Here is a 225,780-nt window from a genome sequence, read left to right as displayed (position 1 = left end):
CTCGAGGAAGTCCTCGGAGATGATCTGCATGTAGCGGGCGAGGACGACGAGGTCGACGTTGCCGCGGAGCAGGTCGAGCTCGCGGGCCTCACCCTCGGCGCGGGTGTCCTTGTTCAGCGGAATGTGGAAGAAGGGGATGCCGAAGTTCCGGACGTCGGCGGCGAGCACATTGTGGTTGGAGATGACCATGGGCACGCTCATCTCGATCTCCCCGCGACGCTGCCGCCACAGCAGGTCGAGGACGCAGTGGTCCGAGGTCGAGGCGAGGATCGCGACCCGCTTGCGCTTGTTCGCCTCCGTCAGCGACCACCGCATGTGCAGCTCGTCATCGAGCAGCCCGCCGAGGTCGTCCATGAGCTTGGGCTTGACCGTGGGCAGATCCGGCAGCCGGAAGACGGTGCGCTGGGTGAAGCTGCCCCCGTCGGAATTCGAGGAGTACTAGTCGAGGTCGATGATGTTCGCACCGTGGTCGAGCAGGAGGGTCGAGATCTTCGAGACGATCCCCGGACGGTCCTCGCCTTGGACGACGAGGCGACCCACCTCGGCGGAGTAGGGGTCCTGGTCGGATGGGGTCGTCGGGGAGGTTTTCGCAGCACCCGCCGAGGTGGGGGCGGGGGCGGCTGCGGGCGCCGGACTGCCGGCGGGGTGGGCGTCTGCGGTGGCTGCAGATTGGGCGTCTGCCGTGGTGGCGGTCTTCGTCGAGGTCATGTCGGCTCCCTTTCAGTGGTCGGTGGTCTGGTCTGCCCAGGTGACGTAGCGGACGCCCTGGTCCTGAAGCACCGGGCGCAGTCCGTAGCGGTCGATGCCGAGCTCCCCGCGCTGGAAGGCCTCACGGGCGGCTTCCTCCTTCGCGATGCGGGCCGCGGAGGCGTCGAGGACGGCGTCGACCTCGTCCCGGCGCACCCGCACGACGCCGTCGTCGTCGGCGACGATCGCATCGCCTGGGGAGATGGAGCAGCCGCCGATGACGACGGGCACGTTGATCGCTCCGGCGGTGGCCTTGACGGTGCCCTGCGCGCTCACCGCAGCCGACCATGCCGGAAAGTCCATGTCGCGCAGCTCCTGGGTGTCGCGGACTCCGGTCGTCGTCACGAGGCCGCGGACCCCGCGGTGCTGGAGCGAGGTCGCGAAGAGCTCCCCGAAGAGGCCGTCGCGGTTGGGCGAGTTCGTCGTGACGACGAGGATGTCGCCGTCCTGGCACTGTTCGACGGCGGCGTGGATCATGAGATTGTCCCCTGGCCAGCACACGACGGTGACGGCGGTGCCGGCGATCCGTGCTCCCTGCTGGATGGGCCGGATGTCCGGCTCGACGAGTCCGCTGCGCCCCTGCGCCTCGTGGACGGTGGCCACGCCGAAGGCGGCGAGGCGGTCGAGCCGATCGGACGCGAGACGGGGAACGTCGGTGACGATGATCTTCTCCATGAGGAGCACCTTTGCACTTGGGTTTGCAGATGGACGGGCACGGGCGGTCTGGACGTGGGCCGGCACGTGTGACTGCCGGACCGGCACGAGCGGCTGCTCGACCGGCACAGGCGGCTGCGCGTGGACGACCGAGGCAGGCACGCCGGGCCGCTGACACTATCCAGGCAAACACCGTCGATCAGGTTTGTCAACAATATTGTTGACAAACCTGCGGACTGAGGGCGAGACTGGGAGAAGCAGCGCATGTGCTCCACGTCTCCTCGACCTCGGTCGCGGGAGGGGCTGCGGGCACAGCGATGCGAACATCGTCGTTCCTTATCTCCTGGAGGTATCTGCCCATGAGCGCCAACAGTCTCAAAGACGAACTCAGCGCCGGTTCCGGTGTCGTTGCGACCCTGAAGAACTCGCCGTACCGACCCATGGTCTTCCCCGTCGCCGCCGAGTTCACGAACTGGCGTTCCGAACAGCATGCGTGGCGCGATTCGGTGGCCCTGCTCGACCAGTCCCACCACATGACCGACCTGTTCATCAGCGGTCCCGATGCCGCTGCGCTGCTCGAGCACCTCGCCGTGAACTCCTTCAAGAACTTCGGCGTCGACAAGGCCAAGCAGATGGTCTCGGTCAACGCCGACGGCAAGTTCATCGGCGATGCGATCCTCTTCCACCTCGAGGACGACCTCTACGATCTCGTCGGCCACCCCATGCTCATCGACTGGGTCCACTTCAACGCGGAGACCGGTGACTGGAACGTCACGATCGACCGCGACCCCACCTCTGCCGACCGTCAGGGTCCCCCGAAGCTCTACCGCTTCGAGATCCAGGGACCCAACGCGGTCAAGGTCATGGAGAAGGTCACCGGTCAGCCGGTGCCCGATGTGAGGTTCTTCAACATGGCGACGTTCACGATCGCCGGCCACGAGGTCAAGGCGCTCAAGCACGGCATGGCCGGGCAGCCCGGCTTCGAGATGTTCGGCCCCTGGGCCGAGGGCGAGGACGTGCTCGCCGCCCTCCTCGAGGCGGGCAAGGACTTCGATCTCAAGCGGGCCGGGGCGAAGGCGTACTCGACGGCGAACATCGAATCCGGCTGGGTGCCCACGCCCCTGCCGGCGATCTTCACGAGCGAGGACACCGCCGCCTACCGCGAGTGGGTGCCGTTCGGGCGGATCGGTTCGCTCGGCGGCAGCTACGATGCCGAGTCCATCGAGGACTACTACCTCACCCCCTACGACCTCGGCTACGGCCGCACCGTGAAGTTCGACCACGATTTCGTCGGCCGGGAGGCGCTGGAGAAGATCGCCGAGGGTCCGCACCGCGTCAAGGTCACCCTCGTGTGGAATCCCGAGGACGTCGCCGGCGCCTTCGGTTCGCTCATGGGCGAGGAGCTGCCGGCGAAGTTCATCGAACTGCCGAAGTCCCGCTACGCCCACCACCAGTACGACAAGGTCACCGTCGACGGGTCCACGGTCGGAATGTCGCTCGACTGCGGCTACGTCGCCAACCCCCAGGCCTACATCTCACTCGCCGTCGTCGACGCCGAGTACGCCCAGCCGGGCACCGAGGTCACCGTCGTGTGGGGTGAGAACCCCAACACGGACAAGCCCGCGATCGAACCCCACCGGCAGATCAGCATCCGCGCCACCGTGGCTCCCGTGCCCTTCGACGTGCACGCCCGCGAGAGCTACCGGGCATAAGGAGGCGCCATGCAGTCCAATTCCTCAGACGCCCCCGCCTCCGCGGCGGGGGCCACGCAGACCCCCACCTCGGCGAGCGCCGAGGCGACGGGGAGAGCACCGGGATCCGCTGACCATGCGTGGCCGGAGTTCGGCTACGAGGTGATGCCGTTCAAGGGCATCTTCGAGTCGGTCACCGCCTCGGTGCCCACCGACGTCCCGCTCACGGTCACGGCCTCGCCGAACAAGACGATCGAGGACACGGTCAAGCTCGCGGTGCGCTTCCACGCCGACGGCTACCGGGTGGCCCCGCACCTGTCCGCGCGGATGATCCGGAACCGGGACCACCTCGGCGAGCTTCTCACCGACCTGCAGGCCGGCGGGATCCGTGAGCTCTTCGTCATCGGCGGGGACGCCGAGCCGCCGGCCGGGGACTACGTCGATGCGCTGGGTCTGCTGCGCGACATCGCGTCGTTCGACCTGGCCTGGGATCGGATCGGGATCGGCGGGTACCCCGAGGGGCATCCGAAGATCGACGATGCGAAGCTGCTCCAGGCGCTCGTGGCCAAGCAGCCGTTCGCGACCCACATCGTCACCCAGATCTGCTTCTCCGCCGAGGCGACCGCCACCTGGCTGCGTCAGCTGCGGGCCGCCGGCGTCACCCTTCCCGTGCGGATCGGGGTGCCCGGGGCGATCGAGCGGACGAAGCTCATCCGGATCTCGAGCAGCGTCGGCGTCGGGGAGTCGATGAACTTCCTGCGCAAGCAGCAGTCGATGTTCTGGCGCTTCTTCGTCCCCGGCGGCTACAACCCGACGAAGCTCGTCAAGGCCTACCGGAAGCACTTCTCGGCACCCGATGTCGAGGGCTTCCACATCTTCACGTTCAACTCGGTCAAGTCGACCGAGGAGTGGCGGAGGAAGATGAACAGCCATTGATCGTCGCCGAACTTCCCACCCCGACCTCCCAGCCCGAAAGCGAGGCTCCCATGAGCTTCGATGACCACCCGCCCACGTATGTCCTCGTCCACGGCGCCTGGCACGGCGCGTGGTGCTGGCGCGGTGTCGAGGAGCTGCTCGTCGCCAACGGGGCGAAGGTGTCGACGCCGACGCTCAGCGGTCTCGGCGACAAGGCGCACCTGCCCCTTGCCGAGATCGGGCTGTTCACTCACATCGCCGATGTCGTCGCGCACCTGCGCACGGAGGAGCTGAGAAACGTCACGCTCGTCGGGCACAGCTACTCCGGGCTCGTCGCCACGGCCGCCGCGGTCCTCGAGGAGGAGCGGATCAGCAAACTCGTCATCGTCGACGGCTTCCTGCCGCGGGCGGGCGAGCGGTGGTCGGACCTGCTGCCCGACCGCGCAGCCGCGCACTACTGGGAGGCGCTCGGGCAGTCCGGGGGTGTGAGCATCGCACCGCGTCCGGTCGCCAACCTCGGCGTCACCGATCCGGACCTGCTCGAATCGATCCCGCCGAGGCTGACCCAGCAGCCGGGGAAGACCTTCACCGAGGCGACCCGGTGGGGTCTCGACCAGCTCAATGTGCCCGGACGCTACCTGCTCGCCGACGGCTGGAACACGGTGTTCGGTCCGTCGAAGCAGCGGGCCATCGACGCCGGGTGGAGCCACCGGGACCTCGACGGCGACCATGAGCTCATGCTCACCGATCCGAAGCTGCTCGCCGAGGCGCTCATCGAGATCCATTCGCCGAAGTCGGTCAAGGTCAGGAAGGTGCACTGATGGAGTTCCTCGTGTGGCAGGAGAAGCTGCCGGCCATCCCGTCGAACGCCTACAGCGTCCGCGAGGAGAGGGCGTACGCCGATTCCCTGCGGGAGCAGGGCGTGCTCGAACGCATCTGGCGCAAGCCCGGCAGCTCGACGGCGGTCGTCCTCTACCGGGTCGACGACGCCGACCACCTGCACCGTGTGCTCAGCGCCCTGCCCTCGTTCCCGTGGATCACCACAACCGTCCACCCCCTGGCCACGCACCCGCAGGAGGCGACGCCGGCCGAGGGGTGAGAGGGCGGAGCACTCATAGAGGTCTGCGCGGAGCGGCCGTCGAGCGAAAGCTCGACGGCCGCTCCGCGTTCCCGCGCCGACGATTGNCGGAGAGCCCAGTTCGGGAACTGAGCCCTCGAAACCGAAGTGAGCTCTACCCGAATGTGGCGCCGGACGCGAGCGCGGCACAGCTGTCGCCCAGGACACCAACAAGGGGTGTGCGTTCACGTTGAACGCACACCCCTTGCGACTGAGGCTGTCGCACGTGCAGCGGCCGCCAGTCCGTCAGCGGCCGGCCGTCACAGGCGATCGCCTCTGCACCCCGGCGTTGCACGAGCCGGATCTCAGAAGGGCCCACTTGGATCTGGAGAGCTCAATTCGGGAACTGAGCTCTCCGGATCGAAGTGGGCTGTATCCGGATGCACCGAAGAACGCTTCACGGAGAAGCGGAGGCACGAGCGACCGGGACCGCTACTCCGGACACCAGCCGACGCCTACTCCTCGTTCGTGACCAGCCGGGGTTCACCCCTCACTCGTGACCGGACGGCGCTCACCCCTCACTCGTGAGCATGCGTACCCACCTTCATGAACACAGCGCCGATGAGACAGACGACCGTCGAGACGACCATGTAGGTCGCGAGCGGCCAGACGTTGCTCGACGCCCCGACCAACGCCGCCGCGATGAGCGGAGAGAACCCGGCGATGACCGAAGCGATCTGATAGGAGATCGACGCGCCGCTGTAGCGGACCTGCGGCGGGAAGATCCCGGCGAGGACCGCACCCTGCGGCGACGACATCAGCGGATGGATGATGAATGACACGGCGTAGGCCAGGAGCATCAGACCGAAGCTGCCGCTCGTGATGAGGGCGAACATCGGGAAGATCCATACTGCGGTCAGAGCCATGCCGAGCATGTACGAGCGCTTGTGACCGACCTTGTCCGCGAACACCGCGACCAGGGGCATCGCAGCGAACTGCACCACCGATCCGAAGATGATGACGATGAGCATCTGAGATTGGGGCATCCCCATCGCCTGGGTCATGAACGTGAGCATGAACACCGTGAGCACGTGGCCGACGATGGGCGGCACGATCGAGATGAGACCGCCCAACAGCATGGGCACGGTGTACCTGCGGAAGAGCATGCCCAGCGGGTTCTTCAGCACTTCCGCGGACGCCTCGAGGCGCTTGAACGACGGCGTCTCTCCGACCTTGAGCCGGATGTAGAATCCGACGATGACGAGCACCCCGCTGGCCAGGAACGGAATCCTCCACGCCCACGCCGCGAACGCCTCGGGGGCGACGGCGGCCGAGACCCAGAACACGATGAGGTTGGCGAGGATGATCCCGGCAGGGATCCCCATGCCGGGGATCGCCCCGTAGAGCGCACGACGCGAACGCGGTGAGTACTCGACCGCCATGAGCACTGCACCGCCCCACTCACCTCCGACACCGATGCCCTGGATCAGGCGCAGCGCGACCAGGATGATCGGGGCGGCCACACCGATCGTCTGATAGTTCGGCAGCAGACCCATCGCGACTGTCGATCCGCCCATCAGCATCATCGACAGCATGAGCATCGACTTCCGGCCCAGCCTGTCCCCGAGCGAACCCATGACGACCCCGCCCAGCGGTCGCGCGACGAAGCCGATCGTGAAGGCGCCGAAGGCAGCCAGCGTCGAGCTCAGCGGGTCGGTCGACGGGAAGAACTGCGGAGCGAAGACCAGGGCAGTGGCCGAGCCGTAGAGGAAGAAGTCGTACCACTCGATGGCCGTGCCGATGAAGCTCGCCCAGAGGACCCGCAGCCGCTCTCGCGGCGTGATCTCGACCGATAGGTCGGCAGCAGTCGATGAAGGCATTCCAATGTTCCTTTGGTCAGGGAGGATTCGTGCGATCGACGGTCAGAGCTCACCCCTCACTCATGGGCATGGGTGCCGACCTTCATCATCGCCGCGAACGCGAGGCAGACGGCCGAGAGCACCGTCATGTAGATCGCGAGCGTCCAGACGTTCCCGCTGGCCCCGACCAGGGCCGCGGCGATGAGCGGCGTGAAGCCTGAGATGACGGCCGCGATCTGGTAGGAGATCGACGCGCCGCTGTAACGGACCTGCGGCGGGAAGATGCCGGCGAGAACCGCGCCCTGTGGTGAGGACATGAGCGGGTGGATGATGAAGGAGACCGCGTAGGCGAGGATCATCAGCCCGAGGTTGGCCGTGTTGATGAGCATGAACATCGGGAAGATCCACACGACGGTGAGGACGATGCCCAGCAGATACGAGCGTTTGTGCCCGATCCGGTCGGCGAAGACCGCGACGAAGGGCATGACGACGAGCTGGACCACGGAGCCGAGGATGACGACGAACAGCATCTGGCCCTGCGGCAGCCCGAGCACCTGCGTGCCGTAGGTGAGCATGTAGACGGTGAGCACGTAGCCGAGCAGCGGCGGGACGATCGAGATCAGTCCGCCGAGGAGCATCGGCCCGCTGTACTTGCGCAGCAGGAGCCCGAGCGGGTTCTTGAGCACCTCGGCGGAGGCTTCGAGGCGCTTGAACGACGGCGTCTCCCCCACCCTGACGCGGATGTACATGCCGACGATGACGAGCACGCCGCTGGCGAGGAACGGGATCCGCCATGCCCACGCCGCGAACGCCTCGGGGGCCACGGCAGCGGTGACCCAGAGGAAGACGAGGTTGGCGGTGATGATGCCGGCGGGCACACCCATTCCCGGGATCGCGCCGTAGAGGGCGCGACGCTCCCGCGGCGAGTACTCGACGGCCATGAGCACGGCACCGCCCCACTCGCCGCCGACGCCGATGCCCTGGATGAACCGCAGACTCACGAGGATGATCGGCGCGGCGATGCCGATGGTCGCATAGTTCGGCAGCAGGCCCATCGCCACGGTCGAGCCGCCCATGAGGATCATGGAGAGCATGAGCATGGACTTCCGGCCCATCTTGTCGCCGAGGAAGCCCATGACGACACCGCCGAGGGGCCGAGCAACGAAGCCGATCGCGAAGGCGCCGAACGCCGCCAGCGTCGAACTCAGAGGGTTCTCGGACGGGAAGAACTGTGGAGCGAAGATCAGTGCGGTGGCAGAGCCGTAGAGGAAGAAGTCGTACCACTCGATGGCTGTGCCGATGAAGCTCGCCCACAGCACGCGCAGTCGTTCGCGCTTCGTGATGCGTGGTGGCTCGTCGGTCCTGGTCGATGAGGACATTGCTGGGATCCTTGCGGTAGATCGACAGTTGAACGGTGCCGCAGGGGTGGGCAGGAGGTGATCCGAGCCCGTGCGCGATGCGACGACACTGTCAGCACCGGTGCACGGATGTGAGGCACATCGCATGCACGAACTCAGTCTACGCATTGTCAACGTAATTGTGAACAATTATGTTTACGAAAATTTCGTGTTCTGAGATTCACGGCTCTCACCAGCCGTTTCCCTCGCCGAGGCGGTCCCACCTATCGACCCTCGCCGAGGCGGGGCTCCCGAATCCGTGCTCGCCGCCACCCCCGGCTGCCGCGCATCGGCGTGCCCCATCCTCGGCCGCCGCACCTCGGGGCACCCTCGCCCGGATGGACCCGCACCTCGGCGGACCCTGCCCGGCTGTCACACCTCGGCGGACCCTGGCCGGGTTGCCGCACCTCGGCGGGCCCGACCCGAACGGACCCCACCTCGGCGAGCCCGAACGCATGGCAGCGGCGACACCCATTCGGGTGCCGCCGCTGCAGTCAGGGGGCGCTCTCAGTCCGCGTCGGCGGCCGCCTCATACGGCGCCGTCGCGGGCCTCAGGCAACCTCGCGCGCCTCAGGCGTTGTCGAGGACGATGAGTCCGTTACTCGTGTTCGAGGTGGGCACGTAGATGCTGCGGTAGACCTCCTCGACGGAGTCATTCATCGCCCCGCGCATGATCAGCCACATGACGAGCTCGACGCCCTCGGTGCCGGCCTCGCGGAGGTATTCGACGTGCGGAACCTGGGCCTGCTCGGCGGGGTTGCTCACGAGGTTGTCCATGAACTGCGAATCCCACTCGGAGTTGACCAGCCCTGCCCGCTCGCCCTGCAGCTGGTGGGACATGCCGCCGGTGCCGAAGACGACGACCCGTTCAGCGCCGGGGTAGCTGTCGATCGCGCGACGCAGAGCCTTGCCGAGCATGTAGCAGCGGTGACCGGTCGGCGGCGGGAACTGCACGACGTTGACCGCGAGCGGAATGACCTTGGTCGGCCAGTTCTCCGGCTGGCCGAACATCACCGAGAGCGGAACGGTGAGACCGTGGTCGACGTCCATCTCGTTGGCGATCGTCATGTCGAACTCGTCGAGGATGAGCGATTCCGCCAGATGCCAGGCCAGGTCGGGGTCACCCTCGACCGTGGGCACCTTGCGCGGGCCGAAGCCTTCGTCGGCGGGCTGGAACTCCGGAGCCACGCCGAGGGTGAAGGTGGGGATGAGCTGCATCGAGAACGCCGAGGCGTGGTCGTTGTAGACGACGATGCACACATCGGGCTTCTTCTCCTCGATCCATTCCCGAGCCGGGGGAAGGGTGTCGAAATAGGGCTTCCACACCTCGTTGCCCGACTTGCCGTTATCGAGTGCCGCGCCGACCGCGGGAACGTGGGAGCAGCCCACTCCGCCGACAATTTCAGCCATTGTTCTTGTTCTCCCATTCGCTCTTGAATCGGTTGCCCTCGATCGGGCGGCCGCCGTTGCGCATCATCTCGGCGAATTCCGCCTCGGTGATGCTGGACATGTCTCCGCCCATCCCCTGCATGCTCAGTCCGTCGAAGATGGCGAGCTTGAAGGTGTAGTAGACGTTGCCCCCGACCTCGAGGAGGTGCAGCCACTGACGCTCTTCGACGGCCGTGCGCTGCTCAGGCGTGAGCTTGAACCTGTCGAGGTACGCGGAGGGATCGCTGCGGAACGCCTCCCGATTCGGCTCCTCGTTGAGAGACATCAGGAACTTATTGAGCTGGTAGCCCTCTTTCGCGCGGCGAGCGTCGAAGACATAGGTTCCGGGGATGTCGTCATAGTCGCGGTCTTGATCTTCAGTCACCACTGTCACAACTCCTTTGTTCACGTCGGCAGGCGAAGGGATGACGCAGGGTTTCATCGAGAACGTCACCCCCTCGCCGTCATCCATTCTGCTCCTTGTTTACAAAATTGTCTACACTTTGTGCTACTTTCTCAGTAGCACAGATCACACACCCGCACGCTGAAGGGATGGTCCCCTTGATCATCGACTGCCACGGCCACTACACGACCTTTCCGCCGGCGGTGGGCGCCTGGCGTCAGGCGCAGAAGTCCGCATTCGTCGACGGGCTGGAGTTCGACGCGGCCTCGCCGATCGACATCAGCGACGACGAGCTGCGGGAGTCGATCGAGGGTGCCCAGCTTGCTCTGCAGCGCGAGCGCGGGATCGATCTGACGATCTTCTCACCGCGAGCCAGCTGGATGGAGCACCATGTCGGCGACCAGGCGGTCTCCCTGGCGTGGACCCGGCAGCAGAACGATCTCATCCGCCGCATCTGTGATCTCTTCCCGACCAGCTTTGCGCCCGTGGCCCAGCTGCCGCAGTCGCCGGGGGCCGATCTCACCGCGACCGTGGCCGAGCTGCGCCGCTGCGTCGAGGAGCTCGGCTTCATCGGGTGCAACGTCAACCCGGATCCGTCGGGCGGACACTTCGACGGGCCCCCGCTGTGGGATCCGTACTGGTCGCCGCTGTGGGAGACGATGCAGGAGCTCGACGTGCCGGGGATGATCCATGTCTCGGGCGCGGACAACGACTACTTCCACACCACCGGCTCGTACTACCTCAGCGCCGACACGACGGCGTTCATGCAGGCGCTGAGCTCAGGCTTCATGCGCGACTACCCGGGGCTGCGGCTGATCATCCCCCACGGCGGCGGTGCCGTGCCCTACCACTGGGGCCGGTTTGCGGGCATGGCGCAGGACAAGGGCTGGGACCTCGAGGGACTCATGGAGCAGGTGTACTTCGACACGTGCGTCTACCACCAGCCGGGCATCGACCTGCTCGTCGACGTCATCGCACCGGAGAACATCCTCTTCGGGACCGAGATGATCGGCGCGGTGCGCGGCAAGGACGCGCGCACCGACCGCTATTGGGACGACACCGGGTACTACATCGAGCACACGGACCTGCCGCAGGCGGAGAAGGACCTCATCTACTCCGGCAATGCGATGCGCGTGTTCCCACGCCTGGCCGCCCTGCTCGAGGATCGCTCACGCGCGAGCTGACGATGACCTTCGGCAGCGGACGCATGACCGGTGGGACCCGAGAGTCCGCCCACCTCGGTGAAGCAAGCGAGCATCCGGCCCGCCGCGGTGGGGCGAACCAGTGTCAGGCCCGCCGCGCCGTCGCGCGCAAGGATCATCCCGGTTGCCGCGACGCCGGCCCTGACGGCATCCGCCTTCACTCAGGCACTCGCCGTCATCCGGGACCTGCCTGCGGCTCAGTACGCGTTGATCTCGCGCCAGTTGCGCAGCACGGAGATGACCGAGTCGAGGTGGGCCCGCATTGCGCGGTCGGCGGCCTCGGGGTCGGAGGCCACCACGGCCTCGATGATCGCGAGGTGCTGGCCCAGCGACTCCGCGGGGCGTCCGGGCACGAGGCTGATCTTGTACTGGTGGTGCACGGCGCGGTTGCGCAGCAGGCGGATGAGCTCGCGGGCGACGTCGTGGCGCGAGGTCTCGCCGACCTTGCGGTGCAGCGAGGTGTTGAGCTCCGAGTAGCGCATGACATCGCCCTCGGCCACTGCGGCCTGCATCTTCTCGCCGATGTCGACGAGTTCGGCTTTGTCCGCATCGGTCGCGTTCTTCGCGGCCTCGCTGGCGATGAGGCATTCGAGCACGGCTCTGGCCTCGGTGATCTGCACGGCCTCTTCGGGGCTGACCCGGCGCACCGTCGCTCCGCGGTTGGTCTCCCGTTCGACGAGCCCTTCGGCGCTGAGGGCGAGGAACGCGGCTCGCGCGGAGGCGCGGCTGATCTCGTAGCGGTCGCAGACGACCGCCTCCACCAGGCGCGCGCCCGGTGGGAAGTACCCGTTGAGGATGTCCTGACGCAGGGCGTCCGTGACAGTATTGGCTTGACTCACAATGGTGACAATAACATAGACAATTTTGTCGCCAAAGCACTGACTCCCTCGCACCGATCGACCACAGTGAGGCGAGAATACCGCCGATCCACACCGAAGGGAAGAGAGCTGACATGAAAGTCGCCTTGGCAGGAGAAGGAGCCATCGGCCGCAAGCATCTCGACGCGATCGCCCAGATCGACGACGTCGAAGTGGGACTCCTCATCGGCAAGGAACCCGATGCCGTGGCCCGCGTCGCGGCCGAGTACGGGATCACGGAAACGGCGGACGACCTCGGCGAGGCTCTGAACAGGACCGATATCGATGCGGTCATCCTCGCGACCCCGACGCCGCTCCACGCGGAGCAGGCGGTCGAGGTGCTGCGGGCGGGCAAGCACGTGCTCGTGGAGATCCCGGTGTCCGAGAGTCTGGCCGATGCCAGGGCCGTCGCCGAGGCGGCGGAGGAGTCGGGTGCGGTGGCGATGGTCGCGCACACGCGGAGGTTCAATCCCGGTCATCGGTGGCTGCATCGGCAGTTCGAGAGCGGCGAGCTCGTGCTCCAGCATCTCGTCGCCGAGACCTTCTTCTTCCGACGGGAGAACATCAACGCCAACGGTGAGCCGCGGACCTGGAACGATCATCTGCTCTGGCATCACGCGTGCCACAGCGTCGACCTCTTCGCCCACCAGACGGGGGCGCCGGTCGCGGCAGTCCAGGGGTTCGCAGGACCGGTGAGCGAGACGATGGGGATCTACACGGATCTCAGCGTCTCGGCGGCGAGTGAGTCGGGTGCCCTGCTCAGCCTCGCGGTGTCGTTCAACAACGACGGGCCGCTGGGCACGACGTTCCGCTACATCTGCGACAAGGGCACGTTCATCGCCCGCTACGACGACCTCGTCGACGGCTACGGCAATCCCGTCGACACCGGGGAGGATGCCGCGATGGACGGGATCCGCCGCCAGGACGAGGAGTTCGCCGAGGCGATCCGGCAGGGCCGTGAACCGGAGAGTTCGGCGGCGCAGGCGGTGGCGACGATGGAGCTCCTCGACCGCATCGAACGTTCGCTGCCGGCGGTTCGGTAGGGCAGGAGTCGGCGCAGACGCCTCAGGCGCTCCCGCCCGCGGTCAGGAGACCGCCGTCGGCAGTGAGCACCTGGGCAGTGATCCAATCGGCATCGGCTGAGGCGAGGTAGGCGACGGCCGCCCCGATGTCCTCGGGCGTGCCGAGTCGGCCGACAGGGTAGGTCGCTGCGACCTCATCCTCACGGCCGTCGTAGAGGGCACGGGCGAACTGCGTCTTGACCACGGCCGGAGCGATCGCGTTGACGCGGATGTCGGGGCCGAGTTCGACGGCGAGGGTGCGGGTGAGATGGGAGACCGCGGCCTTCGACACCCCGTAGAAGCCGATGCCGGGACTGGGCATCTCGCCGGCGACGGATGAGATGGACACGATCCGGCCTCTCCTCTCGCGGAAGCCCAGCCCCTCATGATGGACGGTGCCCTGCACCCAGGCCAACGTGCCGAGGACGTTGACGTCGAGGATCTTCCGCGCGGCATCGAGGTCGACGTCGATCGTCGGACCGTAGACCGGATTGATGCCGACATTGGTGACGAGTACGTCGAGGCGACCGAAGCGGGCCGCGATGGCGTCGAACACCTCGGCCCGGTGCGCCGGGTCGTCGGACTTGCCGGCGATGCCGATCGCGGTGCCTTCGGGGAAGGAGGCGACCGCCTCGGTGAGGGATTCCGCAGTGCGAGCGGTGAGAACGACGGTCGCACCTTCGGACTGCAGCCGCTGAGCGATGCCGAGCCCGATGCCGCGGCTGGCTCCGGTGATGAGCGCGACCTGGCCATCGAAGCGCCGAGGCGGGACCGCGGTGTTCGACGCGGCGGGGGCGGGATCGGTTCCAACGGTGGGCGCAGAGGTGGGTTCATTGGGTGGCGCGTCGGTCATGGGAGCTCCTATCGCGGTGATGAACTTGCGTATCCTCAGCGACTCGACCAGCAGCGGTCACGCGTGCTCTACTGATCGATCACTCAGTTCTGCGGGTAGCCTAAGACCGCTGGTGAGGTGCACACAAGGCCCTGGTGCAGATTGCCCTTTTCTGTGCACCTCGCCGTCGCACGAGCTGTTTGAGAGGGTGGTGGCCTGTCTGCGCGGGGCCTCGCCGGCAGTGCGGCCTGGGCGGGCCTAGCCCGCCGTATGGCCTGGGCGATATGCATCAGCTCGTCCGCGGCGTCCACCACCAGAGGGACTCGACCGGGCGATGTGGCATTGTGGACCGCGTACGCTGCCTGCCTCACACGGACGGCCTCGATGCCGCAAGGCTCTGATGAAAGTTCGAGCATGAATTCCCTTGAGCACATCCGCGACGTCGGCTCGGCCGCGCTCTTCCCGCTGGCCAGGGACGCGATCCTCACGTGGCAGCTGCAGGCCGGCGCCGGAGTCATCGCCCGACCGCAGCGCCGGGTGGAGCCGGGCATGGTCGTCGACCTGTGGCTCAATCCCGGTTGGCCGGGCCGTGTCCGGCGACTGCGCGGAGAGGACATCGTCCTGCCCGTCGGGTCGTGCGTCGTCGAGGACGTCATCGACACCGACCGGCAGGCGGGTTTCGTCTACCGCACGCTGCCCGGTCACCTCGAGACCGGGGTGCAGACGTTCCTCGTCTCCGTCGACGACGACCGGCTCATCGCCTCGATCACGTCGCGCTCGGTGCCCGGCCATCCGCTGCTCAAGGCCGCAGCTCCTGTGTCGGTCGCGACTCAAAGGATGATGGCCGCCCGGTATGCCGCCGGTCTTGAGCGCCTGCTCGCGGAAGCTGGCCGGTGACGTCGGCGCTCGCTGGTTCGGGCTGGTCTCCCGCCGAGGCGGTCGCCTCGGCATCGGTGCTGCTCGGTCGGCACCTCGAACTGGTGAAAGTGCTGCCCGGAGGCCAGCATGCGATGACCGTGCGAGTCACGGACGGACACACGGACTTCGTCGTCCGCGGCTTTCCTACCGGGCATGATGCCGCTCACCGTGAGGCTGCGGTTCTGCCTCGACTGACCACACTCGGTGACTTCGTCCCGCGCCTCGTCGCAGTCGACCCGGGATTGCAACGTCCACTTGTCATCACCACGGTGGTCACCGGCGGTGCACCGGGCGACGCGCTTCCGATCGACGTCATCGCCCGGGAAATGGCCGCGACTCTGGTTCGGATCCACAGACTGAGCGGTGCAGGGCTGCCTGTGGCGCCGTCGGGCCCGCCCACTGGTTCGTCGCAGATCGCGAGGCGAGCCCAACACGAGTGGGCGGCTCTCGATCTCAGTGATCCCGTGCTCGTCCACTCCGACTTCTGGTCGGGCAATGCACTCTGGAAGGGCGAGATGCTCACCGGAGTCGTCGACTGGGCTGGCGCCCGGCAGGGTCCCCGCGGCATCGACCTCGCGTGGTGCCGCCAGGATCTCGTACTGCTGGGATCCACCTCGGCGCCCGACGTCTTCCTCGCCGAGTACGAACGGGGGCTCGGTCGACCGATCGACGACATCCGTACCTGGGATGTGCAGGCCGCCGCGCTCGCTCACGAACGGGTCGAGACGTGGCTGCCCAACTATCAGGGCATCGGCCGAACCGACCTCACTGAGGCCGACCTCCGGTCGCGCCTCGACGAATGGAACGCGAAGCTCTGAGCAGGCACGTCCCCGCGGGGACGTCTGTCGACACCACCGCTCGGTTTAAGTCCACATGGTATGGACTTATCCGTACCGTGTGGATTTCTACCGCGCGGTCCGATGGCGCGCGTCCCCGCGGGAAAGTTTCCCAGCTGAACTGACAGCGCCCTGACACCACCTGGGCGCACTGTTCGCTCGACGCATGATCCCTCGACACCACATCGATCGCACGGCGCCCGCTCACTCCGCGGAGTACTGGACCTCGCCGCCGACGACGGTGAGGAAGACGCGGGTGTCACGGATCGCCTCGGCGTGGGCGAAGAGCGCCTCCTCCGAGTCATAGCCGAGCAGACCATCGGGCCCGGCGACCGCCTCGGCGGCGACAAGACCTTCAGCTTCGCACGGGTCGGTGTCGACGACGATGAAGTCCGCGTCCATCCCCGCAGCCAGGTGCCCGCGCCGGTCGCCGAGACCCGCAGCGACAGCAGGCGCCCGCGAGTGCAACCGGAACGCCTCGACGGCGGAGAGTCGGCGCTGCGGCTGGAACGTCGTGCTCGCATCTCCTGAGGTGTCGGCCCTCGTCATCGCCGCATAGATCGCCGCGAACGGGTTCGCGTGCTCGACGGGTCCGTCCGAGCCGAAGATCACCTCCGCCCCTGCGCCGAGGAGGTCCGGCCACGCGTACGCCGCGAGCTGGGCGGACTCGTCGATGAGGTGGAGCAGATGGAGGTCGGAGATGCAGTGGCGCGGCTGCATCGAGGCGATGACGTCGAGCTCGGCGAAACGGGCGACGTCCTCAGGCTGGATGAACTGCGCATGCTCGACCCGGTGGCGCAGCCGCCTGCCGAGGCGCTCGGAGACCTCGAGAGTGATCGGCCGCAGCCGCTCGAACACGTTGAGCACATGATGGTTGGCCTGATCGCCGATCGCGTGGATCGCCACGGAGATCCCCGCCTCGGTCGCGATCCGCGCTTGTTCGAAGAGCTCGTCCTCGCTCATCTGCGCGATGCCGTAGTTGAGGTGCGTCTCGGGCGCCACCTCGAGGGCGACGACACCGACTTCGGCACCCGCCGTCGCCTCGACGGATTCGGGCGCCTCGGCACCGTGGACGCCGACCCCGGCCGGCTCGGGTTCGGGATAGGGCGAGGACATGTGGCTCGTATGCGACCCGAGCGCCCCGTCGGCGAAGAGCTTGACCCCGCCGTGCTGCAGCCAGTCGTCGCCTCCGCCGGTCATCCATCCGGTCTCGATCGCCCACGGAACCTCCGGCTGACGGAGGAACTTCGTCACCCGCAGCCGCTGCCGCCCGGCCTCACGCAGATCGTTCCACCCCAGCGTCGAGGCGATCCCATCGAAGTCGTGGATGCCGGTGATCCCGAGCGAGAGGAAGAGCTCCTGCGTCCGCTCGAGGCGCTCGGCCTGGTCCTCGCGGCTCGGCTCCGGAATGTAGCGAACGAGCAGATCCGCGGCATCCTCCCTGATCAGGCCCGTCACCACTCCTGCGGTGTCGCGGACGATCTCACCGCCGGTCGGATCCGGGGTATCGGCGTCGATGCCCGCGATCTCGAGCGCATGCCCGTTCGCCCACACCGTGTGCAGGTCGATCGACCACATCGCCACGGGATGGTCGGGCACCTCCCGGTCGAGCAGCTCCCGGTCGGGGTAGCGCGGGTCGTCCCAGCGGTTGAGATCCCACCCGGCACCGACGACCCACGACCCCACCGGCAGGGTCTGCGCGCGCCCGCGGATGGCGGCGACCGCCTCGGCGAGGGATCGCGTCCCGGAGAGATCGAGGTTCGTCAGGGAATCCGCGTACGCGACCGAATGCATGTGCGCGTCGACTATGCCCGGCAGGATGACCCGGCCCGCGCAGTCGATCTCCTCGACGGCGGCACCGGGGATCACCGAGGTGGCGCCCACCCCTCCCGCCGAGGCGAGCGCCGCCGTCGACGACGTCTGCGCGGCGGCGATGTCGAGGAGTTCGTCCCGGGCACCCACCGCCACGATCGTCTCGCCGTCGACGAGGATCGCATCGGGCGGGGTCGTCGGGGCCGCCTCGGCGGGGGCGAGCGTGCGCACGACGGCATTGGAGAACAGACGCATGCGCTCAGTCTAGGGCCGAAACCGCCCAAGTCAGCGGCGCGGTCCGAGGGGGATTCGGGCCGCTGAACGGTGGTGGTTCGGGTGGGGGTGCTGGGGTGGTTCGGGTGGGGAAACACGGGCGGTTCGGACAGCGCCTCGGACGCGCCCCCCGGGGGGGGCGATTTCTACGCGGAGTAGAATTCGAGTATGGTCCACGCACTCGGTTCTCAGGACTCCCGGCTCGCCGCCGGTGCTCGGCTTGTGCTGCCGGCACTGTGGCTCGGTCTCATCATCGGCATCTCCCTCATCGAGGCGCCGCTGAAGTTCCAAGCGCCGGGAATCACGATTCCGCTCGGGCTCGGCATCGGCCGGCTCGTCTTCACGGCGATGAACTGGGTGGAGATCGTCATCGCCGTCATCCTGCTCTGGTCGATCCTCAAGGACGGCGTCGGCACCCCGTTCCGGGCGGTGACCAGCAGCATCATCGGCGTCCTCATCCTCAAGGTCGCGTTCGTCCGGCCCCTGCTCAACCAGCGCACCGATGCCGTCCTCGCCGGTGTCGACGACGGCGGCTCGATGATGCACCTGCTCTACATCGCCGCCGACGGTCTGCTCATCGTCGGCCTGATCGCCCTCATCGTCATCGGCGTCAGGAAGTGGGTCGTGCCCTCAGGTGCCGAGCGCGGTGGCGTCCCCCGCGCCGCCACCCACGATTCGCGCGAACCCTGAGCCGTCGCGACCGACAACCGCTCGGTTCGCATCCGCATGGCATGGTTCTATCCGTACCATGCGGATGCGAACCGAGCGGTTGTGATCGAGGGCAGAGCCAAGTCCCGGCCCGCGCCCCTCAGTAGTACACAGCGAGCCGGCCGCGGGGGCCGTCGACGACATCGACGGGGGTGTCGAAGACTCGGGTGAGCACCTCGGCGGTGATGATCTCCTCAGGGGTGCCGAATTCCGCGACCTTCCCGTCCTTCACGGCGCAGATGTGGTCGGCGTAGTGACCGGCGAAGTTGATGTCGTGGATGACGATGACGATCGTGCGGCCCATCTCGCTGGCGGCACGGCGCAGGTGCTGCATCATCTGCACGGAGTGCTTCATGTCGAGGTTGTTCAGCGGTTCGTCGAGGAGGACGTATTCGGTGTCCTGGGCGAGCACCATCGCCACGTACGCGCGCTGCCGCTGACCGCCGGAGAGCTCGTCGATGAACCGGTTCTCCAGCTCCCCGAGCTCGAGGAAGTCGATCGCGCGGGAGATGATCTCCTCGTCCGCCGTCGTCAGCCGCCCCTTCGAATATGGGAAGCGGCCGAACCCGACGAGCTGGCGGATCGTGAGCCGGGTGATGAAATGATTCTCCTGACGCAGGATCGACACGATCTTCGCGAGGTCCTTCGACTTCGTCGAGGCCACGTCGTAGCCGGCGATCTCGATCGCGCCGGCGTCGATGTCGAGCAGCCGCCCGATCATCGTTAAAAGCGTCGACTTGCCCGCGCCGTTGGGTCCCACGAGCGCGGTCACCCCGCCCGCCGGGATGTGCAGGTCGACGGGCCCGATCTGCACGCTCTCACTGTAGTTCTTGGCAACCTCGCCGAGTGTGATCACAGTCGACCCTTCCGCATGATGACGAAGAGGAACACGCCTCCGCCGATGACTTCGATGATGATGGAGACCACGCCCTCGGCGTAGAAGATGTTCTTGAGCACGAAGTACGCGCCGCCGAGCACGACGAACCCGAGCAGGCCCGCCATCGGCAGCACGTACCGGTGGTCGTAGGTGTCGGAGAACTGGTAGGCGAGCATCGCGACGAGGAAGCCCAGGAAGATCATCGGCCCGATCATCGACACGGACACCGCCATGAGGATCGAGACGAAGACGAGGATCTTGATCGTCTCGCGCGTGTGGTTGAGCCCCAGGTTGCCGGTCACGCCCTTCCCGAGCGCGAGGACGTTGAGCCTCGGCGAGGACAGGTAGATCCCCGCGCACGCGATGAGGCACAGCGGGATCGCGACCGGGAGGTACGTCGCATCGGAGTTCGCGATCGACCCGAAGAGGCGCGCGGAGAGGACGTCGAACTCGCTCGGGGTCAGGGTGCGCTGCATGAACGTCGCCACCGACCCCAGCCCTCCGCCGATGACGACGCCGACGAGCAGCATGACCTCGACGTTTGCGTACTTGCCCGACAGCAGCCAGCCGTAGAGGGCGAGCGAGAGCCCGACCATGACCACGAGCTGGACGGTGAACGGTACGAGCCCGCGGAGCTCGACAAGGGCGGTGACGCCGAAGAAGTACATCGCCGAGGTCTGGACGGCGACGTAGAGCGATTCGAAGCCCATGATCGAGGGCGTGATGATCCGGTTGTTCGTCACCGTCTGGAACGCGACCGTGGCGAACGCCTGGCAGAGGGCGACGATGATGAGGACGACGAGGCTGCGCCCGCGCAGTCCCGCGATGAGCCAGAAGCCCTCGTCCGTGATCGGCAGCGGGTTGTCCCAGGCCAGGAGGCCGAACGCGATCCCGACCGCGGCGACGGACAGGATCGCGATGATCGTCCAGTACCGCTTGCGTGCCCGACGGGTCGTCAGCGGCCCTGAGTGCCGTGAGGATCGGTCCTGCGCCGAGGCGGTCGCGGGGTCGCCCGGTCCCGCCGACGCAGTCATGCCCGCCGAGGCGGTCGCGGGGTCCGCTGCCACCGGAGTCGTCCGCCGGTTCCCGGGCTCCGAAGGGGCGGTGTTCCCGCCCTGCGCCGAGGCGGTCGTGCCCTTCCGGGCAGCCCCGTCCTTCGGGGTGCCGGCGGAATCCGCCATCGGCCCGGTGCCGTGAATGTTCGTGTCGGTCATGTCAGCCGCGCCTCCTCTGACGCAGGATCAGGGCGATGAAGACGGCGGCCCCGACGATGCCGAGGATGAGCGAGACCGGGACCTCGAACGGGGCGATGATGAGGCGTCCGATGAGGTCGCAGACGGTGACGATCGCGATGCCGAGCAGGCACACCCACGGCAGGTTCGAGCGCAGATCGTCGCCGCGGACCATCGAGACGATGTTGGGCACGATGAGCCCGAGGAACGGCAGGTAGCCGACGACGACGGTGACGACGCCGGTGGCGATGGCCACGAGGATCGTGCCGACGAGGATGACCTGGTTGTACTTCAGGCCCACGCTCGTCGAGATCTCCTTGCCCAGGCCCGCGACCGTGAACCGGTCGGCAGTGATGAACACGGCGACGACGACGATCGCGACGATCCAGAGGACCTCGTACTGTCCGCGCAGGATCGAGGTGAAGCTGCCGGCGAACCAGATGCTGAGGTTCTGCAGCATGTCCGTCGACACGGCGATGAACGTCGTGATCGCCCCGACCACGGCACCGAGCATGATGCCGACGATGGGGACGATGAGCGAGGACTTCAGCGAGACGCGGCGGAGGAAGAGGAAGAAGATGAGGGTGCCGATGAACGCGGCGAGGATCGCGCCGATCATGCGCTGCAGGATCGTCGCCTCGGGGTAGATGATGACGGTGAGCATGAGGCCGAGCCCAGCCCACTCCGTCGTCCCCGTCGTCGTCGGCTCGACGAATCGGTTCTGCGTGAGCAGCTGCATGACGAGCCCGCACATCGCCATCGCGGCACCCGCGAGGACGAGTGCGACCGTGCGCGGGATCCGAGTGATCTGGAACATCTCGGCACCGTCGGCGGCCCCGAAGATGTCGTAGACCCCGGTGAGCAGGGAGGCTGCGAGGAGGGCGAGCACCGCAAGCGTCGCGACTCCCAGCTGCCAGCTCAGCAGCCGTCCTCGGGTCTTCGCCGACGACCGGTCCCCGGCACCGTCCGTGCCGGAGCCCGTCGTGCCGGAGCCCGTCGTGCCTGAGCCCGTCGTGCTCGAGCCGTCCGTGCCGGGCCGCTGGGAGCTCCGATCCTGTGGGTCCGGACGTCGTGAGACAGATGTGTCCCCGCCGGGGTCCTCCCCCGCCGAGGCTGTCGCTCCGCCCGTCTTTCCTGAGTTCGTCATGCTGCCGTTCCCCGTTGTGGCGTGGCGGCGCAGGTGCGCCGCCACGGCGCCTCCGCTGGGGAATGCCCCCGCGGGAGGTTCTGCTTACTTCTGCGCTTCGAGCTTGTCGGCGAAGCCGTTGAAGAACTCGGTGTAGGTCTGGATGCCTTCGTTGAGGTAGGTGTCCTCGGGGAAGTAGACGATCTTGTCGTTCTGCACCGCGGGCACGGACTTGAGGGCCTCGGACTTCTCGATCACCTCGGCGGCCGGGGCCGAGCCCTTCTCACGCTCTTCGGGTGCGAAGGAGGCGTCACGGTCCATGACGATCATGAGGTCGGGCTTGGACTGCGCGATGGCCTCGACCGAGACGTCGTCACCCTTGTCCCTGTCGCTGCCTTCGGGCACGTCGAGGGCCGGCTTGAGGCCGAGGATGTCGAAGACCGGTCCGACGGTGCGGCCGACGCCGGGGGCGGAGTAGCCGATGTCGCCGGCGGTGGTGATGACGCCCATGGCCTTGTCGCTGCCGTTGTAGGCCGACTTCGCGCGTTCGATCGAGGCGTCGAAGTCATCGACGAGTTTCTTCGCCTCGGCCTGCTTGCCGAAGATCTCACCGAGGGTGGTGGTCTGGCGGCGCAGCTCCTCGTCGAAGGGCTTGCCGTCGCGCGGGTCGAGCTCGAGGACGACGGCCTCGGGGGCGAGCTTCTGCAGGTCGTCGTGGAACTGCGCGAAGCGCTGTCCGTTGACGATGAGGTCGGGCTTCGCGGCGACGACCTTCTCGAGGTCGGGTTCGCGGTGGTTGCCGAGGTCGGCGATCTTGTCGTTGTTCGTGTACGACAGGCCCTCCGGCATGAGACCGCGGGCGGCGGCCGTGAGTTCGATGCCCCAGGAGTCGAGGGTCTCAAAGGTGCGGTTGTCCGTGGCGACGACCGAGGTCGGCGGGGACTTCACGGTCTGTTTGCCGTTGTTGTCCTCGACCGTGACGGTGCCGGAGGCGCCGGCGGCGTTCTGCTCGCTGGAGTCGGCACTGGCACCGCAGCCGGTGAGAGCCAGGGCCAGGACGCCGAGAGCGGCGCCGAGGCGGAGTCGGGTCGAGATCATCGTGTTCTGCTTCCTTCAGGCGATCGTTCGTGTGCAGATGAAAGTCATCTGAAAGTTAGCTTAGCCTAAACTTCAGGAATTAGACGATGCGAGCGTGCCGTTAACTGTGTCACATTCCGGGCGGAGCGGTACCGCTTCGGTCGAGGCGTGAGAGCCCGGCGCAGAGTCGCCGAGGTGCGGCCTCGGCCTCAGATCGTCTCGATGAGTCGTGCGAGCTCCTCGGCCGAATCGGCCGCTGCCGTCGGCCCGCCCGCTCCCCCGCGATGGACGAAGGCACCGGCCTCCTCGGCGATGAGGGCGCCGCCGGCGTAGTCGTAGATGCCCAGCCCGCGTTCGGCGTAGCACGTCACCTTCCCCTCGGCGACCATGCAGAGGTCGAGTGCCGCCGAGCCGCAGCGGCGGATGTCGTCGTAGCCGTCCACGAGAACCGGCAGCTTCGCCAGCTGCCGGGAGCGGTTGTCGCCCTTGTACGCAAAGCCGGTGGCGAGCAGGCGTCCCGAGAGACCGACCGGGGCACCGGAGAGCCGTTTCGCCGAGGTGGGGGTCGGCGCCGCGTCCGCGGTGCCGATCGGCTCGGGCATCCGATCGAACAGGCGTCCTTCGACGCGGTAGGCACCGCGACCGCGCGCGGCCACGAAGGTCGCACCGAGGCCGGGCGAGGCGACGAGTCCGACGAGCCAGTCACCGGCGGGATCACCTGCCGACGATCCTGCAGCCGGGGCGGCAGCGGGACGCTTGACGCCGGCCTCGACCTCCTCGGCGGGGGCGCTCTCGACCTCCTCGCCGCGCGCGTGGAGGACGCCGACGGAGAACGCGAAGTGCTCGATGCCGCGCACGAAGTTCACGGTGCCGTCGATCGGATCGACGTGCCACTCGAGGCGGACCGCCCCCGTCGCCTCTGCGCCGGATGTCTCCCCCGCTCCGCCGGACGCCTCGCCCGGTCCCCCGGATGCGCCGAGGCCGGGCCCGTCACCAATGAGTCCGGTATCGGTCACCTCGGCGAGGCGACCCGTCACGGGATCGAAGGAATGGAGTCGGAGGAGGAGCTCGCGGTCGAAGAACTCGACGGGGTCGAGCGCCTCCGCGCCCTCCTCGCCGACCATGAGGTCACCGGGCCGCACGGCGGCCAGGTAACCGCGGACGAGGGACTCGATCTGCGCGTCGGCAAGGGTGACGAGGTCGTTGGGAGAGGTCTTCGTGTCAACGACGGATTCGTCGAGATCGGCCCCCAGGGACGAGCGCCAGGCGGTCATCTGCTCCCACGCCATGACGGAGAGGTCGGCCGCGATCCGAACGATCGGCTCGGCGGCGAGGTCGGCGGGCAGTGATGTCGGTACGCTCATGCCGCCACTCTAACGCGGGGCGCGAGACGACCCCGCGGACCTCCGCGAACGCCGTTGACAACGCGACCTGAGCGGAACCGTTCCGCGCTGTGGATTAGGAGTTGTCGGCATCGCGGGGAAGCGGCTGGAGGTCCCCCTGAATTGCTCAACGAATTAGCTTCGATCTTATGCTGTAAACATCAAAAGAATCGTCCGCGAAATCAGAATGGCCACAATTAGCCTTACCCTATAAATAATGGTGTCAGCGAGTGACTACACCCATCCCTCCGAAACGCACACACGAAGGCGGACGGCGGGGCGACCCGTCGTTCCCCTTCCCGACTGCGTCACTCGGCAGCGGCTGCCGGCACTTCGGTGCCGGTCGATTCGGACCGAGCGCGGGCGGTGTCGCCCGAGCCCTCCGAACGCTGCACCCGCCCGTGCCTGCGCACGATCTCCTGCACTGCCTGCGAGGAGGTTCCGGCGGCCTCGGCAATGGCACCGAAGGTCGCTCCCTCTTCGCGTGCGCGGAGGATCGACATGACGTAGTTCGTGTTGATCTTGGTTCGCTGCCGGGAAATTCTGCGCACAGCCGCAACCAGGGCTGTCTGATCCACTGTTAATTCGCGAGCGCGACGTGACATTGTTTCTTTCCTTGCCTGCACATGTGGCCCACCGCCACAGGAAAATGTACTTCCATTAAATACCACGACAGCGATGTCGCGCCAATTTTTCCCGGATCCTGGAAGGAACTGTTCTAATCTGAGCGCGAAGTGTGAGTAAACCGCAAAGCGGTGCAATTTTCGCCAGCAACAATGTCGGTTGTCGGAGCTCCTTGCATTCACCCCAGGTGGGCACTGGCATCGCGCGGCTCGGACAGTTGATCAGTCACATGAGATTCGGTGGAAGAATGCACCCATGACCGCCGTTTCGGCCGAGGCCCTCGCCCTCGCACTCACCGACACCGGGATCGACGACGTCAGCGTCGACGACGCCGATCGCGCGGCGTATTCCTCCGACGCCTCCCTCTTCCGTCTCGTCCCGCGAGTGATCGTCTTCCCCCACGGCGAGGAGGACGTCGCCGCTGCGCTCTCGGTGGCCCGCCGCCTCGGTGTGCCCGTGGCCAGTCGCGGTGCCGGCACCTCGATCGCGGGCAATGCGATCGGCACCGGCATCGTCCTCGACTTCTCTCGGCATATGAACGCCGTGCTCGAGCTCGATCCCGTCGAGCAGAGCGCGTGGGTCGAGGCCGGATGCGTCCATGCGAGCCTGCAGGCGCGTGCCCGTGCGCACGGTCTGCGCTTCGGACCCGACCCGTCGACCCACACGCGGTGCACGATCGGCGGGATGATCGGCAACAACGCGTGCGGCCCGCGGGCGCTGGGCTACGGCCGCACCGGTGAGAACATCCTCGCTCTGCGCGTCATGCTCGTCGACGGCACGATCGTTGAGCTCGACGAGACCGACCCGCGCGAGCTCTTCCCGCGCCTCCATGCGCTCATCGGCGAGCATCTCGGGGTGATCCGCACGCACCTGGGCACGTTCTCCCGGCAGGTCTCCGGGTACGGTCTGGAGGCACTGCTGCCCGAGAACGGCTTCGATGTGCGGCGGGCCTTCGCCGGGTCCGAGGGCACCTGGGGCATTGTGCTTGCGGCGAAGATGCGGCTGGTCGCCGAACCCGCGCACACCTCGGCGGTCGTCCTCGGCTATCCGGACATGGTCGCCGCCGCCCGTGATGCCCCGTTGCTGCGCGACTTCCCCGTCGCCGCATGCGAGGGCCTCGATGAGCGCATGCTCGATCGGGTCGTCGCCGCCAAGGGAGCGGGCGCCGTGCCTGCCCTGCCTCAGGGCGCCGGCTGGCTCGTCGTCGAGCTCACCGGGGACGATGCGGACGTCCTCGCCGGGCAGGCCCAGCGCCTCATCGGTGAGTCCGATTCCCTCGACGCCGCCGTCGTCGATGCCGCGACCGCGGCAGAGATCTGGGCGATCCGTGCCGACGGCGCGGGGCTCGTCTCGCGGACCCCCGACGGCCGTGACGCCCACGCCGGGTGGGAGGATTCCGCGGTTCCGGTCGAACACCTCGGCGACTATCTGCGCGATCTCATGGATCTGCTCGATGAACATGGGCTGTGGGGGATCCCGTACGGGCACTTCGGGGACGGGTGCGTGCACATGCGCGTCGACTTCCCGCTCGAGGCACCCGACGGGCGCGCTGTGCTGCGGCGCTTCCTCGTGGCCGCGACCGAGCTCGTCGCCGGCTACGGCGGGTCGGTCTCGGGTGAGCACGGGGACGGGCGGGCGCGCTCGGAGCTCCTGCCGCTGCTCTACCCGCCGGAGGTCATCGCCCTGTTCCGGGCGGTCAAAGAGCTCTTCGATCCGCGTCACCTGCTCGGTCCCGGGGTCATCGTCGATCCCGACCCGCTCGATGCCGCGATCCGCCTCGCCGAGGTGCCCTACCGGACACGGCTGCCCGGTGAGCTGGCGATGGCGTATGCGGGTGAGGCCGAGGGGTTCGTCTCTGCGGTCCACCGCTGCACGGGTGTGGGCAAGTGCCGAGCCGATTCCGCGGCGACCGGCGGGGTGATGTGCCCGTCCTACCAGGCCACCCGGGATGAGCGGCATTCGACGAGAGGTCGGGCGCGCGTGCTCCAGGAGATGGTCTCCGGCGATCTGCTCGAGACCCGGTGGGACTCCCCCGCCGTCGCCGAGGCGCTCGACCTCTGCCTGTCCTGCAAGGCGTGTGCGAGCGAATGTCCGACGGGCACCGACATGGCCGCGTACAAGGCCGAGGTCCTCCACCAGTCCTACCGTGGGCGACTGCGGCCGCTCAGTCACTACGCCCTCGGGTTCCTTCCGCAGCTCGCCGCCGCGCTCACTCCGGTCGCGGGTGCCGTCAACCGTCTCGCCCGCCTGCCCGGGGTCGGTGCCGTGGGGAAGCGGTTGGCGGGCATAGATGAGAGGCGGTCGATTCCGACGTTTGCGACGACGACGTTCCGTCGCTGGTGGGATGACCGCGCCGAGGTAGGGGCGGGGTCGGAGTCGGGCGCCGAGGTAGGGGCGGGGTCGGAATCGGGCGCCGAGGTAGGGGCGGGGTCGGAATCGGGCGCCGAGGTGGGTGCCGGGTTGGGGACGGCACGACCGGGCCACCTCGGCGAGGTCGTCCTCTTCGCGGACTCGTGGTCGAACCATTTCGCGCCGCGGATCCTCGCAGCCGCGGTCGCGGTCCTCGAGCATGCGGGAGTGCGGGTGCGCGTCGTCGAGCAGACGGTGTGCTGCGGTCTGCCGCTCATCTCGACGGGACAGCTCGATGCGGCGAAGACGCACCTTCGCCAAACGATCGCAGCTCTCGATGCGACCGGGCAGATGCCGATCGTCGGGGTCGAGCCGTCGTGTCTGGCTACGCTCAAGGACGATGCGCAGAAGCTGCTCGCCGACGATGCGGCGGAGCGGGTGGGAGCGCGCGTGCGGACCCTCGCGGAGCATCTGCTCGAGATCGGCGCCGAGCTTCCCGACCTTGCCGGCATCGAGGCGGTCGTCCAACCGCACTGTCACCAGTCGGCGGTTCTCGGTACGGCAGCGGATAAGGAGCTGCTGTCGCGGGCGGGGGCGAGCGCGGAGTTCCTCGGCGGGTGCTGCGGGCTGGCCGGGAACTTCGGAGTCGAAGCCGGTCACTACGAGACCTCGGTCGCCGTCGCCGAGCTCGCCCTCCTACCGGCGCTGCGGGACTCCGAACCGAACAGGTCTCGCGTCGTCCTCGCCGACGGGTACTCGTGTCGGACGCAGATCGCCGACCTCAGCGATGCGCGAGGCGCCTCCCTGGCCGAACTGCTCGCGTGGGGTCACGGACTCGGACTCGCGCGCTGAGCCTCGGGCTCCCGGCGAGCGAAACGCGTCCTCGGGCCTACGCGGTGAAGGTCGGGAGACTCAGGCCCTCGCGCTGAGCCTCAGGCTCCCGCACTGGGCCAGGCGAAAATCAGGCCTTCGCGGTGAGCACGGGAACCTCGGCTTCGAGGAGGATCCGCTGGGCCTGCGAACCGAGGATGAACTTCCCGATGGCCGAGCGCTTGCGCAGGCCGATGACGATGAGCTGGGCGTCATGCTCGGCGGCGAGGTCGTTGAGCGTGCCCGGCACGTCGTCCTCATGGTCGGGCTGGAGCACGCTCACGGCCACTCCCGCCTCCTGCCCGAGGGCGACGATGCGATCGATGTCGTCCTTGTCGATCTCGGTCGGGGCGCCGCTGGCGCCGCGTCGTTGGGAGTTGACCACGACGGCGTCGCATGTGCGCAGCGCGGCCTCCGCGAACCCCGCGCGCAGCGCCGCCTCCCCTTCGGGAGCAGGAAGATAGCCGATGAGAATCGTCATGGCATCAGTATATGGACGACGTGTGAAGCGATTCACCTTCCGGCCACTTCCCGGACACCTCGCCGTCACTGCCGCGGGCAGTGCACCGTCGGCGTCGGGTCCGCCTCGGGGTCGCGTCGGGGCCGCCTCGGGGTCGCTCCGCTGTCAGCGCGGAGCAGTTCCGGCCCGAGCGGCGAACGTCGCGCGGTAGGCGTTCGGGGCCATCCCGAACTTCGCGGCGAAGTGCTTGCGCAGGTTGTCCCCCGAGCCCAGCCCAGAGTCCGCGGCGACGTGGTCGATCGGCAGCGCAGTCGTCTCGAGCAGCTGTCGGGCGACGTCGAGCCGGATCGCGGTGAGCCATTCGTGCGGGGTCAGCCCGGTGAGGTCGCGGAAGGTGCGGAAGCATGTGCGTTCGGTCAGTCCGAGCTCTCGGGCGAAGCGCCGCACCGACCAGTCCTCCTGCGGGGCGGCGGTCACGTGGGCTTCGAGGTCGTGGAAGTCGGTGTTCGCCGAGGCGCTGCGGGCGAGGTCGAGAGCCGACCGGTCGACGAACTGCGCCTGATTGCCGGCACGGCGCAGCGGCAGGACCATCGACCGTGCGATGTCCGCGGCGACCGCGGCACCCCACGCTTCATCGGCGAGGTGGAGGAGGAGATCCCCGCCGGCGCTCACCCCGGCCGAGGTCCACACGCGGTCCGCGCCGACGAAGATCTCGTCGGGGACCACTTCGGTCTCGGGGAAGCGCGTCGCGAGTTCGTCGGCGAACCGCCAGTGCGTCGTCGCCCGTCGACCCGTGAGCAGTCCCGCCTCGGCGAGGGTGAAGGCACCGGTGCACAGGGCCGCGACAACGCCGTCGAAGGTGCGCACTCGTGTGAGGTCAGCCTCGGCGAGCCGGCCGAGTCGCATCTCGGAGCCTGGCACGACGAGCAGGCGAGGAGGCCGCTGATTTGCGGATTCAGCGGGGCCGGGAACCACAGCACCCGTGTCGACGGTCAGCACGGCACCCGAATCGCAGCGCACGCTCGGCTGGGAGCCGACGAGGCGCACGTTCACGGGCGGCAGCCCTCTGGCCGACCGGTCGGAGAAGACCTCGAGGGCGGTGGCCACGTCGTACATGCGGACCTCGTCGAAGACGAGGATGTCGACGTCGAGGCTCGCGTCCCCGGAAGCCGGGTCCGCGGAGGTCGGGCCCCCTGCGGCCGGGTCTCCGGAGGTCGGGTCCCCGGAGGACGAGTTCCTGGCGGCCGGGTCCTCAGAGATCGAGTCCGGACGGCGGTCATTCTCGTTCATGGCATGATTCTATTGCTCACTGGCATATCCGCCACTGGTCGCTCGACGAACACAGCGGTGGAATGGGGGCATGACCACCACGCAGAACAGCCTGACCACACCCACCTCGGCGCTCATCGTCATCGACATGCAGACCGGATTCCTCGACCCCCACTGGGGCGAACCGCATGACCTCGAGGGATGCCGCGCGAACGTCAGCGCCCTCATCTCCGCGTTCGCCGCGTCCGGGGCGCCGATCGTCCTCGTCCGCCACGACAGCACCGAACCCGATTCCCCGCTTCGACCTGACGCCTCCGGCAATCAGCTCTTCGCCGAGGTGGCCCGCGCCCCCCACGACCTGTTCGTGACGAAGACGGTCAACTCCGCCTTCATCGGCAGCCCCGACCTCGACGCGTGGCTGCGCGGGCGCGGCATCGACACGATCGTCCTCGGCGGCATCCAGACGAACATGTGCGTTGAGACGACGGCACGGATGGGCGGCAATCTGGGCTACCGGGTGGTCGTCGCACTCGATGCGACGACGACGTTCCCGCTCAGCGCGACCGTCGCCGCCGCCGTGCGCACCGACGGGATCACAGGATCCGCCGTCGGGGGAGCGCCTGACGAGGGTTCCGCCGGCGCAGGTTCTGCCGAACCGCTCACCGCGACCCTCGAAACCCTCACGCTCAGCGCCGAGTCCCTCATCGAGGCCACCGCGGTCAACCTCTCCGGGGGCGGGTTCGCCGAGGTGACGACCACCGAGGATGTCCTCGCCCGCCTCGGCGATTCGGCGCTCTGACTTCGGCCCGGTATTCCGGCAACAGCGAGGCGTTTCGGCAACGGCACGGTGTTCCGACACCGGCACGGTGAGTGCACCCTGGAAATGTCGGACCACCGTGCTGGTAGCCCGCGCACGCACATCGGCACCTTAGTCTGCAGGCCCGCCCTCGCCCGCCTCGGCGCACATCGCGTCGATGCGTCCGCGCAGCTCTGTGAGCTCTGCGATGAACTCCCGCGGGGAGATGACACGGCACGGAACCGGAAGGCTCGCGGTGTAGATCGCGGCCACCCGCAGGTCAGGCACCCCGAACGTCACACGCACAGCACCCTCGACCTCGGTGAGCGTGGCGGCGCGGGTCGAGAACCACGGTTCGATCTCGGACCGGGCAGCGGCGAGCTCGAGAACGACCGTGTGCTCGTAGGCAGCGACGGTGACCGCCCGGCGCACTGCCGTCTCGGCGTCGGGGCTCTCCCGGGGTGCGAATCCGAACGTCGTCTCGTGGACGCTCTCCATGCGGTCGAGGCGGAAGACGCGCCAGTCCTCGCGGTCGAGGTCCCAGCCGAAGAGGTACCAGTGGGAGCCGAGGACGACCATCTGGACCGGTTCGACGTGACGGTCGGCCGCCTCGGCGGTCGTCCATGGCTTCGCATAGGCGAAGGTCACGCGGCGGCGGGAAGCGATCGCCGAGGCGAGGGCGACGACGGTCCCGTGGTCGACGTCGGGTTCGTGACCGGGAGCGACGGTGACGGCGGAGGCGACGACGCGGACGGTTGCGCTCATCGTCGGCGGCAGCATGGTCTGCAGCTTCCGACCCGCGGTCTCGGCGTTCTCAGTGCTCAGTCCCGCACCGCGCAGCAGGGCGAGTCCGATGCCGGTGGCCATCGCCTCGCCGGCGTCGAGCTGGAGGGGCGCAAGCACGGTCCGGCTGCGGACGCGGTAGCCGCCGTCGACGCCCGGTGCTGCGTCGATCGCGTAGCCGAGTTCGCGGAGGGAGACGATGTCGCGGCGGATCGTACGCGCGGTGACGGCGAACTCGCCGGCGAGCTCCCCTGCGGTGAACGATCGTCCGGAGCCGAGCAGGGCGAGGAGGCGGAGGAGTCTGCTCTCGGCGGTCATCGGTCCCCTTGGGGTCGGTGCGGGGTCGGCTGGTGAGAGGTTGAGCGGTAAGAGGTCGGGTAGTGCGAGTTCGAGTGGTGCGACGCTCCGGGCGGCGGATGTTCCGGGCTGCAGAACCTCGAACGATGCGATGCTCCGGGTAGCGAACCATCGAACGCTGCGGACATCATACGTCCGCAATGGACTCGAAGATGGAGATGTTCCACCGATCAGCACTCAATGCCACCGCTTCAACCAGGTCCACCGCCACACCCAGGAGCCAGCCATGCCGTTCTTCGCCCCGTCCGTCACGACCGAAACCGACGCCCATCTCAGCTTCCTCGAGCAGCAGTGCGCTCAGCTGCGGCTCACCGCCCTCGATCTCACTGATGGGCAGGCCCGCAGTACCCCGACAGTGAGCGCGCTGAGCATCTCAGGCCTCCTCACGCACGGCGCGCAGGTCGTCTACGGCTGGCTCCAGCAGGTGCGCGATCCCTCTCTCGTCGCCACCGAGGAGGACTATGCGCAGTTCAATGCCGCCCTCGGACTCGATGGCGCGTTCGACGGCAGCGCTCTGCCCGATCTCGACATCACCGAGGTGCTCGCCGTCTTCGACCGCGCCGTCGCCGAGATCGCGGCGACGAGGCAGGACATCACCGAGCGCGGCATCGACCTCGACGCGCAGGTGCCGGTGGCCAACCCGTGGATGCCCCAGGATTTCGACATGACCGTGCGCTGGATCCTCGTCCATCTCACCACGGAGATGGCCAGGCATGCCGGGCACGCCGACATCATCCGCGAATCGATCGACGGCGCGATCTCCTACCAGCTCAACGCCCTCGCCGACGGACAGCCGTGGCCGCCGGAGGGCTGGGGCGACGAGGGCTGAGTCGCGCCTCGGCGATTCGGCGATCCGACTCCGGCGCGGTGTTCCGACACCCGCACGGTGTTCCGACTCCGGCAGGGTGCGTGCACCGTGGAGATGTCGGAGTACCGTGCCGATGTTCGCCCGCACACATCGGCACCCTGTCCTGCCGTGACTCGCTGTGCAGTGCGAGTCCGTGCAGGCCCAGGGTGCCGATGCGGCTTCGGGTGTGTTACCGCCGAGGCCGTCGGCCGCGTCCCCACCGAGGTGGCCAGTCGACTTCCCGCCGAGGCGGTGGCCCAGGCCGGCCAGCGGCCAGCCCTCAGGCTGCGGTGACCGCGTCCTTGGCCACCCGGTCGACGAGGTGCTCGGTGTAGGCGGGCACCGTGAGGAACTCGGGGAACTCCTCGGTCAGGGCGCTGGCCCGGAAGATCTCGACCGCCTCGGTGACATGGTCGGCGGGGGTCAGTTCGATGAGGGCGAGCTCCTCGCCGAGGTAGCGCTCGACGAGCTGCCTCGTCACCTGCTGGCCGTTGTCGAGGGTGACCTCGTGGTGGATCCACTGCCAGATCTGCGAGCGGGAGATCTCCGCGGTCGAGACGTCCTCGAGAAGGTTCTCCAGGGCGACGTTGCCGTTGCCGCCGAGCCACTCGTTGAGGTAGCCGATGGCAACACGGATGTTGACCCGCACGCCTTCCTCGGTGACGACCGGTTCGAGTCCGGTGATGTCGAGGAGGTGGTCGGCGCACACCCGCACGTCGGGTCGCATGTTCTCCAGCTGGTGCGGCTGCTCGCCGAGCGCCGCATAGTAGACCGCGAGCGCGGCGGGCACGAGACCCGGGTCGGCGACCCATGTGCCGTCGAAGCCCTGCCACGCCTCACGGGCCTTGTCCTCGCGCATCCGGGCGAACTCGGCGGCGACGAAGCCCTCGTCGGGGTGGCTGGTCATGAGGTTCGTCATCGTCCCGATCGCATGGGCGCCGCGACGGTGGCAGGTCCACACGAGACGGTCGGTGAAGGCCTTCATCAGCGGCAGCGAGTTCGTCAGGCGGTCGCGGTCGGGGAGGATGAACTCGGTGGAGTGGCGGAGGTTCTTCACGACGGAGAACAGGTAGTCCCAGCCGGCGGCCTGGAGGCCGGCGCAGTGGTCGCGCAGCTCCCAGAGGATCTCCTCCATGTGGAACGCGGCCGCGATCGTCTCGATGTGGACGGTCGCACGGATCGTGCCCTGCGGGATGCCCATCTGGTCCTGCGCCCAGACGAAGATCTGGTTCCACAGCCTGGCCTCGAGCGAGGACTCGAGCTTGGGCAGGTAGAAGTAGGGTCCCGTGCCGCCGTCGATGAGGTGCTTGGCGTTGTGGAAGAAGTAGAGCCCGAAGTCGACGAGCGCGCCGATCGCCGGCGTCTGCTCACCGTCTGAGTTCGTGAAGGTGAGGTGCTTCTCCGGCAAGTGCCAGCCGCGCGGGCGCATCCCGATCGTCGGCTGATTGCGATTGCTCACGCCCGGCAGCCGATCGCGCACCGCGAGGTAGAGGGCATGCTGTCCGCCGAGGATGTTCGCCCAGGTCGGGCTCGTCGAGTCCTCGAAGTCGGCGATGAAGACCTTGGCCTGCGAGTTCAGTGCCGCGACGATCTCGGGTTCGGTGACGGGGCCGGCGAGTTCGACCCTGCGGTCCTCGAGGCCGGGAGCGTCGAGGGAGCCGGCGACCTGCCAGGTCCGGTCGGCGCGCACCGCTGCGTAGTCGGGGGTGAAGCGCGGCAGCGTGCCGTCGTTCATCTCCGCCGAGCGGTTGCCGCGCTTGGCCATGAGGGCGCCGAGGCGGCCTGCGAAGGTCTCGTGGAGGCCCGCGACGAAGTCGAGCGCCTGCGCCGAGAGAACGGTGTCGTATCCGGGTGCCTCAGGTGCGTTGATCGTGATGCGGGACATTGTCTTCTCCTCACTCTTTCCGAGTGCTGTAAGGGACTGCGGTGTGCTGGATGCGGGTGCGGGGTGTGCGCTGTGTGGGGGTTCGGCGCGGATCGACGATGCAAACCCCGTGAAAACATCGTCGAGCCGCGCCGAGTCTGTGGGTTCCTCACCTGCCGGGCCGGTCGGGCCCGGCAGGTGCGGGGCGGCTGCTCAGTGGAACTGGGCTTCCTCGGTCGATCCGGACAGGGCCAGGGTCGAGCCCTCCGGGTTGACGGCGGTCGAGACGAGGTCGAAGTAGCCGGTGCCGACCTCGCGCTGGTGCTTCGTGGCGGTGTATCCGCGCTCCTCGGCGGCGAACTCGCGCTCCTGCAGGTCGACGTAGGCCTTCATCTGCTCACGGGCGTAGCCGTGGGCGAGGTCGAACATCGAGTAGTTGAGCGCGTGGAAGCCGGCGAGGGTGATGAACTGGAACTTGTAGCCCATCGCCCCGAGCTCGCGCTGGAACTTCGCGATCGTGTCGTCGTCGAGGTGCTTGCGCCAGTTGAACGACGGCGAGCAGTTGTACGCGAGCAGCTGGTCCGGGTGCTCGGCGTGGATCGCCTCGGCGAACTGCTTGGCGACCTCGAGGTCGGGCAGCGAGGTCTCCATCCACAGCAGATCCGAGTACGGGGCGTACGCGTTGCCGCGGGCGATGCAGGCTTCGAGTCCGTTGCGGACCTTGTAGTAGCCCTCAGCGGTGCGCTCACCGGTGATGAACGGCTGGTCCCGCTCATCGACGTCGGTGGTGATCAGCGTCGCGGCGTCGGCGTCGGTGCGGGCGATGATGACCGAGGGGACGTTCTCGACGTCAGCGGCCAGGCGGGCCGACTGGAGGGTGCGGATGTGCTGCGAAGTGGGGATGAGGACCTTGCCGCCGAGGTGGCCGCACTTCTTCTCGCTCGCGAGCTGATCCTCCCAGTGGACGCCGGCGGCGCCGGAGTTGATCATGCCCTTCATGAGCTCGAAGGCGTTGAGCGGACCGCCGAAGCCGGCCTCGGCGTCGGCGACGATCGGGACCATCCAGTCCTCGACGGTGCTGATGCCCTCGGCGTGCTCGATCTGGTCGGCGCGCATGAGCGCGTTGTTGATCCGGCGGACGACCGCGGGAACCGAGTTCGCCGGGTAGATCGACTGGTCCGGGTAGGTGTGGCCGGAGAGGTTCGCGTCGGCGGCGACCTGCCAGCCGGAGAGGTAGATGGCCTTGAGGCCGGCCTTGACCTGCTGGACGGCCTGGTTGCCGGTCAGCGCGCCGAGGGCGTTGACGAAGTCGAGGTCGTGGATCTCCTCCCAGAGCTTCTCGGCTCCGCGGCGGGCCAGCGTGTGCTCTTCGATCACCGAGCCGCGCAGCTTGACGACATCCTCGGGCGAGTACTCGCGGGCGACTCCCTGCCAGCGGGGGTTGGTGGCCCAGTCGCGGCGGATCGCTTCGATGTCGTGCAGTTCGTTCGGCGTGGTGTTCGCGCTCATGATGTCTCACTCCTGTGTTGTTCCGAGGTTCGTGTGATCCATCTTGGTGCGGCCGCAAGCCCTCCGACAGAGGAAAGTGGGAAGAAGATTCTTGCTTCTTCCCATTGGTGAAAAATATGGCTTCTGTCATACTGGTCACACCCACACTGAACCACCCCGATCGCCACCTCGGAGGCCGTTGTGACCAGTACTCAAGCACCGAAGACGGAAACGAGTCCGTCCGTCGACAACCTCAGCATCGGCAGAAGAATCAGATTTTTTCGCAAAGAGGCGGGTCTGACGCTGTCGGAGCTCGGGGAGAGAGTGGGGCGTGCGGCCTCGCAGATCTCGACGATCGAGAACGGCAAGCGGGAAACTTCTGTCACGCTGCTTGCGAGCATCGCGCAGGCGCTGGGAACCGAGGTCGCAGACCTCCTCGACCCCACCCCGGTCGACGGCAGGCAGGCTCTCGAGCTCGAGGCCGAGCGGAATCAGGCCTCCCCGATGTACTCCTCGCTCGGTCTGCCGCAGGTGCGCATCAAGTCCCTGCCGCAGGATGCGCTCGAGGCGATCGTCGGCCTGCAGCGGCAGCTCTCCGAGGTGCTCACCCGGCGGGCGGCGACCCCGGAGGAGGCCAGGCGGGCCAACCGGGAGCTGCGGGAGACGATGCGGGAGAAGAACAACTACTTCGCCGACCTCGAGAAGCAGGCGGCCGAGCTGCTCTCGCTCGCCGGTTATGAGTCGGGGACGGTGTCCCAGCGGGAGACGGCGACGATCGCGGAGAAGCTCGGCTTCAGCCTCCACTACGTCTCCGATCTGCCGTCCTCGACCCGGTCGATCTCCGACACCGCGAACCGGCGGATCTACCTGCCCAATGCCGATGCCGCCTTCGATCCGCGCACGCATCTGCTCACGAGTCTCGCCCCGCACGTGCTCGGGCATGAGGCGCCGAAGGACTTCCGCGAGTTCCTCCAGCAGCGCGTCGACGCGAACTATCTCGCCGCGGCCGTGCTGCTGCCCGAGAGTGCGGCGGTGCCGGTACTCACCGAGGCCAAGCGGAAGCGGGAGCTCTCGGTGGAGTACCTGCGGGACATGTTCGGCGTCGGCTACGAGACCGCCGCCCACCGGTTCACGAACCTCGCGACCGAGCACCTCGGCCTGCCCGTCCACTTCATGAAGGTCCACGCCTCGGGCACGATCCACAAGGCGTACTCGAACGACGGCCTGCCCTTCCCCACCGACCCGCTCGGGGCGATCGAGGGCCAGTTCGCATGCAAGCGCTTCACCTCGCGCACCGTCTTCCGGGTCGCCGACCGCTTCAGCCCCTACTACCAGTACACGGACACCCCGCAGGGATCGTACTGGTGCACGGCCCGGGTGCTGCCCGGAGGCGACTACGCGATCAGCGTCGGGGTGCCGTTCGCCCACGTCAAGTGGTTCGAAGGCCGGGAGTCCTCGATCCGCTCGCAGTCACGCTGCCCGGATCCCTCGTGCTGCCGCACGGCGCCGGAGGAGCTCGCCGCGAAGTGGGAGGACAACTCCCTGCCGTCGGCGAAGATGCACGCGTCCCTGCTCGCCGCCGTTCCGCCCGGAGCGGTGCCCGGCGTCGATGACACCGAGGTCTTCGAGTTCCTCGAACGCCACTCCGGGTGAGGGCAAGGCCGGTGCCGGTGGCAGGGTCGGGTGTGCCGGCTCAGTTGACAGCGCCGGAGCCAGCGCCGACGGCGGGATCGAGGTCTGCGCCGGGGAAAGGCCGGGTGTGCCGGCGGCGGTGTGTGCGGTTCGCCGCTGCCTCAGCGGCGTCCCGCGGACTTCAGGGCCGATGCGACGACGTGTTCGGCGATCGCCAGCGCCGAGGTGGCTCCCGCCTTCGGCACGGACCTCACCTGGGTGAGCCTGCCGCGAGCGGAGACGACGAGACCCGTGACGAGTTCGCCCTTGTCATCGATCGCCAGCGCTCCGACCCCGCGTGGGCCCGTCGTCATTCCCGCGGTGTCGAGGTCGGGGGCGTAGCGTTTGAGCCGTTCGACGAACGCCGAGGTGCTCGTCGCCGACCGGACGCCCTCGGCGGCCGCGCGGGCGTTGCGCTTCGCGAACTTCCAGAACCCGGAGAAGCCGAACGAGGCCCCGAGGTCACCGAAGTCGATGTCGCCGACCGATCCCTCGCCGCGACCGAGCGCGAGATGAGTCGTCGGGCCGAGCAGCAGGGCACCTGAGACGGTGCGCGCGAGCACGGTCTCCTCGAACGGCTCACCCGGGTCGGGAACGGAGGAGATGATGCCGTGGACCGCCTCGGCGGCGGGGGCACGCAGCTGCGAATACGTGCTGGTCAGAGGCACGATTCTGGGGTCGGCGGAGAGACCGGTCGCGGTCGCCAGCCGGTCGGATTGGAGACCCGCGGCGACGAGGACGAGGTCGAAGGTCCCGGCGTCGACCTCGGCGGATGTCGACTTCCGTTCCGAGTTCCAGCCGTCGATGCGCTCTTCGGCCTGCTTGAACCAGTCCTTGTCGCCGAACCGGGTGCGCAGCTCATCGCCGAGGCGACCGCCCAGACTGCTCTTCTCCGAAGGTTCCGCGGCGGGTTCGGGATCCTCACCGCGGTAGGTCCGCGGACGGTCGTGGGCCTCGCCGTCGGGACCGACGACGATCTCGGTGGAGTACCCCGATTCGCTGCCCTCCCCCGCGCCGTCGTCCTTGGCGGTGACCGGTCGGGTGCGGAGGCGGACCTCGCTGCTCAGCGTGTCGATGCCGGTGACCTCGGTGGAGAAGCGGAAGCGGCCCCCGGCGTCGCGGACCTCGGCGGCGAGCGCCTCGGCGAGGGCGGAGTAGTCGGTGATCGCGGTGTGCGGGGAGTAGAGGGCCTGGACGCCTCGCACGCCCGGTTCGATCTCCTCCATTCGGGCCCGGTCGACGAGGCGGACACCGGGTACCCCGTTCTTCTCGGCCCGGGAGGCAAGCTGCTCGAGGCGGTCGACCTCGTCGGTGTCCTGGGCGACGACGAGCTGCCCGCATTCGCGGTAGGGCAGACCCGCCTCGGCGAGATACGGGATGAGGAGTTCGACGCCACGGCGGGCGAGTGTGGCCTCGAGACTGCCCGGTTCTTCGTCCAATCCGGCGTGGACGATGCCTGCGGTGTGCCCGGTCTGGGCGTTGCCGACGGTTCGGCCGCGTTCGAAGACCGTGACCTCTGCGTCGGGGAGCTGACGGGTGATCTCGCGGGCGAGAGCCACACCGATGATGCCTGCGCCGACGACTGCCACTCGTGAAATACTCATAGGGCAATCTTGGCATCGTCAGAGGAGTTGGAGAAGATGGCGACGGCTCTGAGCTGGCCCGGCAAGGAGAAGTCGCTCACCCTCGGACGAGAGCTCAGCCGGACGGCGGGGTCCGGATTCCTGTCTGCCGCAAGGGGAGGCTCCTCGGGTGCGGCGGGGGCCGGTTCCGCGAGCGCGGACGGCCGCTCCTCGGTTACGACGGACCGCCTCGGCGAGGGGAGGGACGGAACCAGCGGACTGCGGACCGTCGTGCCGGACCTGGACGAGAACCTCCTCATCGTCGGAGACAATCTGCCCGCGCTGCAATCGCTGCTGGCCACGCATCGGGGGCGGGTCAAGGTCGTCTACATCGATCCGCCGTACAACACGGGCAATGCGCACGCGTACAAGGACGACGGCCACGATCACGATTCGTGGCTGAGCTTCATGGCACCCAGACTCGTGCTCGCCCGGGAGCTCATGCGCGATGACGGGGTGCTCTACCTCCACCTCGACGACGGGGAGAGCGCGTGGGCGCAGCTGCTCGGGCACGAGATCTTCGGTGAGGCGAATTCGCTCGGCACCCTCATCCATCAGCGGGCGAAGGGCGGGGGCAATTCGCCGTCGTTCGTCCGCGGGCACGACTACATCCACGTGTGGGGCAAGGACGCCCGGTCCGCGGGGACGTTCCTGACGGAGAAGAAGGCACCGGCGAAGGTCGAGGTCATCGATGGGCGGAAGATGCTCGTCGAGACCGACGTCCTGCGCACGAGCTTCGGCCGCTATGAACGCGGGTCAGAGCGACGGCTGATGTACGAGGACATCGTCTCGGTCAAGGGGGAGAAGAAGCTCGCCGAGGTGGATGCGAAGCTCGCCTCGGGCGAGTTCATCCTGCGGCCGTGGGGTCCGGGCAAGCACGCGGTGGTGCGGGTGACGCCGTATGAGAAGGCGAGCTCGAAGCTCTATTCGATCATCAAGGCGCTCGGCGGGCAGAACGATCTCGAGGACCTGGGGCTGGGCGGGGTGTTCGGGTATCCGAAGCCCGTCGAGCTGGTCAAGACGCTCATCACGGCGCAGACGTTCTTCGACCCGAACGCGATCGTCCTCGACTTCTTCGCCGGCTCCGGGACGACCGCGCAGGCTGTCATGGCAGCGAACCGGCGGGACGAGGGGAAGCGGTCGTTCGTCCTCGTCCAGACCCCGGAGACGCTGCGCGGTTCGCGCGGGGGCGCGGGGCGCGGGGGTGGTAGTGCCAGCGCGGCGAGTACCGACGCTGGAGCAACGTCCGGGGCTGCCGGGTCGGGTCGCGGGGAGTTCACGACGATCAGTGAGCTCACCGCCGAGCGCATCCGCCGCGCCGCCGACGAACTCGCCCCCGGCCTGACCTTCACCGAGGTCACCGTCGCGGAGGCCGCTGTTGCGGAGGCGCCGACGCGCACCAAAACCTGAGGCTCCTGCGCAAGCTCTCACGCGCGACGAGAACTGAGGCCGAATGCCTGCGGCCACCGTTCACCCTGCGAACTGAGGCTCCTGCGCTTGATCACCCCGCGAGTTCGGTCCCACCCCGCGAGTTCGGCCTCATCCCGCGAATCCTGGACGCTGAGTGACGGTTTCCGGCCGCAGAATCGGCACTCAGAGTCCAGAATCCCACTCGGAAGGCACGACCGCCTCGGCGGGCAATCTTCTCCGAAGTCTTCCGCGGACCACGTCGCACTGTAAGAATGCACGCATACGCATGTGCTGATGACAGGGGTGATGCAGTGCCGACCTACCTTTTCCGCTGCGACGACTGCGGCGACACCGAGCGGGCCTTCACCATGGCGGCGAAACCCGACTCCATCCATTGCCCCGGCTGCCAGGAGCCTGCCCGGTCCGTGGTCGCCTCACCCCACCTCGGCGTTGGTGGCTCTCCTGCAGCCCGGCTCATCGATACGACCGAACGGTCGGCGGAGACTCCCGCGGTCGTCTCCCGCGTTCCAGGGGCGAGCCGCCGGCGGCAGAAGGTCAGTCGGGATCCCCGGCACGCCAAGTTGCCGCGAACTTGACGGCACCGACGCCGCGACCGGCCCGATCGCCCACGCGCGAATCTCGGGCAGACATTCCAGACGCCCGACGCCGTCCGACTGGGACCCGCCTCGGCGAAAGCACCACCGCAGGGAGTCAGTGCCTGCGAACCGCACCATGTGAAGCTCCACCCGCACCATCTGAACCGCCACCGCCATCGGCCTCGTCCGGGGCCGATCCGAGGAAAGGAAGTGCCATGCCCGACGTCGTCTTCCCGCTCGATTCGACCAAACCGTTCACCGACCAGAAGATCGTCGGCCACAACCGGTGGCATCCGGACATCCCCGCAGCCGTCCACGTCAAGCCCGGTGACACGTTCCGCATGGACTGCCGCGAATGGTTCGACGGCTTCATCAAGAACGACGACAGTGCCGACGACGTCCGCGACGCTCCCGTCGACATCGTCCACGCGCTCTCGGGACCGGTATCCGTCGAAGGCGCGAAGCCCGGTGACCTGCTCATCGTCGACATCCTCGACGTCGGCCCGATCCCGCAGGAGGAGGGTCCGCTGGCCGGTCAGGGCTGGGGATACACGGGTATCTTCGCGAAGGAGAACGGCGGGTCGTTCCTCGTCGACCAGTTCCCCGATGCGTACAAGGCGATCTGGGACTTCAGCGGCGGGACCGCGACCTCGCGCCACGTCCCAGGGGTCTCGTTCACCGGCATCGTCCACCCCGGACTCATGGGCACTGCACCGAGTGCGGACCTGCTCGGAACGTGGAACACCCGTGAGGCCGCGCTCATCGCCACCGACCCCGACCGCGAACCCCCGCTCGCGCTGCCCCCGGAGCCCAACGGTGCGATCCTCGGGTCGCTGAGCGGTGAGGACTTCGACCGGGTCGCCGAGGAGGGGGCTCGCACCGCTCCCCCGCGGGAGAACGGCGGAAACCAGGACATCAAGAACCTCACGAAGGGCACTCGGGTGTTCTATCCGGTGTTCGTCGACGGGGCGAACTTCTCCGTCGGCGACCTCCACTTCAGCCAGGGCGACGGGGAGATCACCTTCTGCGGCGCCATCGAGATGGGCGGTTTCATCGACTTCCGCGTGGACCTCATCAAGGGCGGCATGGACACGTACGGGGTGAGCGAGAACGCGATCTTCCAGCCGGGCAACACGGACCCGCAGTACTCGGAGTGGCTGGCGTTCTCCGGCACCTCGGTCACTCTCGACGGCGAGCAGCGCTACCTCGACTCGCAGCTGGCCTACCAGCGGGCGTGCCTCCATGCGATCGACTACCTCACGAAGTTCGGCTACAGCCCCGAGCAGGCGTATCTGCTGCTCGGGGCCGCCCCGATCGAGGGCAGGTTCTCCGGAGTCGTCGACATCCCGAACTCGTGCGCGACGGTCTACCTGCCCACCGCGATGTTCGACTTCGACGTCACGCCCGGCCCCGGCGGTCCCGTGCAGATCGACCCCGGGCAGGGGGCGCCGCACTCGACGTTCTGAGGTGCGCGGCGGGGCCACGGCGGCGGGGCGGGGTCGGCGGCGGGGCGACGGCGCTCGCGACTCCGGACACCCGGCGTGTAAAGGACGCCGAGTGTCGATTCGACGCCCGGAAATCGTCACTCAGCGTCCAATTCTCGCCCGAGCGTCGAGTCAGCGGCCCGGTTACGCCCTGACCCCGGCGCCTGTGAAACTCCGCACCCCGAAAGCGCACGAACGTCGGCGCGACTCCGGACACCCGGCGTGTAAAGGACGCTGAGTGCGAAGCCAGACACGCCCTCGGGCACCCGGCGAGTAAAGGACGCTGGGTGTCGATTCGTGGCGCCGAAATCGTCACTGAGCGTCCAGCTCTCGCCCGGGCGTCGAGTCAGCGACCGGGCGTCGGCCTGACCCGGCGCCTCAGCACACATCGCCCGTCGCTGGCCAGCGGCGAGACGCCGCGCGATCGCATCCGGACAGCCCAGCTCCGGTCCAGGGTGCGGTCGTAGTGTCGGAGGGGACAACAGGCACACCCTCGATCACCCAAGGAGAAGACATGTCGGTCGTCGCCATCAACACCCTCACCGTCCCCGAGAACGCCGGTCCCGAGCTCGAGAAGCGCTTCGCCGCGCGCAAGCACTCCGTCGACAACGCCCCGGGCTTCGAAGGGTTCCAGCTGCTGCGCCCCACCGCCGGTGGCGACCGCTACTTCGTCTACACGCAGTGGGCGACGAAGGAGGACTTCGAGAACTGGAAGGCCAACCGTCAGTCCTCGCACGAGTCGACCGGCAAGGAGCCAGTGTCGACGGGTGCCGAGCTCCTCGAGTTCGAGGTCGTCGACCTCGGCGACTGAACGTTCATCGACTTCGCCCGACGACGACATCGCCGCGGGCAGCGCCTGTGCGGCAATGACCGAGGCGGCTGCATCCGGCCAATTCCAGTAGGTTCGGACCGCTTCGCGACAACTGCGCATCTCCGGCGACCGAGCACCTGCTCGGTCGCCGGCACTCGTATCCGGGGAGGGTCAGCTGCCCGCGGCTGCGTCAGCGACGATTCGGCTCACTTCGTCGTCAAGGATGCGATAGGCGGACTCCGGCGACCGGGACTCGAGCATGACGTCCTGAGCCAGCCCCTTCGCCAAAGCAACGACCCGAGCTGCGACATCGATGTCCCGGGCTGATCGGCCGGAAGACACCTCCGGTGCGGAGGCGTCGTCTCCGCGACTGTCCGAGGAACCTGATGAGGGGGTCAGCCCGGATGAGGGAGCCGACTCAGACGAGTCGACTGCATCACTGACTGCCCTCACTCGCCTTCTCGCAGCTTCTGCCGTTTTGTGGTCGTTGTCGACGACGACCTCGGCGATGTTCGCGTCTCCGACGGCCTTGGCGATGTAGGTGAACCACACGGATGCTCCCATCCGCATGGCCTCGCCTTCGGGGATGAAGGCGTGAAGGAAGTCCCGCAGCGCGGCCACCGGATCGGCGTCCTCGCTCGGACCCCCCGCCTCATCGTCGAGCTCCGCTCCCGCGACGAGCTGCCGACAGCCCTCGAGGACGAGCTCCTCCCGCGAGGAGAAGTAGTGCTGGACGCGACCGATCGAGATACCGGCCGACTCGGCCACTGATCTGAAGGTGACCGAGTCGATGCCTCGTGTGTAGATGACCAGCCACAGTCCGTGGACGATCTCCGCACGGCGGGCTGCATGGTCGACGATCTTCGGCATGCGGAAATTTTACAATACGATCGACTTGCATCTTTACAATACGATCAACTTGCCTCACGATTGCAGTATGAACGTATCGCAAAATAGTCGGTCGACGCGCGGACCGGCCCACGCCCCTGATCCAGCCAGGCCGCGACAGATCGAACCGGAACCGGGCATCCGTGTGCGCGGACTGACAAAGAGCTTCGGGCGCACACGCGTCGTCGACGCTCTCACCTTCGACGTCCGCCCCGGTCACGTCACCGGATTCCTCGGACCCACCGGTGCAGGCAAGTCGACGACCCTGCAGATGATCCTCGGACTGATCGCACCGGACTCCGGGACGGCCCTCGTCGGCGGTCGACCGCTGGCGGCGCACCGCACCCCGGCTGCCGTCGCCGGTTCGCTGCTCACCACCGAACGGATGCTTCCCGACCTCACCGTCGCAGGCCACCTCGACTGGATCGTGCGCCTGTCGGGGATCGCACCGGCCATGCGCCGGAAGCGGATCGACGAGGTGCTCGAGCAGGTGGGGCTGAGTGTGTCCCGCGGGCAGCGCATCGCCCACCTCTCGCTCGGCATGCGGCAGCGCCTCGGGGTCGCGGCCGCCATCGTCTCGGACCCCGCCGTGCTCATCCTCGACGAACCACTCAACGGGCTCGATCCCGAAGGCATCACGTGGCTGCGGACGTTCCTCCGCGACTTCGCCGCCCGGGGCCGTACGGTCTTCTTCTCCAGTCACCTGCTGACCGAGATGGCGCTCACCGCCGACCACGTGATCATCATCCGTTCAGGCCGCCTCGTCGCCGATCTCTCCTTGGACGAACTGCGCGCTCAGTCGCAGACCGGGGTGTCCGTGACCGGACCGCACCTGGCACCGCTCGTTCAGAGCCAGCGGGCAACCGGGCGAACGGTCACGACCGGGAGGACGACGGCCCTCATCACCGGAGCTCTCGCCCGCGACGTCTACCGCGACAGCGTTCGCCTCGGCGTCGACCTCGACGAACTGCGCACGCTCGAACCCGGTCTCGAGGACGTCTTCCTCGAGCTCACCCGCACCCCGACGCCTGCGACGAACGCCGAGCCCGGGGCGCACGCTGAGCCCGCGACGAACGCCGACCCTGCGGCACACGCGGCTCCCGAAACGAAGGACAACTGAATGCCGATCCGACCCCGGTCCCGGGCCGCCGACGCTCCCGAGCGCGACGCTCCACCCGTCAGCAACCCCGCACCCGACCGCCGCAGTGCGCATCGGTCGGTTTCCGGTTCACCCCTGCCCGCGGGGCGTCTGCGTGATGTCCTTGCCGCCGAGTGGATCAAGCTCCTTACCCTGCGCGCGCCTCGGCGCTTCGCCGGTGCGGCATTGGCCTTCGGGGTGGTGGCTTCCGCCGTGCTCATCCTCAGCTTTCCCGTCACCCGGGGTGTTCCGATCTCCGCCGCCGAGGTGGACGACGTCCTCTCTGCCAGTGTGCTCGGTCTCGATGCCGCCGCCATTGTCCTCATCGTCTTCGCCGCATGGTTCGTCGGCGTCGAGTTCCGTAGCGGAGCGATCACCGATGCTCTCATCCGCTTGCCGCGACGGTCGGTGATCATCACCGCGAAGGCAACGCTCGTCGCTGCCTTCGCCGGCCTCACCGCACTGCTCACGACCCTCGCCGTCAGCGTGGTCGCGGTGTGCCTGGCTGCCGCCCTGACCGATGCCTCATGGTCGTCGGCCCTTTCCGCGGCGACGGCGTCTGATCATCTCCGTCTGCTGTTCGGCAGCGCTCTCATGCCGGTCGCCTTCGCCGTTCTCGCCGTGGTCATCGCGTTCGGATTCGGTTCGCTGGCGGCCGGCCTGCTCGCGGCGCTCGGACTCATCATCGCCTCGACCCTGGCATCGTGGCTGCCGACCGGTATCGCCGAGGCGGTCCAGCCGTTCCTTCCCCTCGCCGCGATCCATTCGATCAGCGGAGCTGCAGAGCCCGGCTCTGCCGAGTTCCTCGGGTTCCTGCCGGCGGTGATCGTCATTGCGGCGTGGATCGTGCTGGGGTGGGTGTTTGCCGTATGGCGGCTGCGCTCGCGTGACTTCTGAGGGGAGCCGACACCACCTCGGCGAGTCCGGCCGTGACCGGGGACGAAGCCTCAGCTCGAACCCGGGCTCGGCCTCAGCCTTCGGTGTCCTTATCGAGTTCGCTGAAGGCCTCGACCTCGCGGGGGTGGCCGGCGATGAGGATCTCGTCGTCGGCGTAGAGCGTCATGTCCCGGTCGGCGATGTCCCACGTCGACCCGCCGGCGCGTTTGACGGCGACGATCGTCACGCCGTACGCGGCGCGCACGCCGAGGGAGGCCAGCGGCACGTCGGAGACCCGGACAGGCGGGGTCGTGCGGGCGAGCACGAAGTCCTCGTCGATGGGCAGGAAGTCGGAGATGTGTCCGCGGATGAGGTGGGCGAGCCTACGGCCCATGTCGTTCTCGGGGCGGACGACGTTGCGGATGCCGAGCTGGTGAAGGATCTCCGCGTGCGTCTCGCTGATCGCCTTCGCCCAGATGTGCCGGTTGCCGAGCTTGAGGATGCGGGAGGCGACGAGGATGCTCGCTTCGAGGTCGCTGCCGATCGCGATGACCACCCGGCTGACGTCGTCGATGCCGAGCTGACGCAGCACCACCTCGTCGGTGGCATCGGCTCGGGAGACATGGGCGAGCTTGTCCGAGTACTCGGCGACGACGGCCTCGTCGCTGTCGATGCCGATGACGTCGACGCCGTGTTTGGCGAGTTCGACCGCGAGCGAACCGCCGAACCGGCCGAGCCCGATGACGGCGACGGCACCGGCTTCGGCCATCGGCTTGGCATCGCCGGCGAAGAAGGCGGCCGGGCGGGCGAGCCAGGATCTCTCATTCATCTCGATGTCCTTTCATTGGAACGACGTTTCGTGGTGGGTGACGTTTCGTGGAGGCCGGGGTGGGAGCCTGCGATGCACAGGTGTCCTGGCGGGCCCGGTCAGCCGATGAGCGGGCGCTCCTTGGGCAGTTCGTAGCGGATGGGTCGTGAGCGCAGGGCCAGCGCCGAGGCGACGGTGACGGGTCCGAGGCGACCGAAGATCATCGTGATGATGAGGACGACCTGGCTGAACGCCGGCAGCTGCGCGGTGATTCCGGTCGAAAGCCCGACGGTGCCGAACGCGGAGACGACCTCGAAGAGGATCCGGTCGAAGCGCAGCTCGGGGGCGTTGAGCATGATCGCCATCGTCGCTGCGACGATGAGGCCGAGGGCGAGGACGATGACCGTCGTCGCCTGACGGTGCACCGACCGGGAGACCCGCCGTCCGAAGAGGTTGACCGCGCGGCCGCCGCTGACCTCGGTCCACGTCATCGCGGCGAGGACGACGAAGGTCGTGATCTTCACCCCGCCCGCGGTGCCCGCCGGGCCGCCGCCGATGAACATGAGAATGTCCATGCCGAACCACGACGCCGGGTGCATCGCCGAGATGTCGATCGAGTTGAAGCCGGCGGTGCGGGTGATCGTCGACTGGAACGCCGCCGCCTGGATCCGTCCCCACCAGTCCAGTGCGCCGAGGGTCGCCGGGTTGGACCATTCGATCGCGGCGATGAAGACGGTGCCGCCGAGCAGGAGGAGGGGGGTGACGACGACGACCGCGCGGGTCGTCATCGACCAGGTGAGCGGGAAGCGGTACTTGCGGAAGAGCTCGATGAGCACGGGGTAGCCCAGCCCGCCGAGGATGACGGCGATCGCGATCGGCCCGCACACGAACGGGTCGGCGACATAGGCCATGAGACTGTCCCTGTTGAGTCCGAACCCGGCGTTGTTGAAGGCGGAGATCGCGTGGAAGATCGCGCTCCACACGGCCTCCCCGACCGGATCGCCGTAGAAGAACCGGAACCGCAGGTAGAGGAGGACCGCGACGACCGCCTCGGTGGTCAGGGTCAGTCCGATGATGCGCAGGACCATCGGCTTGATCCCGCCGATGCCCGAGCTCTTCGTCTCAGACGCCACGGACTGGCGCAGCCGCAGGCCGGCACGTCCGGCGACGACGAGGGCGAGCAGGGTGGTGAGCAGGAGGACGCCGAGACCGCCGACCTGGATGAGGCAGACGATGACGATCTGACCGAAGAACGTGAAGTCCTGGCCGGTGTCGAGGACGACGAGGCCGGTGACGCTGAGCGCCGAGGTGGCTGTGAAGAGTCCGGACAGCAGTGAGATCCCGCCCGGCGCCACGGTCGCGGCGGGGGTCATGAGCAGACCGGTCCCGACGACCAACGCCGTCAGGTATCCCATCACCACCCGGACGATCGCATTTCGATGTGTGCTGTGCACAGAGGGAAATCTAGCACCCGACATCGTCGTACCCCGAAATGCCTCAACTACCGCCAAGTAAACTCTCAGAATCCTGTTACTGTGCATGTACCCACGGGGAACGGCAAGGGACACGAACGACCGCCTCCGCGGGAACGGCCTGCCACCTCGGCGGGGTCAGCAGCACACGATGAGGGAGGCGCCATGAGCACTCAGCACGCAGAGACGGACGACAGAGGCCACGGCTTCGTCAAGGCACTGGGCACCGTCGACGCCCTGTTCATCGGCTTCGGCGCGATGATCGGCTTCGGCTGGGTCGTCCTCACCGGGGAATGGCTGACCGGGGCGGGAACCCTGGGGGCGATCCTCGCGTTCGCCGTCGGCGGCATCATCATGTGCTTCGTCGGCACCGTCTACTCCGAACTCGTCGCCGCCATGCCCCACGCCGGCGGCGAGCACAACTACCTCATCCGGGCGATGGGACCGAAGATCTCGCTGTTCGGGTCGTGGGCGATCACCGGCGGCTACATCAGCGTCGTCATGTTCGAGGCGGTCGCCGTGCCGCGGACCGCGCTCTACCTCTTCCCGGATCTCGAGTACATCAAGCTGTGGACGATCGCCGACACCGACGTCTACCTCACGTGGGCGCTCATCGGCACGGTCACTGCGATCGTCATCGCCTGGATCAACATCCGCGGTGTGCGCCTGGCCTCCCTCGTCCAGACCTTCGTCGTCTCGTTCCTCATCATCGTCGCCCTCCTTCTGCTCACCGGCGGGCTCGTCGGCGGTGACCCCGCGAACACGGAACCCCTCTTCACCGGCGGTGCGGCCGGGTTCATCGGCGTCGTCGCGGTCGTCCCGTTCCTCTTCGTCGGCTTCGACGTCATCCCGCAGTCGGCCGAGGAGATCAAACTGCCGGCGAAGAAGATCGGCAAACTCGTCGTCGTCTCCGTGCTCATGGCGATCGTGTTCTACATCGTCATCATCTGGATGACCTCGCTCGCGATCCCCGCCTCGGAGCTGACCAGCCACGACCTCGTCACTGCGGATGCGCTCGCGGCGATGTTCGGCTCGCCCGTGTGGGGAAAGATCGTCATCGCCGGCGGTCTGGCCGGCATCATCACCTCGTGGAACGCGTTCCTCATGGGCTCCTCGCGGCTGATGTGGGCGATGGCCGTGGCCGGAATGATCCCCGCGTGGTTCGGCAAGCTCCACCCGAAGTACCGCACCCCGGTCAACTCGATCATCTTCATCGGCATTCTCTCCGCGCTCGCACCGTTCCTCGGCGCGGCGGCCCTCGGCTGGATCGTCGATGCCGGGTCCCCGGCGATCGTCATCGCCTACTTCCTCGTGAGCATCGCGTTCATCGTCCTGCGGAAGAACGAGCCCGACATGGCCCGTCCCCTGCGCATCGGCGGTGCCGGCAACGGCGGCATGGTCATCGGCGTCATCGCCGCCGTCCTCACCCTCGTCCTCTTCATCCTCTACATCCCGATCACCCCGTTCTCCGCGCAGCTGGCCTGGCAGTCGTGGGCGATGTTCGCCGCCTGGCTCATCGTCGGCGTCATCTTCATGCTCCGCCTGCCCGGTGGGGTCAAGGCCGGCCCCAACGCCGAGGCGGAGCTCCTGGCCAAGGTCAAGGCGCGGTCCCAGCGCCGGTGAGTTTGGCGGGTTCCGGGGCGGAACGTGAGCTCTCGTGGCACGTCGGGTCCGCGGTTCGGGTCGGCGGCGGGACGTGGTCTCGGGCGCGCTCCCTAACCTTCATGGTTCGTGGCACACACCACCTGTGCACGGGTGGTGTGTGCAGCTCTGTGTAGGAGATGCGAAGCGCCACCGAGGTTGTCGTGCTCCAGGTGGTTTCTCGCGCAGGAGGTGTGATGTAGCGTCCGCCGCCGAGGCGTGGCGTCCGTCGCCGAGGCACACGTGCACCACGGAGGCCCGTGACGGTGGCCCGCGCGTAACCGAAGAGCACCGCGTGGCGGAAGTGCTGCGCGGCTCGCAGACGCGACGTGGAGGAGTGAGATCCTAACCCTCAGGGTTCGCGGCAAAAACCACCTTTGCACGGGTGGTGTGTGGAGCGGAGTGTAGGAGATGCGGAGCGCAACCGAGGTTGTCGTGCTCCGGGTGGTTTCTCGCGCTAAGGGTGTGGAGTGCTGTCCGGGTCGGCCGCCGAGGTCGGGTGTGCTGTCCACGTTCTTCGGCGAGGTAGGTGGGTGAGTGAGTCCAGGTGCGTCCGGACAGGCGAACGCGGCCACCGGCTTCTCGCACAGTGACCGCGCCCGGATCAGAGGACCGCCTGCTCAGACGACTGAGACGCCTGAGACGGCTCGGATGTCTCAGATCGCCGCGTCGAGGCCCTTCACCTTGAGGCGTTCACGCTGGTTGGGGTTGACGCTCGGACGGAACGGCATCTCGACCACCTCGGCGCGCACCGGGACACCCGGGGTGTCCGCGTACGGTTCGGGCAGGTGCACCCAGAACTCGGTGCCGAGCTCAGCCTGTGCGACGGGCACATGAGCCATCGCGATGTTCGACTCGAGCTCCGGGGAGTACCACGGCGAGGTCACATACCCGACGGCCTCACCCTCGGGGGTGTCGCTGACCAGCCAGAAGTCCGGCGCGTAGTCGGTGATCGGCCTGCCGCCGAGGACGAGCCCGACGAGCTGCGTCTTGTACGGCGGGTTGCCGGCCTCGAGCTGCGCCCGCACCTCCTCGAGCCGCTCCTTGCCGATGTAGTCGGCCTCCTTCTTCCGCGGCACCTGATAGCCGAGGTTGACCTGGAACGGCAGCGTCTCGAAGTCCATGTCCTGACCCCAGGAGAGGATGCCCGCGGCGATCCGCCTGTGGTGGCTGGGGGCGACGACCCGGAGGTTGTAGGGGACGCCCGCGGCGAGCACGGCGTTCCACATGTCCTCGGCGTACTTCGTCGCATCCTTGAGGTAGATCTCGTAGCCCTTCTCCCCGGTGAACCCGGTTTGGGAGATGATGACGTCACGGCCGCCGACCTGGGCGTCCATGAGCCCGTAGCTCGGCAGTTCGCGCGCCTCCTCACCGACCAGATCAGCGATGACGTCGACGGACTTCGGTCCCTGGACCTGCACCGGCGCGACATCGATCTCCTGGATGGTGACGTCGAACTTCTTGCCGACGTTGACTCCCTGGAGCCAGAGCATGAGATCGGTGTCGGAGAGGCTGAACCAGAACTCGTCGATCGCGACACGCAGGAGAATCGGGTCGTTGAGGATCCCGCCTGCCTCGTTGCACAGGATGACGTAGCGGGCGCGCATCACCGGGATCTTCGTCGCGTCACGGGTGATGACGTAGTTGACGAACGCCTCGGCGTCGGGACCCTTGACCTGGATCTGCCGTTCGACGGCGACGTTCCACAGGGTGACGTCGTTGACGAGCGGCTGATACTCGGCCATCATCCCGCCCTCTTCACGGGGGATGTAGCCGCGCGGGTGGTACATGCGGTTGTAGATCGAGGCCCTCCAGCAGCCCTGCTGCATGGACAGCTCCCAGTACGGGGACTTGCGCACCCGGGTGTCGATGAGCATTTCCACTGGGGTCGGGCCGGACTGTCTCAGGTTGATCGGGACGCCTCTGTCGCTCTGATCAACGGATGGAACGTTATTGTCCATGGTGTTCCCCCTGCATACACAGTTTTATATTATGGAACTCAATTCCCATATTATGGGTGATTTGAGTGTAGAATCGACGGCACACGAGACGCAAGGACATACGGCTGAGAATTTCGGCCGGAGGATCCCCGCAGATCCTCACCACAAAGCTCCTTGCCGGAAGGAGACACCGTTGTCTGCCTCTGCACTCCGCACTCTGCTCAAGACCGCACGCTACGAAGTCCTACCGACGGCCGGCATCGTCGATCGCATCAGCGAGCACGTCGTCCCAGGTAGGACCATCACCGTCACCGCGTCGACGGGACTCAGCCTCGAAGCGACCCTCTCCACCGCCGAGCAGCTCCAAGCCCTCGGATACACGGCCGTCCCCCACATCGCTGCCCGCATGGTGCAGGGACGAACCGAACTCGAAGAGATCCTCGATCGCCTCGGACACGCCGGGATCGACACGATCTTCGTCCCCGCCGGCGACGCCACTCCCCCGGCCGGCGGATATGCCGGTGCCCTCGACCTCCTCGTCGATCTCACCTCCATGGCCCCGCCGATCACGCAGATCGGGGTGAGCGCCTATCCCGAATCGCACCCCATCATCCCCGACGACGTCACCGTCCAGGCCATGTGGGACAAACGCGACTACGCGACCCAGATCGTCTCCAACCTCTGCTTCGACCCGGGGATCGTGAGCACGTGGCTCGCCCGCGTCCGCGCCCGCGGCATCGAACTCCCGCTCATCCTCGGCATCGCCGGCAAGGTCGAGCTCGCCAAGCTCGCCAAGGTCGCGGCGAAGATCGGCGTCGGCGAATCGACCCGGTTCCTGCGGAAGAACACCGCCACCTTCACCCGCATGGCCAAGCCCGGCGGCTACAACCCCAGGAAGTTCCTCGACCGCCTCTCCCCCGTCCTCGACGATCCGTACATGGGCATCGGCGGCCTCCACATCTACACGTTCAACCAGGTCAAGGACACCGAGGCGTGGCGGCGCAAGCAGCTCGAGCTCCTCGGCGACCCCGACCCCACCTCGGTGGTGTCCTGAGCGGTCAGCCCGGCCGACCCGTCCCGCCTGTCACACTCCGCGCCCGTCATCCGACACAATGACGGGCGCATCCGCGCGCCCGCGACCGGAACGATTTCCGGGGCATGTCAGACATGAGAGGACCCCCATGACCCGCATCAGCCTCGACCAGGTGAACAAGAAGGCATACGCCGCAGTCGCGCGCATGGACACGTACTGCCGGGAGGCGCTCGGCGCCGAACTCTACGACCTCATCAAGCTGCGCGCCTCGATCGTCAACGGCTGCGGCTTCTGCGTCGACATGCACTCGACCGACCTCGCCGCCATGGGCATGCCTCTGCGCAGGATCGCCGGGGTCGCCGCCTGGGAGCACACCGGCGCCCTCTTCGACGAACGCGAACGCAGCGTCTTCGCCCTCACCGACGCGGTGACGAAGATCGGCCCCGACAGCGTCACCGACGAGATCTGGGACGGCGTCGCCGCGCACTTCGACGCCGAGGCCCTCGGCGATCTCCTCATGGCCATCTCGACGATCAACGTGTGGAACCGGCTCGCGATCTCCACCGAGACCGTTCCCGTCGTCGAGACCGCCTCCGACCCATCGCAGGAACCGGGCGAATCCCAGTGATCCCCCGGGCCCCAGTGATCCTCCTATCCACAGAGATCCCCCGATCGACTGCGATCTCCCGCCGAGGTGGTCCAGAATGATGTCCGTGGACACCACCGAGACCAGGACTCCGGCGACCGTGGCCTGGGAGGAGAGCCGCGGCCGCCTCTTCGGCATCGCGTATCGGATGCTCGGCGACGTCGGCCATGCCGAAGACGTCGTCTCCGAGGTGGGCATGGCTGCCGTCGTCGCCGAACGCGAGTCCGGTCAGGTGCGGTCGTGGCCGGCATGGCTGACGACGGTGGGCGTGCGGAAGTCCATCGACCGCGCCCGCCATCTCGCGAGCATCAAGGAGGACTACCCGGGTCCGTGGCTGCCCGAGCCCGTCGCCACCGATGCCCTCCCCGAGGAGGCCGTGGCCAACCGCGAACTCCTCTCCCTCACCGTGCTCCACCTCGCCGAGCAGCTCAGCCCCGAATCGCGTGCGGCCCTCGTGCTCGCCCGGGCCTTCGATATGCCCGCCGAGGAGATCGGCCGCATCCTCGGCAAGTCCCCGGCCGCTGTCCGGCAGCTGATCTCCCGGGCCACCCGCCGCCTCGACCTCGACCGTGAGGTCTCCGCGCCCGCGGACCCGAGAGCCTTGGAGCGTCTCGTCGACGCCATCCACAGCGCCGACCTCGAGGCGACGCTGCGGGCACTGCTCGCCGACGACGCGGTCTACTGGAGCGACGGCGGAGGGAAGGTGGCGAGCGCGGTCAATCCGATCTTCGGCGCCGAGAAGATCGTGCGCTTCCTCGCCGGAGTCCTCACACCCGAGGACCTCGACGGCCGGCACATGGCGGAGACCCTCGAGGTCAACGGCGGGATCGCACTCGCCGTCCGCCGTGACGGCGACACCCGCGTGCTCGAGATCGAACTCGGTTCCGACGGCCTCATCAGGGGCCTGCGGCAGGTGAACAATCCGGACAAGCTCGGAGCTCGGCCACCTGCGCGGAGTGTGAACGGCCGCCTCGGCAAGGGTCGGCCACGTGCGCGGAGTGTGAACGGCCTCTTCGGCGAGGCGAGCACCACTTCGGCGGGAGGCACCCGACCACCCAACCGAACCCCGTCCTACCGCGTGCTCACCTTGCGTTTGAGGCTGCGGGAGAGCAGACCGGACTCGGCGACGAGGAGCTCGCCGAACCGGGCGTGGTTCTCCGCGATGCGCATCGTCGGTCCGGAGATGCCGACGGCCGCGACGACCTGGTCGTCTGTGCCGAACACGGGGGCGGCGAGCGCGTCGAGGCCCGGTTCGAACTCCTCGTGGACGACGGCGAACCCGCGGTCGCGCACCTCGGCGAGGTCGGTCATGAGCTCTTTGCGCGATCCGAGCGTGCGCGGGGTCAGGCGTTCGAGGCGGCCGGTGGGCACGGGGATCGCGCCGAAGGCGTACATCACCTTCCCCAGCGCCGAGGCGTGGGAGGGGACCGTGACGTCGACCCAGTTCGTCGCCCCGAGGACGAAGGTCGAGTCGACCTGCGCGACCTGGACGACGGCGTTCGAGCTCGGCACGGCGAGGTTGACGGTCTCCCCGGTCTCCTCGCTCACGCGCTGGAGGATCGGGTCGGCGGCGGCGACGAGGGTCTCGACCCGGTCGAAGCGGGAGGCGTAGGTGGCGAAGAGCGAGCCGCCGCGGTAGAGGCCCTCGCCGTTGCGTTCGACGAGTCCGTTGCGTTCGAGCGCGGACAGCAGCCGGGAGACGGTCGAGCGGGCCAGATCGGTGGCCTCGACGACCTCGGTGTAAGAGATCGGGTCGTCGGCCCTGACGACGAGCGACAGGATCTGTGCCGCCCGGTCGATCGACTGGGTCCCATTGCTCATACTGCTCAGCTCCATCGGGGAAAGGTCGGCCGTCCCACCTGCGGCGATCCGGCGCCACTCACCCTACCGCACACCCCGTCCCGCCCGACCCGGCGTCGTCACGATCGTTATCCGGTGTCACGATCGTTATCCGTTGTCCGGTTCGGCGGTCTGGTCGAGCCCGAGTTCCGCGATAACCGCGGCGGTGTCGTCGCCGATGAGCGGTGCTCGCCGAGGCGGTCGCGGCGTTCCCATTCCCCCTGACCTCTCGCCCGTCGCCGGGACGAACCCCCCGGCCGGGGCGAATCGCGGGGCCGGGGTCGGCTGGTCGATGCCGTCGGCGTCGGCGGTGAAGAGACCGCGGGCCGTATTGTGCGGGTCGGTCTTCGCCTCGGCCATCGAGAGCACGGGTTCGACGCACGCGTCACGGCCGGCGAAGAGCTGGGCAAGCTCAGCCTGCGTCCTGGCGGCGATCGCCGGTGCGATGAGCGCGCGCAGCGCCGGCCAGTGCTGGGGCTGCCAATGGTCGAGGGTCCGCAGCGGTTCGGGCAGGCCGTCCTCGAGGTCGAGGGCGCGGACGAACTCGGCGAAGAACGGCGCTTCGATCGCGGCGACCGAGACGTACCGGCCATCGGCGGTCGGGTAGACGTCGTAGAACGGAGCGCCGGAGTCGAGGAGGTTCCGGCCGGGAGCGTCATGATGCCACAGACCCATCGCCGCGAAGCCGTGCATCATCGCATAGAGGAGATTGGCGCCGTCGACCATCGCCGCATCGACGACCGTGCCGGTCCCGGTCTCACGCGCGCCGGTGAGGGCGGCGAGGACGCCGACGACGAGGAGCATGCCCCCGCCGCCGAAGTCGCCGAGGAGGTTGGCCGGGAACTGCGGCGGTCCGCCCGCGCGACCGAGCTGGGCGAGGAGTCCGGTCGAGGCGATGTAGCCGAGATCGTGTCCGGCCTTCTGCGCCTTCGGCCCGTCCTGCCCGTAGCCGGTGATGCGCCCGTAGACGAGTGCCGGGTTGAGTGCGTGGAGGTCAGCGGGTCCGAGTCCGAGGCGCTCGGTCGTGCCGGGGCGGAAGCCCTCGATGACGATGTCGGAACGGGCCGCGATCGCGCGGGCGAGGGCGATGCCCTCCGCGCTCTTGAGGTCGGCGGTCACCGATTTCTTCCCGCGATCGAGCACGGGGTTCATCGGTGTGCCGGTGCCTGCGGGCGGGTCGAGGCGGATCACCTCGGCGCCGAGGTCGGCGAGCATCATCGAGGCGAACGGGCCCGGCCCGATGCCGCCGAGGTCGAGGACCCGCACCCCGTCGAGGACTCTCGTCGTCTCCGTCGTCATGGATTTCCCTTTCCTCGACCGATCCTGATTTACTGTAGAACGTTCGATCAGTTTCGACAATGGAGGCAGCGCGGCCGTGAAGACATTCGAGTACTCTCCCGAGGTGCGTTGGTCCGATCAGGACCTGCTCGGGCATGTCAACAACGCCCGCATGATCACCCTCATCGAGGAGTGCCGCGTGCGCTGGCTCCACGAGGAGAAGGCCACGCACATCACCGGCGGCGGCCTCCTCGTCGCCCATCAGTCGATCGACTACCTCGTCCCCGTCATGTACGGTCCCGAACTCAAGCTCACGGTGACCGTCGCCCGAATCGGCACCTCGTCGTTCACGGTCAACACGGTCGGCGAGCAGAACGGTCGGATGGTCATCGACTCCGACGTCGTCCTCGTCCACATCGACCGGCAGACCGGACGTCCGACTCCGCTCACCGATGAGATCCGCGCCGTCTTCGCGCCCTACCTCGCCATCGAGGACGGACTGACCGAGTAGACCCACCCCGCCGAGGCGGGCGCGCAGTCCGAGCGTCCCCTCAGTGTGCTTCCCGAGCGTCATGCTTCTCGAACGTCATCCTTGGAACATGGCCGATTCGTTCATGCCTGGTTCGCCGCACCGCCCTAGTGTGGTGGTCATGAAACTCGATGCGATCTCGATCGTCACAGCAGACATGGCCCAGGCCGTCACCTTCTACTCCGCGCTCGGACTCGAGCTCGTCGACGGCGGCCCCGACGCACCGCACACGGAGTTCTCGACGGGCACCATCCGCGTCCTCCTCGACACCGAGGCGGTGATGCTGAGCATCGACCCCGAGTGGACACGGCCGACCGGCGGACACAGGATGTCCCTGGCCTTCGACTGCTCCTCCGCCGAGGCGGTCGATGCGACCTTCGCCCAGCTCACCGGCGGGTCGGGAGGGGATCCTGTGGCAGCAGCGGTCAAGGAGCCGTGGGATGCGTTCTGGGGTCAGCGCTACGCCGTCATCGCCGACCCCGACGGGAACACCGTCGACCTCTTCGCCGCACTCGGCTGAACGACACAGGTTTCGAGTGGTGCTCGGCTCACCGTCCGAGCAGAGCCCGCTCGTCGCGCCACAGGTGCGCGGCATCGGCATACCCGGCCAGCGCCGCCGCCGTGGCGCGCGTGTGACCTGCGGCGATGAGCTCGCGGGCACTGCGCCACCGGAGGATCTTCGCGAGATGCTTCGGACCGTAGCCGAACCAGTCGGCGGACAGCCGCCGCAGGTGCCGCGGGGAATACGCGAAGTCGGCGGCCACCTCGGCGATCGACCCTGCGCCTGAACCAACGAACACCGGACGACCCGCGAACGCAGCGGAACCCGCGAGCCGCTGGGACCCTGCCGGGACCCGGGGCTGCGCGAGGGCCCGGGCGAGCGCCAGGGGACGGCCGTCGATGTCCGTGCGGGAGGCGAGCGCCTCGGCGAGGTCGAGGAGTTCCCGCGCATCGTCACCGGCACTCCCGCCGAGGAGGAACGACGGAACTGCGGTGACGACCTCGGCGATGGGGGTGACCTGGTTCGCGAGCTCGGCCGCCGATGTCCTCAGCAGCTGCGGGAGGACGCCGGGGTCGAAGCGCAGACCCACGGCCCGGCCGGGACCGGTCGTGATCGTCCGCGCCGTCGAATCGGCTCCGGCGATGACCGCGGTCGAACCCATGACGATGAGATCCATGCAGCCGTCGGGGACGATGACCCGGGGTGTCCCGGACTCCGGGGACCCAGCAGCGGGCACGTCGAGGTCGGGCTCCGAGATCCACAGGGAGGCGTGGAGCCGGGGAATGCTCAGCTCCCGATACATGGCGGCCTGATCTCCCTCAGCTTCGACCGGTATTCTGGGATCGAACTCATCAGTGATCGACCGTCGACCTGCCCTCAGACTATTGGGTCGCCGCCGGCCGCAGGCCGCAATCTGGAAGGAACGATGGCAGCTGCATCCTCGTCGCCGGTCTCGGCGCGTCGGCAGGCACGCCACGTCACCGTCTTCCTCGACGTCGACGGCGTCCTCAACTCCTACCCCGTCCCGCAACTGCGGCTCATGACCGAAGGGCGGAAGAAGCTGCAGGCCTGGGACTACGAACTCCACTACCGTCCCTCCGTCGTCGAATTCTTCGACCGCCTCGTCGAGACCCACGAGGTCGACGTCGTGTGGCTCTCGACGTGGTCGCAGCGGTGCAAGACGGAGCTCGAACCGAAGTTCGGTCTGCGCAACTCCTTCGACGTCATCGAGATGCCCGACGACACCCACAACCGCTACGCCAACGACCCGCAGCTGTGGTGGAAGGCCAGGGCCATGGAGGACTGGCTCGATTCGCACGGGCACCAGCGCGCGGTGTGGATCGACGACGACCTCCAAGCCCCGGTGACCAGGCAGTACTTCGCAGAGAAGTACTCGGCTGAGCGGTTGAAGATCATCGCCCCCGACTTCGCCCACGGACTCACCCGTGCGCATCTCAAGGAGATCAGGGAGTTCGCGCACCCCCGGCAGGGTACGGCACAGCAGGAGGACGAGGCATGACGAGAATCGGACTCCTCGACTCGGGCCTCGGTCTCCTCGGCACAGCCGACGCCCTCTTCCACCTCGCCCCGCACGCGGATCTCGTGCTCGCGATGGACCCCGACTACACCCCCTACGGCAGTCTCAGTGCGCAGGCGCTCGAGGAGCGGGCGCTGAACTCGGCGGCGATGCTCGCCGAATGGGAGCCCGACGCGATCGTCATCGCCTGCAACACCGCCTCGGTGCAGGCCCTTGAGGCAGTGCGCGCCCGCTACGAACCGGACATCCCCGTCATCGGCACGGTGCCGGCGGTGAAGATGGCGGCCGGAACGGGACAGGACTTCGCGATCTGGGCGACCCCGGCCACGACCGGCAGCGCCTACCAGCAGACCCTCATCGACACCTTCGCCGGCGACCTCTCCGTCGCCCAGGTCGCCTGCACGGGGCTCGCCGAGGCGATCAACTCAGCCGATGTGGACACGATCGACACAGCGATCGACGCGGCGCTCGCGCAGATGGATCCGGGCATGGAGACGATCGTCCTCGGGTGCACGCACTACGGCCTCGTCGCCGACCGCATCACCGCGGCCCGGGCGGGCGCGATCACGCTCTTCGACTCACCCGTCCCCGTCGCGAAGCAGACCCTGCGGCGCATCGGCCTCGACCCGGTCACGGCAGCACCGACTGCAGACACTGCGGCAGCCGGCGATGCTGGGACTGCGGCATCCGGCGGTGGGGGGACTGCGGGCTCGGCTGGGGCTGCGGGCTCGGCTGGGACCGAGGACCGCCTCGGCGAGATCATTGCGACCTTCGCCTCCGGACGTCGGGTCCGGCTCCCCGAATCCCTCGCCGCCTACCCTGCGGGGCGTCGCCTCCTCGCCCGGGAGCGCGCGGAGTCTGCCCGGGAGCGCACAGAGTCTTGAGGAAGCTCGGCAATCGGCCGAGCATTGCAGGATCTCCGGGTCCTTTTCCCCGCATGAGTGCTAGCGTTGAAGGAGCAGCATTCGTCAGGGGAGGCGATCGTGATGCTGTTCCTCTACATCCTCATCGGGCTCGTCGGCCTCGGCGCCATCACAGCCGCCAACAGCCTCAAGATCGTTCGGCAGTACGAACGCGGAGTGCTCTTCAGACTCGGCCGCGTCACCGCCGAGGCGAAGGAACCCGGTCTCACCGCGATCGTGCCCTTCGTCGACCGGCTCCAGCGGGTGAGCCTGCAGATCATCACGATGCCGATCCCCGCGCAGGACGGCATCACCCGCGACAACGTCACGGTGCGCGTCGACGCCGTCATCTACTTCAAGGTCGTCGATCCCCGGAAGGCGATCGTCGACGTCGAGGACTACAAACTCGCCGTCGGGCAGGTCGCGCAGACCTCGCTGCGGTCGATCATCGGGCAGAGCGAACTCGACGACCTGCTGACGAACCGCGAACGCCTCAACCAGGGCCTGGCCATCATGATCGACAGTCCCGCCGTCGACTGGGGCATCCACATCGACCGCGTCGAGATCAAGGACGTCGCCCTGCCCGAGGCGATGAAGCGCTCGATGTCGCGGCAGGCCGAGGCCGAACGCGAACGCCGCTCGCGCATCATCATCGCCGACGGCGAGCTGCAGGCGTCGAACAAACTTGCCCAGGCGGCCGGCGCCATGGCCGACACCCCCTCGGCGCTCCAGCTGCGTCTGCTCCAGACGATCGTCGAGGTCGCCTCGGAGCGCAATTCGACGCTCGTCCTGCCGTTCCCCGTCGAACTCCTCCGCTTCCTCGAGGGCAACACACCCTCGGGGTCGCGGGCGAACGGGGCCGCCGGTGCCCGCCGGGACGGGGACGGTCGCGGGGAGGCTCGTGGCGACGGGGACGGTGCCGGCGACTCAGAGGTCGACATCGCTCGGCTCATGGAGGCGACGGGCTATTCGCTCGATGACCTCGACGAGGTGGTCAAGGCGATCTCCGAGTCCGTGCACGTCGACGAAGCTGGGCCTGCCGACCGGGCCGGGCTTGCCGACGACGACGCGCAAGCCGATGGGGCTGCCACAGCGGCAGGGACGGAAGGGTCGACGCCCCTGCCTCCGCGGCAACCCATCCCGCCGAGGTCGTCACCGATGCAGAGGCCGACGCCGTCGCCCGCGACAAGCCCGCGAACTCCCTGGCATGCCGTCAGCCCCGCCGAGGCGACAGCCCCACCCGTCGTCAGTGCTCGGAACCGGCAGCATCCGGCTCGCGCCCGCGAGCACAGGCAGCCGAGCTGAGACGCGCGCGAACACCAGGTGCTCAGCCTCCTTCCATCCCCGCTGACTACGCTTGGTCCATGGATCTCAAACGCACCGGAACAGTCGTGATCGTCAACGGGGTCATCGCCGTGCTCGTCGGAGTGCTCATGCTGGGGTGGCCCCATGCCACGGCCGAGGTGGTCGCCCGCATCTTCGCCTGCTGGCTCGCGCTCATCGCCGTCACCTCGATCGTGCTCGCCCCGCGCGGAGGCCGCACCGGCGCCCTCATCCTTCGGTCGATCCTCATGATCGCCTTCGCGGCCATCGTCTTCTTCGCTCCGATGCTCTTCGCCGCCGTCGTCACCGTGCTTGCGGGACTCGCGATCATCGCGCTCAGCGTCTTCGGCATAGGCATCTCGCTCTTCATCCGCCAGCTCGGTGTCCGGGCGTGGTGGCTGCTGACGATCATCGCCGTCGCCGGAGTCGCGCTCGGCATGGTCTTCCTCTTCTCCCCCGAAACAGGCATCACCGCGCTCGTGTTCACCCTCTCGATCTTCATCGCCCTCGTCGGCATCGCCCTCATCTGGTTGGGCACCCGGCTGCGCCGGATCGCCGCAGATCCGCGCCTCTCCGGTGGGCCGGGCATGCCCGGTGACCCGCGCTTCAACCGTCGCGACGACGGCGGAGGCGAGATCATCAGCGGCGAAGTCATCGAGTAGGCCACGCAGCGTCCGCGGTCAGGCCGCGACCACCTCGGCGGTACGACCGGAGCCCGCAACCACCTCGGCGGTCCGACCCGAACCCACGACCACCTCAGCGGTCCGATCCGAACCCACGACCACCTCGGCGAAGGGAAAGCCCATGTCAGGGATCCAGCAGCTCACCCCGTTCCTCATGTTCCAGAGCGGGCGCGCCGAGGAGGCGCTGAACTTCTACGTCGACCTCTTCGACGGCGAGGTCGTCCTCATCGACCGCTACGGGGCGGAGACGCCGGGCATGAACGGGCAGATCCGGTTGGCGACCTTCGTGATCGCTGGCACCCAGGTCAACATCATCGACAGCCCGATCCAGCACGGCTTCGACTTCACCCCGTCGATGTCGCTGTTCTTCCGGGCGACGACGCAGACCGAGCTCGAGAGGCTGTGGGCCGGCCTCCTCGGCGAGGGCGGGCAGGCGCTCATGCCGCTCGGCGACTACGGGTTCGGGCCCTTCGGCTGGCTCAACGACAGGTACGGGGTGTCGTGGCAGCTCAACCTCGCCGAGGCGGGGGCTGGTGGGACGGACGACATCCCTGCCGATGGGGCTGGGACGGCGACCGAGGTATGACCGAATCTCGCCTCACCCCTGGTCTGAACGCGCCGACCTGTGCTAGCTTGGCGGACATGGGAACATTGAATTGCTGCGCGATGACCGCGCCCAACTTCTACATTCGTGACCGCCGCGCCTGACGGCGCGCACGTTCCTCACATCCTCCTCAGCCGCTGAGCTTCGACCTCGGATTCGGCTGAACGCGTCGGCACCTTCGCCGGACGCACAAATCACAGGAACGCACCGATCCGCGCACGGATCGGGCAGTCACTGAACTCGCAGTTGCGCGCTGTCCTCCCGGATAGTCATCGGCATCCGGCGACGCGACCCGCATCGAAGACCCGCTGAGCGGGCACTGTTCCAGCCGGGATCGACTCTCTGAGCTTCGTCGTCCTCCAGGCAGGGCAAGCCTGCTGACCAGCATCTTCGCGCAGCATCGCCTCGGGTGCACTCCATCCCATTCCTGGAGCGCCACGCATGCGACCCTTTTCCCACCGACAGAATTCCGAAAAGCAGAACTCCGACCGTCCGCATTCGCGGGCCGGGGGCCGGCACGAACTCGGCCAGAACTTCCTTCGCTCACCTACGACCATCGCCACGATCGTCGGCCTCACCCGCGCCACCACGGGTTCGATCCTCGAGATCGGACCGGGTACCGGTGCGGTGACCGCCGAGCTCTACCGGCTCGGCCGACCGCTCACGCTCGTGGAGATCGACGAAACGAGGATCGCCCACCTTGAACACCGATTCCCCCGCGCGCGGGTCGAGCACGCCGATGCTCTGAGGACCCGTTTCGACGCCGAAGTCATCGTCGGCAACCTGCCCTTCCACCTCACCACGCCCATCCTCCGGCAGCTCCTGCGCGCCTCGACCTGGCGTTCAGCGGTGCTGCTCACCCAGTGGGAGGTGGCGCGCAAACGCGCAGGTGTGGGCGGGTCGACGATGATGACCGCGCAGTGGAGTCCGTGGTTCGACTTCCGCCTCGTCGACCGCGTCCCTGCGCACGCCTTCTCCCCCAAGCCGAGCGTCGACGGCGGCATCCTCACCATCGACCGTTACCGGACCGGACTGATCCCGCACCGGGATCGGTGCTCCTACCAGCAGTTCGTCCGCGCGGCCTTCACCGGGCGCGGACGCGGAATTAAAGGAATCCTCACCGCCATGAAGATCACCGACCGGCACCGCCTGCACTCGACCTTGGACCGCAACCACATCAGAGGAGACGCATTGCCACGCGAACTCAGCCCCAAGCAGTGGGCCGGGCTCTACACCGCCCTCGCCCAAGAGACGACCGGGAATCCCACCCCGAATCGGGCCCCGAGCCCGACCCCCACAACCCCCACCACGCCGAGAACGGCACGAGGAAAGGAAGAGACAATGCGCACCGACAGAGGATCGAAGAAGACCGGGACCACGGCGAAGGGGTCCGGCACGTCATCGGGCCAGTCCCTCGCCGAGGCGGTCGCCGAGTCCCAGCCCACCGATGCGAAGCCCGTCATCACCGGCGAGCTGCCCATCGTCGGGGCTGAGAAGCCGACCGCCAGGCTCGAAGCCCCGATCCCAGGAGTCGAGGCCGCGGGCAAGAGCCACGACAAGGCACACCTGCAGGCCGAGCGGGGATACATGCCCCAGCACGGGAAGAAGAGTCAGCCGCAGCCGCGCTGGAATCTGCCCCGCCGGCAGGGTTGAGACGGTTCGACAGTGACGGGGTGGGTCGGCTCGCATGGGCCGGCCCACCTCGGCGAACAGGGTCCCGCAGGATCACCTGTGCCCTCAGACGCTATGTCCAGGATGCATGTTTGGCTCGCGTGCGGACAGGACCGTTGCCGAGTTCCGCGGACCCTGTGTCAGGGGCGGATGGAACACTGCGTGTCACCAGGCTTTCTTCCGGTTATGCGCACGATCATGAGAACATGATTCCGGAAGCTAAGGGAATGAGTGAGGTCATGAGTGAACCACCGCTTTTCGATTTCCCAATTCACAACACGATTCTGCGATTCGGCGGTGATGCAGAAGAGCGACTCGAAGAGTTGGGGATCCCCCTCAGTGTGCTTCATGAGGCACTGACCGCTGGTGATGTCGCAGCTCGACAGGCCACCGAAGACAGTCCGAAGACCGCTGCAGGTCTGCAACGGTGGATGAGCACCGTCCAGAACCTGCGGCGAGGACTTCGTGCGGAGGGATGGACTCTTTCCGATCCGGCCAACTCCCCGCAGATCGTCAGTCCCTCCGGCATCGTCAGTTTGGCCGTCGTCACCGGGGATGCCGAAACCGGAAGCACGGAATCCGGATCGGAACCTCGCAATCTCCGACCGTTCGGTCCCACTCTCGCTTCGGCGATCGAGAAGAACCGCACCAAGCAGGTCCGAGGGCAATTGGAGATCACTGCCGTGGTCGAAGCTGCTCTGGCACGAACGATCTCTGCCTACGACGGTGCTCCCATCCAGTGGGTGCTCATGCACCACCGATCTTCGGACGGCAAGCTCCGTGCAGAAGTCTCTCTGCCGACATCCGGCGAGGGCAGGTTCATCCGACGGTGGCGGGAACGCATCGTTCTGCCGCCGCTCGACTTCGAAGGACCGACGATTCCGGCCGACAGCGATCTGACCTCCGACGACGTCGACTTCGACATCCTGGAAGCCTGACGTGGATCGTTTGGACCCGACCCGGATCCGTCTTGCCCGCGAGCTCAGCGGACTGAGCAAAGTCGCGCTCGCAAAGAAGATCGGCGTCACCGCGCGGAGAATCCACACTTTCGAGACCGAAGGAGCTCCGAGTTCGCGCGCGGAATCCTTCAGCGCCGTTCTCGGAGTACTGCCGAACTTCTTCTCTCTTGCAGAGACACACCAGCTCTCCCCTGACGCCGGGTTCTTTCGCGCTCTCCGTCGCGCGACCTCGGCACAGCGCGCCTCAGCGCGTGCGGCGGCGTCCATCGGCACATTGGTCTACGACTTCATCACGGAGCGCTTCGTCCTGCCGCAGCAGGTTCTGCCCGACGCTGATGGCGATGCCCCAGCCTCGGCGGCAGCACTGCTCCGCGCGATGTGGGGCAGGGGACCGGAACCGCTGCCCAACCTCATTCAGCTCGCCGAAGCACATGGGGTCCGGGTCCTCTCGCTGCCACCGAGTGCCCGAGCCGTCGATGCATTCAGCTTCATCCTCAACGGCCAGGCCTTCGCCTTCCTCTCGACCGAGAAGACAGCGGAACGCACACGTTTCGATCTTGCCCACGAACTGGGTCACCTGATCATGCACACCCGTCACCCGGTTGAACCTGATGAGACAACCGAGGAGGCGGCGGCTGCACCGTTCAGCCGAGACCTCGAAGCAGAAGCGAACCGATTCGCTGCAGAACTGCTCATGCCTGCCGCAGAGATCCGTGCCGCGGCAGGCCCTGCTCCGGCGGTACCGGACGTGCTCAGGCTCAAGACCCGCTATCGAGTCTCCGCCATTGCCATGGCACGGCGCTTCCACGACCTCGAACTCTCCAGCGAGTGGGCTTACCGACAGAACCTCGTCGAATTGGGCAAACTCGGGTATCGCACAGACGAGCCTGGAGGAATGAGCCGCGAACGCTCCCGTGTCTTCCCACACGTCTTCACGCACCTGCGGAACAAGGGAATCTCCTCGACGGAGGTCGCAGACGAACTCGGCGTCCCCGTCGAGCTCCTCCATCAGCTGACCTTCTCCCAGCTCCCGATCGCTGTTGCCGGGGACGCGGTTCGATCAGCGGGTCCACGCCCCGCCCTCAAGCTCATCGACGGCGGGGCGTGATCGCCTCAGAGGAGTCGGATGTTGTCCTTCGCCTCGTCCCACAGCTCCGGGATCTCACCGTGGAGGGCCCGCTTGAGGACGCTGAGGGTGAACTTGCCGACGAGTTCGCCGTCGACCGTCGACGGCAGCGCGAGGGCGCGCTTGTTGACGACGACATCGACGACGACGGGACCGTCCTTGTACTCGAGCGCCTCGGTGAGCTGCTCCCGCAAGCGCGCGGGATCCTCGCAGCGGATGCCCTTGACCCCGAATCCCTCGGCGATCGCCGCATAGTTCGCTGCCGGGAACTCGGTCCCCCACGGACGGAACCCAGCCTCCTGCTGTTCGATGTTGACGAAGTCGAGCTCCTCGTTGTTGAGCACGACGTGGACGATGTTCGACTTGTGCTGCCGTTCGGTGAGGAGATCACCGAGGCCGAGCATCGAGAAGCCTCCGTCGCCGCACAGAGCCACGACCTGCCGACCGGGCATCGCCTTCGTCGCCCCGAAGGCATAGGGCGAGGCATCGGCCATCGACGCCCACGAGTACGAACCGAACTGGAAGCGGTCACCGCCGAACGTCATCTGGTGGGCCACCCAGATCACCGCGGTGCCCGTGTCGACGGAGACGATCGCATCATCGTCGAGGAGTTCGTCGAGCAGCGAAGCGAGGTACTCGGGCCGGATCGGTGAGCGCTTCTCACCGCCGTCGACGTAGTGGCGCAACCGCTTCCTCCAGCCTTCGGTCACCCGCTGGGCGGTGCGGAGGAACTGGTCGTCGGACTTCTCCCGGACGAGCGGGAGGAGCATCTTAAGGAACGTTCCGACATCGGCCGGCACACCGACCTCCAAGGCGACGCGGCGCCCCAGGTGTGAGGGGGTGTCGTCGACCTGGACGATCTTCGCGTGCCCACGGTCGAGGAATCCGGGGAACGGGAAGTCGGCGCCGAGCATGAGCATGACATCGGCCTGCTTGATGCAGTCATGGGCGGCGCCGTAGCCGAGCAGCCCGGTCATGCCCACCGCGTTCGGATTGTCCGCCTCGAGCCAGTTCTTTCCCTTGAGCGTGTAGCCCACGGGTGCGTTGATCTTCTCGGAGAGCTGCTTGACGAGGTCGGCGGAATCGGCGGTGCCGTTGCCGCCGAAGAGGAAGATCCGCCCGTTGGAGTTGATGAGATCGGCGACCGCCTGGACGTCCGCCTCCCGGGGAGTCATCGTGAAGCCGCGCGCCGCCGTGTAGGTGGGCTTGCTGTCGAGCGGGGAGTCGGCACTGGCCACATCGCCGGGCAGGGCGATGACGGTGGGGCCGTGCTCCTCGGTGGCGATGGTGATCGCCTGTTGGAAGACCGCCCGGGACTGCTCGGGGTTGACGACGCGGCCGGTGTAGAGCGAGGCGGTGCGGAAGAGGTCGTAGGGGCTGACCTCCTCGATCGCGTTGGTGTCGATGATGTCCGTCTCGACGTCACCGGCGATCGCGATGACCGGCGCCTGCTCGTGGTAGGCGTCGAGCAGTCCGTTAAGCAGGTGGGTGACTCCGGGGCCGGCAGTTCCGCAGACGACGACGGGTCCGTCGCTGAGCTGGGCATCCGCCGAGGCGGCGAAGGTCCCCCACTCTTCGTGGCGGACGTGGATGAACTCGATCTCCGGGTGCCTCGACAGGGAGTCGATCGTCGGGTTGAGTGCGTCGCCGACGATGCCGTAGCAGCGTTTCACACCGGCCTCGATGAGCATGTCCCAAAGGTCGTCAGCGACTTTCCGTGCCATGGTCTTCTCCCTGTCTCCGTGCGGGCGGCCGATGCTCTCACCGGCCGATACCTGTGAGCCTACTCCCGCTGTGGGGCGGGGAGTGGGGAGTACCCTGCGAATTCATCGAGCCGGACTGCGCGCGCGGACGACACCGAAAACCCCGTTCTACAGTTGCCATATTTGGTAACATTCTGTCATGGATGAGTCAGAGCGACAGCCGCAGGAGGCGGGCACGGAGTTCGCGAAGCTGCTCGAGTCGGCTGCGAAACTCCAGGAGGCAGTTCCCGGTGCCGTGGTCGTCGGCGGCACTGCGGCTGCGTTCCATTCGAGGCACCGGATCTCCCATGACCACGACCATGTCCTCATGGATCTGCGCTACAGGTACGATGCGATCCTCGACGCCGTCGAGAGCCTCGACGGCTGGGCGACAGACCCGAACGTCTCGAAACCCCCGCTGACCATCATGGGTGAGCTCGACGGATTTCAGGCCGGGGTGCGCAATCTCCGTCGAGCTCGTCCGCTCGAAGTCGAAGAGCATCGACTGCCGTCCGGGCGCACTCTCCGCGTACCTACCGCCGAGGAGATCCTGCGAGTGAAGGCGTTCCTGGCCTCACAGCGGAAGTCGGTGCGCGACTTCCTCGATGTCGCCGCGGTGAGCGATCACCTCGGCATCGATCTCGCGGCGGAGACGTTGGCCGGCCTCGATTCCTACTACGACCCGCAGTCCGATCGGGCTCCGGTGAGAACCGCTGTCGAGCGTGCACTCGCCGATCCGCGCCCGAAGGACACACGGACTCTCGACCGGCTGGCTGACTACAGGGGCCTGCGACCCGAGTGGACGGAGTGGACCGCGGTCGTCGAGCAGTGCAGAAGGCTAGCTGTGGCGATGACGCGGAAAGGGGATCGACGATGAGTTTCAACGAGCTGATGTTCCGCAATGTCGAAGGGTCATCGGCGGATCCGGTGCGGACCTGGCACCCGGAGGTCATCGCATCGATCCTCGCCTATGGAGGCGCCGACGACTACGCTCCGGTGATGAACGAGATCTTCGCCGACCCATGGGGGCCCGTCGCCCGAACCGTGGAGGACATCGTGCGCCATCTCGACCTTGACGATGAGGACGAATCCGTCGACAGCGGCACGGCCGCATTGTTCGCTGCCGGACTGCGATACGCCAGGGAGGATGCCGAGACCGAAGAGCAGTCGGCCGTCGCCGATGAGCTCGCACAGCTCGTCAGACGTTCGGGCCTGAGGCAGACCGAGTTCGCCGCGCGACTCGGCACGTCAGCTGGGCGTCTGTCGAACTATCTCCGGGCGAAGATCTCTCCCCGCGCCTCACTCATGGTCCGTGCCCGGCGCGTCGCAGCCGACGCCGAATCCTCGACCGGAGCACCGGGACGTCAGCCCAGCTTCCGGAAGCCCGGTCTCAGGAAAGAATGACCGCTCATCACCTTCGACGAGGAGCGCAACCCGGTCAGGCCAGGTAGACCGCCGAGGCGGCCGCGGACTCGACCTCGATCGTCGCCCCGCCGTCGACGCTGAGTTCGACGGGGCCGGAGTCTCCGGCCCCACTCGGCCCGGACCTGCCCTCGCCCGCCCCGGACACGACCTCGACGGTGGCACCGGGGCGGAGTCCTACCTCGGCGAGGACGGCGAGGACCTCCGGATCGGCGTCGGAGACACGAAGCACGGTATGCGTCCCGGGGCCCGCCTCGGCGAGAAGAAGGGACGAGTCATGGGACTCGACGTCGCCATCGGGACCCGGGATCGGATCCCCATGCGGGTCTGCGCCCGGGTGGCCGAGGAACGCGTCGATGCGGTCGATGAGGAGGTCGGAGGCGGCGTGCTCGAGCGACTCCGCCTCGTCGTGGACCTCATCCCAGCTGTAGCCGAGCGACTCGACGAGGAAGGTCTCGATGAGCCGATGCCGGCGCACCATCGACACCGCGATCGTCTCCCCGGCCGCCGTGAGCTCGGGCGGCCGGTAGGGTACGCGGTTGATGAGGCCGAGCTCGTCGAGTCGCTTGAGCACCTCGGTGACGTTGGCCTTCGTCGTGCCGAAGCGGCGCGCGAGCTCGGTCGCCGTCATCGGATCCCCGCCCCATTCGCGCGCCGACCAGATCGCCTTGAGGTAGTCCTGGCTGACCTCGGACACTTCGCCTGCACGCATGGGATCAGGGTATCCGATGGTCCCCGCCGAGGTGAGGGCTCAGTCGCCGCCGACCTCCCGAACCGCGGTGACGGTGAAGACGTTCGCGACCGCGCGTTCGACACCGCGGCAGGTGAGGAAGTTCCGTGCCCCGCGGCTCACGCCGATCTCGACGTCGAAGGCCCCCAGATCCTCTCGCAGCCCGACGACGCGCACGGTCCACCTGCCGGCGTCCGAGGTGACTCCCCCGATCGCGAAGTCGAAGCGCCCGGCGGGGCCGCGAGCCGTGAGCACTGCGGCGACCGCGACCTGTTCGAGCGAATTGAGATCGGTGTATCCGCGCAGATGGAAGCCGTCGATCTCATCGGCGAGGTGGCCTGTGATGACCTCGACCGCGGTGTCCTCGTCGAGGTTGCCGTAATAGACCCCGTCGGGGACGACGAGGATGTTCGCGGCGAACCGATCACCGCCGACGTGCGTGCACTCCCACACCAGTTCAGGCCACTGCTCGGCGAGGACCGCGGCCACCGGTCGACCGCGCACGGCGCAGCAGACATCATGCTGGCCGTGCGCGCACACGAGGATCACCGGCGCAAGGAGACCCGCGTCGTAGGTTTCGTCGAGGTCGACACCGGGGAGGTCGGCGTCCGGGAGATCGACAGCCTCGGCGAGAGACGACTCCGCAGATCGCTGCCGACAGACCTCGAGGGCGCTGCAGATGTCGAGGAGATCCGCGTCCTCATTCCATGATCCCCACATCTGGCGGAGTCGGCCGGGGCTTTCGAGGTGCATGACTCCCCAGACTCCGGGGCCGCTGCGGGTGCGCTTGCCGGGCCGGCGAATGAGGAGGATCCGGGCGCGCAGGGCCTGGGCGGCGTAGAAGACATCGGAGCGGACGCGCCAGTCGATGTCGAGTCCTTCGAAGCCGTTGAGCGGCCAGCCTCCGCGATGTTCGATGAGCACCCAGTAGGTGCCCATCGGCGCGGTGCCGACGATGCCGTCGCCGCGCTCCCGTGCGGCAGTCGAGCAGCGGAAACCCTGACCAACGGTCGTCGGGCCAGGGCTGGTCATGGGCTCTGGGCTGGTCGTCGGCACAGTGCCAACCCCCGCCTCAGCACCTGTTGTCGGCTTAGGGTTGGTGCGCCCGTGCTGGGGCGTCTCACCGGAAATCACCCCATCCGCTTGGCTCTCGTCCACGCGCTCACCCGAGTGCGGGGACGAGGGCTCCGGCGGCGAGCAGCCGCTCGGCCAAGGGGCGGCCGATCTCTTCGACCGTGAGCGGAGCGCCGTCGAGGAGGCGGCGCACCGTGGCGAGGTCGGCCTCGGAGAAGTCGAACCAGCCGATCCGGGTGTGCAGTCGCACCCCGTCGACCGTCGGATCCAGACCGGCTCTGAGCTGGACGTTCGTCTCCCGCGACAGGTTCCGCACCGCCTCGTGCTGGGCCAGCGGACCAAGCGGTGCAGGCCTGGCCTGAGACCGTCGGGTCCGTTCGATGCCCGGGTTCGGGTCCGCCTCGGCGAGGGCTGCGACCATGGCCTCTCTGATCCGCTCGAGGACCTCGTCATCGGGGAGAGCCTCGCCCATCGGCAGACTCGACCGCATCGCAGGATCGTCTTGGAGGCGGGCGAGCGCGACCTGCGCGAGCTGCTCGGCGACGCCGTACCGCGTCCAGTTGTGGATGCCGAGCGTGAGGTGGATGGACACCTCGCCCTGAGCGGTGGCGGCGTGGAGCCACCCGCGCGGAAGGTAGAGGGCGTCGCCGGGTTCGAGGACGGCGTCGATGGCAGGTTCGGTGGCAGCCGCCTCGGCGACGGAGGCCCGACGATCCGTCCACGGCTGGTCACGCAGCGGCGCATCGAAGACGGGTTCATGGATGACCCAGCGCTTCGTGCCCTGGATCTGGAGGACGAAGACGTCGTGGACGTCGTAGTGGTCGTCGAATCCCTGGTTCTGGGGCGGGGTGATGTACGCGTTGGCCTGGACGGGGTTGCCGAGTTCGCTGCTCAGGGCGGCCGCGAAGTCGCCGATGGGCGCCCAGGTGCGCTGCAGGGCCTGGAGCACAAGGGTCGCGCCGTCGTGGAACTGACGCCACAGGCGGGTGTCGTCGAGCTGGTCGCCGATCGTCGCCCCGACCCCGGCCGGTGAGGTGAAGGAGGACGTCGGCAGGGTCGCACCGTCCTTGGCCACGCGCAGGAATGGGGAGCGCAGGCCACGGGAGGAGATGAGCTCGTCGACCGCGGCGGCGGAGAAGAGGTCGGAGAAATCGCTGACGCCGCGGCTGAGCAGGGCGCGCCTGCCCCAGTAGTCGTCGGCGAAGGTGGTGCGGGGAATCTCGATGAGGCGGGATTCCAACACCCCGGCGTCAGAGGAGACGCCGGGGTGTCGGAGATCAGGTGCAGAGGTGCTCAAGACCGGTCGGCTCCTCCGTCGGCGCCGCCGTCGTGGACGCCGGGCTGACCGGAGGCTCCGCCGTCGGCCGGGCCCTCCGCACCACCATCGGCACCACCGTCATGGACGCCGGGCTGACCCGCCGCACCGCCGTCAGCCGGACCCTCAGCGCCACCGTCGGCACCGCCATCGTGGACGCCGGGCTGACCTGCGGCACCGCCGTCGGCCGGACCCTCAGCGCCACCGTCGGCACCGCCGTCATGAACGCCGGGCTGACCCGCGGCTCCGCCGTCGGCCGGACCCTCGGTCTCGTTGGGATCGAAGTTGGATTCTGTCATGATTCCTCCTTGATTTCTTGTGGCATCAGCGGGACCCGCGGGGTACTCGACGGCGGGTCTGAGTCGTCCTCTTGAAGACGAGCCGCCTTGCTGACAGGCTACGTGCCGAAGACGCCCTTGGGAACAGGTCGCCGAAGGATTTCCGTCGAGTTCACCCGCCTCAGCGGCCGGCGAGCTCCTGCGCCTTCTTCTCGATCTCCGGCAGGCCGGCGGCGCTGAGGTCGATGACCCCGGAGGCGATGATGTGCTCGTGCAGCGGTTCGTGCCGGTGGGCGAGGAACTTCTCGAAGTCCTCGGCGGCGTTCGAGGTGCCCGTGCCGTGGCCGAGGAGGACGAAGTCGCGCCCGGCGGCCGACTTGTCGATCTCGGTGACGAGGTCGTCGAAGAACCGGTCGAGGTCCTTCTTGTCGTCACGGCCCGTCTTCTTCTCCACGGTGCGCATGTGATGGCCGCGGGAATCCGGGTTCTTCTCGTGCTCGTGCTGGTCGACCTCGACGTCGTGGGCGCTGAGGTCGAAGTCGTAGAAGCGGGCGTCCTCCTCGGTCATCGTGACGACGAAGAGGTGACCCTGACCCTCGGTGCTCTCGTGGGAGGCGAAGAGGTGGCGGGCGCGTTCGATGTCCTCGATGCTCACCAGCCCGTCGTGCTGCCGACGGAAGACGACCCGGTGGCCGTTCATGTCCACCGCGAGGCGATCGCCCGACTCCTGTTCGACCTTGTCCGCGTAGTTCTCCCACATCGTGATGAACTGCTTCCACTCGATGTCTCGAGGGGCGGGATGGCCGAGGATGGATTCCTTGGTCTTCTGCGGGTGGTCGCTCATGGTGCCTCCTGGCGCTGTGGGGATAGCGGGCCCTCCGGCGGCCGTCCGCGCAGTGCGATCCGACCGTCGTGCCCCGGCGCGGGTTCGCGCCGTTGACCCGAGGATAGCCGCTTCCGCTGTTGCCCACATCACAGAATCGGGTCATAGTCGAAGATGAGGCCGGTGCCGGCCGTTCGCCGAGGCGGTCCGGCCGAATCGCTGGACCGGGCCTGCGGCGCCGCAGGATCGCGGAACCGAGCCTGCGGCGACGCGAGTTCGCCGAGGCGGGAGGGGAGACCATGGACACCGCCACCGTGTTCGCGCTCCTCGACGCCCCCGACTACGGAATCGCCCGCGAGATACTCCAACGCGGTTTCGCCCTCCTCTTCCTCATCGCGTTCCTCAACGCCTGGAACCAGTTTCCGGCCCTCCTCGGCGAGAAGGGGCTGCTTCCGGCATCGCGCTTCCTCGCTCTGACCACGGCGAAGCAGGCGCCGAGCCTCTTCCGCTGGGCACGCACCCCGTACTCGGATCGGAACCTGCGCATCGTCTGCTGTCTCGGCATGGTGCTCGCGGCCACCGTCGTCCTCGGACTCCCGCAAGCGGGTCCTGCGTGGGCGCCGATCCCCGTGTTCCTGCTGATGTGGTGGCTGTACTTCTCGATCTCCGCCATCGGGCAGCGCTTCTACGGTTTCGGCTGGGAGAGCCTGCTGCTCGAGGCCGGCTTCCTCGTCGGCTTCCTCGGTTCGCATGCGGTCGCCCCGCCCCTGCTCATGATCCTCCTGCTGCGGTGGTTCACCGTGCGCGTCGAGTTCGGCGCCGGCATGATCAAGATGCGCGGTGACCGGTCGTGGCGCGACCTCACCGCGATGAACTACCACCACCAGACCCAGCCGATGCCGAACCCTCTCAGCCGACGCGCACACCTCATGCCGAGCTGGTGGCACAAGGGCGAGACGCTCGGCTCCCACATCGTCCAGCTCATTGCCCCGTGGCTGCTCTTCCTCCCCCAGCCCATCGCCTCGTTCGCCGCGACGGCGATCATCATCACCCAGCTCGCCCTCGTCATCACCGGCAACTATGCGTGGCTGAACTGGGCGACGATCCTCCTCGCGTGCGCCGGCATCAGCGATTCGTTCTTCCGGTGGATCCTCGGCGGTCCCTTCCCCACGTGGGGCATCGATTCCCTGATCTCTCGGATCGAGGATCCCTCCCTCGCCGAGGCGGCCGCCGGTTCCGCTGCCCCTGCGCAGTCCCCGCTGTGGTGGGTTCTCCTCATCATCGCGTTCGTCGCTTGGCAGTGCGTGCTCAATGTCTCCGCTCTGCGCAACCTCTTCTCGCCGAGGCAGCTGATGAACGCCCACTTCAACCGCTGGGGACTCGGCAACGCCTATGGTGCTTTCGGGTCGATGTCCGAGGTCAGGCACGAGATCGCGATCGAAGGCACGCTCGATCCTTCGGGTACGGACGGCTGGCGGGAGTACGTCTTCAAGGGCAAGCCCGGGGAGGTGCACCGGCGCGGACCTGTCGTCGCGCCCTATCACCTGCGTCTCGATTGGCTCATGTGGTTCGCGGCGCTCGGCGACTACCGGGATGCGTGGTTCCTCGCGCTCATCGAACGTCTCGGCACCGGCGATCCGCTCATCCGCCGGCTCCTCGGCCCCGATCCCTTCGACGGCAGAGCGCCGGCCCTCATCCGCGCGAGGATGTTCACCTACCGCTACGCGACGAGCGAGGAGCGGCGAGCCGCGAAGCAGGCGGGCGAGACGCCACCGTGGTGGGTGCGCAGCGATCCGCGGGTCATCCTCCGCCCCGTCGACCTGCGCGGGAGGTAGCCGCGCCGGCCTCCACCGAGACCGCCACTTCCCACCGAGACCACCAGTTGTGAGCGGCCGTCTCGACGCCAAGTAGCGGTTTCGACGAGAGGTGGTCGCTGCCGGCCACGCGCACCCCACTCCGCGTCGCTGTGCCTCCGCGCCTCACCGCGCTTCGACCGAGACCGCTACTTTCCGCCGAGACCACCACTTGCGAGCGGCCGTCTCGACGCTAAGTAGCGGTTTCGACGAGAAGGGTTCTCCGTGAGAGGAGGTCTCGGCGAGAGGCGGTCTCAGTGGGAGGTGGCGTCGGAGGCGAGGTCTCGACGAGAGGTGGTCCGCAGGTGCCGCCTCCTCAGCTACCCACTCACTGCACGAACTGCACGCCGCTACTCGATCCCGAGCAGCAGGAGCACGATGAGAATGACGTTGAGGGCGATGATGAGCGCCGAGGCGATCACCGCGGCGACCGTGATCCAGCGGCCGTTGGCGTACTCGCCCATCACCGCCCGGTTCGACGTCAGCCGCACGAGCGGCACCATCGCGAAGGGGATGCCGAGACTGAGAACGACCTGACTGAGCACGAGCGCCCACGTCGGGTCGGTGCCGAGTGCGAGCACGATGAGCGCGGGGATCATCGTCACCGCCCGCTGCCACACGATCGGCACGTTCACCCGCAGCAGCCCCTGCATGATCGACGCGCCGGCATACGAGCCGACCGCCGATGACGCCAGCCCCGAGGCGAGCAGGCCGATGCCGAAGAGCAGTCCGACCACCTCGCCGAGGTTGGCCGTGACCACCGCATGCGCACCCTCGATCGTGTCGGTCCCGCGCTCCCCGCGCAGCGCCGCCGCGGCGAGCAGGAGCATCGCGATGTTGACGGAGCCGGCGATGACGAGCGAGGCGACGACGTCCCAGCGACTCGCCCGCAGCAGTCGCGGGATCGCCGTCCGCGGCTGTCCGCCGTGCCGGTCGACCGACAGCGCCGAATGGAGGTAGATCGCGTGCGGCATGACCGTGGCGCCGAGCATCGAGGCGGCGAGGACGAGCGAGTTCGTCCCCTCGAGCCTGGGCAGCAGCCCGCCGGCAGCCTCACCCCAGCTGACCTCGCCGACGACGAGTCCGGCGAGGAAGCCGACGGCGATGATCGCGAGGAACCCGATGATGACGAACTCGAAGGGCCGCTGCCCGCGCGAGGACTGGATGGAGAGGAGGACGAGGGAGACGACGCCGACGATGACCCCGCCGAGGAGGAGCGGCAGATCGAAGAGGATCTTCAGCGCGATGGCCCCACCGACCACCTCGGCGAGGTCGGTGGCGACCGCGACGATCTCCGCCTGCCCCCAGTACGCCAGCCGCGACTTCCTTCCGAGACGGTCGCCGAGGATGCCCGAGAGCGACTGCCCGGAGACGAGCCCGAGCTTCGAGGACAGGTACTGGACGAGGACGGCGATGAGGTTCGCGGCGACGAGGACCCAGACGAGCAGGTAGCCGTACTGGGCGCCCGCGGTGAGATTGGCGGCGACATTGCCCGGATCGACGTAGGCGACGGCGGCGACGAACGCGGGTCCGAGCAGGAGGACGAGGGAGGTTCGCCTTTTCCTGCCCGCCGAGGCGGCGCCTGCGGCCCGTGAGGCCTGTGACTCGTTCGATCGCATAAAGTTAAGGTACATTAACTTTGAGGTGCGGGCAACGGTGTCTGGCCGCCGTCGGACGCCGCCGCCGAGTCGTAGCGAGCCATCATCGAGTCGTCCCCAGGCTGCCACCGGAGCGTCGACCGCCGTTCGCACCTTCGCCTTGTCGCCGACACCGCGCGAGCGTAGAGTGGAATCATGCCCGGTGAACATGTTCAGTCAAACTCGCGTTCGGCCCGGCGGCAGCGGACCGAGGACCGCATCCTCGCCGCCGCCGCAGACCTCTTCCTCGCCCACGGCTACCGGTCCGCGACCGTCCGCGCGATCGCCGAGTCCGCCGAAGTCTCTGTCGGCCGCGTCATGGCCGTCGGCGACAAGGACGCCCTGCTCATCGCCTGCTACGACCGGTGGATCGCCCAGCTCCAGGACGGCACCTACGACCTTCCGCTCGCCCGCGTGAATCGAGGGACCGCCTCGGCGGTGCAGGACCATCTCCTCGGCATCTTCCTGCCGTTCCTCGAGTTCTTCGCCGCGCACGAGGACCTCGCCCGCGACTACGCCGCCGCCCTCATCCGCGTCCACGGCCGACCGCAGGTCTTCGACGGCCTCGCCCGGGATCTCCAGACCGCGCTGAGCGAGAACCTCACGTCGATCGGGATCAGCGAGGACAACGCGCGGGCCTCGGCCGCCGCCCTCTACGACTCGTACATGGGGGTGCTCTTCCGCTGGGCGGCCAGCGACATGGGCTTCGACGACGCGGTGGCCGCGCTCTCGCACATCATCGCCTTCCACACCCGGTTCCGGAGGGCGCCATGAGCATGTCGATGGTGTGCGTGCGGACCTCGCGTGCGCCGCTTCCCTCGCCGAGGCGGCTGCCGTGACCCTCACCCCCGACCCCTGGTGGCCGGTGGCGGTCCTCGCCGTCATCGTTCTCGGCGATGGTCTGATGACCTTCCGTCCGCCGCGGGCGATCGCCGCGTGCCTCGACGGCGTGGGTCTGCCCAGGGACTGGTGGTGGGTGCTCGCGGTGGTGAAGTTCCTCGCGGTCGCAGGCCTCCTCGCCGGGTTCTGGGTCCCAGGGGTCGGGCTGGCCGCGGTGATCGGTCTCGTCGTCTACTTCCTTGCAGCGGCCTGGGCGCACATCCGGGTACGGTACGTCGGCCGGGACTTCTGGCTCAACTGCCTCGGGATGCTCACCGGGGTCGTGCTCGTGCTCGTCTTCTGCTTCCTCGTGTGAGGGCGGAGCCGCGGCCGAGTTCGACCAGGCGGAGTTCGAAGGGTTCGCCGCAGACACCGCCGAATCGTGCTCGAACGGTGCTTCGCAACCTCCCCCGACTCGGCTAGGCTCGAATCACCGGCCGCAGTGCCTGACGAAGGAGCGTCGAGATGCCCGAATTCGCCGACAGCAGCCGCGCTCGCGCCGAGTCCACGGCCGAACGCCATTCCCGCTGGACCTGGATCCATGAGACCGCGGCGATGACCGGATGGAACTTCACCGCCCTCGAAGGACGCCTCATCGCCGACGATCCGCCCTGGGACTTCGACACAATGTGCCTCGACGCCATCGAAGACGCCGACGACGCCCTCGACATGGGCACCGGCGGCGGCGAGCGGCTCATCTCGATCGTCAAACGCTTCCGCGGACGCAACTCCGCGACCGCCTCGGACGTCATCATCCGCGCCACCGAGGGGTGGGCACCCAATGTTCCCGTGGCCACCTCGGCGCTGGAGCACTACGGGATCGAGGTCACCGCCTACGACAGCGAGGACGGGGAGCCGATGCCGTGGCCGGACGGGCAGTTCGACGTCGTCATGAACCGGCACGAGAGCTATGACATCGCCGAGGTGGCCCGCGTCCTCGCCCCGGGCGGCCTCTTCCTCACGCAGCAGGTCGACGGCACCGAGGCCGAGGAGTTCCGCCGCTGGTTCGGCGGGGTGCCGCAGCACCCGGAGGTCCAGCTCGAGCAGTGCGTCGACGAGGTCGAAGCGGAGGGGCTGCGGATCGAGGCGGCGCGGCGGTGGATGGGCATGATGCGCTTCACCGACGTCGAGGCGGTCATCGAGTACCTCGCCTACGTCCCGTGGGACTCCCCCGGGTTCGCCGTCGGCGATCACATCGGCGCACTCGAGCGGCTCGCCGCCGAACGCCGGCCGATCGAGGTCACGCAGAAGCGGTTCCTCATCGCCGCCGTCAAGGAGTGAGGATTCAAGGAGTGAGGATTTCCCGACCCCGGGCACGGGCAAGCCGTATGTGATCGGCGTCTCGGCGTGCGTAGCGTCGAAGACATGACTTCGACGAACTTCGCATACCCGCAGCCAACCGACGACGAACTGGCCGCACAGATGTCGGCCGATGATCACTTCCCCACCCATCCGAACCGCTCCGGCCCGAGCGGATCCGTCCCCGATTCTGCGGCGGCTTCGTGGGCCGACACAGGGGCGCCCGACGCCGGCGCCGCCTCCTCCGGTCCAGGCGCACTGTCGCCGAGGCTGGGCAAGGCGGCACTCGTCCTCTCGATCATCGCGGCGGGGCTCTCGCTCATCGCCTCGGCGATCCTCGGCTCGACCGTCGGCCCGATGGAGGCCGCGAGCGGCTACTACTTCTCCGATCTGCCCTCGTGGTACACCGGCATCGCGGTCGGCCTCTTCTCGGTGCAGGGTCTGTGTGCGGTCCTCGGGCTCACCGGTCTCGTCATGGGCATCGTGGCCACGGCGACCGGTCGGGGTCGCACTCAGGGCATTCTCGCCATCGCGATCGCCGTGTTCGCCCCGATCATCTCGTTCGCCCTCTTCGTCATCCTCAGCTTCGCCCTCGCCTGAGCGCCGCCGCGTGGCGCCCGGTTCATCGAGACCGCCACTTCGCGCCGAGACCGCTGGTTGCAGCCTGCAGTCTCGGCGCGAAGTGGCGGTCTCGGTGAGGGTGCAATAATCCTTGCCATGGTGTCTCGTGCCTCTCGGCCCCTCACTCTGCTCTGGTTCCGCGACGATCTGCGCGTGACCGACCACGAAGCGCTCACCGCCGCCCGCGACGACGGTGATGTCGTCGCGATCTGGGTCCGCGAGGAGAGGGATGCCGAGGGGCGGGGGCCGCGACCGCTCGGTGCCGCGACGCGCTGGTGGGCCCACGAGTCGCTGCAGGTGCTCGGTACCGAGCTGGACGAGCTCGGCATTCCGCTGCTCTTCGCCGCGGGCACCGCCACGCAGATCATCCCCGAGGTCGCCGCTGACCTGGAAGCCGACACCGTGCGGTGGTCCCGACGCTACGCACCGGCATCCCGCGCTCTCGACGAGGCGGTCGCCCGGGAACTCGAAGCGCGGGGCATCGCGTCGGAAGGCTCCCCGGGCAGCCTGCTCGTCGAACCCTGGGAGGTCGAGCCCTCCTCGGCGAGCGCCTACTACAAGGTGTTCACTCCCTACTGGAACGCCGCTCGGCAGGTGTCCGTCGACCTGCCGCTGCCGGCGGTGACGGCGCAGAGCCTTCCACGGGACATCCGCGATCGAGTGGAGCGCGTGCGCCGTGAGAACGCGCATCTTCTCGCCGAGATCGACGACCTGGAACTGCTCGAGGCCGGAACGGGACCGGCGTCGACGCGCTTCACCCCGCGCAGCGGTGCCGGTGGCGGTGCCAAGGAGAGCAGCCTCGGTGAGGGGGATCCACGTTTCCCCTGGTGGGAGGACACGATTGCGCGATACTGGACGCCCGGGTGCGTCGGGGCACGAGAAGCGGTGGACCGCCTCGGCGAGAGGATTGCGGGATACGCCGAGGACAGGGACTTCCCCGGTGACCCCGAGGGGACTTCGGCGCTGTCGCCGAGGCTGCGGTTCGGGGAGATCTCTCCGCGGCAGCTTCTCGCCGAGGTCGATGCGCTCGGCGATGTCGGGGCCGGTGACCGGGAGGCGTGGGTGCGGCAGATCTACTGGCGGGAGTTCGCGTGGCATCTGACGTACCACGTGCCGGATCTCGACTGGCGTCCGATGCGGCCCGAGTTCGCGGACTTCCCGTACGAGGACGATCCGGAGGCGCTCGCGGCGTGGCAGGCGGGGCGGACGGGGATCGCGCTCGTTGATGCCGGCATGCGGCAGCTGTGGCAGACCGGGTGGATGCACAATCGGGTGCGCATGGTCGCCGCGAGTCTGCTGTCGAAGAACCTGCTGCTGCCGTGGCAGCTGGGCGAGCAGTGGTTCTGGGACACGCTCGTCGACGCCGACGAGGCGAACAACCCGGTCTCATGGCAGTGGGTGGCCGGTTGTGGTGCCGACGCCTCCCCGTTCTTCCGGGTATTCAATCCCGAGCGTCAGCGCGTCCGCTTCGATCCCGACGGGGTGTACGTGAGGCAGTGGCTCGAGGGGGATGCGGGTGAGGGTGCGGGCGGAGTCGATGCCGGCGACGACAGTGATGGCGGCGCAGTCGCGCCGATCGTCGACCTCGGCGAATCACGGCAGGCGGCACTCGCCGCCTACGACGCGATGAAGAGCGCGCAGACCTCCGACTGAGTCGCCTTCCTCTGGTCTGCCTTATCGAGACCGCCACTTAGCGCCGAGACCGCTGCCTGCAGCCTGCAGTCTCGGCGGAAAGTGGCGGTCTCGGTGGCTGGCGTCAGATGCACACGGATGGAGTGGCAGTCCAGGCACGATGATTGGTCGGTCGGTCCGGATGATTGTGGGGCGGTGCCCTGGGCGTGGTGGTCGCCTGGACCCGGCCTAAAATGGAGCGCATGACCGCGTTGCCCCTCACCCCCGCCTCGGCGAACGACGGGCGACTCGTCTGCCACTACTTCGAGGCGAACCGGTGCCGATCGTGCACCCTCATCGAGACGCCGCACACCCAGCAGATCTCCGACAAGGAAGCGTGGTGCCGCGAGATCCTCGCCGACCATGCCCCCGACCTCTGGCTCCCGGCGGCATCCGGTCCCGACCACGACTTTCGGAATCGGGCGAAGCTCGCGGTCGGCGGCGCTGCAGGTGCGGTGACTCTGGGCATCCTCGACCACGAGTTCCACGGCGTCGACCTGCGCGAATGCGGCATCCAAGCACCGGCGATCCGCGCCGCCATCCCCGCTCTCGCCGACTTCCTCGACGCGACCGGGCTCGACCCCTACGACGTCTCCGCGCGCCGAGGTGAGCTGAAGTTCGTCCACGTCACCGCGGCTCCGTCGGGCGAGCTCATGGTCCGCTTCGTCGTCCGCTCGCAGTTCGGCCTCGAAGTCATCTCCGCACGCAGAGACGCCCTGCTCGCGGCGATCCCGCAGGCAAGTGTCGTCTCCGTGAACCTCCTGCCCGAGCACAAGGCCGCACTCGAGGGCAGCCGGGAGGTGATGCTGCTCGGAGAGACCCTGCGAATGGACCTCGAGCGCGTCGACCTGCACCTGCGGCCCCAGAGCTTCTTCCAGACGAACACCGAGGTCGCCACCGCCCTCTACGATCAGGTCGCCCAGTGGGTCGACGAGATGGAGCCCCGCACTCTGTGGGATCTCTACTGCGGGGTCGGCGGGTTCGCCCTGTGGTGCGCGGCGCCGGGCGCGGTCGCACCTCGGCGGGTCACGGGCATCGAGATCAGCGAGCAGGCGATCGAGTCAGCGAAACTCAGTGCAGCGGAGCTCGGCGTCTCTGCGGAGTTCATCGCCGGGGACGCCACGGACTTCGCGGCGACCCACCTCGGTGGTGCCGCGCCTGACACCGCACCGATGGAGGAGGCGACGGATGTCGAGGGCCACCTCGGCGAGGTGGAACGGCCGGATCTCATCATCGTCAATCCGCCTCGGCGCGGGATCGGGGCGAAGCTGTCGGAGGTGCTCGAGAACTCGGGCGTCGAGCATGTCGTCTACTCGAGTTGCAACCCGCTGACCTTGGCGAAGGACCTCGATCGGATGCCGAGCTACACCGTCGAGCAGGCGCGGGTGTTCGACATGTTCCCGCACACGAAGCACCTCGAAGTCGCGGTCCTGCTGCGCCGACCGTAGGGCGAGTCGGCTCAAGCCGTCCCCGCGGGGACGCGTCCTCGGGGAAACTACCAGCGGAAAACCCGTGCAACCACCCCAACCGGCAGGCTAGATTGACCTCATGACCATCTCACTCAACTCCGACGCCGTCGAGTACGCTCGTGAACTGATCCGCGCAGGCAAGGTCGACCGCAACGATCGCGGCGATTGGTCGGCCGAGAAGCCGAGCGCGGAAGGCGAAGACGTCTTCATCACGAACAACGGCTGGGACGCGTACGCGAAGTGGCACCTCGGCATCGACGAATCCGCGGACCCGCGCACGAAGAAGGCGTACTCCTTCCCCTACGGCGACTTCCTCGTCGTCCACCGCTCCGGTGTCATCGCCGCAGAATCCCGGGCCGGGGAGTACAACCACACGGAGATCGAGAAGGCCGCGAAGGAGCTGCTCAGCCTCATCGACGGCACCGAGTGACGTACCGGGAGCCTCATTTGATGTCAGCCACCTTCAATCACACCATCGTCGCTGCCGCCGACCCGCAGGAATCGGCACAGTTCTACGTCGACATCCTCGGCGCCGAACACGTCCAGACCTGGGGACCGTTCGCCAACATCATGCTCACCGGCGGCGTGATGCTCCAGTTCGCCGCTCCCCCGCCGCCGTACGAGTTCTCGCCCGTGCACATGGCGTTCCTCTGCGATGACGCGCAGTTCGACCGTGCCGTTGCGCTCCTGACCGACCGCGGCCTCGACTACTGGGCCGACCCGCAGCGCGCGAAGCCGCAGGAGACGAACACCGAACACGGCGGCCGCGGGGTCTACTTCCTCGACCCTGCCGGTCACTACCTCGAACTCATCACGCAGCCCTACCTCTGAGGCTGGACCCGGAGCGTTCGTCGACGGCGCACCGGTCGCGCCTCGCGCACCGGTCGCGCCTCGCGCGCCGATCGCGCCCCCTCAGCGATGAACGCGCACCCCCTCTCACCGGGCCTTCCGGGCGATCTTCATCAGCTCCTCGGTGACGGTGATGTGGCTGTTGCGGCGCACAGTCAGGCTGCGCCAGGTCACCACGGACACCCCGGCCGCGGCGAGACCGGCGACCGAGATCCCCTTGACCGTCGGCCCCGTCCGATTCGCCAGCAGCTGGGAGGCCGCGAGCAGCGACGACGACGCCATGAGCCCGTCGATGAGTTTGTCCGTGAGCTCGTCGGGGTCGCGCAGATTGATCTCGAGCCGCGTCTCCCCCTTGCGCAGCTGCTGGACGAGGATCTCGATGTCGCGCGGCAGCTCGCGGGCCATCCGCGTCCAACTCGTCGTCGACCGCACCAGCTTCTCGAGCATCTTCTTCGGACTGGACTCCTGCATCATGTGCCGGCGCAGGTACGGCGTGAGGTACTGCTCCATCGTCACCGTGCTGCCGAGTTGGATGCCGAAGCCCTCGAGGCGACCCATCACCCGCACGAGCATCGCGAGATCGCTGGGGAAGACCAGTTCATGTTCGTGGAGGAGCTGCATGCATGCGTTCATCGCGGCACTGAGCTCGATGTCGTTCGACGCCGTGTCCTCCGGCAGGTACTGCGCCATCCACTTGTCGATGGCCATCTCGAGCTCCTTGACGTCCGTCGACGCCGGAGCGTTGCACACGACGATGATGACGTCCGTGAGATCGGAGACGTCACGGCCGATGACAGCGGTGAGCAGGCGGATGACGTCGTTGCGTCGCGGGCCGGCGAGATAGCCGACGTCCCCGTAGTCGAGGAGGACGAGATGCTCGGGATCCGGGATGAGGAAGTTCCCCGGGTGCGGATCGGCGTGATAGAGCCCGTGGTCGAAGATCATCGACATCCACGCGTTCGTCACGTGCTGCGTCATGTCGTTGACATCCCACCCGGCCCCGGTGACGTCGTCCCTGTTCTTCGGCTGCTTGCCCTCCATCTGCTCCATCGTCAGCACCCCGGTCGCACTGAGCTCGGGGTACGGCGTGGGCACGAGCAGCCAGTCGAACTCGGCGAGCTCCCGGGTGAAGCGCTGCATCGACCGCAGCTCGTTGCGCAGATCCATCGCCTGCGTCATCATCTCCGCGAACTGTTCGACCGCCTTCGACGGGTTGAAGCGCGCGAGTTCCGGGTCCGCGCTCTCGACGAACCGCGCCACCTTCCGCATGAGGTCGAGGTCCCCGCGCACCTTCTCCTCGGCGCCGTAGTGGAGGACCTTGACCACGGCCGGAGTCCCGTCCTTGAGCACCGCATGATGGGCTTGGGCGACCGAGCCCGAGGCGAAGGGCTCATCGTCGAAGGAGGCATAGAGTTCGGTGACCGGGGCGCCGAGGTCGGACTCGACCCGCTCTCGGGCCTTCCCCGGCGGATCGGCGGGCACTTCCGCCTGCAGCTGCGAGAGCGCCTCGGCGACATCGGATCCCACAAGGTCAGCCCGCATGCTCAGGGACTGTCCGAGTTTGATCCACGTCGTCCCGAGCTCGGTGAACGCCGCGGTCAGCCTCGCACCGGGGTCGAGTTTGACTAGCTCGGGGTCGGCGAACTTCGTCGCGAGGTTCGAACTGCCGTCAGCGGCGGCGAGCGTGCGCGCCGAGCGTTCGGCGATGCCGTACCGGGCGAGCACCTCGAGGATCTCGCGGGCCCGCCCCGCATCGTCGCCGAACATTGTCAGATGTGGGGATGCCATGCCTGCTCCTGGTCTCGAGCGGTCCCTCTCGAGCGCCGCTGCGTGTGGGGTGGGCACAGTATAACCGTCCGGCCTCCGAGGCGGGTGCGAAGACGATCCTCGCCGAGGTGGTGCTGCGTCGGGTGGGAACGCTGAGGTAGGTGCCCGGATCGGCGGATCCCGGCCGAGGTGTCCCCCCCCGTCTCGTGGGCCTGTCGTCCCCGCGGGCCCGCGGGCTATCGGAGTTTGGCGGTCACCTCGGCGGCGGCGGTGAGCACCCGCTCGACGAGGGCCTCGGACACGTCGGGGGCACCGTCGGTCTCCGTCTCCGCGGCCGCGACCGAGAGCCCGATGGCCGCGATCGGGCGGGCGAGCACATCGTAGACAGGGGCGGCGAGCGTCGAGATCCCCGGCGTCACCTCGCCGTGCTCGATCGCGTACCCAACCCGCCGCGTCTGCGCCAGCAGGGTCCCGAGCTGCCGCAGGGAGGCCGGCCCCTGCCCGGTGCGGGTGACGAACGCGGATTCGGACTGGAACATCGCGAGCACCTCGGACTTCGGCAGCTGGGCGAGGATCGCCCGCCCCGTGGCCGTGAGGTAACTGGGCATGCGCACCCCGGTCGCCGTGACGACGGCGACCGACTTGAGCGACTGCTCCTTGAGCACGTACACCGTCTCCCACCCGCGGATGACCGCGAGCTGCGCCGTCGCCGAGGTGTCCTCGGCCAGCTGCCGCACGATCGGCTGGGCGAGCCGCTGCAGGGGGTTGGTCCGCAGATAGGAGCTGCCGAGTTCGTGGACGCCGGGACCGAGGACGAACCCCGGTTCCGTGCGCACGACGAGGCCGAGCTCCTCAAGCACCGCGAGGAGCTCGTAGACGCTCGACCGGGGCAGGTCGAGCGCCCGGACGAGCGCTCCGGCTGAGATCGCGCGATTCGACGACGCGAGGTGCCGAAGGATCGCGACGGATCGCCGCAGCGCCGGGACCTCAGCCACGGTTCAGTCCACCGACCGCGCGGTGGTCGCGGTTGACTGGGCGGCGGGCTCGACCGCCTCGGCGGCGGGCTCGACGGCCTCGGCGATGGTCGTGGTCGTCTCGACCGCCTCGGCGGCGGCCATAGAGCCGGCGCCCGGCTCCATGCCCAGTGCCGCGAACGCCTCGGCGTAGAGGTCCTCGATGGGACCGAGCTCGGTGTGCACTCCGTCGCGGACGCGCACAACCCCGCCGCTGACGGTGAGGGCGACGTCCGCGGCGGTCGCTGAGAGCACGACCTGCTCCCCGAGCGACCCGAACGTGCGCATGCTGTTCGTGCGCACGGCGATGAAATCGCACGCCCTGCCGACGGCAAGCTCCCCAACGGGCAGGTCGAGGCTGCGCGCCCCACCCGCGGTCAGGGCTGCGATGAGTTCGGCCGGGGAGAACCGTCCCCGCTGGCCGCTGCGCAGTCGCTCGCCGGCTTCGAGGCCTTGGGTTTCGCGCAGCGCATCGAGGACGACGTGCTGGTCGGAGCCGATCGCGATGGTCGCCCCCGCCTCGGCGAGCTCTTTGGCCGGGCCGATGCCGTCGGCGAGGTCGGCCTCGGTGCACGGGCACATGACGATCGTCGTCGCGCCCTCACCGAGGACCGCAATGTCCTCCTCGCTCAGGTGCGTCGCATGGACGGGCGAGAGGGTGTCGCGGACGACCCCGGCGCGGGCGAGGACCTGCGTCGGTGTCGTCCCATACGCCGCGAGCGAGGCCTCGTTCTCCGCGGGCTGTTCGGAGAGGTGGACGTGGACGGGGCCGGTGATCTCGGCGAACCGGGGCAGGTCGGATGCAGGGACCGCGCGAACCGAGTGGATCGCCGAACCGACGGTCACGAAGCTCTCACCAGGAGCTCCGATGGGGAATTCGGCGGCGAAGGTCTCCTTGAGCGCTGCGTGGCGGTCCATGTACCCGTCGATCGTACCGTCGCCGAAGCGGGCCTGTTCGGCCGAGAGTTCGGTCCCGATGCCCCCGGTGAGATAGCACGTGTCGAGGAGGCGGATGCGGATCCCCGCCGAGGCGGCCGCCCGGGCCAGCGCCCGCTCCATCGCGTGGGCGACCGGATAGGCGGCACCGCCGGGGGCGTGGTGGACGTAGTGGAATTCGCCCACCGAGGTGTAGCCGCCGGCGAGCATCTCCGCGAACACGGCGCGGGCGACGGTCTCGTAGTTCGCGGGGCTGAGCCGCCCCGCCACGGAGTACATGACCTCGCGCCACGTCCAGAAGGTCCCGCCGTCGCCGTGAGTGCGGCCGCGGAGGATGCGGTGGAAGGCATGGGAGTGGGCGTTGACGCCGCCGGGCAGGGTCAGCCCGGGAACCGCCTCGGCGCCGTCGGGTGCTGCCGTGATCCCGGTCTCGACCGAGGTGAGGGTGCCCGTGTCGTCGGCGGTGAGGAGCACCCCGGAGGCGACCTGCCCGTCGACCCAGGCTGTTTCGCACCAGAACCGAGTGGTCATCGCAGGCCTCCCGCCGAGGTGTCGGCCGGCCCGGGCTCGCCGGCGCGGGAGGCCGAATCGGATGCGGCTCCGCCTGTGGCCGGGACGCCCAGTTCGTTCTCGAGGACGGAGACGAGTGCGGCGACTCCTGCCCGGGCGTCGTCGTCCTCGCATGCCTCCTCCGGGGCGTGGGAGACGCCGGTGGGGTTGCGGACGTAGAGCATCGCCGAGGGCAGGTGCGGGGCGAGGATGCCCGCATCGTGGCCGGCGCCTGAAGGCAGCATCGGCGCATCCGGAAGCACGGAGCGCAGTCGGTCGTTGAGCTCGGCGGTGAAGCGGGTCGTCGGCGAGTAGGACTCCTGCGAGATGCTCACGCTCACCCCGGTCTCCGCGGCGTGTTCACGCGCCCGGGTGCTGATCGCGTCGAGGACGCGGTCGACGACGGCGTCGTCCTCGTGGCGGATGTCGAGCCAGAAGCTCATCCCCGAGGCGATGACGTTCGTGCCGCCCGGGTGGATGAGGGTGCGGCCCACGGTCGCGACGGCTCTCGTGTCAGTGGCGGCCGCTAGGGTCGGCACATCGCCGATCACTCGCGATGCGGCCACCACGGGGTCAGCACGGTGGCTCATCGGAGTGGTTCCCGCGTGATTGCCCTGACCGGCGAACGCGAAGTGCCAGCGTCCGTGACCGATGATGGAGGTGCCGATGGCCACAGCCTGATCAGTGCCGGCCAGGCCGATGCCCTGTTCGACGTGGAGTTCGATGAACGAGCCGATGCCCGCCAGGCGCGCCGGATCGGCGCCGATGCGCTCGGGGTCGAGGCCGTAGCCGCGGGCGACGTCGGCGAAGGTGTCGCCGTTGGAGTCGGTGAGCCCGAGTGCCCGGTCGGCGTCGATCGCGCCGGTGATGAGCCGGGATCCGAGGCAGGCGACGCCGAACCTGGAGCCCTCCTCCTCGGGGAACACCGCGAGTGCGAGCGGTCGCGTGGCGGCCTCGAGCGCGCCCGAACCCTGCAGTTCGTCGACGGCGGCCAGCGCCGAGGCGACACCGAGGGGTCCGTCGAAGGCGCCGCCGCCGGGCACGGAGTCGAGATGCGAGCCGGTGACGACGGCGTTCTCGCCGGGCGCGGTCACCCACGCCCAGGTGATGCCGTTCGCGTCGATCTCGGTGTCGAGTCCGCGCCGGTCGGCTTCGGCGAGGAACCACTCGCGCAGCTCCCGTTCCGTGGCCGAGAAGCCCGAGCGCTGGTAGCCCGGTCCCCTCGTGTCCCGTCCGGTGTCCTCGATCTGACCGAGCAGGGAGACGACGTCGCTCATCTCAGGCGTCCTCGTCCGCGTGGTATTCGGTCGTCGCGGCAGCGGTGCCCGAGGCCTCAGCGGCGGCGTCGAGGTTGCCGAGCGCCGTGAAGTCGGGGTCGTCGACGGCCGGTCCGCCGCCGACGGGCTGCCACGTGCCGGCCTCGGCGGTGACGGTGTGGTGGAGCGGGGTGACCGACTCGGCGGCGGCGACGAGGGAGCCGTCCTTGACCTTCGCGATCGTCTCGGCGAGCTCCGGGGAGAGGAACCGGTCGGGGCCGGGTCCCGGCACGGTCTCACGGATCGTCGAGATCACGGCACCGGTCACGGGTGCGGGGTCGGCCTCGCGCATATCGCACGCGCGGGAGGCGGCGTAGAACTCGATGCCGATGACGCTCGCGAGGTTGTCGACGACCTTGCGCAGCTTCCGGGCCGCGGACCAGCCCATCGACACGTGGTCCTCCTGCATCGCCGAGGACGGGATCGAGTCGACGGAGGCGGGGGCGGCGTTGCGCTTGGCCTCGGAGACCATCGCCGCCTGCGTGTAGTGGGCGATCATCAGACCCGAATCGACGCCGGCGTCGTCGGCGAGGAAGGGGGTGAGACCCTGGTTGCGGGCGACGTCCATCATCCGGTCGGTGCGGCGCTCGGACATCGAGGCGACGTCGGCGGCGACGATCGCGAGGAAGTCGAGCGCGTGGGCCAGCGGCGCACCGTGGAAGTTGCCGTTCGAGGAGACCATGCCGTTGGTGAGCACGACGGGGTTGTCGATGGCCGCGCGCAGTTCGCGTTCGGCGACCTGGGTGGCGAAGGCGACGGCGTCGCGGGCGGCGCCGTTGACCTGCGGGGCGCAGCGCATCGAGTACGCATCCTGGACGAGGTGCGTCGAATCCCGGTGGCTGGCGGTGATGCCGGAGTCCTTGAGGGAGGCGAGCATGTTCGCCGCCGAGGCGGCCTGACCGTCGTGCGGGCGCAGCGGGTAGTGGAGTTCGGGGGCGAAGACGGCGTCGGTGCCGAAGAGGCCCTCGATGCTCATCGCCGCGGCGACGTCGACGGCGGTGAGCAGGCTCTCGAGGTCGGTCAGGGCCATGATGAGCATCCCGAGCATGCCGTCGGTGCCATTGACGAGCGCCAGGCCCTCCTTCTCGGCGAGCGTGACCGGGGTGATGCCGGCGGCAGCGAGGATCTCATCTGCGGGACCGGCCACACCGTCGGGACCTTCGGCGACCCCTTCGCCCATGACGACGAGGGCGCATGCCGACAGGGGTGCGAGGTCGCCCGAGCAGCCGAGCGAACCGTACTCATGGACGACCGGAGTGATGCCGGCATTGAGCATGTCGACGTAGGTCTGGAGCACCTCGGCGCGCACACCGGTGCGACCGGTGGCCAGCGTGCGGGCACGCAGAAGCATGAGGGCGCGCACGACCTCGCGTTCGACGGGTTCGCCGACGCCGGCAGCATGGGACCGGATGAGGGACTTCTGCAGCTGGGTGCGCAGCTCGGCGGGGATGTGGCGCTGGGCCAGTGCCCCGAAGCCGGTGGAGACGCCGTAGACGGGCTTCGGCGCTTTGGCCAGGGCATCGATCGCCTCACGGTACTTGCCGACGCGGGCCAGGGTCTTCTCGCTCAGGGACACCTTCGCGTCATGGCGTGCGACGTCGACCACCTCGGCGAAGGTGAGGGTGTTCGGATCGAGATCGATGACTGCAGACATCGGGGGCCTTTCTTCGTGGTGACTTCTGGTGGTGGAGCTGCGGTCGGCGGGACCGGACGGTCATGCCTGGTGGTGGAGCTGGGGGTCGGTGGTGCGGGTAGGTGCGGGTCCGCTGAGCAGTGTACGGCCGGCGGACCCCGGATTCAGAGCAGGAGGTGGGCGAGCGGGGCGGAGATGAGGATTGTGAGGACGACGCGTTCGAACCAGATGATGACGAGCGCGCCGACGGAGATCGGGATCTCGGTGGCCAGGATCGAAGGCACCATCGCGGAGAAGAAGATGATGCCGGCGACGGAGACGACGGCGATGACGAAGCGCAGCACGAGGTCGTCGGAGCCGGCGACCTGCGTGGCCGGCAGGAACATCTCGACGATCCCCAGTGCCGAGGCCTTGCCGGCGAGCACCGGGTCGGAGAGCTGCGTCACCCAGGTGAAGGGCACGAAGATCCAGCCGAGCCAGTCGAAGATCGGGGTGTACTTCGCCAGCAGCAGGCCGATGAGTCCCACGGAGAGGATCGACGGGAGGATCGAGGACGCCATGAGCAGGCCGTCGCGGAAGTTCACCCACAGGTTCCGCCCCAGGCTCGGGGTCTCGGCCAAGGTCGCCTTCGCCTCGCGCCACGCCACCCGGAACCGATGCTTGGTCACCTTCTCCTCCGGCTGCGGGGTCGCGCCCGGGAAGTAGGTGTCGGGAATCGACCGCAGCGGCGGGAGGTGGACGGTGATCGCGGTGACGACGAACGTGACGACGAGGGTGAAGAAGAAGTAGAGCAGCCAGTGATCCATGAGGTCGAGCGTCTTCGCCACGACGATCATGAACGTCGCCGAGACCGTCGAGAAGCCGGTCGCGATGATCGCGGCCTCCCGCGCGGTGTACTTGCCCTCCTTGTACACCCGGTTGGTGATGAGCAGGCCGAGCGAGTAGCTGCCGACGAACGAGGCCACGGCGTCGATGGCCGACCGGCCCGGGGTCTTGAACACCGGTCGCATGATCGGCTGGACGAGGACGCCGATGAACTCCATGAGTCCGTAGCCGACGAGGAGAGCCAGGAAGATCGCACCGACGGGCACGATGAGGCCGACGGGGATGACGAGCTTGTCCCAGAGGAAGGGTCCGATGTCCTCGGCGGCGAGCCACGCCGGCGGGGAGGTGAGGATGAGGATCGCGACGACGAGCCCGACGACGCCGAGGACGGCGAAGATCCCCTTCGTCACCGAGGACTTCCACGTCCCCGTGACGAAGGGACGCACGGCGCCGAGGAGGATGAGCGCGAGCACGATGAACGGCACGACGGGGGCCGCGAAGGTGCGGATCGCGGTGACGATGTGGTCGAGCGGGATCGTCGAAGTGCCGGCGATCGTGATCGGCACGAAGAACATGACGATGCCGATGGCGCTGTAGGCGAAGAACCGCCATGTGCCAGCGGGCTTCGTCTCCTGCGCCTCATCGGTGTGGGACATCATGATTCTCCTTCGAATCTCGTAAGCGGTGCGAACCTGGTCACCGGCTCAGGCCCCCGGCCGGTTGTCGGCGACGAGTTCGCCGCCGGAGAAGACCTGGTCGACGAGCTGCACGCCGGGACGGTAGGCGAGGTGTCGGTAGCTGGGGGCGTCGAGGACGACGAGGTCGGCCCGTGCCCCGGCACCGAGGTGGCCGACGTCCGTGCGGGCCAGGGCGTGGGCACCGCCGGCGGTCGCCGCCCACACCGCCTGGTCGACGGTGAAGTGCATATCGCGCACGGCGACCGCGATGCAGAAGGGCAGGCTGTTGGTGAAGCACGATCCCGGGTTGCAGTCCGAGGCGATCGCGACGCTCACTCCGGCCGCGAGGTAGCGGCGGACATCCGGGTAGGGCTGGCGGGTCGAGAACTCGACGCCGGGCAGCAGGGTGACGACGGTGCCCGCCTCGGCGAGAGTGGCGAGGTCCGCGTCGGAGGCGAAGGTCGCATGATCGACGGAGACGCAGCCGAGCTCCGCGCCGAGGCGCAGCGCCCCGCCCTCGGTGAGCTGGTTCGCGTGCAGTCGCGGCAGCAGGCCCGCGGCCTTGCCGGCCTCGATGATCCTGCGGGTCTGGTCCTCGTCGAAGGCACCGGTCTCGCAGAACACGTCGATCCACTTCGCCTTCCCCACCGAGGCGGGGATGATCTCGTCGATGATGAGCGAGACGTAGGCCTCGGGGTCGGCCTTGTGCTCGGGCGGGATGACGTGGGCGGCCATGAGCGTGGACTCGGGGGTGTGGCGGCCGATGATGTCCAGGGCGCGGATCTCGCCGTCTAGTGTCAGGCCGTAGCCGGACTTGACCTCGAACGTCGTCGTTCCCTGACGGGTGGCCTGGTCGAGGAGGTGGACGAGGTTGGCCTCGAGCTCCTCGTCGCCGGCCGCCCGGGTCGCTGCCACGGTGGTCGCGATGCCGCCGGCCGAGTACTTCTCCCCGGCCATGCGGGCGGCGAACTCGGCCGACCGGTCGCCGGCGAAGATGAGGTGGTTGTGGCTGTCGACGAAGCCGGGGATGACGGCCTTCCCGCCGAGGTCGATCGTCTCGATGCCGCTGACCGCCGCGATCTCGCCGTTGTGGATCTCGGCGTCGGCGGACCGAGGTGCGGCGAGCTGGGTGTGGAGGGTGTCGAGGGCCGCCTTGGCTTCGTCCGCCGGACCCGACCAGGCGATGCGGTCGCCGTCGATGATCACGGCTGCGTCGGTGATGACGACCAGATCGCCCACCTCGGCGGTGGGAGCGCTCGCATCAGCCTGCGCATTGGTCACGAGTTCGCTGATTCCGGTGATGAGCTTCATCGCGGGGCCTCTCTGGTCGGTCGGGGTCGGGAGTTGGTCGGTCGGGACGCGTAGGGGATGTCGTCACGGCCGGGGAGCATGGGACGGGTGGGGATCTGAGGGGCGGTGCCGCGGGACCTGGGGACTCGTGCACGGGAAAGTCCTCCGCGCTGCGCGCCCGGCGAGCGGGCTCGCAGCGCGGAGGAACGGTCACTGGGCGGCGGACTCCTCGTCGCGGACGTCGAGTTCGGGGATCATCGGGATGCGCATGCCGCGCTCCTGAGCAACCTCGACGGCGCGTTCGTAGCCGGCGTCGACGTGGCGGATGACGCCCATGCCCGGGTCGTTGGTGAGCAGGCGGGCGAGCTTCTTCGCCGCGAGTTCGGTGCCGTCGGCGACGGAGACCTGACCGGCGTGGATCGAACGGCCGATGCCGACACCGCCGCCGTGGTGGATCGAGACCCAGGTCGCACCCGAAGAGGTGTTGACCAGGGCGTTGAGCAGCGGCCAGTCGGCCACGGCGTCGGTGCCGTCGAGCATCGACTCGGTCTCACGGTAGGGGCTGGCCACGGAGCCGGAGTCGAGGTGGTCGCGGCCGATGACGATGGGCGCGGAGACCTTGCCCTCGGCGACGAGCTGGTTGAACAGCAGGCCCGCCTTGTGGCGTTCCTTGTAGCCGAGCCAGCAGATGCGGGCGGGCAGGCCTTCGAACTCGACGTACTCGGCGGCGGCGTCGAGCCAGCGGTGCAGGGACTCGTTCTCGGGGAAGAGCTCCTTGAGCGCGGCGTCGGTGACCTCGATGTCCTTCGGGTCGCCGGAGAGCGCAACCCAGCGGAACGGTCCCAGACCCTCGCAGAAGAGGGGGCGGATGTAGGCGGGGACGAAGCCGGGGAAGGCGAAGGCGCGGTCGTAGCCGGCCTTGCGCGCTTCGTCGCGGATCGAGTTGCCGTAGTCGAACACCTCGGCGCCGCGGTCCTGGAACTCGACCATCGCCTTCACGTGCTTGGCCATGGCCTCCTCGGCGCGCAGCGTGAACTTCTCCGCATCCTGTTCGGCCTCGGTCTGCCAGTCTTCGAGGCTGACGCCGATGGGCAGGTAGGACAGCGGGTCGTGGGCCGAGGTCTGGTCGGTGACGATGTCGACCTCGGCTGCCTCGGGGCGGTCGAGGATGAGCGGGAGGATCTCGGCGGCGTTGCCGACGAGTCCGACGGAGAGCGCCTGACCGTTCTTCTTCGCCTTGATGACCTTGGCCAGCGCGGTGTCGAGGTCGGTCTCGACCTCGTCGAGGTAGCGCTTGGCCTGACGACGGTCGAGGCGGGTCTTGTCGACGTCGATGATGAGGCAGGCGCCGCCGTTGAGGGTGACGGCCAGGGGCTGGGCCCCGCCCATGCCGCCGCAGCCGGCGGTGATCGTCAGGGTGCCCGAGAGGGTGCCGTCGAAGCGCTTGCGGGCGATCGCGCCGAAGGTCTCGTACGTGCCCTGGAGGATGCCCTGGGTGGCGATGTAGATCCACGATCCGGCCGTCATCTGGCCGTACATCATCAGGCCTTCGGCCTCGAGTTCGCGGAAGTGCTCCCAATTCGCCCAGTCGCCGACGAGGTTGGAGTTGGCGATGAGGACGCGCGGGGCCCATTCGTTGGTCCGGAGCACGGCGACGGGCTTGCCGGACTGGACGAGGAGGGTCTCGTCGTCCTCGAGGTCGTCAAGGGTGCGCACGATCGCGTCGTAGGCCTCCCACGAGCGGGCCGCGCGGCCGGTGCCGCCGTAGACGACGAGGTCCTCGGGGCGTTCGGCGACCTCGGGGTCGAGGTTGTTCATGAGCATCCGCTTCGCGGCTTCGGTCTGCCAGCTCTTCGCGGTGATGTCGGTGCCGCGGTCGGCGCGGATGACCCGGGTGGGGTCGTGCTGGGTGAACGACGGCTTCGTCGCCGAGGTGGTCGACCCGGTGCTCTCGGTCGTGGCGGTCATATGACTCCCTTTCTCTGTGTCCCGGCCCGCGCGGTAGCAGCACGGGTGGGACCGTTGGTCTCTGTGATCGGCGGCGGCGTTTCCGCCTCGGGTGGCAGAGGGTCTCGGGTGACCGAGGGGCTCGGGGTTCCGGACGGGTCCGGGTGTCCGAGGGAGCGGATCGCCGATCGTGTCGGGTCGGCTGTGCGCCGGCCGCGGCATCGTCTCTGACTACACATTCAATTGTCACCGCTGGCGGCGGAAGGGGAAGTGGTCCGGATCAAGTTCTGTCCGAAATATCGGACAGCAGTGACGAGGCGGGGCGAAGCGGCCCGGAAGGAGACCGGCGGCGAAGCGCTGCGCGGCCGGTTGGCCGGGTACCCTGCAACCGGGCGACGCCCAGCGGACCCCGGGCAACCCCGCTCTCCCCATTCATGCCTGTGAGTTCTCAATCAAGTACTTTTCGGCCCTGTATATGTGATCGCCGTCGCACTACCGTGAAGGACACAGCCAAGTCCGCCCGTCACCGGTCAGACGACCCTGCGCGGTCAGACGACCCTGCGCGGTCAGACGACTCCGAACACCCACACGACACCGAAGAGGAACGACGATGTTCACCGCTCCCACCGCTCGACTCTGCACCGGCGCGTCCTGATGATCGAGACCCGCCAGCTGCAGTACTTCGCGATGGTCGCCCGGGAGCGGCACTTCGGGCGTGCCGCCGAGCGCCTCAACCTCGCCCAGCCGTACCTCTCGCAGCAGATCCGCAAGCTCGAACGCCAGCTCGGCACCACCCTGCTCAACCGCACCACTCGCTCGGTCTCGCTCACCGCGGCCGGCGCACACCTGCTCCGCGAGGCCGACCGGGTGCTCACGGAGATCGACACCCTCGGCAAGGAGGTCGGGCTCATCGGCGCGGGCCTCCAGGGCCCGCTGCGGCTCGGGTTCACGGGCTCGACGACGTACGGGGTGATGCCGCAGGTCGTCAGGCGCACGGCCACCGCAGCCCCTGGCCTCCAGCTCACGGTCAGCGGGGAGATGATCACCCCGCAGCTGACCACCCAGACCCTCGACCGCAGCATCGACATCGCCCTGCTGCGCGGAACCGCGGCGGCCAAGGAGCTGACCTGCCGGACGATCGGCAGCGAGGTCTGTGTGCTCGCGGTGCCCGCGGGCTCGGTCCTCGCCGAGGCGGAGACGGTCACCGCCGAAGAGGTCGGCGCCCACCCGCTCGTCGGCTACCCCGAGAACTCGGTGATGTCGATGGCCACGGCGGACCACCTCGGCGAGCGGGGACTGCGACCGGACTATGCGATCCGCGCGTCGGCGACCTCGACGCTCATGTCGCTCGTCGCCGCAGGTCTCGGGGCCGCGATCGTGCCGGGAACGGCGACCTCGCTGGGCATCCCGGGCGTGTGGTTCCGCGCGATCGACGACGCCCCGAGCACCGACCTCTCGCTCATCTGGCGCGCCGATGACGAGACGCAGGCGATCACCCGGATGGCCGCAATCATGACCGACGTCGTCACCGACTTCATCTCCGACGGCCTCGGCGTCGGCGGACACCACGACAGTGGACGCAACGCCGGACAGCACATCGACGGACCTAGCGTCGTCGCCGACCGAGAGGAGACCTCATCGTGAAGATCACCGAGGTGGAGACGATCCCCTACCGGATCCCCATGCGCAAACCCCTGCGCTTCGCCAGCGGCGAGGTCCACCACATCGAGCACGTGCTGCTGCGCATCCGCACCGATGCCGGCCTCGTCGGGTGCGCGGACATCCCCCCGCGCCCCTACACCTACGGCGAGACCATCGACTCCGTCATCGGCGTCATCGGCAGAATCTTCGCACCGGCGCTCATCGGCACCGATCCCCTCGACCGTGCCCGGATCCATGCGGCACTCGGCCGCACCGTCGGCAACCAGACGGCGAAGGGAGGGATCGACATCGCCGTCTGGGACCTCATCGGGCAGGCGCTGAACACTCCCGTCCACCGTCTCCTCGGCGGGTACTGCGATTCGCTCGCCGTCACCCACATGATCGGCTTCTCCCCCACCGAGGCGGCCGTCGAGGAGGCGCAGCGCTTCGTCGCCGACCTGGGGGTCCGCGCCTTCAAGGTCAAGGTCGGCAGGCGTCCGGTGTCCCTCGACGTCGAGCTCGTCACGGCACTGCGGGAGCACCTCGGCGACGATGTCCTCCTCTACCTCGACGCGAACCGGGGGTGGACGGCCACCGAGGCGGCACAGATGCTCGCCGCCACCGAGGGCCTGGATCTGCGGTTCTTCGAGGAGCCGAACGAGGCCGCCGAGGTGCTCGGCCGGCGGCGACTCGTCGCGGCCTCCCCGATCCCCATCGTCGCCGACGAATCGACGCCCGACCTCGGCGCGGCGGCCCGGGAGATCCACACCGGCGGGGCGAGCGCCCTGTCGATCAAGACGGCACGGACCGGGTTCACGGAGTCGCAGAAGGTGCTCGCGTTCGCCGAGGCGCTCGGGCTCGATGTGCTCATGGGCAACCAGATCGACACGCAGCTGGGCAGCATCGCCACGGTGACGTTCGGGGCGGCCTTCGAGCACTCCTCGAGGTATCCGGCGGAGCTGTCGAACTTCCTCGACATGTCGGACGACCTCATCGCCTCACCGCTCGAGATCGTCGATGGACGGGTCTTCGCCCCGACCGTGCCTGGGGTCGGGACCATCATCGACGAGGAGAAGCTCGCCCACTATCGCATCGACTGACCAGGGACGGGGCCCCGGCCCCGCACCCGCTGACCACTTAACCGGCGACCGCACATCCGCTCACCCACTGACCACTCACCCTCGAACCCGAAAGGAGCGCCATGCTCTATCTCGTGAGAATGGACGTCACTCTGCCGACCGACCTGTCGCCTGAGGACACCGCTGACCTGTTGGCCAGGGAAAAGGCCTACTCGCAGGATCTGCAGAGGGACGGACGCTGGAAGGAGATCTGGCGGGTCGTCGGCGAGTACGCGAACTACTCGATCTTCGACGTCGCGGACAACGACGAACTCCACACCCTCCTCGGCGGCCTTCCCCTCTTCCCCCATATGCGCATCCATGTCACCCCATTGGCCACCCATCCATCCCATATCTGACGGGTCTGCGCGAGTCGGCTCACCCGAGTCCGGCCAGCGCGACCCCCGGCACCGGCGGCCTGCCGGAGCCCTATCGTAAGGAGAGACAATGTCAGTCAACAGCTTCGAAACGGAAGTCACCGCGAAGGCCGCCGACTCCGGCGCGAACGCCTCGGCGCGCTTCGCCGAACGCCAGGCGAAGGCCGGGAGCACCGGCGTCGTCGACCATGAACGCGTCGACCGGCTCGCCGGCAAGGCGATCAAGGCGCTCAACGACCTCGTCATCGAGGAGCAGATGAGCTACGAGGAGTACAACGCGTTCAAGGCGTGGCTGATCAAGGTCGGCGAGGACGGGGAATGGCCCCTGTTCCTCGACGTCTGGCTCGAGCACTCCGTCGAGGAGGTCGCGAACGCCGACCGGGAGGGGTCGAAGGGCACGATCGAAGGCCCGTACTACCTCGACGGGTCACCGGAGCTCGAGTGGAACGGCACGATTCCCATGCGCCCCGACGAGCCCGGCACTCCGTTCGTGTTCAAGGGCCAGGTGAAATCGGTCTCCGGTGAACCGCTGCCGGGCGCGAAGCTCGAGCTGTGGCATGCCGACAACCTCGGCTTCTACTCGCAGTTCGCTCCCGGACTGCCCGAGTGGAACCTGCGGGGGACGTTCGTCGCGAACGAGAACGGGGAGTACGAGATCCACACGATCCGCCCCGCGCCCTACCAGATCCCGACCGAAGGTGCGTGCGGGCAGCTCATCGAGGCCGCCGGGTGGCATGCGTGGCGGCCCGCGCACATGCACTTCAAGGTGCATGCGCCCGAGCACATGCTCATCACCTCGCAGCTGTACTTCCCCGGTGACCCGCACAACAACGACGACATCGCCTCGGCGGTCAAGCCCGAGCTCATGCTCGACCCGCAGCCGAACCCCGATGCCGAAGGCGAGTACACCGTCTACGACTTCGTCCTCGACCCCGAGCGCTGATCCGGGCGGGCATCAGCTCCCCGATCTGGCTTGAGCCCACTTGAGTGTGGAGAGCTCAGTTCGTGAACTGAGCTCTCCACACTCAAGTGGGCCGGATCTGCGCGGCCGGGTTGTGGAACGTTCCTGTGCAGCCCAGCGGCCTTCCACGCGCGACTCTCCTCGCGCCGAAGTCGCCCCCGCGCGAGCTGGCCCCGCATGCCCGGGCGCTATGATCTCCCGTGCACCACCCACCAGATCGCCTCTCCCAGACTCGCGGCGCAACCCGCCCCTCACATGGTCACGTACGAGAGGATCATCGACACGAGGGTGGCGACGACGACGGAGTTGAACGCGAAGGCGACGATGACGTTCTTGCGCACGAGCGTCCACCCGGCCCGGGTGATCGCCCTGCCCGGCAGGGCCGCGGTCATCGTCGAGGAGAGCACAGCGAACGTCAGGTAGTCGCCGAAGGTCCGCTCGGCGTCCATGTCGAATTCGAGGTGGCGCGCACCGAGGCTTCCACCCTCGCGCAGGTCGAGGCGCATGAACTCCAAGGCGAACGAGTAGACCATCACGGCCCATGAGGCGACGACGTTGGCGAGCCCTAGCAGAGCCGCCAGGCCGCCCTTGTCACTGGCGCCGAACGAGAGCAGGTAGACGTTGAGGACGATCGCGACGAAGGCGGCGACCGTCGTCCAGGAAACCGCTCCCCCGGTGCTGAAGAGGATCGCCCACCAGCGTCGCCGACGGGCGAGCGCCCACCGGGAATGGACGACGAGTTCGGTCTCGTCGAGGTCCTTGAGACCTGCGTGCGTCCACAGCAGGTAGACGAGGGCGTAGACCGGCCAGGCAATGAGGAAGATCTCGATGAGCCGTTCGGAGACATCCGTGAGCTGCGAATCCTTGGGTCCGAGCGGGTTGAGTCCGAAGCCGATGACGACGATGGCGCCGACGACCGCGGCCGGCAGGATGCTCACGTTCGAGCGCATATCGTCGGAGATCGTGATCATCTGACTGTGTCGGCGTCTCATCGTCGGCATCTCTCCGGCTCGGCGTCGCTGCGGTTCTTCCTGCTCACAGTAGTCGACCTCCCGTGCAGCGTCAGAGGAACGTGCCCACAACGTCGACGCCCCCTCCCCCAGACCGTTGCACGTCGTTTCAGCCCGCAACCCGGCGCACGTGTTCCCGTCCTTCAACCCAGTGCGGGCTCTTTGGCCCCACCGGCCAGTCCGCGCGCCGGCCTCCACTCACTCCGGGGCCAGCCCCGTCCACGGGCGCAGAAGCTCGATCGCCGAGGCGACCGTGAAGGCCGTGCGATCGTCGAAGGGGCGACCGACGACCTGGACGCCGGTGGGGATCCCGCAGTCGGCCATCCCCGAGGGCACATTGACCACGGGCACCCGGTTGCAGATGTTGAACGGCACCGTCATGTGCGCCTGCCAGTAGTGCTCGAGACGCAATCCCGCACCCTCGCCTTCCCGTCCGATGCCGTCTGCGCCTATCCGGATCCCGTCGAGGTAGCTCGCATCGGCCTGCAGGGCCGCCACCGCCGAGGTGGGGGTGAGGAGGACGTCGAACCCGGCCATCGCCGTGGTGAGCTCGGCCTGGATCTCCGCTTCCATGACGAGACCTTCGTAGAGGGAACGGCGGGCGGCGACCGCCTCGGCGTCGATCATGAACTGCAGCGTGTAGTCGGCGAGGGTGTCCTCGTGTCCGGCGGTGGCTGCGCGCATCGCGGGAGCGAGGATCGCCCCGAAGTGGGTGGCCGCGGTTTCGAAGAGCCTCTCGCTCGTCCACGGCACCTCGATCTCCTCGACCTCCGCCTCGGCGAAGGAGAGAGCGGCGGCCACTGCCCGGGTGTTGCGGATGATGTCGTCGCCGACGGGGAAGTCGCCGAGCCGCAGGCACACGGCCACGCGGAGGCCGCGCAGGCTCTCGACCACCTCGGCGGGGGTGCGGTCCGAGCCTGCGAGGTAATCGGGTGAGTCGATCGTCGCCGCGTCGCTGGGGTCGAGACCGACCATGACGCGGGCGAGGAGCGCGGTGTCGGCGACGGTGCGGGCCATCGGCCCGTCCCCGCGGTACCAGTCCGCCGACAGCGGCGGGGCGCCGGGAATGCGGCCGTAGGGGGCTTTGAAGCCGACGGTGCCGGTGAAGGCGGCGGGCAGGCGCGTCGATCCCGCGATGTCGGAGGCCGTGGCCAACGGGGCGAACCCGGCGGCGAGCGCGGCACCCGACCCGCCGGAGGACCCGCCCGGGGAGAGGTCCGGGTTCCACGGGTTGCGCGTCACGCCCCACATCGGCGAGTGGGTGACGGTCGCGCAGCTGAACTCCGGTGAGGTGGACCGCGCGTGGATGTAGCCGCCGGCGTCGCGGATGCGGCGGATGACGGCGGCGTCCCTGTCCGCGATGGTCCGGCGTTCGTGGAGGAGGCCCTGGGTCAGCGTGTGCCCGACGATCGCGTGCTTCTCCTTCGCGATGACGGGAAGGCCGACGAGCGGCCGCATCGCGAGGATGTCGTCGAGATCGTCTGCCCGGGTCCTGAGATAGAACCGCTCCGCATCCCTCGCCGAGGCGGTCGCCTCCGGAAGGATCTCCGTGACGGCTCCGATGTCGGGATCCTTCGCCTCGATGCGCTCGGTGAGAGCGGTGAGGTAGTCGACCGGAGAGAGCTCCTTCGTGCGGAACTTCGCGAGCACCTTGGTGGCTGGCAGGGCCCAGAGCTTCGACGATGCGCTCATGCGCTCACCCCGCCTCGACCCAGTCCTTGAGCTTCGTCAGACCCTCGACGATGTCGTCCTCGCTGATACCCGAATAGGCGAGCCGGATGTACTTCCGGTCCTCCCCCGGCTGCGGACGGCCGAAGTGCTCGCGGGTGCAGAAGGAGACACCCGTGGCATGCAGGGCCTCGGTGGAGAACTCCGCGAGCGAATCGATGCCCTTCGCCGCCATCGCCTCGGTGACGTCGGGGAAGATGTAGAACGTCGACTCCGGGACGGCCACCTCCATGCCGGGGATCGAATTGATGATCGCGCACGCGGCGTCGCGGCGGGCGCGGAGGACCTCGAGCATCTCCGCGACCGGCTCCTGCGGACCCTGCAGGGCCGCGATCCCCGCCCACTGGACGTAATGAGTCGTGCACGATTCGTCGTTCGTGTTCATCGTCGAAATCGCCTCGGCGACCTCCCGCGGAGCGACCGCGCACCCGAGCCGGGAACCGGTCATCGCGAACTTCTTCGAGAACGTGTAGAGGATGACGGTGCGCTCGCGCATGCCCGGCAGCGCGGCGATCGACTCGGACCGCCCGCCGTAGCGCATTTCGAAGTACGCCTCGTCCGAGAGCACCCACAGGTCATGCTCCTTCGCGATCTGCGCGATCGCCTCGCGTTCACCGGGCGTCGACTCCGCCGAGATCGGATTCTGCAGGTCGTTGTAGATGATCGCCACGGTCGACTCGTCGATCGAATCCCGCAGATGGTCGAGGTCGATGGCGAACCCGTCCTCGGTCGGAACGTACCGATACGGCCTGGCCTCACCCCCGAGGTACTCGATCTGCGACTCATAGATCGGGAACCCCGGATTCGGGTAGAGCACGGACGCTCCGGGATCCATGACCGCTTGGAGGAACTTCGTGATCACGGGCTTGCCGCCGGTGGTCACGACCACCTCGGCGGGATCGATGTCGAGACCCCGACGGGACCCGATGTCCTCGGCCAGCGCCGCCCGCAGCTCGGGGATCCCCGGCCCCGGACAGTACCCGGTCTTGCCGTCCTTGATCGCCCGATCCATCGCCTCGACGATGTGCGGGGCCATGGGGAAGTCGAGATCGCCGAGGTGGAACGGATATACCCGATTCCCCTGCGCCCTCCAGTCGGCGGCGGCCTGCGCCACCCGGAACGCGGTCTCGGTGCCCAGATCGTGCAAACGCTGTGCGGTCTTCATCGGCGGCTCCTTCGAACGACCGTCCCCCGGCGGCGATGCCGGAGGGCGGTGATGCAGCTGGTGGGAGGCGGCGCTCTGCGTGTGCGAAGCGCCTGCCTACCTCACACGATAAACGACTGCGTCAAGGGCCGAAGGGCCGTGTCCGCGGCTCAGCGGCCGGGGGCGTTCACCACCCGGGTCATTCGGTGACGCCGATGAAGACCTTCCGAGTCGGTTCGAGTGTGACCCACCGGCCCGCGAAGCCCTGCGGGATCGTAAACGCTTCTCCCGGCCCGTATTCGTACCGCTGGCTGCCGTCGGCGGCCTCGACGGCGACTCGGCCGGTTTCGATGACGCAGAACTCCCGGTACGGCCAAGAGGCGAACTCGACCCAGCCGGGTTCGCCCTCCCACCGACCGGCCACCGAGTTCGGCCCCGTCTCGACGCGGAACTCCGTCTCCGTCCAGCCCTCCGAATGCGCATCATAGTCCGCAAGCGGCGGCACGACCGCCCGCTCGGGATCGTCGGTGAGCGTCTGGACCTCATCTGCTGAACTCATCGATGCTCCTTCACGTTTTTTGTCTGAGCCTGTCCGCTCTGTCGTCCTGCGGCGATGAACTTGTCGAGGACGTTGCGCGTGATCGTGGTGGCAAAGGGATCGTTCGCAGCAAGCCCGTAGGGCCAGTCGGTAGTGCCCGCGCAGAACACCTCACCGTTCCCGCGGGTGAAAGAGACGACCATGGCCGCCCCATAGCCTCTGCCCTGGCGGTACGAGGGGATCCCGTCGGGGTATATGCCGGCGAAGAGGTCCTCGATCTCGGCAGCCGGGGCACCGATCGGCACCCGTCCGCCCCAGCGATCGACTCCCCCGGAGACCGCGGGGGACATGGCGACGATCTCGAGGTTTTCCGGGGCACCGTCAGCACCGGTGGCATAAGGCAACCCGTGACGGAAAGTGTAGTCACAACCGTCGACTTCGAACGCGGCGATGCACAGTGGTGCCTGACCGAACACGTCACCGTAGTAGAGGTCGGTGCCATCCAGTGCCCAGTGGTCCTCCCGATAGACGGTGAAACCGCCGCTTCCTCGAGGCACAGCCGAACCATAACGAATGTACGCTCCGCCGAGACCGGTCAGCCCCATCGTCTCCGCGCCAGGACGCCCGATCTCCGGGGCATCCCAGGCCGTGGTCACTCGGGTCGGATCAGTGGCTCGGAGCGGGTCGGCGCTCGGATCCTTGAAGCAGGTCTGAACGCCTGTCTCAACGTCGAGGCGGACCTGCCACACGTAGTTGCCGCCAAATCGGGCGAGCCGACCGCCTGCATCGACATAGGCGTCGAGGGTGTCGCGCATCTCCCACGACCAGTACTCGTCGTGGCCGACGATGACGACGGTCGCAGCACCGTTGAGGCAGTCGGGCTCGGCATGGAGTTCGACCTGCGTGATGTGGCCTACGCGGTAGCCCTGTTCCTCGGCCCAGATCGTGAAGGGCCTCTCGTAATTCGCCCACCCGGCATCGTTGTGGTGACGGGAGTATCCGCGCTGCCACGCCCACTCGTAGGTCGGGTGCCGCGGCTCCCAGCCGATCGGGACGCTGACATCGGTGTGGGCGTTGCGCGGGGCACCGATGGGCTTGCGCAGCATGCCCCGGGCGATGGGTCGGCGCATCGATGAGTACGGGGAGGGGATGTCGTTGCGGTCACCGTCGGGCAGCCCCCGGTAGTGGTTGCCGCCGCCCCAGTCGTTGTAGGCGAGCATCGTTGAGGTGGCATGGACGAGGAGGAGGTCGACGTCGGCGGGGTGCTGCGGCCGGACGATGAAGAAGGACTCCTGCTCGATCTCGCGCCCGTGGTCGTCGTCCTGGGTGCGGAAGACGACCAGGTAGTACCCGGGAGCGAACTCCTCGGTGAGGTCGATCGTCAGCGAAGTCGCCCAGTCGCACCCGGTCGCGTAGGCATCGGCGGGCGTCTTCTGCCGGGTGCCGGGGACGTTGGAGGCGGTGAACACGGTCTCGGGGCGAGCGCCTTCGCGGATGATCTCGACGGCGAAGTTCGGCGCCGTGGTGTGCACCCTGAGGTCGACCTGCTCCCCTTGCCGGTAGGCGAATCGGTCGGAGTATCCCCACAGCTCTGTGGTGCCGGGGTACTCGTCGGGGCGTTCGACAAGGCCTCTCGGTGTCGACCAGGCGTAGTCGATGTGAGTGTTCATCATCCTTCTCTCTCTGTGCGACGGTGGTGATCTGCGTTCGGGTGGTGAGGGGTGAGGGCGGGGTCAGTCCCGACGAAGCCGTCCGCCTCGGCGAGGTCGGTCTCGTCGGCACCGAGAGTGGTCAGTGTCGCTCGGTCGGGATGTACGTACCGCGCTCGGATGAGGCCGTAGACCGCGGCGACGACGAGCGGAGCCAGAACGCAGGCATTGCCGACGGGACCGAGGCCGGTGAGCGCCCCCATCCGCGCGATGAGGAGGACGAGGCCGAGGGTGATGAGGACGACCGAGAGACCGGGAGCGAGTCTCGTCGCCCACCGGGATTCCCCACGGCGGTCGCGGCGGAAATAGCTGAGAACCGCGATCGAGGTGAGGATCTGGAGGACGAGGACGGCGACGATCGTCGGGGTGTTCGTCCAGGTCACGATTTGCGTGTACGGATCGGAACCGACGGCGGCGAAGACGACGAGCGCGATGAGGACGAGACCGGCTTGGATGAAGTTCGCAGTCAGCGGACTCCCTGAGGCGGCCAGTCGGGAGAGCGGCTGCGGGAGCAGTCCGCCGCGGGCGAGATTGACCAGATAGCGCGCCGAGGTGTTCTGCAGGGCGATGACGCCGGCGAAGAAGCTGGTGACGACGAGGACGAGCATGATCGCCGTCGCGGCAGGACCGACGAATTCGTCGTTGAGCGTGAAGACGAGCTCGGACGGGTCGCCGGCGAGCAGGGCGTCCATGCGCGACTGGCCGGCGGCCTGGAGGACCACCCAGGCTCCGAACGTGTACCCGACCAGGAGGACGAGCACCGCGAGGTAGGTGGCACGGGGGATCGTGCGGTTGGGATCGCGCGTCTCGGTGCGGTAGACGGTGGTCTGCTCGAAGCCGACGAACGCGACGAAGGTGAGGACGAAGACTCCGGGCAGCGCCGCGCTCACCCACTTGCCGGGGGCGAAGGCGGTGAGGGTGAGGCCTTCGTATCCGCCATTGGCGAGGACCGCGACGGCGAAGACGGCGATGATCGCGCATTCGGCGATGAGGAGCACGGCCACGGTGGCCGCTCCGACGCCGACGCGCCGGAGTCCGAGGGTGAGGGCGAGGACGGTGATGACGACGGCGATCGGCAGCCAGTGGAGGCTGATGCCGATGAAGGTCTCGATCGTGAAGGAGGCGAAGACCGACGCCGAGGCGGTGAAGCCGATCTGCCCGCCGAGGTAGCCGACATAGGCGATCATCCCTGCCACCGAACCGGTGCGCGCGCCGAGTCCGGCGGCGATGTAGGTGAGGAATGCGCCGCCGCCGGGGATGTGGCGGGCCAGCGTCGTGTAGCCGACGGCGAAGAGGAGGTAGACGAGTCCGGGGTAGAGGAAGCCGAGGACGACGGCGTCGCCGCCGGCGAGCAGGCCGAGGGGGACGAAGCCCGCGAGAATCGTCAGCGGCGCCGCTGCCGCGAGGACGAAGAAGACGAGGCCGGGGGTGCCGATGCCCCTTGCCCGTTCGGGAGGGAGAGCCACGTTGCGGTCCCTTCATGGTCGGGAGGCGCCGTGCGGTCCAGTCCGCCCGGCGTTTAACCTATCGGTCGATAGGTTAGAAGGTAATCTATCACCCGATAGGGCATTTGGGTACCCCGAGCGGATGCACTGTCGGTGAACGGTTGTCGCCGCCGTCGGGTGAGGCCGCGGCCGGAACGGTCAGGGGGACCCGCAGGGCCGGCGCACCTCGGCGGCCCCGTACGCTGGGGGCACGGAAAGGGAGGGACGATGGCGAGACCGCGGAACGCGGACACGACGGGCGATACGCGCGATCGCATCCTCCGTGAATCGGCGCGGCTGTTCTCCGAACTCGGTTACCAGGGGGCGAGCACGCGGGCGATCACCGAGGCGGTCGGGATCAAGCAGCCCTCGCTCTTCCATTACTTCGCGGGCAAGGAGGCGATCGGGCACGAGCTCATCGCCGCCCGCCTGGCGCCGACCACCCTGCTCACCGGGCAGTTCGAGCACTCCGAGGACGATCCCGCGCTCGATCTCTACCGGCTGTTCCGCAACGAGATGATCGTCGAGTTCAACGAGACGATCGACACGCGCTGGCTCTTCCGCCTGCCCCCTGCCGTCGCCGAGCTCTTCCCCGAATGGGGCGCTGCCGTCGAGGCCGGGCGGTCGACGATGGAGGCCGTGCTCGAGCGCGGAATCCGCGCCGGCGTCTTCCTCCCGGGACACCCCAAGGCCGTGCTCGAACTCTTCGACGCGATCGCGAATGAGGCGATGTTCTGGCCCCGTGACCTCCACAGCGTCCAGCCGGACACCTTCGCCGAGGTGCTCCTGCGCCTCGTCATCGCCGACCAGTCCGCGATCGCCGAGGTGGTGACGCGAGCGCAGGCGGTTGAGCCGGAGTCCGGCGGACCGGGCGCCGGGGGACCGGACGCGGGCGGGTAGGACACGGCACAGACGAGCCGGGCAGCGGGCACCGGCGGGCGCGGCTCAGGCAGGGCGAGCGCGTGCGGCGACGGACAGGTCACACAAGCGTGGTCGAGCTTCGCGCGGGCACGATCGATCGAGTGACACGATGAGTCACGCGATCGACTCGATCACCCGAGCAGCCGCTCCAGGTCAGTCAGATACGGATTGAGTGCACGCGCCTCGGCGATCGAGGTCGCACTGATCTCAGCGACCGCTATCCCGGCGCCGTCTTCGATGAGGTCGACGAAGCGTCCGTTGGCATTGACGATGCAGCTGTGGGCTGTGAACTCGTCGGCGCAGTGATTGGCGTAGGCGATCGCGACCCCATTCTCGAGTGCCCGGGCAGGGACGAGCAGGGTGGAGGACTGCGATGCCGAGAATGCGAGCGCCCCTCCTCCGTCTGGGGACTTCGGAACAGCAGTCGGCACAAGCAGGATCTGCGCACCGTTGACCGCAAGCGTGCGCACGAACTCGGGATATTCGACGTCATAGCAGATGCCCATTCCGAAGCGCATACCTCGCCATTCGAAGACCTCGCCGTAGCCGTCCGCCGGGGTGAAGTAGTTGCGCTCGATGTCGAACAGGTGCCGCTTGCGGATGCGGGCGATCTCCTCCCCGGCCTCGTCGAAGAACGACGCGGCGATGTGCCTGCGACGCCCCGAAGCGTCAGAACTCTCGTCGACCGTTGAGGCCACGACGGCGACCCCCGCGTCTCGCGCCGCAACCGAGATCTCGTCGCGGATCGCATTGCCGTCGTGCGTCCAGGCAGTTCTCGGGTCGTATCCGGTAGCGAAGAGCTCAGGGGTCACGACCACTTGAGCACCCAGTTCAGCGGCGGCGTTCACCCCCTGACGCAGCGTCCGCAGGTTACCGTCGATGTCTCCGATGACCGCGGCCGCCTGGACGATGCCGACAGTGACCGACGTGGTGTCCGCCATGGTCCCCTCCTCCGATTCGGCGAACTTTCTTCGCCGTCGCCATTGACGGCAGTACCCCGTCACGCAACAATTGTAAACCAAATCACATTTGGTTTATCGCCGGATCTGGTTTGCCGAGCGCTTCCGACGACGGAGGCGCGGACGGTCGCACCGAGCACAACAGCCCAAGGAGTCACCGATGACACCGCACCACGACGCAGACTTCGTGTCCGCCATGGCCCGAAACGGCACATCGCCTTCCGTCGCCGCCGAGATCGAACGGAGGATCGAGATCGTCAACGCAGCCGAAGGTTCCGACTCTTCGAGGCTTCCCCTCTCGGTCGCAGAGTTGACCGTCTACGTCGGCGTCAGCGTCGCCGCATGCGTGATCGGCATTGCGGTGGTGGCGCTGTGAACGGGCCCGTGGACAACGCACTCGGCGACACCGCATCGAACGGGCCGTCGATGAGCCCGGAGCTGCGACAGGAACACATCTACGGCACATTTCCGCTCCTCAAGTCGGAGAGGACATGGTCCGGTTGGGACTTCGCATGGGTGAACACGGCGTTGGCGATCGCGACCTGGGCGTTCCTCGTCGGCGGGTCGACTGCGCTGCTCGTCGGATTCGCCGACGGAGTCGCCGCGATGATCATCGGCAACGCAATCGGACTGTGCTTCATGGTGCTCGCATCGATCCCGGCTTCGCAACTTTACGGCACCGAACAGTACACGCTGCTGCGCGGCGCATTCGGCGTCGTCGGAGTGGGCCTCATCGTCTTCACCATCATCCTCGTCACGGAGATGGGATGGTCCTCTCTGCTGGCCGTCATGGCCGGCCGAGCCACGAGTCAGGTCGCCGGAACGCTCATCGGGACGGAGTTCGACCAGTACGGTCCCCTGGTGACCGTCGGCGGCCTCGTCGCGATCGGCATCGCCTGGTTCGTTCTCTCCCGCGGGCCGGTGACGATCGGCAGGTTCAACAAGTACGTGGCGCCGGGGCTGGCGATCATCACGGTCATCATGATGATCGTGCTCGTGGCCACGACCTCATGGGATACGCTTCGCGAGGCCTCGCCGCTGGCCCCGTTCGACGATCCGCAGCTCAACTTCATGGTCGCCGTCGAGTTCAATGTCGGGGTCGACGTCTCGTGGTATCCGGTCATGGGCTCGCTTGCTCGGATGACCAGGAGCCGCAGGGCCGCCGTCTGGCCCGCCTTCGGAGGGCTCTTCCTCGCCACCCTCATCGCACAGGCGGTCGGGATGGCGGCGGCGCTGACGATCGGCGACTCCGACCCGACCTATTGGATGGTGCCCCTCGGTGGGCCGATCCTGGGTATCGCGGTCCTCGTCTTCATCGGCTTCGCGAACATCACGTCGATGTCCTCGATCGTCTATTCGACGATCCTCGCCATCCGGCAGTCCGCCGGTCCGGCACTGCGCAGAGTCCCATGGAAAGCACTGACAGCCGCCTTCTTCGTCGTTCCCGCGATCATGACGTTCTTTCCCCAGTTCATGTACGAGCAGTTCATGGTCTTCGTCTCGTTCTCCGGTGCGTTCCTCACCGCGATCTGCGGAGTGGCTCTCGCCGACTATTTCGTGCTGCGCCGCCAGCACATCGACCTCCGCGACCTCTATCTCGGAAGTGCCGGACGGCTCTACGCCTACACGGGCGGAATCAATTGGGCCGGCATCGTCGCAGTCCTCGTCGGCGCTGGGTTCTATCTGTGGCTCTACAACCCGGTCACGCTCGAAACTGCCGCGGCGTTCTCGGTCATCACCGCATCGCTGCCGGCCGCGATCCTCGCCGCGATCGTCTATCTGGTCATCTTCAGAGTCGCCTACGCCTCCCGTCATCTGCCCCGATGAGACTCGACGACGTCGTGCGGTCAGACCTTCCCACCGATGCGTCTTAGGAGAACGAATGCCCACCATCTCACGCGCCGCAGTCCACACCGACGGCCCCGAACTCGAGATCACCGAGGTCGTCGTTCGAGACCCCGGTCCGGGCCAGGTGCTCGTCAAGCTCGGTGCATCGGGAGTCTGCGGCTCTGATCGCCACGTCCTCGACGGTGACTGGAATCTGCCGAGTCCGACGGTCATGGGACACGAAGGAGCCGGAACCGTCGTCTCGATCGGGGCAGGAGTGACAGATCTCGACGTCGGCGACCACGTGGTCCTCAGCTGGTTCTATCCGTGCCTGCACTGCGCGGCGTGCCGCGCAGGTCGCATGTGGGTGTGCACGGGGTCCGGTGCGTCCGACGGTCTTCTGCCCGATGGCACCACAGCGTTCTCCCGCGGCGACGGCTCCGTCTTTCCCTACCTCGCCGTCGGCTCGATGAGTGAGTACACGGTCGTCGCACAACAGGCAGCCGTGAAGATCCCCGATGCCGTGCCGTTCGACGTGGCCGCGCTCATCGGGTGCTCCATCGCCACCGGATTCGGCGCGGTCGTCAATGACGGAGACGTCACTGCCGGTCAGTCGGCACTGGTCATCGGCGCGGGAGGGATCGGGCTGAGCATCATCATGTCCTTGGCTCTTGCCGGGGCCAATCCGATCATCGCCGCGGATGTCTCGGGTGAGGCCCTCGCTCTCGCTGCGGCATTCGGTGCGACGCACACCCTGACCTCGGGACCTGATCTGGCGACGGAGGTCAAGGAGATCACAGGGACCGGAGTCGACTGTGCATTCGAAGCGATCGGCCGCCGCGAGACGATCGAACTGATGACGTCGTGCGCGGCACCAGGTGGGACCGCCGTCATCGTCGGTCTTCCACCTGAGGATGATCCCGTGTCGATCGATGCGCTGCATCTGGCCGAAGAGGGCAAGCGCCTCGTCGGGTCGAACTACGGTTCCACGGTGCCCGCGCGCGACTTCCCTCGCCTGGCCGACCTCTATCTTGCGGGGAAGCTGCCGATCGACCGACTCATCACCGACCGCATCCGGCTCGACGAGGTCAACTCGGCGTTCGCGGCCATGCGCGCCGGCAGCAGAGGGCGCACAGTCATCGTCCACTGATGCGTTCGCATTCACCGGTCCGATGCTTTGAGAGAATGACCGTATGGCGCGACCGAGCAAGAACATCCTCTCCCCCAGCATCATCGCCGAGGCGGCATTGAGAATGGTGGAGCGCGAGCACGACTTCACGATCCCGGGAATCGCAGCCGAACTCGGCGTCAATCCATCCTCGCTCTATCACCACGTCAAGGGCGGCAGAGGAGAGATCATCAACCTCATGCGCGAAGCGCTCTACGGTCGCATCGACCTCACCGAAGCGACAGCGGGCGACCTCCCGTGGCAGGACCGCATGCGCTCCTGGATCCGCAGCTACCGGTCCAGCATGGCGGCACTGCCTGCGGCCATGCCCCTGCTCGCAGGCTCTCCCGTGGATGATCTGCCGACTCTGCGGATCTACGAAGTCGCGTTCGCCATCCTCGATGAGATCGGCATTCCGACCGAGACACAGGTCGATGTCGTTTCGATGCTCGATGCCATAGTGCTCGGCTCGGCGTTGGACCGCGGTGCCCCTGTGCCGGTGTGGCAGCCCGGAGACTGCGATGTCCCGCTCCTGCGTCGGGCCGCCACGACCGGAGATGACGACGAACGCACCGACCGGGGGCTCGAATTGGCGATCACCGGTGCAGTGTCGACGATCGAAGCCCTGGCCCAACGCACCGCCGTCGAAACAGCGGTCGGTGACTGACGCGCGAACGCGCGCCTCTTGGTCAGCCCCGAAGCCTGAGCGTCACTCCTCGGTGGGAGCGATGAAGAGCTTCCGCAGGGGCCCGTCGTCGATGTACCAGCGGGTCTTCATGCCTTCGGTCAGGCGCACGAGCGAACCGGGTGCGAGCCCGATGCTCGACTGCTCGGGGTCGTCGAACTCGATGCGCCCGGTGCCGTCGATGACGAGGAACACTTCCTCGCCTTCGATGTCGCGCATCGCGCCGACGCTCATCTCCCACAGTCCGTAGTCGACGCCGGCGATCGATCCGAGCTCGGCGAACGCCGTCGTCGTCTCGGTCGCCTCTCCCGGCGCCGAGTCGGTGGCTCCGCCCGCCGCCTCGCCATCCTTCGCCGCCGCACCGGTCGCCGGTGCGTTCTCGGCATCGGCGGCGATCCGCTGCCAGTCCTCGATCAGCTCGTGCTCGAGAGGGAAGGTGCGGGTGTCGATCGGCTCCGTTGCGCTCATGGACCCAGTGTAGCCAGACGGGGACTGTCGTGGACACGGAATCCGGGGGCAACCTCGGCGATTTCATATGCCAATACACGCACTTACAACCATTTACATCGCAACTGACGATGGGATAGAACTGATTCCGTACGGTCACACCAGGTGATCGCGCACGGAAACAGGAGTTGTCCAGTGACCTACCTCAACGGCGAGGCCTCCTTCTGGCTGGCGCAGTCGCCGGCCGAGCCCATCGATTCGCCCCTGCCCGCGGGCAAGCAGGACCTCGTCATCGTCGGCGGCGGAATGACCGGGCTGTGGTCGGCCTATTGCGCCCGGCAGGCCCACCCCGACTGGGCGATCACGATCATCGAGGCGCGCACCGTCGGCTACGGTGCCTCGGGACGCAACGGCGGGTGGCTCTCGACGCTCATGCCCGGCAACCGCGCCCGCTTCGCCGAGGCGGTCGACCGCGCCCGCACAGACGACCCTGACGGGCCGGTCGGCTCGGCCGGACTGTCCGGGATCGAGAGCGTGCGGGCCTTCCAGTCGGCGCTCTTCGACTCGATCGACGAGGTGCTCGAGACGCTCGAGGTCGAGGGCATCGACGCGCAGGCGGTGCGCGGCGGCCACATCGACATCGCGCAGTCCGAGGCGGGCATGGCGCGCATCCACGAACTCATCGAGGCCAACCGCGAATACGGCTACGGACCTGCGGACATGCAGGTCCTTGACGCCGCCGAGACCCGCGCCCGGATCAACGTCGACGGCGCCCGCGGCAGCGTCTTCGTTCCCGGCACCGCCCGCATCGACCCCGCCCTCCTCGTCGAAGGCCTCGCCCGCGTGCTGCGCGCGCAGGGGGTGACGATCTGCGAGGGCACGACGGCCGCCCACATCGGCACGGGCACGGTCGTCACCGACCGCGGGCCGGTCAACGGCGAGACGATCTTCGTGTGCCTCGAAGGGTACTCCGACACGGTGTCGGGGAAGCTGCCCGGCCTCGAGGGACGCCAGGTCATCCCCGTCTTCTCCTCCATGATCGCGACCGACCCGCTGCCGGCTGCGACCTGGGGCGAGATCGGCTGGGCGGGCCGGGAGTGCCTCGGCGACGCCGCCCACACCTTCATCTACGCCCAGCGCACCGCCGACGATCGGATCGCGCTCGGCGGGCGGGGCGCGCCGTACGCGTTCAACTCGGGCCTGCCCGGTGACGGTCGTGTCCCCGCCGAGGTGGTGGACCTCCTCCGCACCCGCCTGTCCTCGCTCTTCCCGACCCTCGATTTCGAGGTCGCCCACGCGTGGCGCGGTGCCCTCGGGGTGACCCGTGACTGGTGCGCTGGGATCTTCTTCGATCCCGAACAGCGCATCGGCGTGGCCCGCGGGTACGCCGGACACGGGGTGACGGCGACGCATCTGGCGGCGAAGACCCTGCTCGATCGCGCCGCGGGCGCACCAACGGCCCTGACCGCACTGCCGTGGAACGACCACGTCTCCGGTCAGTGGGAGCCCGAGCCGATCCGGTGGCTCGGCATCCGCTCGATGTACAAGATCTTCAACATCGCCGACGACTGGGAGCGAATCACCGACGCGAAGAAGACGAGCCTGCTCGCGCGCTTCGGGGCAAGGTTGGCGGGGCTCGCGGAGTAGGGAGCTTGGGCTGGTGCCGGTGCGGGTGGTTGCTGCGGTGCGGGCGAGCGCGGCGGTGCGGCGGTGCAGGCTGACGCCCCGGTCTGGGCGAACGCCCCGGATCGAGGACGCTGAGTGACGATTCTGGTCGCGGAAATCGACACTCAGCGTCCTGGATTCGCGCCGGGTCATTCGACAATCACGCCCGATTTCGTCCTCGATTCGCACCGCGCCGGACGTCCGCGCCCTCATTCGCCCCATCTGACACACTCGAGTCACCTGGACAACACTCGGACCACGCCCGAACCACCCTCAAGACACCCCGACGAAGGAGCGCAACCATGACCGACCCGTACCGCCGCATCTCCCCGATGGCGCAGACCTATCCGGCCTCGGACATCCGGAAGATGTTCAACATCGCGCTCAACTATCCCGAGGCCGTCAAACTCACCGTCGGCGAGCCCGACTTCCCCACGCCCGAGCACATCAAGCAGGCCGGCATCCGCGCCATCGAGAACGACGAGACGAAGTACGTCGCCAATGCCGGCCTGCCTGACCTGCGCGCGGCGATCGCCGGGAAGTACTCGGTGCGCTGGGACCGTGAGGTCACCGCCGACAACGTCATGATCACCTTCGGCGCGATGGAGGCGCTCACACTCTCCCTCGACACGACGGTCTCGCCCGGGCAGGAGGTCATCATCGCCGACCCGAGCTTCCCGAACTACTTGGGCCAGATCCACCGCCTCGGCGCGATCGCCGTGCCCGTTCCCGTCACCGAGGAGTCCGGGTTCAAGGTCCACGCCGATGACGTCCGGGCGGCCGTGACGAAGAAGACCGCGGCGATCATCATCAACAGCCCCTCGAACCCCCTCGGGTCGATCATCGACCGGGAGGATCTCGGCCAGATCGCCGATCTCGCCGACGAGTTCGGCTTCACGATCATCTCCGACGAGGTCTACGACGAGATCGTCTTCGATGACGCGACCTTCACCTCGATCGCCGAGGTGCGTCCGGGCTTCGATCGGTTCCTCGTCGTCGGCAGCTTCTCGAAGACGTACGCGATGACCGGGTGGCGGTGCGGCTTCGTCATCGGCCCGGCCGCGTTCATTCCGCCGATGCCGCTGCTCCAGGAGGGCCTGACCTCGAGTCTTCCGGCATTCGTCCAGGAGGCGGCGATCGCCGCGGTCACCGGACCGCAGTCGGTCGTCGCGGAGATGGTGAGTTCGTATGCCCAGCGCCGCGACCTCATCGTCGACCGCGTCAATGCGATCGACGGGATCAGCGTGCTCCGACCGGAGGCGACGTTCTACGCGTTCGCCAATGTCAAGGACTGGGGCATGACCTCATGGGAGGTCGCCACCGCTCTGCTCGAGAGACACGGTCTGGCGACGATCCCCGGCTCGGCGTTCGGTCCCGCCGGCGAAGGCTACCTGCGGCTGACGTTCGCGGTCTCACCGGAGACGATCGAAGAAGCCTGCCGCCGTCTCGAAGCGTTCGCTGCAACCCGGTAGTCCGGGCCCGCGACACCCCCGCAGAACGGGTACCGCAACCAGGCAGCCCTCGCACTGTTCGCCGCGACCCGGTAGACAGCCGTCGCAAAGCCCCCAGCACACAAAGACCGAGGCGGGAGCACTCGAAGTGCTCCCGCCTCGGCGATCTCCGGTCAGCCGCGCTGAGCGCGACCGCCAGGACATCCGTGGGCGTCTGATCGCCGAATCAGCGATTCAGCGCCGGCTCGACTGCCGCCAGATCAGCGACGGTCGGTGACGTCGTTGAACGTGTCCTTGAGCTTCTCGCCGGCCTGCTTGGTGCCGGCGGCAGCCTGGTCGGCCTTGCCCTCGGCCTGCATCTGCTCGTTGCCGATGAGCTTGCCGGTGGCGTCCTTGGCCTTGCCCTTCATCTCCTGGGCCTTGTTGTCGAACTTGTCCTTCATGCTCATTGCATTCTCCTTCGCTTCGAGTGATTGGTCAGTGCTGCTGTGGCCGACTGCGTGCCGGCCGGGACGCGCTCAGGCGGTCTTGGCGCCGCGGTTCTTCGTGATGAGTCCCCACACGAACGCGAAGACGATCGCGCCGATGACGGCGATGAAGAACGAACCCCACGACCAGGGATCCGAGAAGACAGCGCCGATTCCCTTGCCGCCGAACAGACCGAAGAGCAGTCCGCCGACGAAGGCGCCGATGACGCCGAGGATGATCGTGCTGATCCACCCGCCGGCTTGCTTACCGGGCAGGATGAGCTTCGCGAGCGCACCCGCGAGCAGTCCGACGATGATCCAACCGATGACAACCATGATTCCGTCCCTTCGATTCCGTGACCGATCTTCGACGGGCAGGACGCCCACCGCGATCGGTTCCATCAATACAGACGTTCAGAGACTACAAACCTCACGCACTTTCCGCAAGGAATTTTGCCGGATTGTTCCCCAAGTGATGTTGTCGTTTCGATTTCCGGTCCGCAGCTGGTCGTCACACGACCGGATGGTCACCCCGCCGAGGTGAGAGCCGTGTTCCAGCTTCCGTAGAACTTCCGCACGGCCGCCGCCGACGGGACGTCGCCCTTGTGTTCTCCGGCGTAGGTACCGTACTCCTTGTAGGTGGCGGGAACGCCGCGGGCCTCGCAGTCGGCGACGAATGCGGCGATCGCGGCATCGTAGGCGTCGGCGTCGAAGCGGAGTTGGCCTTTGGCTCGCCCGACGCTGCTCGTCGCCAGGCCTGCGGCGGTCAGCGCGTCGTTCCACGAGCCGAACCGTTGGACGGCTGTCTGGCTCGTCGGCGGCCATATGCTTGCGCCCTTCGCCGAATCGGCACCGATGTCGTTGAGCAGCCTCGTCCGTTCTCGGTCGTACTTCGCAGCGGGCAGTCCAGGCGGTTGCGACCGGCCACGGACGAAGTGGATCGCTGCGGCCAGCTCGGCGACGGCGCGCTTCACGGGAGCCGGATCCTCAGGGAACTGCGCCTCCAAGGTGGCCTCCACCTCGGCGACGATGTCGGTGTCACGGTCGCTGAGCGAGCGCGCCGACGTCTGCGCGGACGTGTCGAACGGCGGTTCGGCCAGCCGGGCAGCGGCAAGGAGAAGCGCTCCGAGCACTGCCGGAGTGGACGTGTGGGATCGGTCGGAGGAGGCGTTCACCCTGTCCATCGTACGGGGAGGTCCTTCTCGCGCCGGGCACAAGGGACGATGCTGTGCAGGTCGCGAAGCAGCCCGCGCGCTCCGGGACTTCGGTGGGGGCATGACCAGAGCCCCGCGGCTGCGTGACGATCAGATCATGGAGCGAATCGTCCAGCCGGCGATCGACCGGATCCTTCGCGAGGGCGAACTCGACAGGCTCGACCTCGTCGAAGAGCCCCGCGGACGCAACTTCCTCCTCGTCCGTGTCACTGCGTGCGGCGAGGAATTCGAGCTTGCGCTCCATGTGCCTTTGGCCGGCGCCGAGGAGGAGATCGCGGACATGGCTGAGCGCTTCTTCAGCGACCTCCAGGACTTCGTCGCCGAATCCTCCTTCGCCTGGGGTGAGCTGCGCGGGGAGTAGATCTTCGTGCCCGTGTGGGGCACGGCATCCACTCGTGTCATCGGGCAGTGAGAGGATGGGCTGGTGACCGCGAACCGACCGACCACGCCCCCGCCTCCGCGAGGTCGTGCAGCCGCGTCGACCGCGACCCGGTCCACATCCAAAGCGCCCAGTGATTGGCGCACCGCCTTCGCCTCCTTCGCCGAGGCGGCCCCGCAGGACCACACGCCCGTGGCCCTGGGGTTCGAGCTCGTCGAGGTCGTCCCGCGCTCGTGGTTCGAACCCCAGCACACGACCCTGCTGACGAGAGCCGAGGTCAGCCCCGGCGCGAACCCGTCGCTCGCGATCCGCCCGCTCGTCCTCAGCGAGTCCGGCAACTGGGTGAAGAAGTCGCTGAGCTGGCGCACGATCGACCGCATGGTCTCCCAGTTCGGCGTCGATTCTCGTCACCAGGAATGGTTCTCGCAGCTCGCGGGCCTGCGCACCCGGGACAAGACCGACTTCACACCCGATGGGGCGCCGTACCACCTCGGCGATTTCCATACCTCCCTCATCTGGGACGTCTTCGCCCACGGAGCCGATCTCGGGATCGCCTTCGTCGGCGTCAACCCCGGCATGGACGTCCGCATCGGCCGCGAGGCGAAGGCGATCATCGATGTGCGCAAGGGTCCGGGCGGGCTGCGCGTGCAGCCTCACGTGACGATCGACGAACGCGAGTTCGCGCCCGGCCTGGCGAAGCCGATCTGGACGCACGGGTACTTCGGCGTCGACACCCGCACCGGGTTCACGGTCACGCTCGCCCCTGCCGCGCAGCCGACGACCGCCTCGGCGCTTCCGGTCCTCTCCTCCCCCGGTCCGATCACGATTCCGACGGCGGAGGCCGAGGAGTTCTTCGCGGAGTACTACCCACTGCTGCGCACGAGCACCGAGGTCGTGAGCACCGACGAATCCGTCCGCTTCCCCAGCTACCGGGACCCGCGCCTCGTCCTCTTCCTCACCTTCGGCGCGCAGGACCGGCTCAACCTGCGCTGGTACTGGGAGTACTCGGGTCCCCGCCGGACCCTGCCGGTGCGGCGGCCCGGAAGAACCGGGACCACCTCGGCGAAGGGGCACATCGCAGCGAACGGGACCACCTCGGCGAACGCCCCCTCGGCGAACAGCCTCGCCACCCCACCGGCCGCCGAACTCCGCGACCTCGAGCACGAGGACACGGTCCTCGCCCACGTCACCACTGTGCTCGCCCGGTTCGTCCCCGCCGACCCGCGCGCCGAGTTCCCGACCGTGCCTACGGACCTCGACTTCGACGGCGCGGACACGGCCGACTTCGTCGCCAACGTGCTGCCCGGCCTCGAGGAGATCGACCATGTCCACGTCATCACGCGCGGGAAGAAGCAGCCCTACCGCGAGCTCGGTGGGGAGCCGAGCGTGACGATCACCTCGGTCGAGTCGGAGAAGACCGACTGGTTCGAGCTCGGCTTCCAGATCAGCATCGGCGGCAAGTCGGTGCCCTTCGTCAAGCTGTTCACGGCGCTGGCCAAGGGGATGCGCAAGCTCAAGCTCGTCGACAATTCGTTCCTCACCCTCGACCGTCCCGTCTTCGACCGGATCAAGGCCCTCCTCGCCGAGGCGGACCTCATCGACGAGTGGGAACCGGAGTCCCCGAAGATCAGCCGCCTCCACGTCGGTCTGTGGTCCGAGTTCGAGGACCTCGCCGACGCAGCCGAACCCGCCGTGACCTGGCGCGAGTCCGCCCAAGCGCTCACCGACCTCGACCGGCTTCCCGACACCGAGGTGCCCGACCTCGGCGGCGTGCGGCTGCGGCCCTACCAGGTGCAGGGATTCCGCTGGCTCGCCCTGCTCCACCGCTGCCGCCTCGGGGGGATCCTCGCCGACGACATGGGCCTCGGCAAGACCCTGCAGACGCTCGCGCTCATCGCCTACGCCCGCCGGACGGCTGGGAGCGGCCCGACCGGGAGCGGCACGACCGAAAGCCCGACGACCGAGAGCCGCACGATCGCAAGCCCGACGACCGTGAGCCGATCACCCGACGATCGCGATTCCGCGCCCCGGTCGGGCGAGCCGCCGTTCCTCGTCGTCGCCCCCACCTCGGTGGTCCCCGTCTGGGCCCAGGAGGCCGCGAAGCACACGCCTGACCTCGACGTTCGCGTCATCGGTGAGTCGACGAGGAAGCGGGGCACCTCCTTCGCCGAGGTGGTCGCCGGTGCCGATGTCATCGTCGTCTCGTACGCGATCCTCCGCCTCGACGAGACCGAGATCGCCGGGCTCACATGGTCGGGGCTCATCCTCGACGAGGCGCAGTTCGTCAAGAACCGGACCTCGCAGGTCCATCAGGCGGCGAAGTCGATCGACGCGCCGTTCCGGCTGGCGCTGACGGGAACGCCGTTGGAGAACTCGCTGCGCGACGTGTGGTCGCTGTTCGCGATCTCGGCGCCGGGTCTGTTCCCGTCCCCGCACCGGTTCGAGGAGGAGTACGTCCGACCGATCGAGTCCGGGGAGAATCCGGGCCGGATGCAGCGGCTTCAGCGACGGATCCGGCCGTTCCTCATGCGGCGGACGAAGGATCTCGTCGCCGCCGATCTGCCCGAGAAGCAGGAGCAGGTCATCACCATCGAGCTCAGCGCCGCGCATCGGAAGCTCTACGACCGGATCCTGCAGAAGGAGCGGAAGAAGGTCCTCGGCTTCATCGACAGCGACTACGACCGGCAGCGGTTCATCGTCTTCCGGTCGCTCACCCTGTTGCGCATGCTCGCCCTCGACCCGCGCATCGTCGACGCCGAGCACGCCGAGGTGCCCTCGAGCAAGCTCTCGGCCCTCCTCGAGCGTCTCGACGAGGTCGTCGCCGAAGGCCACCGGTCGATCGTCTTCAGCCAGTTCACTTCGTTCCTCGACCATGTGGCCGAGGAGTTGGGTGCCCGGGGGATCCCGCATGTCATCCTCGATGGGTCGACCCGGAATCGCGCCGAGGTGGTCGAGGCCTTCCGGTCCGGGACCGCGCCCGTCTTCCTCATCAGTCTCAAGGCCGGCGGGTTCGGTCTCACCCTCACCGAGGCGGACTATGTCTTCCTCATGGATCCGTGGTGGAATCCGGCGGCGGAGAATCAGGCGATCGACCGCGCGCACCGGATCGGTCAGACGAAGCACGTCATGGTCTACCGGTACGTCGCCGAGGGCACCGTCGAGGAGAAGGTGCTCGGCCTGCAGGAGCGGAAGGCGGAGCTCTTCGCCGACCTCATGACCGAGGCGGAGGGGGATGCTGGCGCTGGGGCTGGCGCGGCCGGAGTTGCCAGTGCCAGCGGTCAGGCGTTCAGCCGGGCCGTGACGGCCGAGGACATCCGAGACCTGTTCGACGGCAGGAGCTGAGCCGGCTCAGTGACGACGAATCGGGTTCTTCGCCTATGCAGCGTCCGCAGAGCGAATACTGATTGCTTCAGGGAGCCGGGAGGAGTCCGCGGAGGCGACAGACGATTGCCGGAATCCGCTGAGTGACGACGATCCAGAGCAGGTCGTCATCCATGGCATCAGCACCACCGTGCATGGCAATCTCTCGCGCAGCCGCAATTTCCGCCGCTTCTTCGACCGTGAGCAATGGCTTCGACGAGGGAAAATCGCCCCGCTCGATGACGGAGGCCAGCCGGATGACCGCCATGCTCGCAATGTCATGGGTTTCGAGACCGTCGGCGAAGCTGTGTCGGCCGGGACCGGCTACGGCTCCGACTCGTTTCATGATCTTGGCCAGCTCATGCCGGATCGCGTCCGACCGCTGAAGAGAACGAAAAGTTCGGCTGTGTCGAGACCGCTGGGAGGAGTCGCGCGCCTCGTTGTGCGAAACCATGCCCACACCCTACCCACGTTCTCCCGGGTTCAGCCAGAGCAAGCCCGCGCCCCAAACACCCCTCGGCCCGTCACACCCCGGTCAGCCGGGACGGCGTGAGCAGCTTCTCGAGCTCGGCCGCCTCGAGCAGCCCCTGACGTTCGACGAGATCGGCGACCCGCCCGTCCGAGGCGAGCGCCTCCTTCGCCAGCGCAGCCGCCGGGGAGTACCCGAAGACAGCGGCGAGCGCGGTGATCACGGTGACCGAGCGGGCGACGGTCTCGGCCAGCGGAGCCACCGAGAAATGGCTGACGCTCCACGGCATAGAGGCGCTTCGGCGCGGCATGCCCTGAAGCGGTCTCCCTGGCACGGCTTCCCCTGAGCTGTCTCCCTGTATTCGGCGGCCGGTCACCTCCCCACCGCAAGCGACCGGCCGTCGTTGTTAGTCGGCGGCTTCGGGGGCGAAGTCGCCGCCGGGGATGCGCGGCCGGCCGATCCGTTATCGCTTCATTGCTGTCGGGCCTAACTACCATGCTTCGGCGTCGCGGCAGGGTTGTCCCGAATTGCCAGTCGCCACCCCGCCACCGCGAAGCACACCACGGCGAAGTAGTGACAGAATCGAGGCAGTGCGGAGGACGCGGCTCGCCAACGGCTGTCCGACTCCGACGCCGACCGCCTGAGAAGAGGACCCGCGCATGCCCACTCCCGACGACGTCGTCGACCCGTTCGCCCGAGTCGCGCTGACGAACATCACGCAGGACTACCCGTACGCCTCGCATCATGTGGCGAACAGTCTCGCCGATATCGTGCCGGCTAGTGAGAAGAATCCGGCGTTCGCGAATTCGTTCGACTGGCACTCGAGCGTGCACATGCACTATCTGCTCGTGAAGTTGCTCGGCTCCGAAGTGGCACAGAACGCGTCGTGGCGGGATGAGGCGATCGAGCTTTTGCACTCGCATCTCAATGAGGCGAAGCTCAATGCCGAGGCATGGTTCCTCCGGGAGAACCGGAGTTGGGAGCGTCCGTACGGGTGGGCGTGGGCGGTCGAACTCGCCGAGGCGCTGCGGACCAGTGAGGATCCGCAGCTGCGTGACTTGGCTGGGAATGCGCAGATCCTCGCCGACACAGTCTTCGATCTCACGGTTGAGTGGCTGCCGAAGGTTCCGGAGCCAGTGCGTCATGGAGTGCATACGAATACGGCTTTCGGTCTGCGGAGGATTCTCCTCGGCGCGCGGGCGCAGGGTCGGCGGGACGTCGTCGACGTCATCGCGGGCGTGGCGAGGAGGTTCTACGCCGAGGATCGGGCGTGGAACTTCACGCAGGAGCGGAGCGGCCACGACTTCCTCTCGGCAGGTCTCTGCGAGGCCGACCTCATGACCGAGCTCCTCACCGAGGACGAGCTCGCCGTGTGGCTGCCCGGCTTCTTCTCCGAGCTCTCACCCGAGTCGCCGGCACTCACGCCCGTCGAGGTGCTCGATCCCACCGATGGATACCAGAGCCACCTCTACGGGCTGGGGCTGTCGGTCGCGGCCTCGATCATGCGGCTGGCCCCGCACCTCGAGGCGATCGCCGATAAGACCGGTAACGAAGATCTCGATCACTTGGCCAAGGGCATGCTCACTCGCGTCGAAGCATTGATGGCGCCTGGTCTCGAGGCCGCAGTGTCCGACGAGTACATGTCATCGCACTGGGTCGCGACCTTTGCGTGGGAGGCTCTGGAGCTGCAGGGGACGTGAGGTAGCGAAGTCGTCTTCATCGGTGCGTAATCCGACATCCCAACTTCGTCCGGCAGAAGCACGCCCAGGCTACTGGACATTGGTCGGCTCTCGACGGTCGCTGGAGCAGTATCTGACATAGCATGAGGTCATGGTTGAGGTGCTCAGAGTTGTCGGGGCGGTAATTGAGCGCGACGGCAAGTTTCTTGCGTGCCGCCGCCGACCTCAAAAGGCCGAAGGTGGCAAATGGGAGTTTCCCGGAGGCAAGGTTGAGACTGAAGAGGCGCCCGAACAGGCCCTCATGCGTGAATTAGCGGAGGAGCTCGATCTGCTCGACGCTCAGATACTCAGTCTGGTTGAGCGCAAGACCACTAAGAGCAATGGCACGCTGATTGACTTAGCGTGCTATCGCGTGAAGGTGTCGCACCCTCCTCGTACGAGCACTGATCACGATTCAATGCGTTGGTGCACTGTCGATCAGCTCTCCACGTTAGATTGGGCGCCTGCCGATTGGCCCATTGTCGATTCGCTGATCTCTGCACTCTCTCAGTCGCAAGTGCCTCACGAGGAGTCTCACCATGCCGACCGCTGAGCCGAGAGGGCTGCGACAAGCCGCAATCGATTGGTTGCAACTGCGTTCAGACGGCGGCATTGAACCGTTAACCCGAGAAGACATCCTTGACTTTCAGTTTGCCGGCGAGTCCGTGCGGCTCCAAGCCCCCATGCAAGGCATTTGGAAGCCCCGCGGCTATGCGGCTGCGCTGTCGTTTCGCACTGCGTACACCAAGCCCGGGGAACCACCTCCATATGAGGACAAGACGGGCGATGACGGCCTCTTCCGATACAAGTGGCGTGGAACAAACCCGAATCATCCCGAGAACGTCGGCCTTCGAGAGGCCATGAATCTTCGTTTGCCATTGATTTGGTTCCTTGGTGTCGCGATGGATCCGGCCAGGTACCAAGTCATCGCCCCGGTCTTCATCGTGGCTGAGGAGCCAGAACAACAGCAATTCGCCTTCACTGCTGCCGAAGATTCCGTTGCGGCATTTGAACTGGAAGGGTCAATGCACGAAGAAGTTACTCGTCGTTACCTCCAGCGCATGGCAAAGGTGCGCGTGCACCAACCAGCGTTTAGGTCGATGGTTCTTTCTGCATATGAGAACCGTTGCACCATTTGCAATCTCGGGCATCCCGGCTTGCTCGACGCGGCGCACATTGTGCCAGACCGAGACGAACGAGGAATCGCGGCAGTGACTAATGGTCTTGCCATGTGTAAGATCCATCACGCAGCGTTCGACCGCAACTTCCTTGGTATCCGCCCGGACTCCGTCGTGCAGATCCGCCACGATCTACTCGAAGAGGTCGACGGGCCTATGCTCAGGCACGGACTGCAGGACCTTCACGGACGGCAACTCATGAAGGTTCCAGCGCATCGACGCGACCGCCCCAATCAAGAGCTGCTGGAAACCAAATATAAGGAGTTCCAAGCCGCTACGGCGAGTGGATAGGAGCTGACCAAGATCGATCATTGGCATGTCGTCAGTCCACTTTGAAACTTATCTAGTACTGATGGAAATTGAGCCTTCGGTGATCAGACATGCGGAGGTTTCAATTCATATTGAACGCAGTGACCCCGCATCCCCGAGGAGCCACCGATGACCCGCCACACCTTGTCTCCCGAAGCCACCGGCACGGTCGGCCCGGGTGCGCAATGGACTGAAGATTCCACCGGGTCGAGCACCCAGATCGATCCCCTGCGGTGCGAGTTCGCCGGCTGGCTCGGTGACGATCTCGTCAGCGTCGCACCGGACTTCATCGTCTCCGGAACGCTCGCCGACGCACTACGCGCCTCCGACCTCACCGGGTTCGAGCTGCGCACCGACCCCGTCATCACGAAGTCACCCGAGTTCGTCTCCGAGAGCAACACCGATTTCCCTGATCGCTGGGAACGCCTCGTCCCCAGCCCCGAGCCGGCCTCAGCCTCAGCCTCAGCCTCAGAAGACCGTGAACCCACAGAAGAGACCGACTTCGCCCGCCGAGGCTCCGACCTCCTCGTCAGCGAACGTGCCCTGGCACTCCTCAACGACCACCGCATCACTCACGCGAATCTCACGCCGTCAAGCGACACCGCGGAGACCGCCCGGTTCACCCACAACCGAGATCAAGCCGACGCGACTGCGCGAGCGGACGCCCTCGCAGAACACGACGCTCTCAAAGCGTCGGCGGCGAAAGAGACCGCGCGCATCACCACACTGCTCGACACCACCCCAGCCACCACCTCGGCGGCACCGGCCATGAACACCCAGAACAAGCGCCGAATCTCGGGTGATCTCACCTGGGCCATTGCCGCACTGGGCACGTCCATCGACGACGAGAAGGCCCTCACAGTCCTGCGGCTCGTCGACGGTCCGGTCGCGGTCACCGACTATGAGATCGGCGACCGTGACTACCTCCGCGGAGAGATCGACGGAAGCGACCTCAGCGCCGTGCACATCAACCTCACACCGGACGCCACAGTCCGCTTCGTGCAGCTCAACTTCCGCAGCCCAACCGGCGATCCCGCGACCGCGTTCCTGCGGATCAACTCCCTCATCGACGGGGCCGCTCCCTTCACCCGCAACACCGTCATCGACCTGCTCGGCGACCCCGCGAAGACGACGACCGTCGCCCGCCACAGCATGATCTTCGACGAATACCGAATCAGCCGGAAGCGTGTGCTCTTCTACTGGGACGCCGACGACCACTCCCCACAGCTCATCGTCATCGGCCGCAAATCCTGAGACTCCCGCACGACGACGAACCACCTCGGCGCGAGCATCGACGCACTGCCGCCCCACCCGACGATCAGGGACCGAGTCCCCTACCCCACGAACCCCGACACGGACTCGATGACCTGGAGCACCGCGAGGAACCCGAAGAGCCCCAGGCACACGGCCAGCAGCACGTTCGACCACCAGCTGTTGCGCAGCGACTGCGGCACGGACGACCGGTTGAGGATGACGAGGAGGGCGAGCGCGAGCACGGGCAGGATGAACGCGCTGATCGCGGCGTAGACGAGGACCAAGGTGACCGGCTTGCCCAGCCCCATGATCACCAAGGTCGCCACGCTGAGGTAGATGAGGACCACGCGGAACTCGACAGAGGTCGCCGACATCTCGAACCGCGGCTCGTCCTGGTGCGGGTAGCGGCGCAGCACCCGGATGGCGTCGGCGGTGACGTAGGCGATGCCGGAGAACCCGCCGAGCACGCTCGTGTAGACGACCGCGAGGAACGACAGAAGGAAGATCAGCCGCCCGACCTCGCCGATCGAACCCACAAGACTCTCGGCGATCGCGAAGAGCGCATCGTTGTCGGCGATCGTGAAGCCCTGACCGTAGAGGATGAACGCCCCCACCGCGCTCATCGCCACCGCGAAGACGAACACGAGCCCGTAGCTGATGAGCAGGTCGAGGCGCACGACCGGCTTCCAGTCGGCGCTGCGCCACGACTTCTCCCGGATCCAGAACGAATACGCGAGGATCCCCGTCGCCCCGCCGACCCCGCCGATGAGCGACATCACCGTGATGATCGACCCCTCGGGAAACACCGGAACGATCGTCGCCGCCGCGACGTCCTGCGCATCTTGACCTTGGAAGACGGAGATCGCGAGCGCGATGATCCCGAGGAACATGATGATGCCGAAGCCCATCATCGCCTTCTCGACGATCCCGTACCGGCCGATGCCCACGAGGATCGCCGCGGAGGCCAGCACGACGACCGCGGTCGGCCAGAACGGCAGCACCGGGAAGATCGCCTGGAGGATGTTCGTCGCCACCGCGACGACGCCGGCCCCGAAGAAGAGACCGACGAGGAGTTCGGCGACGAGCAGCAGCCCTGGGAACAGCCGTCCCCCGAACCGCGTGAAGTGCGAGAGCAGCATCCGATCCCCGCTCATCTGCAACCGGGACACGGCGTCGGAGAGGACGAACTTGAGGAGGATCCCGACCGTGAACACCCAGATGAGCGCCAGTCCGTACTCGGCCCCGGAGTTCATCGTCGTGATCATGTCCGAGGCCCCGACGCTCGCCAGAGCCAGGACGATGCCCGGTCCGATGAGCCGCAGACGGCCGGAGAATGATCGGGGCGCCGAGGCGGGTGGACCTGACCGCTGCTGTGTCGTCTCCGAGGACATAGGCGAGACCTGGCTCCTTTGCACGAGCCGACGGATCGGCGGATCCGCATCACCGCTCGACTCCGTACATACGGACGAATCGTCAGGTCAGTATATTGGTCCCATGGCTCAGCCCCTCGACGACGGACCGTTCTTCCACGGCACGAAGGCCGCCCTCTCCCCCGGCGATCTGCTTCGCCCCGGATTCGCCTCGAACTACCGGCCCGAGATCATCATGAACCACATCTACTTCACCGCTCTGCCCGATGGCGCGGGCCTCGCCGCCGAGATCGCCGCGATCGACGGAGCACCGCACGTCTACGAGGTCGAACCGACAGGCCCCTTCGAGAACGACCCCAACGTCACGGACAAGAAGTTCCCCGGCAACCCCACCCGCTCCTACCGGAGCACCTCACCGCTGCGCATCGTCCGCGAAGTCACCGACTGGAAACGGCTGAGCCCCGCAGACCTGCGCATGTGGCGGGCGAGGATCGCCGCGATCCGCGAAGACGACGGCGCAGAGATCATCAACTAACCCCGCCGACTGCCCCCGTTGACCGCGCCGGCCGACCCCGCAGACCGCGTCCACCGACACCAGTGGCCAACCCAGACCGCGTCCACCAACCCCGGCCCCACGGGCCAACCGGCGCACGCCGCCAGCCCGCCACCAACCCGCCACCCGTGACCCTCAGTCCGCGAGCTGAGCGGCCTTCTTCGCCCCCACCGTCGGGTGGTTGCTCGCGATCGAGATGCGGTTGAACGCGTTGATGAACGTCGCGATCCACTCGACGGCCGCGATCTGCTCGGTCGACAGGTGCTGTCCCGCCTCGGCGGCGATCTCATCCCGATCGACGGGCACGTCGAGATTCGTCAGCGACTCCGCGAGCAGAAGTGCCGAGCGTTCACGGTCGTCGAAGATGTGCGACTCCCGCCAGGCCGCGAGCACGTCGAGCTTGAGCTGGTCGACGCCCGCCTTCCTGGCTGCCGGCACATGGATGCTCAGACACGTGTGACACCCGTTGATCTGGGAGACCCGGGTGTTGATGAGCTCGATGAGGCCGATGTCGAGGCCGGCCTCGACCGCCGCCTTGCGGGTGGCGCTCGCGGCGGCGACGGCGGCCTTGTAGACCTCGGGATGGGACTTGTCGATGAAGGGTCGGTTCGCGTTCATCCCGCCCATGCTCACGCGTTCTGTTCGACGTAGACGAAGTCCGCCGCGGTGGGGTTGCGGAACTTCCCGCCCTCGGCGATGTAGTCGTCCCCGGACTCCCGCAGCTTCTTGACGAAGAGCGGACAGATCGCCACGACCGTCAGACCCTTCTCACGGCAGTCGGCGAGCGCCTCGGCGACGAGGATCTTCGACAGCCCCCGCCCACCGAACTTCTCGTCGACGACGGTGTGATAGAAGATCCGCTCGTTCTCGTCGTTCTCCCCCACGAGGTAGTGGGCGCGGCCGGCGACCTCACCGTCGGCGACCTTGATGACGTAGGCGAGACCGGGCTCGTCGAGTTCGACGGTGACCTCTTCGCCGGTGGAGTCCTTGAGTTCATCGTTCATGGTTCTCTCCTTGCTCTCTGCAGTGCCTGTCACTGCGGTGGGGATGGTGGGGGTCGTGCTCATCGGTGGTCCCGGGCGTGCTGCCGCAGAGCTCACCGCCGGGCAGAGTCGGGGTCCGGTCCGCCCTGGACCTGCGGCGGCGGATTGGTTCGGGCGCGGATGCGGACGTCGGGCAGGGTGGGTGCGGGCAGGCGGCTCAGCCCCTCGGCGTTCCTCCCCGGCCCGCCGCGTCCGACGTAGCCGTCGACGACGCCGAACATGTCGCTGCCGTCCTGCCATTCCTGCCGGTATTCGGCGATCTCCTCGTGGCTGCGGCCCACGAAGTTCCACCACATGACGATCTCCTCGGCGAAGGGCTCCCCGCCGAGGAGGACGACCCGGGCCGGTGTCTCGCCGAGGTTGGCGATGCGGATCTCACTCAGCCCGATCCCCGTGTAGCCGATCCCGGCCCGCGGGATGGGCACGTTCTCGACGGCCACCTCGCCGGCGTCGACGAGGATCCCGTGTTCGAAGTCGGGACTGACCGGCAGGTCGATGCTCGCGCCCGGCTGCAGGCGGATCTCGGCGCCGAGGAGGGGCGAATGGGTGCGCACCGGGGAGGACTGTCCCCACAGCTGCCCGAGGAAGACGAGGAACTCCCCGCCGTCGAAGGGGACCACCTCGGGGGCGAAGTGCTCGAATTCGCGTTCGGACTGGTGGCGGGAGCTCTCGGGCAGGGCCAGCCACAGCTGGACGCCGTGCAGGGTCGTCGTCTCCGTCGTCGAGACCTCGGAGTGGCAGATGCCGCGTCCGGCGGTCATGAGGTTGACCTCCCCGGGCAGGACGAGACCGGCGTTGCCGCCGGAGTCGATGTGCTGGATGGCGCCCTCGAAGAGCCAGCTCACGGTCTGGAGTCCCGTGTGCGGGTGCGGGGCGACGTCCATGCCCCCGGAGGCGGAGACGTCGTCGGGCCCGTAGTGGTCGACGAAGCACCACGGTCCGATGAGGGACCGCTGCCGCTGCGGGAGAGTGCGGTGGACGGTCATCGCCCGGGGACCGCCGAGGGGCACGTCACGGGCGGTGATGATCTCGACAGGGGCGCGTCCGCGCTGATCGCACTGGGCGTCCGGCAGGCTGCCCGACCGGCACACCACCTGGTCGGGGGCGGTTTCGACGTTGCTCATGGCGGCCTGCCTCTCTTCACGGACCGCGGCGGCAGGCGGTGTGTCCGCCGCCGGGGAATGCGACCCGATTCGTTGCTTCTTCAACAGTTCCATAGTTGTATGGTTGCGTCCAGGGGGCGCCCCCAGACCCCCGATCCGCAGTGAGTCCGCAGAGAGGGAGACCGATGCGAACGCCCATCCCCGATTACCTCGACGAGATCCTCGAGGCCCTTCGCACTGAGGACAACGGCGCGGTGGCCGACTACATTCCCGCCCTCGCCGCCGCCGATCCCGACCGCTTCGCCGTGGCCGTGACCACGGTCGAAGGACGCACGTACGCCGCCGGCGACAGCGACGTCGAGTTCTCCATCCAGTCGATGTCGAAGCCCTTCGCCTACGCCGCAGCGCTGGCCGACCGGGGTGCTGAGGTCGTCGATGCCCACGTCAGCGTCGAACCCTCCGGGGCGGCGTTCAACATGCTCTCCCTCGAGGAGGGCACCTACCGGCCGAAGAACCCGATGATCAACGCCGGTGCCCTGACCACGCACAGCCTCCTCGTCGCCCCGGGTGCCTCCCGGGATGCCCGGGTGGAGCGGTCCCTCGAGTTCTTCTCCGCCCTGGCCGGCCGGCAGCTGAGCATCGACGAGGAGGTCTACCGGTCCGAGCTCGAGACCGCCGACCGCAATCTCGCGATCGCCCACATGCTGCGCAGCTACGGCATCCTCGACGACGACCCGCATGAGATCGTCGACGGCTACACCGCGCAGTGCTCGATCCTCGTCACCGTCAAGGACATCTCGAAGATGACGGCGACCCTGGCCGCCGGGCGGCACCCATCCGATCACCGGGGAGCGGATCATCGGCCGCGACGCCGCCCGGCAGACGCTGTCCGCGATGGCCGCGGCGGGCATGTACGACGCTGCCGGCACCTGGTTCACCGAGGTCGGCATCCCCGCCAAGAGCGGCGTCGCCGGCGGTCTCCTCGGCGCCCTGCCCGGTCAGATCGGCATCGGCTCCCTGTCCCCGCGCCTCGACGAGCACGGCAACAGCGTGCGCGGGATCAAGCTCTTCCGCCGCCTGTCGAAGGACATGGGCCTCCACCTCATGGAGACCGAACCGACCGGCACCGCCGCGGTGCGCGATATCCGCTCCGACGGCGATCGCGTCGTCGTCGACCTCCAGGGGTCGATCAACTTCAGCAGCGCCGAATCGATCCTCCACACCCTCGAGGAATCGGCCCCGACCGCGGGGACCCTGGTCTTCGACGTCTCCCGGGTCGACGGCTTCACCGACGTCGGCCGTCGCATGGTCCTCGAGGGGATGCGTCGGCTGCGCCTCGACGGGCTGAGCGTCGGCCTCGCCGATCCCGACGGCAAGCTCCCGGACCCCGACATGGGCGACGGCACCTACCCGTTCGATGCGACGGAGACGACCGCCGGCTGAGGACGCGGGCTCAGTCCGTCCCCGGGTCCGCCTCGGCGAGATGCTGAGGCGGTTGGACGGGACGCACCTTGCTCACGAGGTCGAACACGGTCTCCGCCTCGGCGTCGGTGAGGCCTGCGAACCCGGCGAGGATGACCTCCGCGTTCGTCTCCGCCGCCTCCTCACGCAGCTTCCGGCCCGCTTCGGTGAGTTCGACGAGGACCCCGCGCTGATCCTCCGGATCCGGGGACTGCGTGACGATCCGACGCGCCTCGAGCCGGCGGAGCAGACGGGAGAGCGCACTGCGGCTGAGCACCATCGACTGGAGGAGGTCGCGTTGGCGGATCGGCTCATCGGGCGGGGTGTTGATGAGCGTGTCGAACTCGTTGAGGGTGAGGTTGTGGCGCTCCCGGAAGGCGATCTCGAACTGGGCCATGAAGTCCTGGTGCTTCTCCATCGCCAGCCGCCACGTGGCGATCTTGATCGGCGCGATCTGCCGGAGGATGCTGCTCACGGGCGTCGTCTCAGTCATCACTGGCCTCCGATTCCGGCCGCGCCGGGGCACGGTGACGGACTGTTCGAATGGGGTGGGACGACCATGACGACTCCTGCACAGATGGTGACGAACGTGCGCAGCTGGTGGTGAGGGGCTGCGCTGACCCTGCAAGTGAACTCTTCCCGATACTTGTTGCCACGACAACAATTTCATTGTTCAATGGAACAGTCCAGGGTTCAGGCGGACGCGTTTCGCGGCAACACTGGCGCCTCCTCCCCGGAGTACGCTCGGATGCATCCCCGCAGCTTCCCCATTTCGGGCTGTTCGTGCGGTGCCGTTCGGGCCCCCCACGAACCAGCATTGCCAGCCGCCGAGGCGGTCGATCGTCCCGTGCTCCTGTGCAGCCGTTGCCGGCCCGCGGTGAGCCGTGATCCGCACCCGGCGGGGTCCTGGTGTCGAGGACGTCTGGCATGTGCCCAGACTATGCGGCAGACGAACGCCGATGGTGGGAATCGACGACAACTGTCATCGTCTTGTGACACCCCGACAGCGGACGGCCCACATCACACCGACGATCCCGGCGCTGAGGCCGAGCACGATCGCCCCGCAGCCGATCGCCCGACCGTACCCGGGACCGGCGGAGGCCGATGCGACGAGACTGAGGAGACCGATGCCGATCGCGCCGGTGATCTCGGTGGCCGAGTTCATCACAGCGCCCATCGTGCCGGCTGACCCCTCCGGCACCGCGGTCATCGTCAGGCGCGTTCCGGCGACGAACATCGGCCCCATCGTCAACGCCGAGGCGACGAGATCAGGAAGGACGAGCCACTGGGGCTTCCCAGGGTGCTACTTCTGGTGAGATCCCTCATACTCAATGAACTGCGCATCGTCGTTGACCGAAGTTCCCCGGTATTCCACCTGCTGTTCACTGGGCACTAGATCTTGGTAGTAGCCGAGCCGATTACCCCACGGGTCGGAGAAGTCGACAAACGCAACAACTTCAGGCAGCTGCGAGGGTTCGGAATGCTCAATCCCTGACGAGTCGAGAAAGTCCAGTGCAGCACGGAGGTCGTGCACACGGAATCGCATTCTATTGTGCATAGGCGCTGCGTCTGCTTTGCCTCCGACCTGAACCCAGCATTCTTGGCCTGAGATCGGAGACCACTCGAAGAAATCATCATGCGGTTCGAACTCCGGTTCGCGACCGAATAGCGTGCTGTAGAACGATCGTGCTGTGGCAGTCTCGTTGGTCGGCACGTACACCTGTACGGTGACGCCCGCGGTAATAGGTGCAGAGTTCATCGAACCGTCACTCATGGCTATATCCTCCATACCACCAGAAGCGGAATTGATCGTCATGGTAACACCTGACTGCTGACCAGCACCGAAGCTGCCGCACCCCGGACCGGGGCGAAACGGAAGGAGATGTCTCTGAGTCCTCTCGGCGACCGATTCCTCGGCGCCGTTCGAGGGCACCTGGTCAAGCTGCCGGGAACCGCATCCGAGTCGACGCAAAGTCGGTAAGGGTCCCCCGAACGAAGCCCTCGCCGAGGTGACGCGGGCCGGACATGGGACAGCCGCCTCGGCGAGGGGATCATTCCCCCACCGAGGCGGCTGGGCTCAGCTCGGACCGTCCGGCTGTTCTCGGGCCGGAGAAGGACCCGATCCGGGACCTAGGTCGTCCGCGACCTGCGTCGGGCGACGAATCCCACGATCACGTCGACGAGGACGAAGCCGACGAGACTGATGCCCACGAGCGGCAGGAAGAGCCCGACGCCGATCGCGACGAGCGCGACCAGGGCCACGCCCCACCAGGGCGCCTGCGCGAGCGCGCCCCTGGCCGGGGCGACGCCGAAGCGCTTCGTCGTGTCGTGCTTGGGCCGGCGCTGCCACCACATGACGTAGCCCCACACGACCATCGCGGCGATGCCGGCGGCGAGGAAGACGAGCGCGATCTGGTTGGGCAGGCCGAACATCGACCCCATGTGGAGGTCGATGCCCCAGCGGGAGAGCTTCGCGGCGATGGGGAAGTCGGCGAAGTCGGCCCGGTCGGTGATCGCCATCGTCGTCGGATCGAAGGCGACGGAGTCGACCTCGGTGGGGAAGCTGCGCTGGATCTCCTGGACCACCCACGCCGAGTTCTCATCGGCCGGGGGTTTGATCTCGACGAGACCGGTGTTGACGTTGACGTTCTGCGCCATGGACAGGAACATGTCGAAGGCTGCGGGGTCGGGGTTGCCGGCCGGGTCCCCCGCACCGGTCATGCCGCTCATGTCGTGACCGGCGTGCTCGCCGCTCGGCGCAGCACCGGCATTGTCGCCGAGGGCCGTCGAGACCGACGGTGTCGTCCAGTTCAGTGCCTCCCGCAGCTTCGAGACGTTGTCCCCGCCCAGCTGGGACCACGTGATTCCCGTGGCGGAGAGGAAGAGCATCCCGATCGCGATCCACACACCCACAGAGGCGTGCCAGGACAGCGTGCGACGCAGGCCCTTGTGCTTGTTCGAGGGCTTGATCATGGCCGCGGCGGCCTTCTTCGACTTCCGTGCACGGACGATCCAGAGGCAGAGTCCGGCGACGGCGATGATGCCCAGCCAGGAGGCCGCGAGCTCGCTGTAGTAGCGGCCGAAGTCCCCGAGCTGGAGGCTGCGGTGGAACTGGTCGATCCATGTCCGCAGGGGCAGGGCACCCGAGGTGCCGTACACGGTGAGGTCGCCCTTCACCTCGGCGGTGGCGGGATCGACGAAGATCGCCCGGGATTCGCTGTCGCCGAGGCTCTCATCGGCGTACATCACCCGTGTCGTCATCCCCGGCTCGGGGGCGGGACGGACGGCGCTGATCCTCTGCCCCTCGCCGATGAAGGCGTTGGCGGCATCGATCTGGTCGGCCAGGGGCAGGGCGACTCCGCGGGAGGAGGCGGTGAGCTGGTCGGCGTAGATGATCTTCTCCACCTGCGGGCTCAGCGCGTAGAGTCCGCCGCTGATCGCGGCGACGAGGATGAAGGGGCCGACGAAGATGCCGGCGTAGAAGTGGAGTCGGCGCAGCAGGGGTGTGAACCAGGGAGCGGTCTTGGCTCGCTGGGTCCTACTCCGCCCCGCGGCCTGGTCCGGCTGGTCGGGCGGGTAGCGGCGTGAATCGGGAATGAAGTTCTTGTTCGGCTGCGCCGGCGGGTCGAGGTCGGTGCCCGACTTTTCGGGCAGGGATGATGACGGTGAGGTCATGATCTGGCTTTCTGTGAGTGTCGAGGTCAGCCGCGTGCCCGCATTCGGGCAGGCATGCTGAGGCGACCGAGGACGGCACGGCGGATCGCCGGGTCGGTTCGGTCGGTGATGGAAGGGATCAGAAAGCCAGGTGCGGGGGTCCTCGCCGCAGGATCGGCGAGCGGATCGTGCCCAGTGACTGGGGCAGGAGAACGGTGAGGGCGACCACGGCGCGCGGTCGTGTCGGCAGCGCCCGCAGACGGCAGAGCGCCGGGACGATGGATCCGAGGACGAGGCGGACGAACTCGGCGAGCTTCGTCGGCAGCGCCTCCGCCCAGTAGATGAGGGCGATCGTGACGAACGCGGCGATGATGTGCATCGTCGTCATCTGCGGGCTCGCATGCGCGTGGAGCATCGCCGAGGGGTCGTCCATCCCCGGCATCGACCCCATGCCCGCACCGCCGGACATCGCCGTTCCGGATGCAGTGCCGGAGGAGTGCTGCATGCCGCTGTGGAGCATCGCCTGTCGGTCGGCCGCGCTCGTCGGGCCCATCGTGTGCATGGGGGTGAAGACGGTGAACAGCCCGTGGAAGAGTCCCTGACTGACGAAGACGGAGGCCGAGAGACGGGTGAGCGAGAGGCGCCTGCCCGCGAGGAGGACGCAGACGAGGGTCGACAGCGCCAGGGGCACGGCAAGTCCGAGGAACGTGGGCATCGAGCCCCCGCCGAGGATGTGGGAGGTGAGTGCGAGGAAGGTGGCGGCGATGGCGGCAGCACTGCCGCGCCGAGCCTTCCGGCTTCGCATCTCCCACTTCACGCCCACCATTGTCACATGCTCAGGTGACCTCGATGTGCCGTTCCGATGACCGCCGACAACGAGACTTGGGCAACGCTGCTTGGGCGAGCCTGCTTGGACGCCGGGGCTTGACCCCGCGGGTGCGACATCGGCGGCTTCGGCGAGGTTGAGACCGAAGCCGCCGGTCAGCGCCGGTCACTCCCAGAGCGCGGCGACAGCGGCCGTGTACTCCTTGCGCGGCGGAACGGTCTTCTCTCAACTTACCCACTCAGTCCGACGTCCGGTGGTGGCACGAGCCCAGCACTGTGACACACAGTTGGACCCTGACTCAGGGTCGAACGCGAGAGATCAGCTCACATCTCTTCGTGAGTGAGGGGGTCGCGGTCCTTCATGCGGCCGCGCTCGAGACCGGAGATGGCAGCCACCTCGGCGGGAGTCAGGGAGAAGCCGAAGATGTCGGCGTTGAGCCGCTGACGGTCGGGGTTGGCCGACTTCGGGATGGGAATGCTGCCGATCTCGACGTGCCAGCGCAGCACTACTTGGGCGGGTTCGACACCGTGGGTCAGGGCCGCCTCGGTGACGGGATCTTCGGAGAACAGCCCGCCGTCGCGGTAGAGCGGGGACCACGATTCGGTCTGCACGCCGATCGACCTATGGAACTCCACGAGCGCGGTCTGCGGGAAATACGGGTGGAGTTCGACCTGGTTGACCGCCGGTGTCACGCCGGTCTTCTCGATGAGTTCGGTGAGCATGTCCGCGGTGAAGTTCGAAACGCCGATGGACTTCACGAGGCCACGGTCGCGCAGTTCAATGAGGCCGCGCCACGTGTCGACGTACCGGCCGACACTGGGGTTGGGCCAGTGTATGAGGTGGAGGTCGAGATAGTCGAGGCCGAGGCGGGCCAGCGACTCCTCGGTGCTTGCGATGGCCTCGTCGAAGCCGTGGTGGCGACCGGGGATCTTGCTCGTGATGAAGAGGTCTCCGCGGTCGATTGGACTCTCCGCGATGGCGCGACCGACCTCGCGTTCGTTCTCGTAGTTGACCGCGGTGTCGAGCAGTCGGTAACCGCTTTCGATGCCGGCGCCGATCGCTTCGACACCGTCATCGCCGGTCATCGCGTAGGTGCCGAGGCCGATCTCGGGGATCGCGCGGCCGTCATTGAGATCGAGCGTGGGAATCTCAGTCATGCCTCCACCCTAGATCCGCCGAGGCGGCCGCGGCCAGGGCCAGCACCGTTCAGTCGCTTGCCGGATCGTCTGCGACCATCCGCGCGAGCCTGACCGGCGCGGTACTGCGGTACGAATCGGCGAGGAGTTCGCGGATCTCCCCGGCATCCAGGTCAGCGAGCTCGACGCCGATCCACCCGGTCGGACCGAGGTACATGGGAACGAACGTGTCCGACCGCTCGAGCATCACCTCGGCGTCCATCGGCTCGAGGAGGACGAGCATCGCATGCGGATGCTGCTCCAGCTCCCCGGTGACGTGCTTCTCCGCGGCACCGAAGTACGCGAAGACCTTCTTCGTGAAGAACGTCGGCCGCCCGTGGGAGACCTTCTCCTGCGCCTCGGAAAAGCTCAACGCGATCTCCCGGAACTGCCCCAGCACCAGATCGTCGGGATCGAACATCAGCTCGTGTGCCATGTGCCCACGATACGTCCCCTCGCCGAGGCGGCCCCGGCATCCGTCGAGACTGACCCCCGCATCGCACGCGATTGACTTGGGCGAACAGTGAGCAAACCAACCGTCGTTCCTCGTCAGCGCGACGCCGCCCTCGGATAGGGTCGAAACCATGACAGGAAAGACCAGGACGAAGCTCAGGGACCGCTGGGCGCTGCGCGTATTCCGGCGACTCTCGGTCCTGCAGCGCGTGAGCCTCCTCGCCATCCTCGGTCTCGTCGTTGCCCTGCTGCTCATCGCAGTGCGATCGGTCTGGATGTTCGCAGCCCTCATGGACGCTCGCAGGCGCGGCCCCGAAGAGGTCTGCCGAGGTCTCATCGACATGGCTCAGCCGGATGAGATCACGATCGTCAGCGACGGATGGAGCGGATACCAGTGTGAAGGGACCAGCGCCGACGGCGGCTACGCCATGCAGACAGGAGACGTCGACACGAGCCTTCTGCTCCTCTTCTCACTCCTCCTCGTCGCCGCATGCGTCATCACCCTCATCGGCGTTCTCATCGCCGTGATCGTGCGCGCACTTCTCCGACTGTTCGGATCCACCACGGTTCACCGCGCAGGCAAATGGGGCACTGGGCTGATCACCTCGGCGTGCCTGCCGATTCCCTGGACCTACCTCTTCCTCTACATGCAGTGGTACCCAGCGTCGAACTCCGGCGGAGTGAGCCTCGATCCCCCGCTGGCGAAGGGCGACGAAGTAGCCTCGTTCGGAGTTGAGAAATCGTTCATCCCTCCGTACATCGTGTGGAGCGGCCACTCGGTCAACGGAGCGGAGTTCTCGATCAACGACTACGGCATCCCCTTCGGCCTCTTCATCATCGTCATCGTGCTGTTCGTCGCGGGCCTCGGACTGATCATCACCTCACGCTTCCTCCTGAAGCGCGCATCAACTTCTGGTCAGATGAACGATCGGAGAACTGACCTCACCTCGGCTTGATCTCTGTATAGATGTTCGTCAATATAGATACATGTCGAATCAACATGTCGAAAGCCACGTCGCCGACCTCGCACCCTCCAGCCCGAAACGCCTGTCCACCCTCGACCGGTGGCTGCCGCTGTGGATCGGACTGGCAATGGCGGCTGGGCTGCTTCTCGGCCGTTTCGTCCCCGCGCTCTCGGCGCTGCTGAGCGATCTGGAAGTCGCCGGGATCTCCGTCCCGATCGGCATCGGTCTCCTCGTCATGATGTACCCGGTCCTCGCGAAGGTGCGCTATGACCGGATCGCCGCCGTAACGGGTGATCGCAGACTCCTCATCTCCTCGCTCGTGCTCAACTGGCTCATCGGTCCAGCGGTCATGTTCGCCCTGGCCTGGTCATTCCTTCCCGACCTGCCCGAATACCGCACAGGACTCATCATCGTCGGCCTCGCCAGATGCATTGCGATGGTCGTCATCTGGAACGACCTGGCCTGCGGCGATCGGGAAGCCACCGCCGTCCTGGTGGCGATGAACTCGGTCTTCCAGGTCCTCGCGTTCTCCGTCCTCGGATGGTTCTACCTCACCGTGCTCCCCGGCTGGCTCAGCCTGGACTCCCAGGGTCTCGAGATCTCCGCGTGGCAGATCGCACTCAACGTCCTCGTCTTCCTCGGCCTTCCCCTGGCGGCCGGATTCGCCTCACGCTGGATCGGCGAGAAGCGTCGAGGACGAGTCTGGTACGAGGAGAGCTTCCTCCCTGCGATCGGCCCTTGGGCACTCTACGGACTCCTCTTCACCATCACTCTGCTCTTCGCCCTGCAGGGCGAAGCGATCACCTCGAACCCTCTCGACGTCGTGAGAATCGCGGTGCCGCTCGTCATCTACTTCGGCCTCATGTGGTTCGCTGGGCTCCTCCTCGGCAAGACCATCGGACTCGGCTACGCTCGCTCGACGACCCTCGCTTTCACTGCCGCGGGCAACAACTTCGAGCTCGCGATCGCCGTGGCCATCGGCACTTTCGGGGCGGCATCCGGACAGGCCCTGGCCGGCGTGGTGGGCCCGCTCATCGAAGTGCCTGTCCTCGTCGGACTCGTCTACGTCTCACTCTGGGCTGCCCGCGCCTGGTTCCGCACCGACCCCTATGCCACCGAATCGAGGAAGCCATGACCGACACGACCGCCCTCGCCGACCGCACCGACTGCGCGCCATCGACGGCCCACCCCATCGACCCCGAGGCAGCATCGACCGTGGCCGGCGCTCTCAAAGCGCTCTCCGATCCGCTTCGACTGCGCATGCTCTCCGCCATCGCCACCGATTCCCGGGGAGAATCGTGCGTCTGCGACCTCGCCGATCTCGCCTCCGTCTCCCAGCCGACGATCTCCCACCACCTCAAAGTCCTCAAGGACACCGGACTCGTAGACTCCGAACGCCGTGGCACGTGGGTGTGGTATCGGATCGCACCCACCAGACGCCGAGCAGTCTCAGCGCTGCTTGACACCTTTGCCCCGGCAGCCATCGGCGGCGCTGCACCCGATGTCCAACCCGACGGCGCACTCCGCGACCTCTCCCTCGACGACCTGGACTCGAGCGTCAGCCGCCTCGCCTCCGATCTCGCCGACCGTCACCCCGATCTCAGTCGCGACCTCGTCACCGCTCTCGTCCGCGAGTCCTACACCGGATTGGCTCGGTCGGCGAAACTCACTCGACACCTCATTCCGCTGACCGAACGCTTTGCCCAGCAGCGCCTGAGCGACCTCCAACGCGATCGGTCGAGCGCAGCACCCCAGGTCCTGTTCGTCTGCGTTCAGAACGCGGGTCGGTCGCAGATCGCCGCCGCACTCCTCAACGCGCTCTCCGGCGGCGCAGTCGTCGCACGGTCGGCGGGATCGATGCCGTCCGCCGAGGTGCACCCGAATGTTCAGCGGCTGCTTGCCGACATCGATGGCGAAGGGACCACTCGAGACGAGTATCCGAAACCGCTCACCGACGACGCCGTACGTGCGGCAGACGTGGTCGTAACGATGGGCTGCGGCGATGTGTGCCCGATCGTCCCGGGAGTGCGCTACGAAGACTGGGCAGTCGGCGACCCCGCCGTGGCCTCCCCCGACGGCTTGACTGCGATCCGCAACGACATCGAAGCACACGTCCGCGACCTGCTGGCCGCACTGAATCCCGACAACACCTGAGGAGCACCCATGACCGACCGCACCCCCACCGTCCTGTTCGTCTGCGTCCACAACGCCGGACGCTCCCAGATGGCCGCCGGCTACCTGCGCCACCTCGCCGGGGACCGCATCGAGGTCCGCTCGGCCGGATCGATGCCCGCCGAGGCGATCAATCCCATCGCGGTCGAGGCGATGGCCGAAGAGGGCATCGACATCACCGCCGAATCACCGAAGGTGCTCACCACCGATGCCGTGCAGGCCTCCGACGTCGTCATCACGATGGGCTGCGGCGACGCGTGCCCGATCTTCCCCGGCAAACGCTACGAGGACTGGGACCTCGACGACCCTGCCGGTCAGGGCATCGACGCCGTCCGTCCGATCCGCGACGACATCCGCCGACGCATCTCCGCCCTCGTCGACGACCTCATCGGCTGAGTCCGGCCCGACCACCCTTCCGGGCCGCCGGTTCCGCTCACCGGCGGGGCCGCTCGCCGAGGCTGATCGGCTGCGGCGCGGACGTGCAGCAGCCTGCCCCGGAGTTCACCTCGGCGGGCTCATCGAAGAGCCCCGCACCGCCGCAGACCCCGGTGTCCGGCAGCACCAGATCGACGCGGGCCGCAGCCTCTCTGTCCCCGGCGATCTCGGCGACGACGCTGCGCACCTGTTCGAACCCGGTGAGTGCGAGGAACGTCGGCGCTCGGCCGTACGACTTCGCTCCGACGATGAAGAAACCCGGCTCCGGATGGGCGAGATCGGCGGCCCCGGTCGCACGGACCGAACCGCACGAATGGATGTTCGGGTCCACCTCCTCGGCGACCCTGGCCGGAGCCTGGAGGCGCATGTCGAGGTCGAGGCGGATCTCCGTGAGGAATGAGAGATCGGGACGGAATCCCGTGAGCACGATGATCCTGTCGGCAGGCTCGAGACGACGCCCATCCTCGGCTCGGAGGCTGACGCGACCGTGCTCGACGACGACCTCCTCCGTGCGGAAGCCGGTGACGAGATCGACGAGGCCGTCCTCGACCGCCTTCTTCGCCCTCTGCCCCAGCGCCCCGCGCTCGGGCAGCTCATCGCCCGAGCCACCGCCGAAGGTGTTGCCCACCGACCCGCGGCGCAGCACCCACGTCACCCGGGTGTCCGGTGCGCGCTTCGCGACGCGGGCGAAGAGACCGATCGCCGTGGCCGCCGAATGCCCGTTGCCGACGATGACGACATGCCCGCCGGCGAACTCGGAGGCCTCAGCGGCTGTGGGAACACGGAAATCGACGAGACCGCCTGACACGGCAGCACGCTCACCGAGCGCAGGCAGCCCGTCCGCGCCTGCCGGATTCGGGGTCGTCCACGTCCCCGAGGCGTCGATGACGGCCTGCGCCTCGAACCGCGCCTCGGTGCCGTCGCCGCGACGAACATGGACGACGAACGGCTGCTCGGCGCGTCCGTCGTCGACGGCGAGGTCACGCCCTTTCCGCCCCACCCCCACAACCTCGGAGTCATAGGCGACCCGCCCTCCGAGCACCTCTGCGAGCGGGGCGAGGTAGCCCTCGATCCACTGCGCACCGGTCGGAAATCCCGATTCGGGCAGACTCCACCCGGTCGGTTCGAGGAGGCGGCGCGCGGCGGCGTCGGTGAGCTCGGACCACGGGGAGAAGAGCCGCACATGCCCCCATTCGGCAACGGCCGCCGCAGGTGAGTCGCCCGCCTCGAGGACGAGCGGTTCGAGACCGCGCTCGAGCAGATGCGCGGCAGCCGCCAGCCCCTGCGGTCCGGCACCGATGACGACGACGGGACTCATTCCGACCTCCATGCATTGACATTCGTCGATATCTCGAGCCTGACCGACGTATCGACATCTGTCAATGCGTGAGGAAGAATGGGACAATGGTCGCCGTTCACGATCCCACCGCCGCCCAGACCGCTCCGACGAAAGCCGCCGAGGCCTCCGGAGCGTGCTGCGCCCCGAGTGCCGAGATCGACGAGGCGCGGGCCGAACAGGTGGCGAAGGTCTTCAAGGCCCTCGGCGACCCGACCCGGGTGAGGCTGCTGGCCATGATCGCCGAGAGCCCGAGCGGAGAGATGTGCATGTGCGACCTCACCGGACCCGTCGGGCTCTCCCAGCCGACGGTGTCCCACCACATGAAGCTCCTCGTCGAGGCCGGTCTCGCGACCCGCGAGCAGCGAGGGCGCTGGGCGTACTTCCAGGCGGTCACCGACCCCCTCACCGAGGCGACGAAGGCACTGACCCGGTGACGGACGATCCGACCGTCGGCGATCTGAGCTTCCGGCCGCTCACCGAAGCCGACTGGCCTGCGGTCGAGGAGATCTATCGCGCGGGCATCGCCACCGGACATGCGACGTTCGAGGCCGAGCCGCCGCGCACCTGGGAGGCATTCGCAGCCGGCAAACATCCTGGTCTCATGCTCGCCGCCGTCGACGCTCGCGGGCAGCTGCTCGGGTGGGCGGCGGCCTCACCCGTGTCGACCCGGGAGGTCTACCGCGGAGTCGTCGAGCACTCGATCTACATCAGACCCGACGCCGCCGGGCAAGGGGTGGGCGCGCGCCTGCTCGCCGCGTTCGTCGCCCTCGCCGACCGTGCGGGAGTGTGGACCATTCAGGCCTCGGTGTTCCCGGAGAACACCGTCAGCCTGCGCCTGCACGAAGGAGCCGGCTTCCGTGCGATCGGCCGTCGCGAGCGCATCGCCCGCATGTCCTTTGGTCCGCTTGCCGGCCGCTGGCGGGACACCGTGCTCATCGAGAGACGCACGCCGACCTCTCCCGAGTGACGGCGAGAGTGCCGGCAACGGGGCATGAAATCATCGTGGCACATACGTGAACTTCGGCCACTTGTGTAGACAAGTGCGGATGCGGCCTGCTCAACTGGACTCATATGAGCGACGACACCCGCACCGCGCCCGCCCCGCACACCATGACCTCCGCCGCAGCCCAGACTGCCGAAACCCAGCCGGCTCCTGCCGAAACCCTGCCAGCGTCTGCCGACACCCAGCCGGCTCCCGCCGACCGACCGCTGCCCAGCACGCCATCGACGGCCGACGCCCTCGTCTGGCTCGGCGGCGACAGCTTCGAACGGCAGACCCTTACGGTACCGACGTTGGAAGCCGGCGAGAACCTCATCCGCCTGACCACGGCCACCGTGTGCGGGTCCGATCGCCACACCGTCGCCGGCCACCGGCCCGGCGCGTGTCCCTCGGTGCTCGGCCACGAGGGCGTCGGCCGCGTCGCCGCCACCGAGGGCGGTCTCACGGTCGGTGACCGCGTCGTCTTCGCCGTCACCTCGGTGTGCGGATCCTGCGCCAACTGCCGGCGCGGACTGAGCGCGAAATGCGCTCAGGTCGCCAAGGTCGGCCACGAATCGACGGCCTCGGGCTGGGCCCTGTCCGGCACGTACGCCTCCCACATCGTCCTCCCCCGCGGCGTCGCCGTCGCCGTCGTCCAGGAGTCGGTGCCCGACGCGGTGGCCGCGACCGCCGGCTGCGCGGTCGCCACCGTCATGGCCGTCCTCGACGCCGCCGGTGACCTCACCGGCCGGCGCGTGTTCGTCAACGGGCTCGGCATGCTCGGGCTCACCGCGGTCGCCGCCGCGAAGTCCCGGGGTGCCGCCGAGGTTCTCGCCTTCGATCCCGCCCCTGACCGGGGTCGTCTCGCCGAGGCGGCCGGAGCCGACACACTCGTCACCGCGGATCTCCCCACCGACGTCGATGTCGCCATCGAACTCTCCGGCGCCGAGGCGGGTGTGCGCGTCTGCCTCGACGCGCTCGGCATCGGAGGCACTGCGGTCCTCGCCGGCAGCGTCTCCCCCGGCCCGCAGGTGTCCGTCGACCCCGAGCACATCGTCCGCGGCTGGCGCACGATCACCGGCGTCCACAACTACGAACCGCATCACCTGCAGCAGGCCGTGGACCTCCTCGCCGGGGACGGCGCGGACATGCCGTGGGAGGACATCCTCGGCGGGCCCATCGGACTCGATGACCTGCCTCAGGAGTTCGCGCGCCCCACCCCGGGGCTGCGCACCGTCGTCGATCTGCGCTGAGTCACGCCCTCGCGGTGTCGAGGTCCTGCCGCAGCGCCCGGGCCGCGGCCCCGATGTCGCTCGCCGAGGTGATGAACCGGAACCCCTGCTCCTCCCGGAGTTTGGCTTCCGCACCGTCGGCGCAGTGGATGCCGGGCACGATGCCGGCGGCATCGGCGGCCGAGCGGATGCGCAGGAGCGCCTCGGCATGGGCGTCGTTGGGCCGGCCGGGCACCGCGCCGACGGCGAACGCGAGGTCGGCGGGGCCGACGTAGATGCCGTCGACGCCGGGCACCGTGCAGATCTCCTCGACGGAGGCGAGCGCCTCGGCGGTCTCGATCATGACGAAGAGCAGGGGACGCTCGGCCCGGGAGTCGCGGACGCTGCCGGTGAGGATGTCCGCGGTCGCACCCCATGACCGGTCGCCGCCGCGGCTCGGGTAGTCGAGTGCCCGGACGGCCGCCTCGGCGTCGGCGACCGAATCGATGAGGGGGACGATGACGGCCTCGATGCCGGCGTCGGCGAGCATCCCGATCTCCGTGAACCGGTTGGCGGCGACTCGGGCGGTGACGAGCGCCGGCCCGTGGGCACGGATCGCGTCGGAAAGACGGACGATGTCGGTGGGGCGGATGTAGCCGTGCTGCATGTCCAGGCACACGTAGTCGAAGCCGGTCGCCGCGCCGATCGTCGCGAGCTCCGCGCTCGTCGACATCATCCACAGTCCGTTGTAGATGGCTCCGTCGCCGAGCCGGGCGCGATGGGTCTCGAAGGCTGCAGTCATAGAGGAATCGAAGCACATGAGCAGCCCGCCGGTCGGCACCGTCCACGAATCCGGCGAGTCGCCGCAGGGTGAGTCCGTTGGGCACCGGGGAGGTGCGGACGGACCGGGTCCCGTTGCGCCGGCGGGCTCGCCGGGTCCTCCTGCGGCGGTGACCTCATCGGCTGCCGCTGAGCCGGGGGCAGCACCGGGTGCCGCGGAGCCGGCGACCTCATCAGGTCCTGCTGCGCCGGCGAGCTCACCGGGTACCGTTGCCGTGCGCGCCGAGGGCGAGGCGGGCGATGTCCCGCAGCACCGCGAGCTCCTCGCTGTCGACGAGCAGCGACCTCAGCTCCGTCGCGGCCTTCGTCACCGGACCCCGGTAGGCGCCTGCGACATTGTCCGGCTCCCTCGTCAGCGGGTAGGACACGCAGAGTGCGAAGACCGTGGCCCCGACCGTGAAGGCCACGCTCGCCGAGGCGGTCCCCTGCACGCGCGCCTGCTTCGTCGCGTAGAACTCCGCCGGGTTCCCCGGTCCGCACAGGGCCAGGGCCGCGGACCCGCCGTCGACGAGCGGGAGGATCGTGCCCACCCCGCGGGTCACCCGCAGTTCATGGTCGGCTTCGACGTTGCGCACGCACACGCGGTCCTCGCCGACGCGGATCCACAGCTGCACGGATTCGCTCGTGAGCGTGCGCAGGTGTTCGAGCACGGAGTTCGTCGTCGCGATGCTGCGCCGGCCGGGGAAGGGGCCCAGGCGCAGCACCCCCGAGGAGTCCCGGACGATGAACCGGTGGGCGCGCAGGTCGGCGAGGAGCCGGTAGGTCGTCGACTTCGAGTAGCCGAGTCGGCGGCACACCTCGGCGGCGGTCAGCGGCGAATCCTGGAGGGCGGTGAGGATCGCGGCACTGCGGTCGATGACCCCGACCTCCTGCTCCCGACGATCCATTCCGGCCTCGCCTGCGGGGCCGGCCGGGTCGCCTGCCTGGCCGGCGGCGGTCGCCTCGGCGGGGGTGGGATCCGCCTCGGCGGGGGCGGGGTCATCGGTCATCGCTGTCCTCTCTGTCATCCGACGCTGACATCCGCGAGCAGCTTGCGGCGGCGCACCCACCAGCGGAAGACGAACGGGCCGACGATGCCTGCGACCATGAGGATGATGATCGCCAGGGACACCGGGCGGGTGATGAGGGGGAGGAACGAGCCGCCGGAGATCTGGAGCATCCTGCGGAAGTTGTCCTCGAGCAGCGGGACGAGGACGAGGGCGAGGATCGACGGCGCCAGGGGGATTCCGCCCTTCTCCATGAGGTAGCCGATGACGCCGAAGACGCCGAGGAGCATGAGCCCGAAGAAGCTGAACTCGATCGCGTACGCGCCGATGACGACGAGGACGAGGATCGCGGAGAAGAGGATCTCCTTGGGCATCTTGAGCAGTTTGACGAACACCCCGACGAGGGGGAGGTTGAGGATGATGAGGGCGACGTTGCCGACGTACATGCTCGCGATGATCGTCCAGATCAGACCCGAATCGTCGCGGAAGATCAGGGGTCCCGGCTGGAGGCCGTACATCGTGAAGACGAAGAGCAGCAGCGCCGTCGTCGCCGACCCGGGGATGCCGAGGCTGAAGAGCGGGACCATCGCTCCGCCGACCCCGGCATTGTTCGCCGCCTCAGGACCGGCCACGCCTTCGATGGCGCCCTTGCCGAACTCGTCCTTCCGCTTCGAGATCCGCTTCTCCATGATGTAGGACATGAAGGACGCGAGCGACGGTCCGACGCCGGGGAGGACGCCGATGATGAACCCGAGCACCGAGCCCCTGGCCCACGGTCCGGCCGACCGCTGCCAGTCCTCCTTCGTCATCCACTTCTCCGAACCGAAGCTCTGGATCTCCTCCTTCGCCCCGCGGCCGAGCGCGAGGTTGCGGATCGCCTCGGGGATCGCGAAGAGCGCCATCGCGAAGATCGTGAAGTCGATGCCGTCGGAGAGCAGGCTGATGCCGAAGGTCTGCCGGGGCAGGCCCGTCTGGAAGTCGAGCCCGATGAGGCCGACGGCGAGGCCGATGAAGATCGAGATGAGGGCCTTGACCCGGGAGCCCGCCGACATCGTCGAGGCGAGCAGGAGGGCGGTGGCCATGAGGAGGAAGTACTCGGTGGCGCCGAAGACGTTCGCCAGTTGGACGAGCAGCGGGGAGAGGAACGTCAGTCCGATGATCGCGAGCGTCCCGGCGAGGAACGACCCGATCGCCGCGGTCGCCAGGGCCGCCTTCGCCCGACCGCGGCGCGCCATCTCGTAGCCTTCGATCGCGGTGACCGCGCTCGCGACCTCGCCGGGGGTCTTGATCAGGGTCGCGGTGATCGACCCGCCGTACATCGACCCGTAGTAGATGCCGCAGAGCAGGATAAGCCCGTGCACCGGTTCCATGCCGAAGGAGACGGGAATGAGGATCGCGATCGCCGAGATCGGCCCGATGCCCGGCAGCACCCCGACGACGGTGCCGAGGAGCACGCCGAGGAGGGCGAAGGCGAGACTGGCCGGCTGCAGCGCCGAGGCGAAGCCGTTTCCCAGGTCGACGAGAGTGTCCATGTCCGTGCCCTCCCCTACCCTAGGATTCCTACGGGCAGATAGACCGCGAGCCCGTAGACGAAAGCGAAGTAGAGGATCACGGAGAAGAGGACCGAGTAGATGAGGTTGCGGATCCACTTCTGCGGGGAGTAGATGCTCGTGAGCGCCATGAGGAACGCCGCGGTCGAGAGGAGGAAGCCGACCGGGATGACGATCGCCAGATAGGCGAAGAACAGCGCGAACTGGAGCACGACCCGGCGCCCGGGCGGCTCGGGTGGTGCCTCGATGATGACCGCGGAGGCCTCACCGCCCTCAGCGTCCGTGCGGCCGCCGGCCCCGCCGGGCTGGGTCCGTGCCTTCCACACGGACTGCCCGGCGAGGAAGAGGCCGAGGACGATCAGTGCCACCCCGACGATCGCGGGGAACGTCCGCGGGGTGACGATGTCGGTGGTCTCCCTGATCGAGAACGTCGCCACGAAATAGACTGCGCCGATGACGGCGATGACGATCCCGGTGACGAGGTCGCGCCTGGTCGCGGTCATTTGTCCGAGCCCAGTTCGGTCTCCTTGACGCCCTCCTCGACCGTGGTCGCCGCTTCCTGCACGTAGGACTTCGCGTCGTCCCCGGTGCGGAACTCCGGTGACCACTGGTTCTTCTTCACCGTGTCCTCCCAGGTGGGAGACGTGCTCATCTCCTCAAGCGTCTTCGCCCAGAAGTCGACGGCCGGCTGGGGCATGTCGGCTGGACCGTAGACGCCTCGCCAGTTGCCGAGCGTGACATCGTAGCCGGAGTCCTTCGCGGTCGGCACCGTGTCGAACGGTGCGGCCAGAGGCTTCTCGGCGAACGTGACGAGCGGGACGAGGTCACCGGCCTCGAGCGTCGAACGGAACTCGCTCAGCCCGGCGATCGCGACCTTCGCATCGCCGTTGAGCATCGCCGTCGTCTGCTCACCGCCCCCGTCGTAGTTGACGAAGTTGACGTCGGCGGGTTTGATGCCCGCGGCCTTCGCGAACAGCGCGAACGGCAGCGTGTCGTCGCCGGCCGCGGCCACGGTGACCTTCTGCGGGTCGTCCTTGAGCGCTGCCACGAGGTCCTCGAGGTTCGCGATGTCGCCGTTCTTCGGGGCCACGACCATGAAGTCCTCGACGTAGAGGGTGGCGATGAGGGTCGCGTCCTCGGGACCGAACTCGCACAGTCCGCGAGCCTTCATCGTCTGGCTCGCCAGCGAGGTGATCGCGATCTGGTCGTCCTTGCCCTTCTCCTGCTGCATCATCGACGTCAGCCACGAGCATCCCGTGCCGCCGGGCCGGTTCTGCACCGGCAGCGGAGTCGTGACGAGTTCGTCGCGCTGCAGGGCCTCGACGACCGCGCGTGCCGTCGTGTCCCAGCCGGACCCGGGTTCGGCCGGTGCCGTGACCGTCACCGGTCCCTTCGGGTAGTCCCCGCCCGCTCCCGGCGGCTGCGCCTTGCCCTGACATCCTGAGAGGACGAGGATGCCCGCGGCCAGTGCCGCACCCACGCTCGCCCATCGCGTCCGACGTCGCCCCGACTTCGCCGAGGTGGTCCGTCCTGTGCCTGTGATCGTCGTTGATCGCATTGCCGCTCCTTCACCGACTGCAGTGGCCTGCAGATTCCTGTCTTCTTCGTGTGCCGGTCCGCGTCCCACCGGTGCGGTCACCGGTCGGACGAGACGATGTCCGAGTTCGTCGCATCATTGCGACTGCGTCCTCTCCTCGCCGAGGTCGACCTCGCCTGCGTCCGGGGGTGTCCCCGAGTGTCCGTCCCGGTGGATGCCGTTGTGTTCGCCGGGCGCGGGGACGTCGCTGCGCAGTCCCAGCCGTCGTCCGTCGAAGGTCAGCGGCAGCAGCGGGATGTCGACGCTGTCCCCGCTGGGCAGTCCCGTGGCCGCCAGTGCCCCCGAGGCGGTGAGGTGGGGGTCGGTGGTGAGGTCGGCGGGAGTGTTGACCGGGGCGACGGGCAGGCCGCGGCGTGTGCACTTGTCCTCGATCTCGGTCAGGCTGAGCTGGGAGAGCGCGGCCTGCAGTTCCTGGTGGATGCGGTCGCGCTGATCGACGCGTCCTTGGTTGTGCTCGAGCGCCGGATCCTCGGCGAGGTGGGTGAGCCCGAACTCGTCGCAGAGGTCGCGCCACTGACCGTCGCTGACGGCGGCGACGAAGACCTGGTTGTCGTCCGCGTCGCGGAAGATGTCGTAGACGGCCCAGGTGGCCCTGCGGGTGGGCATGGGCCGCAGCGGCTCGTCGCTGAGCTGGGCTTGGGCCATGTGGGTGCCGACGAGGAACGCGTTGTTCTCGAACAGGGCCGAGTTGACGAGCTGGCCGCGGCCGGTCTGCTCGCGCACCCGCAGGGCTGAGAGGATGCCGATGACCCCGAACATGCCGCCCATGATGTCGTTGACGCTCGCCCCGGCCCGCAGCGGCTGTCCCGGTGGGCCGGTCATGAAGGCGAGTCCGCCGAGCATCTGCACGACTTCGTCAAGCGCGGTCCGCTCCCCGTAGGGTCCGGGGAGGAAGCCCTTGAGGGAGGCGTAGATGAGCCGGGGGTTGCGGGCGGCGAGTTGCTCGTAGCCGTAGCCCATCGACTCCATCTTCCCGACCCGGAAGTTCTCGAGGAGGACGTCGGCGGAGTCGATGAGGGTGAGGGCGACCTCCCGGTCGGCCGCCTCGGCGATGTCGAGCTGCACGCTCTGCTTGTTGCGGTTGAAGGCGGGGAAGAGGCCGGACCCGGAGCCGGGGAGGTACCGGGTCTTGTCGCCTGCCCCGCGGGGTTCGACCTTGATGACCTCGGCGCCGAGGTCGGCGAGGATCATCCCGCAGCTGGGGCCCATGACCATGTGGGAGAACTCGACGACCCGGATGCCCGCCAACGGCAGGGGCGCGGCAGCTGGGGTGGGGGCGTCCGCCTCGGCGGCGGTGTGGGAGTTCCCATCGGTCATGGTCAGCGTCCCGGTCAGCCGCGGTAGGAGGCGGGGGTGGCGGGGATCTGGGACAGGCTCGAGGTGAGGTCGTGGCCGACGGCGGCGGTCAGGGGGTCGCGGACGCGGGCGAGCGCGTCGACGTCGACCCCTGTGGCCACGCCTTCGCGGTGGAGGAGGTGGACGAGGTCGTCGGTGCCGATGTTGCCGGCCGCGCCGGGGGCGAACGGGCAGCCGCCGAGTCCGCCCATCGCGGCATCGAAGTGGGCGATGCCGAGGTCGAGGGCGGCGATGACGTTGGCCATGCCGAAGTTGTAGGTGTCGTGGAGGTGGAGGCCGATCGGTGTGCCGGGGAAGGCCTCCATGACCGCCGAGGTGTTCGTGCGCACGAGGGAGGGGTTGGCGTTGCCGATGGTGTCGGCGACCCCGATGGAGTGGGCGCCGGCGTCAACGAAGGGCCGGATGACCTCGACGAGGCGGTCGGCCTCGGTGATCCCGTCGAAGGGGCAGATGAAGCTCACGGCGGTCGTGATGTCCCAGCGAAGGCCGTTGTCGATGGCGAATTCGGCGGCAGCGAGGAGGCGTTCGGTGGCCTGGGCGATCGGGGCGTCGGAGTTCGCCTGCGAATGCCCTTCGGAGGCGGAGACGACGAGTTTGATGTTCTTCGCCCCGGCGTCGACGGCGCGTTGGGCGCCCTTGAGGTTGAAGACGAGGGTGAAGAAGTCGACGCCTTGGTCCTCGTAAGGCTGGAGACGCTGGAGCACGTCCCCGGTGTCGGCCATCTGCGGGACCTTCTTGGGGTTGACGAAGGACCCGACTTCGATCTGGGTGAGTCCGGCGGCGATGAGGCGCTGCGCGAGTTCGACCTTGGTGTCGGTGGGCACGATGGTCGACTCGATCTGCAGCCCGTCGCGCAGGGTCGTGTCGAGGATGTGAACCGATGCTGGCCGAACCATGGGACTCCCTCTGCGATGGCTCCCGCTCAGCGGGAACCCAGTTGCGGCATGCTCCGTCGCATGCTGTTCTCAGGAATAGCATAGGGCGGTGGATTCCGGGAACACATGCGGGTCGCTATGTGAGAGCCACCCCGAAACTCGCGGTCGAGCGTCCCGTCAATCGGGACACTCGCCTTTTCCTCACCCAAAGGTCACCCGACGTCCCTGATTCGACCCGGCGCCACGTGACATCAGGGACGTCGGGTGAAGTTAGCGTGCGGGCGGGGCAACCCGAGTACTGGGAACTGAGTCAGCACCGGGAACTGAGTCAGCACCAAAGAATGAGTCAGCGCCGCGGGCGGTAGTGGAGTACGGCGGCGCCGGAGCGAAGTTCGCGGCGGTCGGTGGGTTCGAGGTCGACGACCTCGGCGAGGCCGTTGAACACGTAGGGTCCGTAGCCGGCAATGCGCGGGTGGACGACGAACTCGTATTCGTCGATGAGGTCGAGTTCCGCCAGCGCCCGCGGCAGGGTCACTCCTCCGACGAAGAGTCCCGTGACCGAGTCGCCCTTGATCCTCTCGATCTCTGATCTGAGGTCGCTGCCGAGAAGTTCGGCGTTCCAGTCGACCTCGGTGAGCGTGCTCGAGACGACGTACTTCGTGGCCTGGTCGATCACCTCGGCGAAGGCGTCGATGTCGGACCGTGCGCCCGAATCCTCCGCGGCACCAGTATCGGGCTGGCGCCATGCGGACTCCATGAGCTCATAGGTCTTGCGACCGAAGAGGAGTCCGTCGGCGCGCTGCAGGTTCTCGGCGTGATGGTCGTGCAGCTCTTCGTCGGGCTCGATGGCCAGGTGGTCGCAGCACCCGTCGATGGTGATGTTGATCGAATACCGCAGCTCTGCCATGGGCTCACAGTACTGCTGGTCTCCGCGTTCGGGAAGGGTGCGCCGCCTACTCCTCGGTGGGCTCCTCATCCGCCGAGGCGGTTCCGCCATCCCCGGCCTCTTCTTCGTCCGGATCGCTCAGTCCCAGCCAGGCGAGCACCTCGGCGGTGTGTTCGCCGAGGTCGGGACCGAGGTGGTCGATGGGGATCGACGCCCCGCCGATGACCGGGGTGATGCCGGGGAACGCGACGTCTGCGAGGATCTCCTCCCCAGTGGAGACGTCGAGCTGCTGGATCATGTTCCTCGCCCGCAGCTGTTCGTCGGTGACGAGATCCTCGGCGGTGTAGATCGGACCGGCCGGAACCCCAGCGTCCTCGAGCACGGCGACGACTTCGTCGACCTCGCGCACCGCACACCATGCACCGATCGCCTCATCGAGTTCGTCCCGCCGTTCCCACCGTCCGGCATTCGTCTGCAGGTCAGGATCATCGCCGAGGTCGGGGCGCCCGATCGCCGTCATCAGCCGGGTGAAGATGCCGTCGCCGTTGCCGGCGATGACGACGGACTTCCCGCCCGCGCAGAGGTAGCCGTTCGAGGGGGCGATGCCTTCCATCCGACCGCCCGTCCGGGTACGGACTTCGCCGAATGCGGAGTAGTCGGGGACGAGGGACTCCATGACGGAGAACATCGCCTCGTTGAGGGCGACGTCGACGGTGCGGTCGGCCAGCGGTTCGTCAGAGCCGATGTCCTTGCCGGTGACCGCCTCGGCGGCGCCGTGGATGCGTTGGCGCTGCCGGTCGAAGAGCATCATCACGGCCCCGAAGGCCGCCTGCATGCCCGCGATCGAATCCCCGATCGAGATGCCGACGCGCACGGGTGGGCGGTCCGGGTCGCCGACGAGCTCACGGAACCCCGAATACCCTTCGGCGACGGCGGCGAAGCCGGGACGGGCGGAGAGCGGGCCGGTCTGACCGAACGCGGAGATCCGCACGAGGATGATCTCCGGATTGACCTCGTCGAGGACCTCGGGTCCGATCCCCCACTTCTCGAGCGTGCCCGGCCGGAAGTTCTCCAGGACGATGTCGGAGCGGCGGACGAGTTCGAGGACGGCGTCGCGTCCGGCCTCGGAGCGGAGGTCGAGGGTCACGGACTTCTTGTTGCGGTTGATCGTCCGGTAGAGCATCGACGTCGTCCCGGCCTTGAGCCGCCAGTTGCGCAGTTCGTCGCCGGTGCCGGGGCGTTCGACCTTGATGACCTCGGCCCCGAAGTCGGCGAGCATCCGACCCGCCGTGGGTGCCGCGATGTAGTTGCCGAGTTCGAGGACTCGCACCCCGGTGAGCGGGAGGCGGCGCGTTGTCATGGGAGGCTCCTGTTCGTGCACGGACTGCGAGACGCTCAGGCGCATCTGTCACTGGTCTCGCCCGAGCAAACCGAGAATGAGATCACGATCGATCTTCGCATGTTCGTAGGACACATCGAAGGCCATGGCACGATCCTGTCGCTGAATCCCGCCGAGGATGGTCTCATGATCGTCCAGCGCACGCTGGTGCATCGGCCCTTGCTGGGCTGCGCTGCCCCAGATGTGCAGGGGCGCGCTGAGACTGATTCGCCGATCGAGACTCTGAATGATCTCGTGGAGCATCGGCTGGTGGGCGGCATCGATGATGGCGTGATGGAACTTCCCGTCGGCTGCTTGAGCGCCACGAGGATCATTCCTGTCCACGGCCAACCGGAACTCATCGAGCGCTCCTGAGATCGCAGTGAGATCGCTTTCGGTGCGTCGCATGGCCGCGGTCTGGGCAGCGAGCGCGTAGCCCAGCGCAATGGCGTCGATCGTCTCATCCAGCTGGGCGAGGTCGGACCCGAAGACACGCTCGACCGCTCCTCCGGCAGCAATGCTGCTCACGTCCATGACGAACGCACCACCCGTGCGCCCGCGCCTGGTCTCGATGCATCCCCGATCGATAAGCACGGACAGTGCATTGCGGACGGTGCTCCTGCCGACGGCAAGGGTCTCGGCCAGTTGGCGCTCGCTCGGCAGGCGCGTACCGGGAAGGAAGTCGCCTGCGGCGATCGCCGTAAGGAGACGATCGACGATCGCTGCGGTCTTCGGGTTGTCAGGCACCGGGGTGAGTTGGTTGTCGGTATGCGGCATCGCAAGCCCTCCACTGGTTCGGAACCGAACCGCGGCTCCGACTAGCCGCATGTTCTGTCTGACAGTTCTCAGAATGGTATTGCCATTAAACCATTTACTTCGTACCGTGGTCCATGTCACAGCATCGTCGAACTTCTTCAGAGCGGTGCTCGTGACGCTCTCACCTCGCCGTTCGGACTCCGGCCCACAGCTTCGGCCGCTGACCCACTACCAGCAGTTCTTGACAAGGAAGTCCCATGAACCGTTCCGAACCAAGCAACTCGAACCCACAGAAACCGCCCCTGCCTCCGGAGGCGACCGATGAGGCGCACACTGTCGAGTCCTTCGGATACACGCAGGAGCTGCGACGCTCGATCTCGACGACTGACCTCATCATCTACGGCCTCATCTTCATGGTGCCGATCGCCCCCTGGGCGATCTTCGGAACCGTGTACAACGAAGCCAAGGGCATGGTTCCCCTCGTCTATACGATCGGGCTGATCGCCATGATCTTCACCGCCCTGTCGTATTCGCAGATGTCCCGCCGCGTACCCTTGGCCGGTTCGGTGTTCTCCTACGTCGGTGCCGGTGTCCATCCCAACCTCGGGTTCTTCGCCGGATGGGTGATGCTGCTCGACTACCTGCTCGTCCCGACTCTGCTCTATGTGTTCGCCGCCGAATCGATGGTCGGCATCTTCCCGGGCACAGAACGCTGGATCTGGGCACTCGTGTTCGTTGCCATCAACACGATCGTCAACCTCGCCGGGGTCAACTCGATCAAGCTGATGAATCGACTCTTCCTCATCATGGAGCTCTTCTTCGTCGCCGCCTTCATCGTCATCGCCGTGACCACTCTCAACGGGGGAACTCTGCCCAACGCAGAATGGGCAACCACTCCGATGTGGAATCCCTCCGAAGTGACTGCGCCGCTCATCGCGGCGGCGCTGTCCATCGCGGTGCTCAGCTTCTTGGGATTCGACGGCATCGCCACCATGGCAGAGGAATCCACGGGAGGACATCGATCGGCAGGACGGGCGATGATCGTCTCGCTGATCGTCGTGGCGGTGCTGTTCATCACCCAAACGTGGCTGGCCAGCCTGCTCGCCGGAGGCATCGATGCGTTCCCGGAGGACAAGGTCGGCAATGCCTTCTTCGACATCGTCGCCGCAGCTTCCACCACCGGGTGGGCGAAGGCGTTCCTCGTGTGCAATGTGCTCGCTGTCGGCATCGCCAACGCCATGGCCGCCCAGGCGGCGACCTCGCGCCTGCTGTTCTCGATGAGCCGCGACAAGAAGCTGCCCGGGTTCCTCCACCAGGTCAATAAGCGACAAGTGCCGCAGAACGCGATCCTCGTGGTGTCCGGACTCAGCGCGATCCTCGTGGTCTTCTTCGTCGGCCAGATCGGGCTCATCTCCTCCATGGTCAACTTCGGCGCGCTCTCCGGCTTCCTCCTCCTCCACTTCGCCGTCATCTGGTCATACACCGTGCGCGGCAGATCGAAGGATTGGCTCAACCATGTGATCCTCCCCGGCATCGGGTTCCTCATCATCGGGTACGTTCTCATGAACAGCGACATCCTGGCCAAGATCGGTGGACTCTGCTGGCTCCTCGTCGGCATCATCGTCTTCATCGTCTATCGGAAGAAGGGTGCCGGGATCTCTGCCCTTCCTGCCGAACCACAGCCGACACCCGAAGAGACCACGACGAGACAGGACATCTGATCATGACCGCAACCACTCACTTCCTCCCCAATTCACTCGGCAAGGGTGCATTCGATGCCGGTGCCGAACCGGTTCTGCGCATCAAGCCGGGAACCGGAGAGACCATCGGGTTCGAAACCGATGACGCCGTCTACGCGCAGTTGGCAGAGCGCGGATCCCTCGCCGAGGTCACCGCACAGATCAACCCCATCACCGGTCCCGTGTACGTCGAGGGCGCGGCACCGGGCGACACGCTTGCCGTGACCATCCACGACATCGACCTCATCGACCACGGGTGGTCGGTCTACCTGCCCGGAGTCGGCGCATTGTCCGCACGAATGGGCGAGGCGGCCATGGCTCGGAGGATTCCCATCCGATCCGATGAGGTGGTCCTCACCGACACCCTGAGCGTGCCCGTCCGTCCCATGATCGGGTGCATCGGGACCGCTCCTGCCCAGGGCACCGGGTCGACGATCATGCCGAGTTACTCATTCGGCGGCAATATGGATCTCACCGACGCCGCTCCCGGGTCGACCGTTCACCTGCCCGTCGAGGTCGACGGCGCGCTGCTCTCCATCGGGGATCTCCACGCGATCATGGCACGCGGAGAATCGTCCTTCGTCGCCATCGAAGCGCAGGGCACGGCGATCGTGTCCGTCGATCTCATCAAGAACACGTCGCCGCTTCGTGCTCCGCGCATCGAAACCGACCGTGAGTGGATCTTCGTCGGCCTCGGCGATCCGGTACAGGATTCGATCACCGCCGGATACGAGGACATGTTCGACTTCCTCGTCCGGGACCACGGGTGGAACCGCGACGACGCCTATGTGGTCATGAGCGCTCTCGCCCATTCCGAACTGGGAGGGCCCACCGGTTCGACAGACCCAGATCCGCTGCATCCCATGGCCGCGGTCGGCGCAGTGACCGTCCACCGGCTGCCCAAGTCCGTGCTCACCTGACGTCGAAGTCGAAGCGACCAGGTCGCCGCCTCATCCCGCAGATCCGCCGTCGACCGCGTAGCGTGGGGGTATGGCGACTCAACCCCCCGACGGCCCGGTCGACTTCGATCTCATCAGGATGATCGCCGAGGCGACCGCCGACGACAGCGACCCGGTCCCCCTCCTCGACCTCGCCTCCACCTTGGCTGCCGCCCTCATCCGCGACACCGCCGAGAAGAGAGGCGACACCGACCACTACCCCCTGATGTCACCGCAGACGCGTGCGGAGGTCCAGCGGGAGGGTCTGGTCGCCCTGCAGTCGATCGCCGCGCAGATGCTCGAGTCCACCGACGGCGCTGCCGAACCGCTCGTGCGCGTGTGGGCGGCGATGTTCGACGACGAGCTCTTCCGCCGCCGCCTCCTCCGCGACCTGCCGCCGCGCAACCGTCACGTCCCCGACTGGGTGCGCCGCGCCGACGAGATCCGACCGCGCCGGGCCGCGACGATCGTCTCGCCCGTGCTCATCGAGGAGACGGTCTTCGTCGAGATCACGACCGCGGCCCGATCGTGCACGCTCGCCGTCGCGATCGAACGCAGCGGGCGCCCCTTCCTCGAGGACGCGTTCATCACTCCGGAGTCCTTCGACTCCGTCATGGCCGGCATCGTCTCCAACCCGGAGCTCGACGTCGACCGCATCGAACTCGACCCGGCCGATGCGCGCGCCCGGATCACCGACGCCCTCGAGATGAGCGACCACATCGTGCCTCCCGTCGAGACGGACTCCTGGCCGGGCATCCGAGCCTTCACCGAGTGGATGATCCGCCTCCTGCCGGCCGGCGGGACCGGGATCGAGCTCAGGGAGTGGACGCCCGAGGAGCTCGAATACCTGGCCTCGGAGTTCCACGCCTCCCCGTGGGCGGCCGGCCTGACCGTCACCGAACGCGATCATGCCCTCCGGCTCTTCGAACTCCAGGCCAACTACGGCAACAACGATCCCCTCCGCTGGTCCGGCACCTTCGTCGACTTCCTCCTCCACGACCTCTACCCCCGCAAGGTCATGGCCCCCGACGACTACATGCTCGCGATGCCGGCAGCCCTGGCTGCCCTCGTCCAGTACGCCAACGAGCGCTCCGGGGTCGATCCGAGCTTCACACGCAACGCACTGGACGCGCTCGAAGCCGGGAGCGCGGCCTACGTCCGACGGATCACCGAAGGGCCGATCGGCTACTCGGAGTACCTCGATTCGCCCGAGTTCCCCCTCACCGAGGAGGAGTACCAAGCCCTGCCTGCAACCCTCAGAGCGCTCATCGACGACGACCTGGCAGGCCCGCCTCCCGATCTGGATCCGGTGTGGGGCCGCTTCCTCAGCGACTACGTCGGCGGGCCCGAGAACCTCGCCAGCCTCGACACCGTACCGCTGCCGCTCGAGGACTTCGACCCGTCCGGCCTTCCCGACGACGTCGTCGACCGGCTGCAACCGCTCCTACCGCAGATCCGCACGATCGCCGTGGACTTCTTCGCCGATGCTGAGATCGCGACGATCACCTACCGGATCCTCGCCGAGGTGGCCCGCCGTGACCCTGCCATCTTCCGCCGCAGGTTCGCCGACGCGAACATGCTCGCCGCCCTGTTCTGGATCGCCGGCAGCAACAACGACGCCTTCGACTTCAGCGAACGCAACGGCGTGGAGCGTTCGGTCAAGAACCTCCAGGCCCACCTCGGCGTGAAGACGGCACCGAACCAGCGCGGGAACACGCTGCTCCGCGCCCTCGGACGCCCGAGCGAAGGGATGGGCGTCATCCTCGGCGATCCGGGGCTGCTCACCTCCGAACGCCGAGCTCGGCTCATCGCCATCCGCGAGGCGGTCGCCCCGGACAGCTGAGCCGCGCTGTCAGAACTCGACCTTCTCCGCCCCTTTGAGGCCGAGCATCGCCCGCGCTTCGTCGGGGGTGGCGACCTCCATACCGAGCTCCTCGACGATGCGGACCATCTTGCTCACCTGCTCGGCATTCGATTCGGCGAGTCGGCCCGGTCCGATCCACAGCGAATCCTCGAGGCCGACCCGGATGTGCGAGCCCATCGTCACCCCCATCGTCGCGAGCGGCTGCTGGTTGCGCCCGGCGCCGAGGATCGACCACTCGTAGTCCTCGAGGAGCCGGTCCGCGGTCCGGCGCATGTGCATGAGATCCTCCGGGTGCCCGCCGATCCCGCCGAGGAGGCCGAAGACCGACTGGACGAACAGCGGGCCCCTCGCCAGTCCCCGGCTCTGGAAGTGGGCGAGATTGTAGAGGTGGGAGATGTCGTAGCACTCGAACTCGAACCGGGTGCCGTTCGCATTGCCGATCTCGAGGATCCGCTCGATGTCGGCGAAGGTGTTCTTGAAGACGAGGTCACGGGAGTTCTCGAGATGCTCACGCTCCCACTCGTGGTCGAACTCGGTGTACTTCTCGAGCATCGGGAAGAGCCCGAAGTTCATCGACCCCATGTTCAGGCTCGCAAGCTCCGGTTTGAACGTCGCGACCGGGCGCATCCGCTCCTCGACGCTCATATGCGGGGATCCGCCGGTGGTGATGTTGACGACCGCCTCGGTGTTCGCGGCGACCTTCTCGAGCACGGGGGCGAAGTGCTCGGGATCCTGCGAAGGTCGACCGTCCTCGGGATCCCGGGTGTGGAGGTGGAGGATCGCCGCGCCCGCCTCGGCGGCGCCGATCGCGGCATCGGCGATCTCATCCTGACTCACCGGCAGGTGGGGCGACATCGACGGGGTGTGGATGGCCCCGGTGACCGCCGAGGTGATGATGACTTTGCGTGGCTGTGCCATGGTTCGTTGTCCTCTGGATTCGGTGGGGTGCTCAGTAGAGCTTCTCGGTGTTGCCGTCGACGGCCATCGCCTGCCCGGTGACGTGGGAGGCCATCGCCGAGGCGAGGAACACGGCCATATCGCCGATCTCGCTCGCCTCGGCGAGCTTGCCCAGGGATGCCTGCGAGGTGTAGAGCTCGGTGACCTCGGCGACGGTGGACCCGAGCATCTGAGCCTTCGCGGCTATGACCGCGTCGATGCGGGGACCGCCCACGGCGCCGGGGCAGATCGCATTGCACCGGATCCCTTCGACCCCGAGTTCGATGGCGAGGGTCTTCGTCAGCCCGACGACCGCCCACTTCGACGCCGAGTACGGGCTGCGCCCGGCCATGCCGAGGCGCCCGGCGGCCGAGGAGAGGTTCACGATCGAGGCGCGCTCGCTCGTCCGCAGCAGCGGCAGGAAGTGCTTGACGCAGTAGAACTGGCTGTGGATGTTGACGTCGAACGTCGCCAGCCACGCCCCCGAGTCGAGTGTTTCGATCGGACCCGTGGGTCCGGCGATCCCGGCGTTGTTGACGAGGACGTCGAGACCTCCCCACTCCGCACCCACCTCGGCGGCGAGAGCCCTGACCTCGTCCTCGTCGGCGGCGTTGGAGACGGTGGCGCGCAGGCCCGCCTCGGCGGCGTCGGCGACCGCGGTCTCGGCGATGTCGGTCACCCACACCTGCGCCCCGGCGGTGCGGAAGCGCTCGGCGATGCCGCGTCCGATTCCGGCCGCTCCCGCGGTGATGAGCACGCGTGCCCCGGTGAGTCCGAGCAAGTCCATGATGTGTCCTTCCGTAGTTCTCGCAGCCGTCACTGATCCGCCTTGGGGGCTGGATCGGGGGTCGCCGAGGCGGTCGGAACGTCCGTCCGCTCGCCTTCGTGTCCGCGCTTAAGGAACGGGATGAGGCACGCGCCGATGACGCAGACGGCGATGATGAACCACAGTCCCGAGGTTGCCGATCCGGTGAGGTCCTCCATGTAGCCCATGATGTAGGGGCCGAGGAATCCGCCGAGGAGGCCGATCGTGTTGACCAGCGCGAGCCCGGCGGCGAGGCTGACTCCGGTGAGCCGGGTGGCGGGGAAGGTGAAGAGGATCGGCTGGAGGACGAAGAAGTTGAACGCGGCCAGCGAGAAGCCGATGAGGCCGAGGACCGGACCGCCGATCGCACCGATGATGTAGCCGGCGATGATGCCGATCATCGCAGCCAGGGCGATCTTCTTCGACATGCTCGCGGTGGTGGCGAAGCGCGGCAGGAGGAGGGCGCCGATCGCGGAGAAGACCCACGGCACGGCGGTGAGCAGGCCGATCTCGACGGTGTTCATCTCACCCCAGCTGCCGACGATCGTCGGCAGGAAGAAGTTGAGGGCGTAGACGGCGAGCTGATGGCCGAAGTAGACGCCGATGACGAGGAGGATCTGCGGGTCGCGGACGATGTCGAGGAGCCGGTGGTTCGCAGCTCCGTGGGCGCCGGCGGCCTCCTCGGCGGCGATCGTGCGCTCGAGCCAGTCGGCTTCCTGCGGGGAGAGGAACTTCGCGGTGCGGGGGCTGTCGGGCAGGAACTTCCAGACGATGAGGGCGAGGACGCACGCCGGCAGACCTTCGATGAGGAACATCCACTGCCAGCCGTGGAGGCCGAGCAGGCCGTCCATCGTGAGCAGGAGTCCGCCGATGGGGGCGCCGATGATGTTGGCGATCGAGACGCCGAGGAGGAACATGCCGTTGGCCTTGGCCCGGTCCTTCACGGTGAACCACTGCGTGAGGTAGTACATGACGCCGGGGAAGAGTCCCGCCTCGGCGATGCCGAGGAGCATGCGGAGGATGTAGAAGGACCATTCGCCCTGGACGAACATCATCGCCGCGGAGATGAGACCCCACGTGATCATGATCCGCATGATCCACCAGCGGGCCCCGACCTTGTGCATGATCATGTTCGAGGGAACCTCGAAGAGGGCGTAGGTGAGGAAGAAGAGGCCCGCGCCGATGCCGAAGGCCGTCGCGGAGATGCCGAGGTCGATCTCGAGGCGGTCCTTGGCCATGCCGATGTTCGTCCGGTCGAGGAACGCGAGGATGTAGGCGGCGATGAGCAGCGGCATGAGACGGGCGAAGATCACCCGGTTGAGCACGGCCGGGGGTCGCAGCCCGTGTGCGGTGGAGTTCGTCATGGTCGTCCTTGTCGTGGTTCGGGCACGGCAGCGTTGCCGTGCTCACGGATCGGTGCGGGATGGCGGTGGTGCTGGTGGGATGGTGCTGGTCGTGGGGTCTCAGAGTGCGGTGTCAGGGTTGAAGGGTGTCAGGCCGGCGGGTGGTCAGGGAGTTGAAGGTCTCCGGGTGGCATCCGCAGCTCGTGCCGATGTGGAGCCGGTGGGGGCAGATCACGGTGCGGGTGGGGGTGCTCGGGTCAGCGATGCGTTCGAGGAGGACGGTGAACGCCGATCTCGCCATCTCGGCGACGGGTTGGACGATCGTCGTCAGCCCCAGCAGCGGCGAGCGCGAGCGGGCGAGTCCGTCGCTGCCGACGACGATGAGGTCGTCGGGGATGTCGATGCCGGCTACGAGGGAGTGCTCGATGATGCCGAGGGCCACCTCGTCGGAGCCGCAGACGATGGCCTGGGGCCGGTCGTGGGGGTCGGCGAGAAGCTCTTCGGCGGCGATGCGTCCGCCGTTGCGGTTGAGTCGGGTGCTTACCCGCCACCGTCCCGGGATGGTGATCCCGTGTTCGGCGGCGGTGGTGATGAAGGAGTGCTCCCGGGTCGCCGAGGCGGTCGAGAAGCGGGGACCGATGACCGTGGCCACCCGGTCGACGCCGTGTCCGAGGACATGGGTCATGAGCTCCCGGGCCGCCTGGGCGTCGTCGATGCCGATGAAACTGGCGTCGGCGTGCTCGACGGACCTGGAGAGGTTGACGACGGGGATGCGCGCGGCGCTCAGGGTTCCGTGGGCGCGGGCGTCGAGGCGCATGCCCCCGGTCGAGATGACGCCGTCGACGCCGCGGGCGGCCATCGTCGTCGCGACGTGGGCGAGGCGTTCGGGGTCGTCGCCGGTGGTGGCGACGAAGACGTCGAAGCCTTCGGCGTCGGCGGCTTCGATGATCTCCTGCGCCCAGTGCATGTGCATGTAGTTGACCATCGAGGGCACGATGAGTCCGATGACGCGGGTGAGGGTGCGGTTGTGCTGGGCCGTCGTCAGCGGTGAGCGGTAGCCCAGGTCGTTGGCGGTTTCGATGACCTGCCGCCGGACCGTGGCCGAGACGCCCTGCTTGCCGTTGAAGACGTAGCTCACCGTCGCCGTGGACACACCGCACGCACGAGCCACCTGAGCCGCTGAGACCCGCGGCCGGGGCTTCGCCGTCTGCCTGTCGTCCATGGTGACCCTTCACGTCCTCGTAAAGCTCGCCTGCGGTGTGCAGGTCGACTGTCTCCATTGGACGCCCGCAGCCGAACGTTAAGCAATGTTAAGTCAGATGAGGGTGCGCGGGTGGCAGCGCGGTCGTAAGACTGCAGGTCGGATCGGTGAGCTACCCGGACCGACCCCGCCGAGGTGGGGGCCGGTCAGGTGGTGTTCGCCGATTGCGGGTCGGCGACCGGGTGGGTGCGCCTAGGCGTCGGCGCGGTCGAAGGCCTGCGCGGCGTAGCCGGCCTTCGCTCGGCGCGGGACGACGACGACGGGAACCGGGGAGTTCTGAAGGATCCGCGTCGCATGGCTGCCGAGGGAGACCCGTTTGAGGGTGCCGAGGCCCGAGGAGCCGAGCATCATCACCTCGGGGTCCTTCCAACCGATGCTCGTCAGCGCCGCCGCCCAGTTCGGGCCGGTGCCGATCGCGACCTCCGTCTCACCGGGGCTGATGTCGAGTTCGTCGATCGAGCAGAGGATCTCGTCGGTGTCGTGGCGGACCACCTTGGTCCACTCGTCGACGATGCCGGCTTCGACGTCGAGACCGATGCTCGCCGCCGAGAGCACACGCGAGCGCGGCGCGAACGAGGCGATGCGGAAGGGCACCCCGGATTCCGCGGAGACCATCGCGGCCCCGAGGACGAGGTCGGCCGAGGTGGACGAACCGCTGTACGCGGCGGTGATGCGCTGGAGCTTCGCCTTCGCCTCGGCGCGGAAGCCCTCAGGGGCGAGGACGACCGGCAGTTCGGCGCTGTGGAGGAGTCCCGTGGAGACCGAGCCCAAGGTGATGCGGCCCTCCCGACCGTCGGCAGCGGAGCCGACGACGAGGCGGTAGGCGCCGACGCGGCGGCTGACCTCGAGCAGACCTCGGCGGGAGGACCGGGCCGGATGGACGATGACCTCGGTCTCGATGTCATCGGGAACGAGCTCACGCGCCTGAGACAGGGACGCCTCGGCGACGGTGTGGATATAGGACTGGAACTCCGCGTCGATCTTGTCCCGGTTGGGCGGCCACGCGGTCGAGCTCACCGAGACCAGGGTGAGGGTCTTCGCATACGACCGGGCGAGGACGACTCCGAGCTCGACCGCCGAGGAATCGTCCTGACCTGGGGCGACACCGACGACGATGCTCATGACCTACCTCCCGGGGTCTCGCCGCGTTCGGCGGCGGCCTGCTGTTTTCCGAGCACGGAGTTCTTGCGGCCGAAGATGAGGTAGAGGCCGATGATGACGGCGGTCCAGACGAGGAAGACGAGGATCGTGATCGGGCGGAGGCTGCCGATGATCCAGAAGCAGCCGAGGATCGAGAGGATCGGCAGGACCGGGTAGAAGGGCACCTTGAAGCCGCGTTCGAGGTTCGGTTCGCGGATGCGCAGGAGGATGACGGCGAGGGAGACGACGACGAAGGCGACGAGGGTGCCGATGCTCGTCATCTCGGCGAGGAAGTTGATCGGGATGAACCCGGCCATGATCGCGATGACGATGGTGACGACGATCGTGCCCTTGACCGGGGTGAGGGTGCGCGGATTGACGTCCTGGAAGAGCTTGGGCATCATGCCGTCGCGGGCCATGGTGAACAGGATGCGGCTCTGGCCGTAGATGGACACGAGGGTGACGCTGAAGATCGAGATGACGGCGCCGGCGGCGACGACGGTGCCCGGCCAGGTCGAGCCGACGATGTTCTCCAGGATCTCCGACAGGCCGGCGTCCTGGCCCTTGAACTTCTCCCACGGCTGGGCGCCGAGGGCGGCGACGGCGACGAGGACATAGATCGAGGTGATGATGATGAGTGCGGCGATGAGAGCCCGAGGCATCGTCTTCTTCGGGTTCTTCGTCTCGTCGCCGGCCGTGGCCACGGAGTCCATGCCGACGTAGGTGAAGAAGATGATGCCGGAGCCGGAGACGACGCCGGCGAGGCCGAAGGGGGCGAAGTTCGCGAAGTTGTCGGCGTTCCAGCCGGTGAGGCCGACGACGACGAAGAAGACGAGGACGCCGAGCTTGATGCAGACCATGACCGTGTTGGCGACGACCGATTCGCCGGTGCCGCGGACGAGGAGGAAGCAGCACATGGCCAACAGGATGATGGCCGGCAGGTTGACGATTCCGCCCTCTTCGGGAGCGTAGGCGAGCGCATCGGGGATCTGGAAGCCGAAGAGGTTGAAGAGCAGCTGGTTGACGTACTGCGACCAGCCGACCGCGACGGCCGCACCCGCGACTCCGTACTCGAGGAGGAGACACGCGGCCACACCCATCGCGGGCAGTTCGCCCAGCGTGGCGTAGGCGTACGAGTACGAGGATCCGGACACCGGCACGCTGCCGGCGAGTTCGGCGTAGCAGATGACGGCGAGGCCGGCGACGACGCCGGCGATGACGAAGGACCAGATGACCGCGGGACCGGCGACGGGCACCGATTCGGAGAGGATGAAGAAGATGCCGGTGCCGATGGTCGCGCCGACGCCGATCATCGTCAGGGAGAAGAATCCGATCGTGCGCTTGAGTTCGCTTCCGGTCTCCTCATCGCCTTTGGGCACGGGTTTGACCCGGAATAGCTGCTGCCTCAGGGAGCTCATGACTGTCCTTCCCGACATCATCGTCTTCGTTCAGACAGTGCACCGGGCGGGACGGGGGAATCCTGTCGCCTCTGGCGTGCACTCTGCTAAGGAGACCATACTGCACGGTGGTCCACCAGGCGAGACGATCGGTCGGATTTCCCTGCGAGCTGCGGTGCTCTCGGTGTGTCGCGGAAGGTGAAGGGTCGACGAGCCGCGTGACCAGCGGGTCCGCATTGTATTCAACCAAGTGGTTGACAAAGGTCCCGCGCAGGTCTAGATTCGTTGTCAACCACATGGTTGATCACAGGGTCGCCCCGGAGGCGTTCGCGACAAAGACGATCGCGACGAAAGCGTTCGCCGGGGACCCGATCACCAGGGAACCGATCACCGGACGAGCGGAAGGACGTGAGATGGCCGATCAGCTTTCGAAGGTGTTCGCGGCACTCGCCGATCCCACTCGTCGGGACATCGTCGCTCGCCTCAGCGTCGCCGATGCCACGGTGAGCGAACTCGCCGAGCCCTACGACGTGAGCGTCCAGGCGGTCTCGAAGCACCTCAAGGTACTCGAGGATTCGGGGCTCGTCAGTCGGTCGCGCGATGCGCAACGGCGGCCGGTCCACCTCGAGGACAACGTCTTCGACCTCATGACGAAGTGGATCGAGCGATACCAGCGCCAGGCCGAGGACCGCTACCAGCGCCTCGACACGGTGCTCGAGGAGATGGACAACGACAATGAATGATGCAGAGGAGAATGACATGACCACCGACACCGATTACAGCCAGGTTCAGCTCGACGTGCCCGAGGGCACACAGTCGATGACGATCACCCGCGACTTCCAGGCGAGCCCGGACCGGGTGTTCCGGGCACACATGGATCCGGAGCTCTTCGTCCGGTGGAACGGGCCCGAGTCGATCACGAACACGATCCGCGCCTGGGAGCCGACGACCGGCGGGAACTGGAGCTACGTCGCCAGCGACGACGACGGCGAGTACGGGTTCTTCGGGTCGTTCCACGAGGTCCGGGAGAACGAACGGATCGTCCAGACGTTCACGTTCGAGGGCTTCCCCGATGCGGTCAACCTCGAGATCATGACGCTGACCGACCTCGGCGACGGGCGCACGCGGCTGTCGTCGACGGCGGTCTTCGACTCGGTCGAGTCCCGGGACGGGATGGTCGCTTCGGGGATGGAGTCCGGCATCGTCGAAGGATACCGCAAACTCGACGCCCTCCTCGCCGAGGAGGAGTGAGCGGATCCCGGCAGCGGAGTCAGGCGTCGGACTATTCGTCGACGCCTGACTCCGCGCGCTCGGCCATCATTGCGAAGTAGGCGTCGCGGCTGCGGGCGACGTGTGCTCCCATGAGGGCGGCGGCGTTCGTCTCCTGACCTGCGTCGACGGCGGCGAGGATCGCGCGATGCTCGGGCCACGCCTGGGTCCCACGGCGGCTGACGTTGAGGGAGTACAGCCACTCGATCTTCCCCGAGATCTGGCGCAGCAGGCTGATGAGCGAGAGACTGCCGCTGAGTTCGGCGATCGCGAAGTGGAAACGCATGTTGAGCACCGCGAGGTCCTCGAAACGACCTTCGGCGATGACGGCGTCGCCGGCCTCGAGGATCTCGTTGATCTCCTTGCGCACCGTCCGCCAGCGCGGGTCGGGTTCGCCGCCGCCGGCGTGGGCGGCGGCGCGCTTCGCAGCTCGCCTCGCGGTCGCGGATTCGAGGACGATGCGGATCTCGAAGAGGTCCTCGGCGTCCTCGATCGGCGAGGGCGCGACGATGCTTCCGACGTAGGGCCGCGATTCGACGAGCCCTTCGGCTTCGAGTGAGCGCAGCGCCTCGCGGACGGGGATCCGGGAGACCGCGTACTGTTCGGCCAGGGCCGTCTCCCGCAGCTTCGTCCCCGGCTCGAGGACCCCTGAGATGATGTCGGCTCTGATCCGGGCACCGACGACGAGCGGGCTCATCAGCGTCCCGCCGCGTATCCCTGGGCACCGCGCGGATTCGCCGCGGCCGCGAGCGTCCCGGTCTCCGGGTCCCGCGTCACGCACGAGAGCCGTCCGAGCTCCCAGTCCCCCGCCCGTGTCACCGCGTGTCCGCGCCTGCTCAGTCCGTCGATGACCTCCTCGCCGAGGCGGTCCTCGACGACGGCTCCCGCCGGCACCCAGGTGCGCGGCCAGAACGATCCGGCGAGCGCAGTGGTGTGCAGGGCCGGGGCGTCGATCGCCTGCTGCGGGGTGTAGCCGCCGATGAGCATGCGCAGGATCATGAGCAGCTGCCACTGCTCCTGCTGGTCACCGCCGGGAGAGCCCAGGGCGATGACCGGTTGGCCGTCCTTCGAGATGAGCGTGGGCGTCAGTGTCGTTCGGGGTCGCCTGCCCGGCACCAGCGCCGAGGGCGAGGTTTCGTCGAGCCACATCATCTGCAGGCGGGTGCCGAGGCAGAACCCGAGTTCGGGAATGGTCGGCGAGGACTGCAGCCAACCGCCGGACGGTGTGGCCGAGATGATGTTGCCCCACCGGTCGACGACGTCGATGTGACACGTATCGCCGTTGTTCACCCCGTTCTTCTGCACGGTCGGCTCCCCGATGCCCGCCTTGATGAGTTCCTCCTTATCCACCCCCTCGGGCACGAGTGGAGGGGTGAAGGCCGGGACGTTGCCGTTCCTGTCAGGCCCGGGCCGGAAATCGTCCGACGCGGCGTCGGCGATGAGCGTTCGCCGGCTCGCCGCGTAGTCCTCGCTGAGCAGCCAGTCGAGGTCGACATCGGCGTCGCCGTAGTATGCGTCGCGGTCGGCCATTGCGAGTTTCAGGGCCTCGAGGATCGTGTGGGCCCCGATCTCGGTCGAGGGGTCGAGGCGCTCGTCGTCGAAGCCTTCGAGGATGCGCAGGGTCTGGAGCAGCGCCGGTCCCTGTCCCCACGGGCCGATCTTCGCGATTTCGTACCCGCGGAAGGTGATCGTCACCGGGGTCTCGAACCCGGCGTCGAAGTTCGACATGTCGTTCACGGTGATGACCCCGGCGTGGTCCCCTCCGGTAGAGTGCCGGTGCGGGGTCATGACGAACTCGGCGATCGCCTCGGCGACGAACCCGGACTTCCACTCAGTCCGCGCAGCCCTGATCCGGTCGGCTCGGTCGCCCCCTGAACCCTGCGCTTCGGCACCGCTGTCGGCGGCGTCAGCACCGACGGTAGCCTCAGCCTTGCCACCAGCGGCGATGAGGTGGCGGAGCACTTCGGCGTAGGGGCGGTTGACGACGATCTCCCCAGCTTCGGGGATCCGACCACCCGGCATCCACAGCTGCGCCGAGGTCGGCCAGTGCTCGGTGAAGAGCTCCTGCACCCGCTCGATCGCGCCGACGACGCGGGCGATCACGGGATGGCCGTTCTCGGCATAGTCGATCGCGTAGGCAAGCACCTCGGAGAGCTCCCACGTCCCGTGCTCCTCGAGGAGCGCCAGCCACGCGTCGACGGACCCGGGTACGGCCGCGGCAAGCGCACCGGCGCCGGGGACCATGTCGAGGCCCTCGCTGCGGAAGTGCTCGATCGTCGCCGCTGCCGGGGCCGGACCTTGGCCCATGAGGATCTGCGGATGGGCAGGGTCATCAGCGGTCGCGAAGACCCCGGTCATGTCCCCGCCGGGACCGTTGAGGTGGGGTTCGACGACGTGGAGGACGAAGGCACCGGCGACGGCGGCGTCGAAGGCGTTGCCTCCCCGTTCGAGGACCGATTGCGCCGAGGCGGTCGCCAGCCAATGGGTCGACGCCGACATTCCGAAGTGGCCTTCGAGCGTCGGACGGGTGGTGAATGCTGCCGGCGGCGTGTACGCCATGTCGGTGTCCTTCGTGGTCGGTATTCCCCGTGGCCTGCGTGCCCAGTTGCCTGCGGTGGGTCGACGGTGATCCGCGCTCGATGACCCCTCGCCACGACACCGTCGGAGCAGTCTGAGCCTCGAACGTTCTGAGACTATTGCATACAATCTAACCTCAGGGAGTATTTTTGTATACGACCGACACGATCCACCCGACCTGCAAAGGGGCGCGATGAACCGCCGACTCGACCTGGCCATGCTGCTCGTGCTCACCTTCTCCACGGGGATGGTCGACGCGATCGGCTACCTCGGCTTCGACAAGATCTTCACCGCGAACATGACCGGCAATGTCGTCATCCTCGGCATGGCGCTCACCGGTGCCGATGATCTCCCGGTCCTCCGCCCGACGCTCGCGCTCGTCTTCTTCATGGTCGGGGCCGCCCTCAGCGGTCGGATCCTCGGTCGCCGAGGAGAGGACTGGCACCACCGGACGACGACGATCTTCACGCTCGTCGCCGTCGGCTGTGCGGGACTCGCGGTCTATGTCGGTGTCGTCCCCGATCCCGAGGTCGGGGTCACCGGCACGATCTTCACCTCGGCGCTCTCCACGCTCATGGGCACGCAGGCGGCTGCGGCGCGGAAGATGAAGATCGCCGACGTCACCACCGTCGTCGTCACCTCGACGATCGTCGGCCTCGCCTCGGATTCGCGGCTGGCCGGCGGGGACAGCACGAACTGGGCGCGCAGGGGTCTGGCCGTCGGGCTCATCCTCGTCGGTGCTCTGGCGGGGGCGGCGTCCCTGCTCATCAACCAGTGGATCGGCATCGCGATCGTCTCGGTCATCATCGCGGTCGCGGCATACATCGGCCACCGGGGCATGCATCGCCGCACCCGCACCGAGGCGGCCGCCCAGTCCCCCGCCGACGCAACAGTCTGACCAGCAGCTCGTCCGCGCCCGACCACCATCGACCACACGCTCGATCTACGCCGCACGCCCGTCTGGCTCGATCCGCGGGCGTTGCCTGGACCCTGAGTGACGATTCTGCGCTCGCCAATCAGCACTCAGCGTCCAGAACCCGGCACTCAGCGTCCAGAAACCGGCACTGCGTGGGCCAGGCCGACTTCGATCCGACGGTCGGACCGCTACCCGCTCCGGCGAACCACCCGCGCGTCATCCGCGCAGGCGGGTCATCTCCGGGTCGTAGAGCGGTTCGGCGGTGACGGTCGCGGGCAGTCGCTGTCCGAAGTACTCGATTTCGACCTTGTCCCCCACCGACAGGCTGTCCGGCAGCCAGGCGTAGGCGATGGCCTTCCCGATCGTGTACCCGTACGCCGCCGAGGTGACGTACCCGTCCGCGCGCCCAGCATCCGTACCCTGCGACGCCGAGCCCCCGACATACACCGGCTCTTTGCCGAGCACGATGTCACTCGGCACGTCGAGGGTGAGGCACGTGAGCTTCTTCGTCGTCCCCGCGGCCCGCTCCGCCAGTGCCGCCTTGCCGACGAAGTCATCCGTCTTCGACGCCTTGACCGCGAAGCCGAGGCCCGCCTGCTCGGGTTCGTGCTCGCTCGTCATATCCGTGCCGAAGGATCGGAAGCCCTTCTCCAGCCGCAGCGAGTTGAACGCCTCACGCCCGGCGGCGATGATGCCGAACTCCTGCCCGGCCTCCCACAGCACATCCCAGAGCCTGTGCCCGAGATCCGCCGAGGTGTAGAGCTCCCACCCGAGCTCACCGACATAGGACAGCCGCATCGCGGTGACCGGAACCCCGGCGATCGTGATGTGCTTCGTCCGGAAGTACTTCAGACCCTCGTCGCTGAGGTCGTCGTCGCTGACCGTGGCGATGACGTCCCGGGCGCGCGGCCCCCACAGCCCGATGCAGCAGGTCCCCGGCGTCATGTCGCGCACGCTCACCCACTCACTCGGATCGGCTGCAGACTGCTCGCGGGCGGCTCGGGTGATCGCGGCGAGATCGATGTTGCTGTTGGCGCCGACCTGGTAGGTCTCCTCGTCGAGGATGGCCACCGTGATGTCCGAGGTGATCCCGCCGGCCTCATCGAGCAGCAGCGTGTAACTCACCGCCCCGGGCTTGCGCAGCATCGACGAGGTCGTCAGCCCGTGGAGCAGTTTGCCCGCACCCGGTCCCTTGACCTCGAAGCGCTTGAGCGCGGTCATGTCGTACATCGCGACGTTCGTCCGCGTCTTCCACGCCTCGACCGCGGCGATCGGCGAATGGAACTCGTTCGCCCAGTCGTCGCGCTCCGGGGCCCGCCACTCCTCCGGCAGGTCGCCGAGCAGCGCGGCGTTCGCCTCGTACCAGTGCGGCCGTTCCCAGCCGGAGGCCTCGAGGAAGAACGCGCCGAGGCGCCTCTGCTGCTCGTTGAACGGACTGAGCCGCACGTCCCGCGGTGAGATCCGCGGCTGCAGCGGATGGAGGATGTCGTAGATCTCGCGGAAGTTCTGCTGCGAGGTCTCGCTCACGTACTCCGGCGTCGTCTGGATGTCCTCGAACCGGTTGAGATCGAGCCCGGAGAGGTCGGTCTCGGAATGGCCGTGGGCGATGAGCTCGGCCACGGCCCTGGCGACGCCTGCCCCATGGGTCACCCACACTGCCTCGGCGACATAGAACCCGTCGACGTTCCGGGACTGCCCGACCAACGATCCGCCGTCAGGGGTGAAGGAGAAGATCCCATTGAATCCGCGCTGGATCTGCGTCTGCGCGAGCTCGGGGAGGATCTCCTGGCTGATCGCCCATTCGCGTTCGAAGTCCTCGGGAGTGAACGTCAGCGACGAGGGCATCCGCTCGTCGGTGATCTCATCGGGCGAATACCGCGGCAGCGTGTCGAGGTCGACGGGCATGGGGCGGTGCGCGTACGAGCCGATGCCGATCCGCTCGCCCCACTCCCGGTAGTAGAGGTCCTCGTCCTGGTAGCGCAGGATCGGGGCGCTCGCCCCCTTCGGCAGCTCGTTCTTGCCGACCAGACTCGGCACCTCCGTCGACCACGCGAACTGGTGGGCCAGGGGCAGCAGCGGGATCGGGGTGTCGGCCATCGCGCCGATCTTCGGGCCCCAGAACCCGGCACACGAGACGACGATGTCGGCGGGAATCCGCTCGTCGCCGGAGTAGACGGCGGAGACCTTCCCTCCCGTGTGGTCGATGCCGGTCACGACCGTGCGGTCGCGGAACTCGACCCCGGCCGCACGTGCCCGTTCGATGACGAGCTGGGTTCCCTGCGCAGCGAGCGCAAGCCCGTCACCGGGGGTGAAGAGCCCGCCGAGGACCTTCTCCGCGTTGAGCATGGGGAACAGCTTCAGGGCCTCCTCGGCGTCGACCACCTCGGCGTCGACACCCCATGACCGGTTCCAGCCGGCCCGCCGCTCAAGGTCGCGGAGGCGTTCGGGGGTCGTGGCGATCTCGAGCCCGCCGACGGGCAGGAACGAGCCGCGTCCGTCCGGTCCGGTGAGCGAGGTGAGCTTCTCGATCGTGTACTGCGCGAACTCCGTCATCGACTTCGACGGATTCGATGAGAAGACGAGGCCCGGAGCGTGCGAGGTCGATCCGCCGGGGATCGTCAGCGGTCCCTGCTCGATGACAAGCGTGTTGGTCCAGCCCAATCGGGCGAGTTCGTCGGCGAGGTTGGCCCCGACGATGCCTGCTCCGATGATGACGACCCGTGGGGAGGGATTCGACACTGGGTTCTCCTTGCTGTGGTGAGGCTGCGATGGAATTGGTAGTGCGCTCAGGCGTCGATGACGAGGTCGGTCTTCGCCGTCGAGCAGCAGGGAAGGAACTTCCCCGCGTCGATCTCGCGGGCACGGATGCCGCCCTGATGGTTCATCTCAACCTCTCCTTCGAGTCTGACGACCTTGCACGAGCCGCACATGCCCTCCTGGCAGTTCGCCCCGATGCGCACCCCGGCCTTCCGGGCCGCGTCAAGGATGACGACGTCCGGGGCGACTCGGACGTTGATCCCCGACCGGAGGAAGGCCATGGTGAGCTCGCCTTCTCCCACGGTAGCGAAGCCGTCCGGGTCTGCGGGTCTCGATTCGCCATCGACTTCGGTCTCCCCTGCCCCCGCCTCGGCGAGGGCGGCTGGGGCGTCGACGGGAACGGCGGCGTCGGCGGGCACGGCCTCGAGCGGGGCACCGACCGTCTCGACGGCGCCGCCGGAGTCGTGCTCGGGTTCGTAGAGGTCGAAGGCGGAAGGCTGCTGCTCGTAGTACTCCTCGGCCGAGGACGCGAACTCCTCCGCGATCTCCCCGGCCAGGGCGACCTCCTCGGCGTATTCGAGGCGGGTGGCACGGTCGCCGGAGAAGAACTCCATGAAGATCGAGGTGTCGTCGACGCCGACGCGGGCGAGGCACTCGGTGGCCGTGTTGAGGTATCCCTCCGGCCCGCACGCGAAGACCTGGCGGCCGTTGGCGTCGGGGACCACCTCGTCGAGGAGATCGGCAGACAGTCGCCCGGCCCTGCCCGTCCACTTCGCACTCCCCTTCTTCGTCGTCTGCTTCCGATCGCCGAGGCAGTAGACGACCTGGATCCGGAAGTCGGCCTTCTCGAGGAAGTCGAGTTCGTCGGCGAACGCGAAGCGGTCGGGCGCCGAGCCGTGGTAGAGGAGGATGACGTCGGCCTGGCCCGGAAGCGAGTGGACCGTGCGGATCATCGACATCAGCGGGGTGATCCCGGCCCCGGCGGCGAGCAGGAGGTAGCGGGCGCGCCGGTCGTAGTCGGCGAGGTGGAAGGCCCCGACGGGTCCGAGCATCTCGAGCACCGTGCCCGGTCGGATCGACTCGTGCGCCCACGGGGAGACGAGGCCTGCCGGGTCGCGTTTGATCGTCACGGAGAACGTCCACGGTTCGGTCGGGGCGGACGAGATCGAGTAGCTGCGGGACTCCGGCTCCGCCTCGGCACCGTAGATGGGGAAGTCGATGTTCATGTACTGCCCCGACCGGAACGCCAGCGGCGCCCCGTCCATGCGGCGGAAGACGAAGGTCATCATGTCCCCGGCCTCGGGGATCGTCTCGACGCATTCGGCGGTGAACTCCTGGGGATGCCACGGACCGAGCGCGGTCGCGGCCCCGGCCGGTCCCGCCGTCGACCCGAGCACCCGGTTCCACGGCATCTCGAGGCCCCGGATCCGCTGCGCGAGCGGGATCGTGGGGTCGTCGACCACCCTCATTCCACGTGCTCCCGCATCCGGTCGATGTACCAGCCGATGAAGGCCTCGACCTGGTATTCGCTCTTCATGTACGGCCCCTGCTCGTAGAAGGGGCTGCCGGCGCCGGTCTGGCACAGCTCGACGAACGCCTTGTCCTGGAGGTTCGTCTGCTTCCACGTGTGGGTGAGCGTCTCGAGGTCGTAGTCGACGCCTTCGACGGCATCGTCGGCGACGAGCCAGGTCGTGCGCACGAGCGTCTGGTGCGGGTTGATCGGGTACGCCCCGAAGGTGATGACATGATCGCCGAGGAGGTGGAACCAGCTGTTGGGCTGCAGGTGCATCGAGCACCGCCCGAGCCGGAAGTCCGGCAGATCGCCGAGGAGCTTCTTCGACAGCCGGCGACCGTCGGCGGAGAAGGACTCCCCTGCCCCGTCGAGGGACTCCCGGGAGATGCGGATGCCCGCGACCCGGCCGAGATCCTCGATGACCTCGTAGGGCAGACCGTAGCGGCGGCACCGGAACTCCAGCGCCGCCTGCGCGGCCTGGTTGCGCTCCCACACATCGGTCAGATGCGTCGGCACCGTCTCATCGGTCAGCCCCCACGTCGGGAAGAGCGAGCACGCGAGCTCGGGGTGGCCGTCGCAGTGGTAGCACTCGCGGTTGTTCTCCATGACGAGCTTCCAGTTGCCCTCCTCGACGATGGTCTGCTGGTAGGCGACCTTCGTCTTCGCCAGCTCGTGCGGGGCGATGTAGGGGGCGAACAGCTGCGCCACCTCGGCGAAGTCGGTGGGCGGATCCTCGGCGAGGCAGAGGAAGACAAGGCCGGCGACGACCTGCACATGGGCTCGTTTGAGTGCATAGCAGGCCTTGTCGAAGGTCATCTCCCCCGGCGCCGAGGCGTGGATGAGGTCGCCGTCGGGCGAATAGGTCCACGAGTGGTAGCCGCACACGAGGTTGCCCGTCGTGCCCGAGGACTCGGTGAGGACGCGGGCGCCGCGGTGCCGGCAGACGTTGTGGAGGACGTTGACCCCGCCGTCGTCGGTGCGCAGGACGATGAGCGAGTACGGCCCGTAGTCGAGGGTGACGTAGTCGCCGGGTTCGGGGATTTCGGCGACGCTGCACGCGAAGACCCAGTGCTGGGAGAAGATCGCCTGCATGTCGAGGTTGAAGAGGTTCGCGTCGGTGTAGAACGGAGCCTCGAGTGAGAAGCCGGTGCGTCTGGTGTCGAGGAGCAGCCGGATCTCGTCGAGGCGCTCTTCGGTCATCCCTGCGGGGAAGCCCTTCTTCGTCGGTGCCAGATTGGTAGCGGTCAAATTCCCATCTCCCTTGATCCCCTGAGAATGCGCGCGGTCAGGGATGCCGTCTGCTCGTGGTCATCGCTGCCTCCGGCTGCCGGGCACGCCCATCGCCCGATCCCGCCGCGTCGCTGCTGTCACGATAGAACAGCCGAACACTGCGGGAAAAGCGCGAGATTCCGAAGAACAACATGCAGGAAAAGTGCATAATGTGAGCATGATCGATCCGCGTCTCATCACGCTGCGGACCTTCGCCGCCTCGGGCACGATCGCGGCCACCGCCGAACTCACCGGATACTCCCCCTCGGCAGTGTCCGCGCAGCTGCGCGACCTCCAGAATTCGCTGGGGATGACGCTCCTGACCAAGGACGGGCGGGGACTGCGGCTGACCGCGACGGGCAGGTACCTCGTCAGGCGTTCGGACCGGCTGATCTCCGTGTGGGAGGAGATCCGCGCCTCGTCGTTCACCGCCGGGGACCAGGCGCCTTCCCATTTCGGCATCGGCGGCTTCTCGACCGCCTCGGCGAACCTGCTCGCCCCGCTCGCGGCACACCTCCGCAGCACCCATCCCGACGTCAAGGTCCACGTCGTCGAGGCGAGCCCTTCGCGGTGCTTCGACCTCCTCGTCGCCGAGCGCATCGACCTCGCCGTCGTCGTCTCCCCGCAGGGCGACGCCCGGGTCGAGGACGACGCCCGGTTCGAGAAGATGGACCTCCTCGACGACCCGCTCGACGTCATGGTGCCCTCCGATCATCCGGTGGCCGGACTCGATGCGGTCTCGCTGTCCGAGCTCGCAGGCGAGGACTGGATCACCGCGGTGCCGGGCTCGCCGTACCATGCGCTCTTCATCGCCGCGTTCACGGCGGCCGGGGTGACGCCGACGATCTCGCACGAGTCCGTCGAGTGGGAGACCTCGGCCGCACTCGTCGGCGCCGGCGTCGGGGTCAGTCTCGTTCCCCGGCTCGCGAACCTCTCCGGCGAGGACAACGTCACCCGCGTGAGGCTGACGGGAACGGGGCGTCTGAGCAGGAAGATCATCGCGGCCGTGCGCACGGGCAGCCGGGGCTCACCGCTCATCCGCGAATCCCTGCGGCACCTGCGGGCGACCTCGCAGCGGATCCTGGCGACCCGCCTCGGCGAGACGGACTGAGACGCCGGATCTCCGCCCTCGGTATGCCCTTTCGGCCTCGCGTGGGTTCGATTAGCGTGGCAAGCGACGGGGTGTTGACAAACGCTTCCCTGCGCAACGAGACTGACACCACGTCTGATACAAGACTGATATTTCAGGAGGCCGTTCGGCACTCCCGCCGATTTCGCCTCACGATTCCGTCCGAACGGAGACTCAACGATGAGCAACAGGGCAATCAGCTACGCAGGTCCAGGCAAGGTCGAGGTCATCGACACCGACTACCCCGAGTTCGTCCTCAAGGACGGCCCCGGCGTCAATCCCGCCAACGTCGGCCGCAAGGTCGACCACGGCGTCATCCTCAAGACGGTCGCGACGAACATCTGCGGCTCCGATCAGCACATGGTCCGCGGTCGCACCACTGCGCCGGAAGGGCTCGTGCTCGGCCATGAGATCACCGGCGAGGTCGTCGAGGTGGGCCGTGACGTCGAGTTCGTCAAGGTCGGCGACCTCGTCTCCGTGCCCTTCAACATCTCATGCGGCCGCTGCCGCAACTGCAAAGAAGGCAAGACGGGCATCTGCCTCAACGTCAACCCCGACCGGCCCGGATCAGCCTACGGCTACGTCGACATGGGCGGCTGGGTCGGCGGGCAGGCCGAGTACGTGCTCGTGCCCTACGCCGACTGGAACGTGCTGAAGTTCCCGGACAAAGAGCAGGCGATGGAGAAGATCCTCGACCTCACGATGCTCTCGGACATCTTCCCCACCGGTTTCCACGGCGCGGTCGGTGCGGGCGTGCAGGTGGGGTCGACGGTCTACGTCGCCGGTGCCGGTCCCGTCGGACTGGCGGCGGCCACCTCGGCGCTGCTGCTCGGTGCCGCCGTCGTCATCGTCGGCGACCTCAACGAGGACCGGCTCGCGCAGGCTCGCAGCTTCGGCTGCGAGACGGTCGACGTCTCGAAGGGCGATCCGAAGGATCAGATCGAGCAGATCCTCGGCACCCCCGAGGTGGACTGCGGCATCGACGCCGTCGGCTTCGAGGCGCGCGGGCACGGCAAGGATGCCAGCCACGAGGCCCCGGCCACCGTGCTCAACTCGCTCATGGACATCACGCGGGCCGGCGGCAGCCTCGGCATCCCCGGGCTCTACGTCACCGGTGACCCCGGCGCCGTCGACGAGGCGGCGAAGGAGGGGTCGCTGTCGATGCGCTTCGGCCTCGGCTTCGCGAAGTCGCACGTCTTCGTCACCGGCCAGTGCCCGGTGATGAAGTACAACCGCGGCCTCATGCAGGCGATCCTCCACGACAAGGTGTCGATCGCGAAGAACGTCAACGCGACGGCGATCTCGCTCGAGGATGCTCCGCAGGGCTACGCCGACTTCGACTCGGGGGTGGCGAAGAAGTTCGTCCTCGACCCGCACGGCCTCATCCGCGCCTGAGCGGAAAGCCGCGCGCTGAGAGGGCAGCGCCCACACTCATCGAGACCGCCACTTAGCGTCGAGACCACCTGTCACACGGTGCAGTCTCGGCGCGAAGTGGCGGTTTCGACGCGATCCGCTCGACGACGAGCGCAGTGCGGCGACCCCTTGTCGCCGCACTGCGCGCACCCCTCACCGGAAGTTCGGGACGACCTCGTCGATGAAGAGCTGCAGGGACGCCTTCTTCTCCTCGTGGGTGAGAGCGTTGTCCGACCAGAAGCTGTACTCGTCGTAACCGAGGTCCTCGTAGTGCCTGATGCGTTCGGTCACCTCGGCGGGGGTGCCGATCATCGCGGACTTGTGCAGTGACTCGAGTTCGAACTCTGGGCGATCGGCGAATCGCTCCTCCGGCGTCGGGTCGAGGAACCCGTTGACGGGGTCCTTCTTCCCGAACGCCCACGCGGAGAACGTCCGGTAGTACTTGTTGATCCCGGCGGCCCCGACCTTCCAGCCCTCGGGGTCTTCGGGCGAGTGGAGGTAGGTGTGCCGGAGCACCATGATCTCCGGTCGCTTCTCCACCTCGGGGTGCGCTGCGAGCGCGGTCTCGAACTTGTTCATCAGGTCCTCGACTTCGCGGTCGTCCTTCATCAGCGGAGTGACCTGGACGTTGCAGCCGTTGGCCACGGCGAAGTCGTGGGTCTCGGGACTGCGTGCGGCCAGCCAGATCGGCTGTGTCGGCTGCTGGACGGGCTTCGGCACGGCGGTCGAGACGGGGAACTGCCAGTGCTTGCCCTCGTGCGCATAGTCGCCCTGGAGCAGGGCCCGCATCGCAGGCACGAGCTCGCGCAGGTACTCGCCGCCGTCAGCCGCCGGCATTCCGCCCGCCATCCGATCGAACTCGAACTGGTAGGCGCCGCGGGCGATGCCCACCTCGGCGCGGCCGCCGCTGATGACGTCGAGGAGCGCGACCTCGCCGGCCGCGCGCAGCGGATGCCAGAACGGGGCGATGATCGTTCCCGAGCCCAAGCGGATCGTCGACGTCTGTGCGGCGAGCGCGGCAAGCTGCTGCATCGGTCCAGGTGAGGCGACGTACTCCATCGAATGGTGCTCGCCGATCCACACTGTCCCGAAACCGCCGGCCTCGGCCAGCTGCACGAGTTCGACGAGGTTCTGCCAGTGCTGCTCGGCGCTGATCGAATCGTCCCAGCGTTCCATGTGGACGAAGAGGGAGAAGCGCATGAGTGGTCCTTTCCTTCGGTTCCGGGTCACCCCGGAACACTGCTCAGTGTGTGTCTGTGTCTGTCGGCCGGTGATCGTGTGCTCCGTGTCCGCGTCCGCCCGGCATCCGCGGATCAGTAGCTCGCTGTCCGCGTCCGGCTCCTCACCCCCGCAATGGCGGGGCAACTCACCCTCAGCCGGCGCTTTCGCGTTCGGCGATCGTCGTGTTCGTGCGCGACCAGAGTTCCTTCTCCACTTCCCGCACGATCACGGTGATGTTCTCGTCGGCGGCGCCTGTGGTCGCAGCGGCGACCTCGTGGACTCCGGCGATGAGGGCCCGCAGCTGTTCGGGCGTGCGACCTCGGCCGATCGAGATGTCGATGAGCGGCATGTCCTCACCTTCCCAGCACGAAGGGGTCGGCGACCGGCCCTTCGTCCGTATTGATCCAGATGCTCTTGAGCCGGGTGTACTCGTGCATCGATTCGATGCTGTGCTCGATGCCGACCCCGGAGTTCTTGAACCCCTGTCGCGGCGACATCGGGGACATGGCCCGGTACATGTTGATCCAGATGGTCCCGGCCTCGAGCCGCTGCGACATCCGCATGCTCCGGGCCAGGTTCGTCGTCCACACGCCGGCGGCCAGTCCGTATTCGGTGTCGTTGGCGAGCGCGAGGACCTCCTCCTCGGTGTCGAAGGGCATGATCGCGGCGACCGGCCCGAAGATCTCCTCCTGGGCGATGCGCATGTCGTTCGTCGTGTCCGTGAGCACGGTGGGCTGGAAGAAGTAGCCGGGCAGATCGACGTCGGGTCGTCCCCCGCCGTAGGCGATCCGTCCGCCCTCTTCAACGCCGATCCCGACGTATTCGCTCACCTTGTTCAGCTGCGCCTCGAAGGCGAGTGGGCCGAGCTCGGTCTCCGGGGCGAGCGGGTCGCCGATGACGATCGAGGCGGCCCGCGCGGTGACCTTCTCGAGCAGTTCGTCGTAGATCCCCCGCTGGGCGAACACCCGTGATCCGGCGATGCACGTCTGCCCTGCGGCGGCGAAGATGCCGGCGATGACGCCCATCGCGGCATTGGAGACGTCGGCGTCGTCGAAGACGATGTTCGGGCTCTTGCCTCCCAGCTCGAGCGTCGATCCGATGAATCGCCCTGCCGCCGAGGCGGCGATCGCTGCCCCGGTCCGCGTCGATCCCGTGAAGGAGATCTTCGCAAGCTTCGGGTTGTCGACGAGCGCCTGTCCCGCCTCGGCGCCGAGACCGGTGACGACGTTGACGACGCCCGCAGGGAAGCCCGCCTCATACGCGAGTTCGGCGAGGCGGAGGATGGTGCGCGAGGTGTACTCGCTCGGCTTGATCACCGTCGTGTTCCCGGCGGCCAGCGCCGGGGCGAGCTTGGACAGGGTCAGCGTCATCGGCGAGTTCCACGGGGTGATGAGCCCGACGACGCCGAGCGCCTCACGCTGGGTGAAGTTGATGACCTCGGGTGAGTTCGTCGGGATCTGCGAACCTTGGACCTTGTCGGCCAGCCCACCGAAGTAGTAGAGGTACTCGGGCAGTCCTTTGAGCTGTCCGGTCATCTCCCGCAGCAGCTTGCCGTTGTCCTGGCTTTCGAGCCGCGCGAGTTCCTCGGCGTTCTCCCCGATGAGGTCGCCGAACCTCCGCAGCAGGTGACCCCGCTGGGTCGGTGTCGTCCGCTGCCATCCGGTGGATTCGAAGGCCGCTGAGGCGGCATCGACGGCCCGTGCGACGTCGGCTTCGGTGCCGCGGGCGAATTCGTAGAGGGTCTCAAGCGTGGCGGGGTTCGTGCTCTCGAGGTAGTCGCCGTCAGCCGGGGCACGGTGCTCACCGGCGATGAAGTGGTCGAGCCTGATCGTCATGTCCGGCTCCTCTCTGTGGTCGATGGCGTCGATGAAGGCGATGTGGACGTGCTGTTCCGGGCCCGGAGGTCGATGAGGTTCTCGAGGCGGTCGGCGAGGTCATCGGGATGGGTGACCGGCAGCATGTGCCTGGCACCGGGCACGATGGCGACCTCGGCATCGGGTATCCGGCGGGCCAGCCGTCGGCTCATCTCCGGTGTCGATCCCGGGTCGAGTTCGCCGGTGATCGCGAGCGCGGGCACGGAGATCTCCGGCAGTCGGGCGGCGATGTCACGGTCCCCGGTGGCGAAGACCGCGTACGCGTGCAGGTAGGAGTCGGGGTCGTTGGCGAGCAGCACGGCGCGCGTCTCCTCCCTCCAGGCGGCTGTCTCCTCGGCCTCGCCCGCGGGAAACCACCGGTCGAGGGCGCGGTCCATGCTGCCGGCGAAGTCCCGCGCCGCACCGTCGAGTCGGGCCTGCACTGCCGCAGCCTCCTCGTCGGTGCGCTCGGCGACCGAACTCACGCACGTGAGGCTGCGGACCCGGCCGGGCTGGTCGACCGTGAGCCGCTGCGCGACGAGCGCACCCAGGGAGAACCCGACGAGGTGCACGGGTCCGGCAGGCAGCCGAATGGCGACGTCGGCAGCCATCTCGGCCAGGGTCGTCGGGGAGGTCAGCGCAGGCCGCTCACCGTGACCTGGCAGGTCGAGCGCAACGGTGGGGCGCCCGAGCCGCTGTTCGACTCGGCCCCACACGCTGCGATCGAGCCCCACCCCGTGCAGCAGCACAACGGGGACGTCATTGTCTTCCCGCATCGCGTCGCCGCCTACTGGTCGGCGGCGAGCGGCGCCAGGCGCTGCTGCGGTCGGCCGCCCGTGGACCCGGCGAGGGCGACGAGGATCTCGTCGGCGTGCGGGGCGTCGGAGACCCTCCACTCGAAGGTCTGGTGGTGCGAGCGGATCGTCGCATCGGTGAAGTGCTTGAGCGGGATGTCGAAGACCGCCCCCGCCTCGGCGCGCTTCTCCACGGCCGGCAGCAGGGTGCTCGCCGAGGCGGCGTCCCGGAAGTGATTGCCGAACTTGAGGGTGTGGATGAGTGCTGAGCCGTGCTCGATCTCTCCGCCCTGACCGACGATCGCCGCCTTGCCGTAGGCTTCGAGGTCACCCCCGAGCGCTTCCATGACGCGGGGGGCGAGCAGGGCGCCGAGTTCGCTGGCGGTGGCGTCGATGCCGGGACCGAGGTCCTCGACGAATCCCTGACCGTGCCACGGGTTCTCGATGACGGCGGCGACGGCGGCGACCCGGATCGGCGGGTCGACGGTGCGTCCGCCTTCGGTGAGGACGTCTTCGACGACGGTGGTGAGCTTGCGGATCTTCATGGGAGGAGTCCTTTCAGGATGTCGGTGGTCACGGTGCCGTCGGTGCGGCGGTCGCCGATCCGCGCGAACGGCCGAGGACCGTTCGCGGCGGCGGCGATCACGCAGATCTCGTCGGGCTGTGGGGCGTCCGGGAGTCGGACGTCGATGGACTGGTAGTGATCCCGCGAGGTGGCGTGGGTCTTGTGCCACATGGGAACGCGGATGCTCGCCGAGGCGGCCGCGCGGCCGTCGGCGAAGCAGAGCACCGAGGTGCCCTCGAGCAGCTCCCGCATGATGTTGCCGAAGAACGGGGTGTGGATGAGGGCTCCGGCGTGCTCGAGCTCCCCGGCCGTGCCGACGACGGCGGCTTTGCCGAAGGCCTCGACCGCTGTCGCAGGTCCGATGGCTGCGAGCAGGCGATCGGTGAGGACCTTCGCGAGGACCGGGGCGATCGCCTCGGTCTCGGGTGCGAGGTCGGCATCGGGTCCGGTGCCGATCCACGGGTTCCTCAGCACGGCCACGGCGGCCGCCTGCACGAGGGGGCGGTCGAGCGGGGTCCCTGCCTCGGCCATGGTCTCCTCACGGTTGAGGGTGAGGGATCGGACGCCGAGGCTGCGGGCGAGGTCGTCGAAGCTCTGCGGACGGGCGTCGGGTTCGGCTGCGGATGCGGCAGTCGGCACAGCTGACTGGGACTGTGCGCTCACCGGTCCTCCTCCTGCTCGGAGAGCTCATGCTGTTCGCTCAGCGACAGGAGCGCAGCTCTGCTCGAGGCGTTGACATGCTCGCGCATGGCGATCTCCGCGCCGAACCAGTCCTTGTTCTCGATCGCCTCGATGACGGAGTGGTGCTCTCCGACCGATTCGCTCAGCCGGCCCGGGCGCTGCACGGCGCGGAGCACGATGCGGTGGTAGGCGAGCTGGTGCATGAGCCGTTCGTAGGTCTCGGCGAGCTTGATGTTGTCGGCGCCGCGGACGAGGGTCGCGTGGAACTCGTGGACGAGCCGCGCGTAGGTGTCGGCGTCCCCGGCGAGCGCGGCCGCATCGGACGCGTCGGCATTGTCCTTGAGCATTGCGAGCTCCGGGATGGCCCCGCGCCGGGCGAAGAGGTTCGCCGCCAGCCCCTCGAGGGATTCCTTGAGCTGGAAGAGCTCGACGATCTCACGTCGCTTGGGTCGCCTGAGGAAGGTGCCGACGCGCGGTCGGATCTCGACGAGGCCTTCGTATTCGAGCTGCTTGAAGGCCTCCCTGATGGGGGTGCGGCTGACGCCGAAGGACTCCGCGAGACTCGATTCGGGAATCATGTCCCCGGGTTCGTAGCCGTCGCTGAGGATGAGCGCCCGCACCCTGTCGAGGAACGACTCGCTGGCCTGAACATCGGAAATCTGTTGCATACAAGAAACGTACTTGCATACATCGACAGATGTCAACAATCTTGACCAATCCCAGTATTCACGGACTTAACCGAATCTATTGACGGATGCATAGCGGTCATTCTATGGTCTCTGGTATGCAACAAACACATGACACCGCCCTGCGGGGTGTGAAGCAGACCATCACCGACGCCTGGCACGCCGTCTGGGACAGCGACGATCTCGACGCCTTCGATTCGCTCGTCACCGACGACTACGTCCGTGTCTCGACGAATTCCGGCCAGGCGAAGGACGCGCAGGCCATCAAGGACGAGATCCGGGAGATCCGTTCGGCCTTCCCCGATCTCACGACGACGATCGACCACATCCTCATCGAAGGCGACGAGGGTGCGATCTACTGGCATTCCGTGGGAACGTTCACCGAGCCGATGGGCGACGTCCCGCCCACGGGTCAGCAGGTGACGACGCACGGTTCGAACCTCATCACCCTGAGGGGGTCGCGGATCGCCCGCGAGGAGGTCACGTGGGACGCCCACGAGCTGCTCGCCGACCTCGGGCTCAAATCCCTGTCGTCGGCCTTCGAGGCCGGCCCCGAGGACGTCGTCACCGATGACCTGTCCGGACGCCCGTCGGCGGACTCGCTCAAAGCGTTCAACCGCCAGTTCATCACGGGCGTGACCGTGGTGACGACGACCGACGACGAGGGCAAACCCCGCGGCCTGGCGGTGAATTCCTACAACTCCGTCTCCCTCGACCCGCCGCTCGTCCTCGTCTGTGTGCAGAAGACCTCGTCGACCTATCCCGCGCTGTTCCGGTCGACGCATATGGGCATCAACATCATGAGCCGCAATCAGCGGGAGACGATCGGCGTCTTCGCTTCGAAGTCGCCCGACAAGTTCGCCACCCTCGACTGGCATGCCGGAGCCAACGGCTCTCCGCTCATCGACGGTTCGGCGGCATCGATCGAGGTCGAGATCAAGGAGCGCTTCCAGGCGCTCACCCACACCGTCTTCATCGGTCGCGTGCGCAGCGCGGAGACCTCCGAGGACTCCCCGATGATCTACAAGGCCGGCAAGTTCTTCGACAGCGAGGACCTCAGCTCACTCGACTGACACCTTCTCACCTCCGGCTCTCCCCTCGAGCCCCGGACTTACCCCGGTCCACCTCATCACAGCCTGACCCATCCCTGCATCAACCGGGCGCCAGAACGATTCACAAGGAAGTGGAGTTCGCCATGCAGTACGAATCCGGTCAGTCCGACGCGGAGGACAGCGCGTCGAGACCACAGCACCGCCACGCTCAGCTGCCCGGCCACGGCATGGATTTCCCCGGCGGCATCTCACCGGCCATGGCCGAGGCGAACGCGCTCCGCCACCGACCGGGGTCGGTGTTCTGGATCTCGATCGCCGGGGTCGCCGCATTCACCCTGTGGGGAGTCCTCTCCCCCGACGGCATGGCCACGACGATGACGAACGCGATGAACTCCGTCGCAGCGAGCGTCGGCTGGACCTACCTCATCGTCCCCCTGGGATGCATCGGCCTCCTCCTCTACCTCGGCTTCGGACGCTTCGGGCGGGTCCGCCTCGGCGCCGAGGACGACCGTCCGGAATTCAGCACGTGGGCCTGGCTGGCGATGATCCTCTCCGCCGTCATGGGCATCGGGCTCATCAGCTACGGCGTGGCCGAACCGATCTCGCACTTCACGACCCCGCCCCACGATCTCGCCGCGCCCGGCACCACCGAGGCCGCCGTCGTCGCGCTGCAGTACTCGTACTTCGACTGGGGTCCGCACGCGTGGGCGGTGTTCGGGGTCTTCGGACTCGCGATCGCCTATTCGACGCACAAGCGCGGGAACACAGGCCTCATCTCTCCGATGCTGCGGCCGCTGTTCGGCAAGGCGATGGGCGGATGGCTCGGCAAGCTCGTCGACATCATGGCCGTCGTCGCCACGCTCTTCGGCACGACCACCTCGCTGGGCCTCGGCGCCTCGCAGATCTCCGAGGGACTCAACCGGGTCTTCGGGATCCCCAACGAGCTCTTCGTCCAGATCATCATCATCCTGGGCATCACCGTCGTCTTCACGCTCTCGGCGCTCTCCGGCGTGAACAAGGGCATCAAGTTCCTCAGTCAGACGACCGCGGTGCTCTCGATTTTCCTCGGCCTCTTCGTCCTCATCGTCGGTCCGACCGGGTTCATCGGCAACCTCTTCTTCCGCGCGACCGGCCAGTACCTCGGCGAGTTCTTCACCATGAGCCTACTCACGCCGCTGACCTCCGACGCCGTCGGCTGGTACCAGTACTGGACGTACTTCATGATGGCGTGGTGGCTGAGCTGGGGCGCGTTCGTCGGGGTCTTCCTCGCGAAGATCTCCAAGGGACGCACCGTGCGGCAGTTCGTCCTCGGCGTCATGGGCGTGCCGAGCCTCGTCTTCTTCGCCTGGTTCACCGTCTTCGGCGGGACCGCGATCAAGATCGACATGGACGGCGGCGGACAGATCGGCAAGGCGGCCGCCGAGAACGTCAACTCCGCGTTCTTCGAAACCCTCGGCAACCTGCCCTGGACGGGACTGACCTCGGTGATCGCGATCATCCTCGTCGTCCTCTACTTCGTCTCCGGAGCCGACGCGAACACCTTCGTCCTCAGCATGCTCACGTCCCGCGGCACGCTTGAGCCCAGCCGCTGGGTGCTCACCGTCTGGGGTGTGCTCACGGGTACGACGGCGATGGTGCTCTTCTTCGCCGGTGGGCTCGCGGCTCTGCAGCAGGCGGCGATGCTCTCGGCGCTGCCGTTCGCGATCATCGTCGCCCTGCTCGGGATCTGCATCGTCAAGACCCTCCACGAGGATCATTCGATGGACGCGTACCGCACGGTCAGGCGCAAGGACCTCCCCGAGGAGTTCGCCACCACCGAGGTGTGAGGCGGGACAGCCTCGCTTCACTGCCCACACTCATCGAGACCGCCACCTAGCGCCGAGACCGCCAGTCACAAGCTGCAGTCTCGGCGCAAAGTGGCGGTCTCGACGCTTCAGCCGGCCTCGTCGGCGAGGCGGGCGAAGGCGAGGTGGGCGAGCGCGGCGGCCTGATCGCCGAGCAGCGCATCGTCGAACTGCACCCTCGGCGAATGGTTCGTCTCGGCATCGGGATCGATGCCCTCAGGGGTGGCGCCGAGGAAGACGAACGCGCCAGGCACCTTCTCGAGCACGAACGAGAAGTCCTCCGAGCCCATGCGCGGATGCTCGAGCACTTCGACCTTCTCCTCCCCGAACATGCCGCGCAGGCGCGAGACGGTCAGCTCCGCCTCGGCGGGGTCGTTGACGGTGACGGGGAAGCCAACCTCGAAGTCGACGGTCGCCGTGCACCGGTGGGCGCGGGCGATGCTCTCGACGATCTCGGGCACGCGCTGCTGGAGGAGGGCGAGCGAGTCGGCGGAGAGGAAGCGGATCGAGGCGGCGAGCTTCGCCTCGTCGGGGATGACGTTCGTCGCCTGCGCGCCCTCGAGCTGGGTGACCGAGACGACGACAGGGTCGAAGATGTCGAACGACCGCGTCGTCATCGTGTTGAGCGCCAGCGCGATCTCGGCGACCGCAGGCACGGGGTCCCGCGTCGACTGCGGCTGCGAACTGTGACCGCCGGCCCCGTGGACGGTGACGTGGAGATCGGCGAACCCGGCCATGAGCGATCCCGGTCGCGTCGCGAACCGGCCCCGTTCGGCGGCCTCGACGTGGATGCCGTAGGCCGCGACCACTGGGACCCCTGCCGCCTCGAGCACGCCTTCGGCGATCATCGGCTCGGCCCCGCCCTCGACCTCCTCGGCGGGCTGGAACATGAAGGTCACCGAGCCTGACAGTTCGTCGCGGTGCGCGGCGAGCAGCTTCGCCGCCCCGACGAGCCCGGCCGTGTGCATGTCGTGCCCGCATGCGTGCATGTTCCCGTTCGTCGACGCGAAGTCGAGCCCGGTCTCCTCGACCACCGGGAGCGCGTCCATGTCCCCGCGCAGCAGCACCGCAGGTCCGGGCTTTCCGCCCTTGAGGACGGCGACCACCGAGGTGAGCGCGCTGCCCGTGCTCACCTCGAGTCCCAGCCCCGCGAGCTCATCGAGCACCTGCGCCTGCGTGAACGGGAGGTCGTAGCCGAGTTCGGGATTGGCATGGAGGATGCGGCGCAGGACGGCGAGGTCGGGCTGGAGGGTTCGCGCTTCGCTGCGGAAATCGGGGATCGTCATGGTCCCGATCCTAGTTCCGTCGATGCCGAGGCCACGTGCGCGTCCATCCCCACCGTCCCCCACCTGTCCGCAGACACCAACCGACCCTCGTGCTCGCCCCGGAATCGGCGTAGCGTGAACGGCACGCACCCACCGTCCGCCCCCACCGCCGGGATCCCGCTCGAAAAGGAGTCCACATCGTGCGCATCATCATCACCCAGAACACCACGCTCGACGGTCGGGTCGAGATGCTCGATGACTGGTTCGATCCGCAGGCCCAGGACGACGAACTCCTCGCCGAGGTGCGCAGCCAGACCGCACGAGAGCAGATCCTCCTCCTCGGGCGACAGACGTTCGAGGACTTCCGCGGCTTCTGGCCCCGGCAGACCGCCGACACCACGGGCATCGCGGCGCAGCTGAACAAGGTCGACAAATGGGTGTTCTCGACGACGATGACCGATCCTGAGTGGGAGAACTCGCGGATCATCGCCGACGACCCGCTGCTCGCCGTCGCCGCACTGCGCGAGCAGCCCGGCCTCGACGCGATCCTCACCGGCAGCATCAGCCTGGCCCACACGCTCATCACCGCCGGCCTCGTCGACGAGTACCGCATGTTCACCTACCCCGTGTGGCAGGGTCGCGGCCGCGGCTTCTTCCCCGGCGGCCACCCGCAGCCCCCGCTCGCCCTCCTCGACTCGCGATCGTTCCGCAGCGGCGTCGTCTACTCCGCCTACACTCCCGCAGGTCAGGTGCCGACAAGCCTCTGATCTCCCCCGCCGAGGCGGTTCCCCAGTTCCCAACTCCCCCGCCGAGGCGGTGCGGAAGTTCCGACCGACCCTCGCCGACTCCCGCTCTACGCGGTGCCGAACATGACCTGTCTACCGTCCGGGTCGGCCACCGTGACGACGACGTCGTCGATCGCGGTCGGGATGATCCCGGCGGCATCGAGCCGGTCGAGGAACGCGGTGCGGTCGTCGATGCGGAAGTAGAGGTGGGTGAGGTTCGACGCGGGAACGGTCGGGTGGGTGTAGTCGGCGAACGCCTCGGCGTCATGGAGGGCGAGCTGGATCCCACCGACCTCGAGGACGTAGTACGTGTACTCGTCATCGCCGGCCGCACTGAGCTCGAGCCCGGCGATGTCGCGGTAGAAGTCCGCCGTGTCCTCGAGTTCGCCGCAGGTGAGGAACACCCCGCGCAGCTTCGCGTCCATGCGCGCAGTCTAGACCCTGCTCAGCCCCGGCTCCCACTGCGCGTTCAGGTTCGACCCCGCGCGCTCAGGCCTTGATGATCCCGAACTGTTAGCGTGGACGGCTGAATCGTTAGGAGTGAGTGTGCAGAGGATCAAACGCTGGGTCGGCGTCGCTATGGCCTTCTCGATCATCGCGGTCGCCGGGTGCAGCGCAGCCGGCAGCGGCGGCAGCCCCGAGGAGACCGCCGGAGCCGAGCAGTCCCAGACCGGTCAGTCCCAGGACGGCAAGCCGAACACCGACAGCATCCCCGAGGTCGTCGCCGAGGTCAACGGCGAGAAGATCACGAAGGACGACTTCGTCCCCCTCTTCGAGACCCAGTACCAGCAGATGATGGTGCAGGCGCAGCAGGCCGGTCAGCCCGTCGACGAGGAGGGGCTGAAGAAGCAGACGGCCGAGAACCTCGTGAGCACGAAGCTGCTCAGCCAGGAAGCCGACAAGCGCGGGATCAAGGCCTCAGATGATGATGTGACGAAGGCCCTCGACGAGGCGGCGGCCTCGAGTCAGATGAGCACGGAGGACTTCCTCGGCGCCATGAAAGACCAGGGCATGGACGAGAAGAAGGTCCATGAGGAGCTGGGCACCCAGTTGAAGATCGAGGATCTCATCGTCGACGAGTTCGGCGAGTTCGAGGTCACCGATGAGGAGATCGGCGCCGCGTACCAGCGGGCGAAGGACCAGCAGGAGCAGATGGCCGCGCAGTCGGGTCAGGAGGCGCCGGTGCCTTCGCTCGAGGAGATGCGACCCCAGCTCGAGGAGCAGGTCAAGGGCGAGAAGTCGACCGAGGCGACGCAGAAGTTCGCGGGCGACCTCCGCGAGAAGGGCGACGTGACGATCAACCTCTGATACCGGCGCCTACGGAATCCGTCGTGACAACCTCACCTGAGGACAACCTCGGCGAGGATGCCCATGCCTGCGCCGATCCCAGGCGTAGTGGACATTTCAACCATCTACTCCACGATCCTCGATTCGGGCGAGTCTGAAGAAAGTCTTTCAGGATCTCGCAAAATCGGTGTGCGCGTTCTAGTCTGTATGGGACCAACGCAACCCGACTTCCCCTCGCCGATGATGGCGACCAGGGCAGCGGCGCTGACCAGAAGGATCCTCATGGCTTCCGTACTCTCCCGTTCGGCGATCATCGCGCCGAAGGACTTCAACCGCTGGCTGATGCCGCCGGCCGCATTGGCCATCCACCTGTGCATCGGCCAGGTCTATGCGTTCAGCGTCTTCAAGATCCCGTTCATGTCCCGCTTCGACGCCGGCGAGGTCTCGATCGGGTGGATCTTCTCGATCGCGATCCTCATGCTCGGCATCTCCTCGGCGATCTTCGGGACCTGGGTGGAGAAGGCCGGCCCCAGGGCTTCGATGGTCGCCGCCGGGTCGTGCTGGGTCGCAGGCTTCCTCATCGCCAGCCTCGGCATCATGACCGGGCAGCTGTGGCTGGTCTACTTCGGCTACGGCTTCGTCGGCGGCATCGGACTGGGCATCGGCTACATCTCGCCCGTCTCGACGCTCATGAAGTGGTTCCCGGACCGGCCGGGACTGGCCACGGGCTTGGCGATCATGGGCTTCGGCGGCGGCGCACTCATCGCCAGCCCGATGTCGAACCAGCTCATGTCCTTCTACGGCGGAGGCACCGAGCCTGCGAACCTCGTCGCGGGTCTGACCCCGACGTTCGTCACCCTGGCCATCGTCTACGCGGTCGTCATCGCCGCCGGTGCCTACGTCATCCGCGTCCCGCACCCGGATTGGAAGCCGGCGAACTTCGACCCGTCGACGGTCAAGGCGAAGCCGCTGCAGACGACCGGCAACGTCTCGGCGAAGAACGCGATCCGCACCCCGCAGTTCTGGCTGCTGTGGATCGTCCTCTTCCTCAACGTCACCGCGGGCATCGGCATCCTCGAGAACGCGGCGCCGATGATCCAGGCCTACTTCGGCATCACCGCGGCCGCTGCTGCCGGCTTCGTCGGACTGCTCTCGATCGGCAATATGGCCGGACGGTTCGTGTGGTCGACGACTTCGGACTACCTCGGGCGGAAGAACAACTACATGATCTACCTCGGCGGCGGGGCGCTGCTCTACCTCGTCGTCGCGCTCTTCGGCGGCGGGTCGATCGTCCTCTTCGTCATCGCGACCCTGTTCATCATCTCGTTCTACGGCGGCGGGTTCGCGACCATCCCGGCCTACCTCAAGGACCTCTTCGGCGTCTATCAGGTCGGGGCGATCCACGGTCGTCTGCTCACCGCATGGTCGGCCGCCGGCGTGGCGGGGCCGCTCATCGTCAACTCGGTCGTCGAGGCCGGTGACAAGGCCGGCAAGACCGGACCCGAGCTCTACACGCCCGGCATGTTCATCATGGTCGGGGCACTCGCCATCGGGTTCGTCGCGAACCTCCTCGTCCGCCCGGTCAAGGACAAGTACCTCGAACCCACCACCGCCGAGGCGGCACCGACGTCCCCGTCGACCGCTGAGAAAGACTGAAGGAAGGACGCAGCATGAGCACATCGCAGACATGGTCCTCGGTTCCCCCCGAAGGCTCCCCGCAGTCGCCGGTGGGCGGGGCGTACAAGGTCATCGGCTCGGCCCTGACCGTCGTGGTCGTCGGCGGCCTCGCCTGGGGCCTGACCCTGACCGTGATCAAGGCAGTCGCGATCTTCACGAGCTGAAGTCGCTCCCCGCCGAGGCGTGTCGCCGCTGACGGCGCATGACTTCCGCGTCGAGCGCGGCAGGAGACATCCAACGGCCCCGCACCAGACGAACAGTCCGGTGCGGGGCCGTTCGCATTCAGGCGTGCGATCCTCGGCGACCGCCGCCTCTGCCCAATGTCAGCTCACCTCTTGCGCCCGCATTAACTTAAGTGCTTAACTTACTGGCATGGACCTGGCATTCGAACTCCACGATCTCGTGCGCACCCTCGATCGGTGGGCGGAGAAGATCCTCCAGCCCGAGGGACTGAGCTACAACCAGTACGTCGCGCTCGTCATCCTCGGCCAGCATCCGGGCATCACCGGTCGTACCCTCGCCGGCGCCCTCGGCGTCACCGAGGCGGCAGGCAGCGGCATCGTCAAGGTCCTCCTCGGGGCCGGCTACGTCGACAACCTCGCGGCGGCCGGATCGGGCAACCGACGTGAACTCCACCTCACCGAGGTGGGCGCCGAGAAGGCCGCCCACTGCGGTCGCCTCCTCGGCAGCTCGCTCGACGACAACGCGCGCACGATCGGCCTCGACCCCCAGGTCCTCGCGCAGACGATCCGCGATCTCCACGACGAGGTCCGCACCGTGCGCTCTTCCTCTCCCGACAGCTGACGCCGCTGGCCGGTAGCCCACCAACACCCCATCGGCAACCCGCCTCTCCACTCCCACTCGTTCCCAGGAGCACTCATGGCCTTTACCCTCGCCCTCCTCGCCCTCGTCTTCGGCCTCGCCCGCCTCGGCGTGTTCATCGCCCTCCACCTCGTGCCCAGCGAGTACACGATCGTCGGCCACGCCGTCAGCGACTACGCAGTCGGTCCCACCCGGCGCCTCTCGAGCGCCATGACATGGCTGACCGCGATCTTCTGGGCGCTGCTCGCCGCCGCGGTCGCCCTCGGTGTGCCCGACTGGTCCGACGCCACAGGGATCACGATCGCTCTGGCCGCACTCGCAGTGATCTTCATCGTCCTGCCCCTGGCGCCAACCGACCTCGAAGGCGAGAAGGCCACGATGATCGGCCGCCTCCACTACGTCTTGGCGATCGCCTGGTTCGCGATCAGCTACGCGTGCATGGGCAACTTCACCCGCCTCTTCACCGCCGAAGGTCCCGCGTGGCTCGCCGGCTCCCTGGGCGTCATCGCCTGGATCGCGGCGATCTCGCTCGCCGTCAGCGTCCTCGTCCTCATCGTCAAGCGACTGCGCCCGAAGGTCTTCGGCATCTCCGAACGCATCTTCATCCTCGCAGTCAGCCTCTTCTACCTCGGCGTCGCCGCCGGACTGATGATGCTCACCGCCTGAGGGCAGCCAGTTCCGTACCGCTCATGCCGACCCACCTCCCGACCCGAGTCCACCCCGTCCCGCTGGCACCTCCCCGAGGCGTACACTCGATCCGTGCCGACGACGAACCCCGAGACCCCACCCCGCAGACGCGGACGCCTCGCATGGGGGTCTATCGTGCGCAACGCGGCCCTCGCCGTCGTCGTCCTCGCCGGACTCTGGCTCGTCGTCAACGTCCACCTGCCCACTCCCCGCGTGCTCCAGGATGAGATCGCCGAGGCGGGCGCGTGGGGCTTCGCCGTCTTCGTCGCCCTCGCCACGGTGGTCGCCGCCACCCCGATCCCGGTGACGATCATCGCCGTCGCCGGTGGGCTCGCGTTCGGTCTGCCGCTGGGGACCCTGCTCACGCTCATCGGCATCGTCCTCGGCGGGTATGCCGGCTACTGGATCGCCCGCGGCCTCGGCCGACCGACGGCGAGGAAGATGCTCGGCTCCCACGCCGAGGCGGTCGAAACCCAACTCCACGGCGGCGGCTTCTACGCGGTGTGCACTCTCAGACTCCTGCCGGGGCTGCCGTACTGGCCGGTCAACTACGGCAGCGGCGCCTTCGGCATCGACAACCGCACGTTCCTCACGGCCGCGACGATCTCCTCGCTGCCGGGTCTGTTCGCCCTCGTCGGCATCGGCGCCTTCATCGGCGACCCGAGCATTCCCAACGGGATCGCCGTCGGTGTCGCCTGGGTCCTCGTCGGCACCCTGACGATCCTCGCCTTCCGCCGGTGGCGAGCGACAACCCGGGAACCTGCCGCCCAGAACGACATCGACGAGCGCGACAACAGAGAGAATCCCGGACCCGTCACCGAGGCGGCCGACGGCTGAGGCCAACCGGACGCCCTGTCGCATTGAGTCAGCGCAACGGCGGGTCCGGCTTCGCCCTACCCGAAGTTCGGCTTGCGGCGCTCCTGGAAGGCGCGGAATCCCTCGGCGTAGTCCGGGGTCTGCCGCGCTGACTCCTGCAGCCTGGCCTCGGCGTCGAGGACCTCGGTGAGGGTCGGCTGTTCGTCGGTGAGCTTCTGGACGAACGACTTCTCCATCGCGTACGCCTCGGCGGGCCCGGAGACGATCCCGTTGAGTTTCTCCTCGACGAAGTCGGCCAGCTCATCTGCGGGAACGGCACGGGAGACGATCCCGGCGGCGGCCGCCTCGGCGCCGGACATGAAGTCACCGGTGACGATGAGATCCATCGTCCGGTGGTAGCCGAGCCGATCGAGGAACACATGGTGGGCGCCGGAATCGAGCATCGCGCCGATCGCGGCGAACGGGGAGCCGAACTTCGCGTTCTCGGCCGCATAGACGATGTCGGCGGCGGCCGCGATCCCGAACCCGAGGCCGAGCGCCGCCCCCTGGACCTGCGCGACGACGGGGATCGGCAGCCCGCGGATCGCCTGGAATACGGGGGTGAACATCTCGGCGAGGAACGCGTACGCATCATCGGTGGCGACGTCGACGGCGGATATGTCACGGCCGGAGCAGAACACCTTGCCCTCGCCGCGGATGAGCATCGCACGGACCCCGGGCACCGCCTCGGCGACCTGGGCGACCGCCTCGGCGAGATCCCGAAGATTGGCGGCGTTGAGCGCATTGCGGGATTCGGGTCCGTCGAGGACGATCTCGGCGATCTGCCCTCGGATGTGCAGGCGGATCTCGGTCATCGCTGCTCCCTCACCACTCGTAGAATCCGCGGCCGGACTTGCGTCCGAGCTCCCCGGCGGCGACCTTGTCGCGCAGGATCTGAGGCGGGGCGAAGCGCGGGCCGAGTTCCCGTTCGAGATGCTCGGCGATGCCCAGGCGCACGTCGAGACCGACGATGTCGGTCGTCTTCAGCGGGCCCGCCGGATGCCGGTAGCCGAGAACCATCGCGGTGTCGATGTCCTCAGCACTGGCCACACCTTCCTCGACCATCCGCATCGCCTCGAGTGCCAGGGCCACGCCGAGGCGGGAGGAGGCGAATCCCGGCGAATCCTGGACCATGATCGGCGTCTTCCCGAGACCGGCGACCCAGTTGGCGGCGGCGGCCACGAGCTCCGGGGAGGTGCGGGAGCCGACGACGATCTCGACGAGATCGGACACCGGCACCGGGTTGAAGAAGTGGAGGCCGATGAGGGCCTGCGGGCGCGGCAGGACGGTGGCGAGCGCGTCGATCGACAATGAGCTCGTGTTCGTCCCGATGCTCGCGGCAGGCGCGAACTTCGCGATGTCGGCGAGCACCCGCTGCTTGAGCGCGACGTCCTCGGGGACGGCTTCGATGACGAGCAGCGCCTGGTCGAGCAGGGTCGGATCCCGGTGGACCTCGATGCTGCCGGGCACCGCGACGCCCTTGGCCTCGGACTTCGCGATCGACGCGGCGATGCGTTCGCGGGCGGCGGCCGCCGTGTCCTCGGTGTTCTCGATGACGATGACACGGGCGCCGGCGGTGGCGAAGGCATGCGCGATGCCCGCACCCATCCGACCGCCGCCGTAGACGCCGACCGTGTCGGGGACGTGGGCGAGATCCGCCGCGGCGGTCTCGGGGGATTCCGAAATGGTCGCCGAGGTGGTCGCCCCGGGGGTGGGTATCTCAGGGGATGGTGCGCTCACTGCTCTCCGGTCTCTCTCTTCGCCTGCTTCTTCTCGCGCCGTTTCGCCTCACGCCGGGCGAGGAAGGCGTCCATGCGCGCGAACTTCTCATCGGTCTCGAACAGCACCGCCTGGGCGACGTTGTCGATGAGCGGATGAGCCTCGCGTGGGGCGTGGAACGCCGACTTCGTCAGCCGCACGGCCAGCGGCGCGAAGCTCGCGATCCGATCGGCCAGCGCCTCACCGGCGGCTTCGAGATCCTCGGGGTCGACGACGTCGTTGAGGAGACCGATCGCTCGCGCCTCATCGGCGTTGACGGTGCGGCCGGCCAGGAGGATCTCCTTCGCCCGGGGTTCGCCGACGAGTTCGCGCAGCCGCCACGCGGCCCCGGCGGCGGCGAGGATGCCGAGCCCGGGTTCGGGGTTGCCGATCTTCGTGCTCGGTGTGCCGATGCGGAAGTCGCATGCGAACGCGAGTTCCGCTCCCCCGCCGAGCGCATAGCCCTCGATGAGGCCGATGACGGGCATCGGCAGGTCGAGGATGCGGCTGAAGATCTTCGAGTTGATCCCGGCCAGCGCGTCGTCGCGGCGACGTTCACGCAGCTGCCCGATGTCGGCGCCGGCGGCGAAGGTGCCGCCGGTGCCGGTGAGGATCGCGACCTGCGGGTGCGCTTCGAGTTCGGCGCACACCTCATGGAGCGCCTCGACCATGGTCAGGTCGATCGCGTTGCGCACCTCGGGTCGGTTGAGCCGAATGATCATCCGGTCGGGGCGGCGCTCGATGAGCAGCGGGCCGTCGGTGCCGGCCCCAGTTTCTCCCGCCGAGGCGGTGGATCCAGCGTCCCCCGCCGAGGTGGTGTCGTCCTCCGGTCGCGATCCCTCGCTCATGCGCGTTCCAGCAGAACGGCCGAACCCTGGCCCACGCCCACGCACATCGTCGCGAGTCCCCGCTTCTCATCGGACTGCTCGAGGCGATTGAGGAGGGTCAGCGCGATCCGGGTTCCCGAAGCGCCGAGCGGGTGGCCGAGAGCGATCGCCCCGCCGAACTCATTGACGATATCCGGGTTGAGGCCGAGGTCCCGGATGCACGCGAGCGACTGCGAGGCGAAGGCCTCGTTGAGCTCGACGGCATCGAGGTCGTCGACGCTCCAGCCGACCCGGGCGAGCGCCTTCTGCGAGGCGGGAACCGGGCCGATGCCCATGATCTCCGGGGGCACACCGGCGCTCGCACCGGCGACGACGCGGGCGCGCGGGCTCAGCCCGTGCTCCTCGGCGTATCGGTCGGAGACGAGGATCGTCACAGCCGCACCGTCGTTGAGCGAGGACGAGTTGCCCGCGGTGATGACGCTGCCCGGCCCGTGGAGGGTGCGCAGCTTCGCGAGCTTCTCCGGGGTCGTGTCCGCTCGCGGTCCTTCGTCGGCGGTGACATCGCCGATGGGCAGGATCTCGGGATCGAACTTCCCCGCGGCCTGCGCGGCGAGGGCCTTCTGGTGGGAGGCGTAGGCGAAGGCGTCGAGCTCTTCGCGGGTCAGTCCCCACTTCTCGGCGACGCGTTCGGCCGTCTGCGGCATCGTCAGGGTGACATTCTCCCCGAACTGCGGATTGGGGAAGCGCCAGCCGATCGAGGTGTCGAAGGTCTTGCCCGGCTTCGCCCACGCCTTCGACGGCTTCTCCGTCACCCAGGGGGCGCGGGTCATCGATTCGACACCGCCGGCGACGACGACGTCGGCATCTCCGGCCGCGATCATCGCCCGGCCCTGGATGATCGAGGTCAGTCCCGAGGCGCAGAGGCGGTTGACGGTGAAGCCGGGGATCGAGTCGGGCAGTCCGGCGAGCAGCACGGCCATGCGGGCGACGTTGCGGTTGTCCTCGCCGGCCTGGTTCGCGGCCCCTATGATGACCTCGTCGATGTCGGCCGGGTCGATGCCCGAGCGGTCGACGACGGCCCCCAGCGTCGTCGCAAGCAGGTCGTCGGGCCGCTGGTCGGCGAGCGCTCCGCCGTAGCGGCCGATCGGGGTGCGCAGTCCGTCAAGGATGAATGCCTCGGGCATGGTGCTCCTTCTTCTCAGGGTCCGACGAGTTCGTCTCTGGCTCCGACGAGGTGGTGCGTGCGGGCTCCGGCCAGTGGAGCCTCGCCGCAATGATCGTAACGTGTATCACCGAATGGGACAGCGGCGGCCCAGGACGCGGGATCCCTCGGTCGCCAGGTCGTGGCCCACCCCTGCCGTGACCGGCCGGTGCCACCCGGGTGCCTACGAGTCGAAGTCGATCGTCACTTCGTCGCTGACCGGGAACGTCTGGCACGTGAGCACGAAGTTCGCGGCCACCTCGGCGTCTTCGAGGGCATAGTTGCGGACCATGTCGACCTCGCCGGCGCACACCTTCGCCCGGCAGGTTCCGCACACCCCGCCCTTGCACGCGAACGGCAGGTCCGAGCGCGACTCCTGAGCGGAGTCGAGGATCGTCTTGCCCTGTGACATCGCCGAGGTGGTCCGCCGTCCGTCGAGGACGACCGTGACCTCGCTGGTGGCCCCCTCGAGGACCTTGTCGGCGTGGACGACCTCGGGTGGGGGTTCGTCGACGTAGAAGAGCTCGAAGTGGACCTTGGCCTTGTCGACACCGAGTTCGTCGAGGACGGTGCGGGCGTCGGAGAGCATCCCGAAGGGCCCGCACAGCCACACGTGGTCGATGTCGGTCACGGGCACGAGGACGGAGAGCAGCTCCCGCAGCTTCTCCGCGTCGAGGCGGCCGGAGAAGAGCTCGACCTCGCGGGGTTCGCGGGAGAGGACGTGGATGAGGTCGAGCTGCTGGTTGCGCGCGTCCTTGAGGTCGGCGAGCTCCTCGGCGAACATCACGGTGTTCGTCGTCCGGTTGCCGTAGAGGAGGGTGAGGGAGGCCTCGGGGTTGGCGAGCACGGTCGTCGCGATCGAGAGCATCGGGGTGATCCCGGAGCCGGCGGCGATGCACAGGTGCCTCCCGCCGAGGCTCGCATCGGCCTGGAAGCTGCCGCTGGGCGGCTGCACCTCGATCGTCTCACCGGGGCGGACGTCGCGGACGAGCCAGCGGGAGAAGAGGCCGTCGGGGATCTCGCGGACCCCGATGCGCGGGTCGGTGCCCGCGGGTGCGCAGATCGAGTAGGTGCGGCGGTGTTCGACGCCGTCGATGATGCGTCGCAGGGTCAGCGACTGTCCCGCTGCGAAGTCGAAGAGTTCGCCGAGGTGGTCGGGCACGTCGAAGGTCACCGCGGCCGAATCCTCGGTGAGGTGCTCGACCGACTTCACCGTCAGCGGGTGGAATCCGGTCCTCTCGGCGGTCTGGCCGGCGCCCGTCTCGAGCGTCTCGGTCATCTCAGATCTCCTTCACGTGTTCGAACGGTTCGAGGCAGTCGCGGCACTGGTACATGGCCTTGCACGCGGTGGGCCCGAACTCCGAGGTCAGGGTAACGTTGCCGGAGCCGCACAGGGTGCACACGATCGCGCGGCGGGTCGGCATGAGGGTGAGTGCGACCGGGCCGGTGCGGGTGGGAGCCTGCCCGGGCGGGGAGATCCCGGCGCCCGAGAGGGCGGCCCGACCCTCCTCGGTGATCCAGTCGCTCGACCAGGCGGGGGTGAGCGAGACGCGGACCTCGGCGTCGGGGAAGCCGGATTCCGCGAGCTCCCGTTGGAGGTCATCGCGCATCGTCGCCATCGCCGGGCAGCCCGAGTAGGTGGGGGTGATCGTCGTGACGACGTGGCCGTCCTCGATCGTGACATCGCGCAGCACGCCGAGGTCGACGAGCGTGAGCATCGGCATCTCCGGGTCGGTCACCCGGGCGGCGGCGGCACGGGCCCGGTCGACCGCCTCGGCGGGGGTCTCCAGGGTCGCGTTCATCACCACTGGCCTTCCGGGTGGGCGCGGGCGACGACCTGCATCTCGGCGAGCATGCGGGACAGGGCTTCGGTGTGGAGGCCATCGCGGCCCTTCTTCCCGCGCACCCCGGCGAGCGCGCCCGCCGCGGGGCGGTCGATGCCGGAGGCGGCGAAGACCTGGTCGAGGATGACCCCGGCCTCGTCCTCGACGGTGGCAGGGTCGACGCCGATGCCGGCGGCGGCCACGTCGGCCTCGACCTCGTGGGTCTCGAAGAGCTCGGCCCACAGCGGCCACAGGCCGTTCAGTGCGGTGAGCAGGCGGGTGCGGGACTCCTCGGTGCCGCGGGCGAGGGTGAGGACCCAGCGGGCGGCGAAGTCGCGGTGGTAGGACATCTCCTTGACGCCCTTGGCGGCGATCGCTGCGAGCACGGTGTCGCGGCTGGTCACCAGGCGTTCGAAGAGGGCGAGGCGCCAGGTGGAGAAGATGAGGATCTTCGCGACCGCCTCGGCGAAGTCGCCGTTGGGCACCTCGGCGAGGCGGACGTTGCGGAAGTCGAAGTCCTCGCGGAAGTAGGCGAGCCGGTCCTCATCGGGCACCGGGGAGCCTGCGGGCAGCTCGGGCACGAGCGTCGGATCCGCGGCGGCGGCGCGGGCGAGGAGGAGGCGGGCCTGACCGAGGAGGTCGAGGGAGATGTTCGCGAGCGCGATGTCCTCTTCGAGGTCGGGGGCGCGCGAGCACCATTCGGCGATGCGCTGGGAGAAGACGAGGGCGTCGTCGCCGAGCATGAGGCAGTACTGGGCGAGCGCGCTCGGGTCGATGCCCTCGGGCACGGTCGTGTCGACGCCGGCCAGCGGGTCCTCGAAGTCGGTGCCGAAGGCCCAGTGGGCGTCGTTGACGAGCAGGCCGGAGTAGGCGTTGTCGTGGTCGTCGTGGTCGATGGTCGTCCCGGCTTCGTCATGGTCGACGTGGACCTTCGGCGCATTGTCCGTCGCCGGGGACTCAGTCGGTTTGCCCGCCGAGGCGGTGTTCGGGTTCGTCATGTGATCCTCAGTCCTCACATGTGGGGGACATCGTCGGGGATGTCGTAGAAGGTGGGGTGACGGTAGACCTTGTCGCCGCTGGGGGCGAACATCGGGTCCTTCTCGTCGGGGCTCGAGGCGGTGATGTCGGCGGAGCGGACGACCCAGATGCTCACGCCTTCGTTGCGGCGGGTGTAGACGTCGCGGGCGTGACGGATCGCGAGCTGGTCGTCGGGGGCGTGGAGCGAGCCGACGTGGACGTGGTTGAGGCCGCGCTTGCCGCGGACGAAGACCTCGTAGAGGGGCCATTCGCCGCGAGGGGTCGCGGGGGCTGCGCCGGGAGTGTTCGCGGGGGTGGGGTCGGTCATTTCGCGGCCTCCTCGGCGGTGGACTGGGCCTGGACGGGAACGTCGGTGTCAGCGGGGGCGGCGGCCTCCTCGGCGGACTTCTCTGCGAAGGCGAGCGCAGCCTCACGGACCCACGCCCCCTCATCCCACGCGCGCTTGCGGTGGGCGATGCGCTGTTCGTTGCAGGGTCCGTTGCCCTTGACGACGGCCCAGAACTCGTCCCAGTCGGGGGTGGAGAAGTCGTAGTGGCCGCGCTCCTCGTTCCACTTGAGGTTCTCGTCGGGGAATGTCACGCCGAGCGCCTCGGCCTGCGGGATCGACATGTCGACGAACTTCTGCCGCAGCTCGTCGTTCGTGTGGGTCTTGATGCCCCACTCCATCGACTGCGCGGTGTTCGGCGAGTCGTCGTCGGGGGGTCCGAACATCATCAGCGCCGGCCACCAGAAGCGGTTGACGGATTCCTGGACCATGGCGCGCTGTTCGTCGGTGCCGCGCATCATCGTCATGAGCAGTTCGTATCCCTGCCGCTGGTGGAAGGACTCCTCTTTGCACACGCGGATCATCGCGCGGCCGTAGGGGCCGAAGGAGGTGCGGCACAGGGGTACCTGGTTGCAGATCGCCGCGCCGTCGACGAGCCAGCCGATCGTGCCGACGTCGGTGTAGGACAGGGTCGGGTAGTTGAAGATCGAGGAGTACTTCTGCTTGCCGGCGATGAGCTTCTCGGTGAGTTCGTTGCGGCTGGCCCCGAGCGTCTCGGCGGCCGAGTAGAGGTAAAGGCCGTGCCCGGCTTCGTCCTGGACCTTCGCGAGCAGGATGGCCTTGCGGCGCAGCGAGGGCGCGCGGGAGATCCAGTTGCCCTCGGGCTGCATGCCGATGATCTCCGAGTGCGCGTGCTGCGCGACCTGCCGGATGAGGGTCTTGCGGTAGGCCTCGGGCATCCAGTCGCGCGGTTCGATCCGGTCCTTCGACTCGATCGTGGCCTGGAACTGGTCCTCGAGCTGTGCTTCGGTTGTCATGATCACTCCACCCCGGGCGACGTCGCCCGCCCCGGCATCCACCGACCGTTGGTCAGTCACTGCCTGCCCGTCATTTACTGACCGTTTGTTCTGTAAAGTTCTCCATAAGTGTGGCATACCCCACGCCGAGGCGCAATGTCCGGGGGCGGGCGCCCCTCCTCTACGCGGCGCCCGGCGGCGACAGCCTCTCCGTTACAACCGCCACACCCAGAGGCGTCAGCGGCGCGCCCCCTGCCCATCGCCTACATTGCAAATCTGCCGTTGGGGCAGGCCGAGAAACTCCGCGACCATGCAACCGACGGGTTTCGTCGTAACACCGCCGATGCCCCGCGCCGGGGTCGAGGTCCATGAGACGTCAGGAAATCTTCCCGGAAGAGGTCACTAACAGTCACTTCGGTGTCAGCACATTCGCCAGTGAGAACACGCGACTCACTGTCCCCGCGATTCCGAACTACAACTGATTTGCCTCAATTGCGCGGCAGTGAAAGTATTCTCTCCGAGCCGGGCTGAGGTTGTGCTGCCCGCCAAGCACACTGTGGAGGTCTTTCAGTGGTCGGTCGTCGTTCTGCGGTGAAGGTACTCGCCCGAAGGTATCGCAGACGGGCAATCGGTCTGCTCGATGACAGTCAGAAGCTCTGGCTCTCAGAAGCTCGCCATGGTGAGCATCCGTGGCAGCAGCGAATGCGCTCGGCACTTCACCTCGGCGGCGCCGACGGTCCCGGCGTCACCGCGACTGGTGCTCACGATTCGCTCGCCGCCCAAGCAGCCAATCTCGATCAAGTACGTTCGCTCCTGCGCGAAGCCGGGATCGAATTCGTCGAGCTGCCTCGGCGGCGGTTGGAACGCGCACGACTCGTCGTTCCGCAGGCGCAGATACGTCGAGTGATCGCAGCTCTGTCATCGCTCGAAGCGGAAGACGGATGGTCGATGGACTACCGCTACCATTCGTGGGCCGCGACGAGTGTGCGCAGACAGCGCCGGGATCCCTTCGCCGTGTCTGCCATCGTCTGCCATCGCCGAGTTCTCGCTCCGAACGGTCGCCTGCTCAGTGCGGGCCTTGAGGGAGTGACGATCGAAGCCTGGTCCGACCTCGGCCCCAGACGCAACCGCGTCGACGGCTCGACCCACCTGCCGGGAACCCTGCATCGAATAGCACGAAACCCTCGCACTCTCGTCGAGTACTTCACCCCGGAGACATGGGACGCCTCGGTGGCCAACGACAATCGCACCATTCCCCCTCCCGCCCCCGACCTCTACCAGGTCTCCGGCCCGGTCGACCTCGTCTACACATGGGTCAATGGATCAGATCCACAGTGGCGTGCAAAGAAGCTCAGCGCTGAGGCAGCCCTACGCGGGGAGACGATCAATCTCACCGCCGTCTCGGAATCGCGCTTCGCTGACCGTCAGGAGCTGCGCTATTCACTTCGCTCCGTAGAGTCCAATGCCAGTTGGGTCAACCACATCTACCTCGTCACCGATGCGCAGGTTCCCGAGTGGCTGAACATCGATCACCCCAAGATCACGGTCATCGACCACCGCGACATCTTCACCGACACAAGTAATCTGCCGGTCTTCAACTCTCACGCCATCGAGTCCCAGCTCCACCACATCCCCGGGCTGAGCGAGAACTACCTCTACATGAACGACGACCTGTTCTTCATGCGTCCGACCAGTCCCGAACTCTTCTTCACCGGAAGCGGACTGTCGCGCTTCTTCCCGTCGACGGCTCCTCTCGATCTCGACGATCCGAGTGCTCGAGACATGCCGGTGCTCTCCGCCGCAAAGCATGGAAGGCAATTCATGCTCGATGAACATGGGCGCCGGGTTGCCAATAAGTTCAAGCACACGCCGCACCCGCAGGTGAAGTCAGTGATGGAGGAGTTCGAGGCCACACACCAGGAGATGTTCGATGGCGTCGCACGGTCGAAGTTCCGTCATCCTGATGACTATTCGATCACCTCGGCGCTCTATCACTTCCACGCGTATGCCCAGGGCAAAGCTGTCGACTCATCCATCCGGTACGCCTACATGGACATCTCCCGCACCGACGCCGAACTGTACATGCGCCGACTGCTGCGGCGCCGGGATCTCGATGTTCTCTGCCTCAATGACACTGACTCGTCGCCGGATGCCCAAGAGTATTTGGACGAGATCATGGCGTGGTTCCTCAATGAGAAGTTCCCCTTGCCGAGCAGTTTCGAGAAATAGCCCTGCACCTACGCTTTGAGGTACGAGCCTCCTACCGCCTGCGTGAGTCAATGACCTCTCTTCCGTCCGGGGCCTGAACCTATATTCGCGTGCGCTCGTTCGGCGGCATCGGCGAGCCCCGACCACGCCAGCGCGGTGAACCGACAATTGCGCGGTTGACCGACAGCGGCACGGTGAACCGTTCTCCGGGCATTGCTTAGGTGGAGGATCCCACTCGATTTTCGGCCGATCTTCGAGTGGGATCCACCATTTTGGGGCATCGTCGCACTGCTACGCCATGCTCCGCCGACGCGCGCATCCCGCCCCACGCCTCACGCGCCTCCGCCGCGACTTGACAGAGACGCCGATCACAACGATATTTATTGACCAGATGGTCGTTTATTCCGACCCCGCTTCCTACCCGAGTCACCACGAGGGTCGGGCGACGGAGACAGTGCATCGCAGCGACTCGAGGAGGAGCCTGACATGGCGACGACCCGCACCGACGACGTTCCGACCGCACCCGCGGCAGGCGAGACCACCGCAGACGATCGCAGCGAAGAGCACGCCTCCAACGCAAACGACGCCGCAACCTCGGCGCCGGGCAGTGCAGGCGAAGCCGAACTCCCTGCCGGCGAGGCCGCGCCCCCTGCCGCCGGCGAGGGCGAACGAGAATCCAAGCCCGGCATCGGAAACGAAGCGAACACCGGACCCGCCGCGATGTACGCCAACGACCGCGCGTCCCAGCACCTCGGGATCACACTCGACGACCACGGCCCCGGCTGGGCGCAGTGCTCGATGACGGTCACCGACATCATGGCCAACGGCCACGAGATCACCCACGGCGGCTACATCTTCCTCTTCGCGGACACGACGTTCGCGATGGCGTGCAACTTCCCCGGCTCGGTCACCGTCGCCTCGGGCGGAGACATCACCTTCCTCAAGCCCACCCGCGTCGGCGACCACCTCGTCGCCCGCGGCCGCGAGGTCGTCAAGCAGGGCCGCTCGGGCATCTACGACGTCGAGGTCAGACGCGACGACGAGATCATCGCCGTCTACCGCGGACGCTCCCGCACCCTGCCCGCACACAAGCCCACCACCTGAGCCGCGGTCCGCGCCCACCCGGCGTGACCCGTGACGCGCCGCCACCTCGGCGCCCTGACTCTCCGCACCTGCAGCCCCACTGCAGGCAGCCCCCGCAACGAACCACAGGAGACCACGATGACCGCAACCGACACTGACGCCGGTGCGACGATGAGCCTCGATGAGCTGCGCGCTCACCAGCTCGCCAACCTCAAAACCACGGTGACGACCGTCTACGAGAAGGTGCCGCACTACCAGAAGGCGTTCGACGACCTCGGCGTGGTCCCCTCCGACATCACGAGCCTTGACGACATCGCGAAGCTGCCGTTCACGAACAAGCAGGACCTGCGGGAGAACTACCCGTTCGGGCTCTTCGCCGTCCCGCGCGAGGACGTCGCGCGCATCCACGCCTCCTCGGGCACGACCGGTCTGCCCACGGTCGTCGGGTACACGCAGAACGACCTCGACGTGTGGAGCGGGCTCATCAAACGCTCCATCCTCGGCGCCGGCGGCAGGCCCGGCCAGATGCTCCACAACGCGTACGGCTACGGGCTGTTCACCGGCGGACTCGGCGTCCACGGAGCCGAACGCCACGGCTTCACCGTCGTGCCGATCTCCGGAGGACAGACAGAACGCCAGGTCCAGCTCATCCAGGACTTCAAACCGGACATCATCACCGCCACCCCGACCTACCTGCTCACGATCCTCGACGAGTTCCACAAGCAGGGCATCGACCCCACCTCGACGAGCCTCAAGGTCGCCATCTGCGGCGCCGAACCGTGGACGGACGAGATGCGCCGGGAGATCGAACGCTCCTTCGCCATCGACGCCGTCGACATCTACGGCCTCTCCGAGGTCATGGGCCCCGGCGTCGCGTGCGAATCCGCGGAGACGAAGGACGGTCCGACGATCTGGGAGGACCACTTCTACCCCGAGATCGTCGACCCCTTCACCGGCGAAGTGCTGCCCGACGGCGAGGAGGGCGAACTCGTCTTCACCTCCCTGACGAAGGAGGCGCTGCCGATCATCCGCTACCGCACCCACGACCTCGCAAGCCTCCTGCCGGGCACCGCGCACCTGAACTTCCGCCGCATCTCGCGCATCACGGGCCGCTCGGACGACCTCATCATCATCCGCGGCGTCAACGTCTACCCCGCCAACGTCGAGTCCGTGCTCTTCGAGTTCGAACACCTCAGCCCGCACTTCCAGCTCGTCCTCACCCGCCCGGGCCGGATGGACGAGGTCACCGTCGAAGTCGAGTGCCGCGAGGGCGTCGACGCCGCCCAGCGTGAGGGGCTCGGCGTCCGGGTGGCGTCCCGGATCAAGGAGCGCCTGGGCGTCTCCTCGACCGTCGACGTCAAAGATCCCGGTGCCCTGCCGCGCTCGGTCGGCAAGCTCAAGCGCATCATCGACCGACGCGAGAACATCCGCTAGGCGGGCTGGGTCGTGGCTGGTGTCAGGGTCGCTGGTGTGGCCGGTTGGGTCGTGTCCGCCGTGTCCGCTGGTGCGGCCTGGTCCGCTGAGACCAACGTCGCGGCGGCCCAGGCGCTTGCTGATTAGACTGATGCCCATGTCCAAAAGGCCCTCACCTGCGCAGACTCCGACCCATCCGGCGGAATCCGTCACCCCTGACCTCGCCGAGGCGGGGGCCGAGACAGCGGCAACGCCGGGTTCCGCGTCCGCCCCGGTGGGAACCGCGTCCGCCGGGATGGGGACCGCGGCACCTGCTGCCGAGCCGAAGCGCACCCGCCGCGGGCGTCCCGGCTACGACCGGGAGACGCTGATCAACAAGGCCACCGAGGTGTTCGTCGCCCGCGGCTACGACGGCACCTCGATGGACACGGTGGCCCGCGAGCTCGGCATCACGAAGTCCGCGATCTACCATCACGTGACCTCGAAGGAGGAGCTGCTGCGGCTGGCGATCAACCGCGGCACCGATGCCCTCGCCTCGGCGGTGGAATCGGAATCGCACCGGGAGGATCTCAGCGCCCTCGACCGCCTGCGCCACGCCGTCCACTCGAGCGTGCTCATCCTCATCGAGTACCACCACTCCGTCACCCTGCTGCTGCGGGTGCGCGGCAATTCCGCGGTCGAGCGCGACGCCCTCGAACAGCGCCGGCAGATCGACATGAAGATCCGCGCCCTCGTCACCGAGGCGATCGCCGAGGGCGGCATCCGCGCCGACTTCCCGCCCGGCCTCGTCACCCGCCTGCTCTTCGGCATGGTCAACTCGATCACCGAGTGGTATCGCCCCAGCTATCCCGTCGATCCGGAGACCATCGCCGAGGCGGTCACCGCGATGGCCTTCGCCGGCCTGGCGATTCCGCGCCGCGAGTGAGGCGCGCAAATCCGCGCTCCGGAAGGCGGAGTCCAGGGCGAAACGGGCCGATCGTCGAGCGAAGAACCTGCCCAGAGCGTCCTGTCGATCCGGCGGGGCACGACACGCTCAAACGTCCGTGTCAGGGCGTACTCTGACAGGGTGACCTCTCGGATCCTGTGGATTGCCGTCCTCGCCTCGTTCGTGGCGTTCCTCGACGGCACGATCGTCAACGTCGCCCTGCCCGCGATCGACCGCGAGCTCGGCGGCGGGCTCGTCACCCAGCAGTGGGTGGTCGACGGCTACTTCATCACGCTCGGCGCGATCATGCTCGTCGCCGGATCCATCAGCGACGCCTACGGTCGCAGCCTGGTGATGCGCATCGGCCTCATCGGCTTCGGTATCGCGTCGGTCATCATCACCATCGCCCCCGATCCCCTCATCCTCATTGCTGCCAGGATGCTCCAGGGAGCCGCCGGCGCATTCCTCGTCCCGAGTTCACTGGCGCTGATCAGCGCCCACTACTCCGGGGCCGCCCGCGCGAAGGCCATCGGCACCTGGACGGCACTGACCACGGGCGCGATGATCGTCGGACCGCTCATCGGCGGCCTCCTCGTCGACTTCGCGTCGTGGCGCTTCGCCTTCCTCATCAACGTCATCCCGATCGCGATCACCCTGTGGCTGCTGCGCAAGGTTCCCGATCCTCCTCGCCGAGACAAGGCCCACATCGACATCCTCGGCGCGGTGCTGTCGATCCTCGGGCTCGGCGGCATGGTCTTCGGCCTCATCGAACAGCCCCGGCTGGGCTGGGGTCATCCGGCGATCCCGATCACCCTCCTCGGCGGGGGTGTGCTCTTCATCCTCTTCCTGTTGCGTCAACGGCGGGTGAACGACCCGATCCTGCCGCTCGACCTGTTCCGGGCGCGGAACTTCTGGGTCGGCAACATCACGACGACGCTCATGTACGGGGCGCTGTCGCTCAACGGCTTCGTCCTCGCGATCTACCTGCAGGAGGATGCGGGGCTGACGGCGACGGCCGCCGGTCTCGCGAGCCTGCCGACGACGATCATGATGATCCTCTTCAGCTCCACCAGCGGACGACTGGCCGGGAAGTGGGGGCCGCGCCTGTTCATGGCCTTCGGTCCGATCCTCATGGGCGTGGGCTCGCTCATGCTGCTGCTCGTCAGCCAGGACTTCAACTACTGGTGGCAGGTGCTGCCGGCGATGATCGTCTTCGGCCTCGGGCTCGCTGCGACCGTCTCTCCCTTGACGTCGACGGTGCTCGGCGCGATCGAGGAGGAGCGCAGCGGGATCGCGAGCGCCGTGAACAATGCGATCTCCCGCGTCGCCGGGCTCATCGCCATCGCCCTGGTCGGAACGATCGTCGGCGGGGCCATCGACCTCACCGGATTCCATCGCGCGGCCGTCGCTGTGGCGGTGCTCCTCATCGCCGGCGGCCTCGTGTCGCTCGTCGGCATTCGGAATCCGAAGAGCCCCGCCCCTGAGGACTCACCGGCCGAGGGTGCACGGGGCTGACCGACGCGACGCCCGGCCTGGGCCTCGCCTGCCCGCGCTTCACGCCCCCGCCGGGTTCCCCCGCCGAGTTCCGGAACCGGAGTGTCGAAAACCTTGCGCGAAATCGACACTCCGGGTCCGGAACTTCAGGGGCAGACGCTCCGAGGTGGCAGACGCTCAGAGATTCCGGCGGAAGAACGGGACGAGCACGCTGACCGCCTCGTCGACCTCTTCCTTCCCGTCGTAGAGCGACATGTGGTTGGCACCCTCGACGACGTGGAAGGACTTGTCGTCGCTCGCCGCACGCTCGTAGAGATCGTCGCTCATCCACTTCGACCCTGCCTCGCTGCCGGCGATGAGCAGGAGCGGCTGAGTGAGGAAGGCCTCCGCCTTGTGGAAGGCGTCGTAGGTGATGATCTGCGACAGGCTGCGCGTGGTCATCCATCCTGGAGCGTTCGGGTGCTCACAGCGTGGGGTGTGGTAGTACTCCCAGGCCTCCTCGAGTTCGGCGTTGGGTGCGTCCTCTCTGCGCATCGGGGCCAACGGGAACCGGTTGCCCTCTGCTTCTCCGGCGGCATCCGTGGTGCGCGCGCTCGCGCCTTGGTCGAGCACGGGAGCGGCATCGGCGTCGGCGATCGACCCGTCCCAGCCGTTGCGGAACATCTGTCCGATGTTGACCATGCTCACGGTGCCCACGGCCGCGATGCGCGGATCGTTGATCGCGGCATTGGCTGTGTATCCGGCGCCCGCGCAGATGCCCATCGCGCCGATGCGTTCATCATCGACGTACGGCAGGGTCGTCAGGTAGTCGACGACGGCGCTGACGTCCTCGGTGCGGATGTGGGGGTTCTCCAGCTGTCGCGGCTCTCCCGTGCTCGCACCCTGGAAAGAGGCGTCGTAGGCGATCGTGACGAATCCGTCAGCGGCGAGCTTGGATGCGTAGAGTCCCGCGGTCTGCTCCTTGACGCCGCCGCCGCGGTGGGAGACGACGATCGCCGGGTAGGTCGTGTTCTCATCGAAGTCCGACGGGACGAAGAGCACCGCCGACAGCGTCGTACCGTAGCCGTTGTGAGTGGGAATGTCGATGGTCTCGGAGGTGGAGGTCCTCTCGAGGGTGGAGGTCTTCTCTGACATGGTGTTCTCCTCTTCGGGATTCTGCGGATCATAGGTCTCGGTCCGGGCACCCGACTGACCCGGCACATGCGGCCCTCACTCGGCATCGCCGACGAACGTCGTCGCGACGACGAGGGCGCGGACCGCCCGAACACCGTCCATGCTCGTCCCCTTGCGGGACATGTGCCAGGTTCCGTGAGTACCCCGTGCGTCCGCTGCCGAGCTCAGCCGCCGCGACGCGTCACCTGGATCCGCCGCCCGGCATCCTTGTGCCAGGGGTTCTGCCGGTACCTGCCGCCGGTCGGGTGACGCTCGTAGACTCTGGGGCATGGCCATCAAGGACGAGAGCGTGCGCGACTTCCTCACCACCCGCCGCGCGAAGATCACCCCTGACATGGCGGGTCTGCCGCCGGGTTCGGGAGTGCGTCGCGTGCCCGGGCTGCGTCGCGAAGAGGTCGCTCTGCTCTCCGGCGTGTCCGTCGACTACTACACGAAGATCGAGAAGGGCGACCTCTCCGGCGTCTCCGACGAGGTCCTCGACGCGGTGGCGCGGACCCTGCGCCTGACCAGGGATGAGACCGCCTACCTCTACGATCTCGCCCGCACGGCTCGACGTCCGACCCGCAGTCGCAGGCGGCCCCGGCCCGCCGAGGCGCTCTCCCCTCAGGTGCAGCAGCTCATGGATTCGATGTCAGCCACCCCGGTCGTTGCGATGAATGGCTGCCTCGACATGATCGGGGCGAATGCGCTCGGTCGAGCCGTCTTCTCCATCGCCGTCGAGAGTCCTACACGTTCCTCGAGTCTCGCACTGCCGAACTTCGCGTCGTTCGTCTTCCTCGACCCGGCCGCTGCGGAGTTCTATGCCGACCTCGCCGAGGCGGCCGCCACCTGCGTGCAGATCCTGCGCACCCAAGCCGGTTCCACCCCGCATGACAAGCGGCTGACCGGCCTCATCGGCGAGCTCTCGACCCGCAGTGAGGACTTTCGGGAGATGTGGGCGGCCCACGACGTCGGCCGGCACCGCTCGGGAGCGAAGACCCTCCACCATCGTGAGGTCGGCGACCTCGAACTCAGCTTCGAACAGGTCAGACTCGACTCGGCACCGTCGATCGCTCTCTCGGCCTACCTTGCTGAGCCGGCCTCGCCCACTGCCGAGCGCCTCCAGCTGCTCGCCTCCTGGGCGAGCGCACCGACCACTCCGCACTGAGGCTCGTCGGCTCCCACCAAAGGGGTTGTGTCTCACCCTGTCACGGGTCGGCGAATCGGGGCTAGCCTGGGGTGCACACCATCGCCTGAGCAAAGGAGCATTGCCATGACCAACGTCCTCATCCTCGGAGCGAACGGTCGGATCGCGCGATTCGTCGTCGCCGCCCTGAGCAAGCAGTCCGACATCTCGCAGACGCTGCTCGTCCGCGACGCGAGCAAACTCGCCGAGGTCCCGGACAACGCCCGCGTGATCACCGCCGACGTCCTCGACACCGCGGCCCTGACAGATGCAGTCAGCGGTCAGGACGTCGTCTACGCGAATCTCACCGGCGACGACATCGATGAGCAGGCGAAGAGCGTCGTCGCCGCCATGGACTCCGCGGGAGTCTCGAGGCTGATCTTCGTCCTCGCCCTCGGCATCTACGGCGAGGTGCCCGGCGCCTTCGGCGAATGGAACGACCGCATGATCGGCACGGAGCTGCGGGTGTTCGCGAAGGCGGCGGAGGTCCTCGAGGCCTCCGACCTCGACTACACGATCCTGCGGCCGGCCTGGCTCGACGACGCCGAGGACACCTCGTATGAGATCACTGTCAAAGGCGAACCCTTCAAGGGCACGGTCGTCGCCCGGCAGGCTGTCGGTGACCTCATCGTCGAGATCATCGACGAACCGACCCAACACAGCAGGGCCAGCCTCGGCATCGATCGTCCGAACACGGACGGCGACAAACCGTACTTCATGTGAGGGGCGGCCCGCCCAGCCGACGAATCCAGGACGCGCAGTGTCGATAATGCGCGGCACAATCGACACTGAGGGTCCTTAGCTCGCGGGGGCAGAGCCGCGACGAGTCACCCTCCGCACCCCTCACCCCTCCGCGACGCGTCACTCCTTCGCGACGAGGGTGAGCACGTCGTAGTTGGCCACGGGCTCGCCGTCCTGGTTGACGACCTCGGCGTCCCAGCGGACCTCACCGTACTCGTCGGTCTCGCGCGGGGTGATGCGCTTGGCCGTGAGCGTCACCTTGAGCCTGTCCCCCGGTGAGACGGGCGTGACGAAGCGCAGCCCCTCGAGGCCGTAGTTCGCAAGCACCGGGCCCGGGTCCGGCTGGACGAAGAGTCCCGCGGCGAAGGAGACGATGAGGTAGCCGTGGGCCACGCGGCCGGGGAAGAACGGGTTCGCCGCGGCCGCCTCCTCGTCGGTGTGGGCGTAGAACGTGTCCCCGGTGAATTCGGCGAAATGGGCGATGTCGGAGAGCGTGACCTCCCGCCACTCCGACTCGAGCGCGTCCCCGATCCGCAGATCCGCCAGCGACTTCGTGAACGGATGCTCGCCGAGGCGGCGCTCGGCTCCGGCCACCCACTCCCCGCCGATCGCGGTGAGCATGTCCGGCGAGGCCTGGACGGCGGTGCGCTGCATGAAGTGCTCGACACCCCGCAGTCCGCCCATCTCCTCACCACCGCCGGCCCGACCAGGACCGCCGTGGACGAGGGTGGGCAGCGGCGAACCGTGGCCCGTCGACTCGTCTGCGTCATCACGGTCGAGGACGAGGATCCGTCCGTGCCAGGGCGCGACGCCGCGGACGAACTCGGCGGCGAACGCCGGATCGTGGGTGACGACCGAGCCGACGAGGGACCCACGCCCGCGAGCGGCGAGGTCGACCGCCTCGGTGAGAGTCGAGTACGTGATGATCGTCGTCACGGGACCGAAGGCCTCGACGTCGTGGACGGCGTCGACCCAGGAATCGTCGGCTTGGAGGACTGTGGGGGCGACGAACGCCCCTCCCAGGGAAGCCGCCAGCTCATCCGAGGCCGCACGACCGCCGGTGAGCAGGTGCGCGCCGCCGGCGAGGATCTCATCGACGGCGTCGAGGACATCCTCGCGCTGACCCACCGAGATGAGCGGGCCGAGCTTCGTCGCCTTCTCCCGCGGATCGCCGGCGACCACGGTGGCAAGCTTCGCGGTGAGCGCCTCACCGACCGCCTCGGCGTGCTCGGCGGGGACGAAGGTGCGGCGGATCGCGGTGCACTTCTGCCCGGCCTTGACGGTCATCTCCGCGACGACCCCGTCGACGAAGAGGTCGAACTCTGGGGTGCCGGGGGCGGCATCGGGACCGAGCAGGGAGAAGTTGAGGGAGTCCGCCTCGGCGAAGAACCGGGTGCCGCGGTCGGTCACGCACGCCAGCGACGCGAGCCGACGGGCGGTGCCGGCGGACCCGGTGAAGGCGATCGTGTCCTGCTCGGCGAGCAGGTCGAAGAGCGGGGTGATGTCGCCGGTGACGAGCTGGATCGCGCCCTCGGGCAGGAGACCGGAGTCGACCATGTCGGCGACGACGGCGCGGGTGAGGTGCGCGGAGTCGGTCGCGGGCTTGACGACGACGGGGACGCCTGCGACGAACATCGGCGCGAACTTCTCGAGCATCCCCCACACGGGGAAGTTGAACGCGTTGATCTGCAGTGCCAGACCCTGCCGGGAGGTGAGGATGTGGCGGCCGACGAAGGTGCCGTTCTTCGACAGGCGTTCGACACCGCCGTCGAGGAGGACCGTCGAGTTCGGCATCTGCCGCCGCGCGACACCCGAGTAGGTGAAGAGCGTGCCGATGCCGCCCTCGATGTCGACGAACGCGTCGCGCTTCGTCGTCCCCGTCGTGAACGAGATCGCGTGGTAGTCCTTCGCGCGTTCCATGAGATAGGCGCCGAGCTGCTTGAGGATGACTCCGCGCTGGTGGAAGGTCAGCGCCTGGACGGCTGGGCGTCCGACTTCGCGCGCGTAGTCGGCGACGGCCGCGAAGTCGATGCCCGCCGAGGACACCTCGTGGAGCAGCTCACCCGTCGTCGCGTCGCGCACCTCCCGCGCGTCGGCCGCATCGGTCGGGGCGTGCCAGGCACCGGCCGCATAAGAGGTGAGGGTCTCCGTCATGTCGTCTCCTGAGTCCGTCGAGGTCAGTGCGTCGGCAGATCCCGGTGCCACTCGGCACCGCTGCCGATCATCTCCCCAATACTAACCAATCGGTCGGTAATCCGGAATCGCCGAGGTGGGGCTGAGCACGCATCCCCTGCCCGCCGGGGTGGGGCTGAGCACCACCCCGCCAGTGGCGCCGGTCACCTCGGTGGACTATGATCGAGCGCATTAACTGACCAAACAGTCACCAAAGGCCTCCTGCCGCCGACGTCGCCGAGCACCACGCACCATCACGCAGCTTCCCAACGACGGCGCACCGGCCCGCTGACCCCTGATTTCAACGGAGAGATCACCTATGTCCCAGACTGCCACCACGTCGATCACGCGCGAAGAGCGCAAGGTGCTCGCGGGCACCCTCGTCGGCACGACGATCGAGTGGTACGACTTCTTCATCTACGCGCAGGCCGCCGGCCTCATCCTCTCGACGCAGTACTTCGGTCCGCTGGCCGCGGACAATCCCGCGCTCGGGCAGATCATGGCGTGGGCGTCCCTGGGCATCTCGTTCCTCTTCCGGCCGCTGGGCGCGATCATCGCCGGCCACCTCGGCGATCGGATCGGACGCAAGCGCATGCTCGTCCTCACCCTCATCCTCATGGGGGCCGCGACCTCGCTCATCGGCCTGCTGCCGACGTATGCGGCGATCGGGGTGGCTGCGCCGATCCTGCTCACCCTGCTGCGGATCCTCCAGGGCTTCTCCGCCGGCGGCGAATGGGGTGGGGCGGCGCTGCTCTCGGTCGAGCACGCACCCGATGCCAAGCGCGGCATCTTCGGCGCGTACCCGCAGATCGGCGTGCCCGTGGGCATGATCCTGGCGACCGGGGTCATCTGGATCCTCACGACCGTGCTCACTCCCGAGCAGTTCGCCAGCTTCGGCTGGAGGATCCCGTTCCTCTTCTCCGTCGTCCTCGTCGTCGTCGGCTACTACATCCGCAAGCAGGTCGAGGAGAGCCCGGTCTTCGCCGAGCTCGCCGAACGCCGCGCGGAGTCCTCTGCCCCGCTGAGCACGCTGTTCCGGAAGAACACGAAGGAAGTCGTGCTCTCGGCGCTCATCTTCATCGGCAACAACGCGGTGGGCTACATGATCATCGCGTTCTTCGCCGCCTACGCCTCCCGCCCGCTCGCCGAAGGCGGTTCGGTCGGTCTCGAGCGCGCGCCCGTGCTCCTGGCGACGACGCTCGCGAGCTTCGGCTGGCTGGTCTTCACGATGTGGGGCGGGGCGCTCTCGGACCGCCTCGGCCGGGTGCGGACCTTCCAGATCGGCTACATCCTCCTCATCGTCTGGCTCATCCCGACGTTCCTCATGATCGATGCGGCCAACATCTGGATGTACGGCATCGGCATCTTCGTCCTCACCGTCGGCATGGGTCTGTCCTACGGCCCGATGTCGGCGATGTACGCGGAGATGTTCCCGGTCGAGGTCCGCTACTCGGGCGTCTCGATCGGCTACGCGCTCGGCGCGATCCTCGGCGGCGCTTTCGCCCCGACTATCGCCGAGACTCTGCTCGCCGAGACCGGCTCATCGATCTCGATCGCGATCTACATGATCGTCGTGTGCATCATCTCGCTCATCGGCGTCAGCCTCGTCAAGGAGACGAAGGGCAACGACCTCGGCCTGACCAAGCACCACTGAGGCTGCAGCGAACCCCCCAGTTCGTCACCTGCACCTCGATTTCCTGGTCGATCCACGGTGAGTCCTCCGCCTGAAACGCCGTGGATCGACCCAACAATCCACCGAGGCGGCGCACCCACTCAGCAGCTCTCGCATAGGCTGGCGACATGACTGCACCGACCCCTACTGAGCTGACGTATCCCGACATCGAAGCCGCGGCCGCCCGGATCGCCGGACGGGTGCGGCCGGTCACCGTGGCCCCGGCACAGCCGGGCACCCTCGCCGAGGCGGCCTCCCCCACCGCAGCCACGTGGAGCTCCGGCCCCGCCGAGGACCCGAACGCATCCGGTCTGCTCTTCGCCCTCGAGTTCATGCAGTACACGGGCACGTTCAAGGCCCGCGGCGCGCAGAACTTCATCCAGTCTCATCTCGCCGAAGGCACCTTCCCCGAAGCGGGAGTGACCATTGCATCGGGCGGAAACGCCGGTCTCGCCTGCGCGTGGGCTGCCCGTGCAGCGCAGGTCCCCGCGACAGTGTTCCTGCCGACCACGGCCCCGAGTGTGAAAGTCGAACGGCTGCGTTCCTATGGTGCGCGGGTGGAGTTAGTCGGATCCGAATTCGCCGAGGCGGCCGCGGCCTGCCACGCCTTCGTCGCCTCATCGGGGGCGTTGGCCTCGCATGCCTACGACCATCCGCTCATCGCCGCCGGCGCGGGCACTCTGATGACCGAGATCCTGGCGCAGGTGCCCGACCTCGATACGGTCGTCGTCTCCGTCGGCGGAGGCGGACTGTTCGCCGGGGTCGCGACGGCCGCGACCTATCACGGAGTGCGCACGGTGGCGGTCGAGCCGGAGAACTGTCGCGCTCTCAGTGCTGCGATCGAGGCGGGAGAGCCGGTCGACGTCACGGTCGATTCGGTGGCATCGGATTCGCTCGGTGCCCGAAGGGCCACACCGCTGGCACTGGCTGCGGCACGGTCGGATCTGGTCACCTCGGTGTTGGTCAGCGATGAGGCGATCATCGGTGCCCGGCAGCACCTGTGGGATCAGCACCGGTTGGCGGTCGAACATGCGGCGGCCACGGCACTGGCGGGAGTCCACGGTTCGGGCGGCTATGTGCCGGCCGAGGGAGAGAAGGTCGGCGTCGTCCTGTGCGGGGCGAACACGAGCCTCGGCGATCTCTGAGACGCGCGGTCAGCGCGGTCGAGCGCCGGAAATCAGCGCGTTCGGTCGCGGTCCTTCGACTTCAGGGATGCCTTGATGAGGCCGAAGATCGCGAGTGCGACGACGACCGTGATGATGGCCTTGACGAGGAACCACGCGATGGAGAACGCGACGTTGACCACCCACCACGCGATGATGACAGCGATGATCGCGCCGATGATGCTCCACACAGTACTCATCTTCATGCCTCAAGCCTAGGCCTGAGCACACAGCTGTGCAATGACGCGGCGTCATCAGGTTCTGTTCCCTGCCTCATCACTCGCTGAACTGATCATCGGGGCAAAACCCGTGTATCTGCACAAAACGTGATGACGGACCCGGCGGCCTCTTCGTCACCCAGCGTCAGCAGCGTGGACCCGGACCGCGCGGGCGGACCAGCGGCGGTCGGCGAAGCCCACCTCGATCGGGTGGTCGAAGGCCGCTGAGACCTGCTCGGAGGTGAGCACCTCGACGATGGGACCGGCGGCGGTCAGCCGACCGTCGGAGATGAGCGCGGCATGAGTGGTGTTCTCGGGAATCTCTTCGAGATGGTGGGTCACCAGCAGTGTTGCCAGCTCCGGCGAGTGCACGGAGAGGTAGTCGATCGTCTCCAGCAGCTGCTCCCGGGCAGCCACGTCGAGGCCGGTGGTCGGCTCGTCGAAGAGCAGCAGCTGCGGGTCGGCGATGAGGGAGCGCGCGACGAGCGCTTTGCCCCGTTCTCCCTGGGACAGCACTTTCCAGCCGGCGTCGGCGCGGGACTCCAGCCCCACCTCGGCGATGAGGGAATCGGCCTTCGCGACCTCCGCAGGGGTGGGATCCCACCGCATCGGACGTTCGACGGTGCCGGTCAGACCGGTGAGGACGACCTCGCGCACGGTGAGGTTCGACCGCAGCGGATGGCGCGGATTCACGTGCCCGATGAGGCGGCGCAGCGCCGCGAGCTCGACCCTGCCCATGCGTGATCCGAGGATGTCGACGGTGCCCGAGGTCGGGAACACCTGCGCCGAGGCGAAGCTGAGCAGAGTCGACTTCCCCGCCCCGTTCGGCCCGATGAGCACCCAGTGCTCGCCGGCGGCGATGCGCAGATCGATGCCGTGGAGGATCTGCGTCTGCCCCCGCCGGAATGTCACACCAGCGATATCGAGGACGGCCTCGGCCACGTCTCACTCACCCCTTCAGATCGGCGACCCCACCGTCCGGAAGGGCCGATCCGATTCTAGGTCTCCCCTCGCCGAGGCGGCCGCCAGGTCGAACGACCGCCGTTCCGCATGGTGGATCCGAGTTCGGGACGGCTCCTTTCGGCCCCCGCCGACTTTCAGCTCAGCGCGTCCTCCGGCGCTGAGATCTCGCGGCGGAGGATCTTGCCGGTCGGGCCCTTGGGCAGCTCGTCGACGATCCACACATTGCGGGGGTACTTGTATGCGGCGACGCGGCCCTTCGCGAACTCGCGCAGCGCTTCGGCGTCGACGCTGCTGCCGGCCTTGAGAGCGACGGCGGCACCGATCTCCTCGCCGAGGTCGTCGTTCGCAATGCCGATCACGGCCGCCTCGGCGACGGCCTCGTGCTCGTAGAGCGCTTCCTCGACCTCGCGCGGGTAGACGTTGTAGCCGCCGCGGATGATGAGGTCCTTCTTCCGGTCGACGATCGTGAAGTACCCGTCGGCGTCCTGTTCGGCGAGGTCTCCGGAGTGGAACCAGCCGTCGCGGATGGCCTCCTGTGTCGCCTCCGGTCGACCCCAGTACCCTTTCATCACGGGTTCGCCCTTGATCGCGATCTCGCCGATCTCGCCGACGGGAACGTCATTGTCGTCATCGTCGACGAGCTTCATCTCGACTCCGCGCACGGGGACGCCGATGGTGCCGGTCTTGCGTTCCATTCCCGGCTGGTTGAAACATGCCACGGGTGAGGTCTCGGACAGTCCGTAGCCTTCGAGGATGATGCAGTCGAAGGCGGATTCGAAGTTCTTCATCACCTCGACGGGCATCGCCGATCCGCCGGAGATGCACGAGCGCAGGCTCGACACGTCGAAGCTTTCGCGACCTTCGGCGTGGAGCATGCGCGCGTACATCGTCGGCACACCGATGAAGATGCTGACTTTCGAGCCCTGGATCGTCTCGAGGGCCTCGATCGGGTCGTAGCGCGGGATGAGGGCGAGGCAGGATCCGCTGAGCACGGAGGCGTTGAGTCCGCAGGTCAGGCCGAAGCAGTGGAACAGCGGCAGGCAGCCCATGACCATATCGTCCTCGGTCAGGTGGATGAGGGTCTCGGCGGTGACGGCTGCGTTCGTCATCATGTTGAAGTGCGTGAGTTCCGCACCCTTGGGCTGCCCGGTGGTGCCCGAGGTGTAGAGGAGCACGACGGTGTCGTCCTCGGCTCGGGACACCACCTCAGGTGTAGGTTCGAAGGCGGACAGCTGATCAGCAAAGTCGGCCGGATCGACGCGGACGCATTCGATGCCGACCGCGGCCGCTGCCTTTCCTGCCTCGTCTGCCATGTCCTTCCAGGCGAAGACGAGCGCGGCTCCGGAGTCCTCGAGGTAGTACTGCACCTCGCGGTCCTTAAGCAGCGGGTTCATCGGCACGACGATCGCGCCCACGGACAGTGCACCGTAGAAGAGGACGGGGAATTCGAGGACGTTGGGCAGGACGAGTCCGACGCGGTCGCCGGGCCCGATTCCCCTCTCGGTGAGCATCGTCGCCACCCGCTGCGCCCGGTCCTGAAGCTGCGCATACGTCAGCACGGAATCGCCGAGGCGGACGGCAGGTCGATCTGCGTGCCGGCTCGCGGTGGCGGTGAGATTGTCGGCGAGGTTGGTCATAGCTTCCTCCAGGCTTGATTCGTTCGTCATTGATCGGCTCGGTGCTGGCGCTGGGACCACGACAGGTTGTGGCCTCAGCACAGGAGAAGAGTCGACTGACCGGACGGGGGCCGACTCCCGTTCGACTCCCGTCGTCCGGCTCTATGATGCCCACTCTGCCGCTGGCGAGGGTTTCGGACAACGGGATGCGCAACAGAATCACACACCATCGGTTGTGGTCGGACAACAAGGATGCCCGTATGCTTCTGCCATGGCAGCCAATCCACTCGTCCTGCGCATCATCGACCGTGTCCGAGCAACGCTGCCGGCCACGGTTCAACGCTCGGTCAGTCGCACCTGGCGGGAAGTGCCCGCTTATCCGGCCAGCCCGGACAAGAACCTCGCCGAGGATCTCACCGCACACACGTTCACCGTCTTCGAAGCCGCGCTCACCCCCTTGGAGGAGGGACGTCGCGCGACCGCCGAGGACTTCCCGATCACCGCTTCCCAAGCCCGGCGACGTCTGCGGCAGGGAGTGACCCTGCCGGACTTCCTCACCGGTTTCCGGATCGGTCAGGAGACTCTGTGGGAGGCGATCGTCGATGCCTCGGATTCCGAGCAGGAGACCCGCGACGAGGCTCTGCACATCGCCATCCACGTCATGAGCGTCATCGAGGTCGGCAGCTCCGTCGGCGCGGTCGCCTACCTCGAGACTCAACAGCTGGAGATGGCCGAGGGCGACCGGGTCCGCCGTGATCTCGTCGACGATCTGCTCTCCGGTCGCCGTTTGGCACCGGGGCCCAGCGCAGACCTCGCCGAGGTGTCCGACCTCCGCCCGGATTCGCGTGTGCTCGTCGCCACGGCCACCGCGCAGACACCGCTGCGTGATGATCGGGGCATGCGCGAGGTCCTCACGGCCCTGTGCTCGGTCTTCGACGTCGGCCGTCGCGGCATCGCCGTGGTCCTACAGGATCAGATCGTCGGCATCACCCCGGTGACCTCCGACGGGGCAAGTACTCTGGCCGATCTCGAACGGGTCCACCGGGAGCTGTCGCGCACCGGCACCGACCTGTGTCTGGGCACCTCCACCGTCCACGAAGGACTGGAGAACGTGCCCGAGGCGTTCCGCGAAGCCGTGCTCGCTGAGGACAGCCTCGGCGGTGTGCCGGGGGTCAGATCGCTGCACGCGCTCACTCCGCTCGACTACCTCGTCACCCTCGACGACGAGGTGGCCCACCGCCTCATCCGGCCCGAGCTGCGCCGTTTCGTCGAGGACGATCTCGCGGCCGGTGGGGTGCTCATCGAGACGCTGCTCGAATATGCAGCCTGCGATCTCAATGCCAAACTCGCCGCCGAACACCTCCACGTCCACGTCAACACCGCCTACTACCGGCTCGACACCGCAGCCGACCGCACCGGCCGCAACGTCCGCAGCTTCACGGATCTGCAGGAGACGATCATCGCCATCCGCATGCTCACCGCCCGCGGAAACGTCCCGACATCGGGGTGAACGATCCCCGCGCCGAGGCGGCCCATCCCTGGATCGGACGGGCATCCTCGGCGCGGGGAAAGGCACGGGCCATAATGGAGTCATGCACAATGGCGCCGATTCGAATGAGGACCTCCGCGAGGAATATCGCATCAAGATGCGCGGTCGGCTTCTGCGCCGGTCCGCGTCCTTCAATGTCGCCCACGCCGTCGACAGCCTCGAACCCGGTACCGGCGCACAGAGCATCCAACGCGCGCTGACTCTGCTCAACCTCGTCGGCCTCATCGCCGGTGAGAGGCGCGAGGGTGCGAGCCTGTCCGAGCTCGCGTCGATCAGCGGCCGCCCGAAGGCCAGCGTCCACCGCATGCTCCAGGCGCTCATCGCCATGGGCTACGTCGAACGCCTCGATGAGGGCGGATACCGCCTCGGCGTGCAATCGCAGATCCTGGGTCAGCTGGCCCAGAAATCGGTGGATCCCCTGGTCACGGAGTCCGAGTCGAGTCTGCTGCGCTTGGCCGAACTCAGTCAGGACACCGTGTTCCTCACTCTGCGCACCGGCAGCTATTCGATCTGCGCCCGCCGCGAGGAGGGTTTCGGTGAAATCTTCAACAACGCCCTGTCCGTGGGCGACCGACACCCCTTGGGCATCGGGGCCGGATCGCTGGCGATCCTCTCCGAGCTCTCCCCCGCCGAGGTGGACGCCCAGTTCGAGGCCAACGCCGAGATCCTTGCCGAAAGGTATCCGAAGGTCTCCGTCCCGCATCTGCGCGACATCATCGATCAGGCCCGCATCGACGGCTTCGTCCACAATCCGGGGCTCTTCGCCAAGGGGTCGTGGGCGGTGGCGGTGCCGCTGCGCATCCGCGGCTCCCGCCCGCAGGCGGCTCTGTCGATCGCTTCGATCGCCGATCGCGTCACGGGTTCACGGGTCGAACGCCTCGTCGCTCTGCTGCGCCGGGAAGCGAAGGCCATCGCCGAGGCGCTGAGCTCCTATCCCGTCCACGACCCGAACTCCGGCGACCTCTGAGCCGCCCCTCAGCGCCGGCGCAGGAGGCGGACTCCGGTAGCGTGAAGGGCATGCCGGAGCCTCCTGATTCCACGACCGTGTCCCTGCCGATCACCGAACTGCGCGACCTTGGGCTGTGTCAAGTTTCGTAGACGATCTCTTTGTGGATCAGGCGGCGATCGCGGCCTGAAGGGTGTAGTCGGCGCGCGCTT

General features: G+C 67.7%; 208 protein-coding genes and 4 pseudogenes (1 of these 212 only partly in view). 98 read left to right on the top strand and 114 right to left on the bottom strand.

Annotated elements, in window-relative coordinates:
- The 3 genes and pseudogenes from purU to AAHA49_RS10520 form a co-directional block, all read right to left on the bottom strand.
- Positions 1-417: pseudogene (gene purU, locus AAHA49_RS10530) on the bottom strand (formyltetrahydrofolate deformylase); its annotated part reaches 306 nt to the left of the window's first position; the annotation flags it as partial.
- A gap of 21 nt (positions 418-438) precedes the next feature.
- Entirely contained in the window at positions 439-708 is a 270-nt protein-coding gene (locus AAHA49_RS10525) for an ACT domain-containing protein (protein ID WP_342038244.1), read from the bottom strand.
- A gap of 12 nt (positions 709-720) precedes the next feature.
- On the bottom strand, positions 721-1,422 hold the full coding sequence (locus AAHA49_RS10520; RefSeq protein WP_342038243.1) for a 4-carboxy-4-hydroxy-2-oxoadipate aldolase/oxaloacetate decarboxylase: 702 nt from the start codon (positions 1,420-1,422) through the stop codon (positions 721-723).
- Between the two features lie 338 nt (positions 1,423-1,760).
- Between AAHA49_RS10520 and AAHA49_RS10515 the strand changes: the two genes are divergently transcribed.
- The 4 genes from AAHA49_RS10515 to AAHA49_RS10500 are packed head-to-tail and all read left to right on the top strand — an operon-like array spanning position 1,761 to position 5,106.
- Positions 1,761-3,113 carry an aminomethyl transferase family protein gene (locus AAHA49_RS10515; protein ID WP_342038242.1) on the top strand — a complete coding sequence of 451 codons (1,353 nt, stop codon included), beginning with the start codon at positions 1,761-1,763 and terminating at the stop codon, positions 3,111-3,113.
- 9 nt (positions 3,114-3,122) lie between these two features.
- Positions 3,123-4,028: a methylenetetrahydrofolate reductase gene (locus AAHA49_RS10510; protein WP_342038241.1), complete on the top strand. Its 906-nt coding sequence runs from the start codon at positions 3,123-3,125 to the stop codon at positions 4,026-4,028.
- A gap of 50 nt (positions 4,029-4,078) precedes the next feature.
- Positions 4,079-4,828, top strand: coding sequence for an alpha/beta fold hydrolase (locus tag AAHA49_RS10505; RefSeq protein ID WP_342038240.1), 750 nt, complete (start codon positions 4,079-4,081; stop codon positions 4,826-4,828).
- Positions 4,828-5,106, top strand: a complete 279-nt coding sequence (locus tag AAHA49_RS10500; RefSeq protein ID WP_342038239.1) for a muconolactone Delta-isomerase — start codon at positions 4,828-4,830, stop codon at positions 5,104-5,106. Before AAHA49_RS10505 ends, AAHA49_RS10500 begins: the two co-directional genes overlap by 1 nt.
- Before the next feature lie 536 nt (positions 5,107-5,642).
- Here AAHA49_RS10500 and AAHA49_RS10495 read toward each other — a convergent pair.
- The 4 genes from AAHA49_RS10495 to ligA form a co-directional block, all read right to left on the bottom strand.
- Positions 5,643-6,944, bottom strand: a complete 1,302-nt coding sequence (locus tag AAHA49_RS10495) for an MFS transporter (RefSeq protein ID WP_342038238.1) — start codon at positions 6,942-6,944, stop codon at positions 5,643-5,645.
- Positions 6,945-7,000: 56 nt separating this feature from the next.
- A complete protein-coding gene (locus AAHA49_RS10490) occupies positions 7,001-8,302 on the bottom strand; it encodes an MFS transporter (RefSeq protein WP_171007116.1) in 1,302 nt (433 codons plus the stop codon).
- Between the two features lie 588 nt (positions 8,303-8,890).
- Positions 8,891-9,730 (bottom strand): class III extradiol dioxygenase subunit beta, encoded by an 840-nt coding sequence (locus AAHA49_RS10485; RefSeq protein WP_342038237.1) that lies wholly within the window; start codon positions 9,728-9,730, stop codon positions 8,891-8,893.
- Positions 9,723-10,220, bottom strand: a complete 498-nt coding sequence (ligA, locus tag AAHA49_RS10480; RefSeq protein WP_249356907.1) for a protocatechuate 4,5-dioxygenase subunit alpha — start codon at positions 10,218-10,220, stop codon at positions 9,723-9,725. The genes AAHA49_RS10485 and ligA overlap by 8 nt, the downstream gene beginning before the upstream one ends.
- Before the next feature lie 80 nt (positions 10,221-10,300).
- Here ligA and AAHA49_RS10475 point away from each other — a divergent pair, with 80 nt between their 5' ends.
- Positions 10,301-11,335, top strand: coding sequence for an amidohydrolase family protein (locus tag AAHA49_RS10475; RefSeq protein ID WP_342038236.1), 1,035 nt, complete (start codon positions 10,301-10,303; stop codon positions 11,333-11,335).
- A 215-nt stretch (positions 11,336-11,550) separates the two neighbouring features.
- Here the strand turns inward: AAHA49_RS10475 and AAHA49_RS10470 are convergent, their stop codons facing one another.
- Positions 11,551-12,192: a GntR family transcriptional regulator gene (locus AAHA49_RS10470; RefSeq protein WP_342038235.1), complete on the bottom strand. Its 642-nt coding sequence runs from the start codon at positions 12,190-12,192 to the stop codon at positions 11,551-11,553.
- Between the two features lie 113 nt (positions 12,193-12,305).
- Here AAHA49_RS10470 and AAHA49_RS10465 point away from each other — a divergent pair, with 113 nt between their 5' ends.
- Positions 12,306-13,253, top strand: coding sequence for a Gfo/Idh/MocA family oxidoreductase (locus tag AAHA49_RS10465; RefSeq protein ID WP_342038234.1), 948 nt, complete (start codon positions 12,306-12,308; stop codon positions 13,251-13,253).
- Positions 13,254-13,275: 22 nt separating this feature from the next.
- Here the strand turns inward: AAHA49_RS10465 and AAHA49_RS10460 are convergent, their stop codons facing one another.
- Positions 13,276-14,124 carry an SDR family oxidoreductase gene (locus AAHA49_RS10460; protein ID WP_342038233.1) on the bottom strand — a complete coding sequence of 283 codons (849 nt, stop codon included), beginning with the start codon at positions 14,122-14,124 and terminating at the stop codon, positions 13,276-13,278.
- A gap of 393 nt (positions 14,125-14,517) precedes the next feature.
- Here AAHA49_RS10460 and AAHA49_RS10455 point away from each other — a divergent pair, with 393 nt between their 5' ends.
- On the top strand, positions 14,518-15,000 hold the full coding sequence (locus AAHA49_RS10455) for a DUF1990 family protein (protein ID WP_342038232.1): 483 nt from the start codon (positions 14,518-14,520) through the stop codon (positions 14,998-15,000).
- The gene (locus tag AAHA49_RS10450; protein ID WP_342038231.1) at positions 14,997-15,839 is read left to right on the top strand and encodes a phosphotransferase family protein; all 843 of its coding nucleotides are present in this window, start codon (positions 14,997-14,999) and stop codon (positions 15,837-15,839) included. Before AAHA49_RS10455 ends, AAHA49_RS10450 begins: the two co-directional genes overlap by 4 nt.
- A 222-nt stretch (positions 15,840-16,061) precedes the next feature.
- Here AAHA49_RS10450 and AAHA49_RS10445 read toward each other — a convergent pair whose 3' ends face one another.
- Positions 16,062-17,924, bottom strand: a complete 1,863-nt coding sequence (locus tag AAHA49_RS10445; RefSeq protein ID WP_342038230.1) for an amidohydrolase — start codon at positions 17,922-17,924, stop codon at positions 16,062-16,064.
- Between the two features lie 186 nt (positions 17,925-18,110).
- Between AAHA49_RS10445 and AAHA49_RS10440 the strand changes: the two genes are divergently transcribed.
- Positions 18,111-18,632, top strand: a complete 522-nt coding sequence (locus AAHA49_RS10440) for a hypothetical protein (protein ID WP_342038229.1) — start codon at positions 18,111-18,113, stop codon at positions 18,630-18,632.
- A 118-nt stretch (positions 18,633-18,750) separates the two neighbouring features.
- On the opposite strand, the gene AAHA49_RS10435 is transcribed toward AAHA49_RS10440, so the two are convergent.
- The 6 genes from AAHA49_RS10435 to AAHA49_RS10410 all read right to left on the bottom strand — a co-directional run bounded on the left by AAHA49_RS10435 (position 18,751) and on the right by AAHA49_RS10410 (position 24,895).
- Entirely contained in the window at positions 18,751-19,506 is a 756-nt protein-coding gene (locus tag AAHA49_RS10435) for an iron ABC transporter ATP-binding protein (protein WP_342038228.1), read from the bottom strand.
- Positions 19,503-20,561, bottom strand: coding sequence for an iron chelate uptake ABC transporter family permease subunit (locus tag AAHA49_RS10430; RefSeq protein ID WP_342038250.1), 1,059 nt, complete (start codon positions 20,559-20,561; stop codon positions 19,503-19,505). The genes AAHA49_RS10435 and AAHA49_RS10430 overlap by 4 nt, the downstream gene beginning before the upstream one ends.
- A 181-nt stretch (positions 20,562-20,742) precedes the next feature.
- Positions 20,743-21,906, bottom strand: a complete 1,164-nt coding sequence (locus AAHA49_RS10425; RefSeq protein WP_342038227.1) for an ABC transporter permease — start codon at positions 21,904-21,906, stop codon at positions 20,743-20,745.
- 84 nt (positions 21,907-21,990) lie between these two features.
- On the bottom strand, positions 21,991-22,983 hold the full coding sequence (locus tag AAHA49_RS10420; protein ID WP_342038226.1) for a siderophore ABC transporter substrate-binding protein: 993 nt from the start codon (positions 22,981-22,983) through the stop codon (positions 21,991-21,993).
- A gap of 188 nt (positions 22,984-23,171) precedes the next feature.
- Positions 23,172-24,326 (bottom strand): inositol monophosphatase family protein, encoded by a 1,155-nt coding sequence (locus AAHA49_RS10415; protein ID WP_342038225.1) that lies wholly within the window; start codon positions 24,324-24,326, stop codon positions 23,172-23,174.
- 326 nt (positions 24,327-24,652) lie between these two features.
- Positions 24,653-24,895: a hypothetical protein gene (locus AAHA49_RS10410; protein WP_342038224.1), complete on the bottom strand. Its 243-nt coding sequence runs from the start codon at positions 24,893-24,895 to the stop codon at positions 24,653-24,655.
- Positions 24,896-25,223: 328 nt separating this feature from the next.
- Between AAHA49_RS10410 and AAHA49_RS10405 the strand changes: the two genes are divergently transcribed.
- Positions 25,224-28,169: an FAD-binding and (Fe-S)-binding domain-containing protein gene (locus AAHA49_RS10405; protein ID WP_342038223.1), complete on the top strand. Its 2,946-nt coding sequence runs from the start codon at positions 25,224-25,226 to the stop codon at positions 28,167-28,169.
- Between the two features lie 109 nt (positions 28,170-28,278).
- On the opposite strand, the gene AAHA49_RS10400 is transcribed toward AAHA49_RS10405, so the two are convergent.
- Together AAHA49_RS10400 and AAHA49_RS10395 are read right to left on the bottom strand one after the other, a co-directional pair.
- The gene (locus tag AAHA49_RS10400) at positions 28,279-28,668 is read right to left on the bottom strand and encodes a universal stress protein (protein ID WP_137826919.1); all 390 of its coding nucleotides are present in this window, start codon (positions 28,666-28,668) and stop codon (positions 28,279-28,281) included.
- 144 nt (positions 28,669-28,812) lie between these two features.
- A complete protein-coding gene (locus tag AAHA49_RS10395; RefSeq protein ID WP_342038222.1) occupies positions 28,813-29,937 on the bottom strand; it encodes a GlxA family transcriptional regulator in 1,125 nt (374 codons plus the stop codon).
- A 70-nt stretch (positions 29,938-30,007) separates the two neighbouring features.
- On the opposite strand from AAHA49_RS10395, the gene AAHA49_RS10390 reads away from it, so the two are divergent.
- A complete protein-coding gene (locus AAHA49_RS10390) occupies positions 30,008-30,715 on the top strand; it encodes a cysteine hydrolase family protein (protein ID WP_342038221.1) in 708 nt (235 codons plus the stop codon).
- A 129-nt stretch (positions 30,716-30,844) separates the two neighbouring features.
- Here the strand turns inward: AAHA49_RS10390 and AAHA49_RS10385 are convergent, their stop codons facing one another.
- Complete coding sequence (locus AAHA49_RS10385; protein WP_342038220.1) at positions 30,845-31,813, bottom strand: helix-turn-helix transcriptional regulator; 969 nt, start codon at positions 31,811-31,813, stop codon at positions 30,845-30,847.
- A gap of 265 nt (positions 31,814-32,078) precedes the next feature.
- Here AAHA49_RS10385 and AAHA49_RS10380 point away from each other — a divergent pair, with 265 nt between their 5' ends.
- A complete protein-coding gene (locus AAHA49_RS10380) occupies positions 32,079-32,681 on the top strand; it encodes a mycothiol transferase (RefSeq protein ID WP_342038219.1) in 603 nt (200 codons plus the stop codon).
- 298 nt (positions 32,682-32,979) lie between these two features.
- On the opposite strand, the gene AAHA49_RS10375 is transcribed toward AAHA49_RS10380, so the two are convergent.
- Together AAHA49_RS10375 and aceA are read right to left on the bottom strand one after the other, a co-directional pair.
- Positions 32,980-34,584: a malate synthase gene (locus AAHA49_RS10375; RefSeq protein ID WP_342038218.1), complete on the bottom strand. Its 1,605-nt coding sequence runs from the start codon at positions 34,582-34,584 to the stop codon at positions 32,980-32,982.
- Between the two features lie 192 nt (positions 34,585-34,776).
- Positions 34,777-36,072 (bottom strand): isocitrate lyase, encoded by a 1,296-nt coding sequence (aceA, locus tag AAHA49_RS10370; protein ID WP_137826914.1) that lies wholly within the window; start codon positions 36,070-36,072, stop codon positions 34,777-34,779.
- A 180-nt stretch (positions 36,073-36,252) separates the two neighbouring features.
- Between aceA and AAHA49_RS10365 the strand changes: the two genes are divergently transcribed.
- A complete protein-coding gene (locus AAHA49_RS10365) occupies positions 36,253-37,704 on the top strand; it encodes a helix-turn-helix domain-containing protein (RefSeq protein WP_425286513.1) in 1,452 nt (483 codons plus the stop codon).
- A 140-nt stretch (positions 37,705-37,844) separates the two neighbouring features.
- On the opposite strand, the gene AAHA49_RS10360 is transcribed toward AAHA49_RS10365, so the two are convergent.
- A complete protein-coding gene (locus tag AAHA49_RS10360) occupies positions 37,845-39,326 on the bottom strand; it encodes an FAD-dependent oxidoreductase (RefSeq protein WP_342038217.1) in 1,482 nt (493 codons plus the stop codon).
- Positions 39,327-39,362: 36 nt separating this feature from the next.
- Here AAHA49_RS10360 and AAHA49_RS10355 point away from each other — a divergent pair, with 36 nt between their 5' ends.
- The 3 genes from AAHA49_RS10355 (at position 39,363) to AAHA49_RS10345 (ending at position 43,645) form a co-directional block, all read left to right on the top strand.
- On the top strand, positions 39,363-40,754 hold the full coding sequence (locus AAHA49_RS10355; RefSeq protein ID WP_342038216.1) for a site-specific DNA-methyltransferase: 1,392 nt from the start codon (positions 39,363-39,365) through the stop codon (positions 40,752-40,754).
- 811 nt (positions 40,755-41,565) lie between these two features.
- Positions 41,566-42,816 (top strand): formamidase, encoded by a 1,251-nt coding sequence (gene fmdA, locus AAHA49_RS10350; RefSeq protein WP_342038215.1) that lies wholly within the window; start codon positions 41,566-41,568, stop codon positions 42,814-42,816.
- A 532-nt stretch (positions 42,817-43,348) separates the two neighbouring features.
- The gene (locus AAHA49_RS10345) at positions 43,349-43,645 is read left to right on the top strand and encodes an antibiotic biosynthesis monooxygenase family protein (protein ID WP_137824987.1); all 297 of its coding nucleotides are present in this window, start codon (positions 43,349-43,351) and stop codon (positions 43,643-43,645) included.
- A 171-nt stretch (positions 43,646-43,816) separates the two neighbouring features.
- On the opposite strand, the gene AAHA49_RS10340 is transcribed toward AAHA49_RS10345, so the two are convergent.
- Positions 43,817-44,515 carry a TetR/AcrR family transcriptional regulator gene (locus AAHA49_RS10340; protein ID WP_342038214.1) on the bottom strand — a complete coding sequence of 233 codons (699 nt, stop codon included), beginning with the start codon at positions 44,513-44,515 and terminating at the stop codon, positions 43,817-43,819.
- Positions 44,516-44,678: 163 nt separating this feature from the next.
- Here AAHA49_RS10340 and AAHA49_RS10335 point away from each other — a divergent pair, with 163 nt between their 5' ends.
- Both AAHA49_RS10335 and AAHA49_RS10330 read left to right on the top strand, forming a co-directional pair.
- Complete coding sequence (locus AAHA49_RS10335) at positions 44,679-45,653, top strand: ABC transporter ATP-binding protein (RefSeq protein ID WP_342038213.1); 975 nt, start codon at positions 44,679-44,681, stop codon at positions 45,651-45,653.
- The gene (locus tag AAHA49_RS10330) at positions 45,654-46,568 is read left to right on the top strand and encodes a hypothetical protein (protein WP_342038212.1); all 915 of its coding nucleotides are present in this window, start codon (positions 45,654-45,656) and stop codon (positions 46,566-46,568) included.
- A 73-nt stretch (positions 46,569-46,641) separates the two neighbouring features.
- Here the strand turns inward: AAHA49_RS10330 and AAHA49_RS10325 are convergent, their stop codons facing one another.
- Together AAHA49_RS10325 and AAHA49_RS10320 are read right to left on the bottom strand one after the other, a co-directional pair.
- Entirely contained in the window at positions 46,642-47,376 is a 735-nt protein-coding gene (locus tag AAHA49_RS10325) for a potassium channel family protein (RefSeq protein WP_342038211.1), read from the bottom strand.
- Between the two features lie 98 nt (positions 47,377-47,474).
- Positions 47,475-48,770 carry a TrkH family potassium uptake protein gene (locus AAHA49_RS10320; protein ID WP_342038210.1) on the bottom strand — a complete coding sequence of 432 codons (1,296 nt, stop codon included), beginning with the start codon at positions 48,768-48,770 and terminating at the stop codon, positions 47,475-47,477.
- Between the two features lie 222 nt (positions 48,771-48,992).
- Between AAHA49_RS10320 and AAHA49_RS10315 the strand changes: the two genes are divergently transcribed.
- The gene (locus AAHA49_RS10315) at positions 48,993-50,450 is read left to right on the top strand and encodes an APC family permease (RefSeq protein ID WP_342038209.1); all 1,458 of its coding nucleotides are present in this window, start codon (positions 48,993-48,995) and stop codon (positions 50,448-50,450) included.
- A gap of 674 nt (positions 50,451-51,124) precedes the next feature.
- On the opposite strand, the gene AAHA49_RS10310 is transcribed toward AAHA49_RS10315, so the two are convergent.
- Positions 51,125-52,345 carry a glycine cleavage T C-terminal barrel domain-containing protein gene (locus tag AAHA49_RS10310; protein ID WP_342038208.1) on the bottom strand — a complete coding sequence of 407 codons (1,221 nt, stop codon included), beginning with the start codon at positions 52,343-52,345 and terminating at the stop codon, positions 51,125-51,127.
- Between the two features lie 256 nt (positions 52,346-52,601).
- Here AAHA49_RS10310 and AAHA49_RS10305 point away from each other — a divergent pair, with 256 nt between their 5' ends.
- The 3 genes and pseudogenes from AAHA49_RS10305 to AAHA49_RS10295 all read left to right on the top strand — a co-directional run.
- Complete coding sequence (locus AAHA49_RS10305; RefSeq protein ID WP_342038207.1) at positions 52,602-53,462, top strand: methylenetetrahydrofolate reductase; 861 nt, start codon at positions 52,602-52,604, stop codon at positions 53,460-53,462.
- Positions 53,463-53,589: 127 nt separating this feature from the next.
- Positions 53,590-54,069 (top strand): carboxymuconolactone decarboxylase family protein, encoded by a 480-nt coding sequence (locus tag AAHA49_RS10300; RefSeq protein ID WP_342038206.1) that lies wholly within the window; start codon positions 53,590-53,592, stop codon positions 54,067-54,069.
- 76 nt (positions 54,070-54,145) lie between these two features.
- A pseudogene (locus AAHA49_RS10295) lies at positions 54,146-54,634 on the top strand (sigma-70 family RNA polymerase sigma factor); the annotation flags it as partial.
- Between the two features lie 524 nt (positions 54,635-55,158).
- On the opposite strand, the gene AAHA49_RS10290 reads toward AAHA49_RS10295, so the two are convergent.
- Together AAHA49_RS10290 and AAHA49_RS10285 are read right to left on the bottom strand one after the other, a co-directional pair.
- On the bottom strand, positions 55,159-55,908 hold the full coding sequence (locus tag AAHA49_RS10290) for an IclR family transcriptional regulator (RefSeq protein WP_342038205.1): 750 nt from the start codon (positions 55,906-55,908) through the stop codon (positions 55,159-55,161).
- 126 nt (positions 55,909-56,034) lie between these two features.
- On the bottom strand, positions 56,035-57,225 hold the full coding sequence (locus AAHA49_RS10285; protein WP_342038204.1) for a CaiB/BaiF CoA transferase family protein: 1,191 nt from the start codon (positions 57,223-57,225) through the stop codon (positions 56,035-56,037).
- A 76-nt stretch (positions 57,226-57,301) separates the two neighbouring features.
- On the opposite strand from AAHA49_RS10285, the gene AAHA49_RS10280 reads away from it, so the two are divergent.
- Positions 57,302-57,715, top strand: a complete 414-nt coding sequence (locus AAHA49_RS10280; protein ID WP_342038203.1) for an acyl-CoA thioesterase — start codon at positions 57,302-57,304, stop codon at positions 57,713-57,715.
- A gap of 139 nt (positions 57,716-57,854) precedes the next feature.
- Positions 57,855-58,253, top strand: coding sequence for a VOC family protein (locus tag AAHA49_RS10275; protein WP_342038202.1), 399 nt, complete (start codon positions 57,855-57,857; stop codon positions 58,251-58,253).
- A 28-nt stretch (positions 58,254-58,281) separates the two neighbouring features.
- Here AAHA49_RS10275 and AAHA49_RS10270 read toward each other — a convergent pair whose 3' ends face one another.
- On the bottom strand, positions 58,282-59,037 hold the full coding sequence (locus AAHA49_RS10270) for a DUF6597 domain-containing transcriptional factor (RefSeq protein ID WP_342038201.1): 756 nt from the start codon (positions 59,035-59,037) through the stop codon (positions 58,282-58,284).
- A 123-nt stretch (positions 59,038-59,160) separates the two neighbouring features.
- On the opposite strand from AAHA49_RS10270, the gene AAHA49_RS10265 reads away from it, so the two are divergent.
- The 4 genes from AAHA49_RS10265 (at position 59,161) to AAHA49_RS10250 (ending at position 62,659) form a co-directional block, all read left to right on the top strand.
- The gene (locus AAHA49_RS10265; protein ID WP_342038200.1) at positions 59,161-59,754 is read left to right on the top strand and encodes an HAD domain-containing protein; all 594 of its coding nucleotides are present in this window, start codon (positions 59,161-59,163) and stop codon (positions 59,752-59,754) included.
- Entirely contained in the window at positions 59,751-60,656 is a 906-nt protein-coding gene (locus AAHA49_RS10260) for a glutamate racemase (protein WP_342038199.1), read from the top strand. Before AAHA49_RS10265 ends, AAHA49_RS10260 begins: the two co-directional genes overlap by 4 nt.
- 66 nt (positions 60,657-60,722) lie before the next feature.
- Positions 60,723-61,979 carry a slipin family protein gene (locus AAHA49_RS10255; protein ID WP_342038198.1) on the top strand — a complete coding sequence of 419 codons (1,257 nt, stop codon included), beginning with the start codon at positions 60,723-60,725 and terminating at the stop codon, positions 61,977-61,979.
- Positions 61,980-62,038: 59 nt separating this feature from the next.
- A complete protein-coding gene (locus tag AAHA49_RS10250; protein ID WP_342038197.1) occupies positions 62,039-62,659 on the top strand; it encodes an HdeD family acid-resistance protein in 621 nt (206 codons plus the stop codon).
- An 18-nt stretch (positions 62,660-62,677) separates the two neighbouring features.
- On the opposite strand, the gene AAHA49_RS10245 is transcribed toward AAHA49_RS10250, so the two are convergent.
- Positions 62,678-62,803 (bottom strand): hypothetical protein, encoded by a 126-nt coding sequence (locus tag AAHA49_RS10245; protein WP_342038196.1) that lies wholly within the window; start codon positions 62,801-62,803, stop codon positions 62,678-62,680.
- Between AAHA49_RS10245 and AAHA49_RS10240 the strand changes: the two genes are divergently transcribed.
- From AAHA49_RS10240 to AAHA49_RS10225, 4 genes and pseudogenes are all read left to right on the top strand, one after another.
- Complete coding sequence (locus AAHA49_RS10240; protein WP_342038195.1) at positions 62,802-63,266, top strand: VOC family protein; 465 nt, start codon at positions 62,802-62,804, stop codon at positions 63,264-63,266. The genes AAHA49_RS10245 and AAHA49_RS10240 overlap by 2 nt on opposite strands.
- Positions 63,267-63,725: 459 nt before the next feature.
- Positions 63,726-64,517, top strand: a pseudogene (erm, locus tag AAHA49_RS10235) (23S ribosomal RNA methyltransferase Erm); the annotation flags it as partial.
- A gap of 644 nt (positions 64,518-65,161) precedes the next feature.
- Complete coding sequence (locus AAHA49_RS10230; RefSeq protein ID WP_342038194.1) at positions 65,162-65,893, top strand: hypothetical protein; 732 nt, start codon at positions 65,162-65,164, stop codon at positions 65,891-65,893.
- A 295-nt stretch (positions 65,894-66,188) separates the two neighbouring features.
- Positions 66,189-67,022, top strand: coding sequence for an ImmA/IrrE family metallo-endopeptidase (locus tag AAHA49_RS10225; RefSeq protein WP_342038193.1), 834 nt, complete (start codon positions 66,189-66,191; stop codon positions 67,020-67,022).
- Between the two features lie 5 nt (positions 67,023-67,027).
- On the opposite strand, the gene AAHA49_RS10220 is transcribed toward AAHA49_RS10225, so the two are convergent.
- The gene (locus AAHA49_RS10220; protein ID WP_342038192.1) at positions 67,028-68,764 is read right to left on the bottom strand and encodes a thiamine pyrophosphate-dependent enzyme; all 1,737 of its coding nucleotides are present in this window, start codon (positions 68,762-68,764) and stop codon (positions 67,028-67,030) included.
- Between the two features lie 178 nt (positions 68,765-68,942).
- Between AAHA49_RS10220 and AAHA49_RS10215 the strand changes: the two genes are divergently transcribed.
- Together AAHA49_RS10215 and AAHA49_RS10210 are read left to right on the top strand one after the other, a co-directional pair.
- The gene (locus AAHA49_RS10215; RefSeq protein ID WP_342038191.1) at positions 68,943-69,659 is read left to right on the top strand and encodes a hypothetical protein; all 717 of its coding nucleotides are present in this window, start codon (positions 68,943-68,945) and stop codon (positions 69,657-69,659) included.
- Positions 69,656-70,186 (top strand): helix-turn-helix domain-containing protein, encoded by a 531-nt coding sequence (locus AAHA49_RS10210; protein WP_342038190.1) that lies wholly within the window; start codon positions 69,656-69,658, stop codon positions 70,184-70,186. Before AAHA49_RS10215 ends, AAHA49_RS10210 begins: the two co-directional genes overlap by 4 nt.
- Before the next feature lie 34 nt (positions 70,187-70,220).
- On the opposite strand, the gene AAHA49_RS10205 is transcribed toward AAHA49_RS10210, so the two are convergent.
- The 5 genes from AAHA49_RS10205 to AAHA49_RS10185 form a co-directional block, all read right to left on the bottom strand.
- Positions 70,221-70,916, bottom strand: coding sequence for a metal-dependent transcriptional regulator (locus AAHA49_RS10205; RefSeq protein ID WP_342038189.1), 696 nt, complete (start codon positions 70,914-70,916; stop codon positions 70,221-70,223).
- A gap of 39 nt (positions 70,917-70,955) precedes the next feature.
- Positions 70,956-71,966 carry a ferredoxin family protein gene (locus tag AAHA49_RS10200; protein ID WP_342038188.1) on the bottom strand — a complete coding sequence of 337 codons (1,011 nt, stop codon included), beginning with the start codon at positions 71,964-71,966 and terminating at the stop codon, positions 70,956-70,958.
- Positions 71,967-72,096: 130 nt separating this feature from the next.
- Positions 72,097-73,305, bottom strand: a complete 1,209-nt coding sequence (locus AAHA49_RS10195) for a cupin domain-containing protein (protein WP_342038187.1) — start codon at positions 73,303-73,305, stop codon at positions 72,097-72,099.
- The gene (locus AAHA49_RS10190) at positions 73,302-73,622 is read right to left on the bottom strand and encodes a hypothetical protein (protein WP_342038186.1); all 321 of its coding nucleotides are present in this window, start codon (positions 73,620-73,622) and stop codon (positions 73,302-73,304) included. The genes AAHA49_RS10195 and AAHA49_RS10190 overlap by 4 nt, the downstream gene beginning before the upstream one ends.
- A gap of 160 nt (positions 73,623-73,782) precedes the next feature.
- Positions 73,783-74,445, bottom strand: coding sequence for a hypothetical protein (locus tag AAHA49_RS10185; RefSeq protein ID WP_342038185.1), 663 nt, complete (start codon positions 74,443-74,445; stop codon positions 73,783-73,785).
- 278 nt (positions 74,446-74,723) lie between these two features.
- Here AAHA49_RS10185 and AAHA49_RS10180 point away from each other — a divergent pair, with 278 nt between their 5' ends.
- Entirely contained in the window at positions 74,724-76,259 is a 1,536-nt protein-coding gene (locus AAHA49_RS10180; RefSeq protein WP_342038184.1) for a lipase maturation factor family protein, read from the top strand.
- Between the two features lie 368 nt (positions 76,260-76,627).
- Here the strand turns inward: AAHA49_RS10180 and AAHA49_RS10175 are convergent, their stop codons facing one another.
- Positions 76,628-77,896, bottom strand: coding sequence for an Nramp family divalent metal transporter (locus AAHA49_RS10175; protein WP_342038183.1), 1,269 nt, complete (start codon positions 77,894-77,896; stop codon positions 76,628-76,630).
- Positions 77,897-78,070: 174 nt separating this feature from the next.
- Between AAHA49_RS10175 and AAHA49_RS10170 the strand changes: the two genes are divergently transcribed.
- The 8 genes from AAHA49_RS10170 (at position 78,071) to AAHA49_RS10135 (ending at position 84,684) form a co-directional block, all read left to right on the top strand.
- Positions 78,071-78,688: a TetR/AcrR family transcriptional regulator gene (locus tag AAHA49_RS10170; protein ID WP_342038182.1), complete on the top strand. Its 618-nt coding sequence runs from the start codon at positions 78,071-78,073 to the stop codon at positions 78,686-78,688.
- A 13-nt stretch (positions 78,689-78,701) separates the two neighbouring features.
- Positions 78,702-79,109: a DoxX family protein gene (locus AAHA49_RS10165; RefSeq protein ID WP_342038181.1), complete on the top strand. Its 408-nt coding sequence runs from the start codon at positions 78,702-78,704 to the stop codon at positions 79,107-79,109.
- 149 nt (positions 79,110-79,258) lie between these two features.
- A complete protein-coding gene (locus tag AAHA49_RS10160) occupies positions 79,259-80,074 on the top strand; it encodes a class I SAM-dependent methyltransferase (protein ID WP_342038180.1) in 816 nt (271 codons plus the stop codon).
- 84 nt (positions 80,075-80,158) lie between these two features.
- Positions 80,159-80,692, top strand: coding sequence for a hypothetical protein (locus tag AAHA49_RS10155; RefSeq protein ID WP_342038179.1), 534 nt, complete (start codon positions 80,159-80,161; stop codon positions 80,690-80,692).
- 117 nt (positions 80,693-80,809) lie between these two features.
- On the top strand, positions 80,810-82,366 hold the full coding sequence (locus AAHA49_RS10150) for a cryptochrome/photolyase family protein (protein ID WP_342038178.1): 1,557 nt from the start codon (positions 80,810-80,812) through the stop codon (positions 82,364-82,366).
- A gap of 212 nt (positions 82,367-82,578) precedes the next feature.
- A complete protein-coding gene (locus AAHA49_RS10145) occupies positions 82,579-83,832 on the top strand; it encodes a methyltransferase domain-containing protein (protein ID WP_342038177.1) in 1,254 nt (417 codons plus the stop codon).
- Between the two features lie 100 nt (positions 83,833-83,932).
- Complete coding sequence (locus AAHA49_RS10140; RefSeq protein ID WP_342038176.1) at positions 83,933-84,283, top strand: hypothetical protein; 351 nt, start codon at positions 83,933-83,935, stop codon at positions 84,281-84,283.
- A gap of 20 nt (positions 84,284-84,303) precedes the next feature.
- Positions 84,304-84,684, top strand: coding sequence for a VOC family protein (locus AAHA49_RS10135; RefSeq protein WP_342038175.1), 381 nt, complete (start codon positions 84,304-84,306; stop codon positions 84,682-84,684).
- A gap of 105 nt (positions 84,685-84,789) precedes the next feature.
- Here AAHA49_RS10135 and AAHA49_RS10130 read toward each other — a convergent pair whose 3' ends face one another.
- The 8 genes from AAHA49_RS10130 to hutU all read right to left on the bottom strand — a co-directional run bounded on the left by AAHA49_RS10130 (position 84,790) and on the right by hutU (position 96,676).
- Entirely contained in the window at positions 84,790-86,490 is a 1,701-nt protein-coding gene (locus AAHA49_RS10130; protein ID WP_342038174.1) for an ABC1 kinase family protein, read from the bottom strand.
- Positions 86,491-86,705: 215 nt separating this feature from the next.
- A complete protein-coding gene (locus AAHA49_RS10125; RefSeq protein ID WP_342038173.1) occupies positions 86,706-87,464 on the bottom strand; it encodes an IclR family transcriptional regulator in 759 nt (252 codons plus the stop codon).
- 3 nt (positions 87,465-87,467) lie between these two features.
- Positions 87,468-88,949, bottom strand: coding sequence for a formimidoylglutamate deiminase (locus tag AAHA49_RS10120; RefSeq protein WP_342038172.1), 1,482 nt, complete (start codon positions 88,947-88,949; stop codon positions 87,468-87,470).
- Positions 88,946-90,244, bottom strand: coding sequence for an allantoate amidohydrolase (locus tag AAHA49_RS10115; RefSeq protein ID WP_342038171.1), 1,299 nt, complete (start codon positions 90,242-90,244; stop codon positions 88,946-88,948). The genes AAHA49_RS10120 and AAHA49_RS10115 overlap by 4 nt, the downstream gene beginning before the upstream one ends.
- Position 90,245: 1 nt before the next feature.
- Positions 90,246-91,937, bottom strand: a complete 1,692-nt coding sequence (gene hutH, locus AAHA49_RS10110) for a histidine ammonia-lyase (protein WP_342038170.1) — start codon at positions 91,935-91,937, stop codon at positions 90,246-90,248.
- Positions 91,938-92,080: 143 nt separating this feature from the next.
- The gene (locus AAHA49_RS10105; RefSeq protein ID WP_342038248.1) at positions 92,081-93,397 is read right to left on the bottom strand and encodes a YjiH family protein; all 1,317 of its coding nucleotides are present in this window, start codon (positions 93,395-93,397) and stop codon (positions 92,081-92,083) included.
- Between the two features lie 48 nt (positions 93,398-93,445).
- Positions 93,446-94,729 carry an imidazolonepropionase gene (gene hutI / locus AAHA49_RS10100; RefSeq protein ID WP_342038169.1) on the bottom strand — a complete coding sequence of 428 codons (1,284 nt, stop codon included), beginning with the start codon at positions 94,727-94,729 and terminating at the stop codon, positions 93,446-93,448.
- 189 nt (positions 94,730-94,918) lie between these two features.
- Complete coding sequence (hutU, locus tag AAHA49_RS10095; protein ID WP_342038168.1) at positions 94,919-96,676, bottom strand: urocanate hydratase; 1,758 nt, start codon at positions 96,674-96,676, stop codon at positions 94,919-94,921.
- 633 nt (positions 96,677-97,309) lie between these two features.
- Here hutU and AAHA49_RS10090 point away from each other — a divergent pair.
- The 4 genes from AAHA49_RS10090 (at position 97,310) to catA (ending at position 100,734) form a co-directional block, all read left to right on the top strand.
- A complete protein-coding gene (locus AAHA49_RS10090; protein WP_342038167.1) occupies positions 97,310-98,299 on the top strand; it encodes a LysR substrate-binding domain-containing protein in 990 nt (329 codons plus the stop codon).
- Complete coding sequence (locus AAHA49_RS10085) at positions 98,296-99,396, top strand: mandelate racemase/muconate lactonizing enzyme family protein (RefSeq protein WP_342038166.1); 1,101 nt, start codon at positions 98,296-98,298, stop codon at positions 99,394-99,396. Before AAHA49_RS10090 ends, AAHA49_RS10085 begins: the two co-directional genes overlap by 4 nt.
- 101 nt (positions 99,397-99,497) lie before the next feature.
- A complete protein-coding gene (gene catC / locus AAHA49_RS10080; protein ID WP_342038165.1) occupies positions 99,498-99,773 on the top strand; it encodes a muconolactone Delta-isomerase in 276 nt (91 codons plus the stop codon).
- 88 nt (positions 99,774-99,861) lie between these two features.
- Positions 99,862-100,734: a catechol 1,2-dioxygenase gene (catA, locus tag AAHA49_RS10075; protein ID WP_339392015.1), complete on the top strand. Its 873-nt coding sequence runs from the start codon at positions 99,862-99,864 to the stop codon at positions 100,732-100,734.
- A gap of 269 nt (positions 100,735-101,003) precedes the next feature.
- Here the strand turns inward: catA and AAHA49_RS10070 are convergent, their stop codons facing one another.
- The 6 genes from AAHA49_RS10070 to AAHA49_RS10045 all read right to left on the bottom strand — a co-directional run bounded on the left by AAHA49_RS10070 (position 101,004) and on the right by AAHA49_RS10045 (position 108,347).
- Positions 101,004-101,744: a DUF1345 domain-containing protein gene (locus AAHA49_RS10070; protein WP_342038164.1), complete on the bottom strand. Its 741-nt coding sequence runs from the start codon at positions 101,742-101,744 to the stop codon at positions 101,004-101,006.
- A 216-nt stretch (positions 101,745-101,960) separates the two neighbouring features.
- Entirely contained in the window at positions 101,961-103,454 is a 1,494-nt protein-coding gene (locus AAHA49_RS10065; protein ID WP_342038163.1) for an amidase, read from the bottom strand.
- Between the two features lie 4 nt (positions 103,455-103,458).
- Positions 103,459-104,655 carry a pyridoxal phosphate-dependent aminotransferase gene (locus tag AAHA49_RS10060; RefSeq protein ID WP_342038162.1) on the bottom strand — a complete coding sequence of 399 codons (1,197 nt, stop codon included), beginning with the start codon at positions 104,653-104,655 and terminating at the stop codon, positions 103,459-103,461.
- A 178-nt stretch (positions 104,656-104,833) separates the two neighbouring features.
- A complete protein-coding gene (locus AAHA49_RS10055) occupies positions 104,834-105,193 on the bottom strand; it encodes a cupin domain-containing protein (RefSeq protein WP_342038161.1) in 360 nt (119 codons plus the stop codon).
- Entirely contained in the window at positions 105,190-106,842 is a 1,653-nt protein-coding gene (locus AAHA49_RS10050) for a N,N-dimethylformamidase beta subunit family domain-containing protein (protein WP_342038160.1), read from the bottom strand. The genes AAHA49_RS10055 and AAHA49_RS10050 overlap by 4 nt, the downstream gene beginning before the upstream one ends.
- Positions 106,842-108,347 (bottom strand): APC family permease, encoded by a 1,506-nt coding sequence (locus tag AAHA49_RS10045; protein ID WP_342038159.1) that lies wholly within the window; start codon positions 108,345-108,347, stop codon positions 106,842-106,844. The genes AAHA49_RS10050 and AAHA49_RS10045 overlap by 1 nt, the downstream gene beginning before the upstream one ends.
- Before the next feature lie 246 nt (positions 108,348-108,593).
- Between AAHA49_RS10045 and AAHA49_RS10040 the strand changes: the two genes are divergently transcribed.
- Positions 108,594-109,265, top strand: coding sequence for a TetR/AcrR family transcriptional regulator (locus tag AAHA49_RS10040; RefSeq protein WP_342038158.1), 672 nt, complete (start codon positions 108,594-108,596; stop codon positions 109,263-109,265).
- A gap of 152 nt (positions 109,266-109,417) precedes the next feature.
- Here the strand turns inward: AAHA49_RS10040 and AAHA49_RS10035 are convergent, their stop codons facing one another.
- Positions 109,418-110,227 (bottom strand): carbon-nitrogen hydrolase family protein, encoded by an 810-nt coding sequence (locus tag AAHA49_RS10035; protein ID WP_342038157.1) that lies wholly within the window; start codon positions 110,225-110,227, stop codon positions 109,418-109,420.
- 178 nt (positions 110,228-110,405) lie between these two features.
- Here AAHA49_RS10035 and AAHA49_RS10030 point away from each other — a divergent pair, with 178 nt between their 5' ends.
- Genes AAHA49_RS10030 through AAHA49_RS10015 form a run of 4 tightly spaced genes read left to right on the top strand, consistent with a single transcriptional unit; the run spans position 110,406 to position 113,907 of the window.
- On the top strand, positions 110,406-110,621 hold the full coding sequence (locus AAHA49_RS10030; protein WP_342038156.1) for a hypothetical protein: 216 nt from the start codon (positions 110,406-110,408) through the stop codon (positions 110,619-110,621).
- Between the two features lie 8 nt (positions 110,622-110,629).
- The gene (locus tag AAHA49_RS10025) at positions 110,630-112,072 is read left to right on the top strand and encodes a purine-cytosine permease family protein (protein ID WP_342038155.1); all 1,443 of its coding nucleotides are present in this window, start codon (positions 110,630-110,632) and stop codon (positions 112,070-112,072) included.
- Between the two features lie 55 nt (positions 112,073-112,127).
- A complete protein-coding gene (locus AAHA49_RS10020) occupies positions 112,128-113,222 on the top strand; it encodes a Zn-dependent alcohol dehydrogenase (protein WP_342038154.1) in 1,095 nt (364 codons plus the stop codon).
- A gap of 43 nt (positions 113,223-113,265) precedes the next feature.
- Positions 113,266-113,907 carry a TetR/AcrR family transcriptional regulator C-terminal domain-containing protein gene (locus AAHA49_RS10015; RefSeq protein WP_342038153.1) on the top strand — a complete coding sequence of 214 codons (642 nt, stop codon included), beginning with the start codon at positions 113,266-113,268 and terminating at the stop codon, positions 113,905-113,907.
- 42 nt (positions 113,908-113,949) lie between these two features.
- On the opposite strand, the gene AAHA49_RS10010 is transcribed toward AAHA49_RS10015, so the two are convergent.
- Entirely contained in the window at positions 113,950-114,393 is a 444-nt protein-coding gene (locus tag AAHA49_RS10010) for a cupin domain-containing protein (RefSeq protein WP_342038152.1), read from the bottom strand.
- Between the two features lie 174 nt (positions 114,394-114,567).
- Between AAHA49_RS10010 and AAHA49_RS10005 the strand changes: the two genes are divergently transcribed.
- Positions 114,568-116,019, top strand: coding sequence for an NAD(P)/FAD-dependent oxidoreductase (locus tag AAHA49_RS10005; RefSeq protein WP_342038151.1), 1,452 nt, complete (start codon positions 114,568-114,570; stop codon positions 116,017-116,019).
- Between the two features lie 320 nt (positions 116,020-116,339).
- On the top strand, positions 116,340-117,509 hold the full coding sequence (locus tag AAHA49_RS10000) for a pyridoxal phosphate-dependent aminotransferase (protein WP_342038150.1): 1,170 nt from the start codon (positions 116,340-116,342) through the stop codon (positions 117,507-117,509).
- A 239-nt stretch (positions 117,510-117,748) separates the two neighbouring features.
- Here the strand turns inward: AAHA49_RS10000 and AAHA49_RS09995 are convergent, their stop codons facing one another.
- The 3 genes from AAHA49_RS09995 to AAHA49_RS09985 all read right to left on the bottom strand — a co-directional run bounded on the left by AAHA49_RS09995 (position 117,749) and on the right by AAHA49_RS09985 (position 119,139).
- Complete coding sequence (locus AAHA49_RS09995) at positions 117,749-117,937, bottom strand: CsbD family protein (RefSeq protein ID WP_339391998.1); 189 nt, start codon at positions 117,935-117,937, stop codon at positions 117,749-117,751.
- A gap of 69 nt (positions 117,938-118,006) precedes the next feature.
- Positions 118,007-118,291, bottom strand: a complete 285-nt coding sequence (locus AAHA49_RS09990; protein WP_009377556.1) for a GlsB/YeaQ/YmgE family stress response membrane protein — start codon at positions 118,289-118,291, stop codon at positions 118,007-118,009.
- Between the two features lie 191 nt (positions 118,292-118,482).
- Positions 118,483-119,139 carry a homing endonuclease associated repeat-containing protein gene (locus tag AAHA49_RS09985; RefSeq protein ID WP_342038149.1) on the bottom strand — a complete coding sequence of 219 codons (657 nt, stop codon included), beginning with the start codon at positions 119,137-119,139 and terminating at the stop codon, positions 118,483-118,485.
- A 91-nt stretch (positions 119,140-119,230) separates the two neighbouring features.
- Between AAHA49_RS09985 and AAHA49_RS09980 the strand changes: the two genes are divergently transcribed.
- Positions 119,231-119,530: a hypothetical protein gene (locus AAHA49_RS09980; RefSeq protein WP_342038148.1), complete on the top strand. Its 300-nt coding sequence runs from the start codon at positions 119,231-119,233 to the stop codon at positions 119,528-119,530.
- A 63-nt stretch (positions 119,531-119,593) separates the two neighbouring features.
- Positions 119,594-122,890 (top strand): DEAD/DEAH box helicase, encoded by a 3,297-nt coding sequence (locus AAHA49_RS09975; RefSeq protein ID WP_342038147.1) that lies wholly within the window; start codon positions 119,594-119,596, stop codon positions 122,888-122,890.
- Positions 122,891-122,957: 67 nt separating this feature from the next.
- Here the strand turns inward: AAHA49_RS09975 and AAHA49_RS09970 are convergent, their stop codons facing one another.
- Together AAHA49_RS09970 and AAHA49_RS09965 are read right to left on the bottom strand one after the other, a co-directional pair.
- Entirely contained in the window at positions 122,958-123,362 is a 405-nt protein-coding gene (locus AAHA49_RS09970) for a hypothetical protein (protein WP_339391989.1), read from the bottom strand.
- A gap of 70 nt (positions 123,363-123,432) precedes the next feature.
- On the bottom strand, positions 123,433-123,639 hold the full coding sequence (locus AAHA49_RS09965; protein ID WP_342038146.1) for a hypothetical protein: 207 nt from the start codon (positions 123,637-123,639) through the stop codon (positions 123,433-123,435).
- Between the two features lie 397 nt (positions 123,640-124,036).
- Between AAHA49_RS09965 and AAHA49_RS09960 the strand changes: the two genes are divergently transcribed.
- The 4 genes from AAHA49_RS09960 (at position 124,037) to AAHA49_RS09945 (ending at position 127,836) form a co-directional block, all read left to right on the top strand.
- Positions 124,037-125,077, top strand: a complete 1,041-nt coding sequence (locus tag AAHA49_RS09960; RefSeq protein WP_339391987.1) for a DUF2891 family protein — start codon at positions 124,037-124,039, stop codon at positions 125,075-125,077.
- A gap of 130 nt (positions 125,078-125,207) precedes the next feature.
- Positions 125,208-125,648, top strand: coding sequence for a (deoxy)nucleoside triphosphate pyrophosphohydrolase (locus AAHA49_RS09955; RefSeq protein ID WP_339391986.1), 441 nt, complete (start codon positions 125,208-125,210; stop codon positions 125,646-125,648).
- Entirely contained in the window at positions 125,635-126,564 is a 930-nt protein-coding gene (locus AAHA49_RS09950) for an HNH endonuclease (RefSeq protein WP_339391985.1), read from the top strand. Before AAHA49_RS09955 ends, AAHA49_RS09950 begins: the two co-directional genes overlap by 14 nt.
- A 147-nt stretch (positions 126,565-126,711) precedes the next feature.
- A complete protein-coding gene (locus AAHA49_RS09945) occupies positions 126,712-127,836 on the top strand; it encodes a hypothetical protein (protein ID WP_342038145.1) in 1,125 nt (374 codons plus the stop codon).
- A gap of 80 nt (positions 127,837-127,916) precedes the next feature.
- Here the strand turns inward: AAHA49_RS09945 and AAHA49_RS09940 are convergent, their stop codons facing one another.
- The gene (locus AAHA49_RS09940; RefSeq protein ID WP_342038144.1) at positions 127,917-129,227 is read right to left on the bottom strand and encodes an Nramp family divalent metal transporter; all 1,311 of its coding nucleotides are present in this window, start codon (positions 129,225-129,227) and stop codon (positions 127,917-127,919) included.
- 103 nt (positions 129,228-129,330) lie between these two features.
- Here AAHA49_RS09940 and arr point away from each other — a divergent pair, with 103 nt between their 5' ends.
- Positions 129,331-129,741, top strand: coding sequence for an NAD(+)--rifampin ADP-ribosyltransferase (gene arr, locus AAHA49_RS09935; protein WP_342038143.1), 411 nt, complete (start codon positions 129,331-129,333; stop codon positions 129,739-129,741).
- A 153-nt stretch (positions 129,742-129,894) separates the two neighbouring features.
- On the opposite strand, the gene AAHA49_RS09930 is transcribed toward arr, so the two are convergent.
- The 3 genes from AAHA49_RS09930 to AAHA49_RS09920 all read right to left on the bottom strand — a co-directional run bounded on the left by AAHA49_RS09930 (position 129,895) and on the right by AAHA49_RS09920 (position 131,926).
- Positions 129,895-130,377: a carboxymuconolactone decarboxylase family protein gene (locus AAHA49_RS09930; RefSeq protein ID WP_342038142.1), complete on the bottom strand. Its 483-nt coding sequence runs from the start codon at positions 130,375-130,377 to the stop codon at positions 129,895-129,897.
- Between the two features lie 11 nt (positions 130,378-130,388).
- Positions 130,389-130,763, bottom strand: a complete 375-nt coding sequence (locus AAHA49_RS09925; protein WP_342038141.1) for a GNAT family N-acetyltransferase — start codon at positions 130,761-130,763, stop codon at positions 130,389-130,391.
- A gap of 92 nt (positions 130,764-130,855) precedes the next feature.
- Positions 130,856-131,926: a pirin family protein gene (locus AAHA49_RS09920; RefSeq protein ID WP_342038140.1), complete on the bottom strand. Its 1,071-nt coding sequence runs from the start codon at positions 131,924-131,926 to the stop codon at positions 130,856-130,858.
- A 164-nt stretch (positions 131,927-132,090) separates the two neighbouring features.
- Here AAHA49_RS09920 and AAHA49_RS09915 point away from each other — a divergent pair.
- Both AAHA49_RS09915 and AAHA49_RS09910 read left to right on the top strand, forming a co-directional pair.
- Positions 132,091-132,681: pseudogene (locus tag AAHA49_RS09915) on the top strand (glutaminase); the annotation flags it as partial.
- A gap of 118 nt (positions 132,682-132,799) precedes the next feature.
- Positions 132,800-133,348 carry a glutaminase gene (locus AAHA49_RS09910; protein WP_425286512.1) on the top strand — a complete coding sequence of 183 codons (549 nt, stop codon included), beginning with the start codon at positions 132,800-132,802 and terminating at the stop codon, positions 133,346-133,348.
- A 10-nt stretch (positions 133,349-133,358) separates the two neighbouring features.
- Here AAHA49_RS09910 and AAHA49_RS09905 read toward each other — a convergent pair whose 3' ends face one another.
- The 7 genes from AAHA49_RS09905 to AAHA49_RS09875 form a co-directional block, all read right to left on the bottom strand.
- Positions 133,359-133,859, bottom strand: coding sequence for a MarR family winged helix-turn-helix transcriptional regulator (locus AAHA49_RS09905; RefSeq protein ID WP_342038139.1), 501 nt, complete (start codon positions 133,857-133,859; stop codon positions 133,359-133,361).
- A gap of 489 nt (positions 133,860-134,348) precedes the next feature.
- Positions 134,349-134,603, bottom strand: coding sequence for a hypothetical protein (locus tag AAHA49_RS09900; RefSeq protein WP_342038138.1), 255 nt, complete (start codon positions 134,601-134,603; stop codon positions 134,349-134,351).
- Between the two features lie 66 nt (positions 134,604-134,669).
- Positions 134,670-135,182, bottom strand: a complete 513-nt coding sequence (locus AAHA49_RS09895) for a VOC family protein (protein WP_342038137.1) — start codon at positions 135,180-135,182, stop codon at positions 134,670-134,672.
- Positions 135,183-135,496: 314 nt separating this feature from the next.
- Positions 135,497-137,041, bottom strand: a complete 1,545-nt coding sequence (locus AAHA49_RS09890; protein ID WP_342038136.1) for a PepSY-associated TM helix domain-containing protein — start codon at positions 137,039-137,041, stop codon at positions 135,497-135,499.
- Positions 137,042-137,159: 118 nt separating this feature from the next.
- Positions 137,160-137,825: a hypothetical protein gene (locus AAHA49_RS09885; protein ID WP_342038135.1), complete on the bottom strand. Its 666-nt coding sequence runs from the start codon at positions 137,823-137,825 to the stop codon at positions 137,160-137,162.
- A 344-nt stretch (positions 137,826-138,169) separates the two neighbouring features.
- Positions 138,170-139,003: an aldo/keto reductase gene (locus AAHA49_RS09880; RefSeq protein WP_342038134.1), complete on the bottom strand. Its 834-nt coding sequence runs from the start codon at positions 139,001-139,003 to the stop codon at positions 138,170-138,172.
- Positions 139,004-139,052: 49 nt separating this feature from the next.
- The gene (locus AAHA49_RS09875) at positions 139,053-139,457 is read right to left on the bottom strand and encodes an MmcQ/YjbR family DNA-binding protein (protein ID WP_342038133.1); all 405 of its coding nucleotides are present in this window, start codon (positions 139,455-139,457) and stop codon (positions 139,053-139,055) included.
- A gap of 148 nt (positions 139,458-139,605) precedes the next feature.
- Here AAHA49_RS09875 and AAHA49_RS09870 point away from each other — a divergent pair, with 148 nt between their 5' ends.
- From AAHA49_RS09870 to AAHA49_RS09855, 4 genes are read left to right on the top strand one after another with little or no spacing between them, the layout of a single operon-like run.
- Complete coding sequence (locus tag AAHA49_RS09870; RefSeq protein ID WP_342038132.1) at positions 139,606-140,430, top strand: hypothetical protein; 825 nt, start codon at positions 139,606-139,608, stop codon at positions 140,428-140,430.
- Positions 140,431-140,461: 31 nt separating this feature from the next.
- Complete coding sequence (arsB, locus tag AAHA49_RS09865) at positions 140,462-141,574, top strand: ACR3 family arsenite efflux transporter (protein WP_342038131.1); 1,113 nt, start codon at positions 140,462-140,464, stop codon at positions 141,572-141,574.
- Complete coding sequence (locus tag AAHA49_RS09860; RefSeq protein ID WP_342038130.1) at positions 141,571-142,593, top strand: metalloregulator ArsR/SmtB family transcription factor; 1,023 nt, start codon at positions 141,571-141,573, stop codon at positions 142,591-142,593. The genes arsB and AAHA49_RS09860 overlap by 4 nt, the downstream gene beginning before the upstream one ends.
- Positions 142,594-142,602: 9 nt before the next feature.
- Positions 142,603-143,007 carry an arsenate reductase ArsC gene (locus tag AAHA49_RS09855; protein WP_342038129.1) on the top strand — a complete coding sequence of 135 codons (405 nt, stop codon included), beginning with the start codon at positions 142,603-142,605 and terminating at the stop codon, positions 143,005-143,007.
- Positions 143,008-143,044: 37 nt separating this feature from the next.
- Here AAHA49_RS09855 and AAHA49_RS09850 read toward each other — a convergent pair whose 3' ends face one another.
- Complete coding sequence (locus AAHA49_RS09850) at positions 143,045-144,364, bottom strand: FAD-dependent oxidoreductase (RefSeq protein ID WP_425286511.1); 1,320 nt, start codon at positions 144,362-144,364, stop codon at positions 143,045-143,047.
- Between the two features lie 86 nt (positions 144,365-144,450).
- On the opposite strand from AAHA49_RS09850, the gene AAHA49_RS09845 reads away from it, so the two are divergent.
- The 3 genes from AAHA49_RS09845 to AAHA49_RS09835 all read left to right on the top strand — a co-directional run bounded on the left by AAHA49_RS09845 (position 144,451) and on the right by AAHA49_RS09835 (position 146,617).
- A complete protein-coding gene (locus AAHA49_RS09845) occupies positions 144,451-144,819 on the top strand; it encodes an ArsR/SmtB family transcription factor (protein WP_342038127.1) in 369 nt (122 codons plus the stop codon).
- Positions 144,816-145,352 carry a GNAT family N-acetyltransferase gene (locus AAHA49_RS09840; RefSeq protein WP_342038126.1) on the top strand — a complete coding sequence of 179 codons (537 nt, stop codon included), beginning with the start codon at positions 144,816-144,818 and terminating at the stop codon, positions 145,350-145,352. The genes AAHA49_RS09845 and AAHA49_RS09840 overlap by 4 nt, the downstream gene beginning before the upstream one ends.
- Before the next feature lie 104 nt (positions 145,353-145,456).
- Positions 145,457-146,617 (top strand): zinc-binding dehydrogenase, encoded by a 1,161-nt coding sequence (locus AAHA49_RS09835; RefSeq protein WP_342038125.1) that lies wholly within the window; start codon positions 145,457-145,459, stop codon positions 146,615-146,617.
- A 1-nt stretch (position 146,618) separates the two neighbouring features.
- On the opposite strand, the gene AAHA49_RS09830 is transcribed toward AAHA49_RS09835, so the two are convergent.
- The 10 genes from AAHA49_RS09830 to AAHA49_RS09785 form a co-directional block, all read right to left on the bottom strand.
- Positions 146,619-147,377, bottom strand: coding sequence for an HpcH/HpaI aldolase family protein (locus AAHA49_RS09830; protein WP_342038124.1), 759 nt, complete (start codon positions 147,375-147,377; stop codon positions 146,619-146,621).
- 235 nt (positions 147,378-147,612) lie between these two features.
- A complete protein-coding gene (locus AAHA49_RS09825; RefSeq protein ID WP_342038123.1) occupies positions 147,613-148,404 on the bottom strand; it encodes a helix-turn-helix domain-containing protein in 792 nt (263 codons plus the stop codon).
- A gap of 14 nt (positions 148,405-148,418) precedes the next feature.
- Positions 148,419-149,933 carry a tripartite tricarboxylate transporter permease gene (locus AAHA49_RS09820; protein ID WP_342038122.1) on the bottom strand — a complete coding sequence of 505 codons (1,515 nt, stop codon included), beginning with the start codon at positions 149,931-149,933 and terminating at the stop codon, positions 148,419-148,421.
- Positions 149,934-149,947: 14 nt separating this feature from the next.
- Positions 149,948-150,454 carry a tripartite tricarboxylate transporter TctB family protein gene (locus AAHA49_RS09815; protein ID WP_190246598.1) on the bottom strand — a complete coding sequence of 169 codons (507 nt, stop codon included), beginning with the start codon at positions 150,452-150,454 and terminating at the stop codon, positions 149,948-149,950.
- Positions 150,451-151,509: a tripartite tricarboxylate transporter substrate binding protein gene (locus tag AAHA49_RS09810; protein WP_342038121.1), complete on the bottom strand. Its 1,059-nt coding sequence runs from the start codon at positions 151,507-151,509 to the stop codon at positions 150,451-150,453. Before AAHA49_RS09810 ends, AAHA49_RS09815 begins: the two co-directional genes overlap by 4 nt.
- 114 nt (positions 151,510-151,623) lie before the next feature.
- Positions 151,624-152,865 (bottom strand): CaiB/BaiF CoA transferase family protein, encoded by a 1,242-nt coding sequence (locus AAHA49_RS09805; RefSeq protein ID WP_342038120.1) that lies wholly within the window; start codon positions 152,863-152,865, stop codon positions 151,624-151,626.
- Positions 152,866-152,879: 14 nt separating this feature from the next.
- Positions 152,880-153,800, bottom strand: a complete 921-nt coding sequence (locus AAHA49_RS09800; protein ID WP_342038119.1) for a hydroxymethylglutaryl-CoA lyase — start codon at positions 153,798-153,800, stop codon at positions 152,880-152,882.
- Positions 153,801-154,125: 325 nt separating this feature from the next.
- Positions 154,126-154,686 carry a dihydrofolate reductase family protein gene (locus tag AAHA49_RS09795; protein WP_342038118.1) on the bottom strand — a complete coding sequence of 187 codons (561 nt, stop codon included), beginning with the start codon at positions 154,684-154,686 and terminating at the stop codon, positions 154,126-154,128.
- A 46-nt stretch (positions 154,687-154,732) separates the two neighbouring features.
- On the bottom strand, positions 154,733-156,025 hold the full coding sequence (locus AAHA49_RS09790; RefSeq protein WP_342038117.1) for a CaiB/BaiF CoA transferase family protein: 1,293 nt from the start codon (positions 156,023-156,025) through the stop codon (positions 154,733-154,735).
- A gap of 48 nt (positions 156,026-156,073) precedes the next feature.
- Complete coding sequence (locus AAHA49_RS09785) at positions 156,074-156,820, bottom strand: FadR/GntR family transcriptional regulator (RefSeq protein ID WP_339393512.1); 747 nt, start codon at positions 156,818-156,820, stop codon at positions 156,074-156,076.
- A gap of 236 nt (positions 156,821-157,056) precedes the next feature.
- Here AAHA49_RS09785 and AAHA49_RS09780 point away from each other — a divergent pair, with 236 nt between their 5' ends.
- From AAHA49_RS09780 to AAHA49_RS09770, 3 genes are all read left to right on the top strand, one after another.
- Complete coding sequence (locus AAHA49_RS09780) at positions 157,057-158,520, top strand: APC family permease (protein WP_342038116.1); 1,464 nt, start codon at positions 157,057-157,059, stop codon at positions 158,518-158,520.
- 2 nt (positions 158,521-158,522) lie between these two features.
- A complete protein-coding gene (locus AAHA49_RS09775; RefSeq protein WP_339393510.1) occupies positions 158,523-159,458 on the top strand; it encodes an acetamidase/formamidase family protein in 936 nt (311 codons plus the stop codon).
- 70 nt (positions 159,459-159,528) lie between these two features.
- Entirely contained in the window at positions 159,529-161,319 is a 1,791-nt protein-coding gene (locus tag AAHA49_RS09770) for a hypothetical protein (protein ID WP_342038115.1), read from the top strand.
- Between the two features lie 9 nt (positions 161,320-161,328).
- On the opposite strand, the gene kce is transcribed toward AAHA49_RS09770, so the two are convergent.
- The 6 genes from kce to AAHA49_RS09740 form a co-directional block, all read right to left on the bottom strand.
- Positions 161,329-162,258 (bottom strand): 3,5-dioxohexanoate:acetyl-CoA acetone transferase, encoded by a 930-nt coding sequence (gene kce, locus AAHA49_RS09765; RefSeq protein ID WP_342038114.1) that lies wholly within the window; start codon positions 162,256-162,258, stop codon positions 161,329-161,331.
- Positions 162,259-162,289: 31 nt separating this feature from the next.
- Positions 162,290-163,063 (bottom strand): SDR family oxidoreductase, encoded by a 774-nt coding sequence (locus tag AAHA49_RS09760; protein ID WP_342038113.1) that lies wholly within the window; start codon positions 163,061-163,063, stop codon positions 162,290-162,292.
- 29 nt (positions 163,064-163,092) lie between these two features.
- Positions 163,093-164,445: an MFS transporter gene (locus tag AAHA49_RS09755; RefSeq protein ID WP_342038112.1), complete on the bottom strand. Its 1,353-nt coding sequence runs from the start codon at positions 164,443-164,445 to the stop codon at positions 163,093-163,095.
- Positions 164,446-164,557: 112 nt separating this feature from the next.
- Positions 164,558-165,646, bottom strand: a complete 1,089-nt coding sequence (locus AAHA49_RS09750; RefSeq protein ID WP_342038111.1) for a LacI family DNA-binding transcriptional regulator — start codon at positions 165,644-165,646, stop codon at positions 164,558-164,560.
- Positions 165,647-165,877: 231 nt separating this feature from the next.
- Positions 165,878-166,807 carry a universal stress protein gene (locus AAHA49_RS09745; protein WP_342038110.1) on the bottom strand — a complete coding sequence of 310 codons (930 nt, stop codon included), beginning with the start codon at positions 166,805-166,807 and terminating at the stop codon, positions 165,878-165,880.
- Positions 166,804-168,243, bottom strand: a complete 1,440-nt coding sequence (locus AAHA49_RS09740) for an APC family permease (protein WP_342038109.1) — start codon at positions 168,241-168,243, stop codon at positions 166,804-166,806. The genes AAHA49_RS09745 and AAHA49_RS09740 overlap by 4 nt, the downstream gene beginning before the upstream one ends.
- 275 nt (positions 168,244-168,518) lie before the next feature.
- On the opposite strand from AAHA49_RS09740, the gene AAHA49_RS09735 reads away from it, so the two are divergent.
- Entirely contained in the window at positions 168,519-168,965 is a 447-nt protein-coding gene (locus tag AAHA49_RS09735; RefSeq protein WP_425286510.1) for an ArsR/SmtB family transcription factor, read from the top strand.
- 16 nt (positions 168,966-168,981) lie between these two features.
- On the top strand, positions 168,982-169,473 hold the full coding sequence (locus tag AAHA49_RS09730) for an SRPBCC family protein (protein WP_342038108.1): 492 nt from the start codon (positions 168,982-168,984) through the stop codon (positions 169,471-169,473).
- A 31-nt stretch (positions 169,474-169,504) separates the two neighbouring features.
- Here AAHA49_RS09730 and AAHA49_RS09725 read toward each other — a convergent pair whose 3' ends face one another.
- Both AAHA49_RS09725 and AAHA49_RS09720 read right to left on the bottom strand, forming a co-directional pair.
- A complete protein-coding gene (locus AAHA49_RS09725; RefSeq protein WP_342038107.1) occupies positions 169,505-170,188 on the bottom strand; it encodes a GntR family transcriptional regulator in 684 nt (227 codons plus the stop codon).
- Entirely contained in the window at positions 170,188-172,050 is a 1,863-nt protein-coding gene (locus AAHA49_RS09720; protein ID WP_342038106.1) for a gamma-glutamyltransferase family protein, read from the bottom strand. Before AAHA49_RS09720 ends, AAHA49_RS09725 begins: the two co-directional genes overlap by 1 nt.
- A gap of 211 nt (positions 172,051-172,261) precedes the next feature.
- Here AAHA49_RS09720 and AAHA49_RS09715 point away from each other — a divergent pair, with 211 nt between their 5' ends.
- Positions 172,262-172,966, top strand: coding sequence for a YoaK family protein (locus AAHA49_RS09715; RefSeq protein ID WP_342038105.1), 705 nt, complete (start codon positions 172,262-172,264; stop codon positions 172,964-172,966).
- A 234-nt stretch (positions 172,967-173,200) separates the two neighbouring features.
- On the opposite strand, the gene AAHA49_RS09710 is transcribed toward AAHA49_RS09715, so the two are convergent.
- From AAHA49_RS09710 to AAHA49_RS09700, 3 genes are read right to left on the bottom strand one after another with little or no spacing between them, the layout of a single operon-like run.
- The gene (locus AAHA49_RS09710) at positions 173,201-175,723 is read right to left on the bottom strand and encodes a GcvT family protein (RefSeq protein ID WP_342038104.1); all 2,523 of its coding nucleotides are present in this window, start codon (positions 175,721-175,723) and stop codon (positions 173,201-173,203) included.
- A gap of 47 nt (positions 175,724-175,770) precedes the next feature.
- Entirely contained in the window at positions 175,771-177,210 is a 1,440-nt protein-coding gene (locus AAHA49_RS09705; RefSeq protein ID WP_342038103.1) for a 2Fe-2S iron-sulfur cluster-binding protein, read from the bottom strand.
- Positions 177,207-178,454, bottom strand: a complete 1,248-nt coding sequence (locus AAHA49_RS09700) for an aromatic ring-hydroxylating oxygenase subunit alpha (protein WP_167560344.1) — start codon at positions 178,452-178,454, stop codon at positions 177,207-177,209. Before AAHA49_RS09700 ends, AAHA49_RS09705 begins: the two co-directional genes overlap by 4 nt.
- A 247-nt stretch (positions 178,455-178,701) precedes the next feature.
- On the opposite strand from AAHA49_RS09700, the gene AAHA49_RS09695 reads away from it, so the two are divergent.
- Together AAHA49_RS09695 and fdhA are read left to right on the top strand one after the other, a co-directional pair.
- Positions 178,702-179,634 (top strand): LysR family transcriptional regulator, encoded by a 933-nt coding sequence (locus tag AAHA49_RS09695; protein WP_167560288.1) that lies wholly within the window; start codon positions 178,702-178,704, stop codon positions 179,632-179,634.
- A gap of 198 nt (positions 179,635-179,832) precedes the next feature.
- Entirely contained in the window at positions 179,833-181,047 is a 1,215-nt protein-coding gene (gene fdhA, locus AAHA49_RS09690) for a formaldehyde dehydrogenase, glutathione-independent (protein ID WP_009380155.1), read from the top strand.
- Positions 181,048-181,218: 171 nt separating this feature from the next.
- Here fdhA and AAHA49_RS09685 read toward each other — a convergent pair whose 3' ends face one another.
- The 7 genes from AAHA49_RS09685 to AAHA49_RS09655 form a co-directional block, all read right to left on the bottom strand.
- Positions 181,219-182,265, bottom strand: coding sequence for an LLM class flavin-dependent oxidoreductase (locus AAHA49_RS09685; protein ID WP_342038102.1), 1,047 nt, complete (start codon positions 182,263-182,265; stop codon positions 181,219-181,221).
- A 172-nt stretch (positions 182,266-182,437) separates the two neighbouring features.
- Entirely contained in the window at positions 182,438-182,635 is a 198-nt protein-coding gene (locus tag AAHA49_RS09680) for a tautomerase family protein (protein ID WP_009380157.1), read from the bottom strand.
- A gap of 4 nt (positions 182,636-182,639) precedes the next feature.
- Positions 182,640-184,121, bottom strand: a complete 1,482-nt coding sequence (locus AAHA49_RS09675; RefSeq protein WP_009380158.1) for an aldehyde dehydrogenase — start codon at positions 184,119-184,121, stop codon at positions 182,640-182,642.
- Positions 184,118-184,915: an alpha/beta fold hydrolase gene (locus AAHA49_RS09670; protein WP_342038101.1), complete on the bottom strand. Its 798-nt coding sequence runs from the start codon at positions 184,913-184,915 to the stop codon at positions 184,118-184,120. The genes AAHA49_RS09675 and AAHA49_RS09670 overlap by 4 nt, the downstream gene beginning before the upstream one ends.
- An 11-nt stretch (positions 184,916-184,926) precedes the next feature.
- Positions 184,927-185,478, bottom strand: a complete 552-nt coding sequence (locus AAHA49_RS09665) for an amino acid synthesis family protein (RefSeq protein WP_009380160.1) — start codon at positions 185,476-185,478, stop codon at positions 184,927-184,929.
- Positions 185,475-186,161, bottom strand: coding sequence for an amino acid synthesis family protein (locus AAHA49_RS09660; RefSeq protein ID WP_009380161.1), 687 nt, complete (start codon positions 186,159-186,161; stop codon positions 185,475-185,477). The genes AAHA49_RS09665 and AAHA49_RS09660 overlap by 4 nt, the downstream gene beginning before the upstream one ends.
- Positions 186,158-186,847, bottom strand: coding sequence for a GntR family transcriptional regulator (locus AAHA49_RS09655; RefSeq protein ID WP_009380163.1), 690 nt, complete (start codon positions 186,845-186,847; stop codon positions 186,158-186,160). The genes AAHA49_RS09660 and AAHA49_RS09655 overlap by 4 nt, the downstream gene beginning before the upstream one ends.
- 116 nt (positions 186,848-186,963) lie before the next feature.
- On the opposite strand from AAHA49_RS09655, the gene AAHA49_RS09650 reads away from it, so the two are divergent.
- Positions 186,964-187,938: a flavin reductase gene (locus tag AAHA49_RS09650; RefSeq protein WP_051995598.1), complete on the top strand. Its 975-nt coding sequence runs from the start codon at positions 186,964-186,966 to the stop codon at positions 187,936-187,938.
- Positions 187,939-188,060: 122 nt separating this feature from the next.
- Positions 188,061-189,743 (top strand): BCCT family transporter, encoded by a 1,683-nt coding sequence (locus tag AAHA49_RS09645; RefSeq protein ID WP_100227522.1) that lies wholly within the window; start codon positions 188,061-188,063, stop codon positions 189,741-189,743.
- Between the two features lie 107 nt (positions 189,744-189,850).
- Here AAHA49_RS09645 and AAHA49_RS09640 read toward each other — a convergent pair whose 3' ends face one another.
- Complete coding sequence (locus tag AAHA49_RS09640; protein WP_009380171.1) at positions 189,851-191,047, bottom strand: M20 metallopeptidase family protein; 1,197 nt, start codon at positions 191,045-191,047, stop codon at positions 189,851-189,853.
- 179 nt (positions 191,048-191,226) lie between these two features.
- Here AAHA49_RS09640 and AAHA49_RS09635 point away from each other — a divergent pair, with 179 nt between their 5' ends.
- Positions 191,227-191,793 (top strand): dihydrofolate reductase family protein, encoded by a 567-nt coding sequence (locus tag AAHA49_RS09635; protein WP_009380172.1) that lies wholly within the window; start codon positions 191,227-191,229, stop codon positions 191,791-191,793.
- Positions 191,794-191,879: 86 nt separating this feature from the next.
- Here AAHA49_RS09635 and AAHA49_RS09630 read toward each other — a convergent pair whose 3' ends face one another.
- Complete coding sequence (locus tag AAHA49_RS09630) at positions 191,880-192,236, bottom strand: VOC family protein (RefSeq protein ID WP_009380173.1); 357 nt, start codon at positions 192,234-192,236, stop codon at positions 191,880-191,882.
- A 121-nt stretch (positions 192,237-192,357) separates the two neighbouring features.
- On the opposite strand from AAHA49_RS09630, the gene AAHA49_RS09625 reads away from it, so the two are divergent.
- From AAHA49_RS09625 to AAHA49_RS09600, 6 genes are all read left to right on the top strand, one after another.
- Complete coding sequence (locus AAHA49_RS09625; protein ID WP_009380174.1) at positions 192,358-193,119, top strand: SurA N-terminal domain-containing protein; 762 nt, start codon at positions 192,358-192,360, stop codon at positions 193,117-193,119.
- A gap of 261 nt (positions 193,120-193,380) precedes the next feature.
- Entirely contained in the window at positions 193,381-194,754 is a 1,374-nt protein-coding gene (locus AAHA49_RS09620) for an OFA family MFS transporter (RefSeq protein ID WP_009380176.1), read from the top strand.
- Between the two features lie 14 nt (positions 194,755-194,768).
- A complete protein-coding gene (locus AAHA49_RS09615; protein WP_164672063.1) occupies positions 194,769-194,939 on the top strand; it encodes a hypothetical protein in 171 nt (56 codons plus the stop codon).
- A gap of 208 nt (positions 194,940-195,147) precedes the next feature.
- Positions 195,148-195,579 (top strand): MarR family winged helix-turn-helix transcriptional regulator, encoded by a 432-nt coding sequence (locus tag AAHA49_RS09610; protein ID WP_339393490.1) that lies wholly within the window; start codon positions 195,148-195,150, stop codon positions 195,577-195,579.
- Positions 195,580-195,654: 75 nt separating this feature from the next.
- Positions 195,655-196,263 (top strand): DUF998 domain-containing protein, encoded by a 609-nt coding sequence (locus AAHA49_RS09605; protein WP_339393489.1) that lies wholly within the window; start codon positions 195,655-195,657, stop codon positions 196,261-196,263.
- 93 nt (positions 196,264-196,356) lie between these two features.
- Positions 196,357-197,121 carry a TVP38/TMEM64 family protein gene (locus AAHA49_RS09600; protein ID WP_259863928.1) on the top strand — a complete coding sequence of 255 codons (765 nt, stop codon included), beginning with the start codon at positions 196,357-196,359 and terminating at the stop codon, positions 197,119-197,121.
- 56 nt (positions 197,122-197,177) lie between these two features.
- On the opposite strand, the gene AAHA49_RS09595 is transcribed toward AAHA49_RS09600, so the two are convergent.
- The 9 genes from AAHA49_RS09595 to paaA all read right to left on the bottom strand — a co-directional run bounded on the left by AAHA49_RS09595 (position 197,178) and on the right by paaA (position 205,088).
- Complete coding sequence (locus tag AAHA49_RS09595) at positions 197,178-197,954, bottom strand: enoyl-CoA hydratase/isomerase family protein (protein ID WP_009380184.1); 777 nt, start codon at positions 197,952-197,954, stop codon at positions 197,178-197,180.
- Between the two features lie 10 nt (positions 197,955-197,964).
- Positions 197,965-198,879: a 3-hydroxyacyl-CoA dehydrogenase family protein gene (locus AAHA49_RS09590; protein ID WP_259863937.1), complete on the bottom strand. Its 915-nt coding sequence runs from the start codon at positions 198,877-198,879 to the stop codon at positions 197,965-197,967.
- A complete protein-coding gene (locus AAHA49_RS09585; RefSeq protein ID WP_009380189.1) occupies positions 198,876-199,745 on the bottom strand; it encodes an enoyl-CoA hydratase/isomerase family protein in 870 nt (289 codons plus the stop codon). Before AAHA49_RS09585 ends, AAHA49_RS09590 begins: the two co-directional genes overlap by 4 nt.
- Positions 199,742-200,908: a thiolase family protein gene (locus AAHA49_RS09580; protein ID WP_009380191.1), complete on the bottom strand. Its 1,167-nt coding sequence runs from the start codon at positions 200,906-200,908 to the stop codon at positions 199,742-199,744. Before AAHA49_RS09580 ends, AAHA49_RS09585 begins: the two co-directional genes overlap by 4 nt.
- A 201-nt stretch (positions 200,909-201,109) precedes the next feature.
- A complete protein-coding gene (gene paaE / locus AAHA49_RS09575; RefSeq protein WP_009380193.1) occupies positions 201,110-202,204 on the bottom strand; it encodes a 1,2-phenylacetyl-CoA epoxidase subunit PaaE in 1,095 nt (364 codons plus the stop codon).
- Position 202,205: 1 nt separating this feature from the next.
- Positions 202,206-202,727, bottom strand: coding sequence for a 1,2-phenylacetyl-CoA epoxidase subunit PaaD (paaD, locus tag AAHA49_RS09570; protein WP_009380195.1), 522 nt, complete (start codon positions 202,725-202,727; stop codon positions 202,206-202,208).
- Positions 202,727-203,746, bottom strand: a complete 1,020-nt coding sequence (gene paaC / locus AAHA49_RS09565) for a 1,2-phenylacetyl-CoA epoxidase subunit PaaC (protein ID WP_342038100.1) — start codon at positions 203,744-203,746, stop codon at positions 202,727-202,729. The genes paaD and paaC overlap by 1 nt, the downstream gene beginning before the upstream one ends.
- 14 nt (positions 203,747-203,760) lie before the next feature.
- A complete protein-coding gene (gene paaB / locus AAHA49_RS09560) occupies positions 203,761-204,093 on the bottom strand; it encodes a 1,2-phenylacetyl-CoA epoxidase subunit PaaB (protein WP_342038099.1) in 333 nt (110 codons plus the stop codon).
- Complete coding sequence (gene paaA, locus AAHA49_RS09555; RefSeq protein ID WP_342038098.1) at positions 204,090-205,088, bottom strand: 1,2-phenylacetyl-CoA epoxidase subunit PaaA; 999 nt, start codon at positions 205,086-205,088, stop codon at positions 204,090-204,092. The genes paaB and paaA overlap by 4 nt, the downstream gene beginning before the upstream one ends.
- A gap of 1,209 nt (positions 205,089-206,297) precedes the next feature.
- On the opposite strand from paaA, the gene AAHA49_RS09550 reads away from it, so the two are divergent.
- From AAHA49_RS09550 to AAHA49_RS09530, 5 genes are all read left to right on the top strand, one after another.
- Positions 206,298-207,296: a stealth family protein gene (locus tag AAHA49_RS09550; RefSeq protein WP_342038097.1), complete on the top strand. Its 999-nt coding sequence runs from the start codon at positions 206,298-206,300 to the stop codon at positions 207,294-207,296.
- A gap of 465 nt (positions 207,297-207,761) precedes the next feature.
- Entirely contained in the window at positions 207,762-208,379 is a 618-nt protein-coding gene (paaI, locus tag AAHA49_RS09545; protein ID WP_339393478.1) for a hydroxyphenylacetyl-CoA thioesterase PaaI, read from the top strand.
- 117 nt (positions 208,380-208,496) lie between these two features.
- Positions 208,497-209,792 carry a phenylacetate--CoA ligase PaaK gene (paaK, locus tag AAHA49_RS09540; RefSeq protein WP_342038096.1) on the top strand — a complete coding sequence of 432 codons (1,296 nt, stop codon included), beginning with the start codon at positions 208,497-208,499 and terminating at the stop codon, positions 209,790-209,792.
- A 136-nt stretch (positions 209,793-209,928) separates the two neighbouring features.
- Positions 209,929-210,696: a TetR/AcrR family transcriptional regulator gene (locus AAHA49_RS09535; RefSeq protein WP_342038095.1), complete on the top strand. Its 768-nt coding sequence runs from the start codon at positions 209,929-209,931 to the stop codon at positions 210,694-210,696.
- A gap of 141 nt (positions 210,697-210,837) precedes the next feature.
- Positions 210,838-212,211, top strand: coding sequence for an MFS transporter (locus AAHA49_RS09530; RefSeq protein WP_342038094.1), 1,374 nt, complete (start codon positions 210,838-210,840; stop codon positions 212,209-212,211).
- Between the two features lie 156 nt (positions 212,212-212,367).
- Here the strand turns inward: AAHA49_RS09530 and AAHA49_RS09525 are convergent, their stop codons facing one another.
- A complete protein-coding gene (locus AAHA49_RS09525) occupies positions 212,368-213,324 on the bottom strand; it encodes an alpha/beta hydrolase (protein ID WP_342038093.1) in 957 nt (318 codons plus the stop codon).
- Positions 213,325-213,631: 307 nt separating this feature from the next.
- Between AAHA49_RS09525 and AAHA49_RS09520 the strand changes: the two genes are divergently transcribed.
- Entirely contained in the window at positions 213,632-214,510 is an 879-nt protein-coding gene (locus AAHA49_RS09520; protein ID WP_342038092.1) for a helix-turn-helix domain-containing protein, read from the top strand.
- A 105-nt stretch (positions 214,511-214,615) separates the two neighbouring features.
- Positions 214,616-215,251, top strand: coding sequence for an NAD(P)H-binding protein (locus tag AAHA49_RS09515; protein WP_342038091.1), 636 nt, complete (start codon positions 214,616-214,618; stop codon positions 215,249-215,251).
- Positions 215,252-215,389: 138 nt separating this feature from the next.
- Here the strand turns inward: AAHA49_RS09515 and paaZ are convergent, their stop codons facing one another.
- Complete coding sequence (paaZ, locus tag AAHA49_RS09510) at positions 215,390-217,423, bottom strand: phenylacetic acid degradation bifunctional protein PaaZ (RefSeq protein ID WP_342038090.1); 2,034 nt, start codon at positions 217,421-217,423, stop codon at positions 215,390-215,392.
- Positions 217,424-217,760: 337 nt separating this feature from the next.
- Between paaZ and AAHA49_RS09505 the strand changes: the two genes are divergently transcribed.
- Entirely contained in the window at positions 217,761-219,095 is a 1,335-nt protein-coding gene (locus tag AAHA49_RS09505; RefSeq protein WP_342038089.1) for an MFS transporter, read from the top strand.
- A gap of 146 nt (positions 219,096-219,241) precedes the next feature.
- Entirely contained in the window at positions 219,242-220,258 is a 1,017-nt protein-coding gene (locus tag AAHA49_RS09500; RefSeq protein ID WP_339393469.1) for a serine/threonine dehydratase, read from the top strand.
- A gap of 32 nt (positions 220,259-220,290) precedes the next feature.
- Here the strand turns inward: AAHA49_RS09500 and AAHA49_RS09495 are convergent, their stop codons facing one another.
- The 3 genes from AAHA49_RS09495 to AAHA49_RS09485 all read right to left on the bottom strand — a co-directional run bounded on the left by AAHA49_RS09495 (position 220,291) and on the right by AAHA49_RS09485 (position 223,094).
- Positions 220,291-220,482 carry a hypothetical protein gene (locus AAHA49_RS09495; protein WP_062860502.1) on the bottom strand — a complete coding sequence of 64 codons (192 nt, stop codon included), beginning with the start codon at positions 220,480-220,482 and terminating at the stop codon, positions 220,291-220,293.
- 147 nt (positions 220,483-220,629) lie between these two features.
- A complete protein-coding gene (locus tag AAHA49_RS09490) occupies positions 220,630-221,436 on the bottom strand; it encodes an ABC transporter ATP-binding protein (protein ID WP_339393468.1) in 807 nt (268 codons plus the stop codon).
- Between the two features lie 155 nt (positions 221,437-221,591).
- The gene (locus AAHA49_RS09485) at positions 221,592-223,094 is read right to left on the bottom strand and encodes a long-chain-fatty-acid--CoA ligase (protein WP_062860500.1); all 1,503 of its coding nucleotides are present in this window, start codon (positions 223,092-223,094) and stop codon (positions 221,592-221,594) included.
- A gap of 250 nt (positions 223,095-223,344) precedes the next feature.
- On the opposite strand from AAHA49_RS09485, the gene AAHA49_RS09480 reads away from it, so the two are divergent.
- Both AAHA49_RS09480 and AAHA49_RS09475 read left to right on the top strand, forming a co-directional pair.
- Positions 223,345-224,583, top strand: a complete 1,239-nt coding sequence (locus AAHA49_RS09480; RefSeq protein ID WP_339393467.1) for a PucR family transcriptional regulator — start codon at positions 223,345-223,347, stop codon at positions 224,581-224,583.
- Between the two features lie 82 nt (positions 224,584-224,665).
- Positions 224,666-225,589 (top strand): IclR family transcriptional regulator, encoded by a 924-nt coding sequence (locus AAHA49_RS09475; protein WP_342038088.1) that lies wholly within the window; start codon positions 224,666-224,668, stop codon positions 225,587-225,589.
- The last annotated feature ends 191 nt before the right edge of the window (positions 225,590-225,780 follow it).

The organism is Brevibacterium ammoniilyticum, from assembly GCF_038429965.1.
Lineage (GTDB): Bacteria > Actinomycetota > Actinomycetes > Actinomycetales > Brevibacteriaceae > Brevibacterium > Brevibacterium ammoniilyticum.
This window is presented reverse-complemented; position numbering and strand designations above follow the sequence as displayed.

What these genes read in the sequence shown, in the direction of transcription:
- fmdA (WP_342038215.1), top strand. Translation starts at nt 41,566, where the DNA reads ATGCCCGACGTCGTCTTCCCGCTCGATTCGACCAAACCGTTCACCGAC.
- AAHA49_RS10385 (WP_342038220.1), bottom strand. Translation starts at nt 31,813, where the DNA reads ATGACCGCCGAGAGCAGACTCCTCCGCCTCCTCGCCCTGCTCGGCTCC.
- AAHA49_RS10390 (WP_342038221.1), top strand. Translation starts at nt 30,008, where the DNA reads ATGACCACCACGCAGAACAGCCTGACCACACCCACCTCGGCGCTCATC.
- AAHA49_RS09595 (WP_009380184.1), bottom strand. Translation starts at nt 197,954, where the DNA reads ATGACCGAGATCCGCCTGCACATCCGAGGGCAGATCGCCGAGATCGTC.
- AAHA49_RS09695 (WP_167560288.1), top strand. Translation starts at nt 178,702, where the DNA reads ATGATCGATCCGCGTCTCATCACGCTGCGGACCTTCGCCGCCTCGGGC.
- AAHA49_RS09985 (WP_342038149.1), bottom strand. Translation starts at nt 119,139, where the DNA reads ATGGACAGGGTGAACGCCTCCTCCGACCGATCCCACACGTCCACTCCG.
- AAHA49_RS10515 (WP_342038242.1), top strand. Translation starts at nt 1,761, where the DNA reads ATGAGCGCCAACAGTCTCAAAGACGAACTCAGCGCCGGTTCCGGTGTC.
- AAHA49_RS09480 (WP_339393467.1), top strand. Translation starts at nt 223,345, where the DNA reads ATGGCAGCCAATCCACTCGTCCTGCGCATCATCGACCGTGTCCGAGCA.
- AAHA49_RS09980 (WP_342038148.1), top strand. Translation starts at nt 119,231, where the DNA reads ATGACCAGAGCCCCGCGGCTGCGTGACGATCAGATCATGGAGCGAATC.
- AAHA49_RS10415 (WP_342038225.1), bottom strand. Translation starts at nt 24,326, where the DNA reads ATGAGCGTACCGACATCACTGCCCGCCGACCTCGCCGCCGAGCCGATC.
- AAHA49_RS10275 (WP_342038202.1), top strand. Translation starts at nt 57,855, where the DNA reads ATGAAACTCGATGCGATCTCGATCGTCACAGCAGACATGGCCCAGGCC.
- AAHA49_RS09830 (WP_342038124.1), bottom strand. Translation starts at nt 147,377, where the DNA reads ATGACTGCAGCCTTCGAGACCCATCGCGCCCGGCTCGGCGACGGAGCC.
- hutI (WP_342038169.1), bottom strand. Translation starts at nt 94,729, where the DNA reads ATGAAGCTCATCACCGGAATCAGCGAACTCGTGACCAATGCGCAGGCT.
- AAHA49_RS09785 (WP_339393512.1), bottom strand. Translation starts at nt 156,820, where the DNA reads ATGCCGCATACCGACAACCAACTCACCCCGGTGCCTGACAACCCGAAG.
- AAHA49_RS09825 (WP_342038123.1), bottom strand. Translation starts at nt 148,404, where the DNA reads ATGACCGATGACCCCGCCCCCGCCGAGGCGGATCCCACCCCCGCCGAG.
- AAHA49_RS10055 (WP_342038161.1), bottom strand. Translation starts at nt 105,193, where the DNA reads ATGAGTTCAGCAGATGAGGTCCAGACGCTCACCGACGATCCCGAGCGG.
- AAHA49_RS10240 (WP_342038195.1), top strand. Translation starts at nt 62,802, where the DNA reads ATGTCAGGGATCCAGCAGCTCACCCCGTTCCTCATGTTCCAGAGCGGG.
- AAHA49_RS09880 (WP_342038134.1), bottom strand. Translation starts at nt 139,003, where the DNA reads ATGACTGAGATTCCCACGCTCGATCTCAATGACGGCCGCGCGATCCCC.
- AAHA49_RS09525 (WP_342038093.1), bottom strand. Translation starts at nt 213,324, where the DNA reads ATGTCAGAGAAGACCTCCACCCTCGAGAGGACCTCCACCTCCGAGACC.
- AAHA49_RS09795 (WP_342038118.1), bottom strand. Translation starts at nt 154,686, where the DNA reads ATGGCAGAGCTGCGGTATTCGATCAACATCACCATCGACGGGTGCTGC.
- AAHA49_RS09925 (WP_342038141.1), bottom strand. Translation starts at nt 130,763, where the DNA reads ATGAACGATGAACTCAAGGACTCCACCGGCGAAGAGGTCACCGTCGAA.
- AAHA49_RS10230 (WP_342038194.1), top strand. Translation starts at nt 65,162, where the DNA reads ATGATTCCGGAAGCTAAGGGAATGAGTGAGGTCATGAGTGAACCACCG.
- AAHA49_RS10220 (WP_342038192.1), bottom strand. Translation starts at nt 68,764, where the DNA reads ATGGCACGGAAAGTCGCTGACGACCTTTGGGACATGCTCATCGAGGCC.
- AAHA49_RS10140 (WP_342038176.1), top strand. Translation starts at nt 83,933, where the DNA reads ATGACCATCTCACTCAACTCCGACGCCGTCGAGTACGCTCGTGAACTG.
- AAHA49_RS09705 (WP_342038103.1), bottom strand. Translation starts at nt 177,210, where the DNA reads ATGAGGGTGGTCGACGACCCCACGATCCCGCTCGCGCAGCGGATCCGG.
- AAHA49_RS09730 (WP_342038108.1), top strand. Translation starts at nt 168,982, where the DNA reads ATGACCACCGACACCGATTACAGCCAGGTTCAGCTCGACGTGCCCGAG.
- AAHA49_RS10200 (WP_342038188.1), bottom strand. Translation starts at nt 71,966, where the DNA reads ATGACCAGCCCTGGCCCGACGACCGTTGGTCAGGGTTTCCGCTGCTCG.
- AAHA49_RS09950 (WP_339391985.1), top strand. Translation starts at nt 125,635, where the DNA reads ATGCCGACCGCTGAGCCGAGAGGGCTGCGACAAGCCGCAATCGATTGG.
- AAHA49_RS10375 (WP_342038218.1), bottom strand. Translation starts at nt 34,584, where the DNA reads ATGTCCCGCATCACGATCAACGCACCTGAGGCACCCGGATACGACACC.
- AAHA49_RS09580 (WP_009380191.1), bottom strand. Translation starts at nt 200,908, where the DNA reads ATGCCCGAGGCATTCATCCTTGACGGACTGCGCACCCCGATCGGCCGC.
- AAHA49_RS10290 (WP_342038205.1), bottom strand. Translation starts at nt 55,908, where the DNA reads ATGAGCAATGGGACCCAGTCGATCGACCGGGCGGCACAGATCCTGTCG.
- AAHA49_RS09855 (WP_342038129.1), top strand. Translation starts at nt 142,603, where the DNA reads ATGACCGACCGCACCCCCACCGTCCTGTTCGTCTGCGTCCACAACGCC.
- AAHA49_RS09475 (WP_342038088.1), top strand. Translation starts at nt 224,666, where the DNA reads ATGCACAATGGCGCCGATTCGAATGAGGACCTCCGCGAGGAATATCGC.
- AAHA49_RS09955 (WP_339391986.1), top strand. Translation starts at nt 125,208, where the DNA reads ATGGTTGAGGTGCTCAGAGTTGTCGGGGCGGTAATTGAGCGCGACGGC.
- AAHA49_RS09585 (WP_009380189.1), bottom strand. Translation starts at nt 199,745, where the DNA reads ATGAGCGAGGGATCGCGACCGGAGGACGACACCACCTCGGCGGGGGAC.
- AAHA49_RS10105 (WP_342038248.1), bottom strand. Translation starts at nt 93,397, where the DNA reads ATGTCCCACACCGATGAGGCGCAGGAGACGAAGCCCGCTGGCACATGG.
- AAHA49_RS10145 (WP_342038177.1), top strand. Translation starts at nt 82,579, where the DNA reads ATGGAGCGCATGACCGCGTTGCCCCTCACCCCCGCCTCGGCGAACGAC.
- AAHA49_RS09700 (WP_167560344.1), bottom strand. Translation starts at nt 178,454, where the DNA reads ATGACCGAAGAGCGCCTCGACGAGATCCGGCTGCTCCTCGACACCAGA.
- AAHA49_RS10120 (WP_342038172.1), bottom strand. Translation starts at nt 88,949, where the DNA reads ATGACCACTCGGTTCTGGTGCGAAACAGCCTGGGTCGACGGGCAGGTC.
- AAHA49_RS10260 (WP_342038199.1), top strand. Translation starts at nt 59,751, where the DNA reads ATGACGAGAATCGGACTCCTCGACTCGGGCCTCGGTCTCCTCGGCACA.
- AAHA49_RS10425 (WP_342038227.1), bottom strand. Translation starts at nt 21,906, where the DNA reads ATGACGAACTCAGGAAAGACGGGCGGAGCGACAGCCTCGGCGGGGGAG.
- AAHA49_RS10345 (WP_137824987.1), top strand. Translation starts at nt 43,349, where the DNA reads ATGTCGGTCGTCGCCATCAACACCCTCACCGTCCCCGAGAACGCCGGT.
- paaD (WP_009380195.1), bottom strand. Translation starts at nt 202,727, where the DNA reads ATGAACGCGACCCTGGAGACCCCCGCCGAGGCGGTCGACCGGGCCCGT.
- AAHA49_RS10445 (WP_342038230.1), bottom strand. Translation starts at nt 17,924, where the DNA reads ATGCGTCTGTTCTCCAATGCCGTCGTGCGCACGCTCGCCCCCGCCGAG.
- AAHA49_RS10455 (WP_342038232.1), top strand. Translation starts at nt 14,518, where the DNA reads ATGAATTCCCTTGAGCACATCCGCGACGTCGGCTCGGCCGCGCTCTTC.
- AAHA49_RS09615 (WP_164672063.1), top strand. Translation starts at nt 194,769, where the DNA reads ATGAGCACATCGCAGACATGGTCCTCGGTTCCCCCCGAAGGCTCCCCG.
- AAHA49_RS10000 (WP_342038150.1), top strand. Translation starts at nt 116,340, where the DNA reads ATGACCGACCCGTACCGCCGCATCTCCCCGATGGCGCAGACCTATCCG.
- paaB (WP_342038099.1), bottom strand. Translation starts at nt 204,093, where the DNA reads ATGACCGACCCCACCCCCGCGAACACTCCCGGCGCAGCCCCCGCGACC.
- AAHA49_RS10355 (WP_342038216.1), top strand. Translation starts at nt 39,363, where the DNA reads ATGGCGACGGCTCTGAGCTGGCCCGGCAAGGAGAAGTCGCTCACCCTC.
- AAHA49_RS10300 (WP_342038206.1), top strand. Translation starts at nt 53,590, where the DNA reads ATGACCCGCATCAGCCTCGACCAGGTGAACAAGAAGGCATACGCCGCA.
- AAHA49_RS09875 (WP_342038133.1), bottom strand. Translation starts at nt 139,457, where the DNA reads ATGGCACACGAGCTGATGTTCGATCCCGACGATCTGGTGCTGGGGCAG.
- AAHA49_RS10180 (WP_342038184.1), top strand. Translation starts at nt 74,724, where the DNA reads ATGGACACCGCCACCGTGTTCGCGCTCCTCGACGCCCCCGACTACGGA.
- AAHA49_RS09725 (WP_342038107.1), bottom strand. Translation starts at nt 170,188, where the DNA reads ATGAGCCCGCTCGTCGTCGGTGCCCGGATCAGAGCCGACATCATCTCA.
- AAHA49_RS10325 (WP_342038211.1), bottom strand. Translation starts at nt 47,376, where the DNA reads ATGAATGAGAGATCCTGGCTCGCCCGCCCGGCCGCCTTCTTCGCCGGC.
- AAHA49_RS09680 (WP_009380157.1), bottom strand. Translation starts at nt 182,635, where the DNA reads ATGCCGCTCATCGACATCTCGATCGGCCGAGGTCGCACGCCCGAACAG.
- AAHA49_RS10430 (WP_342038250.1), bottom strand. Translation starts at nt 20,561, where the DNA reads ATGACTGCGTCGGCGGGACCGGGCGACCCCGCGACCGCCTCGGCGCAG.
- AAHA49_RS10490 (WP_171007116.1), bottom strand. Translation starts at nt 8,302, where the DNA reads ATGTCCTCATCGACCAGGACCGACGAGCCACCACGCATCACGAAGCGC.
- AAHA49_RS09960 (WP_339391987.1), top strand. Translation starts at nt 124,037, where the DNA reads ATGCCCACTCCCGACGACGTCGTCGACCCGTTCGCCCGAGTCGCGCTG.
- arsB (WP_342038131.1), top strand. Translation starts at nt 140,462, where the DNA reads ATGTCGAATCAACATGTCGAAAGCCACGTCGCCGACCTCGCACCCTCC.
- AAHA49_RS10185 (WP_342038185.1), bottom strand. Translation starts at nt 74,445, where the DNA reads ATGAGCGACCACCCGCAGAAGACCAAGGAATCCATCCTCGGCCATCCC.
- AAHA49_RS10170 (WP_342038182.1), top strand. Translation starts at nt 78,071, where the DNA reads ATGCCCGGTGAACATGTTCAGTCAAACTCGCGTTCGGCCCGGCGGCAG.
- AAHA49_RS09610 (WP_339393490.1), top strand. Translation starts at nt 195,148, where the DNA reads ATGGACCTGGCATTCGAACTCCACGATCTCGTGCGCACCCTCGATCGG.
- AAHA49_RS09485 (WP_062860500.1), bottom strand. Translation starts at nt 223,094, where the DNA reads ATGACCAACCTCGCCGACAATCTCACCGCCACCGCGAGCCGGCACGCA.
- AAHA49_RS10500 (WP_342038239.1), top strand. Translation starts at nt 4,828, where the DNA reads ATGGAGTTCCTCGTGTGGCAGGAGAAGCTGCCGGCCATCCCGTCGAAC.
- AAHA49_RS10320 (WP_342038210.1), bottom strand. Translation starts at nt 48,770, where the DNA reads ATGGGATACCTGACGGCGTTGGTCGTCGGGACCGGTCTGCTCATGACC.
- AAHA49_RS09890 (WP_342038136.1), bottom strand. Translation starts at nt 137,041, where the DNA reads ATGACCTCACCGTCATCATCCCTGCCCGAAAAGTCGGGCACCGACCTC.
- AAHA49_RS09620 (WP_009380176.1), top strand. Translation starts at nt 193,381, where the DNA reads ATGGCTTCCGTACTCTCCCGTTCGGCGATCATCGCGCCGAAGGACTTC.
- paaC (WP_342038100.1), bottom strand. Translation starts at nt 203,746, where the DNA reads ATGACGAACCCGAACACCGCCTCGGCGGGCAAACCGACTGAGTCCCCG.
- AAHA49_RS10060 (WP_342038162.1), bottom strand. Translation starts at nt 104,655, where the DNA reads ATGAAGACCGCACAGCGTTTGCACGATCTGGGCACCGAGACCGCGTTC.
- AAHA49_RS09775 (WP_339393510.1), top strand. Translation starts at nt 158,523, where the DNA reads ATGACCGCAACCACTCACTTCCTCCCCAATTCACTCGGCAAGGGTGCA.
- AAHA49_RS10160 (WP_342038180.1), top strand. Translation starts at nt 79,259, where the DNA reads ATGCCCGAATTCGCCGACAGCAGCCGCGCTCGCGCCGAGTCCACGGCC.
- AAHA49_RS09500 (WP_339393469.1), top strand. Translation starts at nt 219,242, where the DNA reads ATGACTGCACCGACCCCTACTGAGCTGACGTATCCCGACATCGAAGCC.
- AAHA49_RS10440 (WP_342038229.1), top strand. Translation starts at nt 18,111, where the DNA reads ATGGTCCACGCACTCGGTTCTCAGGACTCCCGGCTCGCCGCCGGTGCT.
- aceA (WP_137826914.1), bottom strand. Translation starts at nt 36,072, where the DNA reads ATGAGCGCGAACACCACGCCGAACGAACTGCACGACATCGAAGCGATC.
- AAHA49_RS09715 (WP_342038105.1), top strand. Translation starts at nt 172,262, where the DNA reads ATGAACCGCCGACTCGACCTGGCCATGCTGCTCGTGCTCACCTTCTCC.
- AAHA49_RS10090 (WP_342038167.1), top strand. Translation starts at nt 97,310, where the DNA reads ATGATCGAGACCCGCCAGCTGCAGTACTTCGCGATGGTCGCCCGGGAG.
- AAHA49_RS10265 (WP_342038200.1), top strand. Translation starts at nt 59,161, where the DNA reads ATGGCAGCTGCATCCTCGTCGCCGGTCTCGGCGCGTCGGCAGGCACGC.
- AAHA49_RS09870 (WP_342038132.1), top strand. Translation starts at nt 139,606, where the DNA reads ATGACAGGAAAGACCAGGACGAAGCTCAGGGACCGCTGGGCGCTGCGC.
- AAHA49_RS09860 (WP_342038130.1), top strand. Translation starts at nt 141,571, where the DNA reads ATGACCGACACGACCGCCCTCGCCGACCGCACCGACTGCGCGCCATCG.
- AAHA49_RS10150 (WP_342038178.1), top strand. Translation starts at nt 80,810, where the DNA reads ATGGTGTCTCGTGCCTCTCGGCCCCTCACTCTGCTCTGGTTCCGCGAC.
- AAHA49_RS10205 (WP_342038189.1), bottom strand. Translation starts at nt 70,916, where the DNA reads ATGCGTGCAGGCGAAGTGTCCGAGGTCAGCCAGGACTACCTCAAGGCG.
- AAHA49_RS10495 (WP_342038238.1), bottom strand. Translation starts at nt 6,944, where the DNA reads ATGCCTTCATCGACTGCTGCCGACCTATCGGTCGAGATCACGCCGCGA.
- AAHA49_RS10015 (WP_342038153.1), top strand. Translation starts at nt 113,266, where the DNA reads ATGGCGCGACCGAGCAAGAACATCCTCTCCCCCAGCATCATCGCCGAG.
- AAHA49_RS10485 (WP_342038237.1), bottom strand. Translation starts at nt 9,730, where the DNA reads ATGGCTGAAATTGTCGGCGGAGTGGGCTGCTCCCACGTTCCCGCGGTC.
- AAHA49_RS09945 (WP_342038145.1), top strand. Translation starts at nt 126,712, where the DNA reads ATGACCCGCCACACCTTGTCTCCCGAAGCCACCGGCACGGTCGGCCCG.
- AAHA49_RS09790 (WP_342038117.1), bottom strand. Translation starts at nt 156,025, where the DNA reads ATGACAACGCGCCGCCTCCCGCTCACCGGGGTGCGAGTCCTCGAACTC.
- AAHA49_RS09970 (WP_339391989.1), bottom strand. Translation starts at nt 123,362, where the DNA reads ATGGTTTCGCACAACGAGGCGCGCGACTCCTCCCAGCGGTCTCGACAC.
- AAHA49_RS09800 (WP_342038119.1), bottom strand. Translation starts at nt 153,800, where the DNA reads ATGGTTCGGCCAGCATCGGTTCACATCCTCGACACGACCCTGCGCGAC.
- AAHA49_RS10420 (WP_342038226.1), bottom strand. Translation starts at nt 22,983, where the DNA reads ATGATCTCGACCCGACTCCGCCTCGGCGCCGCTCTCGGCGTCCTGGCC.
- AAHA49_RS09665 (WP_009380160.1), bottom strand. Translation starts at nt 185,478, where the DNA reads ATGAAGATCCGCAAGCTCACCACCGTCGTCGAAGACGTCCTCACCGAA.
- AAHA49_RS10035 (WP_342038157.1), bottom strand. Translation starts at nt 110,227, where the DNA reads ATGGCGGACACCACGTCGGTCACTGTCGGCATCGTCCAGGCGGCCGCG.
- AAHA49_RS10400 (WP_137826919.1), bottom strand. Translation starts at nt 28,668, where the DNA reads ATGACGATTCTCATCGGCTATCTTCCTGCTCCCGAAGGGGAGGCGGCG.
- arr (WP_342038143.1), top strand. Translation starts at nt 129,331, where the DNA reads ATGGCTCAGCCCCTCGACGACGGACCGTTCTTCCACGGCACGAAGGCC.
- AAHA49_RS10510 (WP_342038241.1), top strand. Translation starts at nt 3,123, where the DNA reads ATGCAGTCCAATTCCTCAGACGCCCCCGCCTCCGCGGCGGGGGCCACG.
- AAHA49_RS10340 (WP_342038214.1), bottom strand. Translation starts at nt 44,515, where the DNA reads ATGCCGAAGATCGTCGACCATGCAGCCCGCCGTGCGGAGATCGTCCAC.
- AAHA49_RS09900 (WP_342038138.1), bottom strand. Translation starts at nt 134,603, where the DNA reads ATGTTCGTCGCCGGAACGCGCCTGACGATGACCGCGGTGCCGGAGGGG.
- AAHA49_RS10460 (WP_342038233.1), bottom strand. Translation starts at nt 14,124, where the DNA reads ATGACCGACGCGCCACCCAATGAACCCACCTCTGCGCCCACCGTTGGA.
- AAHA49_RS09780 (WP_342038116.1), top strand. Translation starts at nt 157,057, where the DNA reads ATGAACCGTTCCGAACCAAGCAACTCGAACCCACAGAAACCGCCCCTG.
- AAHA49_RS10395 (WP_342038222.1), bottom strand. Translation starts at nt 29,937, where the DNA reads ATGAACGAGAATGACCGCCGTCCGGACTCGATCTCTGAGGACCCGGCC.
- AAHA49_RS09745 (WP_342038110.1), bottom strand. Translation starts at nt 166,807, where the DNA reads ATGAGCATCGTCGTCGGTGTCGCCCCAGGTCAGGACGATTCCTCGGCG.
- AAHA49_RS10330 (WP_342038212.1), top strand. Translation starts at nt 45,654, where the DNA reads ATGCCGATCCGACCCCGGTCCCGGGCCGCCGACGCTCCCGAGCGCGAC.
- AAHA49_RS09905 (WP_342038139.1), bottom strand. Translation starts at nt 133,859, where the DNA reads ATGACTGAGACGACGCCCGTGAGCAGCATCCTCCGGCAGATCGCGCCG.
- AAHA49_RS09515 (WP_342038091.1), top strand. Translation starts at nt 214,616, where the DNA reads ATGACCAACGTCCTCATCCTCGGAGCGAACGGTCGGATCGCGCGATTC.
- AAHA49_RS09655 (WP_009380163.1), bottom strand. Translation starts at nt 186,847, where the DNA reads ATGCAACAGATTTCCGATGTTCAGGCCAGCGAGTCGTTCCTCGACAGG.
- catA (WP_339392015.1), top strand. Translation starts at nt 99,862, where the DNA reads ATGTCAGTCAACAGCTTCGAAACGGAAGTCACCGCGAAGGCCGCCGAC.
- AAHA49_RS09850 (WP_425286511.1), bottom strand. Translation starts at nt 144,364, where the DNA reads ATGAGTCCCGTCGTCGTCATCGGTGCCGGACCGCAGGGGCTGGCGGCT.
- AAHA49_RS10115 (WP_342038171.1), bottom strand. Translation starts at nt 90,244, where the DNA reads ATGAGCGACGTCGTCTCCCTGCTCGGTCAGATCGAGGACACCGGACGG.
- AAHA49_RS10155 (WP_342038179.1), top strand. Translation starts at nt 80,159, where the DNA reads ATGACTTCGACGAACTTCGCATACCCGCAGCCAACCGACGACGAACTG.
- AAHA49_RS10215 (WP_342038191.1), top strand. Translation starts at nt 68,943, where the DNA reads ATGGATGAGTCAGAGCGACAGCCGCAGGAGGCGGGCACGGAGTTCGCG.
- AAHA49_RS10040 (WP_342038158.1), top strand. Translation starts at nt 108,594, where the DNA reads ATGGCGAGACCGCGGAACGCGGACACGACGGGCGATACGCGCGATCGC.
- ligA (WP_249356907.1), bottom strand. Translation starts at nt 10,220, where the DNA reads ATGGATGACGGCGAGGGGGTGACGTTCTCGATGAAACCCTGCGTCATC.
- AAHA49_RS09505 (WP_342038089.1), top strand. Translation starts at nt 217,761, where the DNA reads ATGTCCCAGACTGCCACCACGTCGATCACGCGCGAAGAGCGCAAGGTG.
- AAHA49_RS09495 (WP_062860502.1), bottom strand. Translation starts at nt 220,482, where the DNA reads ATGAAGATGAGTACTGTGTGGAGCATCATCGGCGCGATCATCGCTGTC.
- AAHA49_RS10285 (WP_342038204.1), bottom strand. Translation starts at nt 57,225, where the DNA reads ATGACGACGGAGACGACGAGAGTCCTCGACGGGGTGCGGGTCCTCGAC.
- AAHA49_RS09845 (WP_342038127.1), top strand. Translation starts at nt 144,451, where the DNA reads ATGGTCGCCGTTCACGATCCCACCGCCGCCCAGACCGCTCCGACGAAA.
- AAHA49_RS10065 (WP_342038163.1), bottom strand. Translation starts at nt 103,454, where the DNA reads ATGAGCGCATCGTCGAAGCTCTGGGCCCTGCCAGCCACCAAGGTGCTC.
- AAHA49_RS10190 (WP_342038186.1), bottom strand. Translation starts at nt 73,622, where the DNA reads ATGACAGAATCCAACTTCGATCCCAACGAGACCGAGGGTCCGGCCGAC.
- AAHA49_RS10310 (WP_342038208.1), bottom strand. Translation starts at nt 52,345, where the DNA reads ATGCTCATCGACACCCGGGTGCGCAAGTCCCCGTACTGGGAGCTGTCC.
- AAHA49_RS09675 (WP_009380158.1), bottom strand. Translation starts at nt 184,121, where the DNA reads ATGACGATCAGGCTCGACCACTTCATCGCCGGTGAGCACCGTGCCCCG.
- AAHA49_RS10030 (WP_342038156.1), top strand. Translation starts at nt 110,406, where the DNA reads ATGACACCGCACCACGACGCAGACTTCGTGTCCGCCATGGCCCGAAAC.
- paaZ (WP_342038090.1), bottom strand. Translation starts at nt 217,423, where the DNA reads ATGACGGAGACCCTCACCTCTTATGCGGCCGGTGCCTGGCACGCCCCG.
- AAHA49_RS10210 (WP_342038190.1), top strand. Translation starts at nt 69,656, where the DNA reads ATGAGTTTCAACGAGCTGATGTTCCGCAATGTCGAAGGGTCATCGGCG.
- AAHA49_RS09895 (WP_342038137.1), bottom strand. Translation starts at nt 135,182, where the DNA reads ATGACGATCAATTCCGCTTCTGGTGGTATGGAGGATATAGCCATGAGT.
- AAHA49_RS10135 (WP_342038175.1), top strand. Translation starts at nt 84,304, where the DNA reads ATGTCAGCCACCTTCAATCACACCATCGTCGCTGCCGCCGACCCGCAG.
- AAHA49_RS10020 (WP_342038154.1), top strand. Translation starts at nt 112,128, where the DNA reads ATGCCCACCATCTCACGCGCCGCAGTCCACACCGACGGCCCCGAACTC.
- AAHA49_RS10315 (WP_342038209.1), top strand. Translation starts at nt 48,993, where the DNA reads ATGAGCACTCAGCACGCAGAGACGGACGACAGAGGCCACGGCTTCGTC.
- AAHA49_RS09520 (WP_342038092.1), top strand. Translation starts at nt 213,632, where the DNA reads ATGGCCATCAAGGACGAGAGCGTGCGCGACTTCCTCACCACCCGCCGC.
- AAHA49_RS10360 (WP_342038217.1), bottom strand. Translation starts at nt 39,326, where the DNA reads ATGAGTATTTCACGAGTGGCAGTCGTCGGCGCAGGCATCATCGGTGTG.
- catC (WP_342038165.1), top strand. Translation starts at nt 99,498, where the DNA reads ATGCTCTATCTCGTGAGAATGGACGTCACTCTGCCGACCGACCTGTCG.
- AAHA49_RS09740 (WP_342038109.1), bottom strand. Translation starts at nt 168,243, where the DNA reads ATGAGCTCCCTGAGGCAGCAGCTATTCCGGGTCAAACCCGTGCCCAAA.
- AAHA49_RS09750 (WP_342038111.1), bottom strand. Translation starts at nt 165,646, where the DNA reads ATGGACGACAGGCAGACGGCGAAGCCCCGGCCGCGGGTCTCAGCGGCT.
- paaI (WP_339393478.1), top strand. Translation starts at nt 207,762, where the DNA reads ATGGCGACGACCCGCACCGACGACGTTCCGACCGCACCCGCGGCAGGC.
- AAHA49_RS10520 (WP_342038243.1), bottom strand. Translation starts at nt 1,422, where the DNA reads ATGGAGAAGATCATCGTCACCGACGTTCCCCGTCTCGCGTCCGATCGG.
- AAHA49_RS09805 (WP_342038120.1), bottom strand. Translation starts at nt 152,865, where the DNA reads ATGACCGATGGGAACTCCCACACCGCCGCCGAGGCGGACGCCCCCACC.
- AAHA49_RS09930 (WP_342038142.1), bottom strand. Translation starts at nt 130,377, where the DNA reads ATGAACGCGAACCGACCCTTCATCGACAAGTCCCATCCCGAGGTCTAC.
- AAHA49_RS09815 (WP_190246598.1), bottom strand. Translation starts at nt 150,454, where the DNA reads ATGACCGCGACCAGGCGCGACCTCGTCACCGGGATCGTCATCGCCGTC.
- AAHA49_RS09940 (WP_342038144.1), bottom strand. Translation starts at nt 129,227, where the DNA reads ATGTCCTCGGAGACGACACAGCAGCGGTCAGGTCCACCCGCCTCGGCG.
- AAHA49_RS09820 (WP_342038122.1), bottom strand. Translation starts at nt 149,933, where the DNA reads ATGGACACTCTCGTCGACCTGGGAAACGGCTTCGCCTCGGCGCTGCAG.
- AAHA49_RS10175 (WP_342038183.1), bottom strand. Translation starts at nt 77,896, where the DNA reads ATGCGATCGAACGAGTCACAGGCCTCACGGGCCGCAGGCGCCGCCTCG.
- AAHA49_RS10270 (WP_342038201.1), bottom strand. Translation starts at nt 59,037, where the DNA reads ATGTATCGGGAGCTGAGCATTCCCCGGCTCCACGCCTCCCTGTGGATC.
- AAHA49_RS09810 (WP_342038121.1), bottom strand. Translation starts at nt 151,509, where the DNA reads ATGCGATCAACGACGATCACAGGCACAGGACGGACCACCTCGGCGAAG.
- kce (WP_342038114.1), bottom strand. Translation starts at nt 162,258, where the DNA reads ATGGCACAGCCACGCAAAGTCATCATCACCTCGGCGGTCACCGGGGCC.
- AAHA49_RS10245 (WP_342038196.1), bottom strand. Translation starts at nt 62,803, where the DNA reads ATGGGCTTTCCCTTCGCCGAGGTGGTCGTGGGTTCGGATCGGACCGCT.
- paaE (WP_009380193.1), bottom strand. Translation starts at nt 202,204, where the DNA reads ATGACCGAGACGCTCGAGACGGGCGCCGGCCAGACCGCCGAGAGGACC.
- AAHA49_RS09920 (WP_342038140.1), bottom strand. Translation starts at nt 131,926, where the DNA reads ATGAGCAACGTCGAAACCGCCCCCGACCAGGTGGTGTGCCGGTCGGGC.
- AAHA49_RS09605 (WP_339393489.1), top strand. Translation starts at nt 195,655, where the DNA reads ATGGCCTTTACCCTCGCCCTCCTCGCCCTCGTCTTCGGCCTCGCCCGC.
- AAHA49_RS10070 (WP_342038164.1), bottom strand. Translation starts at nt 101,744, where the DNA reads ATGAGACGCCGACACAGTCAGATGATCACGATCTCCGACGATATGCGC.
- hutU (WP_342038168.1), bottom strand. Translation starts at nt 96,676, where the DNA reads ATGACCGCCACGACCGAGAGCACCGGGTCGACCACCTCGGCGACGAAG.
- AAHA49_RS09670 (WP_342038101.1), bottom strand. Translation starts at nt 184,915, where the DNA reads ATGCGGGAAGACAATGACGTCCCCGTTGTGCTGCTGCACGGGGTGGGG.
- AAHA49_RS09630 (WP_009380173.1), bottom strand. Translation starts at nt 192,236, where the DNA reads ATGGACGCGAAGCTGCGCGGGGTGTTCCTCACCTGCGGCGAACTCGAG.
- AAHA49_RS10405 (WP_342038223.1), top strand. Translation starts at nt 25,224, where the DNA reads ATGACCGCCGTTTCGGCCGAGGCCCTCGCCCTCGCACTCACCGACACC.
- AAHA49_RS09835 (WP_342038125.1), top strand. Translation starts at nt 145,457, where the DNA reads ATGAGCGACGACACCCGCACCGCGCCCGCCCCGCACACCATGACCTCC.
- AAHA49_RS10050 (WP_342038160.1), bottom strand. Translation starts at nt 106,842, where the DNA reads ATGAACACTCACATCGACTACGCCTGGTCGACACCGAGAGGCCTTGTC.
- AAHA49_RS09650 (WP_051995598.1), top strand. Translation starts at nt 186,964, where the DNA reads ATGCAACAAACACATGACACCGCCCTGCGGGGTGTGAAGCAGACCATC.
- AAHA49_RS09995 (WP_339391998.1), bottom strand. Translation starts at nt 117,937, where the DNA reads ATGAGCATGAAGGACAAGTTCGACAACAAGGCCCAGGAGATGAAGGGC.
- AAHA49_RS09755 (WP_342038112.1), bottom strand. Translation starts at nt 164,445, where the DNA reads ATGACGAACTCCACCGCACACGGGCTGCGACCCCCGGCCGTGCTCAAC.
- fdhA (WP_009380155.1), top strand. Translation starts at nt 179,833, where the DNA reads ATGAGCAACAGGGCAATCAGCTACGCAGGTCCAGGCAAGGTCGAGGTC.
- AAHA49_RS09990 (WP_009377556.1), bottom strand. Translation starts at nt 118,291, where the DNA reads ATGGTTGTCATCGGTTGGATCATCGTCGGACTGCTCGCGGGTGCGCTC.
- AAHA49_RS10130 (WP_342038174.1), bottom strand. Translation starts at nt 86,490, where the DNA reads ATGGCATCCCCACATCTGACAATGTTCGGCGACGATGCGGGGCGGGCC.
- AAHA49_RS10525 (WP_342038244.1), bottom strand. Translation starts at nt 708, where the DNA reads ATGACCTCGACGAAGACCGCCACCACGGCAGACGCCCAATCTGCAGCC.
- AAHA49_RS10250 (WP_342038197.1), top strand. Translation starts at nt 62,039, where the DNA reads ATGGATCTCAAACGCACCGGAACAGTCGTGATCGTCAACGGGGTCATC.
- AAHA49_RS10475 (WP_342038236.1), top strand. Translation starts at nt 10,301, where the DNA reads ATGGTCCCCTTGATCATCGACTGCCACGGCCACTACACGACCTTTCCG.
- AAHA49_RS09760 (WP_342038113.1), bottom strand. Translation starts at nt 163,063, where the DNA reads ATGGACTTGCTCGGACTCACCGGGGCACGCGTGCTCATCACCGCGGGA.
- paaK (WP_342038096.1), top strand. Translation starts at nt 208,497, where the DNA reads ATGACCGCAACCGACACTGACGCCGGTGCGACGATGAGCCTCGATGAG.
- AAHA49_RS09885 (WP_342038135.1), bottom strand. Translation starts at nt 137,825, where the DNA reads ATGCGAAGCCGGAAGGCTCGGCGCGGCAGTGCTGCCGCCATCGCCGCC.
- AAHA49_RS09735 (WP_425286510.1), top strand. Translation starts at nt 168,519, where the DNA reads ATGGTTGATCACAGGGTCGCCCCGGAGGCGTTCGCGACAAAGACGATC.
- AAHA49_RS09645 (WP_100227522.1), top strand. Translation starts at nt 188,061, where the DNA reads ATGCAGTACGAATCCGGTCAGTCCGACGCGGAGGACAGCGCGTCGAGA.
- hutH (WP_342038170.1), bottom strand. Translation starts at nt 91,937, where the DNA reads ATGTCTGCAGTCATCGATCTCGATCCGAACACCCTCACCTTCGCCGAG.
- AAHA49_RS09720 (WP_342038106.1), bottom strand. Translation starts at nt 172,050, where the DNA reads ATGGCGTACACGCCGCCGGCAGCATTCACCACCCGTCCGACGCTCGAA.
- AAHA49_RS09535 (WP_342038095.1), top strand. Translation starts at nt 209,929, where the DNA reads ATGTCCAAAAGGCCCTCACCTGCGCAGACTCCGACCCATCCGGCGGAA.
- AAHA49_RS10380 (WP_342038219.1), top strand. Translation starts at nt 32,079, where the DNA reads ATGCCGTTCTTCGCCCCGTCCGTCACGACCGAAACCGACGCCCATCTC.
- AAHA49_RS09770 (WP_342038115.1), top strand. Translation starts at nt 159,529, where the DNA reads ATGGCGACTCAACCCCCCGACGGCCCGGTCGACTTCGATCTCATCAGG.
- AAHA49_RS09685 (WP_342038102.1), bottom strand. Translation starts at nt 182,265, where the DNA reads ATGCGCTTCTCCCTCTTCGTCCACATGGAACGCTGGGACGATTCGATC.
- AAHA49_RS10010 (WP_342038152.1), bottom strand. Translation starts at nt 114,393, where the DNA reads ATGAGCGCAACGGAGCCGATCGACACCCGCACCTTCCCTCTCGAGCAC.
- AAHA49_RS10465 (WP_342038234.1), top strand. Translation starts at nt 12,306, where the DNA reads ATGAAAGTCGCCTTGGCAGGAGAAGGAGCCATCGGCCGCAAGCATCTC.
- paaA (WP_342038098.1), bottom strand. Translation starts at nt 205,088, where the DNA reads ATGACAACCGAAGCACAGCTCGAGGACCAGTTCCAGGCCACGATCGAG.
- AAHA49_RS09640 (WP_009380171.1), bottom strand. Translation starts at nt 191,047, where the DNA reads ATGACGATCCCCGATTTCCGCAGCGAAGCGCGAACCCTCCAGCCCGAC.
- AAHA49_RS10505 (WP_342038240.1), top strand. Translation starts at nt 4,079, where the DNA reads ATGAGCTTCGATGACCACCCGCCCACGTATGTCCTCGTCCACGGCGCC.
- AAHA49_RS09910 (WP_425286512.1), top strand. Translation starts at nt 132,800, where the DNA reads ATGGCCGCGGCGGGCATGTACGACGCTGCCGGCACCTGGTTCACCGAG.